Genomic DNA, 230,686 nt, shown 5'->3' on the forward strand with positions numbered 1-230,686 from the left:
AGCGGTATTGGCCTATTGTTCCTAGGGACGCACTGAACTATTGCGCGTGCTCAAGCGGCGGCTCACCACCCGGCAAAGCCGGGTGCCGGCGGACCGTGATAAATCAACGATTCCCTCGCTGTTTTATCCCACTCCCCCCGCCCTCGCCGCCGCGAGGGAGCCTCGCTTTCGCTCGTTAGCGCATTAAATCAGTGTTTCCCTAGATCCTGAATGGGACGCTGCCGGAGGAATATAAGTGGGCTACCGCATTTTGCTGCTGCTTGCTGTCTTGGCGTCGCTTTTCTGTTCGGCGGCGCCGCCCGCGCCGCTCACCGTGGCGGTGGGGCTGCGATTGGCGCCCTATGTGCTGGATGACAGCAGCGGCGGCCTCGAATACGAGTATGTGGATGCCATCATGCGCAAGCTGGGTTATCGCATGCGGCCCAAGTTTATGTTCCTGGGGGATGTGGCGACGGCGATCCGCACCGGCCAGGCCGATATGGCGCTGACGCTGCAGGCCGATATGGTACCGGGCCTGGCGGTTTCGCGCCCCTACGTGGCTTATCAGAATGTCGCGATCAGCCTGCAGGCACGCCATCTGGAGATACGCGGCATTGCCGATCTGAAGCCGTTTTCCGTCGCTGCTTTTGCCGAGGCGCGCCAATATCTGGGCCCGGCGTTTGCCGCCCAGATGGCCGGCAAGACCGACTACCACGAGCATCCCAACCAGATACGCCAGAATATCAGCCTCTACCAGGGGCAGTCCGATGTGGTGGTGGTCGATGTCAATATTTTCGCCTTCCTGGATCAGCGCCTGGGCAGTGAAGTAAAGCGGCAGCCGGTGACGGTGCACGAGATCTTCCCCCGCAACGAATATGTGGCGGCTTTTCGCGACCCGGTGCTGCGCGATCGTTTCAACGAAGTATTGTCCCAAGCCCGTAGCCTGCCCGAATTCGAGGCCATCAAGCTGCGCTGGCAAGGGCGTTTGCGGCAGCCGATCGAGAATGTGCTGCTGGATGGCAGCGTGCAATGAGCGGGAGGAAGCGATGGAAGCACGGCGCTATTCCCCCGATATGTAGTTGCCTTAAACTTTCAAGGGGGGATTGCCTGTAATAATGCTACGTCTTTGCAAGAATTTCAGCGCATTATCAAAGACTTGGCTTGCCCGGCCGAGGGCGAAAAGCGATAATGCGCCCGCTTTTACTACGGCCTGCCGTGTCCGGGCCGTATTTGTTTTCCGCCTACCCCAAGCGAAAAGAGAATTCTGATGGCCAACCGTCCCGCCCTGTCCAACGCGATCCGCGTACTTTCCATGGATGCCGTGCAACAAGCCAACTCCGGCCACCCCGGTGCGCCCATGGGCATGGCCGAAATCGCGCTGGCCTTGTGGGGCAGCCATCTGAAGCACAATCCCGGCAATCCCAAGTGGGCCGACCGCGACCGTTTCGTGCTGAGCAATGGCCACGGTTCGATGCTGATCTATTCCTTGCTGCATCTCACCGGCTACGACCTGACCATCGCCGATCTGCAGCAGTTCCGCCAACTGCACAGCCGCACGCCCGGCCATCCGGAATACGGCTACGCGCCTGGCATCGAGACCACGACCGGCCCGCTGGGCCAGGGCATCACCAATGCGGTGGGCATGGCGATGGCCGAGAAGATGCTGGCGGCCCAGTTCAACCAGCCCGGCCACGCCATCGTCGATCACCACACCTATGTTTTCCTGGGTGACGGCTGCCTGATGGAAGGCATCAGCCATGAAGCCTGTTCGCTGGCCGGCACCTGGGGCCTGGGCAAGCTGGTGGCGTTCTGGGACGACAACGGCATCTCCATCGACGGCCATGTGGAAGGCTGGTTCACCGACGATACGCCCAAGCGCTTCGAAGCCTACGGCTGGCATGTCATCGCCGATGTGGACGGCCACGATGTGGATGCCGTCAATGCGGCCATCACGGCGGCCAAGGCCGAGACCGGCAAACCCACGCTGATCTGCTGCCGTACCGTGATTGGCAAGGGTTCGCCCAATAAGCAAGGTACCCATGATGTGCATGGCGCCGCACTGGGCCAGGCCGAAATCGAAGCCGCCCGGGTACATATGGAATGGCCGCACAAGCCATTCGAGCTGCCGCCGGAAATCTACGCCGGCTGGGATGCCAAGGCCCGTGGTGCGCAGCAGGAAGCCGACTGGTCCGAACGCTTCGCCGCCTATCGCGCCGCCCACCCGGCATTGGCCGCCGAGTTCGAGCGGCGCATGGCCGGCGAATTGCCGGCGAACTGGGCCGACTTCAAGGCTGCCGCCATCGCCAAGATCGATGCCGCCGCGCAAACCGTCGCGACCCGCAAGGCCAGCCAGATCGCCCTGGAAGCCTATTCGCCGGCCCTGCCGGAATTCCTGGCCGGCTCGGCCGACCTGACCGGCTCCAACCTGACCAACTGGTCCGGCTCGAAGTGGATAGACGGCAGCGGCCAAGGCAACTACATCAGCTATGGCGTGCGTGAATTCGGCATGGCCGCCATCATGAACGGCATGAGCCTGCATGGTGGCCTGCGGCCTTACGGCGGTACCTTCCTGATGTTCAGCGAGTACGCCCGCAATGCCTTGCGGATGGCCGCCCTGATGAAGATCAACCCGATCTTCGTGTTTACCCACGATTCCATCGGTCTGGGCGAGGATGGCCCGACCCACCAGCCGGTCGAGCAGACGGCTACCTTGCGCTATATCCCCAATATGGACGTATGGCGCCCCTGCGATACCACCGAAACGGCCGTGGCCTGGTCCTTCGCCGTCGAACAGCAGACCCGTCCGAGCAGCCTGGTGCTGAGCCGCCAGAATCTGCCCTTCGTTTCACGTGAAGCGGAACAGATCGCCGCCATCGCCAAGGGCGGCTACGTGCTGCGCGAAGCCGAAGGCGGCGCCGCCCAGCTGATCCTGATCGGCACCGGTTCGGAAGTCGAACTGGCCCTGAAGGCGCAGGCCCAGTTGGCCACCGAAGGCATCCGTGCCCGCGTGGTGTCGATGCCTTCCACCAATGTGTTCGACCGGCAGGATCGCGACTACCAGGCCAGCGTGCTGAGCAAGGGCGTGCCGCGGGTGGCGATCGAAGCGGGCGTGTCCGACTTCTGGCGCAAGTACGTCGGTCTGGAAGGCGCGGTTGTCGGGATGGATACCTTCGGCGAATCGGCGCCGGCTCCGGCCTTGTTCAAAGCCTTCGGTTTCACGGTGGAAAATGTAGTCGCCGTGGCGAAATCCGTACTGTAAATCAGCTCTACCAAAAACGGCTCCGCTCAAGGCGGGGCCGTTTTGCTTTGGTATCGGCGCTGCCGAAAGGGACTAAATCGATGTCGCGACGCAACATTTTGTCGCGCTTGTAGTCCCCTTTCAGGCGGCGAGCCGGTTACAATCGCGGCCTTGTAGTCATAATGGCGGCGACTACATTTTTCGCCGGCCCTGTCATGGAGAATTCAAGCATGTCCATCCGCATTGCCATCAACGGCTACGGACGCATCGGTCGCAACGTGTTGCGCGCGCTGTATGAACTGAACCGCAACGAGGATTTCAAGATCGTCGCCATCAATGCTTCGGGCGATATCGAAACCAACGCGCACCTGACCCGCTTCGATACCGTTCACGGCCGCTTCAATGCGGAAGTGAAAGCCGATGGCGACTGGCTGCGCATCAATGGCGAGAACATCCGCTTCTTTTCGACCCGCAATCCGGCCGAACTGCCCTGGGGCGAGCTGGGTATCGATATCGTGCTGGAATGCACCGGTGCCTTTACCAGCAAGGCCAAGTGCCAGGCCCACCTGGATGCCGGCGCCAAGAAGGTGCTGATTTCCGCGCCAGGCGACAAGGACGTGGATGCCACCATCGTCTACGGCGTCAACCACGGCATCCTGACCCGCGATATGACGGTGGTGTCGAACGCTTCCTGCACCACCAACTGCCTGGCACCGGTCGCCAAGGTGCTGAACGACCATGTCGGCATCGTCAAAGGCTTGATGACCACCATCCATGCCTATACCAATGACCAGGTGCTGACCGATGTACGGCACAAGGATCTGCGCCGCGCCCGTTCCGCCACGCAAAGCCTGATCCCCACCAAGACCGGCGCCGCCGCCGCCGTGGGCCTGGTGCTGCCGGAGCTGAACGGCAAGCTGGACGGTTTCTCGGTGCGCGTGCCCACCATCAATGTGTCGCTGGTGGACCTGACTTTCCAGTCGGCCCGTCCCACCAGCAAGGAAGAGATCAACGCGTTGATGCGCGACGCCGCCGGTGGCGGCCCGCTCAAGGGCGTGCTGGGCTATAACGACCTGCCGCTGGTTTCGATCGATTTCAACCACACCAACGAAGCCTCGATCTTCGATTCCACCCTGACCAAGGTCAGCAACGGCGATATGGTCAAGATTTGCGCCTGGTACGACAACGAGTGGGGCTTCTCGGTGCAGATGCTCAATACCGCGCGCGCCATGATGGCGGCGGTTTGATGGCACGCCTGTAGTGGCGACAAGGGTGGCTACGCGGTGGAATGGCGGTAAATTCGCCCTTTCGCCGCGCTGAAAGGTTAGGACCATGAACTTCAAGAAACTTACCGATATCGATCTGGCCGGCCGCCGGGTCTTGATCCGGGTCGATATGAATGTACCGGTCAAGGACGGCAAGCTGGGCGACGACACCCGCATCCGCGCTTCCCTGCCCACCATTCGCCATTGTCTGCAAGCCGGTGCCGGCGTGCTGCTGATGACCCATCTGGGGCGCCCCAGCGAAGGCGTCGTGGCGGAAGAGGACAAGTTGGCGCCGGTGGCGGCCCGCCTGGGTGAGCTTTTGGGCCGGCAGGTACCGGTCATCGCCGATTGGCAGGGCCATGGTGTCCAGCCGGGCGAATTGGCGATGCTGGAAAATATCCGCACCAATGTTGGCGAGAAGAAGAACAGCGACGACCTGGGCCAGCGTTATGCCGCCTTGTGCGATGTATTCGTCAACGACGCCTTCGGTACCGCCCACCGCGCCGAGGCCTCCACCCACGCGGTCGCCAAGTTCGCACCGCAAGCCTGTGCCGGCCTGTTGCTGGCAGCCGAACTGGACGCACTGGGCAAGGCCCTGGCGCAACCCGCCCGCCCGCTGGTCGCCATCGTGGCCGGCTCCAAGGTGTCGACCAAACTGACCATTCTGGAATCGCTGGCGGATAAGGTAGACCAACTGATCGTCGGCGGCGGCATCGCCAATACCTTTTTGCAGGCGGAAGGCCACGAGATCGGCAAGTCGCTGGCCGAGCCCGACCTGCTCGAGCAGGCCCGTGCCGTGATCGCCAAGATCCGCGCCCGTGGCGGCGATGTGCCGCTACCCGGCGACGTGGTGGTCGGCAAGCGTTTCGATGCCGCCGAGCCTGCCGTACATAAGACGCTGTCGCAGCTGGAAGCGGACGATATGATCTTCGATATCGGCCCGGATTCGGCCCGCCAGCTGGCCGAGCTGATCGCCGGTGCCGGCACCGTGGTATGGAATGGTCCGGTCGGCGTGTTCGAGTTCGACCAGTTCGGCGCCGGTACCGAGGCCCTGGCACGCGCCATTGCCGCCAGCCCGGCGTTCTCCATCGCCGGGGGCGGCGATACCCTGGCGGCGGTGGCCAAGTACGGCATTACCGAACAGGTCGGCTATATCTCCACCGGCGGTGGCGCCTTCCTGGAGTTCCTGGAAGGCAAGACCTTGCCGGCCGTGGACGTGCTTTGCCAACGCGCTGGAGATTGATGTGATCGCGCGCCGCTGGCTGGTTTCACTGTTCGCTCTCGCGGTCCTGGCCGGTTGCAGCCGCAAGGACGAAGCCGGCGGGATGGCGATGTCGGCGGCACCGGCCGCCGATATGGCCGAAGTGCAAGCGCCTCCGCCGGCGGGCGCCGCCGGCATGGCGGCCCCGGCTGCACTGCAGCGTCGCTATCTGGCCGTACACCATACCCTGGAAGTACAGGCCGAAGCCGAGCGGGTCGAAGCCCTCTGGCGGCAAATCCAGGCCAGGAGCGTCGAAATGGGTGGCGAGGTAGTCAGCGCTGAATTGTCGCGCGGCGACGATAGGCAGCCCACCGCCAGCCTGTCGCTGCGCTTGCCGCCGGCGCAGGTGCCGGCCCTGTTCGCCCTGTTGGCCCAGGGCGGCGAGCTGGTAAATACCCGCACCGATAGCGAGGACAAGACCGCCGAGGTCATCGATGTGGAAGCGCGCCAGAAAAACCTGGTCGATGCGCGCGACCGGCTCCGCCAACTATTGGCGGAGCGCACCGGTAAGTTGGCGGATGTATTGGAAGTGCAGAAGTCGCTGACCGAGACGCAAAGCCAACTCGATAGCATGAATGGACAGCGCAAGGCGCTGGCCGAACAAACCGACAAGATTCGGCTCGATCTCACCATCCATACCCCGCGAAGCGTGATCGAGCGCAGTGCGCTGGCCCCCCTCAAGGATGCTTGGCACCGGCTCGGCTATGTCGCATCGGAAAGCCTGGCAGGTCTGCTGACCCTGCTGGCGGCTTTGCTGCCGTGGACGCTGCTGGGTGTGCCGCTTTGGCTGCTGGTTCGCCGTGCCTGGCGCAAGCGCCGCGCGGCCCGGGCCACTTGAATTTTCAGAATCCAACAATTTTAGGAGTGTAGTGATGTCCCTCGTTTCGATGCGCCAGTTGCTCGATCACGCCGCCGATAACGGCTATGGCTTGCCGGCTTTCAACGTCAACAACCTCGAACAGGTGTTGGCCATCATGCAGGCCGCCGACGAATGCAATAGCCCGGTCATCATGCAAGGCTCGGCCGGCGCCCGCAAATATGCCGGCGAAGCCTTCCTGCGCCACCTGATCCTGGCCGCCACCGAAGCCTACCCGCATATCCCGGTGGTGATGCACCAGGACCACGGCGCCAGCCCGGCCGTGTGTATCCAGGCCATGCGCTCGGGTTTTTCCAGCGTGATGATGGATGGTTCGCTGCTGGAAGACGCCAAGACCCCCTCCAGCTACGACTACAACGTGGACGTGACCCGTCGCGTGGTCGAAATGGCCCACGCCATCGGTGTGTCGGTGGAAGGTGAACTGGGTTGCCTGGGCTCGCTGGAAACCGGCATGGGCGAGGCGGAAGACGGCCACGGCGCGGAAGGCAAGCTGAGCCACGACCAGTTGCTGACCGATCCGGACGAAGCCGCCGATTTCGTCAAGCGTACCCAGGTCGATGCCCTGGCCATCGCCATCGGTACCAGCCATGGCGCCTACAAGTTCACCCGCAAGCCCACCGGCGATATCCTGGCCATCGAGCGCATCAAGCAGATCCACGCCCGTATCCCCAACACCCACCTGGTGATGCACGGTTCCAGCTCGGTGCCGCAGGAATGGCTGGAGATCATCCGCGAACACGGCGGCGAGATGAAGGAAACCTACGGCGTGCCGGTCGAGGAAATCGTCACCGGCATCAAGTACGGCGTGCGCAAGATCAATATCGACACCGATATCCGTCTGGCGATGACCGGCTCGATCCGCCGCTTCCTGGCACAGAACAAGAGCGAATTCGACCCGCGCAAATTCCTCAAGGACGCCACCTCGGCCGCCAAGGATATCTGCAAGGCCCGCTTCGAAGCCTTCGGATGTGCCGGCCAGGCCGACAAGATCAAGCCGGTGAGCATGGAGAAGATGTCGGACCGGTACAAGAAGGGTGAGTTGGCGGCGGTGATCAAGTAATTTGTATCAGTCTTGCCGCGGCGTCGCGGCAAGACTATTTAGGCCAGTGTTTATGCCCGGGCCGAGCCATCAAGCGAACTTTCCTGCGTCGCATACTTGGGAACGCGGGGATTGGCTATTGGTATTCGTGTCATTCTGTTCGGAGGTCTCATCCACGCTAGGAATTTGCGTAGCTGATGGGGGCTCGTCGGTTTCGGATAAAATAACCTGGAAGGCATATGGGTCTTTTTTTATGCCTTCAATCTCAATGTGACGGATAGAGTGCTGACCAAACAATCGTAAAAAGAAATTGAGAACCTCGTCAAGCCGCCAGCGCGGACAGTCTGAAAGCCCCGCTTTGAAATGGGGATTTTCAGTTTTCAGCAGGACGAATTCCGGTTTGGCGTCAAATTCATCATCGTCATTAATGATCAAGCAAAGCCTGGCACATATGGAAGCAATTATATCCGGATTGCCTTCGGGTATCGGATTACTTGTACAACATATATCGTTCAAGTCCAGCCTGATTTCAATATAAATTTTCTGGCCATCCGGGATGATATTCAAGAATAGATTCTTAATGGATGGGAGTCCCTCCACTTTCTTGAGGCCTTTCCGAAGAGCCTCATCCAGCAGGAACATAAACCCTCCCTGGGACAGGATATCGTCAAAGTGGGCGGATATTTCGTTCCTTATTTCTGCATCTTTAATCCTGCAAAGTACATGTTTTTTGAATTCCAGTAGTTGCGCTCTATTCGTATTTTCAGTGAAATGCAATGTTTCTCCGGCCACATAGAAACTACCGTGACCACGTTCAAAGTCAATTTCGGTAGTGTTGAGCAGTACAGGTGATGGTTTGTATTCAAAACAGTGACTAATATCAAAAATTGCCATAGCCGTCCTCCCGGGGGAGTTTAAAAATTTATTTCGGATATGCTAGTGTCTCCGAAAGATAAAATGCCAGTCCATGCAAAAATTTGCACGTTAATAAAATTTTTGTCATAAAATAGACTTTCCATCTTTCGGAATTCTGACGTGCCTTCAGAATTTTGTCGTGTTGGGACCGAGTAGGGAACTGCACCATGTCATGGTGCTTCCATGTAGCACGCTTCTTCCGCCTGCATGAATGAGCTGGCCGCCATCTAAAGGGACAATAACCATGCACCCGGCGCTCGTTCGCGAATTCAATCAGCGTGCCCTTGGGAGAGGCGGGAGTGGCGCGGGATTGCGCTTGATGGGCGCAGGCTCGCTGACAAATTTGCGACCGAAGAAGTGTACTGGCTTAATCACTTTTCTGTCGTCAACGTCTTTGCCACCAATGTTATCCAGTCCAACATATTCGGTGTAGGCTTCGGTGGACTTGAATTTTTCTTTTTGTTCCTTAGTCAAGCCCTTGTTAAATTCCGCTTGCTTGTTCTCCAAATAGGTTACTAATTTTTCCAGCTCTTCTTCCACCAATTCTTTTTCTGAAAAAACCCTTGAAACATCCCTCCCCATTAACGTCCCTATAAAAGTCAGTGATAGACTGTTACGCGGGGTCGAAGTTTTAAATTCGAGCAAGCGCATTAACCAGGTTATTTCGGTCTTTATAAAAGGCTGTATCGCGATGGCGTCGATCCCCATGTGCTCTGATGCTTTATCGACCAAGGGATCGCGGATGGTATTTTTGTCGAACGAGGTTATTTTTTGAAAAACCAGCTCGTTATCCGGCAGTATCCTGGCAATTTCTGCAAGCTGCGTGATTATTTCCTTGAACTCTTTTTTCAGTATGTTTTTGTTACGCTTAGTAACCGGGGAGTCCACCAGTTCCGCCTTAAAGGATTGCACAGCATTTTTCAGGTTGCCTAGTTTGGTGATGCTATCCGCAGGAAGTTCGATGCCATCCATACGAAGGCTCTCGATATATTCAAGCAGTGTAAACATATAGCTTGCATCTGCTTTTCTCGTAAAGTCGGTATCCCAATCCTTGGCGCCCATCATTGCTGACTTCAAACCATACCAAGTCAGATAACCTAATTCGGTGGCAGGATCATTTAGCCGCGTAGTAAGCGAATCAAGTTTCTCTCGCAGATCTTTGGTACTGCCCGATGTGGTGATTTTGAATAGATCGGCCTCAAATGCCCTAATGGCTTCAATTTCTTTGGTTTTGGCCAGGAAAGTGACAAATTTGCCAGAGGGCTTGCGAGCCAGCTGCTCCTGGTAAGCAAGTTCTTTATCTTTAAAATTAGTAGCCACTTTCTGCTTATCAGTAAGCCAGTCGTATTGTACTTTAGCTAATTCTCCTTGTAAGAGCGCTTCGCCCTCCGTGGTGACCTTTGAGCCGGGCATAGAGACGGTCAGGATCAATTTCGCTATCTCTTTATCTTTCTGATCATCTTTCTGCTCGCGCTGAATTACGGCGCATTTTGCATCTGCAAACTCATTCGCGGCTGCTAGGGTTTTTAATCTTTGTGGATCCATCTTGTCGGCGATGAATCTGAAGAGATCTCTAACCAAATCAATCAGCGGCGTCAAGGTGTCTGTGGTATTCGGTCCCAATACGGCTAGTTTCATTAATTCCCCGATAAATTCAAATGCAAATTTTTCATTCTTTATCGACTCGTCCCAATTTTTTATACCCTTAATATAAATTAAAAATTTCTTTATTGCCTCTAGCTGAGTGCGCCATTCTACCGATTGCTGAGAGATTGATTCGGTATGGCCATGCAGGATTTTTTTATAGTTCCCTATTATTTGGGGGATCTTTACCTGTGGATCTCTCAATCTTATATTTACAAATTGCATTAATGGTGTGTCATCGCCCCTGATATCCAGCAGCGCGGATTGTAAGTGTTTGGCACCCCATTTATCTGGCGAAATCAAACTTTGCCAAAAATCATTTATTACATTATTCTTCGTGTCCATTGTCATGCAGTCATATGCATACCGTATATCGAAATACTCCTTTTCGTTTGTATAGCATGTCGGGTTGTCTTTTTTTGAATTGCCAGGGTTTCCCAGCGCTTCTTGATACTTTGCCTCCAGTATCTTGAAATCGCTTTCGGGGATGTCCTTGCCGCAGGCTTGCAAAAAGACCCTCAAAAAGAGTTCTTCGCTCGCAGGGGCATGAATAATGCCACATTTGCCATCTGGACTACTGCCCACCAAGTTCATACGTGGCAGTATTGTTTCTCGCATATCGAGAAAAAACCCATCACGAGTAACTTTATTCCCAGGGCCAGCAAGCTGTCCCGCGTCATTGAGTGCATTACACAAGGCAAAAAGGCTACGGTATAGCCCAGGCTTAGCCCTGGAGCGTATCTGTATAGCGGCTTCAGCATCTGTTGTTGGCAGATTATCGGGGTCAATATAGGGTTGGAGCGGATTGTATATCTCTTCCGTCGTTTTTATAGCGGAAATTGCCGCCTTTTCTTTATTTTCAAAAGTGGGCTTTAACGTGGTTGATCTGTCAGCCGAAATGAATCTTCCGTTTCTATCCACCAGCAGGCCTCTCGCATTGGTTTCATTGCCTTCGCTATCATAGAAACGTATTTTTCGCGCGTCATTGTCCAAGATTCCCTTAGTCGATTCAACGTCGTGGTTGCCTGCACGTAGATGGATATTGAGTTTGTGTTTTTTAATTAGGTTAGTAAAAAAACAACTCGTTTTAAATTCATTGCCGCATCGGTCGCCAATTACATCGCCCACATAAAGCAACATTCTTTTCCTTTTGGGCTCTATATCTATTTCATCCTGTAATCCGATGCTTTTGATATGCATTTCAAGAAGGTCTTTCAGCTTATCTTGGCCCTGAATGCCATTGCCTAAGGCTGCTTTAATGGTTTTCCAAACATCGGGGGGAAATTCCTCAATTACACCAAGCTGAACTAATTGATGAAGCGCCATGATCAAATTTCCATGCATATCACCAAATGCAACGCCAGCAGAATTTTTGTAGTTTAAAACCATCTCATCATTTCTTTTGGGCGGTTCATTCAGGTTTATGTCCATGAATGCCTCCTTGCCTGATATTGGATCTTTAAGGTAATCCAGGTGAGGCCTGATTGCCTGCAAGCTGGTGTTGCCCATGGTAAATGGGCTTCCATTGTGGTCCATTAGGCATAGGGATTGTTCTCCAGCGGAGAATGAAATATTGCTTAAAGCGTAATTGTCGAAAGCAATGAGACTGCCATTGCAAAAAAAAGACCTGATGATTTTTTTTGTTTGTTCGATATCCAGATATCCTGTCATTTTTATGCAGGCCGGATTGTCGCACGCTGCCAAATAAGCCAATAGCTTATTGCCGGAGGCCGATAAGCGAGCATGCTGGAAGGGGAGCAGATCCAGAAGGCAATGATAGAATTTTTTTTCATATTTAATCGAGGCTCGAATATTACTGACCAAGGCGTTAAGCGCTTGATTTTCGTTCATCGCCTTTTTCATAGGCTCGGGTAATAGGTCCGTATCCACAGGGCAAAAAATCAAATTGATTAATTCCTTGGGGGTAATGTCGTACTCCTTCAGAATGGTGCTTGCCGCCTGGAAAGCGGATTCAAAATGATTTACCTTGCTTTTGCACTCGATCTGCGTTCTGGGGCCAAGGCCATGAAATGGCAATAGATAATTAACCGTGCCCATATTATTCTGTCCTTCCAAAGCGGAAATATGTAAATACCAAATTTTTTGAATTATACCGAGCAGCACCATTGCGAACTTTCAAAAAAACAATAACTTAACGCTTTTTTACTGCTATATCGCGCCAAACCCCATAGCTGCCACCTGGTAAACGGAAAGGCCGGTTTTTTCCTTCCTGAACGGCTATAGCACCCATGGCTTCCAACTCATCGCCAATGGCTACTTGTCGCCTCGACAGCCGACAGGCAGCATGGCGAGGTCGCGCTAACCGAGCCCCCTCCATGCCCATCCAGTCCAAGTTCCCCGACCTCGGCCTCACCATCTTCAGCCGCATGAGCGCCCTGGCCGCCGAAACAGGCGCCATCAACCTCTCCCAGGGTTTCCCCGATTTCGCCTGCGATGCCAGCCTGCTGGAAGGCGTGACGGCGGCCATGCGGGAGGGACATAACCAGTACGCTCCCATGCCGGGCCTGCCGGCATTGCGGCAGGCCATCGCGGCCAAGATGGCTGCCGCCGGCGGTCTGGAAGTGGATGCGGATCATGAGATCACCGTCTGCGCCGGCGCCACCCAAGCGCTCTATACCGCGATCGCAACGGTGCTGCGGAGTGGCGACGAGGCCATCATTCTGGAGCCGGCTTACGATAGCTATGCGCCGGCCATCGTGGCGCAGGGCGCCGTGCCGGTACGCATCAGCCTGGCGGCGCCGGATTTCGCCGTCGATTGGGCGGCCGTGGCGGCTGCCGTCAGCGGGCGGACGCGGCTGATCATCGTCAACAATCCCAACAATCCGGCCACCAGTGTTTTTTCCCAAGCCGATCTGGCCGCCCTGGCGGAGATCGCCGAGCGGCACGATCTGCTGGTACTAAGCGACGAAGTCTATGAGCACCTGGTGTTCGATGGCCGCCGGCACGCCAGCGTATTGAGCCATCCACAATTGCGGACACGCAGCTTCGCGGTGTACTCGTTCGGCAAGACTTTCCATGCCACCGGCTGGAAGGTGGGTTATTGCGTGGCGGCACCGGCCTTGACGGCGGAGTTCCGCAAGCTGCACCAGTACCTGGTGTTCTCGGTTTCCACGCCCATGCAACACGCCCTGGCGGCGCATCTGCGCCAAGCCGGGCATTGGCAAGGTTTGGCGGCGTTCTATCAGGCCAAGCGCGATCGGCTGGCGATGGGTTTGCGGGCGGCAGGCTTCGAGCTTTTGCCTAGCGCGGCTACTTATTTTCAGCTGGCGGACTATTCAAGAATACGGCCCGATTTGGGCGAGCTGGCATTCGCCGAGTGGCTGACCCGCGAGCATGGCGTGGCAAGCATCCCGGTTTCGGCCTTCTATGCGGATGGCCGAAACAATAAGCTGGTACGTTTCTGCTTCGCCAAGAAGGCAGAAACGCTGGATGCTGCAATTGAACGGCTTGGACGTTTAACCTAGAGCGGGGAGGGGGAGACTCCCCCGCCGGCGGGCGAGGGAGTAGGCGCTATTCGGCAACAACACTCGGGACTGCTGCCGCCCGAGCCCGTCCTGCTAAGGCAAGGTCAGCGTCAGGATGGCATTGCCGCTGGTGACGGCGAAGCGCTGGCCGCCAAGGAAGCGGATATTGGTCGGATTGTCCAGGCTGCCCGGCAAGGCGCCCAGCACCGTACCGCGCTTTTTGTTACCGGCGACGGTGGTGACTACGCCGGCTTGGGTAACCTTGCGGATCAGGTTGTTGCCGCTATCCGCCACGTACAGGTTGCCCGCTGCGTCGATGGTCAGGCCGGTCGGCTTGTTGAACTGGGCCTGCGTGCCGGTGCCGTCGCTGCTGCCTACGATCCCGCCGCCGATACCGCGGGCCTGGCCGGCCAAGGTGCTGACGACGCCGCTGGGGCTAAGCTTGCGGATGGTGGCATTGTGGCTGTCGGCGATATAGATATTGCCGGCTGCATCGCTGACCATGCCGCGCGGCTCCATGAAGCGAGCCTGCGAACCGATACCATCGGCACTGCCTTTTTCCCATCGCGTACCGGCCACGGTGCTGACCACGGCGTCCGGCGTGATCTTGCGGATCGTCGCGCTGAAATGCGAGTCGATCTTGATGAAGTCCGTATCGGCGACGTAGAGATTGCCGGCTGGGTCGATGCCGATGCCGTAGGGCTTGTCGAAACCTGCCGCGCTACCCTTGCCATCGAGTACCTCATGCTGGCCGGCTTGGCCCGCAAATGTACTGACCATGCCGCTCGGCGTGATCTTGCGGATGGTGTAGTTATCGGTATCGGCGATATACAGATTGCCGGCTGCATCGATGGCCAGGTCGTTCGGCCGGTTGAAGCGTGCGGCCGTGCCTTGGCCGTCGGCGGTGCCGGTCTGGCCGGCTTGGCCGGCTACGGTCGTGACGGTACCGGTGGGGCTGATTTTGCGGATGACGGAATTGGCGGTATCGGCGACATAGAGATTGCCGGCGGTATCGCTGGTCAAACCGTGCTGTTCGTTGAACGAAGCGGTGGCGCCGTTGCCGTCCACGCTGCCCCGGATGCCGGCCAGGCCGGCTACCGTGCTCACCTGGCCTTGCGGGCTGATCTTGCGCAGCAAGCCATTGACGCTGTCGGCGACATAGAGATTGCCGGTTGCATCGCTGGCCAAGCCACGTGGCCGATTGAAGCGGGCCACCGCAAGCGCGCCGTCGGCGCTACCGGCCTGGTCCGCACCGGCAAAGATGCTGATCGCACCGGCCGGGCTGATCCGGCGGATGACATTCCGCTCGTAATCGGTCAGATAGAAATTACCGTCTGCGTCGATGGCCAGTTTGGGCGGAAGGAGTTGGCCGCCGCTACCGATTGCATTGGCCACCGTGCTGACCGCGCCGGCCGCGGAGATTTTGCGTATGGTATCGCGGTCTTCAACAAACAGATTGCCCTGCTTGTCCAGCGCCAGCGAGGCGGGAGATTCGAAACGCGCGGCGGGACCGGTTCCGTCGTTGCTCCCCTTGACGCCCGATTGTCCGGCTAGCGTGCTGACCACGCCCCCGCGCGTGATCTTGCGGATGGTGTATTTGTCGCTATCGCTAACGTACACATTGCCGGCAGCATCGACGGCCAAGCCTGTCGGGCTCGCGAAGCGTGCCTCGGCACCGGTACCGTCCGCATCGCCCTTCTCGCCGAGCTTGCCGGCCAGGGTGCTGACCACGCCTTGCGGCGTGATCTTGCGGATGACTTCCTTGTCGGCCAAATAGACATTGCCGTCTGCATCGGCGGCGAGCTGGCTGAAATAGGAGAAACGGGCGGCGGGACCGGTTCCATCGGTATCGCCCCATTGGCCGCTTGTGCCGGCCAGGGTACTGACCACGCCGGCGGCGCTGATCTTGCGGAGGGTATGGCTGACGTCATCGCCGATGTAGATATTGCCGGCGGCATCTACCGCAACCGCTTCCGGTTGCATGAAGCGTGCCGCTGCGGCTTGGCCGTCGAGATCGCCCAAGCCGCCGATATTGCCGGCCAGCAGTGCAATGGCGGACGGATGCAGCTTGATGACGAGCTGAGCCGGACTGCCGCCGTTGACGCTGGCGCTGATGGTGACGCTTTCATCCGCAGCGACGGTGGCCGGCGGTGTGTACTGCACGCTGCTACCGGTGGTGGCGCTGAGGCTGCCGGGGCCGGTCAGGGTCCAACTGACGGTGCCGGCTTGGCCGGTCGCGGTCAGGGTGATGGGGCTGGCGCTGGCGCCGACGACGACTTCGGAAGCGGACGCAGCCAGCGTCATATTGCCGCTTTGGTTTTCGGTGCCGCCACCGCCGCATGCACCGAGCATCAGCAGGCAGGAGAGCGACAGACCCAATGCAATTCGGTTGAGCTTGGCATGTTGTGGATAAGACAAGAGCGTTTCCTCGGGTATGACGAAAGCAGGCGCGAGCCTTAGCCGGTCGGCGCTTGGCTTTCGGATTATTTAATTTGGATTGGAAATGCGGGCTGCGATGGAGCGGCAGCGGTAATGCGCCGGCACGATACGCTAGTTTCCAGGCGGCTTGTGGCGCTAAACGGCCGTTTGTGAATTATTATCATTGGGCCCGGACCGGCTTTAAACCGGCCCGGGCGGGACGAAGCTCCTTGCGAGCAGCGCCCAAGTTTTCGCTACTAAGGCAAGGTCAGCGTGAGGATGGCGTTGCCGCTGCTGACGGCAAAGCGGTTACCGCCGAGATGGCGGATATCGACCGGGCTGTCCAGTCCACCCGGCAAGCTGCCCAGGCTGATGCCGCGCTGCAATTGCAACTGATCGCCGGCGACCGTGGTCACCGTACCGTCCAGGCCAACCTTGCGGATCAGGTGATTGCCGGTGTCGGCCACGTAGATAAAGCCATCCGCGCCGACGGTCAGGCCGGTGGGATTGTTGAACTGGGCCAGCGCACCGATGCCGTTCCTGCTGCCGCTATTTCCGGCACTGCCGGCCAGGGTGCTGACGATGCCCGCAGGGGTGATCCGCCGGATGGTGGCGTTGGCGCTGTCGGCCACATAGATATTGCCGGCTTCGTCGCTGGCCAAGCCGCGTGGCTCATTGAAACTGGCGGTGGCGCCCAAGCCGTCGGCGCCGCCCAGTACGCCGCTGCCTGCCATGGTAGTGACACGGCCTACCGGCGTGATCTTGCGGATGACCGCGCTATAGCGAGGCGTGTTCTTGTCCAGCAGGGTATCGCTGATATAGACATTGCCGGCGGGATCGGTCGTGACCCCCTGTGGTAGATAGAAGCGGGCTTCGTCCCCCACGCCATCCACATGGCCGGACTGTCCGGCTACACCTGCAAAGGTACTGACTTGGCCGTTCGGGCTGATCTTGCGCACCGTGCTGTTGGCGGTATCGGCTACGTAAAGATTGCCGCTGCCATCGATGGCAACACTCTGCGAGGCATAGAAACGCGCTTCGCCGGCCATGCCATCGGCGCTGCCATTGACGCCGGCGGTGCCGGCCAGGGTCGTGACGACGCCGGTCGAACTGATCTTGCGGATGGTCGAGTTGGCGGTATCGGCGACATAGACATTGCCGGCGGCGTCGCTGGCCAGGCCGTGCTGGCCATTGAACTGTGCCGCAGCACCGACGGCATCGATGCTGCCACGCACGCCGGCGGTGCCGGCCACGGTATCGACCAGTCCCTGTGGCGTGATACGGCGCAAGGTGTTGTTGCCGCTGTCGGCAACATAGACATTACCAGCCGCATCGTTGGCCAGGCCCAGCGGCAGGTGGAAGCGCGCGCCGTTCGTCAGGCCGTCGGCGCTGCCGGATTGCCCCGCCGCGCCGGCGAGCGTGCTGACCACGCCGGCCGGATTGATCTTGCGGATGGTGGCGTTGAAGGTGTCCGCCACATAGATGTTGCCGTTGGCATCGGCGCTCAGGCCGCGCGGATCGTAGAAGCGGGCGGCCGTGCCGGTGCCATCGGCATTGCCGGGCGCGCCGGCCGTGCCCGCCAGGGTATCGACCTGGCCGGCGGGTGTGATCTTGCGGACCAGATGGTTGGCATCGGCCACATAGAGGTTGCCGTCCTTGCCGAGGGCCAGGCCCTGCGGCGTATCGAAGCGGGCAGCCGTGCCGAAGCCGTCATTGCTGCCGCGTGCGCCGGCCTGGCCGGCCAGGGTACGGACCAGGCCGCCGCTATTGATCAGCCGCAGGGCGTGATTGGCGCTGTCGCTGACATAGAGATTGGCAGCGCCATCGACCACGAGGCCGGTCGGCCGGAAAAATCGTGCTTCGGCGCCGGAGCCGTCCACCGCGCCGGCACTGCCGGCCAGGCCGGCCACGGTGCTGACCACGCCGGTCGCGCTGACCATGCGGATGGTATGGTTGCCGCTATCGGCCACGTAGAGATTGCCGCTGCTATCCAGGGCAAGGCCTTGCGGTTCGTAGAAACGCGCCGTGGCGCCGCTGCCGTCCACGCTGCCGGGCTTGCCGGCCGCGCCGGCCAAGGTGCTGACCTCGCCGGTCGGACTGATCTTGCGGATGGTGTGATTGGCGGTATCGGCCATATAGCTGTTGCCCGCGCTATCCAGCACCACCGCCGAGGGGCCATAGAAACGTGCCGCGGTTGCCAGTTTGCTGTCCAGGTTGCCGGCGCCGCCGAGATTGCCGGCCAGCAAGGCCAGCGGTGCGGCTGGGTGGAGCTTGATAGTGACTTGGGCCGGGCTGCCGCCGTTGCGGCTGGCGCTGATCATGGCGCTGTCCTCATTGGGAATACTGGCGGGCGGCGTGTATTGCACGCTGCTGCCGGTGGTGGCGCTGAGGCTGCCCGGGCCGGCCAGGGACCAGCTGATGGTGTCGCTTGGCAGTTGCCCGCTGACGGTCAGTTTGACCGGCGTGGCGAGGCCGGCATACACCTCGGTGGCGGAGGCAGTGAGTACCATGTCGCCCGACTGGTTTTCCGGGTCCTGTCGCTTGCAGGCAGCCAGCATGGCCATACAGCAGAGCATAAGGCCCAGCAGGGTACGGACAAGCGTTGAATGGAATGCTTGGGGTTGGGGCACGACTGACCTCCTGAATTTTTAATAGGGGCGGCAGGCCGGCGAGGGTCTGCGCTCGCGCTTTAGAGCGAGCGCGGTCAGAAATGGTTCAGTACGATGCCCCAGATAATGGCCATATTGACCAGGCTGGCCAATTGCGCGGCGCTGCCCAGGTCCTTGGCCCGCTTGGCCAGGAGGTGGTGATCGAGCGAGGTATGGTCGACGGCGGCTTCGATGGCCGAATTGATCAGCTCCACCACGATGCTGAGAAAATGGGCAAAGACGATCAGTGCCCGGCCCCAGGGCGGCAAGGGCAGCCATAGCGCCAGCCCGATGCCTGCAATGGCCAGCAGGCAGATCTGGCGGAAAGCCGATTCATGCAGCCAGGCGGCCTTGAAGCCATCGATGGAATAGCCGGTGGCGTTGATCAACCGCTGCAGGCCTGTCTTGCCCTTGAAGGGGCTCTCTGCGTTATTCATTTGCTGCGCTCCTGTTCGTCTGGGCCGGAGGATACCAAACAGTCGCGCCGCGCAGGCAGCGCAAGCACAGCTTGCAGCGGGTAGATGACAGGCAGATTGGCTCGCCTCGCGGATGCGCTTCGCGAGGCGAGCCTTTAGCGGAATCGTTTCCGCGTCAGATTGCCGCCGCCAGACGCGAGCCCTGGTCGATAGCGCGCTTGGCGTCCAGCTCGGCGGCCACGTCGGCGCCGCCGATACGGTGCACCGTCTTGCCTGCCGCTTGCAGGACCGACTCCAATTCACGCAAAGGCTCCTGGCCGGCGCAAATCACCACGTGATCCACCGGCAGCACCTGCGGCTGGCCCTTGACGGTGATATGCAGGCCGGCATCGTCGATCTTGTCGTAGCTGACGCCGGAGACCATCTCGACCTGCTTCATCTTCAGGCTTTGACGGTGGATCCAGCCGGTGGTCTTGCCCAGGCCATCGCCGACCTTGCTGGTCTTGCGCTGCAGTAGCCAGACCTTGCGGGGCGAGCCGTGCGGCTTGGCGCCCTGGCTGGCCAGTCCGCCTTTTTCCGTCAAGGTCTTGTCGATGCCCCATTCGCGCAGGAAGGCATCGGCGTCCAGGCTGGTGGGGGTACCTTCGTGGGTCAGGTATTCGGCGGTGTCGAAGCCGATACCGCCCGCGCCGATGATGGCCACGTTCTTGCCCACGGTTTTCTCATGGCGCAGTACGTCCAGGTAGCTCAAGACCTTGGGATGGTCGATGCCGGGGATATCCAGCCGGCGCGGCTGGATGCCGGTCGCCAGGATGACTTCGTCGTAGCCGCTCAGCGCGGCCGCGTCGGCGCGCTGGTTCAAGAGCACGCGCACGCCGCTCTGCTCCAGGCGACGGCGGTAGTAGCGCAGGGTTTCGTGGAACTCTTCCTTGCCCGGTACCTTCTTGGCGACATTGAACTGTCCACCGATCTCACCATTGGCCTCGAACAGGGTCACCTCATGGCCGCGCTCGGCGGCAATCGAGGCGAAGGCCATGCCGGCCGGGCCGGCGCCAACCACGGCCAGCTTCTTGGCGGCGGTGGTGGGGAGATAATTCAGCTCGGTTTCGTGGCAGGCGCGCGGATTGACCAGGCAGCTGGTCATCTTGGCTTGGAAGATATGGTCCAGACAGGCCTGGTTGCAGCCGATACAGGTATTGATATCGAGGGCACGGTCTTCGGCAGCCTTGTTGACCCAGTCCGGATCGGCCAGGAAGGGGCGGGCCATCGAAACCATATCGGCATCGCCGCGAGCCAGTACTTCTTCGGCGACCTCCGGCATATTGATGCGGTTGGTGGTCACCAAGGGAATCCCCACGTGGCCCATCAGCTTCTTGGTCACCCAGGTAAAGCCGGCGCGCGGCACCATGGTGGCGATGGTGGGAATGCGCGCTTCATGCCAGCCGATGCCGGTATTGATGATGGTGGTGCCGGCCGCTTCGACCGCCTTGGCCAACTGGATGGTTTCGTCCAGTACCGAGCCGTTGTCCACCAGGTCCAGCATGGACAGGCGATAGATGATGATGAATTCGCGGCCGACCCGCTCGCGCACCGCCTTGACGGTTTCGACCGGGAAGCGGATGCGATTTTCAAAGCTGCCGCCCCAGCGGTCGGTGCGCTTATTGGTCTTGGCGGCGATGAACTGGTTGATCAGGTAGCCCTCGCTGCCCATGACTTCCACGCCGTCATAGCCGGCTTCCTTGGCCAGCTCGGCGCAACGGGCGAACTCGTCCATGGTTTGCAGGATCTGCTCGTCGGTCAGTTCCAGGGGTTCGTAGAAGGCGATCGGCGAGGTGATCGGGGAGGGCGCGACCGGCTTGGGCTGGAAGGAATAACGGCCGGTATGCAGGATCTGCAGGCAGATCTTTCCGCCGGCGGCATGCACGGCATCGGTAACGATGCGGTGGTGGGCCACTTCGTCGGCGTTATGCAACATCGCACCGCCTTCGTACACGCGGCCCGCTTCATTGGGCGCCACGCCGCCGGTCACGATCAGGCCTACGCCGCCGCGGGCGCGCTCGGCGTAGAAGGCCGCCATGCGTTCGAAACCATTGGGCGATTCTTCCAGGCCGGTGTGCATGGAACCCATCAGGACGCGGTTTTTCAAAGTCGTGAAGCCGAGGTCGAGCGGTTCCAGCAGTTTGGGGTAGCGTGCATGTGCCATTTTTGTCTCCGGGACGGTGTTGTCGCCAATCTTGGCGCTATTTACAGACAGTCTAAGGTGTATCGATAAGTACTTGAGCGAAAAGATACTTACTAATCAGTAAGTAGTCAATCGAGCGCTTGCTAAGCTTGGCAAATTGTTTGATTGACGTTAACGTCAAACAAGTCGAGCATTTGCTCAAGAAAGCGCCTAGAATGCGCGCGCACCGGCGGCCGAAAACCGCCCGAACTTCGGGCAGCCACAAGCTAAAACGAAGATAGCCACGACCGCTGCCTAATCGAGCGGCGGCCTTCAGCCAAAGAAGGAGAGACCTATGGGAAATCTCATTTCCCTGAATGACAAGTACGCCCTGGCATCCGGCCGTGCGTTCATGACCGGCACGCAGGCGCTGGTGCGTTTGCCGATGTTGCAACATCAGCGCGATCAGGCGGCCGGGCTCAATACCGCCGGCTTTATCTCGGGTTATCGTGGCTCGCCGCTGGGTGGCCTGGACCAGGAACTGGCGCGTGCCAGGAAATACCTGGATCCGCATAACGTCGTCTTCCTTCCCGGTGTCAACGAAGACCTGGGCGCGACCGCCGTCTGGGGTTCCCAGCAGGTCGGCCTGTTCCCCGGCGCAAAATACGAAGGCGTGTTCGCCATGTGGTACGGCAAGGGACCCGGCGTGGACCGCTCGGGCGACGTGATCCGCCACGGCAATGCGGCCGGCTCCTCGGCCTTGGGCGGCGTATTGCTGATCGCCGGCGATGACCATGCCGCCAAGTCCTCCACCCTGCCGCACCAGACCGACCACGCCTTCGATGCCTTTATGGTGCCGGTGTTGAACCCGGCCGGCGTGCAGGAGTTCCTCGACTTCGGTATCCATGGCTGGGCCATGAGCCGCTATTCCGGCTGCTGGGTCACGCTCAAGGCGATTTCCGATACGGTGGAATCGTCCGCCATCGTCGATATCGATCCGAACCGGGTGCAGCCGGTACTGCCCGCCGATTTCAATATGCCGGATGGCGGCCTCAATATCCGCTGGCCCGATCCACCGCTGGTGCAGGAAGAACGCCTGCTGCATCACAAGCTGTACGCCGTGCTGGCCTATGTACGGGCCAATAAGCTCAATCGCATCGTGGTCGACTCGCCCAAGCCGCGCCTGGGCATCATGACTTCGGGCAAGAGCTATCTCGATGTCATGCAAGCGCTGGACGACCTGGGCATTGACGAAAAGCTGGCGGCCGATATCGGTCTGCGCATCTTCAAGGTGGGCCTGACCTGGCCGCTGGAGTCCGAGGGCACCCACGCCTTCGCCGAAGGCCTCGACGAGATCCTGGTGGTGGAAGAAAAGCGCCAGGTGCTGGAGTACCAGCTGAAGGAACAGCTCTACAACTGGCAGGAAGCCGTGCGCCCGCGCGTGATCGGCAAGTTCGACGAGAAGGGCGAGTGGACCCTGCCGGAAGGCAACTGGCTGCTGCCGGCCGCCGGCGAATTGACGCCGGCCATGATCGCCCGGGTGATCGCCGGCCGTATCGCCCGTTTCTATACCAGTCCGGTGATCGAAGAGCGCCTGAACTTCCTGGATGAAAAGGAAAACGCGCTGAAGAAGCCGCGCGACATCATCCTGCGCCAGCCGTACTTTTGCTCGGGCTGTCCGCACAATACCTCGACCAAGCTGCCGGAAGGTTCGCTGGCGCTGGCCGGTATCGGCTGCCACTACATGGCCATGTGGGTGACGCCGGGTACCAAGATGTTCAGCCAGATGGGCGGCGAAGGGGTCACCTGGGCCGGTATCCAGCCGTTTACCGACACCAAGCATATGTTCGTCAACCTGGGCGACGGCACCTACTTCCACTCCGGCATCCTGGCCATCCGCCAGGCCGTGGCCGCCAAGCTCAATATCACCTACAAGCTGCTGTACAACGATGCCGTTGCGATGACGGGCGGCCAATCGGTGGATGGCACCTTGACGGTACCGATGCTGACGCGCCAGCTGGAAGCGGAGGGCGTCAACAAGATCGTCATCACCAGCGACGAACCGGAAAAATACAAGGGCGTCACCGGCTTGGCGGCGGGTATCACCATCCATCACCGCGATGAGTTGGACCGCATCCAGCGCGAACTGCGCGAGCTTCCCGGCGTCACCATCCTGATTCATGACCAGACTTGCGCGGCGGAGAAGCGTCGCCGTCGCAAACGCGGCAAAATGATCGATCCACCGCGCCGGGTGGTGATCAATGAGCGGGTTTGCGAAGGTTGCGGCGATTGCAGCAAGCAATCGAACTGCCTGTCGGTCATCCCGATGGAAACCGAGTACGGCCGCAAGCGCAAGATCGACCAGTCCAGCTGCAACAAGGACTTCAGCTGCCTGAAGGGTTACTGCCCCAGCTTCGTCACACTGGAAGGCGATGCCAAGCCCAAGCGCTCCAAGCGCGGCGCGGATGCCTATGCCGGCTTGCCGTCCCTGGCTGAACCGACCCTTCCCGCGCTGGATCATCCCTGGAGCGTGCTGGTCACGGGCGTGGGCGGTACCGGCGTGGTGACCATCGGCGGTGTACTGGGCATGGCGGCGCGGATCGACGAGATCGGCGCCACCGTGCTGGACCAGACCGGCCTGGCGCAAAAGGGCGGTGCGGTGACCACCCATCTGCGCTTTGCGCGCGAGCAGGACAAGCTGTACGCCGTCCGCATCGCCGCCGGCGACGCCAATGTGGTGCTGGGTTGCGATATGGTGGTGACCGCCACCAACGATTGCCTGGCCAAGATGCGTCCTGGCTTCACCCATGCGCTGCTCAACGGCTATGAAGCCAGCACCGGCGACTTCACCAAGAATCCGGACATGAAGTTCCCGGCCCATTCGATGTTGAACACGGTACGGCAGGCGGTCGGCGACAGCCATTTCGACCAGGTCGACGCCACCCAGATTGCCACCGCGCTGATGGGCGATTCGATCGCCACCAATATGTTCATGCTGGGTTTCGCCTGGCAAAAGGGGCTGATCCCGGTGACGGGCGAGTCCATCATGCAGGCCATCGAGTTGAACGGCGCCGCCGTGCAGATGAACCAGCAGGCCTTTGTCTGGGGACGCCATGCCGCGGTGGACCGCATCATGGTGGAAAAAATCGCCTTCCCGCAGGTGCAGGCGAGTATTCGCCTGGCCAACCAGACCCTGGACGAGTTTATCGCCCGCCGGGTAGCCGACCTGACGCAGTACCAGGACGCCGCCTATGCCGCCCGCTACAGCACGGTACTGGAAAAGGTGCGCCTGGCCGAACGCCGCGCCGCGCCGGAATCGGAACTGCTGACCTGGGCGGTGGCCCGCGCCTACTTCAAGGTGCTGGCCTACAAGGACGAGTACGAAGTTGCCCGTCTGTTTACCGACGGCGAATTCCAGAAGCAGCTGGCCGAGCAGTTCGACGGCAGCTATACGCTCAACTTCAGTCTGGGGCCGACCTGGCTGCAGTGGCTGGCAAAGAACGGCCAGGCCAAGAAATTCCGGCTGGGCAGTTGGGTCATGGGCGCGTTCAAGCTGCTGGCCGGCATGAAGGGCCTGCGCGGCGGCGCCTTGGACGTATTCGGTTATGCCGAGGACCGTAAGATGGAACGCCGCCTGATCGACGAGTTCGAGCAAGGCCTGGAAATCCTGCTGGCCGGCCTGAGCGGCGACAAGCTGGCACAGGCGGCGGAAATCGTCGGCTTGATCCAGCTGGTACGCGGCTACGGCCATATCAAGCTGGCCAATTACGCCTCGGTGAAGCGTGATTGGGACGGCAAGCTCAAGTCCTACCAGAGCGTCGTCATTCCCTTGGTCGCTGCAGCCAAGCCGGCACCGGTTCGGCTGTAAGCGGGCGCAAAAAAACCGGCGTCACCTTAGGGTGGCGCCGGTTTTTTCATTTCCGGCTTACTTAGCCAGCCGCCGAAAAGCGTGAATTGGCCAGGCTGTCCTGCATATCGCGCCGGTAGTAGATAAAGTCCATCTCGGGGATGGGCGCGCCCAGCTTGGTGGCGATGGCGGCGATCTGGCCACGGTGATGGGCATAGTGGGTGGCGAAGTGGGTCAGGACATCGTGCACCCAGTTCACATGTTCCATGCCCGAACCGGAATGGAAATGCAGCTCCCCTTCAAAGAACTCGGGGGGCTGTGCCTGCAGCCAGTGCTGGGTATGGCGCACCGTTTGCCTGAGCGCCTGCTTCAGTTCGCGCCATTCCTCGTGCAATTGCTGGTCCGAGCGCGATTCCTGCGCTTCGCCCTTGAGACGGCCGAACCAAAGCTGATTGTTCACCAGGAGATGGTTGGCGGTGCCATGGATGCTTTTGAAGAACAGCCCCTCATCGCGCTTGCGTGCTTCATCCGACAGCTTATCCAGGCACTCGAATAGTTTGTCGTTGGCCCAGTGCTGGTAGTCGACTAGGTACAGGAAGTGGTTTTTCCACGTGATCATGGCTGGCTCCTCAAGGCGTCCTCTGGAGCTTAGGCGGGGATGGCTGCTTCCGCCAGGGCCGGCCGGCTGCTGGAAGCCGCCATCCATCAGGCTTCCTTCAGCTTTTCCTCGATCAGGGCGTGCAATTGGGCGAAGTCCGGTTCGCCCAGGTAGCGTTGCACGATGCGGCCGCGCTTGTCGATCAGCAGCGTGGTGGGCGTCAGCTTCACGTCGCCATACTGGCGGGCCAGGTTGCCGTCCACATCCAATGCCACGAAAAAGGGCAGCTGCTTCTGCTCGGTATAGGCAGCCACGTATTGGGGCGGGTCGTAGCTCATCGCCACCGCCACCGTTTCGAAGCCGCGGCTGGCGAATTTTTGGTGGGTTTCCACCAGCTTGGGCATTTCGGCCATGCAGCCGGTGCAGCTGGTGGCCCAGAAATTGACCAGCACCACCTTGCCCTGCAGGGCGGCCTGGCTGGTCTGCTGGCCCTTGATCGAGGTGTATTGCACGTTTGGCGCTTGTGCCTGGGCGGTGTTACCCACGTACAGGATGGTGCCGATGGCAACCGCCACGGCGGCGGCAATGCCGAATTTCAATAGCGGTTTCATGTGAAACAATCCCTCCTACGCGATAATGGATAGAGCAGGGCAAGCTGCTTAAGTTGCGCAAGGCGCTTATTGTATTGATTTTCCGCGTTTTTCGCTGTGGCGGTATAATCCACGCCCCTTTCATTCCCCCGCCCCCCCAAGCTGTGCCGGGCTGGGGATGCGCCGCAGGCGCTCACAGACGATTCGAGACGAGTATACCCATGGCGATCCAATGGTTCCCCGGCCATATGAACAAGGCGAAGAAGCAGATCGCCGAGACCATGGCCAAGGTGGACATGGTCATCGAAGTGCTCGACGCGCGTCTGCCTCGCATCACTACCAATCCGCTGATCAACGAGCTGCGCCTCCATCGCCAGCGGCCCACCTTGAAGATCCTGAACAAGGCGGACCTGGCCGATCCGAACGTGACCGCCGCCTGGGTCCAGCATTTCCGGCAGGAGCCGGACAGCGCGGTGATCACCTTGGACGAGGCGGGCAAGCTGCGCGATACCGCCAAGGTGCTGGCGCTCTGCAAGCAATTGGTGCCGCACCGCATCGGTGGCGAAAAGCCGGTGCGGGCGATGATCCTGGGCGTCCCGAACGTCGGCAAATCGACCCTGATCAATGCCCTGGCCAAGCGCAAGCTGGCCCGGGTGGCCGATACGCCGGGCGTCACCCAGTCGCAGCAGCGCATCGAATTGCCGGAGGGCACCATCCTGGTCGATACGCCCGGGATGATGTGGCCGAAGATCGCCTCCAACAACGACGGCTATAAGCTGGCCCTGTCCGGCACCATCGGCCGCAATGCCTTCGATGCGGTCGATGTGGCCTGGTATGCCATGGGCTGGATGGCGTTGCATTATCCGACGGTGATCGCCAGCCGTTATCGCCTGCCGGATATCAACGAGCCGGGCGACGTCCTGTTCGAACAAGCCGCCCGCGCACTCGGCTGCATGCTGCCGGGTAACCGTATCGATGCGCAAAAGGCGGCCGAACGTATCTTGACCGACTTCCGTGCGGCTACCCTGGGCAGGATTTCGCTGGAGCGGCCGGACGACAGCATGGATATGCAGCTGCATGAGCCGGAGGATGCCGGCCAGGCCCCGCTCGATCTCGAACCGGATGACAGCGCCCCATGAAGCACTGGCTGTTTTTGATCGCTTGTCTGCCGGTCTGGGCGAATGGCATCGAAGTGCGCGACGACGCGGATAGACTAATCAAGCTGACGCAGCCGGCGCGCCGCATCGTCAGCCTGAGTCCGCATGCCACCGAACTGCTCTACGCGATCGGTGCGGCCGACAAGCTGGTGGGCCGCGACGGCGCCAGCGATTATCCGGCGGCGGCCAAGCGCTTGCCGGCGGTAGGCCAGTATGGTGCCTTCAATGTAGAAGCCATCGTGGCGCTGCGGCCGGATCTGGTGGTGGCCTGGGAAGGACCGCAAGCCGGGCCGGCCACCAAGCGTCTGCGTGAATTGGGTATCGCCGTGTTCGCCAGCCAACCGGGCAGCGTGGCCGCCATCGGCAGCAGCCTGCGTGGACTAGGGCAGTTGAGTGGCCAAGGCAGCCAGGCCGAGGCCGCGGCACAGGCTTTCGAGCAGGGTTGGCGCGCGCTGGAGCAGCGTTACCGGCAGGCCAGGCCCTTGCAGGTCGTGACCCAGGTGGGCGACGAACCGGCCATGACGGTCAATGATAAGCAGTTCGTCGCCGCCGTATTGCGTAGCTGTGGTACCCGAAACCCCTTCGGCGGCGAGCCCGCCGCAATCCCCCTGTTGTCGGCCGAAGCGCTGCTGGCGGCCAAGCCGGACGCCGTGGTGGCATTGGCCGAGGCCAGCACCGCGCAGCAATGGTTCGCCCGTTGGCGTGGACTGCCGTTCCGGCCCGCCTACCTGGCGGTCGAGCCGGACAGCCTGGGGCGCCCCGGCCTGCGTGTGCTGCCGGCCGCCGTCGCCCTGTGCAAGCGGCTCGATGCGCTGCGACGGGCCACGCCGACCAAAATCGACTAGAATTTGTCGCAACGCCCACAGTGAAGGCCGCCATGGACGCCGATCTCCAATACCTCGAAGACCGAATTACCGCGCTGGCACAGCTATGCCAGCAGTTGCGTACCGAAAACGTCGCGCTGCGCGAGACCGTCGTTGCCCTGAAGAGCGACAACCGCCGCCTGCTCGACAAGGTGGAAGGCGCCAAGGCGCGTGTCGAGACACTGCTGGGGCAGTTCCCTGCCGAAGCCCTGCCGGAGGATGTCGAATGAGCGAGATCAAACAACTCGACGTAACCATCATGGGCCGCGAGTTCCGCATCGCTTGCCCACCGGAAGAAGAGTTGGCCTTGATGGAAGCGGTTGCGTTCCTGGATCGAAAGATGCGTGAGATTCGCGATAGCGGCAATGTGATGGGTATTGATAAGATTGCCATCATGGCTGCGTTGAACATTTCGCATGAGTTCATGAACACCCGCGTTACAGGTGGTTTGGATGTTGCCGACTTTAAGCGTAGAATCGGCCGCATGCAGGAAACCATCGACGAGGCGTTCAAGGAACAGCAGCAGTTGTTTTGAACGTGGCCTCCCGTTTTTCTGCACCGAGTCATAAAGTTTCCCTGCGGCGTTCGTTCCGGCTCAGTATTCTTTGAACCAATATACTGACCTAGCTGCTGGCGTAGCGCGCTTGTTGCGCGCATCCCTCTGACGGATGTGCCTGATAGTGTGTAGCTGGTGGCGCCTTGAACCTTTGGTTCAAGATATGGGCCGGGACGGCGCCCGCGGGGATCCCCACGCTGCTAAGGGATGTTGCGGGTAATCAGCCCTCAATTCACCACCCGGCAAAGCCGGGCGCTTACGGTCCGTGGCAAATGAACCATCCCTTCGCTTTATATAGCCCTACTCCCCCCGCCCTCGCCGCCGCGAGGGAGCCTCGCTGACGCTCGTAAGCGCGTTAAATCAGTGTTTCCCTCTTCCCAGAAGAATACAAGCGACAAAGCGAACCTGCGCCGTGAACTACGCCGGCGGCGGATGGCCTTGTCCGCTGTCCAGCGCCGCGCCGCTGAAGCGGCCGTTGCCCGCCGCGCCAAGCCTTTGCTCAAACGCGGCCGGCGCATTGCCGCCTATACCGCCGTGGGTTCCGAATTGTCGCTGGCACCCTTGATTCGCCTGGCGCGGGCCAGGGGCGTCGAGATCTGGCTGCCCTTGGTACCGCGCCGGGGCCGCCGCTTGCGCTTCGCCCGGCTGGATGACCCAAGCGGCCAGTGGCGAGCCAATCGCTATGGCATCCAGGAGTTCGTCAGCCGCCGCCATATCGGCGCGCAGCGGCTGGACCTGGTGCTCTTGCCCTTGCTGGGTTTTGACGAAGAGGGCGGCCGTTTGGGCCAAGGCGGCGGTTATTACGATTGCACCCTGGCTTTTCGTGGCCGGCGGCGACAATGGAAAAAGCCCCGCCTGATCGGCGTGGCCTTCGCATGCCAAGGGCTGGCGCGCCTGCCGCGCGAACCCCACGATGTGCTATTGGATGCGATCCTGACGGAGCAAGGGCTGCGGCGCAGCGCGGCGGCGGCCAGCTGATCAATCGGGTGGGGGCGCCGAGACCGCCAACGGGCAAACTTGCAGAAACAAGCGGGCGATCTGCGGATACGCCGCTTTCAAGCCCGCTTCCAGCCGAGCCTGCTCGGCTGCCAATTGCTCCACGGTTTCCGCCACCAGCTCCGCCTTGATGGCCACCAGTACCTGCTCGCCCAATTGCAGGCTGAGCAGTTCCTGCACCCGCCCCACCGCTTGGTCCGCCTCCAGATACCGGCTGATGGCCTCGGTGAGTTCCGGTGCGGCCCGCCGGCCCAGCAGCAAACCCCTTACCGCCACACCGACCAAAAGCGACAAGGCCAGCAGCAGCAGGCCGATGGCCATGCAACCCAGCGCATCGAACAGGGGGTTCTCGCTCAGGATGGACAAACTCACGCTAAAGAGCGCCAAGCCGATCCCGGCCAGGTCGGCCACCGTTTCGCCCAGCAACAGCAGTAATTCGTGCTGGTGGTTCAGCCGCGCCCAGCGCAGCAGCGGAATACTGCCGCGCAGTCGGCCGATATGGCGAAGACAGCGCCATAGCGCCACCAAGGCGACGACCGCGCTCAACCACAAGACCCCGATCGCGAGCAATGGCGCTTCCATCTGCTCGGGCTCGCCCAGCTTATGCAGGCCTTCATGCACGACAAACAGGCCGCCCAGGCTGAAGATGATGATGGCGGCGATATACGACCAGTAATAGATGGCTTTGCCCCAGCCCGGCGGGTAGTCGAGCGAAGGCAGCGGCTTGGCCGACTTCAGGCCCCAAGCCAGCAATCCCTGGTTACAGCAGTCGGCGAATGAATGCACGGCCTGGGCCAGTACGGTACCCGAACCGGTGTAGACGGCGGCGGCAAGCTTGGCGATGGCGATCAGGAAATTGGCCGCCAAGACATGGCGTATCAATTTGTGCGAGTCGGCTTGAGCGGACATGGGCTCCTCCGCCTGTGAGTCTAGTGCTTTTCCCCGCGTGGCGTGGGGTAGCGCGGAAAAAGTCTCTCCGACACTGCCACATCAGCGGGGCCGGCTTCTGCGCTTGCCCAAAAGCACAATCCAACTGGTCATTCCCTTAGCGGCCGCCTGTTAGTGCGCTAACGACCACGCATCAACGCTCGCCGATTGCGGGCTATTTATATTGATATCCAGTACTTCCAAGGTTCGCGGCCAGGTTCCCACGCCTGCTACACTGGCGCGCGTTGAATCCATGCTGGGGGACAAGCAATTGCGCTATTGGCTGATGAAGGCAGAACCCGACGATGTCAGTATCGACGACCTGGCCGCCCGGCCCGACCAGACCATAGGCTGGTATGGCGTGCGCAATTACCAGGCGCGCAATTTCATGCGCGACAGCATGCGGCCGGGAGATGGCGTGCTGTACTACCACTCGGGCTGCGCCGTCCCGGGTGTGGCCGGCCTGGCCGAGGTGTGTTCCACGGCCTATCCCGACCCCACCCAGTTCGATCCGGACCATCACTATTTCGATCCCAAATCCACCGTCGAGCAGCCGCGCTGGCAGCAGGTGGACGTCAAGTTCATCAAGAAGACCCCCTTCCTCAGCCTGGCCGCCCTGCGCGCCGAACCGGCGCTGGAGGGTTTGCAGATATTGCAACGGGGCAACCGTCTTTCCATCACGCCGGTACAGCCCGAGCACTGGCGAGCGATATTGAAGTTGCTGGGGAGCCTGCATGAGCGTGCTGGTATTCGCCGGCTTCCTGGCCATCGGTGCGACCGCCGGGGTATTGGCCGGCCTGCTGGGCGTAGGCGGCGGATTGATCATCGTGCCGGCCCTGGTGGCCCTGTTCGAGATCAACCAGATCGGCACCAGCCATGTGCTGCAGATCGCGTTGGGTACTTCGCTGGCCAGTATCGTCTTTACCTCCATTTCCAGTTTACGCGCCCACCATGGCCGTGGCGCGGTGCAGTGGTCCACCGTCCGCGGCATGGCGGGCGGCCTGGTGCTGGGGACCTTTGCCGGCTCCTGGCTGGCGGCGCGACTGCCCTCGATCGGCCTGAAATGGTTTTTCGTGGTGTTCGCCTACCTGGTGGCGGCGCAGATGCTGTTCGGCTACAAACCCAAGCCGACCCGGCAACTTCCGGGTTCGGCCGGCCTATCCGGCGTGGGTGGGCTGATCGGTGGTATTTCGAGCTTTGTCGGTATCGGCGGCGGTTCGCTATCGGTACCCTTTATGAGCTGGTGTAATGTGCCCATGCAGATGGCGGTCGGCACCTCGGCCGCCCTGGGCCTGCCTATCGCGGTGGCCGGCCTGGCCGGCTATGCCCTCAACGGTATCGGGGTTCCCGGCCTGCCGAGCGGCAGCATGGGTTTTGTCTATCTACCGGCCTTGCTGGGCATTGCACTGGCCAGCGTGGTCACCGCTCCTTTTGGTGCCGCACTGGCTCACCGCCTGCCGGTGGCCACCCTGAAGAAATGTTTCGCCGCCTTGCTGCTGCTGATTGCCAGCCGCATGCTTTTTGGACTTCTGAGCCTATGACCATGACCGAACGAAGCACACTCTACCCCGCCATAGACGTCAATCGCAGCGGCATGCTGCCCTTGGACGCTGTCCATACGATGTATTGGGAGGAATCGGGCAACCCGAACGGGGTGCCGGTACTGTTTCTGCATGGCGGGCCGGGTTCGGGCGCCAGCCCCAAGCACCGGCAGTTCTTCGATCCGGACTTCTACCGCATCGTGATCTTCGACCAGCGCGGCGCCGGCCGTTCCACGCCGGTGGGCGAGATGGGCGCCAACACGACCCAGCATCTCATCGCCGATATCGAGCTGCTGCGCGAAATGCTGGGCATCTCGCAATGGATGGTGTTCGGCGGCTCCTGGGGCTCGACCCTGGCGCTGGCCTACGGCGAGGCCCACCCGGAGCGTTGCCTGGCCTTCGTCCTGCGCGGTATTTTCCTGTGCCGCAGCTGGGAAATCGATTGGTTCATGCGCGGCATGCGCCAGTTCTTTCCGGAAGCCTGGTCGCGTTTCGCCGACTATCTTCCGGCAGATGAGCGCGACGACCTGTTGGGTAACTACCATAAGCGCCTGAACGATGGCGACCGTGCCGTCCATATGCCGGCTGCCCGCATCTGGAGCGTCTACGAGGGCGAATGCGCCACGCTCTTCCCCGATCCCGCCGTCCAGGCCAATTACGGCAATGACAATGTGGCCTTGGGCGTCGGCCGTATCGAAGCGCATTATTTCGTCAACCGCATCTTCCTGCCGGAAAACGCCTTGCTGGCGAATGTGGGCCGGATTTCGCACCTGCCCATGATCACCATCCAGGGCCGTTACGATGTGCTCTGTCCGCCCTTGTCGGCTTGGGAGCTGCACCAGGCCTGGCCTGGCTCGCAACTGGAAATCGTCCAGGATGCCGGCCATTCGGCTTGGGAGCCGGGCATTTGCCGCGAGCTGGTGCGCGCCTGCGAAGCCATGAAGTCGCGCCTGGCTTAAAGACATCCGGCCTGCAGTCCGACAGCGTCATACCGGCGAACGCCGGTATGACGCTAAAGTTATTTTCCTTACCGGCGAAATCCGCTTTCCCGGCCAGCTTCCTTAAAAATCATCCTGCGGATTATCGTCCGCCACGGCGATCTTGCGGCTTTCCAAGGCGGCGATCCGCGCTTCCAGGCCGGTAAGCAATTCGCGCGTCTTGGCCAGCACGGCCTGCTGTACTTCGAATTCCTCGCGCGTCACCAGATCCAGCTTGGCGAAACCGGCGGTCAAAACCGCACGGACATTCTTCTCTATATCGCGGGCCGGGCCGGCGGCCAGCACCTCGGACAATTTGCCGCTCACTTCGTCGAACAGGCGTTGGGCAAGCATGGGTGACTCCTGGAAGCATCAATTTAATTCCAGCCAGTCTAACAAATCGCGTCGAGAAGTGCGTCTCGCACCATGGGCAAGCGACTGCGGTACTCGACGCACCAAAGCGGTGCGGTCCGCCAGTCACGGCGTCAGTATATCCATGCAAGCTATTGATCCGTAAAGAAATATAAAGATGGCACGACCCATGCTAATGCTAGTCCCATAGGCAGTTCTCTGGTTCTTACCATTAGGAGCGAAGATGAAGTTCGTTAGCGCCATCATCAAGCCGTTCAAGCTTGACGAGGTCCGGGAAGCGTTGTCCGCCATTGGCGTGCAAGGCGTGACCGTGACCGAGGTCAAGGGATTCGGCCGTCAAAAGGGCCACACCGAGCTGTATCGCGGCGCGGAGTATGTGGTTGATTTCCTGCCCAAGGTAAAGCTGGAGATCGCCATCAAGGACGATCTGCTGGAGCAGGTGATCGAAGCCATCGAGAAGGCAGCCAATACCGGCAAGATCGGCGACGGCAAGGTCTTTGTCTTCGATCTCGAACAAGTGATCCGTATCCGTACCGGCGAAACCGGCGCGGACGCGCTGTAAACCGGTCAGGGAGCAGAGAACATGAGAAAACTCCTTAGCGCATTGGCTTTGGCCGGCGCCATGAGCCTGGGCATCGCCTGGGCCGAAGAAGTCGCGACCCCACCGGCAGCGACCGTGGTTGCCGCGCCGGCCGTTGCCGCGCCGGCCACGGTCGCAGCTCCGGCTGCCGAAGCGCCATCTGCGGTGGTGGCGCCTGCACCGGCTGCCGCAGCGGGGGCTGCCCCAACCATCAACAAGGGCGACAACGCGTGGTTGTTCGTGGCCACCGCCTTTGTGATCCTGATGTCCATTCCCGGCCTCGCCCTCTTCTACGGTGGCCTGGTGCGCTCCAAGAACATGCTTAGCCTGCTGATGCAGGTGTTCGTGGTGTTCTCGCTGATCTCGGTGCTGTGGGTGGTCTACGGCTACAGCGTGGCGTTCACCGAGGGGAATGCCTTCTTCGGCTCGTTCTCCAAGCTGTTCCTGAAAGGCGTGACGCCCGATTCCATGGCGGCGACCTTCTCCAAGGGCGTAGCGGTCTCGGAGTTCATCTATATCGTGTTCCAGGGCGCCTTCGCCGCCATTACCTGCGGCCTGATCCTGGGCGCCTTCGCCGAGCGCGCCCGCTTCGCCGCGGTGCTGGCCTTCGTGGTGATCTGGTTCAGCTTCAGCTACCTGCCCATGGCGCATATGGTCTGGTACTGGACCGGTCCGGATGCCTATACCTCGCAAGCGGCGGCCGATGCTGCCACCGCGACCGCCGGCTGGCTGTTCCAGAAAGGCGCGCTCGATTTCGCCGGTGGCACGGTGGTGCATATCAACGCCGCGGTGGCCGGCCTGGTCGGCGCCTACTTCGTCGGCAAGCGGGTGGGCTACGGCAAGGAGGCCATGACGCCGCATAGCTTGACCATGACCATGATCGGTACCTCGCTACTGTGGTTCGGCTGGTTCGGCTTCAACGCCGGCTCGGCCCTGGAAGCCAACGGCGTCGCCGCGCTGGCCTTTATCAATACCTGGGTGGCGACCGCCGTCGCGGCCTTGGCCTGGATGACGGTGGAGTGGGCCTGGAAGGGCCGCCCCTCGATGCTGGGCGCGGCCTCCGGCGCGGTGGCCGGCCTGGTGGCCATAACCCCGGCCTGCGGCTTTGTCGGTATCGGCGGCGCCATGGCTATCGGCGGCCTGGCCGGCGTGGTCTGTCTGTGGGGCGTGCATGGCCTGAAGCGCCTGCTGGGAGCGGACGATGCGCTGGATGTGTTCGGCGTGCACGGCGTCGGCGGTATCCTGGGCGCCATCCTGACGGGCGTGTTCGCCTCGCCGGATCTGGGCGGGACCGGCATCTGGGACAATGTGGCCAACAAGGCGGCCGAGGGCTATTCCATCGCTTCGCAAGTCTGGATCCAGACGCAAGGCGTGTTGGTCACGGTGCTGCTGTCCGCCTGTGTATCCGCTATCGCCTTCAAGCTGGTCGATCTGGTTATCGGCCTGCGCGTGGCCGAGGACGAAGAGCGCGAAGGTCTGGACCTGACCAGCCACGGTGAAAAGGCATATAACCTATAGAGCGCTATGGCAACACGCTGGGAAGGTCGGAAATCCAGCATCCGCGCGGCCCGTCGAAAGACGGGCCGTTTTGCTTTGAGATAGCCAGTCGAACCGTATAACGCTAAAACACAAAAGGAAGTGTCTTTGATGTTTTGGCACAGGGCCGATTTTCTGTAAAATCCATTTTTTGAAACAGGGGATTACCCGATGGTTCAGATCGGCCTCGTAATGGGCAGCAATTCCGACTGGGAAGTCATGCAACATGCGGCCCAGCAGTTGAAGGCATTCGGCATCGCCTTTGAAGCGCGGGTGGTATCGGCGCACCGTACGCCGGACCTGCTGTTCGAGTATGGCGAGAGCGCCGAGGCGCGTGGCCTGAAGGCCATCATCGCCGGCGCGGGCGGCGCGGCCCATCTGCCGGGTATGCTGGCGGCGAAGACCACCGTACCGGTGCTGGGCGTGCCCGTTCCCTCCAAATACCTGCGCGGCGAAGACTCGCTGCTCAGTATCGTGCAGATGCCCAAGGGTATTCCGGTCGCCACCTTCGCCATCGGTGAAGCGGGCGCCGCCAATGCCGGCCTGTTCGCGGTGGCCTTGCTGGCCAACGAACTGCCCGAGTTGCGGGCGCGCCTCAATGCCTTCCGTGAAGCGCAGAAGAACACCGTGCTGGCCATGACCCTGCCGGAAGTCGAGTAAGCCATGTCCGCCAAGCAGCCTATCCTGCCGCCGGCCATGCTGGGCATCCTCGGTGGCGGCCAGCTGGGGCGCATGTTTGCCATGGCGGCCAAGACCATGGGTTACCGCGTCACCGTGCTCGATCCGGATGCCGGTGCGCCGGCGGCCGATTTCGCCGATGTGCATCTCTGTGCGGCCTACAACGACCACGCTGCCTTGCGTGAGCTGGCCGAGACCTGCGCCGCCATCACCACCGAGTTCGAGAACGTCAACGCCGAGTCGATGCGTTGGCTGGCGCAGCATGTGCCGGTCAGTCCATCCGGCGACTGCCTGGCCATCGCCCAGGACCGCATCCAGGAAAAAGCCTGGATACGCAAGGCAGGCCTGGCCACGGCCCCGTATCTGGCGCTGGATACCGTCGCGGACCTGAACCACGATCTGAGCCCCTACCTGCCCGGCATTCTGAAGACCGCGCGGCTGGGCTATGACGGCAAGGGCCAGGTTCGCGTGCAGACGGCCTCCGATGCGCGCGCCGCCTACGCCGACCTGGGCGGACAGCCTTGCGTGCTGGAGAAGATGCTGCCGCTGCGCTGCGAGGTGTCGGCCATCGTGACCCGCAGCAATGCCCATGAAGTCGCCGTATTCCCCTTGGCGGAGAACCGCCATCGCAACGGTATCCTGGATATCAGCATCGTACCGGCCCAATTGGCGCCGGCGCTGGCGGAAGAGGCGCAGCGGATGGCGGTGCGCCTGGCGGAGGCGCTCGACTATATCGGCGTGCTGGCGGTGGAATTCTTCGTGCTGGAAGACGGTGCCGAAGTGGCCTTGGTGATCAACGAGATCGCGCCGCGTCCGCACAATTCCGGCCACTACACCATCGATGCCTGCGTCACCAGCCAGTACCAGCAGCAGGTGCGTGCCATGTGCGGCCTGCATCCCGGCGCGACCGGGCTGCTTAGCCCGGTGGTCATGGTCAATCTGCTCGGCGACAGCTGGCGGGCCGACGGTGGCGAACCCAACTGGGACGTGCTGATGCAAGCCCCCAATACCCATCTCCATCTTTACGGCAAAGCCGAAGCCCGGCCAGGCCGCAAGATGGGCCATTACTGCGTGCTGGCCGCGGATAGCGAAGCTGCATTGCAGCAGGCCGAAGCCATCAAGGACACGCTGTAAGCGCCGTACCGCCCGCCGGTACGGCTGTCCGACCCACAGGAACTCCATCATGAACGGCCTTACCAGTACCAACCTGAGCAGCCTGAAGAAAATCTACAGCGGCAAGGTGCGCGACCTGTACGAGATCGACGACCGGCGCATGCTGATGATCGCCACCGATCGCCTGTCGGCCTTCGATGTCATCCTGGCCGAGCCGATTCCGGCCAAGGGCAAGATCCTGACCGCCATCTCCAATTTCTGGTTCGACAAATTGCGTGACCTGGTGCCCAGCCATTTCACCGGCGACCAGCCCGAGGATGTCGTGTCCGCCGCCGATCTGCCCCAGGTGGAAGGCCGCGCGGTCGTGGTGAAGCGGCTCAAGCCGGTACCGGTGGAAGCCATCGTGCGCGGCTATCTGGCCGGTTCGGGCTGGAAGGACTATCAGGCCACCGGCACTATCTGCGGCATGCCTTTGCCCGCCGGGTTGGTGGAGGCCGCCAAGCTGCCGGCGCCCATCTTTACGCCATCGACCAAGGCCGCCCTGGGCGACCATGACGAGAACGTCAATTTCGACCAGCTGGTCGAGCAGATCGGCGCCGACCTGGCCGGCCAGGTGCGCGATACTTCGATCAAGCTCTACCTGGCCGCCAGCGAATACGCCGCCACCCGCGGCATCATCATCGCCGATACCAAGTTCGAGTTCGGCCTGGACGAAAATGGCACGCTGACACTGATGGACGAGGCCTTGACGCCCGATTCCAGCCGTTTCTGGCCAGCCGACCAATATGTCACCGGCAGCAATCCACCCAGCTACGACAAGCAATTCGTCCGTGATTGGCTGGAAAGCACCGGCTGGAACAAGCAGCCGCCGGCACCGGCACTGCCGGCTGAAGTGGGTGAGAAGACCGCCGCCAAATACCGCGAAGCGCTGGAACGCCTGACCGGCTAAGGGCTCCCGCAACTACTCATTGAAGCCCCTTGGGTGCCGGCCGTTTCAAGGTCTATTCTTTCCTGCGACAGGTCAGAAATCGAAACGGCAGGCATATATGGTCTTCGGGCTATTCAAACGGCTGTTCGGCGGCGATAGCGAGCCGCCCCCCCCGGCACCGGCCCATAGCACGACGGTACAACCCTTGCCGAATACCCTGGCGCCCGCGCCGGGGCAGGCGGGCTTTGTGGCCGGCGCGCCGGTCGATACCATGTTGCAGCGCGAGATCGTGCTCGACCGCGACTTGAAAGTGGTGGGCTATGACTTTCGCCTACGCGATAGCGTGCTCAAACGCAAGGACAAGATGGCGCATTCGGTGTGGCGCCTCTACGACGAAGTCCTGCTGCGCAATTTCCTGGCCGAGGAATCCACCAAGGCCTTTGGCCAGAAGCGTATCTTTCTCGATGTCTCGGTCTGGGCGCTGGAAAGCATCCTGCTGGAAAAGCTGCCGCGCGGCCGCTTCGTGCTGATGCTGCGCTACGACGCCGAGTTTTTCCGCGATGCCCTGGTCCATATCGATTTGCTGCAAGGCCTGAAGGACCATGGCTTTCAGCTCGGCTTCGACAATTTCCCCCTCGAAGCGGAGCTGATCCCGCTGTTCCCGCTGGCCGATTATCACAAGCTGTCGGTGACCGATAAGGATGTCACCGAACTGTCCAAGGTAGTGTCCGCCACCGCGAATGCGGCGCCCGATGCGGAAATCCTGGTGGGCGATATCCATTTCTTCGAAGAATTGCAGGTGTGCCGCCAGCTGCAGGTGCATTACCTGCAAGGCAGCTATCTGCGCCGCAAGGAGCTGTCGGAGGCGGATGCGGTGGACGCCAGCTATCTGCGGCTGCTGGAAGTGCTCAATCTGGTGCGTACCGAAGCCGAGCCGCCAGTGATCGCCAATGCCATCAAATACGACCCCATGCTCAGCTTCAAGCTGCTGCGCTATGTGAACTCACCCGGTGCCGGGATGCTCGCCAAGGTGGAGACCCTGGACCGGGCGCTGATCGTGCTGGGCCATAAGCAGTTGTACCGCTGGCTTACGCTGCTGCTATTCAGTCATGAACGGCAGGAGGGCGACCACAACCTGATGCTGGAAACCGCCCTGATCCGCGGCCGTATCATGGAAACGCTGGGCGCGCGGCAATTCAAGCGCGAGGAACAGGACCAGCTGTTCACCACCGGGATGTTTTCCATGTTGGATGCACTGCTGCGGCAGCCCATGGAAAAGATTCTGGAAAAGCTCAACTTGCCGGATGAAATCAACCAGGCGCTGCTGACCCAGGGCGGGCGTTACGGCCCACTCTTGAATCTGGCGCTGGGCTGCGAGGACGGCGATCTTCCCGAAGATCCCGCGCTGTTCACTGCGGCCGGCGTCAATAAGAGCGATGCCAATCGCGCTCAGATCGAAGCTTTACTGTGGGTGGAAGAGGTGGTTTAACCGGAAAAGCCGTGGGACGTTGCTTGGGACTTGCGTGGGCGGCGCAAACGGACCCTGCTCGGATTTGCCACTGCCATTGGTGACGGTTTTTTGCCAGTTGGTGGGAATCTCTCTTGCAAAGACAGGTCTTTTGAAGATGTCCAAGCAAGCGGAGACAAAAGTGGGTCAAGGTCATCGCGGTCCTAGTGCGCGCTATGCGGAAGCTCGACATGCTGCTTACCATGACGCACAGCGTGAGTTTCAAGCGGCCCTCGGTGCGGATATTCGTCTGACACTCATTTCGGCCGAGGCACTTCGCCAAGCTGCCAGTTGGAGCAGTACTTGCTCTTCTACGAAGGCTGTCTATCTGCCCGGCTGGAACAGGGAGGTCGAGTTACGGAAATTCCGTCGGCGACCGCGCCGCGTAGAAGTCGCTATTTGGTATGGTGAGGCGCTACTTTGTGGAATAGCTCTTGGCCGTATTAGCGATCGTCGTGTCGTTGCGACTATTCATTTTCTTCAAGGCAACCCTCTCGCCGATAACCCCATTTCCGGCAAGGTCGGTGCGTTAGCTACCCGTTTTTTGGAAATCTATGCATTAGAGTTGGGTTGCACGTATATCTCGATCGAGCACCCGGTACCTGAATTGATCGAATATTACGAGAATCTCGGCTTTACAAATCGTGTCGTTCGGGGACGTAGAGTGATACGTCTGACCAAGCTGCTTGATCGGTAGTGTCTGATATGTTATGTTTAAAAATCATGGAGTTAAGTATGAAAAAAATCACTGGAAAATTCTGTGGTCCTTACAGCGGTGGCCATAAGCAGGGGATCGAAAAATCCTCGAGTACCCATGTACGGGTTAAGGAATATATGGAGCAGACAAATGGTCGCTTCTTGGAATCGTTGTCTATCGATGCCCCTTATGTAGCAGCAGGCGTGATGGCTGGGTCGCTCAAGAAAAAATCTGCGTAAGCGCTACGCTTTTCCTGGTCACGCGCGATTGAAGACATACACCGCCGCACCCAGCTCAGGGGGTAGGACCAGGCGGCTCAACTCGGTGGATTCGCTCAAGCTGAAACCGGTCTGCGCAAGATAATCCGCCCAGTTGCCGGTAATGAACTGCGACCTGCTCCCGATCACGATATAGGTCTGCACGCTACGTGTCCTGAACACCTGCCGCTCGAAGGGATTGTTGGCGGGGGGCCAGGAGCAGAGCACCACGGCGGGTGCGCCTAGCTTGAGCGCGTCGCGGGCATCCATGCGGCTGACGGCCTGCGAGCCGGCAGCCTCTCCCCAACTGCCGTCGTCGCTGGCCTGGATGGCCACCCCGCGTTCGCTCAGAAAGCGGCTCAAGGTGCCGTCGCCGGCCGCAATCTCGATGCAGGGCCGGCCCGCTATCAATCTGACCAGCTCGTCGATCAGCCGCGCCGAGTAGAAGCAATAGATGCCGCGCTTTTCCACCAAGGGAATCAGTCGGCGCTTCTGCCAGACCAAGGGCCACAAAAGTCGGAACCAGAACAGCGAGACGGGCTTGCGTTGCAGGTCCCGCTCGAACAGCAGTTTCTGCGCGATCAAACCATTGAACAGATTGAAACGGACCTTGCCCTTGCGCACGCCGGTGGCGGCGGAAAAGGCGAATTGGCGCACCGCCAGTTCGGTCATCGTCTGCCGGACCTGTTGCTGGACAAAGGCTTCGAAGGCCCGGCCTTGCCGCTCCCCGCTGAGAAAGGCATCGCCCGGACGCAGGCGGCGGCCCGCCCGCTCGGCCAATGCCTTCAGTTCGCTGGCCTGGCGGCGTGCGAACACGCTGGCCAGTTCATCGCGCACCGCCAGCCATTCCGCCGGGTAGGCTTGGCACAAAGCCGTCAGACCGGGCCGGGTCTGTAGCCAGGACCAGGTCTGCTCGGGCGTGCGTGCCCTCTCGGCGGTTGGCTTCAAAGCCGCGAGAAGACCCGTGCGGCGGCGGCCAGGGTGTCCGCGATATCGGCATCGCTGTGGGCGGCCGAAACAAAGCCGGCTTCATACAGGGCGGGCGCCAGATAGACCCCTTCTTCCAGCAGGCCGTGGAAGAAGGCATTGAAGCGCGGCTTGTCGCTGGCCATCACCTCGGCATAGCTTTGGGGGGCCTGGGCGGTGAAGTAGGCGCCGAACATGCCGCCGACCGCATCGGCGGAAAAGGTCTGCCCGGCGGCCCGGCCGGCGGCCTGCAAACCTTCGGCCAGTCTCAGGGTCTTGGCGCTCAGCGAGTCGAAAAAGCCCGGCGCGGAGATCAGCTTGAGGGTGGCCAGGCCGGCGGCGACCGCGACCGGATTGCCGGACAAGGTGCCGGCTTGGTAGACCGGTCCCAGCGGAGCGATCTTGGCCATCACATCGGCGCGGCCGCCGAAGGCCGCCAGCGGCATGCCGCCGCCGATCACCTTGCCCAGGGTGGTCAGGTCCGGCGTGATGCCGTGCAAGCCTTGGGCGCAGCCCAGGCCCACGCGGAAGCCGGTCATCACCTCGTCATAGATCAGCAAGGCGCCATGCTGCTCGGTCAGGCGGCGCATGGCGGCCACGAATTCGGCCGATGGCCGCACCAGGTTCATATTGCCGCAGAACGGCTCGACGATGATGGCGGCGATCTGGTCCCCTTGGGCGGCGAACACCGCTTCCAGCTGGGCGACATCGTTGTAGCTGAGTACAACCGTGTGTTCCGCCACTGCGGCCGGAACACCGGCGCTGGAAGGGTTGCCGAAGGTCAACAGGCCGGAGCCGGCCTTGACCAGCAGGCTGTCGGAATGGCCGTGGTAGCAGCCTTCGAACTTGATCAGCTTGTCACGGCCGGTAAAGCCCCGCGCCAAGCGGATCGCGCTCATGGTGGCCTCGGTGCCGCTGGAGACCAGCCGCACCTGCTGCATGGACGGCAGCATATGGCAGAGCAGGTCGGCCAGGTCGATCTCGGCTTCGGTCGGGGCGCCGAAGCTCATTCCCTTGGCGGCCGCCTCCTGTACCGCCGCGACCACCTCGGGGTGGCTGTGGCCCAGGATCAACGGGCCCCACGATCCGACATAGTCGATATAGCGTTTGTCGTCCGCATCCCAGACATAGGCGCCGGCGCCCCGGGCGAAGAAGCGTGGCGTGCCGCCTACTGCGCCGAACGCCCGCACGGGCGAGTTCACGCCACCGGGGATATGGCGCTGGGCGCGTTGGAAAAGTTGTTCGTTCTTGGTCATGGTGATTCCAGTCGATTTGGCGGAAGGCCGGCCGGCAGGCCCGCGATGGGTCCCGGCCGCCGTGCGTTCATGGGCGGGTATGCGGGCGATCAGCGGGCTATCGGACATCGTCGCGACCCCAGTTGGGCCAAGGGTGCTGGCTCAGATAGGAATTGGTATAGCGCGGGTCGTGGGTCACTTCCTCGCCCAGCCATGCGGGCGCCGTGTAGGCCTCGGCCTCGTCGCTCAACTCGACCTCGGCCAATAGCAGCCCCTCGTTCTGGCCGAAGAACTCGTCGATTTCCCAAAGATGCGGGCCCAATTGGATGCGATAGCGTTTCTTTTCCACCAGCATGGGGCACATGGCGGCCAGGATGGTCTCGGCATCGGCCAGCGGGATCGGGTATTCGAATTCGTGCCGCGATACCGCGCTGATATGCGACTTCAAGGTCAGCCAGGCCTGGTCCCCCTTGACCCGCACCCTGACCGTGCGCGCCGGCTCCACCGACAGATAGCCTTGCTTGAGCCATTCTCCCTGCACCAAGTCGCGCCACTGCTCGTTTTTCAGATGAAAACGCCGTTCAATTTCTTTTGCCATGCTTTTGCTACCTTCGAATTGTCGCGGTGGGACGGGCACCGGTCAGAATGGTTTTACCACCACCAGGATCACGATCCCCAGCATCAGCAGTGCGGGCACTTCATTGAAGAAGCGGAACCAGGTATGGCTGCGCTGATTGTTGCCGGCGGCAAAATCACGCACGAGCTTGCCGCATACGCCTTGGTAGGCCAGCAGCATCACTACCAGGCCCAGCTTGGCATGCAGCCAATGGCCATATACCCCCCAGCCCAGCCACAGCCAAAGCCCCAGGGCGATCGCCATATGGCTGAGCCCCTTGGTGAAACGGAGCAGCTTGCGCTCCATCAAGGCCAGTTGCAGCCGGGCCGCTTCGTCCGTCGCCATGGCATGGTTGACGAACAAGCGCGGCAGATAAAGCAGGCCGGCCATCCAGCTGATGACGAAAACGATATGGAACGCTTTGACCCAGAGCATATTGCTTCCCGATTGAGTACGCATGGGCCGGCGGGGCCGGCCGGTTGATCAACCCTTTTTACGGGTGCCTTCGTAGATCGGCATCACCTTGGGCATCAAGCCTTGCAGGTCGTTGATGCGAGTCTGGTTGGAGGGGTGGGTGGACAGGAACTGTGGCGGCTGCCCCTGGCTGGCGGCGTTCATTTTTTCCCACAGCCTGACGGCGGCGCGCGGGTCGTACCCGGCGCGGGCGGACAGCTCCAGGCCCATGGCATCGGCCTCGGATTCGTGGCCTCGGCTGTGCGGCAGGCTATAGGCGACTTCGGTGACCTGGTTGGCCAGACCCATGTACTGGTCGTACTTGCCCTTGGTCAGGGCCGATACCAGCTGGCTGCCCATCTGCTTGGCATAGGCTTGGCTCATGCGCTCGCGGCCGTGTTCGCGCAGGGCATGGGCCATTTCATGGCCCATGATGGCGGCGATCTCGTCGTCAGTGAGTTTGAGCTTGTCGATGATGCCGGTAAAAAACATGATCTTGCCGCCCGGTGCGCAGTAGGCGTTCAGTTCCGGACTGTCTTCCACGTTGACTTCCCATTGCCATGCCAGCGCATCCTTGCGGAACACGCCTACCTGCGGGATCAACTTGTTGGCGATGGCGCGTACCCGCTTGGTCGCTTTGGCATCGTTGTTCAGCTTGCCTTGCTTGCTGGCCTGGGACAGCGAATTGGCATAGGACTGCGCCGACATCTGGTTGACCTGCTCGTTCGACAGCAAGGTGAACATGGCTTGTTTGCGCTCGACGCCGACGGCGCCGGCTTCGGTGGTTTTAACCTGCTGGCAGGCCGGTAGCAGCGCGGTGGCCAGCAAAAGCGGGATGAAGCGGGATAAGGATTTTTTCATGACTGCGTTCTCCGATGAGGCACGGGGGAGGGAGGTAAATGGGTAAGGGAGCGGTCGAGCCGGGCAGGTCCAGCCAGGTTCGCCGGCTGGACCGCTGCGGCTAATACCCGCGTGCTTCGGCGTTTTTGACCCGTTCGAATTCATAGCTGGTCTTGGCGAGGCGACGGGCTTCGTCGAAACGCTTTTCCGCCATGAGTTTGCTGAATTGCTGCGAACGTTCGTTCTCGATGCGGTTGGCGGCTTCGTCGTGGTCGCGTTGCTGCTGGGCCTCTTCCTGGCGGTTTTCGCGTTCGCGTTCCTGCCGGCGCTGTTTTTCCTTGTACTCGGCTTCGTGGACGGCTCGCTGCTGTTCGGCGCTCATCCTGCGCGCCCAGTCGTCGTTTTCGCGGGTGCGGCGTTCCTGTTCCTGCTTGGCTTTGTATTCGGCCTCGTTCCAGGCTGGACTGGTACCGCCCGATGCCTCGCGCTCGGCGGCCATCATCCGGGCTTCCTGGTCCTGCTGTTGCTGCTGGAACTTTTCCTGCATCGAGAAGGCGCGCTGCTGCGCGGTTTCGATGGTTTGGCGGTAGGAGTCCACCGTGCTTTGCTGGCGCCAGGCAAAGTAAAGATAGCCGAGGATGAAGACGCCCAGCAGAACGAGACCTATCGTCAGCAAGGAGCGGCTGCCGCCGTCGAAGCGCTTGCCGGAACCTGCTGCGGGCCGGGGCTGATGCAGTTGTACCGTTTGTGCCTCGCCGGCCTGCAAGCTGGCATCGTAGATCTTGCGGCGTATCGGATTCGACAGCTGCTGATAGGCTTCATCCAACTGCTCCAGCCGGCGTCGGCGCTGGACCGGATCGATGATCTCGCCCAATTGCTTCTGCAGGGCCAGGTACTGCGCATCGAGCAGCGCCTGGTCGGCCGTTGGGGTGACGCCGAACAAGGCGTAAAGGGTTTTTCCTGAGCGGGACATGGCGCGGGTCCTTTTAGATCTCGACCATTTCGAAGTCTTCCTTGCGTGCACCGCAGTCCGGGCAGGTCCAGTTCATGGGGATATCCTCCCAGCGGGTACCTGGCGCAATGCCATCTTCCGGCAGCCCGGCGGCCTCATCGTAGATAAAGGCGCAAATGAGGCACATGTATTTTTTCATGGCGGGTAAAGTGGGGTTAGACGAATGGGCTAAAATTCTACCGTATCTCCCTCTTCCCCATCCTCCCCGAATTCTCTCCATGACCCAAGCCCCACCGATTATTCTTGTATTTGCCGGCAACGACCCCTCCGCCGGCGCCGGGCTGGCTGCCGATGTCCTGACCATTTCCTCGCTGGGCTGCCATCCCTTGCCGGTGGTAACGGCCGTTACCGTGCAGGACACCACCGGTATGGAAGACTTCCTGGTGATGGAGGCCGACTGGGTCTCCGACCAGGCCCGCTTTCTGTTGGAGGATATGCAGATCGCCGCCATCAAGGTCGGTGTGCTGGGCAGTATGGAAAACCTGACCGTGCTGGCCGAGATCGCCGCCGACTATCCGGATATCCCGCTTATCCTGGATCCGGTGTTCGCCACGGGCAGCGGCGATGAGTTCGCCGACGACGAAATGATCAGCGCCATGCGCGAGTTGTTGTTGCCGCACACCACCATCCTGACGCCCAATAGCCTGGAAGCGCGGCGCCTGGCCAGCGACGATCCGGACGAGCAGGATGGCATGAGCGTGGACGAAGCCGCCTTGCGTATCCGCCAGTTCGGTTCGGAGTTCGTGTTGATCACCGGCACGCACGAAAATACGCCGGCCGTCAGCAATGCGCTGTTTGGCCCGACCGGTCGGGTCAGGGTGGATAGCTGGGAACGCTTGCCGGCCAGCTACCATGGCTCCGGTTGCACCCTGGCCTCCGCCGTGGCGGCCTTTCTCGCCAATGGCATGGAAATGTCGCAGGCGGTGCGCGAAGCCCAGGACTACACCTGGCACACCCTGAAGAACGCTTATCGGCCGGGTATGGGCCAGTTTATTCCGGACCGGCTGTTCTGGGCGCGCGGCAAGGGCGAGGAAGAGAAGGGCGCATGATGCTGCCCCTGCCGCGTGGGCTATACGCCATTACCCCGGACCGCGCCGATACCGACAGCTTGCTGAACGCCGTCCGGTCTGCCCTCGCCGGAGGGATAGGCGTACTGCAATACCGCAACAAGCAGGCCGATGCCATGCTGCGGAGACAACAAGCCGAAGCCCTGCTGGCGCTCTGCCGGCCGGCCGGCGTACCGCTGGTCGTCAACGACGACCTGGCGCTGGCGCTGGCCATCGATGCCGACGGTCTGCATCTGGGCAGCGAAGACGGCGATCTGGCTGCCGCACGAGCGGCATTGGGGCCGGCACGGCTGCTGGGCGCTTCTTGTTACGATCGCATCGAATTGGCTGCATCCGCCATTGCTGCGGGTGCCAGCTATGTGGCATTTGGTGCGGCTTATCCGTCCACCACCAAACCCCATGCACCGCATGCACCCCTGGCGCTCTACCGGCAGGCAGCCGCCAGCCTGTCCCGCCCGGTCGTGGCCATAGGCGGGATTACCGTGTCCAACTGCGCGCCCCTGCTCGCTGCCGGCGTGCATGGCGTGGCGGTGTGCAATGGCTTGTTCGACGCGCCCGATATTGCCGCGCGGGCGATGGCGTTTCAAGATGTGACGGCTGGCGACGCGTCCATTTAATCCGTCGTATTGCTCGCAAGTTAGCCGGGCAAATTCCGCAAAAGATCACTTATATATGCCAGCGGCGGGGTGCCGGCCGCCGCCAGCTGGCGCGCCGGGCGAGTCGCTGTACCATTTCGATAAAACAAATTCCGTTTACAACAACGCAATGCATAGCGCTGGTGTTTAATCGTATCTGAATATTGTATTCATTTTTGTTTTGGAGAGATTGGAATGGAAAATATTAGCAATCGCAATGCCATGTCGAGCAATTATTCCGCTGGAAAAAGTGAAGATGCCGATCTTAATACGTCAGTGGCGACCCTTCGAATAAATTGTTTTCAATTGGAAGTGGACGATACGCTAGCGGAGGTTAATGAGTTCAGCCCGGTCTTGATCACGCTATTTGCAGCACCCCGCGATTCGGAGGGCGGCAGCGTGCATGGCGCTCAGACCGCAATGGTGACGAAATCCAATCAACCCCCTCCACTCCAGGTGATGTTGATTCATGTCGTGGGTGTATCTAGTTTCCAGCAAGCAGTGCTTATATTGTTTGTCGGGGCGCCAGCGGGTAGCAAGAATGCTGCTCCACAGCGAAATACGGCTTCGGCACCTTCTCCCGCCGCGCGCGAGGCTGCCGACAATGCGCCGGTTGAAGCGAAACAGCCCGCCTCGGCCAGGCCGGCCACGACGCCCTCGGTACCGCGATCGAGCGGCATGTCATCCCCTCACAACGTACCACTGGGGAGGTCCGATCCCCGGTATGAGCCACCAGGGAACCCGCTGGGCTTGTTGGGCCCGGCCACGATGGCGACGATGCAGAATCCGTTCGCGATGGCGCCGAACTATGGCAACCAATCGAGCTTCGGTCATTTCACGCCGACTTATCCTGCCGCGATTTCCCAGCCGAACAGGGCGGCGGCGATACCCGTCGATATCACCGGGGCGAGTGCAGCGGGCAATGATCAAGCCACCATGAGCGATTCGCCGCCGACATACGCAGAGGCAACTTCCGCATCGTCCGTACCGGCAGCGTCGAGTCCTGCCGGAGCGCCGCCGGCCTACGAAACCGTATTTCCCCCGGGTCCTTACGTATTGGATATTTCGGACTATGCCGCACCGCCGTTTTACGAAGACCCTCCTCTTCCAGCAGGGGGCGCGGCTTCGCCGGTCGATACAGTTGGCGTGCATGCGGACGGGCGCAATCAGTCCCCTGGCGATATTACAGTGCCTGATTACGGTCGGATGACGCCTGAACAATTGGCGTTGGAAAAGAAGAAGCAACTATTGGCATCGTTGGAAGGCATGTCGGCAACCCAGCAATCCAGCAATCCAGCATCTCAGCAACACGCCGAGCCGGACAGGGCAGCCAAGAACCCAGAGGCGATTGAAAGGAACAGGATTGACATGAAGACGGGAGCCGCTGCCGTTCGGAGCGAGATCGATCTACTGCAGGCGGGCAATCCAGTGCCGGCGGCGTAAAATATTGATCCCTCGGCTACTACGCGAAAAGTGACACGATAGACAAGGGAGGCTTGCGCCTCCCTTGTCTATTGACCTTCGGCTTGTCGCCAGGCCGCTTTGTTCTATCCAAACGCTCAGAACTTCTTCAGCTGTCTTTCCGCTTCCTTGGCGGCATCGCTGCCGGGATAAGCGGCAATCAATTCCTTCAAGGTCTTGGTGGCACCCTTCCTGTCGGATTTTTCCAGCTGTACGGTGGCAATGGCCCGCAAGGCATCGGGCGATTTGGCATGTTCCGGGTAGGCATCCACCAGCTTGCGCCAACTGATCTGGGCGGCACCGACGCTGCCGGTCTGGGCCTGGGCCATGCCTAGCCAGAACAGTGCGCTGGGAGCGGCCTGGGTGGCGGCGTAGCGGCTGGTCACGATACCCAGCGCATCGATGGCCGATTTGAGCTTGCCGTCGCGATACAGATTGTAGGCGGACTCGTAGGCCGTGGCTGCGTCCGCTTCCAGTTGGGCATTGTGCGCTTCGTCGCCGGCGCTGGCCGGCTTGGCCTTGCCTTCCTCGATATTGCGCAGTCTGCCGTCCAGATCGACATAGAGATCCTGCTGCCGCTTCTGCAGCCCCTGCAGGTTGAAGGTGAGGACTTCCAGTTGCCCGCGCAATTGCGCGATCTGTTGACCCAGTTCGCTCAGCTGGCCGGTCAGGTCGATCAGCTTCTGGCTGCTGCGGCTGTCCAGCTGGTCGAGTTTGTCGGCGACGGCGGCAATTTTGGCGTCCTGCTGGGCGCGCACTTCGGCAATCTGTTTACGTGCCTCGTCGTCATCGAACAGTCCGGCCTGGGCCGGGAAGGCCAAGGCCGTCAGCAATACGAGAGGAAGAAGCCGGTTCAGCATCGTGAAATCCTTCGATGTCCATTTATGCAACACCCCGTGACGGGCACGGGGTGGGGTGACGCGGCCAGTGCCCGCAGGGGCGGGCCACTGGATTTACTCGCCGCCGTATACCACGTCGGCGCGACGGTTCTCGGTGTAACTGTCTTCGTCGTGGCCGGTAGCGCGCGGCTTTTCCTCACCATTGCTGGTGGCTTCCAGCTGCTTTTCCTGCGCGCCCAGTACGCTCAGCGCCTTGCGTACCGCTTCGGCCCGCTTTTGGCCCAGCGCCAGATTGTATTCACGGCTACCGCGCTCGTCGGCATTGCCCTCGATACGGACCGAACGGCCGGGATTGGAAGCCAGGTAGCGGCCGTGGGCATCGACCAGGTTTTGCTGATCGCCACGCACATCGTACTTGTCGTAGTCGAAGTAGATGCTGCGCTTGGACAAGGCGTTGGCCGGATCATTGAGCGGATCGAGCTTGCCGCCATCATTAGGCCGGATGGGCTGGGTCTGGGCACCGTTGTCGCTTACCGGTTTGGACGCATTGTCGGCGGGTTTGCCGGATTCGACCGGCGCGGGCGGGGTGCTGGCACAGGCGGCAAGCAGGCCGACGAGAGTAAGGCTGACAAGGGTCTTGTTCATTGCATGGCTCCTAGCTGGGACGTTGTTGTCACGGATTATGATTATGGGTTGGAGGATAGCCGACTCATGGCGATTTGCCCCGCGTAGGGGCCCCAGGCCGGTTCACGTGCATCGCCATTGGCGGTGAGGCGTTGCTGGGTCTGGCCGTCGCTGGAAACGGTCGCCAGGACGCCGCGGTTGCCGGCCTCGCCGGCGTAAAGGATCAGCTTGCCATTCGGGGCGAAACTGGGCGATTCATCGTAGCTGCCATTGGTCAGCGACTGGCTTTGGCGGCTGGCCAGGTCCATGACGGCCACCACGAAGCGGCCATTGTCCCGCCGCACATAGGTCAGCGATTTGCCGTCCGGCGAGAACTGCGGCGACACATTGTAGCTGCCGTCGAAGGTCAGCCTTTGCGCTTCGCCGCCGCTGCTGGGCAGCAGGTAGATCTGCGGGCTACCGCCACGGTCCGAGGTAAAGGCGATGCTGCGGCCATCCGGCGAAAAAGTGGGCTCGGTATCGATGGCGCTGCTCTTGCTCAGGCGGCGGGGAGCGCCGCCATGGGTGTCCACCAGGTAGAGCTGCGAAATGCCATCCAAGGTCAGGGTCACCGCCAGGCTGCCGCCATCCGGCGAGAAGGCGGGCGCGCTATTGCTGCCTTTGAAGGCGGCGACGGCGCGGCGGCTGCCGGTGTAGAGATCCTGTACAAAGACGATGGCTTTCTTGCGCTCGAAACTGACATAGGCCAGTTGGCGGCCATCGGCCGACCAGGCCGGCGACATGATGGGCTCATTCGAGCCCATCACCGTCTGGGCGTTATGGCCGTCGGCATCGGCGACTTGCAGCTCGTAGCGCTTGCCCTGCTTCAATACGTAGGCGATGCGGGTGGAAAACACGCCGCGTTCACCGCTGAGCGCTTCGTAGATCTGGTCGGCCAGCTGATGGGCGGCCCGGCGGGTTTCGCCCGCCTTGGCGCGTAGCTCGAAGCCGGCCAGCTGCTTCTGCGTGACGGTGTCGTACAGGCGCAGATGCAGCACGGTGGAGCCGTCCGCTTCGACGCGGGCGCTACCGGTGGCCAGCGCATCGGCGCCGCGGCCTTTCCAGCCGCTCAATTCGGCTTGCGCGACTTGCTCAGGCAGTGGCGCGGCGCCCGACTCGATCAGCTTGAAGCGGCCGCTGCCGGCCAGATCGGCGCGTATCACGGCCGTGACCGATTCCTTCAGGGCGGCTTCACCCGTGAAGCCAGCGATGGTGACAGGCAGCTGGCGGGCGCCGGTACCCGTCACTTCGATCGTGACATCGGCGTGCGAGGCCAGGGTAAGCGAAGCCAGCAAGAAGGGGGCGATCCAACGAGTGAGCTTTTGATTAATCATGGAGTCGGTATTTGATCTTGTGGGTCGTGAACAGGGAAAAGTCTAGTCCCGTCGGCAGGGTTGGGTAACTACCGGTTTTTTCGATGGCCTTCTTTACCGCGCGATCAAAGGCGCGATTGCCACTGGAACTGACGACGCGAACCGACTGGATACGCATATCCGGCCGTAGTGCTACTTCGAAAAGGGCTTCGGGATTACCGGCCTGCTTGCTCGCATAGCGCATCTGGCTGCGGATGCGCCGTCTGACCTTGTCCACGTATTCGGCCAGCAGGGTCTCGCTGGAGACGACCGGGGCGATGGCAAGCGGTGCACCGACCGCTGCGGCCGGGGCCGCGCTGGCCGGCTGCGGGGCAGTCGCCGGCCCGGGGGGCTTGGCACAGGCCGCCAGTAACAGGACCAGCCCCAGGCCGGCGAAGGTTGGGAGGGGCGATCTATTGTTCATGCAGGCGGTACTTCAGGATGTGATTGCGAATGCTGCCGCTGAATTCCATGCCTGCCGGCAGGGGCGGATACTGTTCGATGCGCATCAGCGCGCGTTTGACGGCTTCGTCGAAGGCGGCGTTGCCGCTCGATTTCTTCATTTCCACGTTCAATACCGCCATATCGGGCAATAAGGTGACCCGGAACTCCACCACCGGGTTCCCCGGATCGTCGTCCGGATAATTCATCTTGCTGCGGACAAGATTGCGCACCCGTGCGTAATAGGCATCCGCCACGCCCGCCCGGTTGGCCGCTTCCGCCGCCTGCTGGCGGGCATTGATGGCCGCCAGCGAAACGCTGGGGTCCAGTGGCGGTCTCGCCAATTTGCCGGCCAGTTCGCTAAGCAGTTTTCCCTTGCCCACTTCCACCTTTTCCGGCGGTTTGCGTAGCGGCGGTTCCACTTTTTTAGGCGGCTCGGGTTTTTTCAGCGGTTCGGGCCTGGGCAGCGGCTTAAGCGGGCGGGGCTTTTCCAGCTGGATCTGCGGTTTGACCGGTGCCGGCTCGGGCTCCGGTTCCGGCTCCTCCGGCTTGGGCACGGGCCGCGTCTTGACGGGCGGCTGGATGGCCGGTCCGGCTTCCAGTGTCCCGGCCCATAGTTCCACCTGGACCGGCGCGGCCGGACTGGTCTGCCACTGCACGCCGACGTACAGCAGCACACCGATCAGCCCGTGTACCGCAATGGCCAGGCCGAGGGAAAGGGCACGATGCTCTTCGCGCGGGACCATGCTATTCATCGTTCCGGCATGACTTCCAGGCCGACGCGCTCGACGCCGCTTTTCTTGAGCGCGTTCATCACCTTGATAATGGCATCGTAGCGGACCTCCTTGTCCCCACTGATCAAGACCGGGCGGGTCTGGCTGAGGCTGCGTGCCCGGATGGCGGCGATCAGGGCCGTGGTATCCGCCATGCGGTCCTTGTCGGTCCCATCCGCCAGGGTCATGGCTTCATCGCGATTGATCAGCACCCGCAAGGGCTTCACATCCAGCGCGCGGTCGGCCTTTGCCACGGTGGGCAGGTTGACCACGCCAGGCTGCAACATGGGTGCGGCGACCATGAAAATGACCAACAGCACCAGCATCACGTCGATGTAGGGCACCACATTGATATCTGCCTTGGCGCGGCGAGCTCGGCGAGCCATATCATCTTCCTTAGTATTGCTTGACGCGGAAGCCGCGTGCTTTGAGTAGGTCCACCACGCTGTCGGGGCCGGCCAGATGACCGGCGCCTATCACCACCAGCGGCGCCGGCTGGCCGGCCATATTGGCGATCTTGTCGGCCATGGTGCGATTGCGTTGCCCCAGCAGCTTATCGTTCAGGCGCTTACTGATCGCGTTGTCCTGGGTGTAGTCGTCGATGATGCGGCGCATGGCGGGTGCATCGCCCCGCTGCCAAGCGCTGATCATGCTTTCCAGCATGGGCTTGACCAGCTGTTTGCCCAGCGGCTCCAGCGTAGCAAGCAGCACGCCCACGCTTTCTTCCTGCGGCAGGCTGTCGAACAACTCGAACTGCGCCCGGATCGATTCCAGTTCCACGACCTTCTTGCGGTCGGTACGGGCACGCTGCAGGAAATGCATATCGATACCGCTCTGCGGCTGAAAGCCCAGCTTCTGCATTTCCAGCACCGACAGGGTCAGGCCCAGCAGCCATGGCTTCATCCGATCGGCCGCCACGCGGGGCAGGTTGGCACGGGCCAGGGCGACATTGAGCTGCTTGTTCTGCGCCGGCGTGAGCATATTGGCCAGCGATTGGTCGGGTGGCAGCATGGCCATGGCGAACAGCGGCGCAACGGCGGTCGGATCGCTGACATCGGCTTCCACCGCCAAGGTGTCGGCTTCGCGATAGGCCGCTTCGATGGGCGCGGCCAGCGGATAGAAATCGCTGCGGCCCAGGTGGATGGAACCCAGCAGCCAGACGCGCTGGCCTTCCCGTTCAGCCTCCCAGAGAAACAGCTTGGCTTGCGCCGCCAGGGCGCCACAGGCCAAGCACAGCAGCAGAAGGATGCGCAGCCGGGCCGCGGGTCGGTTCATGGTCATTTGCCTGCCTGCCGTTGCAGAATATTGCTGAATTCCTCGATAAAGCTGTCGAAGCGATTGGCCAGCCTATCGACGTCGTGCGAAAAGCGGTTGTAGGCCACCACCGCGGGAATGGCGGCGAACAGGCCGATGGCGGTGGCGACCAGCGCCTCCGCGATGCCGGGCGCGACCTGCGACAAGGTGGCCTGGCCCACGTTGCTGAGGCCGCGAAAGGCATTCATGATGCCCCACACCGTACCCAGCAGACCGATATAGGGCGAGATGGAGCCGACCGTGGCCAGAAAATTGGTATGCGCGTCCAGCCGATCGACTTCGCGTTGGCAGGCGGCTTTCATGGCGCGGCGGGTCCCCTCCATCAGGGCACCCAGATCATGGCCGGCCTGCCTTCGCAATTTGAGGAATTCCGCGAAACCCGCTTCGAAGATCTTTTCCATGCCCACGCTGGCGCCGTCGCGGCTGACCTGCTGGTAGAGGCTGTTCAGATCGGAGCCGCCCCAGAAAGCGGTTTCGAAGCTGTCGGTCTTGCCGCCGGCATGGCGCAGGCCGAACCATTTCACAAAAATATGCCACCAGGACAGCAGGGACAGCATCATCAGGATGGCCAGAACGATCTGTACCACGATGCTGGCGTTGCTGATAAGGCTGAAGATGGACAGGTCGTTGGTGGTCAGTGAGGCTTCCAAGAGCGGGGTTCCTTCTCGATATTTTGCATGCGGCGCCGACCGCGAAATCCAGTCGAACGCGCATTATGCGTAAAAATTAGCTGATCAGTCGCTGAACGAAGCATTCGGACCGCCCGCAGGCAGGCCGAAATGGCTGTAGGCCAGCAGTGTTGCCACCCGTCCGCGCGGTGTTCTTTGCAGCAGACCCTGCTGGATAAGATACGGTTCCAGCACATCCTCGATGGTATCGGCGGATTCGCCGATGGCGGCGGCGACATTGTCCAGCCCAACCGGGCCGCCGCCAAATTTCTCTATCACCGCACTCAGCAATTTGCGATCCATCACGTCCAGGCCGGCATGGTCGACATCCAGCATCAACAAGGCCGCATCGGCGATGTCGCGACTGACCCGCCCGTCGTGGCGCACCTCGGCAAAGTCGCGCACGCGCCGCAGCAAGCGGTTGGCGATGCGGGGCGTGCCGCGCGAACGGCGGGCGATCTCGAAGGCGCCTTCCTGGTCGACTTCGACGTTGAGCAGTTCGGCCGAACGGCTGACGATGCGGCTCAGCTCCGCCGGGGTATAGAACTCCAGCCTGGCGACGATGCCGAAGCGGTCGCGCAAGGGATTGGTCAACATGCCGGCACGGGTGGTGGCGCCGATCAGGGTGAAAGGCGGCAGGTCCAGCTTGACCGACCGGGCCGCCGGCCCCTCGCCTATCATCAGGTCCAGCTGAAAATCTTCCAGGGCCGGGTAGAGGATTTCCTCGACAACCGGGCTGAGCCGGTGGATTTCGTCGATAAACAGCACATCGTGCGGTTCCAGATTGGTCAGCATGGCGGCCAGGTCGCCGGCCCGTTCCAGCACCGGGCCGGAAGTCTGGCGCATATTCACGCCCAGTTCGCGCGCAATGATATTGGCCAGGGTGGTCTTGCCCAGACCCGGCGGGCCGAACAACAAGACATGATCGAGCGCTTCGCCGCGCTTCTTGGCCGCCTCGATAAAGATCTCCAACTGGCCGCGGGCTTTCTCCTGGCCCACATACTCGTCGAGCAGCTTCGGCCGCAGCGCCCGTTCCAGCGCCTCTTCCTGGCTCGATTGGCGGCTGGGCGTGACCATGCGGGCGGGCGCACTGCTAAGGTTGTCGGATTGGATCATTTAAGTGGGACCAGGATAATTGGGACGTCGCCGGATGTGCGGGCGAGATAGGGATACGCATCGGAGTACGATCGTACACCACCTTGTCCATCCTCACACTTTCGCCAGCGATTTCAAGGCCATGCGGATACCGTCGTTGACGCTGACATCGTCCGGCATACCCTTGATCGCCGCATTCGCTTCGCGCTCGTTATAACCCAGGCCCAGCAAGGCATTGACTACATCGTCGCGCGCGCTGGCCGGCGCGACGAACAGGCCGGCGGCATGGGCATGCAAGGCGGTGGTGCCGGCCAATTTGCCGCGCAGCTCCAGGATCAGCCGTTCGGCGGTTTTCTTGCCGATGCCGGGTACCTTGGCGAGGCGGGGCGCATCGTCCCGTTCCACCGCCATGGCCAACTCGTCGGCGGTCAGGCCGGACAGTACCGCCAGCGCGATCTTGGGGCCGATGCCGCTTACTTTCACCAGCTGGCGAAAGGTTTCCCGTTCGCCGCGGGTGGCGAAGCCGTACAGTAGCTGCGCATCCTCGCGCACCACGAAGTGGGTGTAGAGCGATGCCGTCTCGCCCGCGTGCGGCAGCACGTACAGGGTGGACATGGGCACATCGAGTTCGTATCCCACCCCGTGCACATCGAGCAGGATATGCGGTGGGTGTTTTTCCAGCAGCTTGCCGGTGAGTTTGCCTATCATGTGTTTTTTCCGAAAAGTTAAAGGCTGACCCAGCGGCCGCGCCGCGATTTCATGCCCAGATTGGCCAATCCGCCGCTGGCATGGTTGGCATGGGTGAGGGCGCAGGCGAGCGCGTCGGCGGCATCGGCTTGCGGCTCGCCGGCCAGATGCAGCAGCCGCTGCACCATATGGCTGACCTGCTCCTTGGCGGCATGGCCATTGCCGACCACCGCCTGCTTGACCTGCAAGGCGGTGTATTCGGCCACCGGCAAGCCGGCGAGGACCAGGGCCGAGATGGCGGCGCCACGCGCCTGGCCTAGCAGCAGGGTCGATTGCGGGTTGACGTTGACGAAAACCTGTTCCACCGCGGACTGCTCCGGTTGGTAAAGGCGACACACTTCGCCGATGCCTTCCAGCAAGACTTTGAGCCGGGTCGGCAGGCTGCCCTCGCCGCTGCGGATGCAGCCGCTGGCCACGTAGATGCGGCTTTGTCCGGCGATATCGATCACGCCGAAGCCGGTGGTGCGCAGGCCGGGATCTATGCCAAGAATACGGATGGGATATTCCTTCAGGTTGCGGTGCTATGCTGCCGATTATATCGTCCCGCCACCTCGTACCGGTCCAGCCATCGTGATTGTCAGGAAATACTTTCCCAGCAACCCCAACCTTAGCAACGAAGCCATGCTGGACGGTTTCAAGCAAGGTAGCGCCGTCATGTCCGGCCTGCGGGCAGTCGCCTTCGCCATGCCGCTTAGCCGCGACCGCTTGCTCTATCTATCGCTTTCGGCCTCGGAATTGTACGGGGAGCCGGTCAGTGTGCTGTATGACCACCCGAATTTCTGGCTGGAAGCCATCGATCCCGCCGACAAGCCGGCCGTTTGGCTGGGCATGGACAAGTTGCGCCAGAACGGCGCCGGCGAGGCGGAGTTCGTCTACCGCCTGATGAGCGGGGCCGGCGACAGCACCTGGGTCCTGCATCGTTGCAAGGTGATCACCAATGAAACAGGGGTGCCGCTGCGCATCGATTGCCTGATCACCCCCTGCCAAGCGCCGGCCCCGGCGGCGGCGCGGCACGAAATCGGCAATGCCGTCTTTGCCGCGGCGGGCGATGCCATGCTGGTTCGCGATGCGGCCAGCCTGGATATTCTCGATGCCAATACCGCCACCTTGGCCTTGCTGGCGTGCAGCCGCGGCGAGTTGTTGCGGCAGCGCTTGACGGATTTTTCCGCCACGACGGAAGGTTTCGATACGCGGGCCGAGGCAAGCCATATCGATGCCGCCCGGCATGGCCGGCCACAGCGCTACGACTGGCTGGTGGCGCCGCGCGAGGGTGACGCGCGCTGGGTCGAGGCCGTTACCAGCAGCTTGCGGCACGCCGGCCGCGACTGCCTGCTGACGATCCTGCGCGATACCGATAGACGCCATCGCGAATTGGAACAGCAGGCCCTGGCGGTCGAACTGGTGGATAGAGGCCGCGATCCCATTGCCTGGGCCAACCCGGCCGGCCAGTTGCTGCGGCTGAATGCGGCCGGTTGCGAACTGCTGGGTGTGCACCAGGATGCGGTATGCGATCTGTTTATCACCGATCTCCTGCCGGTCTGGGCGCAGCCGCATTTCCTCCATACCTGCCTGCCGCTGGCCACCAAGGATGGGATCTGGCGGGGTGAAATGGGCCTGGTCCGGCGCGACGGCGGCAATCAGCCGGTCATGCTGACCTTGCTGGCGCACAAACGCAGCGGCGCGATCAAGGGCTATAGCCTGGTCGCCCAGGACATCGCCGTCTGGAAGCTGAAGGAACAGCGCTATAAGCGCGACAAGGAAGAGCTGGAAAACGACAAGCTGCTCAAGGATAAGCTGCTGGAGAACGTCAGTGCCGGCTTGTTGCCGCCCTTGGACCAGCTACGCCAGATCGCCCAGATCCTGGAACGCAATCCGGCCGATGTGGAACGGGCGCTACCCCACCTGAAGCGCGCCATCGAGCAGGCCAGGCGCCTGGTGGATGCCACCACCGAATACCTTAAGGCCGGCGCACAGCGCGATCTCCCGCTGAAGAAGTAGCTGGGTGGAGTGAAGACTGAGCGTTCTGTTCAGCACCCGGGGGACCCGGGTGTTCACCGGTCGTGATATATCGACGGCCCTTCGCTGTTTTATTCCGACTCCCCCCGCCCTCGTACCCGCAAGGAGTAGGCCGTGGTTGTACGGTGCCTTCGGCGCCTACAACCACGCACCCGCCGCGAGGGGGCCTCGCTAACGCTCGAATGTGTCTTCCCCACGGTCGTCCGTATCAATTCAGTTCGTTATCGCTACGGGTAAAGCTCCAGGCGCGGGTAATCGACAGGATGTCGGCCGGTTTGCCGGTGCCGTCCAGAATGCCCTTCGGCAGGGTCGAGAAGGGCGCCGACATGCGCAGGATCCGGCGGGCGGCTTCATCGAGCTCCTTGTCGCCGGACGAACGGTCGATGGTCACGTTGTGCAAGGAGCCATCGGACCGGATCTCCACCGTGATCAGCAACTTGCCATACAGGCGCTTGCCTTGCCCGTTGGTCGGATAGTTGAGGTTGCCGATCCGCTCGATCTTGATCCGCCAGGCGTCCACGTAGCGGGCTTCCACCACGCCCTTGGCGCGCGCGCCGACAAAGGCCTTGCGTGGGCGCGATTGGTAGGCCTGCAATTCGCGGGCGATCTCGCCTTCCTTGCGATCGATCTCGCTGGCCTGGTGGCGCAGGGTATCGAGGTCCAGTACCGCGTCGGACGGCGAGGGCGACTGCTTGACCGCATCGGCCGACAGCTTCGGCGCCTGCTGCAGATTGCCGAGCAGCTTGCGGAGCTGGGTTTCCTGTTCGACCTGGCGTTTGCTGGCCTGCTCCAATTCGGGGCTGGGGTTTTCAACCTGCTCGGCCGGCAGCGGCGTCTTGATGCGCCGGTCGGCCTCGTCGGTATTGCCGCCGCCGTCCAGGTTCGCCTGTGCCAGCACATCCGCCTTGGCGGGTGCGGTTTTCGACTGGGCATTTACCAGGACGATTTCCAGCGACGCGCGATTGAATAGCGTACGCGGATCGGGCGGCGAGAAACGCACGGCGCCGATCAGCAGAAAGTGGGCGAGCACCGACAAACCGACGGTGGTCATGAAGATCTTGTTGTCCGGCTGGGCCGGTTCGAGAGTATCGACGGACATGGAATAGGGAACAGGCGAAAGGGAAACGGGCCAAGCCAGCCGCGCGGCAGTGTAGCACAGCGTTCAAAGCGGCCGGGCGCACTCATTTGAACACAGCCGCCGTTCCGATGTCGGAGCATGCAATTCTGCCCTTCCATCGCTTAGCCGGCAGGGCTAAGATCATTGACCAGTTGCACACGAACCGGCGGCATGCAATTTGCACGGCATGGGAGAGTGGTTCGTGGCGGCGCTTCCCCCAGACCTGGAGAGATTTGATGAAATTGCTGTTCGCTGCCCTGTCGGCAGCTACCGTGCTGACGGCCCAGGCCGCCCCCGACGGCCGTGCCATGGCGGCCAAGTACAACTGCCTGGCCTGCCATCAGGTCGACAAGAAGGTTGTCGGGCCGGCTTTCCGGGATGTGGCGGTCAAATATCGTGGCGACAAGAAGGCGGAAAGCCGTTTGATCGAGAAGGTCAAGAAGGGAGGGGTAGGCGTATGGGGCCAGATTCCCATGCCGGCCCAACAGATAAGCGATGCCGATCTGAAGGTGATCATGCAATGGGTTCTGAGCCAGAAATAAACCCTTCGCGCGCGGCATGGCGGTTTGTGCGATAAATCCATCTATCGCCCATCCGACAATGACGGTTGCAAGTAGAGGGGTAGCCCGTTAAGCTCGCGCCCCGCAACTTTCAGGAATCGCTCGCCCAGCCAGGCGGTCATTCCGTCAATTCAGTGTGGAGAAGCCCACCATGGTCAAGAAACTCACCGAGGAAGATGTCCTCAAATGGAACGGCGACGACTACATGAACGAGGATCATCTCGCGTTCTTCCGCCAACGTCTCCTGGACATGAAGGCTGAACTGCTGGCCAACGCCACGGCTACCAGCCAGCACTTGCAGGAACAGGAAGCCACGCCGGATCCTGCCGACCGCGCCACGCTTGAAGAAGAGTACGCCTTGGAACTGCGTACTCGGGATCGCGAGCGCAAGCTGTTGTTGAAGATCGATTCCACCATCAAGAAGATCGATGATGGCGAGTATGGCTATTGCGACGATACAGGCGAGCCGATCGGCTTGCCGCGCCTTCTGGCGCGGCCGACCGCTTCGCTGACCGTGGAGGCGCAGGAGAGGCGCGAGCGTCTCAAGAAGCAATACGCCGATTGAGTCGCTTTGCCTTACCCAGAACCGCCGGCCTTCGTGTCGGCGGTTTTGCTTTTTGCGCGGCACAACAAGTTATTTGCACGGGTTCGGGGCTGCCGCTAATCTAGGCGGCTCCCGATCCTCTGCCAAGTTGCCCGCCATGCTGTTCAAGACCGACGACGTCCGTATCAAGGAAATCAAAGAACTGCTGCCCCCCATCGCGGCGCTGGAAAAATATCCGGTGACCGAGGTGGCCACCACGACGACCTTCCAGACACGCCAGTCCATCCACCGGATACTGACCGGCGAGGACGACCGGCTACTGGTGGTGATCGGCCCCTGCTCGATCCACGACCCGGATGCCGCCCTCGACTACGGCCGCCGCCTGCTGGCGGTCGGCGAGGAATTGGCGCGCGATCTGCTGATCGTGATGCGGGTCTATTTCGAGAAGCCGCGCACCACGGTGGGCTGGAAGGGCCTGATCAACGATCCGCACCTGGACGGCAGTTTCGATATCAACAATGGGCTGCGCCTGGCGCGCAAGCTCCTGCTCGACCTGAACGATATGGGTGTCCCGGCCTCGACCGAGTTCCTGGACATGATCACGCCGCAATATTTTGCCGACCTGATCAGCTGGGGCGCCATCGGCGCCCGTACCACCGAATCGCAGGTGCACCGCGAGCTGGCCTCCGGGCTGAGCTGCCCGGTCGGTTTCAAGAACGGCACCGACGGCAACCTCAAGATCGCCATCGACGCAATCCGCTCCGCCAGCGTACCGCACCACTTTCTGTCGGTGACCAAGTTCGGTCACTCGGCCATCGTTTCGACCGGCGGCAATCCCGACTGCCATGTGATTCTGCGCGGCGGCAAGACCCCCAACTATTCGGCTGAACATGTGGGCGCAGCGGTGTCCAGCCTGACGGCCGCCGGTTTGCCGGAAAAGGTCATGGTCGATTTCAGCCATGCCAACAGCAGCAAGGATTTCCGCCGGCAGATCACCGTGGGCGACGATGTGGCCGGCCAGATCGCCGGCGGCAATCACGCCATCTTCGGCGTGATGATCGAAAGCCATATCCACGAAGGCCGCCAGGACCTGATCGAAGGCCAGCCCTTGAAATACGGTTGCAGCGTGACCGACGCCTGCCTGGGCTGGGACGACAGCGTGCAGCTGCTGAAGACCCTGGCCGGCGCGGTTTCCGCGCGCCGGAAGGGCAGCAGCGTTTAAAACACCCTCAGCGTGGACGGCGGTTGTTGAAGCGGCCGTCGCCGCGCTTGGGCGCTTGTGGCCGGCGGCTGTGCCGTTGCAGGCTGTTCTGTACCTGCAACAGGCGATCGATGGTGGCCGAAGTCGATTGCATCAAGGTCTGCGCCTTGTCGCCGTCGGGGAAGGTGTCGGGCATGCGGTAGCTCAGCCAGGCATAGGCGGCGTACAGCTTGCAGCTATCTTCAAAGAATTGCAGGTCGTGACGCCCCATGTTTTCCGCCTGCAGCAAGGGGGCCACGCCCTTGTCGGCGCGGGTCCGGGCCCAATCCTGCAGGGCGCGTTCCAGCAGGGGGATCTTGGTGGATACCGGGCACAGGCTGAGGGCAAAGCGATCGGCCAGCGGCAGGTCCAGGCCATCCAGCCATTTTGCCTTTTCCATCTGCTCGGTCAGGTTGGCCGGCAAAAAGAATTCATCGTGTACGTTGATATGCTTGGCGAACAGCTCCAATAGCGGATGCAGGCCGGATTGGCCCGTCGCTGCCGCGATCTGCTGTAGATAGTCCAGATTGGGCGCGACAAAGAAGCCGGTGCTGGGCAGCGGGTCGGGCTTTTGCTTCAGCAGTACGCTGATGATCTTGTGGGTATGCGCATCCAGCCCGGCCACGAAGCCGGCTTCGTGCTCGCCGAAGCGACCGGCCCGGCCGGCGATCTGCTTGGCCAGGGCGGCGGCAATCACCCCTTCGGCGTAGCCATCGTATTTGTAGGGCGTGGTGAAGATGATGCGCCGTGCCGGTGTGTTCAAACCCATGCCGATGGCGTCGGTCGCCACCACCACCTTGGTCTCGCCGTTTACAAAACGCTCAGCCTGCGCCTGCCTTACCTCGGGTGATAGATTGCCGTAGATGGCCGACACCGGAAATCCGCGCTCCACCACCTGGTCGCGCCAATTGAGCACTTCCCGGCGCGAGAAGGCGATCAGCACGTCGCCATTGCGCAGATTCGCCAGCGAGCCCAGTGCCTGTTTTTCCATCTCCAGTGGCGATTTGCGCGCCAATATCCGCACTTCCAGTGTCCCACCCACCCGCTTTACCAGCGATTCGATCGCCTCGCGGGCTTCCATTGCGCCCAACAGGTAGACGGTGCCCGCCGGCACCCCGCATACCGCCGCGGTCCAGGCAGCGCCGCGATCCGGGTCGTCCAGCAACTGGATCTCGTCGATGACGGCTACTTCCACGACGCGGTGCGGATTGAGCATTTCCACCGTACTGGCGACGTGGGTAGCGTCCGGATGCAATTTGCGTTGCTCGCCGGTCACCAGGCTGACGGGCACTCCCGCCGCCTGCAGTCGGTTGTAGTTCTCCAACGCCAATAGCCGCAGGGGAGCCAGATACACGCCCGACTTGGCCTTGACCAGATGTTCCATGGCGGCATGGGTCTTGCCCGAATTGGTCGGTCCCAGCACGGCGATAAAATGCCGCTTCATCGATTGGGCGGTGGTGAACGACTCGGGATACAGCGATAGGTTGACCGCATCGCGGGTACGTTCCGCCTGGCGCGCGGCGCCATGCCGGTCGCGGAGCGCTTCGATGCGGTCCATGGCCACCTGGCAGCGATCGCGCGCCAACTCGTACTTGGCCTGCAGCGCATGCAAGGGGCCGGCAGGATCCAGCTCGTATTGGTCGGCCATCTTCATCACCGACAGGGCGCACTGGCGCAATTGCGCTTCCAGCTTCTCGCGCGCCGCGTCGTTCAGGCGCTCGGTCAGTAATGACAAGCGGCCGCTATCGCTCAGTCGGCGCCATTTGCCGCTTTTACCCAGAAAACCTTCGTCCGGCACCAGGTGGTAGCCGACGGCCTGGCCGGCCACGATCACCTCGCCTTGCACCGACACGGCGTAGTGGCCGTCCACGGTGACGAGCGTGGCGTGGTGGGCTTGCAGATGTGCGCCAATGGCCGCGACTTCTGCTGTGACGGTATCGAGGGCGGCGGGTGTGGAAACGGTCATGTAGGCCTTGGACGACGCGGTTGACGATAAATGGGTGTGGCAGAAGCACTGCGGCGACGGCGGATTATCCCTGCTTTATCTGCAAGTTGGCACTACGTGGTGGGGTAGGGAACGCGGCATGCTGGTGTATTTTTCCGTATCATCGGTTTCATTTCCACCGTCAGCCGGTCCAGGCCGGGACTCGAAAGCGCTTGCATGCCGGTTACCACTCATCTCGTCTGTGCCCCCGACGACCTGCTCCCGCCTGCCATGGTCATGGAATGGCTAGTGCCGCCCGGAAGGGAGGTCGCTGCCGATACGCCCCTGGTACGCCTGGCCGTTGCCGGCGAGCCGCACCTCGTGTTGACACCGATCGCCGGCATCTTGACCGAACATTGCGTGGCGCTGGGCGAGCCGCTCGGCGCCAGCGATTTGCTGGCAATGATCGAAGCGGAAGAACCGGAATTCGGCATGGCGCTGATTGCCGCCGAGGATGCCGATGACAATCTGCGCATCCCCGCCTGCCGCTTGGGCGGCGGCCAGGCCCCGCAGGAGTGGGACGGGGATGCTTTGGCACTTTGCGCCGCCCTCGGCTTGTCGCCCGATGAAGTACCGTGCGCCGGGAGGCGCTTGGCCCGCCAGGACGTTGAACGGCACGTCAGGCAGGAACTGCGCGCGCTCGACGCGGCACGCGAACTGTTGCGGCGCTGAGGGCGGACTTACCAGCTGCCGACATTGGGCATGGATACCCACGGTTCGGCCGGCGGCAAGGGCCCGCCGGCCTGCAGCAGTTCGATGGAGATATTGTCCGGCGAACGGACAAACGCCATATAGCCATCGCGCGGTGGACGGCTGATGGTCACCCCGTGGTCCGCCAGGCGCTGGCAGGTAGCGTAGATATCATCGACCCGATAGGCGACATGGCCGAAGTTGCGGCCGCCGGTATAGGTTTCCGGGTCCCAATTGAAGGTGAGTTCCAGCTGGGCGTCTTCATCGCCCGGCGCGGCCAGGTAGACCAGGGTGAAACGCCCCGCTTCCACATCCTTGCGGGAAACGATCTGCAGCCCCAAGGCATCGCGGTAGAAGCGCAGCGATACGTCGAGGTCGGTGACGCGCACCATGGTGTGGAGATATTTCATGGTTCTGTCCAAAGGTTGAGTGGGATGGGCCGCCGTAGCGGTAGGCCGCACAAGGATATCGCCAAGGCCCCTACTCGGCGAGCAACTACCACCCAGGTAACGATAGGACTTGCCTAGCGAGGTCATCATGGGCAGAATGCGCATCTCGAATCGCCGACAGACTTGAAAACGGCTTTGCGCAGTGGATCGCACAAAGTTATTTTCACCGGGAAGCAAAGAATTTCTTGACACCCGGATCCAAGTCTCTATAATGCGCGGCTCCCTAGGGTCGTTAGCTCAGTTGGTAGAGCAGCGGACTTTTAATCCGTTGGTCGCAGGTTCGAGTCCCGCACGACCCACCAGGGAAACCGAAGTAATATTCGGGGCGTTAGCTCAGTTGGTAGAGCAGCGGACTCTTAATCCGTAGGTCCACAGTTCGAATCTGTGACGCCCCACCAGAATTTGCAGTGATACAAAAGGCCTTCTTCGGAAGGCCTTTTGCTATTTCCGCGCTCGATCGGCATTGCTGGCGGGTGAGGCCTGCTCTTGGTGGGCGGCGTCGAGGTAGTCCACGTACGTTGACGAGTCACATCGGCGCTGCCGATAATCCGCCGATGTCCAAGGCCCATCTTACCGTCCGCTTTCAAGCGGCGAAGCGCACTACAACATCACGCGAAGGCGTGGTGCATACAGCGCTGTCTACGGAGAAGAGCCGCTCCCAAGCCGCTTCTCGCATGAAGATGGGCTTGGGTTTGCAAACGCAGGAAAGCCAATACCTCTTCTCGACCGAAGATGCCGTGAATGCGGTCATCCACCACAAGAAGGTCAGCTTTGGCTGAGGTGCCTGTCACGCAGGAACTGCAGGCTAAGGCATTTGGCGTCCTCGAGCGTGGAGAGATCCAAGGGATGAATGGCGCCATTTTTCGCCCCGTGAAGTTATGTCCGATACTTTCGGCATTTTCGCTGGAAATGTCATTTTTATCGGACGAATTCTGCCTCAGCAACAGAATAGGCGACTGGACATGTAGAAATATGTCCGATATTTTAGGCGTGATATGCATAAGTGTCGGAAGTATCGGTCATGCCTAGAGTCCATCAAGTCATTTTTCCTGCGATAGCCAGGCAACTTACCGAACTCGGTGAGCGCCTGAGGCTGGCTCGTCTGCGCCGAAACCTGACGGCGGTGTCATTCGCGGAGCGGTTGGACGTTTCGCGGGATACCCTCAGTCGCCTGGAAAATGGTGATCCCAGTATTGCCATCGGTACTTATGCAAAGGCATTGCGAATTCTCGGGCTTGACCGGGATATTGACCAGATTGCCAGCGACGACGTCTTAGGTCGCAAGCTGCAAGATTTGGCGCTCCCTCCGCGCAAGAAAGCGGCGAGTGGAACAAGGCGCAATGCAGCGACTGGGGAGTTCAGCACAGCCCCCATTCGACATTCGCAAAAGGCATCCAAGCATGGCGAACCCACAAGGAGTGGGTTTGCTGCTACCCACCCGGAGAGCGTGCGGGATGACGGGAACAAGCCTGTGACTAGCTCGCAGAAGAACAGGGCTTTCCTTGCCAATCTTCTGCAAAAGAAGGCGGGAACCGGCAATGGCGAAAGCTAAACCGAACCGGGATGAGATCGAGGTCTACATCGATGACGACAGCCTTGGGCGTATACGCAGGGTAGGCACGATTTACCGTGATCTGCATCGCACCGACTCGCCAATCTCCTTCCAATACGACAGTGATTGGATCGAGGCCCAAGATTTCACCCTTGATCCTCGACTTGCCTTGTGGAAAAGCGAGCAGCATCCGCCAGCCAACAATACTTCATTCGGTATCTTCCTGGACTCAGCGCCTGACCGTTGGGGCCGCGTACTGATGGAGCGGCTCGAGGCCAGTCGGGCAAGGAAAGAAGGACGTGCAATTTCCAACCTGCAAGAAATGGACTTCCTGCTGCGTGTCAACGATGAGACTCGGCAAGGTGCCTTGCGCTTCAGGCGAGTGAATGGGCAATACTTGGATACTGGCGAGTGTTCGATACCATTGGTCACACAACTGGCCGAACTCCAGGCGACTTGTGCAAAGATCGAAAGCGAAGGCGTTGAACAACTTCCCGAATTTGAGAAATTGTTGGCGCAACTGGTGGCGCCGGGTTCGTCCCTAGGCGGCGCCCGGCCTAAGGCAAACTTCAGGGAGCGGGATTTGTCGCTCTGGATTGCCAAGTTCCCAGCCAAGAATGATCGCTACGACGTTGGTGCTTGGGAGTTCGTAACGCATCGCTTGGCCCATAAGGCTGGCATCTGGGTGCCACCATCGTATATCGCGCAGTTCGCATCGAATTACCGAACTTTTTGCGTCAAAAGATTCGACCGCGAAGGCGATTCACGCCGTATGTACGCATCTGCAATGACATTGCTGGAAAAACAGGATGGCGAGGCTGCCAGTTACCTTGAAATGGCACAGTTCATCCATGAGCAAGGCGCTACCGGCACCATTGCTGCAGACTTGGCGCAGTTGTTTAGGCGGGTGGTGTTCAATGTGATGGTTCGCAATACGGATGACCATCTACGCAATCATGGGTTTGTACGTGCGGCGAATGGCTGGCGATTATCCAAGGCATTTGACATGAATCCAAACCGGGCGAAGGACTCGCATGCGATTGCTCTGGATGATGTTAGTACCGACTCCGAACTTGACCTCGTCATGTCAACCGCCGAGTTCTACCGGCTAGATGCTCGGAAGGCAGCGGCAATCGTTATAGAAGTGGCTCACGTTGTCGGCAAATGGCGAGAGGAGGCGAAGCAAGTTGGTCTGTCCGCAGGCGAGCTCGATACGATGGGGAGCATTTTCCAAGCTTGATCAGTTGCGTGGCAAACCTCTTCCTTCGGGGCGGGGAAGGAAAGCGCGGACGGCGTAGCCCCCCTTGCTTAAGCGAAGAGTTAGTGTCCAAAAGCACTTTCGAACCTGCGGCTCGACGTGCGAGCCGGTAGAATCCGAGCGCTTTTGTCTCTCCAGCCGAGTTTGTCATGACCGATACCCCCTCCGACCAAGCAAGCGATGCCAAGGACAGCCAGGAAGCCATCCGGTCGGACCGGCTTTGGCGCGACGACACCTGGACGGCACGTGTCGTCAAGAACGAGGACGACGAAGGCTGGGCGGTGGAAATGTACAAGTCCGGCGAGGCCGAGCCCGCCTTGGTCGGACCCTGGACCATGGGACGGGACAAGAAAAATCCCAAGCCCCTGGATACGGCAGCCTTTACCGTCTTGATCAAGACGGCCTCGGAGGTGCTGCGGCGGCATGAGCAGCAACGCCATGCCGCCTTGCACAAGCGGTTCACGGTATCGACCGCGACGGCCGAGATCAGCGTTGCGCTCGAGATCGTACCGGATGAAGACGATCCCTATGCATTGCTCAGTGCGCACGACGCATTCGGCGAAGAACTGGCGCAACTGCGGGTAGCGCCCAACTTTGTCCTGAACCGGGCCAGCGCGGCCGCCTGGGTAGCGGACGACTTCCGCAAGCCGGCCGAGCGCGCTTAAGAAGCGGCTTTATTGCAGGCTGCAGTCGGCTTCCTGGGCAGGAAAGGGCGGGCCGCGCCAGCGATTGGCGGGGACCATGCCTAACTCCAGCCCATGCCGAATGGCATCCCGGTGTTCGGGCAGCGCCGCCATTACATTGACCAACAGGGCTTGTCGCGTAAGTGCGGCATCGATACGGTCGGGTAAAAAGGGCGCGATGCTGGCGATAAAGGCATCGAGCACATCGGCGTTGATCGCGGGAGGGGGCTGGTCTCCCAGGTCGGCGGTGTAGCCGTTGCATACAAGCTGAATAAATCTACTGATGAGTGCATCTCGAGAGGGCTGGCCAAAGTGCGTCTGCTCGTGCTGTTCCAGTTCGCGGGCGAGTGCACGAAACGCGCCGTCCAATTGCGTGTCGGTGATGGGGCCGGCAAAGATGCCGCATAATTGCGGTGGCAAATCCAGCGCGGTCGCTCGCGGCCCTGGCCATGCCATGCCGAATTGCATATCGAGCGCATTGCGCAGCCCAAGCTGTATGCTGTTTTTCGCGAAAACACATTTACAGAGGGTGTTCAGCGTCCAGATGTTGATAAAGCTATGCGCGATATCAAGAATGCATTGCCGGAAAACCTCGGATGAAGCCACCGTTTTGACCAGATCGTCGCGTTCCTGCGGCTTCATGCAAATCGTGGCGGCCAGCCCGCTGCGCTGGATTGCCGCCTTTGCCGCACGCTCGGTCAAGCAGGTGACATGGGCGTTGAACCGTTCTCCCGGCTCCCGCTCCGGCGATAGCGGCAACCAGCCCCATATCAGGCGCAAACCACCCATAAGCGGCCCATCGGCAGCGTTCAGTGCCGATTCCCGCGCATTGATCGCGCGAGGGGTGAGCTGGGGCAAGGCATCTTCCAATATGCTTACCAAGGGGCGGACAGTGTCGTTCAAGTTACCCACTGCGCGCACTTCGAGGAAATCCATCAAGGTAAACACTTGCACCGCTGCGTCGGCGTCAGTCATTTCCCTGAAATAGTTGCGCAAATTGGCCAGGAAGCCGGAGCCTGATGCTGCCGTATCGCGCGCGATCTCAAGCGGATAATCCGCCAGACCGGTCGGCTGAATAGCCGGCGCGATGGGGAGTGCTTGCGGCATGGTAGTGATGGGTGTGGCGGAATTCACGTTGTGCATGGAAAACTCCTGAAATCGACATGTGCGAATTGATGGAACGACCCAGCCTGCTCCGACCGTCGGTATGCTTCTTCCCAAAAGAAGATCGTCGCTATCTGGTTTCCGTCCCGCCCGCACTGTCCATGGCGCAAGCCGATCGGGCGCGATTCGCTGTATGCAAAAGGATGGCCTATGAGTTTCGAACTATTCGATGGGCTGGACCCGCCGACCGAGGAAGTACTGGCCGATGGGGCTGTGTTGTTGCGGGGCCACACCCTGGCGTCGGCGCCGCAATTGTTGGCCGAGATGCGGGCGGTGACCGAACAGGCGCCCTGGCGCCATCTGGTCACGCCCGGCGGCTTTACCATGTCGGTGGCGATGAGCAATTGCGGTCGGCAAGGCTGGGTGTCCGACCGCCATGGTTACCGCTACAGCGCCTGTGATCCGCTGTCCGGCCTGCCTTGGCCGGCCATGCCGGCTTTGTTCGCCCAGCTCGCCCGGGAAGCGGCGGCGCGGGCAGGCTATGCCGATTTCGATCCGGATGCGTGCCTGATCAATCGCTATGCCGTCGGTGCCAAGCTGTCGCTGCATCAAGACAAGGATGAACGGGCACTGGGCCAGCCCATCGTTTCCGTCTCGCTGGGCCTGCCGGCGGTCTTCCTGTTCGGCACCGACCGGCGCACCGACCGGCCGCGCAAGCATCGTTTACAACATGGCGATGTGGTGGTCTGGGGCGGTCCGTCGCGGCTGGCTTTTCATGGTATTGAGCCGCTGCCACTGGGTGATCACCTTTTGACGGGGCGGTTTCGCTACAACCTGACGTTCCGAAAAGTCTAGGGAGAAGGCGAGCATTAACTAGTACCAATTCAATATATTTGCCACATCTATTGACAAGCGGTCGACATTAATTTCGGTAGTTGTTAGCGGGAAAATCTGTGTCTAAGCTGGTTTACCAGGCACGAGCCGGCAGCGGGTATCAGGCCCGCTGCATCGCAGTGTCGCGACGACCGAGGTAAGTCAACATGGCGGGTTATCCATACCGGATCCTACTGGTAGTGGCGCTGGCGGCGGCGATGTCTAGCGCATGGGCGGACGAGTTGAGCGAGGCGGAAGCCTTGTTGGCGAGCGGCCAGGCGGCTTCGGCCTACCGCATGTTGGCCCCCCTGGAATTCCAGCGAGCGGGAGAGGCGCGCTACGATTACCTGTTGGGCAGCGCGGCGCTGGATAGCGGCAGGGCGGCCGAAGCCACGCTGGCCCTGGAGCGCATTCTGCAGCGCGATCCCGATCACGCCGGCGCCCGCCTGGAACTGGGCCGGGCGTATTACGCACTGGGCGACGATAGCCGTGCCAAGACCGAGTTCGAGACCTTGTTGCTGCTCGATCCGCCCGCGCCGGCCAAGCAGGCGATCCGCACGCATCTGCAAGCCATCGCCCAGCGCAGCCAGGCCAAGTCCACCCAATTGGGCGGTTACCTGATGGCCGGCGTGGGGCGCGACAACAATCTTAATTTTGCTACCGACCAGGCCAGGATATTCGTGCCGGTGTTCAACGGTGACCTGACCTTGACCAGCGATAGCCTTGGCAAGCGCGACAATCTGCTGCTGGCGGGCGCCGGCGCGGACCTCACCCATGCGGTGAACGAACGCTTGGGCCTCTTTGCCGGCGCCGACTGGCAAACCCGCCGCTACACCCATGAGAAAGCATTCCGCTACGACACCTTGGCCTTGCGCTTCGGGATGGCCTTCGGGACGGCCGCCAACCAGCTGCGGCTGGGGGGCAGACCGACTATCTGCGGCAGGGCGGCGACGCCAATCGGCATACCGGCAGCGCAACGGTGGAATGGCGCTATCAGCCCGGTCCCGGTCGGCAATGGAGCACTTGGGGCCAACACAGCCGGCTGCGCTACCAACGCGAGGATTATCGGATCAACGACGGCGACCAGACCCTGCTTGGCGCCAGCTATGTGCATTCACTCGGCGGCCCACGGCAAGGTGTCCTGTTCGCGTCGCTGTTCGGCGGGCAGGAGAATGCCTTGCAGGATAGGGCGGACGGCGACAAGAACATGTTGGGCATGCGGATTTCCGGCCAGTTCAGCCCTTGGGCGAACACCGAGGCCTGGGCCACGCTGGGGGTCCAGCAGGCGCGCTACCAACAGGATAATTTCCTGTTTGCCACCCGCCGCGACGACAAGCAATTCGACGTCGGCATCGGCCTGATCAAACGATTCGGCGCGGGATGGTCGCTACGGCCTTCGATCAGCCATATCCGCAACCGGGCCAATATCGCCATCAATGACTACAGCCGTACCGACTATTCCTTAACGGTGCAAAGGGATTTCCGTTAAGTAAGGCGGCTTACGGCGGCGCCACAGGCGGCATCAAAAACTAGCTTTTGAGGATATCGCTATGCACAGCAAGCAATCGAAAGCCTGGTATGGCCTTGTCGTGGCGGCCGGGTTGCTGGCGACCCTGTCCCTGCCGGTGGAAGCCGGACCGGCGGGGCGGGTCCAGTTCGTCAATGGCGCTGTCAGTGTCGTCGGCGTGGGGGCCGGCGGGGTCACGCGCACGCCGAAGAAAGGCGACGTGATCAGCGAAGGCGAGTTCATCAATACCGGTCCCGACGGCAATATGCAGATCCGCATGAACGACGACGGGATCGTGGCGGTCCGGCCCAATACCCGCTTGCGCATCGATATCTTCCAATACCAGGGCAAGCAGGACGGTTCCGAAAACAGCGTCTTCTCGCTGCTGAAAGGCGGTTTTCGCGCCATCACCGGCGCGGTCGGGCGGCTGAACAAGGACAAGTACAGCGTGCAGACGCCGACCGCCACCATCGGTATTCGCGGCACCGACCACGAGCCCTTCTTTATCCCCGAAGGCAGCACCGAATTCGGCAGCGCGCCGGCCGGCACCTACGACAAGGTCAATGTCGGCCAAGCCAGGATCCAGACCGCGGCCGGCATGGTGGATATCAATCCCAACCAGGTAGGCTTCGCCGCCGGGGTGGGTAGCCGCCCTGCCTTGCTGCCCTCGGTGCCGGCATTTTTCCGGGCTACCAGCCAAACGAGCCAATCCAAATCGAAAGCATCCGGCCAGCAGCAGGGCGAGGTCGCCGCCGTCGAGGCGCCGGCAGAGCAACAGGCCGCCAGCCAAACCGCTACGCAGCGGCCCACGGTGGCAACTGTGGAAGGTCTGGACGGGGTGCGCATCGACCTCACCAGCCAAAGGGCCACCGATAACGCGGGCAACCCGATCGATCTGAATGGCCAGCCGCTGGCCGGTGGGGTGCTAGCCGGCGCCTTGATCGACAAGCAATCGGATAATCGCCAGGGCGCAGGGGCGGGTAGCGCCGACGGCGCGCGCGTGCGGCTGGGGGCTGACGGCGGACTGGTCGCCATTTCCGACGGCATCGACCGGCAATTGACCAGGGGCTCCGCGCTGCTGGCGGACCGTGGCGGCAATCTATTGAATGTGGGTGGCGTCGCCATCCCGGTCGAATGGGGTCGTTGGGACCAAACACCGCCGGACCACGTCTTCGACAGTACCCGTAGCGGCCTGGACAACGACCACCTGGGATCCCTCCACTATATCTACGGGCCGTCGCTGACACCGGCCGGCAAGCTCGATGCCACCAGTTTTGGCGCGGCGGCGGGACGTTACAGCCTGGTCGGCGGTACCCACCCCACCTCGCAGCGGGCGGGCGAAGCCGGTCGGCTGGAAGATATGCAGATGGTGGTGAATTTCTCGGCGCAGCGTATCGATGGGTATGCGCTGAAGCTCAGTTTCGGCGAGCGGGTCTTTCGGGCGATCAATGCCGAGAAGGTCCGCCTGACCCCCCGTTTCGAGTTCGGACTTATCGGTAAATGCACCGGCTGCGGCACTAACGAGGATCTCATCGGCAAGGCTGCCGGTGGTTTTGTCGGCCCGACCGCCAATGGGGTGCTGACCAGCTATGGACTCAACAGCCTGGGCAGCGTCGAACGGGCCGTCGGCACCGCCCTGCTGGGAATGGCGGAAACCTATACCACGCCGCCGGAGCTGCCGCCCCTGCCTACCACGCCGATTCCCCCCGAACCGGAACCACCGGAACCGCCGGAACCACCGGTTCCCCCGTGCCGCCTTCCACCAAGGTCGTGGTGACGGCCGATCTCGCCGAACCGTCCACGGGGGCATTCGCACCGGGTAGTGGCGTGCATGTTGGCGGTATCACCCTGGATTCGGCGGACAATGTGAAGGCCATCGATGGCGCAGGAGGCTACACCTTCCGCAGCAATACGGCTTTCGTGGAAGATACCGGCAGCATCGTGCTGCCCGATGGCGGGGGCGGGATCAAGGTCAACTGGGGACGCTGGGAGTCCGCGCCGCCTAGCCATGTTTTCCAGGTGACCAGCGGCGGCCAAGCCAAGCCGGACGTCAATGCCTTCTACTTTATGTATAGCGACAGACTGACGCCTGCCGACAAGCTTAGCTCCGCGGTCCATAGTGGCGTGCGGGCCACCTACCAGCTGGTCGGGGGACCGGCGCCGACCTCGCAGTCCAATGGCGAGATGGGAACATTGCACAATCTATCCGTGTTGGTGAACTTCGGTAGCCAGCAGATCGAGCAATATCAGCTGGCGGTGCATTTTGCCCACCAAAGCTATAACGCCAGCAACACCGCACCGGTACCGATTACGCCTACCTTCTCCGTCGGTTTGGCCGGCACTTGCACTGGCTGCACCCAGAGCGGTACGGTACCGGTCGGCGGTACCGCGCATGGCGCATTTGTCGGCAATCTCGCCGAGGGCATCATGACGTCGTTCGGCTTCGGCACCAGCGGTGGGAACCGTGCCGTGTATGGCAACGGCGTGTTGAAGCGATAAGCGTCCAAAACGGTCGTTCAAAAGGGCCGCTGCCTGATTGGCAGCGGCCCTTTCTACTTCGGTATCACGCTAAAGCGTGGCTACTTACCACTCCAGCTTGAGCGTGTACTTGCCGGTGCTCGCGAAACGCAGGATCTTGACGTAGCGGACCACGGTGGTGGTGCCATTGTTTTTCCACGAAGCCTTGTCCACCTTGCCTGCCGACAGCTCGCTGGCTGCCAGTTGGTTGCTGCGCTCGTCGTAAATAAACAGATCGAAGTCCGACGTCGCATTGGCCGGTGTCATGGTCGCTGTCAGCGTCTTGCCGGCCGGCAAGCTGACCTTGAACCAGTCCTCATCCGCCGTGGTGCTGATGGTGGCGTTCAGCGTGGCCGGTGCGGCAACGGCGTTGGCGGTAGCCAAGCTATTGTTCGGTTCGGTTTCGCTATTGCCGGGAAGGGTATCGCCGATGGCGGCCCGCACAGCGGCGTAGGCATCCAGCATGCCGGTACCGCAGGCGACCCGGCTGCCGTCAGCGGACTGGCAGGTCGTGACGAAGGGGCGGGACGAGGACTTCAACAGCGCTTCCACCTGGTCGGGCGTCAGCGAAGGCTTGGCCGCGATCATCAATGCCGCCACGGCAGCCACATGCGGCGTGGCCATGGAGGTGCCGGCGTAAGGTTTGTAGGTATCCGCGCCGCGAACCGTGGTACCGGCGTTCATGGTCGACGTAATGCCTTCGGCGCGGGTTTCGTCCTCGCCGCCCGGGGCGGAAATATCGACCACGGTACCGAAGTTCGAATACGAAGCCAGTCCACCATTTTTCCGCAGGGCCGCGACGGTGACCACGCCGGCGCAATTGGCCGGATTGGAGTCGCCCGCATCCACGCCATCATTGCCGGCCGCTACCACCACCACGGAGTTGTTGGCCCGCGCCAAGTTGATGGCATCCTGCTGGGTCCGGTCGCATGCCCCCGGTCCACCCAACGACAAGTTGATGACACGTGCCGGAGTGGTGTTGCGCGGTACATCGGCGACCGTGCCGCCCGATGCCCAGATCATCCCGTCGGCGATATCCGAGGTATAGCCGCCGCAGTGGCCCAGCACGCGCACCGGCAAGATCCTGGCGTTGTAGGCGATACCGGCCACACCGCTGCCGTTGTTGGTCAGCGCCGCGATCGTGCCGGCCACATGCGTACCGTGCCAGCTCGAACCCATGGCGGGCTGTCTGTCGCCGCATTCATTGAATCGCACCGTCCAGTCACCGGCATCCAGCGCGTTGGCTTTGCGGCCGGCGGTCTTGCGGCTGACCTCGGGGTCGCTGATCATGTCGTAGCCGCCCCCGCTGACGATATTGGCCATCAGATCGGCATGCGCGGTGTAGCCGGTATCGAGCACGGCGACCGTAACGCCGGCGCCGGTCGAGAGATCCCAGGCGGCCGGTGCGTTGATGCCGACGAGGCTGTTCTTCAGATCCCACTGATCGGCCCAGCGGGTGTCGTTGGGTTCGGCAGCCATCGGACGCAGGATACGGTCGGGTTCGGCATAATCGATATTGGCATCGGCCTTGGCCATCTGCGCCGCCATGGCCCGGACTTCCTCCAGGGTGCGGGTGCGTTCCAGCTTATATACCTGATAACCGGAAGCGCCGTGGCGCAGCAATTGCACGGTGCCGCCGAAGCGGGCAGCGACCGATTGGAGCCTGGATTGGCGCTGCATCTGCACATTGGCCATGGCTTTGGCGCCACTCGCGCCGGCAGCCTGGACGGCGCTGATCCCGCTATTGCGGTACTTGAGAATAATGCGATCGGTGCTTTGCAGGGCTTGGCCCTTGGCCACCGCGGCCCAGCCTGGTGCGGCCGCCAGTGCCAGCGAGACGGCAAGCGCGCTTTGCGACAATGTTGCAACCCACTTATTACTGCTTTTCATCTCGAACTGCTCCTTTTAATTGCCTACTTTTGCACCAGGGCTACACCGGCGCTGGAAATAACCCTCCGGCTGCCTTCCAGAGCCGGAATGGCAGAACGTGAAGCCAGGGATTGCGGGCCTGCTTGGGGGGCGCAATCGACCGCGCCGAAAAAATAGGATGAAGTAAATGCGATAGCGCGTTTGAAACTCGGCTGAGTGCGCCGATCAGATCGGATATCTGTCTATTCGCTGCGGCATTGGTTTGCCGTTTATTTTCTGTTGGCGGGGCGGGGGCTGATCACTACGGCCGGCCTTGCCATTGAAAACCCATGGCCGACGGGTAATCGGCGCAACGTCCATACGGGACGTGGGAAAAGAGGGGTAATTGCCGGCATGTTCATGCCATTGTTGCGCTGGCCAAACTGTACTGCCGTGCATTGAGATTCAGCTTATGCGCTTTGGCATAAGTCGAAAACTATACAAAGGTATAATATGACGAATGTATAAAATGCGAAGGGCATGTCCGCCGGTACGCTTGGCGGCACCAGCGTTTACGGATATATTCGCGCCCCTTTTTGCCGCGGCGGGCCGGCTGGGCCTATGCTGGCGGCCGGGTCCGGACGTGTCCATACGCTGATTTAACGCGCAATGATTCAGTACGTCCCTGGACGAAGATCAGCTTCAAATGAAGGGGAGCGGCGTGCAACTGTTGTTTCTACACCAGAATTTCCCTGGCCAGTTTCGCCATATGGCGCGCTTGCTGGCTGCCGATCCATCCAATCGGCTGATAGCGCTGGGTCAGAAACAGGCGCCCGGGCTGGCCGGCGTCGAGATGATCCGCTACCAGCCCAAGCGCCAACCGGCCAAGACCACCCACCGCTATCTGCAAGGCATGGAAAGCGCCGTGCTGGCCGGCCAGGCGGTGGTCGAGGCACTGCTCAAGCTCAAACGGCAGGGCTTTAGCCCCGATGTGATCATCGCGCACCCGGGCTGGGGCGAGTCGCTCTATGTCAAGGATGTCTTCCCCGCGGCACGGCTGATCCACTTTTGCGAGTATTACTACCATGCCGAGGGCGCCGATGCCGGCTTCGACCCGGCTTTTCCGCTCAGCCTGGACGACCGCGCCCGTATCCGCACCCGCAATGCCTTGCATCTATTGAATCTGGAACAGTGCGATGTCGCCGTGGCGCCGACCGGCTGGCAGAAATCGCTGCACCCCGCCATCTACCAGGACAAGATCCACCTTATCCATGAAGGGGTGGATACCGGACTGGCCCGCCCCGATGCCGCCGCCAGTTTCACCCTGCCTGACGGCCGTGTGCTGACCGGGCGGGACAAGCTGGTGACCTTTGTCGCGCGCAACCTGGAGCCTTACCGGGGGTTTCCGCAATTCATGCGTGCCATCGCCCAGCTGCAGGCAATGCGTCCGGACGTGGAAGTACTGCTGGTGGGTGGCGATGGGGTCAGTTACGGCAGCAAACCCAAGGATGCCGCCAATTGGCGCGAAAAATTGCTGGCCGAGGTCACGATCGACCCGGCGCGTACCCACTTTCTCGGCAAGCTGCCTTATCTCGACTATCTGAAAGTGCTGCAGATCAGTGGGGCGCATGTCTACCTCACCTACCCCTTTGTACTGAGCTGGTCGCTATTGGAAGCCATGGCGGTGGGCTGCTGCGTGATCGGTTCGGATACGGCGCCGGTGCGGGAAGTGATACAGCCGGGCCAGAATGGCTACCTGGTCGATTTTTTCGATACGGCCGCGTTGGCCGGCCTGCTGGGGCAGGTGCTCGACCATCCCGAAGCGCAAGCCGCGTTGCGGCAGTCGGCCACCGATACGGTCAGGCAGGGTTACACCATTGGGCAGGGCAGTGAGGCATGGTTGAAGCTAATCCTTGGCCCGGAGCGGCTTGATCGATAAATCCACGACTGTTCGGCCTGCCAGTTTTGGTGGGATCGCAACAGTCTTTCGATATCGATCAGCGCGTTCGCGTATTAGGTGGTAAATACATCAACCACTTACCGCTGCCTTGCCAGGAATCAAGCAGGGGCGCGGCTTCCAGGCTGGATGGGCAAATTTTCCCCTATGGTTTTCTGCTATGATCGCGCCGCAAAAGTGAGTTGCGGTTATAAAAACACGCTTCTTTATGCCAATGTGTTATTTGTTCAATGCTAGCCAGCGAGTCGACATGATGCCGGACAGATCTATTTCTTATCCTCCGCGCGCGCGCGGGCCTATTTGCGGATTGTTGTGCGCTTTAATATTGACCGGGGCGCATGCCAATGCCGCTGCTCAGGCGGATATATGCGGGAATATCAAGAAAATCTTTCAATCCGGCAAGTACCCGCAATACGCTATTCCCTTTGAACAAATAGGTCTCGATCATGTCAGGTATGAGTTCGACCTGGACAAGAATGGCATAAAAGAATATCTCGAAGCCACTTGCGGACATTCGTCGGATGCGCAATGCGATATGAACCTGACCATGAATGGCAAGCAAGGCATTCAATTTTCATTGCCGGTAGGCATCCGGCTATTGGAAATAAATAACCGGGTATATATCGTGAATGGCATATCGATTTATGGCAATGGTAAGGTGGAGTGGGGAAACTATACCGTGCACGGCGTATCGCCAAAAAGGCTGCGCGTAGTCTGTAAATAAAACCAACAGGGAAAACTGACTTGCTGACTTATCGAAATCTTGCCCAGGCCGACTATACGAGTCTGGTGTCCCGCTTTATCAAGCTTACCGAAAGCTTGCATCAAACGGCCGTCAATATCGGCGACAGCAAGGCCACCATCGGATACGGGTACACGTTCAATCGAAATAATAACGTAGCGATTTGGACCACTTCCGGCATCCAGCTGACGGCTGCGCAATGGCAGGTCCTCAGAAATATCGATGCTGCCTCGAACGGGCAGAAGACCACGGTTGCGCTGACGTTCAACAGGACTTTGACCGCGGCGGAAGGTGACCTTTTGCTCGCCGCTGCCCTGCCAATTTTCGAAGCACCCGCCGACGCGCTGGGCATGCCCATGTCGTACGAGAAGGCTGCATTTGTCTCGGTGATGTACAACCGCGGGCAAAATCGCGCCATGCCCGACTTTGCCAGCGCGATTACCGCGGCAAACCGGGCCGAAGCCTGGTTTCAACTTCGCTATAACGCGCTCGGCGCCACGGCGGCAACATTCAGAAATGGCGTTGCCAAACGGCGTTTTGTCGAAGCCGAGGTGTTTGGCTTGTCCGACGCTGGAGCAGGTGCGCCGTCTACCGCCGAAGCCCAGCAGATCTACTCGATGCTGACCAAGCATCGCGCGGCGATCGTGGCCTATGAAGCGCTTTACGGGGCACCCGCCGATGGTACCCGTGCCGCGCGAAACATGATTGCGGAAGCGGGCACGGATGGCACGCTGACGGCAATCGCCACGCCTCGGACCCTGGTGGATTCGCTTAGCCCTGCGTACTCGGCTTTTATGGGGTGGGCCGACGGCCTCAGGGGCTCGGTGGCACCCGGGATTGATCGCGGCATTATCAGCAACGCCGCCGCCATCTTTTTCCAGGGTAGCGATACCGAGGGCAAAACGCTCGATGCGCGTGTCGACGATGCGCGCAGCGGACAAAGCCTCAATAACAACCTGCTGGTGGGTGGTGCCGGTGCCGATAATCTCTTTGGCGGCAAGGGTAAGGATTATCTGATCGGCGGAGCCGGCACCAATCAGCTTGATGGCGGCGATGACAACGATACCTTGGTCGGAGGCGCCGATACGGACAACATGCAGGGCGGCAAGGGCGAAGACAAGCTATACGGCGGCGACGGCGCCGACGAGATGCATGGCGGCGCCGAGAAGGACACGCTCTATGGCGGCCTGAAAAAGGACATGCTGTATGGCGACGCCGGCGAAGACGAACTTCACGGCGACCAAGAGGGCGACGAGCTGTTCGGCGGCAAAGAGAAGGACAAGCTGTATGGCGACGACGGTGAGGATACCCTTCACGGCGACGAAGGCAATGACGAACTATATGGCGGCAAGGACAAGGACACCCTCCATGGCGATGCCGGTGATGATTCCCTGTTCGGCGAAGCCGGCGACGACGAAATCCATGGCGGCAAGGACAAGGACAAGCTGACCGGCGATATCGGCAACGATACCTTGTTTGGCGACGACGGCGTGGACACCTTGTTCGGCGGAAATGACAAGGATGAGCTACGTGGCGGTAAGGACAAGGATGAGCTTTACGGCGAGCAAGGCAACGACACGCTATATGGCGACGAAGGCAACGACACGCTCGATGGGGGTGCCGGCATGGATACCTTGGAGGGCGGCGCCGACGACGATGAACTGAAAGGTGGCCTGGAGCGCGATATCCTCAAGGGCGACAAAGGTGCCGACACGTTGTACGGCGGCGATGGCAGGGATGCGCTCGAAGGGGGGGAGAACGACGACAAGCTGTACGGGGAGGTTGGCAACGACTGGCTCGAAGGCGGTGCCGGCAAGGACCGGATGGAAGGTGGCGCCGGCAACGACGTTTATGTAGCCGACAAGGACGACACCATCAGCGACGAGGATGGCAGCGGATCGGTACGCCTGGATCAAAGTGTCTTGACGGGCGGTAGCCGCAAGAAATCCGATCCCGAGAACATCTACAAGAGTAGCGATGGGCGCTTCACCTACACCCTGGCGGGCTCGACGCTGAAGGTCAATGGCTTGACCATCGAGAACTTCGCCAACGGCCGCTTGGGCATCAATCTGCGCACCGAGGAAGATAAGCCGCCCAAGCCCCCCAAGCCGGATATCCGCCCGCCGGAAAAGATCACATCCCCGATCGTGCTCGACCTCGACGGCGATGGCGTGGAAACGACCGCGCTGGGCGGGGCCTATTTCGACTTCGATGGTGATGGCTTCAGCGAAAAAACCAGTTGGGCCAGCCCGGACGATGGCTTGCTGGTCAACGATATCAATGGCGACGGCCTGATCAGCACCGGCAGGGAGCTGTTCGGCAACAACACCTTGCTGAAAAACGGCCAGCTTGCCGCCAACGGCTTCCAGGCCCTGGCCGAGCAGGACGACAACGGTGATGGCGTCATCGATGCCACGGATGCGGCCTACGGCACCCTGCGCGTCTGGCAGGACCTCAACGGCAATGGCCTGAGCGAAGCCGACGAACTGAAGACCCTGGCCGAAGCCGGCGTCAAATCCATCAGTACGGCCTATGCCAACTCCGACAAGATCGATGCGAACGGCAATGCCCACAAGCAGACTGCCGGTATCGAACTCAGCAATGGCCAGGCCTCGACAGCGGCCGACGTGTGGTTCCAGGTCGACGGCAGCGAACGCATAGACAACGGCCTGGTCGAGTTGTCCGACGAGGTGCTGGAGATGGCGAATGCCCGTGGCTTCGGCGACGTGCATGATCTGCGGCAAGCCATGGTGCTAGACAGCGGTCTGAAGGGCCTGCTGGAGCAATACCTGGCCGAGTCCGACAGTACCAAGCGCAGCGGTTTGCTTGACCTGCTGATCTATCGCTGGACCGGTTCGGCCAATGTCGATCCGAGGAGCCGCGACCCGCGGGCCTACTATGGTCACGTCATGGACGCCCGTCAGTTGGTCGCGCTGGAGCATCTGACCGCTTCTTCCTACCTGGGCACCTGGTGCTGGGGCGAGCGCGATCCCAATCCGCATGGTGCAGCCGCACCGTTGCTGATCGCCGAATACCTCAAGTTCAAGCGCTACACCAATGCGCAATTGCTGGTGCAGACCGAGTTCGCCCCGGAGTTCAAGGAGCTGCTCCCTTACTTCGGTTCCTACTCCGACGGCATCATCTGCAATTGGGACAAGCTGGAGGCGACCTGCGAGTCGCTGTACCAGGCCGGTCGCTCGGAACGGATATTGTCCCTCATCACCATATTGAATGACCTGGGCACATATTCCGGTACCTATGAACTGGAAAAACTGGCGCAGTTCAAGCAGATCGCCTTGACCAACGCCGATCTGGCACCCTACTTCGACGTCACGAACATCGTGGGCTCGACCGCCGACGATACTTTGTTCGGTGTAAACGAAGGTAGCCGCTTCTATGCCCAGGAAGGCAACGATCGCCTGTATGGTCAGCGGAGCAGCGATACCTACCATCTCGGCAAGGGCCACGGTGCGGATACCGTGCTCGACGCGGGCGGCATCGACCAAATCGTATTCGGCAGCGGCATCGCCCAAACGGACCTGGTCCTGTCCCGCAATATCTCCACGGTCTGGATCAAGATCAAGAACGCAGATGGCGTTATTGCGGCCTCGGTACAGTTGGACAATTTCTTTGACTTCGACGGTGTGGTAAGCAGCGGCGCTATCGAAAAATTCGTGTTTGCCGACCATAGCAGCCTGGAACTGCCACAAATCCTGGCCATTCTGAATGCATCCGCCGCATCGGCCGGCGATGACATGATATTCGGCAGTCCCACCAACGATAGCCTGGCGGGCCTGGCCGGCAACGACTCGCTGCAGGGTTTGCGCGGCGACGACCAGTTGTCCGGCAATGAAGGCAACGATCTGCTCGGTGGCGATGATGGCGATGATCTGCTCGATGGCGGTGCCGGCAACGACACCTTGATCGGCGGGCGTGGCAACGACACCTACCTGTTCTCGGCAGGCCACGGCAACGACGAAATCAAGAATTCAGCGATCGGCGGCAGCTCGCTGGACATTGTCCGCTTCGATGCAAGCGTTTCCAAGGACACGCTGCAAGTCAGCCGCACCGGCGCTGATCTAATAATCAAGACCAGTGCCAGCGACAGCATCAAGGTTGCAGACTTCTTCAGCGCCAGCGATCTTGGCTCGGCTGCTCTTGAACAGATCGTGTTCGCCGATGGCACCGTGTGGGAGATTGCCGATATCAAGCGTCTGGTGACGCAGGGCGGTGCCGGCAACGACTCGATCGTCGGCTATGACAGCAATGATCAACTGAATGGCTTTGGTGGCGCCGACACGCTCCTCGGTAATGACGGCGACGATATCCTGTCGGGCGCCGAGGGCGCCGATAGTGTCCGTGGCGGTGAAGGCAACGATGTGCTGTTTGGCGGCGCGGATGGCGATAAGCTGGTCGGCGACGATGGTAATGACACGCTGGATGGCGGAGATGGCGGCGACCTGATGACCGCCGGGCTCGGCGACGACAGCCTGATCGGCGGCATCGGCGATGACATGCTGCATGGCGAGTCGGGCCGTGACACGCTGGTAGCCGGCGATGGCGATGACCTGCTGTTTGGCGACGTCGGCGACGATTTCCTTGCCGGCGGCAAAGGCACCGACAAGCTCGACGGTGGACGCGGCGCCAACAGCTATCTGTTTGCCAAGGGCGATGGCGTGGATACCATCGTCGATGGCTATGAAGGCCAGATCACCATTTACTTGGCCGATCTGCCGCTAGACGAATTGATTTTCCGCCGTGACGGCAACAATCTGACCGTGGGCTTCAACGGCAGCCCCACCGATCTGCTGGCGCTAAGCGGTTTCTTCTCGGGTGAAACACCGCGGTCCGGTATCCGCATCAGCCATCAAAACGGAGACGAGCAGCTGTTGGACCCCGCACAGTTGCTGCTGCGGACGCTGGATGGAACGGAAGGCAACGACACCATCCATGCCTTCTCGTCCGACGACAAGATCCTGGTACGGGGCGGCGATGACCTCGTCAATGCGGGTGCCGGCAACGACACCGTCGAGGGTGGAGCCGGCAATGACCGTATCCACGCCGGCGAGGGTAACGATCTGCTCGACGGTGGCGATGGCGACGATGCGCTGTATGCAGAGGCCGGTGACGACAGCCTGCATGGCGGCCTAGGCAATGACAGCCTCTACGGCTACGACGGCGCCGATCTGCTGAACGGCGGTGTAGGCGACGACCTGCTGGATGGGGGCGCCGGCGATGACCAGCTCGATGGCGGCGAGGGGCGCGATACGCTGAACGGCGGCTACGGTGCAAACCGGCTCGATAGCGGCGCCGGCGACGACCTTGTCTCGGCCGGCGACGGCGACGATACGATCAACAGCGGTGAAGGCAATGACACCGTGACCGCCGGTGCCGGCGTAAACCGACTCGATGGTGGTGCAGGCGACGACCGGATCTCGGCCTACGATGGCGCCGACACGATTATCGGCGGCACGGGCAACGACACCATCGATGCGGGCAATGGCAACAACCAGCTCGATGGTGGCGCGGGCGACAACAAGGTCACCAGTGGCGGCGGCAACGACACCCTGCTGGCCGGCGAGGGGCATGACCTGCTGCAGGCAGGCGCGGGCGACGATCTGATCGATGCCGGCCAGGGCAACGACACAGTGGAAGGCGGCGATGGCGACGACCAGTACACGTTCGCCGCCGGCGCCGGAACCGATCTGCTGCGCGACACCGGCGGCGCCGATAAGATCGTGCTCAGCGGCGTCAATCCGCAAGATCTGCTGTTGCGCCGCGATGGCCAGGATCTGCTGATCACGAATCTGCTGACCGGCGACCAGCTCCGTATCGAGGCACAGTTCTCGACCATCGCCAATATGCCGAGCACCAACGGAGTGGAAAGCCTGCAGTTCGGCGAGGGTACCGTCTGGGACTATGACGCGATCAAGCTGCAAGCGATCAAGACTGGCGATGGCGCGGACGTCGTCTTTGCCCATGCCGAAGATGAACAGATAGACGGACAGGCCGGCGACGACCAGCTCTACGGTCAAGACGGTAACGACGAGTTGAGCGGCGGCCTGGGCGGCGATCTGCTCGATGGCGGCAGGGGTAATGACCACCTGCATGGCGGCGCCGGTGCGGATACATTGTATGGCCGGGACGACAACGATCTGATGTATGGCGGGGAGGATACCGACCTGCTCGACGGCGGCAGTGGCAACGACACCCTTCAGGGCGGGACAGGCGCCGATACGTTGCTCGGCGATGGTGACGACGACCAGCTCAGCGGCGACGAAGGCAATGACAGCTTGGCTGGCGACTGGGGCAATGACCAGCTGGCGGGGGGGGGCGATGAGGACACGCTATCCGGTGGCGACGGTAGCGACACCTTGTCCGGCGATACCGGCAACGACCTGCTGCAAGGCGACAGCGAAGACGACCGGCTCGACGGTGGTGAAGGCAACGACACCCTGTTTGGCAACAGCGGCGCCGACACCCTGCTGGGTGGCGCCGGCGACGACGAGCTGACCGCCTCCGACGACGTCTGGCAGCGCGATGGCAACACCTTGGAAGGTGGTGCCGGCAACGACACCCTGTACGGCTCCTACGGCGACGACACCTATGTGTTCAACCTGGGCGACGGCAAGGATCTGTTGATCGAAACGCGCCATGACCAGGCTTTCAACAATATCGATGCCTCGCAGGACACCCTGGTATTCGGCGCCGGCATCGTCCTGGCCGATATGGGCTTCTTCCGCATCGGCAGCGATCTGATCATCCGCCATAGCAATGGCGCGGACGAAATCACCGTGCAGAACTGGTTCGGCAATATCGCCACCGACCATTTCAAGCTCGACAGCGTGGTCTTCGATGGCGGCACCACGCTGGATATCGACGCGCTCGAAGCCCGCGTGATCACCTTGGGTAGCGCCGAAGCCGAAACCCTGATGGGCTACCGTGGCAATGCCGACGATATCCGCGCCGGCGCCGGCAACGACAAGGTGTTCGGCTTCAGCGGCGACGACAAGCTGTATGGCGAAGACGGCGACGACACCGTGATGGGCGGCAATGGCATCGCCGGCCAGACCGGCGACGATAGCCTGTACGGCGGTGCCGGCCGCGATAACCTGTTCGGCGAAGACGGCAACGACGTCCTGATGGGCGAGGCCGGCAACGACTACCTCGACGGCGGGCTGGGCGACGACCTGCTACGCGGCGGTGCCGACCAAGACCAACTGACGGGCGCAGCCGGCAACGACAGCCTGTTCGGCGAAGCGGGCGACGACAAGTACACCTACCAGCCGGGCCAGGGCCAGGACGTGATCGACAACAGCGGTGGCGGCAATGACGGCCTGTTCTTCGGCGTCAGCCCCGAGCGGATCGGTTTCAGCCGCGACGGCGACGACCTGCTGGTGTCGGTGGACAAGGATCCTAGCCAGTCGGTGCGGGTGATCAAGCACTTCCTCGGTGGCGACTACGCCATCGATTACGTGCAACCATCCAGCGGCTTTATGCTGGACACCGTCCGCATCAACCAGATCGTCGCCGCCGCCGAGTTCGGCGGCCGCTACGACACGGTGATCGACGGCGCCGCCACGGCCGACCAGCTGAACGGCACCAGCGGCAAGGACCTGATCCGCGGCTTCGCCGGCAAGGACAAGCTGTTCGGCATGGAAGGCAACGATATGCTGCAAGCCGGCGACGGCGATGACTACCTCGACGGCGGGGCCGGCAACGACAGCCTGGAAGGCGGCGCCAACGACGACCAGCTGAGCGGCGGCGAAGGCGACGACCAACTGCAGGCCGGTGCCGGCAACGACAAGTACGTCTTCACCGGCAACTGGGGCAAGGACGTGATCGACAATGCCGGCGGCGGCAGCGACTGGCTGTTCTTCTCCGAACTGGAAAAGGCCCAGCTGAGCTTCAAGCAGGAAGGCCAGGACCTGCTCATCGGCGTGGTGGGCGATGCCAACCGCACGGTACGGGTACTGAACCACTTCAGCGGTGGCGCAGCGGCCATTGCCTATGTGCAACCGAAGAGCGGCAACGCCCTGTCGGCAGCCGATATCGCCACCTTGCTAGGCGGCGGTAGCGGCGGTGGCACCATCACCGGTACGGCCGGCAACGACAATCTGTCGGGCACCGCCCAAGCCGACCTGATGGCCGGCGGCAACGGCAACGACACCCTGTTCGGCCAGGCCGGCAACGACACGGTGCGCGGTGAAGTCGGCGACGACTACCTCGACGGCGGCGCCGGTAACGACAGCCTGGAAGGCGGTACCGGCAAGGACCAATTGACCGGCGGCGAAGGCGACGACCGACTGCTGGGCGGCAGCGAAGACGACAAGTACGTCTTCACCGGCAACTGGGGCAAGGACGTCATCGACAATACCGGCGGCGGCAGCGACTGGCTGTTCTTCTCCGAACTGGAAAAAGCCCAGCTGAGCTTCAAGCAGGAAGGCCAGGACCTCGTCATCGGCGTGGTGGGCGATGCCAACCGCACGGTACGGGTGCTGAACCACTTCAGTGGTGGCGCAGCGGCCATCGCCTATCTGCAACCGAAGAGCGGCAACGCCCTGTCGGCGGCCGATATCGCCCGACTCCTGCCGGTCGATCCGAATCCGCCTACGCCCGGTACCGGCGGCAGCGGCCCGGCCAACCCGGCCGACTTCAACCAGGTCAAGGACGGCACCGCCAATGCCGACCAACTGAGCGGCGCGAGCGGCAAGGACCTGCTGCGCGGCCTGGGTGGTGACGACCAGCTGTTCGGCGGTGCCGGCAATGACCGTCTGGAAGGCGGCGATGGCAACGACTACCTGTCCGGCGGCTACGGCAGCGGCAATAGCGGCGACGACCTGCTGATCGGTGGGGCCGGCGACGACCAGTTGAACGGCGAAGACGGCAACGACCGGCTGGAAGGGGGCGCGGGCAACGACAGCTATGTGTTCGACGGCGCCTCGCAAGACGTCATCGACAACAGCGGCGGCGGCAGCGACGGCCTCTTCCTGGCCGACGGCATCGGCGCCGCCCGCCTCAGCTTCCAGCGCGACGGCGACGACCTGCTGGTGGTGGTGGACAAGCAGCTCACGACGTCCCTCCGCGTGCTCAAGCACTTCAAGGGCGGCGAGATGGCCATTGCCTATGTGCAGCCCAGCGGCGGCAATATGTTCACCGCCGCGACCATCGCGCAGATGGTGGCCGCGCAAACCATCCCGGGCGGCTACGAGACCCTGCAGGACGGCGACGCCAACGGCAACAAGCTGACCGGCGCGGCAAGCCGCGACCTGCTGCGCGGCCTGGGCGGCGACGACACCCTGTTCGGCGGGCTGGGCAACGACCGGCTGGAAGGCGGCGACGGCAATGACTACCTATCGGGTGGTTACGGCAATGTCGCCAACACCGGCGACGATATCCTGGTCGGCGGCGCCGGCAGCGACACCCTCAACGGCGAAGATGGCAAAGACCGGCTGGAAGGCGAAGCCGGCAATGACTTCTATATGCTGGCCAAGGGTGCCGGCGCCGACGTCATCAAGGACTTCGACGCCACCGCCAACAACAGCGACACGGTGCAGTTCAAGGACGTGAAGTCGACCGAAGTGACGGCGGTGCAAAAGGCCGGCGTCAACCTGGTGCTGAAGTACGGCGCGACCGACCAGCTGACGGTGGAGAACTACTTCGACGCCACCAATGCGGTCGCCTACCGGGTGGAACGGTTCACCTTCAGCGACAGCGTGGTCTGGACCAACACCCAGATCCAGGCCAAGGCGGTCACGGTGGCGGGCTTGCAAGCCGCCGCGCTGCCACGGCCGCCGATGGTGGAGACGGTGTCGGTGGACCAGCAGCTGGCCAGCCTGGTCAGCGCCATGGCGGGTTTCTCGCCGATGGATGCGGCCCAATGGCAGCAGACCGTGCCGGGGCATGAAATGCATGTGCCGCTGATGACAGCGAATCGCTTGATGTAAGACAGCAACGAAGCAAATGAGCCCGGACCAAAAGTTGGTCCGGGTTTTTTAATCTGCGCTAGGAATTAAATGATTTCGGCCACCCCTCGAATATAGCCAAAAGGTTGTCGGACAAAGGCGTGTCGAAATCTTCGGCAATTCGGATTTTTCCTTTCAGGGCACCAGGCTTCCTGACAGGTTTTCCAGCCTGCACCGAGACAGGTTTAGCAGTAGGTTTACCTGCTTTTGCAGTCATGCTTTCCAATTGTATAGTTGCTTCGGTGGGTTCTTGGCCCGACGTCTCGACTTCAGGCGAAGTATCTGCACAAGCTAACCGGGCGTGTCCCGCCCTTAGAATATTGATCGCGTCGACTAGTGTGGTGTACCTGAAATAGCATTAATTAATAACTTTGCCTGCACGAGCAATGGCCTCAAGGATTGAATCTGCGCTTTTGCGCCATACAAAGGGCTTCGGGTTGGTGTTGTGGATGTCCAAGTAGTGGCGGATTGACTGCTCTAGATCGGCGACGCTGCTGTGGGCACTACGCTTGATCCACTTCTCACTGATTTGTGAGAAAAAACGCTCCACAAGGTTGAGCCAGGAGGCCGAAGTTGGCGTGAAGTGCAGATGGTAGCGTGGCCTGCTGGCGAACCAGGCACGCACCTTCTCCGTCTTGTGCGTCCCGTAATTGTCCATGATCAGGTGGATATCCAGGTCTGCCGGTACGCTTGCGTCGATGGTATTGAGGAACTGCAGAAATTCGACGCTCCGGTGGCGACGTTTGAGTTGGCCAATGACCTTGCCAGTGGCCACATCCAGAGCTGCGAACAGCGAAGTCGTCCCGTGCCGCTTGTAATCGTGTGTCCGGGTTTCTGCTTTGCCGAACGTAAGCGGAAGTGAAGGCTGCGTTCTATCCAGTGCCTGAATCTGGCTCTTCTCATCCACGCAGAGCACCAAGGCACGATCCGGCGGGGCGAGGTACAAGCCCACCACATCGCGGACCTTATCGACAAAATTCGGATCGGTGGAAAACTTGAACGTCTCCAGCCGATGGGGCTTGAGCCCGAACGCGTGCCAAATGCGCTGCACTGTGGACGCCGACACGCCTGTTGCCTTGCTCATCGTGCGCACGCTCCAGTGCGTCGCGTCAGTAGGCTTACTGTTCCGGACACGATCAATCACCGCCTGAACGTGTTCGTCTAGCACCGTGCGAGGCCGCCCCGACCTCGGTGCATCGGTCAGCCCTGCCAGACCATACGACTCGTACCGACGACGCCACCTTGAGACGGTCTGCGCAGTGGTATCCAGCCGCTTCGCGATCTCTTTGCCTCCTTCGCCGTCAGCACAACTGAGCACAATCTGAATTCGTAGCTTCTCATCGGCCGGCGCCTTGCGCAGCGCCAAACGTGCATTCAGCTCTCTGCGCTGCTCTTCGGATAGTTCCAGCTTCTTGATCGGGCGGCCCGTTCTGGTCATCGTCATAGTCTCCATGAGCTATTGAACTACGACAATTATACCAAATATTTAATTAATTCTACTTTTGAGACGCCACACTAGATCAGCGACATCACAGGATATGGGAATGAATCTGCTGGACGCCGGCTTTCGCTTTTTTACAGTTGCTGTTGAATTTCACCTTGCGGCTCATCGCCCGCTGCGCGACGCAAGGTGGTTTCATACCATTTGAAGCTGTTGAGCGACGCGTTGCATGGCGGGAGTTATACGCTTGGTCCAGAGGTGGAGCGGACGGCGTTTTCATATTGCCGCAAAGGCTAGCCACCGCTCCACTTCCTCCCGCTGCTGCGCCAAACTCCCCAAGATGGCTTCGACCGCATCCGCCCCAGCCACGAAGCGCAGCGGCGGTTCGGCTTCCTCCGCCAATTTCAGCAGGGCTGCCGCCAATTTGGCAGGATCGCCGGGTTGGTGGTGGTTGTAGCGGTCGAAGGTAGTGCGAATATTGGCGGATGCCTGGGCATAGTCCGCGATCGCGTGGCTGCCGTAACGCACCGAACTGGCATCCAGAAAATCGGTACGGACAAAGCCCGGTTCGACCAAGGTGAGGTGGATACCGAAGGGCGCCAATTCGGCTGCCAGCGATTCGCTATAGCCCTCCACGGCGAACTTGCTGGCGCAGTAGATCGAGGCGCCCGCAAAGCCCAGCACGCCGCCCATCGAGGAGAAGTTGAACACCCGGCCGCTACGTTGCCGCCGCATGACCGGCAATACCGCGCGGCAGACATGCATCGTGCCGAAAACATTGGTGGCGAACTGCCGCTCGATCGCGTCGGCATCGACTTCCTCGAACAAGCCCAGTTGGCCGTAGCCGGCATTGTTCACCAGCACATCGATGCGCCCGAAGCGATCAAGGGCAGCCGCCACGGCGGCGTGTGCCTGGTCCGCCTGGGTAACGTCCAGTTCCAATGCCAGGGTCTGCCCGCCGAATTCGGCGAAAACCTTGTCGAGTTGGGCGCGATTGCGACCGGTAGCGACCAGTTGGTCGCCATTGGCCAGGACGGCCCGGGCGATTTCGGCGCCGATGCCGCGTCCGGCACCGGTAATGAACCAGGTCTTGCTCATGATGATTTCCTCTCGTGGGAATGAAGCCGGTTACAGGATGCGGCCATGGTAGAGAGCAGGGGCATCGCTGCGAATGCCTGGAACTAGGCCAGGTATTGCCTATTCCTATTGGAGACATTGCCAGTTCGGTCGGCCCGTGCCTAAATGGCTGCCTGATCGTCCAAGCCCGAAAAGTACATGGCCTCCCCACCCACCACGCCGGTCGATATCCAGCAATGTATGAGGGGCTTGATCGCGCGGCTGGCTCCCACCGAGGGGTATACCTTGACCGCCTTGGACGGCGTGCGCCTGCTGCGGATGAACCGGTCACTGGCGCGTATGCCGGTGCTGTATGAGCCGGGTATCTGTTTTATCTGCCAGGGGAGCAAGCGCGGCTTTCTCGCGGGTGAGGTCTACCGCTACGATGCGCACCACTACCTGGTGCTGTCGGTGCCCATGCCCTTCGCCAGCGAGGCGGATGCCAGCCCGGAAGCGCCACTGCTGGGCATCGCCCTTTCCATCGATCCGGCCCAGGTGGCCGAACTGGCCCTGGTATTGGATGAGCAGGCCTATGTGGGCGACGCGCTACCGAAGCCGATGCTGTCGACACCGCTGGACGAGCGGATGGGCCAGACCTTGCTGAGGCTATTGGAAGCCCTTGCTTCGCCCCTGGAGGCGAAGATCCTCGGGCCGGCCATCCTGCGCGAGATCTACTTCCATGTCCTGACCGGCCAACAGGGCGGCGTCTTGCGCGCCGCCCTGGCGCAGGGCGGCCATTTCGGGCGGATCGCCAAGGCCCTGCGGCGCATCCATGCCGACTACCACGGTCGCCTGGATGTCGGCAGCCTGGCCCGTGATGCCGGCATGAGCGTGTCGGCTTTCCATGCCCATTTCCGCCAGGTGACCAGCAGCACGCCTATCCAGTACCTGAAGGCGACCCGCCTGCACCAGGCCAGGCTATTGATGATACGGAGCGGGATGACCGCAGCGGCGGCCTCGGCAAAAGTGGGCTACGAAAGCACCTCGCAGTTCAGCCGCGAGTTCAAGCGCCTGTTCGGTCGCAGTCCCGGGGCCGAAGCGGTGCAGATGAAGCAGGCCCTGGCATTAAGCGCAGCGCCTCGGGCGGTTTAATTATTGTCGTCCGAAGATTTGAATTGATAGCTACTTTTAAGCTCGTCGATCTTGCCTTTATTGTTCAGCAGGAATTGTTTGAATTTCTCGATGATGGCCGGATGCTTGCTCGACGAGAAGCACCAAAACCCCGAGGCATGCGGCAGGTCCGGGTCATAGACGACCGGCGCTTGCTCGTATTTCTTGATCTGCGACCAATAGTAGCGGGCGATCCGCGTATTCATGTAGGCGCCATCCACGCGGTCCGCCACCAGCTTTTGATAGAGCGAATCGTATTGCAGCGTTTCTTCCAGGCGCATCGAGCCGGTGCTCATCAATTGCTGGTACGGATAGGGCGTGAATCCCAAGGGCACGCCCAGGATCTTCAAGCGCGCGAGGCCTTTGCCCTTGTTCTCCGGCCGGACCAGTACCCCATCGGTGAACTCCAGCATGGGCGCATAGCTGATCTTCAGGTTCTTCTTCAGGTCCGCCACCCAATTGGGATTGTCCGGAAAGGCGAAATCCAGCTTGCCCTGGGTAAAAAGCCGGTCGCGCCGCTTCAGCGGATAGACCTCGTACTTGAAGGTATAGCCATGCTGTTTCGCAAAGGCATCCAGGATATCCTTGCCCAAGCCGCTGTAGATATTGTCCTGGTAGGCGGAATAGGGAAGGAAATTGGGGTAGTCCTCCACGCCTACCGTGAACGTCTTGTCATCCGCCAAGGCCGCGACATGGAAGCAGGCCAGCAGGGTGGCGGTCAAAAGTCGTGGCGTGCGCATGGCGGACCTTTCTGCGGCGGCGTTCCCGGGCTGCCGCCCGCTGTAGGTATAGCCGATATTCCAGCCGGCTACCCCGCCATGGCCCGCTGCAGGCCAAGCACGAAACGCACCCCGTCCTCATCGTTGTGGGCGGTGATGGTGCCACCCATCTTGGCCATATAGGTCTTGGCCACGAACAAGCCCTGGCCACGGCTGCCGTTGGCGCCGGCCTCGGCCTGGTCGGATACGCCGTACTCGAAGATCTTGTCGATCAGGTCGTCTGGAATGGCCTGGCCGACATTGTGGATGGCCACGCTGACCGTGGTTTCGCTGGCGGTCAGCGTAATGGTGATCAGCGTATCGGGCGGACGGTAGCGGTCGGCATTGCGCAGCACATGGGTGACCACGTCCTCCAATGGGTACTCGTCCGCCCTGACCAGCACAGGGCTGGGCGCCCGCTCATACGATACGCCCGCGATGCCCACGCAGGCTGCGTTGCCGGCAATATTGCGGAGGAATTCATCCAGATCCAGTGCCTGTACCGCCAGGGTGGTCGATTGGAAGGCTTCGCTGGGGCTGGCGCTGCCGTACAGGATGCGGATGGCCTGCTGCATGCGGTCGATATAGCGGCGGCTGGGGTCGTCCTCGCTGCCGTGCAGCACCAGCAAGGACTGCAGCGGCGACATGATCTCGTGGCCGACGGCGTGCCACATGTCTTTCTCCTGCTCGGCCCGGATACCTTCGCGCTCGGCATCCTCCTTGACCCGCCGCAACAGGTCGTTGAGGCAGTTCGCCAGGATGCCCAGCTCGTCGCTGCCGCGCAGGTCGGCCAGGTCGAATTCGGCCAGGCCGTGGGTGGTCTTGACCGTTTTCGACAGCTGCTTGGCGCGTTTCGTCAGCCTGGCGATAGGGCGGATGATGCCGATCTCGATGATCAGCCAGGCCAGGCCGATGGCCAGCAACATGGCGCCGACGAACCAGGAAAGCCGCGTTGCGACCGCGCTCAGCCGCTTGTTGACGCTACGGGCATCGCCTTGCAACCGGACAGTGTAATTGCCCATCGGCGTGGCGATCTCGTCACTCAGTGCAATGGGAGCCTCATAGCGCTCCACCGGTAAATAGCGGATCAGCCGGGTGAGCAGCGGCGAGCTGATCTCACCCGCCGCGCTATCGCTGCCGGATAGCCGCAATATCTCGGCGCTGCCTGTTCCGGCCGCCTTGCCGATCAGCAAGGTTTCACCGGGCAGCAGCAGAGGGCGTAGATCGGCCAGTGAAAACGGCGCGATCGCGCCAGCGGCATTGCTATCGAACAGGGCCGCGCCGTCGCCGGCGGGCAAGACTTCGACGCGTACCTTGATCTGGTCGAGGTCGGCCGGCGGCCATACCGGCTTTGCCTTTTGGAACAGGGCATCACGCAGCACCTCGACCGGCAAACGCAGCGAGAAGAACGATCGTCGCTCGCAGTCCGCGTTTTCCGGCTCGTCCTTGTCCAGGCATTGGCCACTCTGCCAGACCCAGCCGCGAAACTCCTTCACCGGCCGCTCACCGGTGTAGTCGCGGCCGCCGATATCCACATAGCCGGTCAGCCGGCCCCGGATGCCTTCCCGCCTGGGGTTGCCCTGCACGGTCAATGGCTCGAAAGGGGCGATCCAGCGATAGGTCTGACCGCGCAACGCCACTTCGACCCGCAGCCGGTGGGCGCTGTCCAGCCATTCATCGCCGATGCGGTGCGCCAGCAAGGTGGTGCTGGCGAAGGTGCCGGCGGCATAGATAAAGCCACCGGCCCAGGGATTGTTGCCGATGGCGACGCAGAGGCTGCCGTAATGCTTGTATTGGACCAGGCAGCCGGCCATTTCCACCGCGTTGCGGACCTTGGTCTGATCGTCGAAATCGATGGCGGAGTAGGGTAGCAGCACCGGGTGCAGCGGCGTGACCGGACCGCCCGGGCCGGGCGGATTGAGCAGGGCCAGTTGTCCGGTGGGATGGCGCAGTTTGGCGGCGATCTGCTCCTTGGTCTTGCCGAAACCGGACTGGTAGTTGTCGTAGCTACGCTGTTTTTCTTCCTGCAGCACATAGACGGCCATGGCGAGGGTGGCCAAGGCCAACAGCAAAAAGGCACTACGGAACAATAGCCTGAGGCGGAAGGAGGCCAGCCAGGCCATGGCAGCCTTCACTTGCGCCCGCCCGCCAGCGGGTCGGACCAGCGAAAGCCACGCATGGGAATGTTCTCGATGCGGTCGAAATCCTCGTCCAGTTCGCGAAAGGCTTCGCGGATGGTGCTGATGTGCTTGCGGATATTGTCGCGATTGCGGCCGCTCTTCACCACCAGGAAGAGGTCCTCATAGGACACCACCTGGCCGCGCTGCTGGTAGAGGGTGGCCAGGATACGCTGGGCGGTAAGCGGCAAATTCACCCGCTGACCCTGCCATAGCGGGGTGCTCTGGCGCAGCGGGTCGATGGACAGTTCATCGCCGCGCGGCGGGGCGGTCTCGGCCTCGTCCTGGCTGCGGGTCGCGCGCAGGATTTCCAGGAAGGTATCGATGAAGTCCGACTCTTCGAAGGTGGTCTTCTGCAGGTAATCCCAGGCATCCAATGCCTTCATGATGCTGCGGTAGATGGTGGCCGGCATGGCCGACACCACCAGCACCGGCGTACCCCGGCGCCCCTTGTTGATGGCATTGATGATGGCCACGCCGGCATGGCGCTCCCGCCCCAGTTCGATATCCAGCACCACCAGATCGTAGGCTTCGCGGGCGATGGCCGCTTCCGCGTCATCGCGGGTAAACCATTGTTCCACCTGGATGCCGGGCCGGGCCGACAGTATCCAGTCCTTGAGCTGTTGGCTGGTGGGAAGATCATCTTCAACGATGGCGACTTTAAACATGGAGGCGTGCCCGGCGGGTGATGGCGCAAGTATCCGGCTTTTTCCGCCCCGGATGCCAGAAAAGGCCGTGAGTGTTTGCTCACGCCGGTTACCAGGCGGGAACGGCAGGGAGCGTACGCAGCCGGCGACAGATCAATGAGCCCCGGCGACGCCATGGCATGCTCGTCCTCCCCTCCGGCACGATGTCCTCCATGCAAGACAGGGGGGGCGGATGGATCTTCACGCAACCCCTTTTCACAGCCGAAGATCACTATCCAGCGGAGAAAAACATCATGTCGGACCGGGCCAAACGTATCGTCGAAGCCTTGCAAATTTCCCTCGGCAAACTGGCGCTGGGCACCGCGATCGCCTCGCGTCGCATGGCGGGTGGCCTGCAGGGAAATCGACGTACCCTGATTGCGCTTGGCCTGGCCGCCATCGGCGGCTACGCGCTCTATACCCATCCTCCGATGCAGACCGTGGGGCGCGGCGAGATCGGTATTCGGCTGAATCAGCTGACGGGCACCTCCACCGAACTACGGAATGGTGCGGCCCTGGTGATTCCTGGTTTGCATGAACTGCGGCGTTTCTCGCTGCGCGATCAGATCTTTCGCACGCTGGATAGCAGCGCCGATGGCGAGGCAGCATTCCAGTCGGTCGAGGGCCTGTCGCTGGGTGTGGACATTTGGGTGCGTTATGCCCTGGACGCCGGCAAGATTGCCGCCGTGGCCCGCGACCTGCCGGATGACGTCGGCGGCGAGGTCGTCGAGCCGATGATACAGGGTGTGGTCTACAAGACCTTGTCCCGCTACACCGTGCGAGAGATCTTCTCCACCAAGCGGCAGGAAATCCAGCAACTGATCGAAGCCGAATTGAAACCGCGCCTGGCCGCCGACGGCATCAAGCTGCAATCGGTCACCATGGGCAAGGTCGATCTGCCGGCCGACTACAAGGTCGGTATGGAAAAGCTCCTGGCGGAAGAGCTGGCCAGCGAACAGATGCGCTTTACCCTGGAGTTGAAGGACAAGCTGGTCAAGCAGACCGAGCTGGAAGCCAAGGCCGACAAGGTCAAGCGCGAAACCGCCGCCGAAGCGGCCGGCGAGGAACAGATCATCGCCGCCAAGGCCCAGGCCGAAGCAATGAAGCATGTGCTGCCCTTCAAGGAGAAGCAGATCCAGCAACGCGGCCTGGAGGCCGAGGCGGAAAAGATCTTCCGTATCAAAAATGCCGAAGCGACCGCGCAATCCCGCCGGATCGAAGCCGCCGGCGAGGCCGATTCGCGCCAGAAGCTGGCCGATGCCGAAGCCTATCGGCAGGAACGTATCGGCAAGGTCGCCAGCGAGCAAATGGCCCGTGACGGCGCCCTGATCTCCAAGCATCCGCTGCTGATCCAGAAGACCCTCGCCGACAAATTGTCCGACAAGATCTCGGTGATCATCGCCCCGCCGCCCGCAGATGGCGGCTTTATCGGCGCGACCCTGCTGGGCGGCGGTAAACAAGCGGTTCCTGCCGCAGGCCAGGAAGAACAAGGCGCCGAAGCCGACGCGCAAGAGGCGGAATAATCATGTACGTCGCTGCCCTTGCCGCCCTCGCCATCGTCGCCCAGGACCAATCCGCCCTCCGCGCCGCACCGCGCGAATCCGCCACGCGCCAGGCCGTGCTCTGGCAGGGTGACAGCCTGGAGATCCGGGGTGAGAAAGGCGACTATCTGCAGGTCTACGATCATCGTCGCGAGCGGGCCGGCTATATCCGCGCCAACCAGGTACGGCCGCTGGACCTGGCACCGGAATCCGCCCCGGCCACGCTGACGGTGGTACGTTTTCTGCGCGACACGCCCGGCTCGGAAGCCCTCGGCATAGGCTATGTCGCCGGCTACCTGCGCGCCGCGCCGGCCCAAGCCATGGATGGCGAGGCATTCGAAGCCCTCGGCAGCATGGCGGAACGCCTGGCGCGGCGCGCCTCGGTCGGCAAGGCCACCACCATGGGCGATACGGTCGCCGCGCATCTGGAGGTAGCCGCTGCCTACGGTGTCAAGATGGTGAGTATCGAGCGGGAGGGGCAAATGCAGCTGTGCTACGACGGTGAAGCCTATCGGCGCGTCCTGGCCTTGCCCGGCAACGACAAGGGCAAAGCCCTGGCGGCGCTTGCGCTGACCCGGCATGACTGCGTCCCGCCCTTGCTGGGGCCGGTCGATCGCTTCAATCTCGACAACTGGCGGGCCGAGCTGTTGGACCGGGTCGAGCTGCGTAATCTGCCGCCGGTATTAAAAAATCGCCTGCATATGCGCAAGGCGGGCCTATGGGCGAGCCTGGCGCACCAGCGGGCGCGTCCCGTTGGGCGGCCGTGCCGGTAGCGGCCAAGCCGAACGGCTTGTCCATTGCGCTGAGCGCCGGCCAGCCGGGCGAAACCTGTGTGCAATTGGTCGACGCCAAGCAAGACTCGCGCAAGCCGCTGTTCAGCCGTTGCACCTATGGCGTGGTCTGGCCCGCTTCGGCGACGGTGAATCGCCAGGGAGACGCGTTGGCGCTGGCGGTCCAACCGCTCGATGGCTGGCGGGAGCTGTGGCTGTTCCGGCGGGGCCCGGCCGGTTGGGACGTCCAGGTCCTGCCGCCTGGCTTGGATCATCCCGGCGCCGGCTATGTCGAATTCGCCGGCTGGGTACCGGGCGGTAATCAGTTGCTGACGGCACGCGAAATTCGCGTCGACGGGCGTCACCAGCGCAGCTTCGAACTGCGGAATATCAATACGCTGGCGGTGGAGAAGCAAGCCGATCAGCCGGGCAGCCTCAGCACCTTCTACCGTTGGCAAGATCCCGCCTGGAAGGGGCAGTCGGTCAGCCTAAGGTAGAGGCTTAGTCTTCCACTACGTACAGCAGCCACAGCGCCGCCAGCATGGGCAGGTTCTTCAGCAAGGGACCGTAGGGGTGCCACCAGAAATGGGGCAGGCATACGGTGATTACGATGGTATAGAACGCGATCAGGGCCAGTTGGGCCAGGTAAAGCGACTTGCGTCGGCGCAGCAGCAGGGTGCCCAGGCCAAAGCTCAAGTCCAGCAAGGCCGAGCCATACAGGCTGATGGTGCCCAGTGTGCCGGTCAGGCCGACCGCGGCCAGTAGCGCCAGGCTGTCGGCAATCGGGTAGGCAAAGATCGATACCCAGGCGGTGTAGAGCCAGACGAAGGCAATACTCAGCCGCAAGAGTGGGATAGCGAGCGCCAGGCGGGCCTGCCGGCCTTGCGACTGCGCCTCTCCGCTTGGAATAAAGGCCGCCGGCGCTTGCAATGGCCGTTGCAACAGATCCTGCATGGCTTGGCCGTCGGCATGGTTGCCCCGTTCAAGCATGGCCAAGGTGTCGCGGTCCAGCAGCGCGGCGGGAAGTTGTTCGCTCAACCACGCAACAGGGCGCATCAGGGCCATCGGCACCGGCAGGAAGCAGCCGGCTCCCAAGCCCATGGCCTGGCGCAGGGTTTGCAGATATGCGCGCAAGGTCAGGGTGAGCGGGCCCACCACCGCCAGGCGAGGTGGCATGGTGGGCTGAGCCAGTAGGGCCACCACCGCCGCGCACAGGTCGTCTATATGCACCGGCTGCAGCAATTGCTCCCCCTGGCCGGGCAAGGGGATGAGCGGCAGGGCGGCCCAGGCCTTGAACATCTGTGTACTGGTTCCGCCCGGCCCGTAGACCAGGGAAGGTTGCAACACGCAAGCCGATATCGGTAGGGACAGCAGATAGTCATCGGCTTGCCGCTTGCTCAGATGGTAAGGGCTGGCGGCTTGCGCATCGGCGCCCAAGGCCGAGATCTGGATCACCCGGCCCACGCCCGCCTCGGCACAGGCAGCGAACAAGGCGCAAGGGCCCCGTACGTGGATGGCCTCGAAGCTGGCGTCGCCCTGTTCGCGCAATATCCCTACACCATTGATGACCGCATCGAAGCCGGCCACGCGTGGCAACCAGCTCTGCGGGCGCTGGTCCTGGGCGAAATCGGCCGCAATATCGGTGGCGGACGCGCGCAATGGATCGCGACAGCTGCCGACGACGAGATGGCCGGCGGCTTGCAGGGCCTGGCGCAAGGCCGTACCGATAAAGCCACTGCTGCCGATCAGAAGAATGCGCATGCTGAAAACCGCCTTGTACAGGGATTGAAGGAGGGAGAGACAGTGCCAGGCAAAGCGCGCAATCCATCCCGATCAATTGTCGTTGTCTTGCCTAAAGCGAATGCTAACCCGCATAGTGAGGGCGGCATAACTTTGGAAAGCCACGGGGAAACGGATTTGAAAGCGGGTATCGCAATGACATCGACGCAGGGCGATCACGCCGGCGTGGCTTTTTATTCACTCGACTGACGTGTCGACGCCCCCTCGTTCCCGCCGGAAATTCGCCGAACCCCTCGATTGGGCGGTGTTGGCCAGCCTGCTGATCCATGGCTTGATCCTGGCGATCCAATTCGGCGTTCCCGGTGACGCGGGCGAGTCGATGGCGACCGAGCCGCTGGATATCGTGCCGAGCGAACCCGATCGCCCGGCTGAACCCAGCCTGGTCCCGGATGCCGCGCCCCCGGCCGCACCGTCGTTCGCGGAGAGCGGGGAAATGACCGTTACCCTGCGCTATCTGCCCGCTGCCCCGCCCGTGGTCCAAACACCACCGCCCGGCCCGCCCCGGCTGGCCTCCCGCAAACGTACCGGTATCCCCTTGATGACCGTGCAACAAGGCGCCTGGCAGACGGCGGTGGATGCGGCCTCGCGGGCAAAGCCGCCGGAGCAGCTGGCGGATGCGGCGATCGGCTCCGATAACGTCGACGCGCCTGCCGATATTCCGCCCATGCCCGATGCGCCGGCCACCGATAGCGAGGCCGTGCCGGACGATGCGCCCGTACCGGTCAAGGCAGGCGTGCGGGAAAGCAAGGCAGAGGACGAGGCGGCGGCCTTGCAAGCGAAGCAGGCCGCCGAAATGGAAGTATTGGCGGCGCAGGCAGCCGAGCAAGCCAAGGCCGAGCAAGCCCGCCAGGCCGAAGCCGTGGCGCAACAGAAGGCGGAAGCGCAAGCCAGGGCCGAACAAGCGCGTCAGGTGCAAGCAGAGCTGGCGGAACGAGCAGAGCGGGCAGAGCGGGCAGAGCGGGCAGAGCGGGCAGAACGAGCAGAACGAGCAGAACGAGCGCAAGCGCAGGTGGCTCGGGCCGAGCAACAAGCAGCCCGGGAAAAGCAGCAGGCCGAAACCCAGGCCAAGGTAGAGCAGGCACGCCAGCTGGCGGAAACGGCGGCAAGGGAACAAGTACAGCTGAAGGCAGAGCAGGCCAAGGCGGAACAGCAACGTAGGGTGGCCGAGCAACAGGCGGCGATGGAAAGGCAGCAAGCCGAAAAGCAAGCCCAGGCCCAAGCCGAGCAAGCGCGTCAGGCGGCCGAGCAGCAGGCGGCGAAGGAAGAGCGGCAGGCCAAGGCACAAGCCAGCGCAGAGCGTGCCCGCCTGGCTGCCGAGGCCCGCGCCAGACAGTTGGCGGAAGGCAGCGGTAAAGGCACGGGGACGACAGCAGGCGGTGGTGCGGATGGACGTTCCTCGGCTAGCACGGGAGAGGGTGGCGGCCTGCCTGCGGGCGCCGGCATCGCGCTACCGATTTCGCCGCCTCCTGGTCTTTCGCTGGCCGAACGGGCCCGGCAGCAGGCGCGCGATGGCGCTAGCGTGTTCGATAAACCCAACCGTGGCCGGACCACCACCTTCTCCCAATCGGCCGCCGCCGCCGAACCGGAATTCCGCTTCTATGCCGAGAGCTGGCATATCAAACTCGAACGTATCGGCGCCTTCAACAAGCCCCGCCTGTCCAAGGACCGCTTTTACCGGCCGGTACAGCTATCGATCCTGATCAATGCCGATGGTTCGCTTGCCTCTATCGCGATCAAACACAGTAGCGGCGACCCCAGCATAGACGAGGCGGCGAAACGCATCGTCGAGGCGAGCGCGCCATTCTCCGCTTTCCCCGCCGGCATGCGCGGTCGCTACGACCAGGTTGAAATCGTCCGCACCTGGGACTTTTCGGCGGAAACCACCCGGTTGGGCTACTGAGGGCCGGGCTACCGATTAATTTGTCGGCAAGGCCCACATCAGGCCACGGGTCGCCAGCACGGGGAAGATGGTCAGATGGTCCTCGTCGGCCAGGATTTCCGAACGCAGCGTCAAACCCGGATAGCGGTGCGACTTCAACTGCTTGGCGAAGTCCTGGGCGTCCTTGACCATATCGTTGCGGTTGTTGAAGCGCGGGTCCTTGGCGCCGGGCCGCAGCGCTTCGAAGGCTCCGGTCACCATCATTACCTTGGCCGGCATGTCCTTCCCACTGGCGGCATACGCCTTTTCCGCATCGAACATATAGCGCTTGTCGAACCATAGCGATGGGCTGCCCAGCACGTAGTAGTCAAACATGGTGGGTGCCGTCAGCAAGGTGTGCAGGCCGAACAGGGAACCGTAGGAATGGCCGATATAGACCTTCTTGCCCATATCGGCGCGGTAATTGCGGGCAACGAAGGGCATCACCTCGGTCGCGACGAAGTTGCGATACACCTCGGCCTGGCCATAAGGACCATCGTTCCGCTCTTCATGGGCGGTTTTCTTGGCGATGATATCGCTGGGCGTGTAGTCGCGATTACGGCTGCGGACGGGATCGTCACCCTTGGCATAGGCGAGTCCCACCAGGATGAACTCCGACATATTGCCGCCATGGCCATTGACGCGCCGGCCGATGCTGCGCAGGAGCGGAAAGGCATAGGGCGCATCGGTGACGAAAACCACCGGGTATTTCCGCTGGCTCTTGAGATAAGAGGGCGGCAGGCTGACGTAGATTTCGTAGTCGCGCTTCAGCGCGGCAGACGAAATGTTTCGGACCTCGGTACCTTCCAGCGCATAAGGCTGGGCCGGGGTATTGGCTCGCGCCGGAACAGCGAGCAACAGCGAAGCGAAGGCGGACAGCGCTAGCCGGGTGAGGATTTGGACCGGTGGGTTGATCATATAGTGTGGTTCAAATCGCGTTGTTGGATGGGGCGGCGACAGGTGCATTGAAAACCGCCTCGACGCGATAGCCGTCCGGGTCGAGCAAGAAGGCGGCATAGTAGTGCGGTCCATAGTCGTCGCGCAGGCCGGGCGCGCCGTTGTCGCGTCCGCCCGTGCGGAGGGCAGCGGCATGAAAGGCGTCCACCGCCGCACGGGACGGCGCGGCAAAGGCCAGGTGAAAGCCATCGCCCGGCGGATGGGCGTCGTCCCGCAACTTCAGGCAAAGCAAGTCTTGCTCGTCCATGAGGCCGTAGCCTATGGCCGTGTCGTCTTCGAATACGCGCCGAAAGCCCAATGCGCCAAGCGCTGCGTCATAGAATGCGCCGGCGCGGGTCAGGTCGCGGACGCCAAAGGAAAGATGGTGAAGCATGGTCGGACGCTCGCAGGAGTAGTTGGCGGCGGCAGATGCTGCCGTCGCCTTTAAACAGGTGGGGCCGTTATTGGGAGCTGGAGCGTACCCGTTGCCAGTCCAGTTCAAACCGTGCCAGGTATTTGCGCAATCGATCCGCGTCGTTGACCTTGGCTTTGTCTTGCCGCGAAATGCCGAACAGCCGCCTGCCCGCATCCGATAGCGAGTTCGATTGCCGGCAGACGGCGATGACGTTTTCCAATTGCAGCCTATCGAACAGATCGAGCGCGTCGGCCGCTTCGCCCAGCAGCTCGTCCAGCGGGCCCGGTGTCTCATGGCGCCAGGCTTGGCGCAAGCGATCGACCTCTTCCGCCACGCAGGCTTCGTCGATGCGGCCGGCTTCGGCCAGGGTAGCCATGCGGGTAACCGAAGCGGACAGTTCACGGAAATTGCCCGGCCAGCGTGCTTCGCCGGAACCAGCGAACTTCAGATAAGCGCGGCGTGCTTCCGCGTTGAAGCGGACCTGTTCGCCTTGTTCGCGGGCAAAGCGATCCAGTTCGAAATCCAGGTTGGGCTCGATATCCTCGGCCCGGTCGGCCAGGCCCGGGAGCTCATAGATCCAAAGATTGATCCGGGCATATAGATCCTCGCGGAAGCGGCCGTCCGCCACCCATTGCTTGAGATCGCGCACGGTGCCCGCGATCAGTTGGAAATCGCTCTCTACCTCGCGGTCGCTACCGAATGGAAAGAAGCGTTTCTCTTCGATGGCCTTGAGCAACATGGCTTGTTCGTCCAAGCCCAGCTCGCCGATTTCATCGAGGAACAGCAAGCCGCCATCCGCGCTGCGCAGCAGGCCGGCTCTTTCGGTCTGGGCGCCGGTAAAAGCGCCCTTCACATGGCCGAACAGGGCGGACATGGCGCTTTCGCCCCGTAGCGTCGCGCAATTCACCTCGACAAAGCGGCCAGCCAGTTGGTGCCGCGCCTTCTTCATCTGGTAGATCCTGCGCGCCAGGAAGGACTTGCCGGCGCCGGTAGGGCCGCAGAGCAGCATGGGTGCCTTGGAGCGTGCCGCGACCTTTTCGATCTGCTCTATCATCCGGTTGAAACGGGCATTGCGGGTGGCGATGCCGGACTTTAAGAACGATACCGTATCGGCATGTTCGCGCGCGAAGCGGGTAGCGATCTTGTCGTAGCGCGATAGGTCGAGGTCGATCAGGGCATAACTGCCTTTCGTTTCCCCCAGTTCCTTCTTGCGTGGCGGCGAAGTTTGTATCAACTGGGCCGGCAGATAGCGTGCCTCGGCCAACAGAAACCAGCAGATCTGCGCCACATGGGTGCCGGTGGTGATATGGATCAGGTAATCCTCGGCCTCGGTATCGAAAGCATATCCGTGGGCAAAGTCATGCAGCGCCCCATAGACCTCCTCGAAATCCCAAGGGTCGCGCAGATTGATCTCGACGCCGACCACTTCGGTCTCCGGCGAAATCGCGCCGATGTCCTGTTTCAAGCGCTCGAACAAACCTCGGCTACGCTGGTCGTGCAATAGCTCCAGGCGATCGACAAGCAAGTCGTCTTGTTGGCATAGGCTGACCGTGGGGCGCCACTTCTCCCAACGCTCCTTGCCCTTGCCGACGTAGTCGAGCACGGTGCCGACAAAACCCAGCACGACCTTTTTGCGCATGGCTCGTATCCAATCGAATAAACATTTAGCGGATTTTATCAAACAGCGCGTTCGTGCAATTAGAATCCCGTGTCGGTCCCTGGTCATCTTCATAGAGCTTCAACGCCATGCATCCCACCACGCTACAACTGGTCGGCGCGACGCTGTTCGCCATTGCGCTTATCCATACGTTTTCCACCAAGTACTTTGAACGCCTGGCCCATCGCTGGCCGCGACATGCCGGCATCTGGCATCTATTGGGCGAAGTGGAGGTGGTGTTCGGCTTCTATGCCATGTTGCTGGTGCTGGCCATCTTCCTGCTGGACGGTCAGGCCGCCGCCGTCGCCTACCTCGATTCGCGCAATTTCACGGAGCCCCTGTTCGTCTTCGCCATCATGGTGATCGCCGGTACGCGGCCCGTGCTCGAATTCGCCAGCTTATGCGTCAAGGTCGTGGCCAGGCTGCTTCCGCTGCCCGCCAATATCGCCTACTACCTGGTCGTGCTGGCGCTTGTCCCGCTGCTGGGATCGCTGATCACCGAACCGGCCGCCATGACCTTGGCGGCGCTGGTGCTGCGCGACCGCTATATGGGGCAGCAGGTGTCGAACCGATTCAAATACGCCACCTTGGGCGTGCTGTTCGTCAATATCTCCATCGGCGGCACCTTGACGCCGTTTGCCGCGCCGCCGGTCCTGATGGTGGCCGCCAAGTGGAATTGGGATGTCGCCTATATGCTGACCGTCTTCGGTTGGAAGGTCGCATCGGCCGTGCTCGTCAACGCGGTGGGAGCCACGCTGCTGCTGCGCAGGGAACTGGCCGGGCTGCCGGTGCCGACCTCGGCCACCGCCGCCATCACGGTGCCGGCGGGTTTGCTGGCCGCCCATTTGCTGTTCATGGTCGGGGTGGTGATCTTCGCCCACCACCCCACCATGTTCATGGGTCTTTTCCTGTTCTTTCTCGGCGTGGCCCATGCCTATGAGCAATACCAGGACAGGTTGATCCTGCGCGAAGGTTTATTGGTGGCTTTTTTCCTGGCCGGCCTGGTGGTGCTGGGCGGTCAGCAGCAATGGTGGTTGCAGCCCGCCTTGCTGGCCATGAGCGCCGATGCGGTTTATTACGGCGCGACGGCACTGACGGCCGTTACCGACAATGCCGCGCTGACCTATCTTGGTTCGCTGGTGGAGGGTTTGAGCGAAGAGTTCAAATATGCCCTCGTTGCCGGGGCCGTCACGGGGGGCGGTTTGACCATCATCGCCAATGCTCCCAATCCGGCCGGCATCGCCATCCTGCGCGATAAATTCACCGACGGCGAAGTGCATCCATTGGGCCTGCTGGCAGCGGCCCTGCCGCCCACCTTGGTCGCGATGCTGGCCTTCCGGTTACTGTAAAGATACGGGCCGGCTAGCTGATCCCTACCGGCCAAATCCCTTCCCGCTGCGCAATGTTTTACGATGCCGGGCTAATACGCGCTGTTTCGGGAAGCAGATGCGCTATTTTTTGTTCCTGCAAGAACGCCCTGGTGAATTTACCCAAAAACTCAAGCGTTATCTTCTTCTTCACCTCAATACCTATCGCGCGAGATATGTCATTATTGTCGAGAGATACATTATTTAGATTCGCGGCTGCTGCCATACCTAGATTATAATCATCGCCAGAAAGGGAATCTATAAGGCGTTCTTTCATGCGTGCATATTCGTTCGGAAAGCGGCGCTCCAGCATCTTTTCCCAAGGGGACCATTGCACCAGTAAAAAATATTCGAAGTCTTCCGCCTCCGCTTTTTCCACGCGCTGCACTGCGTCATCCAGATCTTCTTTCGTTACCCCGGAAATTTTTAAAAACTTCATATTCGTAACAGAAACGGGGAGCTCTAAACGATCCCGCAATGCCACCTGGTAGGCAAGATAAACTTCGATGTAATCGACCTTGACGCCCCTTCTCGCTTTTTCGCGCGCAATCTTCTCCAGCTGATCCAGACGAAACATGCCACGTGCCTTGGTTAGCAACGTCGGCAACTGCGCGTCCGCGTCATATTCTTTATTCGCTACGTCATGGCAAATGCGCGCTGTCTGCATGCCATTGAAAGTTAGTAATAGGCGGTCACCGCAGGTTTCTGTAGCGTCATTGCTGATTGCAAAGGAGTGCTCCCTTAATTCGGGGTACTTTGCCAGCAGGGACAACCATTCCTGCATATCAGTCTGGACAGTGGTTCTGAATGACTTGATTTTGTCTTTGTTTTTCAGGTCATCCAGATACAGGGAGAAAGCATTCGCACCGGCCTCGTTCCCCCAAGCTTGCCAGGTTGCTTGAATTTTGTCCCGCTCACTGAATGGATACCAGTCGGACACGGCGTCGCACAAGGGACGGGCAGCCGGGGAGCCGGAATTGTCATCCGACCCCTCATCTGCTCCTTGCCCGCTTACGGCCGGATTGCCATTGAGTGCCACGACTCCGTAGGGTTGCAGCGCTCTGATACTTTCCGGTAAGACGGTTAGCCGGTTATCGCAAAGCGAGAGATTTGCAAGGTCGTCCGGTAGTTTTTCCGGCGCTGTGGCCAGCCGGTTCCGGTCTGCCTTGATTGTTCTTAATGTGTTCGGCAAGTTTTCCGGCAGACCAGTCAATAGATTATCGTTAACATTCAGCGTCTCTAGCGATATGGGCAGCTGGCTTGGAAGCGCGGTCAGTTTGTTGCCGCTGGCGTCGAGTTTTTTAAGTCCAGCTGGCAAATTATCCGGCAGACAAGTCAGCGCATTACCCTCGATACTCAGTTTTTTTAGCAAATGCGGCAGATGATACGGCAGGCTGGTCAGCCCAAGGCCCAGCAGCCACAAGGGTTGTTCCGGGTCATTGGATTTTAGCCAATCTTCCAAAACATGAAGCGCAAACCTACGATCTTCATGGGTCGGTGTTGGTTGTCTAGCCCAGTCCCGCCACTCTGCGAGGTATTCCGCATTGTTTGTCGGTTGCGTTCTCGGCTGGCTTACTTCAAGAAGATGTCGCTGAAATCGTTCGGCGTCGGCCGGTGTACCACATGGTGCGCGCCCGAAAATGGCTTCGCGGAATATGCGTAGGTAATGGCACAGGAGATTCGTTGAATGCTGCTCGCACACGGTGAAGTCATTCTGGCCATCGCTATGGCTTACCGTGATGTCGAATCTACGCGTGCCCACGATAAGCAGGCCCTCTCCCTGCTCAACGATCTGCCCCGCGTGGCCACGCAGCAAGTCCATCGCATGCTGCGCATTGCGCGCTTCAATTGCCTGCATCATGTTCTCTTTATCAAGTTGTCCGACAAAAAGGGTTCCTCAAGAAGGTTGCTGCTGCTTTGTTGTTATTGCGGCATATATCGGGAAACCTTGTCTGCCTCAAACGTGATCCCCCGATGCAGCAAGTCCTCCGCCTGGCTAGCCAATCTCTACCAGCCAAGCGTCCTCCAGTTGCTGGATGGCGACTTCGACCGGCAGGAATTTTTCGATCACCTCGGCCTGGGTATGCAAGTGCGATGACGCCGCCACGGTGGTAAACGCACCGCTTCCGGCCAGCGCCAGCGGCAGCAACAGCTGGTCGGCCAGGTACTCGCCCACCGCCGCCTCGCTGTCGAGATACAAGCGTGCCTGGCCGACTGCCTGGTCCGCCACCGCTTCGGCGGAGACGCCGCGTTCGCCAAAGCCGGTGAACAACTCGGTTACCTCGCTGTGAGCCGCCTCGATCAGCAAGATATTGCCCGGCCCTTCCTTGGCGGGTAGTTGGCGCACCCTGCCCGCCACGTCGGCCAGCTGGGCGCCGACACGGTCCAGTTCACGCTGCGCGATACCGCCAGGCACCGCTGCGACCACGGCCTCGGCACGCAAGTCCAGGCGGGTGCCGCGTGTCAGCAGCTGCAAAGGCAGCAAAGCAGGGCACGGTTCGGTGGTGGCGACGATCTCACCGCCGCCGGCCGGGTAAAATCCATGTCGCTGCAAAACAATGGACTGTCTTGCGCCCATGCGCCGCATCAGCGGTAGCCAGGCGCGTATCAGATGATCGGCCGGTGGCGCCGCCTTATTGTGGGTGCCGCCGGTTACCATCACCGTACTGGGTGCGTCGGCAAACCATAGCGCCGGCAGCACCGTCTGCAGTACCAGGGTGCAGCTACCCGCCGTGCCGATGGCGAAGCGATAGTCACCGCCACGAATAGGACCGGGCGTGAAGCGCAGCGTCTGCGATCCCATTTCGGCGCCTTCGACGCTGGCGCCCGAAATGGCCGCCGCGGCTTGTACGGCGGTCAGATGCTGGCGCAGCAGTCCCGGCTTGTTGCGTTTGGCGCGGATGTGCTCGATTTCGAATGGCGTGCCGGTAATCATCGACAGGGTCAGGGCGGTGCGCAGCACCTGACCACCGCCTTCACCTTGCGAGCCATCCAGTGCGATACGGTCTTGTTGGAGTTTTTTCATATTTCTACTTGGTCAGGGCAATATCTCGGTAGACACGGATGTTGCGAGAAACGTGCCAGCGCGAAGTGTGCAGGGGAGTAAATTGCAGGTCTTTGTTTTAATTGAGTGAATGGTATTTTGTTACCAGGCCGGCTTCAGTGGGGGTGACAGTATTCAGATACAGAAAGCTAGGCATTTATCCGTAAAGATAAAGCCGCTGTCGCGTGGCCTATCCCCCAAAACGCTTTACCTTATAGTAGCTTTATGGTTTGTAATCTATTCTTCTTATCGCGGTACAGGTAGCAAGGAGACACTGATGCAACTCAGCCCCTTGGCCGAATCGGCCTACCAACAAGCCATGGCGGATGCGCAAGCGTTTTGCCTGGCAGGCCAATATGAAGCCGCCTTTGCGCAGCTTGAGCGCGCCCACATCCTGGGCCAGCAAGCCTTGCTGCTGCATTGGCGCGTGCATCTCGCCATGCTGCGGGTCGCCCTTGCCCAATCGAACAGGACGGAAGGGCTTGGGCAGCTCTGGCGCCTCTTTCTCACGCCCTTTGGTCATCTGGTGAACCGTCTGCCGGTGGGCAATACCGGCAGGGCAAATATCAGTGCTTTCAAGCCCATGCCCATACCCGAGGAACTACGCAGAATCATGGCGCCGTGAAAGCGCATGACCGGTTACGGCGATGGCAAGCGCCACGACAATCAGTATCGTGGCGACGGCGAAGCTGGCTCTCATGCCGGCGGCGACGGCCAGGGGCGGTGCCATGGTGATATCGCTGGTCCTCGATGCGAACGCGAACACGGCGCCCATGGCCGACGCCCCGGTTATCAGGCCAAGATTGCGCGATAGGCTGAGCATGCCGGAAACCAGCCCGCGCCGTTCAGGGCGTACATCCTTCATGACCACCGTATTGTTGGCGGCCTGGAACATGGCGTAGCTGGCGGTCATCGTGGCGATGGGGACGAGATAGCCGGCGATGCCGAAAGTCGTGGGCAGCATGGCCAGTACCAAGGCGCCGCCTGCGATGCCAAACAGTCCCAGCACTGTCATCCGGCGCGCACCGAGGCGGTCCACGATGCGGCCGGCCGGGATGCCGGTCAAGGCGGCGACCAACGGACCACCGGATAGCACCAGTCCGACGATCAACGCTTCAAGCCCCAGCGTCCGGGAAAGATAGAAAGGCCCCACTACCAGGGTCGCCATCATCACGGTCGAAACCAGTGCGCTCATGGCGAGGCCTGCGCTCAATACCGGATCGCGGAACAACTTGAGTTGGACCAAGGGCGCTGCGACTCGCGTCTCGACGAATGCGAAAGCGCCGATCCCACCAGCCGCCATCAGCAGCAGTGCAATATTGTGCGTACCGAAGTGGCCATGACCCGTCGTCATGGCCAGCGCATAGGCGGCCAGCGCCAGCACCAGCAGCAGCGTGCCGATAAAGTCGAAACCCGGGCGTTCCGCCTGTCTGTCCAGCGAGTCGGCAGGCAAGCAACGATAGGCGAGCAGCCAGTTCACGATGCCCAGCGGAATATTGATCAGAAAGATTTCACGCCAGCCAATGCCCGCGATCAGGACCCCGCCCAGCGATGGACCAAGCGCGGTACCAAACGCGGACATCGTTCCCAGCAAACCCATTGCGCTACCGGTCTTGGACTTCGGCACGATCTCGCCGACCAGCGCGACCGTGAGCGCCAGCATGATGGCTGCGCCCAAACCCTGCGCGGCACGGGCAGCGATCAGCCACCAGAGAGACGGTGCGATTCCGCATAGCAGCGAGGCCACGGTAAAAATGGCGATGCCGGCCAGCAGCAAGCGCTTGCGGCCCACCATATCGCCTAGCCGTCCGGCGCTGACGATCAAGGTGGTGATGGCCAGCAGATAGGCCAGCACTACCCACTGGACCGCTTGGAAGGAGGCGTTGAACGCATGGGCCAAGGTAGCCAGGCCGGCATTGGCGATGCTGGTATCCAGCGAGGGCATCAGCATGGATAGCGAAAGGCTGGCGAGTGCCCAGCGTGCCGAAGGCGCGTTGTTCGTATTCGCTTGGCCTGGATCGGCTACCTGTGGCGTGGCTGAATGTGCGCTTGCTTGAGAGGTGGTCATGAGAATGTCCCTACGATGATGGGCTTATGGATGTCCGAAGCGTAATCCTTGATCTGGCAGGGCGGAACGCGCACCATTTGCACATTATTCGTGCGTTTGACGCCATGTCATGCGTAGGCCATGCTAGCTTTCGGCTATGTCCACACCCGATTTCAATCTGTTGCTGACCCTGGATGTACTGCTTGCCGAAGGCAGCGTGGCACGTGCCGCGCAACGCCTGGGCTTGAGCCCTTCGGCAATGAGCCGCGCCTTGGCGCGATTGCGGGAGGCGACGGGCGATCCGCTATTGGTCAGGGCCGGACGCGGACTTGTCGCCACTCCCCGGGCAATCGAGATGCGCGAGCGGGTTGCCCGGCTGGTACAAGATGCGGAGGCCGTACTGCGGCCGGCGGAGAAGGTAAACCTCAGGCAACTCGCCCGAACCTTCACCTTGAGGACCCGCGATGGCTTTGTCGGCAACTTCGGACCTGCGCTGATCGCTCGCACCAACGAGGAGGCGCCAGGTGTCCGGCTGCGCTTCGTGCCCAAGCTGAGCAAGGACAACGCACCGCTGCGCGAGGGAGTCGTCGATCTGGAAGTCGGCGTGGTCGGCGATACCGCCAGCCCGGAGCTACGCACGCGGGCGCTGTTCCAGGACCGCTTTATCGGCGTCGTACGCGCGGGGCACGCGCTGGAACGGGAGGAGATCACGCCATCCCGCTATGCGGCTGGCAGGCATATCCTGGTGTCGCGGCGAGGGCGCGACCGGGGGGTGATTGATGAAGCCCTGAAGCCGTTGATGCTGGAGCGCGAGATAGCCACCATGGTCGGTGGCTTTTCGACCGCGCTGGCCCTGGCGCGTGCATCCGATCTGATTGCGACGGTGCCCGAGCGGCATACCGGCAATCTGCGCACCGGCATGTTCGGTTTTCCGCTCCCTTTTTCCACGCCGGCGATTACCGTCTCCATGCTTTGGCATCCGCGTATGGATGCGGATGCCGCGCATCGCTGGTTGCGCGCCTGCATTCTTGATGTCTGCGCGGAGCAAGCCGTTACGCTCATCGGATGAGTGCTTTTAAGACTGCGATGCGGCTGGGGCCGGGAGCGCATCTACACGCCCTGTGTATAGGCACTCAGCCCCGCTGCGATGGCCTTGAAGCAGGCCGCGCAACGCGGGCTCGCTCGCAAGTCTTCATGCATGGCGACCCAGGTATCCATCATCAAGGAAAACCCGGCCGGGAGAACCCTGACCAGTTGCTTGTCCCTCGCCGCCAATGCCGACTGGCATATGCCGATACCGAAGCCGGCGCGGATAGCGCCCAATTGGGCCAGGTCGCTGTCGGCCCGAAAGGCAAAATTGGCCCGCGAGAGGGCTGGGTACCGGTGCTGCAGGCCGCGTATATAGGCGGTCTCGTGGTCGAAGCCGATCAAGGTGTGGCGAGACAAGTCCTCCATGGTCTCCGGAATGCCATGGCTCGCCAGATACCGCTCGTGGGCATGCAATCCCAATTCGATGTTGCCGACGCGCCTGGCCACCAATGCGTCCTGCGCCGGCCGGAACATCCGTACCGCGATATCCGCTTCCCGGTGCAGCAGGTCCTCTGCCTGGTTCGATAGCACCAGCTCGATGATCAGTTCCGGATGTTCCTGGCGCAAGGCTGCGAGTATCGGGGGGAGTACTTCCACTCCCGTTACCTCGCTCGCCGTCACCCGCACCGCACCGCGCACCCCCGCCCCATGGCTGCTGGCTACCCGCCGCAGTGCCGCTGCGCTAGCCGCGACATCGACCGCATAGGGCTTTAACTCAAGCGCGGCATCGCTGGGTGCGAAGCCGTCGAACGAGCGGGTAAAGAGCTTCAAGCCCAAGGCTTGCTCCAGGCTATCGATATGGCGGCCCACGGTCGGCTGGGTCAGGCCCATCGCGCGGGCGGCGGCCGATAGCGAGCCGGTCTCCAGTACCTGCAGGAAAGTCCGGTACCACTCCCAATTTGGCTCGCTCACTGTCATGGTATGCATATTTGTATAGTTGGTAGGCGATTCTAGGCAATTTTCATATGTCCGTCGATCTTGCACACTGGGGCCTCTCTGAAACGCAATGCCAAAGGGGTATCGCCATGTCCAAAGTAGCCTTGTTCGGCGCCGCAGGTGTCATCGGTCAAAGTATTGCTGCTGCGCTCAGCAGCAAGGGGCAGTCCTACCGCGTGGTCGGCCGCAGCGAGGCTAGCCTGCGCAAGGCCTTCGGTGCCGATCCGCTGGCCGAGATCACCAGCTGGGACCCGGATTCGCCCAGTTCGGTACGGGCAGCAGCAGAGGGCATCGACACCCTTATCTATATGGTCGGTGTGAACTACTGGCAATTCGAGCTGCACCCTGAGCTGATGCGCAAGACGATGGAGGGCGCGGTCGCCGCCGGGGTCCGCAATATCGTTCTGATCGGTACCGTGTACCCCTACGGCAAGGCTCGGACCTCGCTAGTCCGCGAGGACCACCCGCGTGAGCCGCATACCTTCAAGGGCCGCATGCGCAAGGCGCAAGAGGATTTGCTTATGCAAGCCCATGCCGATGGCCGCATCAATGCAACCGTGTTGCGTCTGCCGGACTTCTACGGTCCCGGAGTGGAAGCCAGCCTGCTGCATCGTGCGGCGGTGGCGGCCGTGCAGGGCGGTGTGGCCGACATGGTGGGGCCGGTCGACCGTCCGCACGAATTCGTCTTTGTGCCGGACGTGGGCCCGGTGGTCGCCAGGCTGGTCGACGCATCCGCCGCATACGGCAAGATCTGGAACCTCGCCGGTGCCGGCGCCCCGACCCAGCGCGAACTGGTGGCGGAGATGGCGCGCCAGACCGGTGCGAAGCTGAAGCTGCGGGTGGCGGGCAAGACCATGCTGCGCTTGCTGGGCTTGTTCAAGCCATTCATGCGCGAGATGGTGGAGATGAACTACCTGCTGACCGACCCTGTGATCATGGATGACTCGGCGTTGCAAAAGCTGATCGGACCGATTCGGAAGACGCCGTACGTGGAGGGTATTCGCCAGGTACTGGGCGCGATCGCCAAACAGCAGGGCATTGCGCTCAAAGGCTGAAGGGAAGCCGGCCGGTCGAGTCGAAGGCTCGCCGGTCTTGCTGAGCGTGGAAATCGAACGCTCGACGAGCATAAACTCGCTTGCTAGATAAATAACTATCTGAAAAGATCAAAAATGTACGATCTTATTTGCTTTCTGCTTGCCTCGCGATCCTATATTTCTGCACTAAAAACAAAAGCTTACTCATTTGATTGCGCGGCTATTGCTAGGCTGGCACGCATTTCGCAATAGCTATCCCGACCTCAGCGTCGATACATGCCAACGGGTAACGGTTAAGCAATGGCCTGGCGAAATCAAGACTTGAACAGCGGATGGGGCTACCCCCTCCGCGACAAGGAGCAAGCGATGGAAAGTGGAAAGCAAAAGCGCGCAGCCATCATGGCGCGCCGCAGGGAAAAACGCAGCAAGGCGAAAATCGATGCACTGCTGCCGGCCAGCGCGGTACCTCGGCCGGTCGGAAGCGTGAGCATCAATAAATCGGCGCTCGTACCGAACAATGGCTATGACGTGCCGACCTTCGTTCAGTACGGCTATTACATGGATCTGGCATTCACTTGCCGCGATTGCGGTGCCCGCCACGTCTGGAAAGCGGAGCAGCAACAATGGTGGTATGAGATGGCCAAGGGGGCAGTGTATTCCACCGCTGTCCGCTGCTTTACCTGCCGACGCGAGCGTAGTCTGGCGCACGGTGGCACACCAAAGCGTATCCGGGTAGCGGCCTGATTGTGTGCCGGGAGGACCGGGAGAGCCCGGTCGGCGCTTCTGCCTCGATGAATTCCATCGGGGCTATTCGCTTTTCCGGCTCGCTTCGGCAAGCATGGCCGCACGCTGGGCGCATTCGCGTGCCGCCGAAAGTTGTCCCAACTGCTGCAGCACCTCGGCTTTGGTGTCCCACGCTTCCGCGCTGGTATCGTCCACGCCCAAGGCCTCCTCAACCAGGGTAAGCGCCTGCTCAAGTCGGCCGAGCTGGAAAAGTGCCCAAGCCATACTGTTCAAGGTTTCCGCTGATCGTTCATGCGCCAGCAGTTTTTCCTGGCAGGAAATCGCTTCTTCATAGCGTGCCAGCTCCATCAGGCAATAGCTCAGGCCATCCAGATAGGCTGCGTTGTCGGGTTCAAGCACGAGCGCGGCTTGAAAATCGGCGATGCCGGCCTCGGCTTGGTCGTTGAAGTAAAACGCCCAGCCACGTGCCGCCACCGCCACCGGCCAGTCTTCATCCAGCGAGATGGCTTCGGTAAGATCCGCCAAGCCGGCTTCGTGGTTCCCTGCGTCGAGATACAGATCGCCACGCCAGTTCAGGATTTCCTCACGCGTGTAGGTCCATTTGTCCTCGTCCTGGCCTCTCTCGGCCATCAGTGCCAATGCCAGGCTGAATGCGGCAATACCTGCTTCAGGCGATTCCGTTCGCCGATAGAGCAAGCCCAGCGCCACCCGGTAATCGACCTTGTCCGGCTGCGCCTCGACCAGGCGAGCCAGCGCTTCGCCTGTCAGCGAGCCGAACTCGCAATCGAACGGGTAAGCCGACAAGGCCTGGTAAACGATGGCCGGATCGACCTTGTCTTCCTCATTCAGCTTCACCTGCAGGCGCGCCAGGGTGATCAGCAAATCCGCCGGATGAACGCCGGGCTCATCGGGATCCAGCGGATAGCCGAGCGCGTCGGCTATTCGTTCCTGCGCGGCGCGGAGCGCATCGGCGTCGTCACCGTTGTGGCGCAAGGTATCGAGGGCGAGGAAATTTTGTGCATAGCGTATCGCTTCCATTTCCATTTTGCCCAAGGGCGTGAACTGCATGATGGCGTAGCGCGCGATGCCGTCCAGACAGGTATTCGCCATGGCGATGCCTTTCTCGCGCAGCTGCGCTTTGCGCTCCTCTTCGATGTCGTCCTGGTGATAAACCAGTTCCTTACACAGATGCATGACCATGTAACGGCTGAACAATTGCCGGTATGCCTGATCGGCATGCCCTTCCAGTTCGAGCAGTGCTTCTTCGAAGCAAGCGAGCGCCGCTTCGAAATCGCCTTGCACTTGCTGTTCGTTGCCTTGTGCGATCAAGGATTCGACATCGTCGGTTTCAACGATATCGAGTGCGGGTACCGCCATGGTCAGCCAGTCGATGCCATCGAAAGCACCGGCCGCGGCAGGGGCCAGCTCGTCATCGGCAATCCCGTGCCAGCGCCAGGCAGCGGCGGCGGCTTTGTTTCGGTCATGCTCGTCCTGCAGCCCCAGGGCCAGCGCGGCAAAGACCGCAGCGGGAACGGCGGCGTTTCGACATAGCCCCTTCAACAGCTCGTAATCGGCGTGTTGCTGCAGATAGGCGCCGATCTTGCGGATCGTGACCTCCCACAGGCTGGGGTTGGCTGCCACCTCGCACATTTCGTAGCGGTAGTCCTTGTTCCGCTTGCGCAGGTAGCGGACCAGATAGGCGTCCAGCAAGTCTGGCGGGTAATGGCGGCTAGGCAAAAGCGCGCGCTGGAGTTGAAAGCTCGGCTTGGCCAGGAGTTCGCGCACGCAATGTTCGATCTCGGCCGCTGACGGCTCTGCCGCCCAGCGCTGTCGGTATGCCGCCAAGGTCGGCCGTTGCTCATCCTCATCGAGTAACTTGCAGGGCAGTTTGTTCAGTAGCAGAACGAAGCGGGTATTCGGATGCGTTTCCCCGCAGTAGCCCGGAAACCGGCGGTACAGTACGTCAAGCGCGTCGGCAGGCAGTGCCGGGTTGTCCAGAAGTGTCGATACCAAGTCGGAATCGGCATCCTTGGCCATGCGCAGCAAGGTGGCGCCGGGTGTCAGGGGGTGTTCGGCAACCGTGGTACGCACGCTGTCATCGGAATCGTCGGCCAGTTTTGCCAGCAAATCGCTGCGGCGGCTACGGCAGGCAAACATCGTGCGCACCAGGCTCTCGCTATCGACCGCGAAGGCATCCGCATGGGTATCGTAGAAACCCGGCGCCAGCCAACCTACCGCTGCATTGCGCCGCACCGAGGGTTCGGGATCGCGGATCAATTGCATAAGCGCTTGTTGGCGCACGAGGATTGCATCGCCGAATGGCGCCTCGCCACTGGCCGCCGCATTGGCCAGGTAGTTGCGTATTGCGGTATCGGGGCTATCGAGCAACGGCCTCCAAACCGCCTCGCCGACGTGCTGACGCTTCAGGATACGGCGACGAACCAGGGTATCCGGGTCCTGTAAAAGTGCAGCAACCAGTTCGGGCGATAACGCCGGCACCGTCGCGACCGCCTGGCGGACCGAGACGTCGCCATCGCTTGCGAGGGCCGGCAGCCATTCCGCACCCGCATCGCGATGCGCATAGACGACGGCAGCCCGGACCTTGGCCGACCCATCGCCCGCCAGGGAGGCCAACAGTTGATCCGGCAGTTCACCGCGCCCGGCCAGTGCGGTACGTACCCACTCGTCCTGGTCGTTTGCCAGCGTCTGGATGCCGTGTTCACTCAGCCAGGGCGCTGCCGCCACCGCCTGGCGCACCCGGGAGTCGGGGTGGGCAAGCAGCTTGCTTTCAAGCCCGGACGGTAGCGTCCCGCGAGCCGCGACGTCGAGCGGGAAATCGGCCGCCCATCGTGCCAGTTCCTCGGCGGTGACATCCGGATGCATCACCCGGCGACGTTGCTGCGCACCATCCCTGGCAGGTAACACTTCCGGCTGGCAGAACGGCGAGCGGCCCGCGTTTTCCGCCGCATAAACATGGTCAATGATCGTTTCGGCGTCGCCGTCGTCGATGCCGAGCGCATCTTCCGGGCTCTCTCCCCATGAGTCGCCGCAATAGTCGAGGTCGCAGGATTCGATCATGGCTTTGGACGAATCAAGCCGGCATGACTTATCCATATTCATGAACAGGCGGGTGCTGACGATGCCTTCGCAATCGAAGCACCAGTCGTTGTAGTACTGCAGGATCACGCCTTGCACCCACAGGTCGCCGCCTATGCACATGGCTGACCAGGAAAGTACATGCTTGGCCCACATCGAACCGGCAACGATCAAGATTCCGCCACCCGATCCATCCTGGTAGACGCCATCGACAATCAGATTGCCGGTGACCAGCAGATTCACTTCGTCGTTGAACACGTCCGATGCGATCCGCAAATCGCCCTCGTGAACGAAAAACCGGTACTCCTCCAGATACTCGCTGGCTTGACCGCCAAGGCGTTGGCGGAATTCCGTCTCGCGTTCAGGACCCAGGCTCTTCAGTTGGACGACGAGTTCGCTTAGACGCATAGCCTGCTCCATGGGACTGACATGACCGGATAATCCGAAGCGGCCCAGTATAGTTGAACGATTCCGCCGGATCGTGTGGCTAAATACCTGGCAATTTATGCAATGATGCGGTGAACGCCCCGTGGCCGCCGGTCGCACCCACGAACCGATGCCGCGAGATTGGCTAGACTGGAGTCAGGCGCTATTCCGACCGGTGTTGCGCCCAGATTGGAGCGATCATGAGGACGCTGTTGGCACTTGCCCTTGCGATACTTGCCGGGCTCCCGCTCAGCCTGCGGGCAGACAAACTTTCCTTTGTCACCACCGAGTTTCCCCCTTACATCATCAAGCAGGGCAATGAGCTGAGCGGACTGCAGGTGGATATCGTGCGCGAGCTGTGCCGCCGCCTGGGGCATGAGCCCGACATCAGGGTGGTGCCCTGGAACCGGGCACTGGGCTTGGTCAAAGGCGGCCAGGTGGACGGCATCTTCATGCCGGTCTACACCAAGGAACGTGCCGAATTTCTATACTTCACGGCCGAAACCTCGGGCAGGGAACGTATCTCGGTCATGCAGCGCCAGGGCGGCGATATTCGCGCCACGACCCTTGAAGATCTATACGGCGAGCTGATCGGCACGGTGTTGAGCTATAGCTACGGCAGGACATTCGACGGCCAGCCACACCTGCGCAAGGACGTGAGCACGACCAATGAGTTGATGTTGAAAAAGCTGGCGATCGGCCGCTATCGGCTTGTCGTGTCGGATGAAGGCGTGGCGCGCTACCTGGCCAGGCAAACGGGTGAATTGCGACTGGAAACCGTCTTGGTATTGCAGGACAACCCACAATACATCGGCTTCGCCAAGACACTGGGCAAAAGGGGCGAAGCGTTGGCGGAGCAATTTTCCGAAGCACTGCGCCAGCTGAAGCGGGACGGCGTGCTCAAGGATACCGAGGACAGGTATTTGGCAGGGCTTTAATGAGGCCACCAAGCCCTGCCGGAGGACTAGCGGCGAGCCGTGGTCTTGTTCAAGGCGACGGCAGCGCGGATGAGCGCCTTCAACGCTTCCTCGTCCAGATTTTCACCCTCACGGATGTCGATGGCGCGCCGGGTGTTGCCGTCGAGGCTGGAATTGAAGAGCTTGGACGGGTCCGGCAGGGAAGCGCCCTTGGCGAACGTCATCTTCACGACCTGCTTGTAGGTCTCGCCGGTGCAGATTATCCCGTTCCGCGACCAGACCGGCGTCCCCCGCCACTTCCATTCCTCGATGGCTTCGGGTTCGGCTTCCTTGATCAGGGCGCGCAGCCTGGCGAGCATATCGCCCCGCCAATCGCCCAGCGCTTCGATTCTTGCGTCTATCAGCTCGGATGCGGATTCCGCGCTTTCGGTCAGCGTGTTCATTTTATCGGCCTTTCGATGGAATTCCCCCGTAGCCAACATAGTGCCGATGCGTAAGTAGGTCAACGTATTGCGCGCAGGTATGCCGTCGCGGACTGCCTTGCATTCTCAAAGAGCATGCATGCGTCTCACGCATGCCTTGCCGTCGAATTAGTCGTTTGAAGAAACATCCCGCCTTGGCCAGAATCACTCCGTCGACAAAGCAACACGAAAACAAACTAAACAAATCCACTCTCCCGCTTGGAAGTGGCCGTCTCTGGATGACGCAACAGAAAGGTTAACAAAATGAAAAAAGCACTCGTCGTTATCGATATCCAACGTGAATACGTCACCCCAGGCCGCAGCTTCCATATCCATGGCATTGGCCCCTCGCTGGAAAACGCCTTCAGCATGTTGCAATTCGCCCGTAGCAGCGGTTGGCCTATCGTCCACGTTCAGCACATCCAGGATGGCGACCTGTTTGGTCGTGACTCGGCCGGCGCGGACTTTATCGATGGCTTCGTCCCGAAAAACTCGGAGACCCTGGCGGTAAAAGGCAATTACTCCTCGTTTTCCTCTCCGGAGTTCGAGCGCTTTGCAAATGAGCACAAAGACTGTGAACTGGTCGTGATCGGCTACGGCACCACCATGTGCTGCCTGAGCACGATTGTTGACGGCTACCACCGTGGCTATCGCTTCGCCCTTGTGGAAGATGCCTGTGCAGCCAAGGCGACGCCCAGCCATACCGAAGCCTCCATGCATTCCCACGCCGTTGCGATTCTCCAGCCATTTGCCAGGCTTACCCAAACCGAGGCGGAGATGGCCACAGCGCCGGCGCTAGCCTGAGCTATCGGGAACCAAACCGCGGCGCTACCGCGAGGTAATGGCGAGGTGCTGCGTCAGTCCGCTTGTCGCGTGGCGTCGTTCGCAATAATGGCGTCACTGATCCAGCTGACAAAAGCATCGACAGCTGGATCGCGACGATTGCCCAGGCACAGAAAAAAGGCACGCGGGCTACTCAGCTGTTCTCGCAAGGGCGCGACCAGGACCCCTTCTTCCAGCAAGGGGTCCACCAGGGGCGAACTGCCCAGCGCCACGCCGTGGCCAAATATGGCTCCCTGTATCATTTGGTCGTAATGGCTGAAGCGCAGATCCACTTGTCCCGCCACGTGCGCTGCGCCGGCACCTTCCAGCCAGGTGGACCATTGCAACCAGGGCCACAGGTTTTGCGGGTCGCTCAGATGCAGTAAAGTATGGTTGGCCAGATCGGCGACGCTGTTCATCTCGCGGCCATTGCGGCGTAATAAGGCGGGACTGCATACCGGGAATAAACGCTCATCGCACAGATGGATAGTCGATTCGGTTGGGGCAAGTTCCTTGGATGTATAACGAATCGCCAGATCGATCACGCCTTGCGACAGGTCGACCAAGCGATTGTCCGCCTCGATATGCAAGTTGATTTCAGGATATCTGGCACGAAACCGTTCCAGACGCGGCACCAGCCAGAGTGAAGCGAACGAGGTGGTCGAGGATACTTTGAGACCCCGGCGGCTCTCGTCGCGGCGGAGGGCGTCCACCGTGGTGGAGAGGCGATCCAGCGTTTCGCAAACAGCTTCGTACAATACCCGGCCCTGGTCTGTCAGCTCCAGCGCACGATGTCGCCGCTCGAACAGTACAATATTCAAATGCTCTTCCAGTTTTTTGACCTGCCGGCTGACAGCGGATTGCGTAAGAAAAACCTCTTCCCCCGCCTTCGAGAAACTCAGCTGCCGTGCAGCCGCTTCAAACCCAATCAATAAATCCAACGGTGGTAGGCGTCGCGCCATATTTATTTGTACTTTCATCCAATAATTATTTGTAAAGCGATGGCACTGCCAGACTGGGACCCACCAAAATCGCCAGCTTGACAACCCTTGGCTCAGCTATTGCGAACAATACCGAATTGAATCGTTGCTGAAAACCCTAGGACTAGGCCCTGTATGACATCCGAAGCGATTCACCATCCGGCAAGCACGCCCGCCGTCGATCTCACACGATCCCTGAGCTACGCCAGCGACCTGATGTTTCATCGCCATGCCGGCGAAGTCGGCGAGCATGACGGTTTTCTCAGTATCCGTACGCCGGATAATCCCGGTTTTTGGTGGGGAAATTTCCTGCTGTTCGGCCAGCCTCCCGGCGCCGGCGAGCGGATATCCTGGGAGCGTCTGTTCGAGACGCATATCGATGCCGACCCGGGTGGTCATCGCGTTTTCGGCTGGATAGGCGAGGAGGGCGAGACGGCGGATTTTATCGCGCAGGGATACACGCTCTGCGTCTGCACCGCGCTGGCCTCCCAACGGCCGCTCCCCCCGGCAAGGGGCAATGGCCTAATCGAAGTGCGCAGTTACCAATCGGAGGCGGACTGGCAGGCAGCGGTCGAGTTGCAGGTGCAATGCCGTGATGCCGGCATGGCGGAAGACGCCTATCGACCATTCAAGCAGGCGCAATTCGCCTTTTATCGACGGCTGGAAGAAAAGGCGCTGGGCCGCCGCTACGGTGCCTTTGTCGAGGGTAAGCTGGTCGCCGATCTGGGCATCTACCCATTTGGCACGGCCGGACGATATAACAATGTGTGCACCCATCCGGACCATCGCCGGCAGGGGATTGCCGCGCAGCTGATTTTCGAAGCAGGTTGGCGCGCCATGTCGGCAATGACCTTGCAAACATTGGTCATCGTGACGGACGAGGACAGCACGCAAAGGCTCTATAAAAGCGTCGGTTTTATCCCGCATGATGTTTCGTATGGTTTGCAACGGCAGCCACGGTAAGGGCTGGGTGCGCGGGGCGCAGCGTAACCGCAAAGTCAGGGAGGTGCTGAATGCGTTCAGGCGAAAAAGCATATATCCTGCCTCACTTTTTTGGCTGATCCGGCGCTCGGCGATCGTTCGCGCCATCAGATGATTTTGGGGACTTCCATGAATATCAGGATTGGCACACGTCGCAGCGATCTCGCAAGGTTCCAGGCTAAACAAGTCGGCGAAGCGCTGCAGAAGCTTGCGCCAGACGCGAAGATCACCTTCACGTTCGTCAGTTCCGCAGGTGATCGCGATCGCCGTAGCACCTTGGGCGGCCTCAATAGCGTGGGTGTGTTCACCAAGGAGAGTGAACTGACGCTATGCAATAACGAGGCTGATCTGATCGTTCACTCGCTCAAGGATCTGCCCACCGTATTGATGGAAGGACTGACTTTGGCCGCGGTTCCCCTGCGGCACGATCCCAGGGACGTGCTGTGTGGATTGCCCCTCGAAGCGGTTGGCCCCGGCACGCGCATTGGTACGGGTTCCATCCGGCGCCGGGCGCAGCTGCTCCATCTCTATCCCGGCATCGATATACAGCCGATTCGCGGTAATGTCCCGCCGCGCCTGCGCAAAGCCGTCAACCAGGAAGGCATCGACGGCACCATCCTGGCCTTGGCGGGTCTGGAGCGCTTGGGTTTGATGGAACCGCAGTTTGCTATCCTGCCTACCGATATCTTTCCCTATGCGGTCGGGCAGGGCGCCTTGGGTATCGAAGCCCGCCAGGGTGATACCGGCTTGCTTGAATTGCTGGCACGGCTCGAAGATGCCGATACGCGGCAGTGTACCGATGCGGAACGGGCGCTGATGCACCAACTGGAGGCCGGCTGCAGTTTGCCGGTTGGCGTTTGCAGCAGCGTTGTGGATGGCAAGCTATTACTGTCGGCGGTGGTCACGCGCGTTGACGGAACCGAGCAGGTCGCCAGCAGCTTGACGGGGCCGGCCGATCAGGCCGAGGAACTGGGAAAGCAACTGGCCGATGAATTGCTCAGGCTAGGCGCCAAGCCCCTGCTGGAGGAAGCCACGCGCTGGCGTGTCGAAGGCTGAGAGCCGAGTACGGCTTGAGCCTGGTTTCCGCGCTTCCCTTGGACGCATTCATACCGAATTTTTTCAATTGGTCTTTTGATCGAGGTTCGCAATGTCCAATTTCAAACCCGAAGTTTTCCAACCGGCGCTGGCGGATATGCTGATCCGTCCCAGGCGGAGTCGCGTTTCCGCCTGGATGCGCGATATGGTGGCGGAAACCAGCCTGTCCGCCAAAGATTTGATTCTGCCGGTTTTTATCCGAGAAGATGATTCGGTGAGCGAGCAGACTTCGATGCCGGGCGTACGCCGCCATAAAGTGGCGGAATTGCCGGCATTGGCGCGCGAAGCCGCTGGGTTGGGCATTCCCGCCTTGGCGATCTTCCCTGTGCTGGATGGCGCCAAGCGTACCCCCAATGGCGACTATGGCCGCACGGATGTGCTGGCTTGCGAGGCGATTCGCGCCATCAAGTCCGCCGGCGTGAATATCGGCGTCATTACCGATGTGGCCATGGATAGATACACTTCCCACGGCCAGGACGGTCTTGTCCGGGATGGGCGAATCCTCAATGACGAGTCGGTCGAACTTCTGGCGGAAATGGCCTTGGCGCATGCCGAAGCCGGCGCGGATATCGTCGCGCCTTCCGATATGATGGACGGCCGCATCGAAGCCATCCGCCGGACGCTGGACGCCGCCGGCCACGAACACGTCGGCATCCTGTCCTACTCGGCGAAATACGCCTCGGCGCTTTACGGCCCCTTCCGGGACGCCGTCAATAGCAGCAGCGGACTGGCGACCGGACCCGGCGCCAATGGCAAGAAAACCTACTTCCTCGATATTCGCAATCGGGCCGAAGCCGTGCGCGAGGCACATCTCGACGAGACCGAAGGCGCCGATATCCTGATGGTCAAGCCGGGCAGCTATTTCCTGGACGTGATTCTGACCTTGGCCCAGAACAGCAAGCTGCCGGTCTTTGCCTATCAGGTCAGCGGCGAATACGCCATGATGCGCGCCGCCGAGGCCGCCGGCTGGGCCTCCTACGACGCCCTGCTGATCGAATCCTTGCTTGGCTTCAAGCGGGCCGGCGCGAAGGGTATCTTTACCTACGGCGCTCTGGATGCGGCTAGATTGCTCCAGGGTAAATAAGGCGAACGCAGGCATAGCGCCCGCCCCACCGTGTTCTGCGTGGGGCGGGGCTTACATTCCGGGTCAACCAAGCTTACGCCATGCATACAATTCGCCGTTTTCAGCCCGAAGACTGGGCCAGCGTCTGGCCCATGCTTCAACAGACCTTCGCATCCGGAGACACCTATGCGTTTTCTCCGGCGAGCACGGAGGCGGAGATCCATGGCGCCTGGGTGGAGCTACCCTTGGCGACCTACGTCGCGTGTTCCGCCGACGGCGAGATAATCGGCACGTACATACTCAAGCCAAACCAGCCGGGGCTTGGCTCGCACGTTTGTAACTGCGGCTATGTGGTATCAGACCAGGCGCGGGGTCAGGGCATCGCTTCGGCTATGTGCGAGCATTCGCAAACCGAAGCCATCAGGCTCGGCTTCCGCGCCATGCAGTTCAACTTTGTCGTGTCCACCAATGAAGGTGCCGTGCGCTTGTGGCAGAAGCTGGGTTTTCATATTGCCGGGACCTTGCCGGGTGCTTTTCGTCACACAGGGCATGGCTATGTGGACGCTTTTGTCATGTTCAAGCAGCTGGTTGGCTAAGCTAGGCCCCATTGGCGTGTAGGCCAGAGCGGCATCAAGAAATCCGAACCGGTTCTTACTCGGTCATTGAAATCACCTGCTGCTTAAATCTTTCTGCCAGATCAGCCTGCGAACCCTCAGGAAATGAACACAAACAAGCGCTCAGGGCAAATATGAATTTCTCGCAGAATTCATGAAATTCCCGTTTGTTGTGCTCTCTATCTTCGAAGCCGAAGATGACTGGGTTGGCTAGCAGATTTGCCATATTGATGGCACTCGAACCCGTGGTGATCTGCATGCTCAGGTTGGTTGGCAGATACCCCTGCTCAGGAACGATATCGAAGGCCGGGGATAGCCGCCAACGTTTTTCTTCAGGACGGTAAATCGCCGCGTGGTTACGCGGGTGATCATCGTTATTCCCTACCAGCGCGTTGAATACCATGCGCCGCCACAATTCCCGCAAGTCCTTGGCGGGCGCACCCAATGTTCTTAGGGCTATCGCCAACAGGCTATAGCTCCAATCCGTTTCCACCCCGGGGCGTCCACTCGACGGGTATTCGGTTTCAAGAAGATTCAAGAGCGTGGCGAAACAGGGTGTAGCGACCGACCGTAACCCATTGGGCGGTGTCCGGTCGCTGCAGATATACATAGACCTGCTCTCCAGTTCCCTGCGAAGGCTTAGAAATAATCATTGTCTTCCTGCTTGGCGCGCCTGATCCGCTGCGCTTCGGAGCTGAGGTCCAGTAAATTTTCTGCCGGCATGGGAACAAGGTCACCCAGTAAATCCACTACCAATAACGCGGCAAAATAGCTCGCTGCCCGTACCGTCGGGTCACCGGCTTCGATTCGCCCGATGGTCTGATTCGTTACGCCCACCCGATAGCCCAGCTGAGCCTGGGAAAGCTTCATTTGCCGGCGGCGTTTGGAGATGGCCTTCCCCCATGCTTGTAACCGAAGCACCACCTTGGGATGCAGTTCGGATTCAGTGAGGCTGCGTTTTGACATGATGATATGGACGTAATTAACCCATGTAATCTATTCCATATCATTCAAGATAGCAATTCGGTGATTCGTCAGGCTGGTGATATGGGATGTTCAATGAAGGGTAGCTACGCCTGTATCATCAGCGTCTACTGGCATCCCTCCGACGATATCGGGAACCGCATGGCGCTAGAGCAGCAATTCCACCATTTCCACATAATCGCGCCGCACGGCAAAACTCAGGGGTGTTTCGCCGATCATGTCTTTCTTATGGGCATTCACCTCGGCGCCATGATCCAGCAGCCATTGCGCCGCCTTGTACTGCTCACCCTCCACGGCGTAGTGCAAGGGTGCGCGGCTGATATCGTCGAATAGGTTTACATCGAACCCATCGGCGACCAATTTGGCCATTTCGCCGATGTCGCCATCTAGCGCGGCACGATGCAACTGCTCTGCTTCAAACCAGTCTTCAGGGTAAGGCATGGGCACCCACCTATGCTTGTGGTCCATCGACCTTATTTAGCGCTAAATGCATCCCGTCTGATGACCTCCGAAAACGCCTGAGCAGCGTTTGCCAGCATGCCCTCATGGTCGCCCGGAACCAGCTGAATTCGAAAGGGTTGCTTGGCTGATTTGGCTCTGGATTTGATCCAAGGCTCAATCTGTGGCGTACTTTCTTCGCCCGTACCAAGGTATAGGAAAAAAGGCACGCTCAGGGCGCTTAGTTGTCCGGGATATAAGCGCCTCTGCTTTTCCAAGGGCTTTTTCGCATCAAATGGCACAATGCGCTGCCACGCCTCGAAAATCTGTTCCGGGTAGGCCCCTGAAGCAGCGCCGGCCAACCTCAGTTTGGCCGAGTCTTGTAAGGCCACAAGACCGCTAAGGTTTCCGCCCACGCTATGGCCGAACACGTAGACACGCTCGGAATCGACACCAGCTTGCTGTCGTCCCCATTCGATAGCGGCGAGCAGATCATCGACTTCACCGCCCATCAGCTCGAAATACCCAGGATTGCCATTTTCCCCACGGAAAGTTGGCGTCAAGACGGCGAATCCTGCAGACCGGAACGGTTCCGTTGCGGCAAAGTCATCCGCTCCAAAGGCGAATCCACCGTGCGCGTAGACAAGCAGCGGCACGGGACGTCGTTCCGGCTTGATTGGCATCGCAAACCAGGCCATCAGTTGTCCTGGAGCAGCGGGGTAATGCACCTCCTGAACGCCAGTTGGCGGCTTTTCTTGCCGATAAGATTGTGGCGACGGACCTTTGTGTAGAAGCTCTCCCGCGCTGCCGCCAATTGCGATGCAAGAAAACGAAAATGCCACGAACCATGACTTCAATTTGGTCACAAAATATTCCCTGTATTCCCTGTATTCCCTGTATTCCCTGTGTACATGCGTTGGTTAGTCCGTAAATGAGTCAGCAACACGTTGGCCTCAGGTTTCACCGTGGGCAAACGGGTCGCCATCTTAGTTCACGAAGGTCACCTTGGCGACCTCTCGCAGCAAGGCTTGTACTTGCCCGGAGAGCGGAACCATATTTGGTTCGGAATGCTGACTTGCTTTGCCCGAGGCCGAGCGCCGCACCGACGACAATTTGACTGCATGGTCGCCAATATCCGGGAAACGTTCCGCGAACGCTCCGGCGCCCGCGTCCTTTCCATTGTCGGTGCCTCGCACAAACCGTGGTTCGACAATTGGCTTGGCCAACTGCAGGGCGTGGAAATCGTCGATGTGGCGGAGGTGCTGAAATAAGCCCATGACCGGCAGGCGGAGCGGCACAGCTCGAACGGCACTGATCTGGTGGTATTTCTCAGATTGCTTGCGCCGCAATTGCTTCGATCTGCGCCCGCAGCCAGCACAAAGCCGGATCACGGTCGCGGGTGGCGTGCCAGATCAGCCCGACGGTAAAACTAGGCAGGGTCAAGGGGATGGGTGAGGTCGCGAGGCCGAAATACTGCCGCCAATGCGCTGCCAGTACTTCCGGCACGCAGGCCAAGGCGGGCAATTGGCGCAGCAGGTTGGGCAAAACGCCGAAATGCGGCGTGGTGTAGGCGACACGGCGCGCCAGGCCCTGTTCCGCCAGGGCACCGTCAACCACGCCTTCGTTGGCGGCACGGTAGCTCACGAGCAGATGTGGAAAGGCCAGGAATTGGTCGAGTGTCAGCGGTGGCGCCAGGGCGATCCGTTGCGGGTCGTAGGTGCACGCGAAGCCCATTTTCCGCAGGGGCTGGGCATAGCGTAGCGGCGTGCCGCTATCGAAGGTGGACCGCGAAGGCTGGATTGCCAGCGCTATCTCGTCGCGATCCAGCATGGCTTGAAACTGGAATGGATCGGCGGTCTTCACGGCGATGCGCAGTCCCGGCGCAAGTTGCTGCAAGCGCGTGAAAAGCAGCGGCATCAACCAGATTTCCACCCAGTCGGGCATACCGAGCACGAATGTCCGTTCGGCTTCGGACGGTTCAAAGACAGTTGGTTCGAACAGCACCGACTGGAGGCTGGCGAGGACCGGCTCCAGCGCGGCTTCGAGTTCCCGTGCCTTGACCGTCGGCACCATGCCCTGGGCGCTGCGTACCAGCAGCGGATCGTCGAACAAGGTGCGCAAACGCGCCAAGGCGGCGCTCACGGCGGGTTGGCCCAGATACAGCTTGTCGGCGGCCCGCGATACGCTACGTTCGCGCAACAGCACCAGCAAGGTCACCAGCAGATTGAGATCGACCCGCCTGAAATCGATTTCCTTGATAGTGGTCATCTTTTCAATCGATTTGAATAATGTAGGCGTGGATTGGATCATTGCCGCACTCGCCGACGCAAGTGCCCCATGCGGCCGGCCCGCACAACGATCGAATCAAGAGAATGAGTCCATGCCCGCGCTGAACGCCACTTTGCTCCGCTCCGCCCTGATCGCCGCCTTGTCGGCCTTGCCTGTGGCCGGGCTGCTGCTCGCGCCGCAAATCAGCCATGCCGCCGCACCGCAAGTCAAAACCCAGGCGCCCGGCTACTACCGCATGATGCTGGGCGACTTTGAGATCACCGCCCTATCCGACGGCACCGTCACGCTGCCATTGGAAAAGCTGTTGACCGATACCACACCGGCCCGGATACGCAGCCTCCAGGCGCGCGCCAGCCTGAGCAGCGAGGTGGAGACGTCGATCAATGCCTTTCTGATCAACACGGGGTCGCAATTACTGTTGGTGGACAGTGGTGCCGGGCGGCTGTTCGGTGACAAAGGCGGCCGGCTATTGGCCAACCTGCAAGCGGCGGGCTATCGCGCCGAAGACATCGATGCCGTGCTGTTGACCCATATTCATGGCGACCATTCGGGTGGCCTGACGGTGGACGGCAAGATGGTCTTCCCGAATGCGACCATCTACGCCGACAAGCGTGAAGCCGAATTTTGGCTCGACTCCGGCAACGAAGCCAAAGCGGCGCAGCGCCATCAACATAGCTTCCAGGAAGCAGCCGCATCGCTCTTACCCTATGCATCTGCCGGCCGCTTGAAGACATTCAGCCAGGATGCCGAGTTGTTCTCTGGCGTGCGCAGCATTGCCGTGCCGGGCCATACGCCGGGTCATACCTTTTACGCGGTGGAAAGCAAAGGGCAGCAAATGCAATTCTGGGGCGATACCGTCCACGCCCAATACGTGCAGTTCCCCGATCCGGCGGTGACCATCCAGTTCGATATCGACAGCTCGGCCGCGGCGAAACAGCGCAAGCGCGTCTTTGCCGACGCGGCGGCGAAGCAATACTGGGTCGCGGCCCCGCATATCGCCTTCCCCGGCATCGGCCATCTGCGCAAGGAAGCTGCGGGCTTTGCCTGGGTTCCGGCGAATTACGCCATTCCGCGTTGAGGTAGCGCCCAGGGGTGGCTCATCGGCGATCAGGTGCGTGGCAAACCTCGCCCTTCAGTGCGGCATCTGTTGCTGCTCGAAGTATTGGCGGATGACCTCACCGGGCCTTGACCGCCTCCACCGTGGTCTGCCACAAAGCCGGCCAATCCAGCAGCGACTGCCCGCCGCAACGGCCTTGGTGGCTGTAACTGCTCAGGACGAAATTGCGCCCATCGAAAATCCAGCCGCTGGCTTCGCCGCAGTCGCCCACGCCTCTGCCCTTGGTGTACTGGCTCAGCGTCTGGCTGGCGGGGTCGTATCCGGCATTGGTCATCTCATAGCTGGCGGTAAACACTTTGGATAGGCCCGGCAGGACAAGACGGGCGGGCTTGGGCTTGCCATGGCGCTGGGCGCGATAGGTCACATAGGACGTGTTGTATGCGCCCTGGCCGCAGGGTAGTAGCACAATCGCCTCGCGGAAACTCAGCGCCGCCACATCGCCTTGCTGCCCGTCGTCGTCGTCGTTCGTGGCGCAATCGGGTTCCAGCTTGCGGACGGCTTGTAGCAGACGGGTCGCTTCCGCCGCGCTGACCTCGGGTTTGCCGATTGCGGCGGGATGCAACACCGGCAGTGGGTGGGCAGGCGGGATGGTAGCCGCGGACTTGCTGCCGGTTCGCAGCAACGCCCGCGTGGTGCCAAGCCGGCCTTGGGTTTCGTCGATCAGCAGCAGCGAGGCGGTCAGGCCTGCCACCTTGAAGTCGGCCAGTACATGGCCTTGCTTATCGGTTAACGTCAGCGCCTGCTTGCGGCTAGCGGTGGCCAGGAGTTTACGGGTGGCTTCGTCATCGAGGCAGTGAATCCAGCTGCTACCGTAGGCATTGCCTTCCTGGCTGATTTCCCACTCATCCGTCGATAGGGCTTGGCCATTCAGCCGCAGTTGCGGGATGGCCATCTTGTCTTTGACCTGGAAGCTGAGGGTCAGGCTCGTTTCGCCATCCGGGCCGGGTGCCTGCTCCAGCAGCATCTCGGTACTGTCTGTGTATTCCTCGAAACCTTTGGCCACGCAATGGCCGCTGTTGCTGCACGCCACCATCCAATCCTTGAATTCGCGATAGACGGGTAAGGGGGCGGCTTGGCCTGCGAGGTGGGCGGCGGCGAGGAGGGCGCAGGGGAGGGTACGGTGCATGATGGCGGGCGGGGTAGGTGAGGAGCGAGCCGGCGGCAAGCTCTTCATACTATCTAGAGAAACGCCCTATTGCGAGACTAGTTCGTCAGAGTGGCTTCCTGCTCTTTCATGATTTTCTCGCCCTCGGCATCGAGAACGGCATCGGTCGTCCCTTGCATTACCCCGGGACGGCAGTGTTGGGACAACGTCGGATCAACGCGCCGAAATAGCATTCACCGCACTATTCGCCGTGTCGATATCGAGCAGCCGGCCTTGCTTGTCGAACAGCAGCCAGTGGCCGTTGGCACAGCGGGCCGATATTTCGGACGATTGGCGCCAATCAATCTGGGCGCAGATCTTGCCGCTAGCGATGTCGATCAGGCGAATCGGCAAGGTCTCGGCGCTTTCGATGCAGGCGAGCAGCCATTGTGGGCCGAGGCGGACAAACCATCGGAAATTGCCGCTCGGGGGAGGTAACTTCACGTCTTTGGCGATCCGCGCGCTGTCGGAAAAATGAAGCAAAGCATAGTCAGGCGATGCGTCAGCAAATAGCTGGCATTGGATCATCCCTCCATTGGGGTTCAGGAATGGTTGTGCCTCTTGCAAGCATCCCGCTTCAAAAGCCGGTCCCCGGCCATTCAGACGCCGCTGCGGCAAATGGTAACGCCATAGCGCCAGACCGTCCGGCTCGCCGACGAGAAACTGTTCCAGGTGGGGTGTGGCGCTCATATGCGCCACCTTGCCGGGCAGGTCGCTTACCTGCCATAGCACGGTCTGCAGAGAGCGATTGATATCGAGTACGCGAATGGTATTGCCGGTGGCGATGGTCCAGCCGGTACCATCGAAGGTATCGGCGCAATGGTCGAAGGCCAGCACGCCCAGATCATCGGCCCGCCGGGTGACCAGGTCGAGCCGGCTTACCCGCCAGACGTCGTCGCGCTTGGCCAGCGCCAGAACAAGCTGGCCGCTCTGTGCAAGGACCAGTTGGTAGGCGGGAACGGCAAAGTGGATTCGGCGCTTGCCATAACGATCGACGACGGCAGCGCCTGCTTCACCGTGGGCGAGCAGGTAATCGCCGTCCGCCAGCGGGACGGCGTCGAAAATAGCCGCGCTGCCTGCATCCGGTGTCGGGCAAACCAGGGGAGAAGTGCGGGCGGCCAATTTGACGGCGGCGGCGCCAGGCAAGCCGACGCCTGCCGGTAGGTCCGCCTGTAGCGCCTTATCGGCCGACAAGGCGATAAGTTGCTGAAGTTGGGCGCGTTCCAGTGTGCCGACACCGCTTGCCTGGTCGCCCAGCCAGGCGTTGCCCATAAGGCGGACCAGCCTTGGAATCGATAGCGGATAGTTGCCATGCAGCCTCAGAATGGCCATTGCCGTGGCGGTGCGTTCCTGATGGCGCTTAGGGTCGTCGCGCAGCGCCTTCAGCTGTTCGGCACAGTCGTCGAAGCTGTCAGGCATCAGGGCGATACGTTTGACCAGTGCGCCGGCGGCCAATCCGCCACCGGCGGTTTCCGCCGCCAGCAGCCATTCGCGGGCCTGCTCGCGGGCTGCCTCGATGGGCCAGATGGCATCGACCGCTTGCAGCCATTCCCCTTTGGCGGCCAGGTCGGCCGCCCATTCGCGGCGCAATTGGGCGCCGGCTTCGGGCCATTTCTTTTCCAGCAGCGGTAGCGCGGCGGCATAGGCATTGTCGCGGCGGGCCACCAGCAGGGCTTGCTTCCAGTTACCGGCGGCGCTGTAGAACCGAACGATGGTGGCGGGAGGCATGTCCCAGGCCAGGGCAAGGTCGGCTGCCTGGCTTGGACGGCCGTGCTTTTCCAGGTAGTCGAGCGCTTCCTGGTGCGAGGCCAGCAATTCGGCCAGTACGAACACGGCTTCGTCGATGCGTCCTTCCCGGTCGAGCTTTTCGAAGCTCTTGCGATAAAGCGTGCGCAAATGCTGTTGCAGGTCGTCGCCAAGATGGATGCTGGCCGCAGCACCCCTGCCGGACGAGAGTGAAAGATCACGGCGCGCATTCGGCGTGCCCAGGGCTTGGCCTAGCGATTCCCCGTCCTTGCCGAGCGGGATGGCATGGCGCAACGCCTCGTCGAGCTTGCCGGATTCGAACAATTCGAGCATGCGCCGCATATAGGCGGCCTGCTGGCGCCCCAGCAGCCTGGAAATTTGGGATGTGACGGCCAGGCGTGCCAGCCAGTCCCGCCAGCGCTGCGGGCCGATCGGCTTACGGCGAGCGGGCAGCTGGGCCTGACCCTTGCTTGCCGGTCGGGCCGTCCGGGCAGGTGAACGTCCTTGTGGTTTGACGCCAACCTGCCAATGGTTACCTCTCCCGCCAAACATCATCAGCAGCCAGATAATCACGCTGACGATCAGGAAGATGGCAGATACGCCGTTGGGCCCGGACGCTGTGGCTTTCGGTTCGACCGGCCCACCCGCCATATTGAATAGCAGCCAGCTCAGCCAGCATAGGCCGACGAAGACCGCCACAGGGATCAAACGCGTGGCAAGGCTTGCCGGAGCAAAGCCGGATCCGTTGCCGTGGGGTTTCCCTGCGACCGGCTGGCGCGGTGCCTGCGGGTCCTTGCGCTGCTTGGCAAGCAGTGCTTTCAGGAACTCCGTTTGTTCCTTGCTCGGTGGCGGAATGGCCTTGCCCAGCACCTCGCGCACGTCACGCAGCTCGGGCGGTAGTTCCAGTACCAGCGTTTCCAGCACGGCGCTGCAGTCGTAGGTGTCGAGCAGGGCCATGCCGTCGAGGGCGATCCAATGCGATGGGTCGAGCGGTTCGGCATCGCGCAAGTTCAGTGCAAGCACTTCGCCGCCCTGGACCAGCCAAAGATCGGCGCGGGGAAGGGCGGATGCCTCGTTCTTGCCGAGTTGCGCCGAGCAGAGGGTGCCGCCCAGACGCAACAGCGGCCAGCCGTCGAGTTCATCACAATGCTGTTGCCGACCCTGGGCGTGGCACAACAAATCACCTTGCTCGAAGCGATAGGCGCTGGCACCTGCTTGCCAATTGCGCAGGATACGGAGCTCGCGCTCGCCTGCATCGAACCAGTCGGCAGGCAGCCAGATACCGGCAACGGCCTGGTGGCCCCGGAGATTGGGCCTGCGCACCTGGGCGCCTTGCTGGACCTCATGCTTCATCGGTGTTTCTCTTGCAGTAAATATGCAGGCGCACCTGGCGCGATGCAATGGCGTAGACGATCAGTTCGCGGTCTTCGGTAAGCAGTGCGATATGGCCGGTGATGGGGCAGACGCTGTGGCGAACGATGGGCGAGGCGGTCATATGGAGCGCCTCGGCCTTACCGTTTTCGTAAAGGGCCACGGCGTTACGGGCAGGGCCGAGCAAGACCAGGCCGGCCTTGGCATGGGCCGCTTCACGGTAGAGACCGATGCCTTGCCAGCCGGGCGGAATCTGAATCTCGTCGCGCTCGGCACGGGTGCTACCGGGGCCGTTGAATTGGTAGATGCGCCAGACGCCGCCCTGTTTGGCATTGCCTAATGCAACCGCACCTTGATGGGCGCGCCATAGCTTGCCGCCGGCAAACAACACCGTGTGGTCGGTTTCCACATGGGGAATGGGATGATGCCCCGCGGCTTCTCCTTTCAGGTTGGCGTAGCGGATGGCTAGGCCACTGGCTTCGCGCTTGGCATAGACGAGCAGGTCGTGTTGGACCTGGGCCAGGGCGATGACGTTCTGGTCGTGCTGCGGGGCGTCCTTCGTCGGCTGGGTGGGGAGCGTGTCCTGCCAGAAAAGCAGCCGTCCCCCATTGTCGAGGACATACAGCCGTTGGACACCGCTATCGCGCAGGTAAGCCGCCGGCAGATAGAACCCTCGGCCGGGTGCCGCCTGGAATTCGTCGCTGGGCGGCCGTTCGATGTCGGCGAAGCCCGGCATATGAAGAAAGCGTAGCTGTGCCTGTTGGGATGTCAGCACGCCCAAGCGTTTGCCCAGGCCCGCCAGGGCCAACGCCGTTGCACTTGCCGCCCAGCTGATCTCGCGGGGTTTGCCGGCCTTCTTCGCGTCCTGCGGCGGGATGGGAAAGAGCACCGCTCCGCTGCCCTCCAGCATGGGGACCACGACACTTTGGCCCAGGCCGACGAAAGTCGGCGCATGCGTCGATGCGAGGCGGGTGGCATGGTGCTTGGCGGCGGGTGGCGGCACGGCGACATCGATGAATTTACCCGCGACCAGCCGTCCGGCCACACTGGGGGCGGGAAGCGGCAGAACCAGCCGTCTGCGTCCTGCCGGCTGGGTCAATTCAAGGTCAAGCGAGTGATCGTCGAGGCCGCGGCTGATCTTCAGTCTGTGCGTACTACCGCGCAAGGGTGCGTCGCCGGGCATGGAGCCGATCAGCCAGCATTCCCCGGGCATTTCGTCCCAGCCGGCGAGCGCGTCCTGCCATGCCTGCCAATGCTCGGGCTGGACCACGTTGTAGGTACGTGCCTTGAGCAGGGCATGCAGTTCGCCGACCGTTTGGACATTTGCCGGTAGTGCGGCCTGGGCGCCAGGTGGACGTTGCAGTATCCCCCAGCGCATCTCGGTGCCGGCTTCGCGAGCGCGGCGCGCCAGCAAGATCCACATGGCGATATGGGCGAGTCGCGGCGCCCCCAGTTGCAAGGGCCCTGCATCGAACAGGGCGAGGATAAATGGGTTACCGGCTTGGGCGCGCGGCCTGGGGGCAAGAAACAGGTGTTCGCCGACCACCGCGCGGCGCAGGAATTCTTCGGGTATCTCCTCGGCCAGCAGCCATTCGCTGGGTAGCAAACGGTCGTAAGGTCCGCGGCGATGCAGGTCGCCCAGACCGTCGTGTTCCGGTTCGCCGCCACGTGCATTGGCTTTGTAAGGCCCCATCAGCGGGCTGAGCTTTTGCAGCAAGCCGCCCAGTTGCGGCGCGAGTTTGGGTGAGAACCAGGCTAGCCATTCATGCCAGGCTTGGAGTGGTGCAGGCAATTGCATCGGAGGTCAGCGTCCATTCCAAAGGCGTGCTACCCGCGCCAGCAAGGCCGGGTTGAGCGGCAACTGGCGGTCGAGCGGAACGAGTGCGGCAGGCGTGCGCCAGAGCAGCAAGGGCTGGCGGCCATGGGCCGCCTGTAGGGCGCGCAGTACCAGATCGGTGGGGATATCGGGCCGCCAGTGCGTGGGCAACCACAGGCCCGGCGCCTCGGGAGCGGCGTGCGCATAGGCGATCCCGTCCACCCAAGGCAAATCGTCCGCCGGACCGATGGCGATCAGCACATCCCGGTTGGCGGTCAGTTGTAGGCGCGCCTGCCGCTCGGCCGGCAGATCGGCCAGCCGCTCGTGCAAGCGCTGCGCCACTTTACCCCAGGCTACCGCGGCGCCTGGCTCGGCGGGCTCGCTTACCGCCTGCCATTGCCATGCATGCCGGGTGCTCATGCCGGGACGACGACGAGCGCGGCGAGCCGGGTACGTAGCGCGTTCAGCGCGGGCGGCAAACTGTCGACGCCGAAGTTGGCGTCGATCTCGCGCAGCAGGGCTTCGATCTCTCCCATCGAGGCGCCGCCCGTCTCTTTCCCTTCCGTGCGGGCAAGGTAGGTCTCGGCGGTCTCGCTGAGCCGCGCCAGGCGTGACATGGGCTGCAGCGTGGCTTCTTCCACCGCGCTGAAAAGATTGCTGTTGCTGCTGGTGGCGAACAGGTCGCGCAATACCTCGCGCGCGTTTTGCTGTGCTTCCTGCGTGGGCAGAGCATAGAGCAGCGGCCAAAGGTCGGCTTCGGTGGCGGTGCCACGGCCGCCGAGCAGGGCTGCGGCGGCAATCAGGCGCTGCGATTTGACGATGCGGCGGTCCGACAGAACGATGCCCGCCTGGCGCAGCTTGCGGATGGCGTTCGCCAGCGCGGGGCGCGCGTCATCGAGATTGACGCGACCGAGCAGTTTGCTCAATTGGTCTAGGTAGGCCATGCCCGACTGGGGCGCCAAGGGGCTGTGGTCGGCCTGCCAGCCGCCGGCCAGCATGGCCTCCAGCATATTGTCGGGTACCGGTTCGACGAAAAGATGCAGCAGGAAGCGGTCGCCGAAGGCAGCCAAGGCTTCATCGTCGGGCAGGCCGTTGGCCGCCCCGATGCAGACGCGCAAAGGACATTGCAACTGGGTATGGCCACGACGGAATCGCCGCTCGTTGAGCACGCCCAGCAGGGTGTTGAGAATGGCGGTGGAACCCAGGAAGACTTCATCGAGAAAGGCGATATCGGCTTCGGGCAGCATGCCGCTCACATCGGTTTCCACCGTGCCTTCCCGCAGTTTCTTGAGATCCACGGCGCCGAACAGTTCGGAAGGCTCGGTAAAACGGCCCAGCAGATATTCGAAGTAACGGCCCCCCAGGATCTGGGCTACGCGGCGCACCACGGCGCTCTTGGCGGTGCCGGGCGGACCGACCACCAGCAGGTGTTCCTGGGCGACGGCCGCCAGTACGATCAGCTCGGCTAGTTGGTCACGGCCTACGAGCCCGGCGGTGGCGGCGCGAATGCTGTCGCGAATGTGTCGGGCGGCGGTTTGCAGGGAGGACATCTTGGGATTTCTACACGATCAGGAAACGCGAATATTAACGTAAAAACAAGGTGTTTTGAATGATCTGCGCTGGGTTTTTAGTTGGCGGAGTGCCAATATTCCTGCAAAATCAGTGGGATAGCAGCAGGCGTGTATCTGGACTGAATGCGTGTATCGGTCTCAAGACAATTGGTCTTGTTGAATCGTGCTTTATTTCATTCATGCGGCCTCTATTCATTTATTCCTGCAATCGGTGGCGGGGTAGGTTTGTCATACCATGACCAACTATCCCACTTTCCTTTATGCAAGAAGCTGAAGGACTGTGCAATAAAGTAGAACCACTGCTTGCTATCGAAGCATTCGGCTTTGAAACCAAAAATTAATCCGGATGCATTGTCAAAGTATCGTTTTCTCGCTTCTTCGCCAAAGTCTTCCTTGGAGAATATGCTTACGACTATATCGTCTGTCGTATCAGTTTTCCATTGCAAAGGTGCATCGATATAGCTAACCTGCTCCAGGCGAATCTCCAGGTTGTGTCCATATGAAGCGTCCAAGGTGCCTTTTAGAACGATAGATTCATTTTTATATGAATCTATATAAAAATCATACCAAAGCTCCTCTTTGATGATGGAGTTCAATTCGTTTATTTTTTCAAGCATTTCCGTCTCGCCATTTGCCAAAGCTTGTTCTTGAGCCGTCCTTGGTTGAGCGCACTGATCTGCTTACAGTGCTAATAGGCGTGTATAAGTTTATCTATCTCTTTTGCTGCGTCAGGGTTGATCTCGTCCAGCCTTGCATGTGCTTCTGAAATGATCCAGTTTCGGATGGGGGCATAGTGCTCTTCGCCCAAGTATTCCTTCCACTTGCCAAGATAACTGAGCTTTGAAGAGAAACTCATTGCTTCATTAAAGGTATAGCAAGGGGCATCTGGTACCTCGTCAAGTATACGTTGTACAAAGCGGTCCCATTCGGTAGGGTTGTCAAACCAAATTTCGTCATGCTCAAATGCAGTGATTGTCGGAGTGTCGATTTCCAAGCCGATATGCTCGATTTGCGCCACCAAATCGACTAGTTCATCTGTGATGGGGGTTGCGCAATCATCTGTATGTAGCCAATACAGCAGTGCGCTTGCGCTTCCCAGCGTATAACTCGCGGTACTTAGGCTATCGGTGATGCCTTCCAAGGTTTCGCTATAAATGCGAATTTTTTCCTGAATTTTTGCACTTGCGCCTAATTTTACCAACCCGGAAAAAAAATCCTTGTAGGTATTCTGTCTGCGCTGATCGGTAAAATCTGAGGATAGGTAATAGTTCTCGCCCCCGTCCAGTAATTTCATTATTTCTGCACGGGCTGCTTTTTTGACTTTTTCAATATCCTCTTCCGGACAGTCCGGAAAGGTTAGCTTTGCCAGGCTGTCTGTGCTTATCAGGATTAATAATCTATCGAATTGTTTTTGCATCATCAACGTCCTGCTGGTTTTTGAGGGATTGCCATGTCGGCAACACGCCTAACAGATAAGGGGATCTTGTAATGTTTATTACATCCGCTGGTTTCAAATAACTGAATATCGTCTCTCAAGCCTTTTTGCAATTGTGTCGCTTGCTCGATGTGGCCTTGATAGGTGCCCATGCCTGCCAATGGTCCGACAGTGCGTTTATCCGCCAGGTTCTTGGCGTAGTCATAAATCGAAGCCTTGTCGTGCAATAAGTGTTCAACACGTTCCAATACGCCTCGACTTCCGCTTATCGATTTGCGACCTAAAGATTTTTGATAGATGCTTGCAAGCAATTTCTTGCATTCAGCCTCTCCGCCATCACATTTCTTGCATTTTTCCAAACCTAATGGATCGACCCATCCCAACGGATTCGGCGCGTACTGATAAATATTCTCCCCGCCCGCCAACCCAATCGGATCATTGGAAATAAACCTTCCGACGTCGGGGTCGTAATACCGAAACCGATTGTAATGCAGTCCCGTCTCAGCATCAAAATACTGCCCCTGGAACCGTAAGGGCTGCACCGCTGCATGTTCGGTAGTCGACTGCCGGGCCCGTTCTCGCGGATGACCGCTCGGATCCACCCATTCCAGTGTCGCGGTATTCCCCCAAGTCTTATAGCTTGCTTGCCATACGATCTCGCCATTTGCTGCGGTCAGTTCCTGCGGGGTACCCAGATGGTCGCACTGGTACCAGGCGATCTGCATGGGCGTGCGAGCTGCAATGCCGTCATCCGCTGTCGGCTGGTTTGACTTGGGCACGAAATCGTCATCATCCGGCGCGATCTCGCGCTGCGCCATGTACGTCGCCTGCGCCCGATCGAAATAGGCGATATTTTCCCGCATCCAATCTGGTTGCGGTGGTGGAGGCGTGGCGGTATCGGCAGGGGCAGTCGGCCAGCTCAGGCGGGCTAGCGGGATAAAACTGTTGGGCTCGTAAACGGTGGTGTGAGTCTGGCTGCGATTAGCGGGATCGGCTTCCGCGGGATTGACGAGAATTTCCTGAAGCAGCCGATTGCCGTCCCAGACGAACCAGGCGGACTGGCCAGGCGTGGTTGAGGCAGGCGGTTCCGTCTGTCCGGCCGGGGCTAGCCATTCGCGGCTTTGCCGGCTCATTCGGCGGCCCATGGCGTCGTAGCCGTAGTGGGTTTCGCTGATATGGCTGGCGCGGTCGGGGCCTTTGCTACGTATGGTGGTGGCTTGCACCAATTGGTGATCGGCGTTCCAGTGCAGCTGCAGGATGGTGCTGTTGTGGCTGCTGCCCGAGCGCTTCTCCACTAGCCGGCCGTGGCTGTCGTAGCGGTAGCGCTTGTCCTCGAAGACGGTGACGCGATTGTCCTTCAGGCTGGCGGTTTGATTGGCGGGCAGCAGGTTGTGGGCCGGGTCGAAAGCAAACTGTTCGGCATGCTGCGGTGTGGCTGTATGCAGGATGCGTGACAGCGCGTCGTAGTGGTACTGGGTGCTGCCGCGCCGCGCGTCGAGGATCTCCAGCAACTGGCCGGCCCGGTCATAGCGCCATTGACGGGCGATGCGGCTACCGGTCAGACCCGCACCGACCAAGGGTTGCGCTGAAGCGGTTGCGCCATGGACCGAGCTGACGCGATGGTCGAGCAGCCGTCCCATGGCATCGAGCTGGTAGTCGCTTTGCAATGCACCTTGGCTGCGGCGGATTTCTCGGTGGGCGGCATCGCGCTCCATGTCGCTGATCAGTTCGCCGTCCAGATTGATCTGGTGCAGATGGCCGGAACCATAATGCAACCAGTTCAGCGTGCGGCCGTCGGGCAGTGTTGTTGCGAAGCGGTTGCCGAGCGGGTCGTAACGGTGGCGCAGGTGCTGGCTGCGCGGTTGGCGCTTACCTTCGGCATCGCGCCAGTGGGTGGTATGGATTTCTTGGCTCAGCTGACCCAAGGCATCGTATTCGAGCTGACTATTGGCCTCGGCATTGCTGGTACCGATCAAGTTTCCGGCCGGATCGTATTGGTAGCGGGTGCGCAGGCTTGCTTGACCGGCTGCTTGGGTATGTCGCGTCAATAGCCGTCCCAGCGCATCGCGCTCGAAGCGGGTCAGGATGCTGTCGGGGTGGTTGGCCGGCAATTCGCGTTGCGATTGCAAATGGCCGGCGGCGCTATAGGCGTAAGCGCTGAACTTGCCTTCGAAATTTGTCTCGGCGACTAGCCGGTCGAGCCTGTCGTATTGGAATTGCCACGGCGTACCGTTCTGGTTTACCAGGCGCACCAAACGACGATGGCGATCATATTCATAGCCAAGTCGGCCACCCAGTGCGTCGATGCGAGCCGTGGGTAGGCCATCTGCGCCCAGATCGTAGCGGGTGCGCCGGCCTAATGGGTCGATATGGGCGATCAGGCGCCCGGCCCGGTCGTATTCGTAATGCTCGCTGCCTTGGTCTGGGTAGTCGACGCGGCTGAGCTGGCCGGCGGCGTAATGATAGTGCGTGCTGGCGCCAAGTGGATCGGTCTGGCGGCTAAGCCAGCCACGCTCGGTATAGCTGAAGCGCGTGGTTTGTTGCGAGCAGTCGGTGTAGGCGATCAGCAGAGCGTGGGCATTCCAATGCAACTGCTTAATGCCGCCCTTGGCATCGGTAATGCGAACCGGCAGGCCGCGGGCATCCAGCTCGAAGCGGGTGGCGTGGCCGGCCGGGTCGATTTGGGTGATCAAATTGCCGCGCGCATCGTATTCGAGCGTGATGGCCTGGCCCAAGGCGTCGATCAATTGGGTCGGCAATTCCAATTCGCTATGCCAGATCACCTGGCTGGTCTGGCCCAGCGCGTCGGTGATGGCGATGGGGCGGCCTTTGGTGTCGAGGCTGTAGCGGGTAGTGATACCGTCGGGGTTGGTCAGCGCCACGCGGTTGCCATATTGGTCCAGCGTGTAGGTGGTGCGGCCACCTAGCGCGTCGGTGGTACCTGTCCAGCGTTGTTGTTCGTCGAAATGATAAAGCGTGATCCGTTCGTCCGGGCTGCCCTGCGCTTCGATCACGCGGGTGTGGCTGACGCCGTATTCGAATGACCATTGCTGGCCGGCATTGCTCCAATGGCGGATAACCTTGCCACCGGCGTCGTAGCGATCGTATTCGTAGTGCGCTTCCAGGCCGCCCGGTACGGCATGGCCGACCAGGATATGGTCGCGCCACTGGTAGCGGCGTCGTTCTTGGCCATCCCGCTCCACGCTGACGAGGTTGCCCTCGTTGCTATAACGATACTCGACCAGGGTGTGCGCAAGCAGCGGTATCGTATAGCGAGCCGCGAGCACCAGCCGTTCCGCCACGCTCGGACAGCTCGCCAACAATTGGCGCAACTTCGGGTCGGGCAGGGGCTTGGTGCCATGAGGACTGAGCCCGCTCAGTAAACTGACTCTCAGCAGACGTCCGCCAGGGTGGTAGTCGAGTTGTAATGCTTCGCCGCTGCTGTCGAGCAGATAGCAGGGCTGCGCTTGCGGGGCAGGGGCGGCAGCATCCTGGCGCGGCGGCGCAGGTTGGTATTCCAAGCTGATGCGGTTGTCGTTGGCATCTGCCTGGCCGGTACATAGTAGACGGTTGGACTGCTGCGGGTGGCGCTGGCCGAAGAACAGCCGCGAGCCATCGCTCGCAACGAGGCTGTATTCGCCGGCCTGGCTGCGGGCCAGGGTGGTATGTTCATAACGCGAGAAGAATTCGCGGCCAGGCGCCAGGCGGGGGAAGTGGATGCGGCGGCCGGTGCTGTCGATAAAATCGATAACTTCTTCATTATCTTGTTCCTCCAACACCATACCGAAGCTGCTGGCCCAGCCTTGGCCGTACCAGCCGATTTCGCGGCTATTACTGGCATAGTTGCGTTGCCACCGCAGCGGCAGCGGGCCTGGCAGACTGAAATCGAGTTCGCTGTCGCCGGCCAAGATCTTGCAGCCCTGCACCGGGTTGACCGGACTGGCCACAAGTGGACAAAGTGGGCAGGCCGTGCCGGAACCGTCGGCTTGCCCGTTGTTGTGCGGTTCCGGTTTCTGAGGTGTGGTTGCGGCGGGCGGCTGAGTTTTGGGCGTCGGCGGCGATTTGTCCGGTACCTGGGACTGGCCGGCTTGGCGGCGCTCCTTCAGGCGCTTCATCACGTCTTTGAGCGAATCACCTTTCTTGATGCCCAGCGCCTCCAGCTTCTTGGCCAAGCCGGCTCCCAGATCCAGGGCCTTGGCGCCGGCCTTGCTTGCCTTGGCGGCTTTGGCACCGGCGGCCGCGGCATTGGCGGCGCCGCCCGAGACCAGCGCGGCAGCCACCTGGATGGCCACTTCGGTCATCAGCCCGCCCATCGCATTGCCCAGTGCTTCGGGCTTGTCGCACATGGCTTTCATCGCATCCGCCAGCGCGCACAAGGCCTCCGAGCCCAGCTCGCCGACCAGATCCTCCATGCCATCGATAATGTCGTCGATGCTCAGTTCTTCATTGATGATGGCGCTGGTGACATCGACCACTTCACTGGCCGTGCCGGCGATGGCATCGGCCACCGACTTGACGGTATCGACTATCGCACCGCCGATGGCGCCGGCGGTATCGATCGGGTGGCTGATGGCATTCCACAAGCCCTTGCCCGCGTCGGAGGCGGTTTCGCCATAACCTTTGACCGTATCCCAGGCACCCACGCCGACATCCTTGGCGAAGCCGGCCGGACGCTCGGAGAGTTGCGCGGCGGCGCTCTCCTTCATGCGCGCCATCTGCAAGCGCAGCATGGCCAGGCATTCCTGCGCTGCGGTTTCGCTCTTGATGCCGGCCACCACCTTGGCATTGGCATTGCCGTTATTGATGGTGCCCTTGTGGTCGTGCTGGATCTGCCAGCCCGGGCCGACCTTGACGGTGGTGCTGTGCTCGGTGGTCTGGAAGCGGCCGTTCCAGGTGAGGGATTTCTTGCCTACGCCGTTGGGCGGACCACCTAGACAGTGCGGCACGTGCGAGGTGCTGATATAGAGTGGGTACTGATTGCCGTTGCCGCTTTCGGCGGTATCGACGGCGTCGTCGAGAATGACATAGGTGATGTAGGGCATCACCACCATCGGCTTGCTGGGGTCCGGTGCGATCAAGTCCGGTTCGGTGGCGATGGCACTGTGCGATTTACGCTTTTCGGCGATGTATTCGTTACCCATGCTTTGGCTACTCGGCTTCTATTTATTGTCGATACGCGCGGCGGCGTCGCTGAGGGACGCGCTGGGCTATGACTACCGCGAGGGTGGCGGTCAGCCGAGCGGCTGGCTGATCACTTCGATGCGGACATCCGGCCCTAACTCATCGAGCTGCACGATGCGGCGCCATACCACCTCCAGCACGCGCGCATCGAGATCGACCAACAGCGTGTCGATCTGCATATCCAGCGACATGCTGATATCGGTGGGGCTGCGTAGATGGAGGAAGCTGCTGCTGCGCGGCAGCACGTATTCCTGCCGTCCTTCCGGTAGCAGGTTGGCCAGCACCAGGGTTTCGCCGCCTTTCACCTCGAAAGGCAGCCACTGATCGGCCGGCGCTTGCTGCCAATAGGCCATATCGAAATCGCTGGGATAGCCGCGCTGGTCCGGGGCGGGCGGTGCCATATCGGCCAGGTATTTGCTGCGTGCCTGCCACCATGCGGGGAAGGCGCCAAAGCCGACCGGCTCGTAGTCCTCGCCCGGCTCATCGATGGCTTGCTGGATGGCTTCGATACGGGGAGCGGGTAGGCTGGTCAGATTGTCGATGCGCTCGTCCAACGCCTTGCGTTGCGTGCGGCTCAAATCGACATGCGGCGCCTTGCCCAGCCAGCCCGAACCGGCCGGATTGGGACCATATGCAGCCAACAAGGGGCCGGCTTCGGGGCTATCGCCGGCCAGCTCGAAATTGCCGCCATAGGCGTGTTCATATAAGAGCGGAGTGCTGTCGGTCGCTTGCGCCTCGCCCAGCTTCCAGCCGCCCAGCAGACCTTTGCGCCATTCGCGCGGACCATACAGGCGGACGCCCTTGCTCCATTCGCCCAGGCCTACGCCGGCCAACCAACTCGCGGCCGGCTGCGGAACCCGCGCCGATCCGGTCAGGATGATTTCGCAGCGCGGCTTATAGGGAATCAGGTCGCCGGGTAGAAGCACGCTGCTGCGATCCAGTTCGCCCAGGTGGGTGTCGCCCAGCCGGATCGGACGCTGCTTGTGCATCTGCACGACGCTGCCATTTTCGCGCAGCGCGTAGGACTGCTTCAGGATGACGATCTGGTAGCGGCGGCCATGGAAGAGCATGTGCTCGAAGCTGAACACGCTGAACGGTGTGGTGTTGATGGTTTCGATACTCATGGCATCAATTCACATCGATCAGTTTGCCGTCCAGATCCACGATATCGCTGCCCACGATATTGACCTTCTTGCCGTTCAAGCTGATGCTGCCATCCTTGTGCATGGTCAGCGTCGAGGCGCCGGTCTTGAGCGTAATGCTTTCGCCCGCTTCCAGCGTGATGCCCTTGCCGGCCTGCAGATGGAAGGTCTGGCCGACATTGGCTTTCCAGGAAATGCCCACTACGTCGGTACGGCCGAGCCCGACATTGTTCATCATGGCCGCGCCGACGTTGACGTTGTAGGCCGCGCCGATATTGACCATCTTGGCGAGCCCGACATTCTGCATATAGGCCAGCGCGATCGTCTCGCGCTTGAACGCGCCCACTTCGATGGTGTGGTTCTTGCCTATGGTCTGGCTGCGGCTCTTGCCGATATTGATGGTCTCGTTCTTGCCCACCGTCACGCTGCGGTTGCTGCCGATGTCGATCGTCTCGTTCTTGCCCACCGTTTCCTGGCGGTTATCGCCGATACTGATGGTCTCGTCCTTGCCCACGTCCTCGCTGCGGTTGTCGCCGATCGAGATGGTCTCGTTGTGGTCCACCCGCTCCTTGCGGTTGTTGTGCACCGTGATGGTTTCGTCGTTGTCCACCGTCTCGGTCCGGTCGTGCTTCACCAGTACCGTTTCGTCGTGGTCCACCGTCTTCTTGCGGTCGTGCCCTACCCAGTGGCTCTCGTCGTTCTCGACTTCGATGCGCTGGTCCTTCTCGGCATGCAGCCACAGTTCTTCCGCGCCCTTCTTGTCTTCGAAGCGGATCGCATTGGCGTGGTCGTACGCGCCGCCCTGGGTCGAGCGGGTCAGGATGCCGGACTGGGTCTTGTTGGCCGGCAAGTCCCACGGCGGCATCTGGCCGGCGTTGTAGACCCGGCCGGTGATCAGCGGCTGGTCGGGATCCCCTTCCAGAAAGGACACCACCACCTCCTGGCCGATACGCGGCAGCGACATCGCCCCGAAATTCTGCCCGGCCCACGGTTGCGAGGAACGGACCCAGCAGGAGCTGTGCTGGTTGCGGCCGCCACGGCGGTCCCAGTGGAACTGCACTTTGACGCGGCCGTATTCGTCGCAGAAGATTTCTTCGCCCGCCGGACCCACCACCACCGCCGTCTGCGGACCCTGCACAAAGGGGCGCGGCGTGCTGCGGGCCGGCCGGAACGGCAGCGCGCTGGGCAGCGCATCGATCTGGCAGCTGGCGACCCATTCGCCTGCACCGGACTGGTAGGAAGCTTCCGCCCAGCTCAGATGCGCGCTGGTCACCAGGTATTCACGGTTCTGGTCGGCGCGCGGGTGGTCGAACAGGGTGAACAACGAACCGACCGGCAGGCCGCGCACGGTACCTTGGCCGGTGGCGGTTTCCTGGCGGGCCTGCGCTTCGTCCAGGCGAATGCGGGCGTAGTGCTCGCCCAGGCCCGGGTCGACGTATTCGCCCGGGTAGTCGAACACTTCGTGGTGCGCTTCGCCGTGGTTGCGGTCGATCTTGGACCGTACCGTCAGATCGGCGCGGGGCTTTTCGAAGTCGTAATCGGTCAGTACGAAGTTCACCGGCTGGACCGACTTGCTGTAATGCCAATGCTCCAGATGCTCGCGGTCGGTGGTCATGCCGCCATCGCCGCCGCCCTGCTCGAACGGTACCTTGGCATAGCCGGGCGCCGGCTTGTGGGCGGACAGGGCATCGGCCAGGATCAGCGTGTGCGCGCCTTCGGCGTGTTCGAACCAGAAGTAGATGCCTTCCTGCTCGCATAGCCGTGCCACGAAGTTGTAGTCCGATTCGCGGTATTGCACGCAGTAATCGACCGGGGCGTAACTATGGGTGGTACGCACGTCGAACTTGGCAATGGCGTGGTCGGCGAAGACCGTGCGGATGATATCGATGGGGTTCTGGTGCTGGAACACCCGGCAATCGACGGTGCGCGACAGGAACCACAGCCAGGGCCGCAAGGTGGCCTCGTAGCGGTAGTACTCGCCCTCGCGGCCGGTCAGGCTGATCTGGCTGACAAAGAGATTGAGGTGGCGGACCGCGCCCAGGGCGACATCGGTGCTGACGGTAATGGCCTGCCCGACCACCTTGTCCAGGGCCAGGTCGGCGCGGCGCGACAGCGCCACCAGCCGGTATTGGCCCAGCTGGCCCAGCGCTTCGAAGCCGTCCAGGCTACGGAAGATCAGGGCTTCGGGACCGAGCGGCGTGGTCAGTCGGATATTACGGTCGTCGAACATGGCGATTTTTCCCCCAAGCTGGCTTGGCGCCGCTTTATGCGGCTTTATATGAAGTCAATGGCAGCGTGAATGTAACTGATAGACCGAAGGCCTGCGCTGTCTGATTGATGGGAAAAATCACTTGCTACATTGGCGAGGGGGAGGGTCACTTATGACAGTGGAGTGCGCACACCCGGATAGGTGCGCCGTGGACGCCGGGCTTCCATGCGGGCCAGGACTGAGCTTTGATCAAGTTAGCCTGCGAAGGTTTGTGCAATGTATTCTGGGACGGTGAGTGAAATAACCGCAGGCTCCACAAAAGCCGAGGCGGCCAATTGCATCCGGATACCCTAGGAGAATCATGGATCGTCGCCCTCCCTTCATCGTATCGACCAGCGAGTTGCCCGAGTACAGCCACGTCTACCCGCAGAGCGACGAGGCAATGGGTCCTGTCCGTAGCGCGGGCAGGGCCGCCGGTCTGGTCCGCATAGGTATCAACCTTCAGCGCCTGCCGCCGGGCACCCGTTCCTCATGGCCTCACGCTGAATCGGATGAGGAGGAGTTTGTCTATGTCATCGAAGGCTCGGTTGATGCTTGGATCGACGGAGAGCTTCATCGCATGGTGGCGGGCGACCTGGCAGCGTTCCCGGCCGGCACGGGAATCTGCCATTGCTTCATCAACAACTCGGCGCGAGAGGCATTGCTCCTGGTAGGCGGTGAAGCCGCGAAGCCTGGCAATCGCATTGTTTATCCAGTAAATCCTTCACGCCGTGCTGACCTAAAAGCGGCCGACTGGTGGGACGATGCGCCGACAAGAACACTTGGCGAGCATGATGGCCTACCGGACAGACTCTCGGAGTCTTAGCCCTCTTTCATTTGAACCAAAGCAACCGAAGGCTCACCCATGTCCTTGCAATCTCGTCTGCGCTGGCTGTTTCTAGCAAATGCCACTGTTCTGGTTACTCATCAAATTGACGCAGCCTATTGGCACGAATGGGAATTGTTCTTTATTCCCGGTGGCAATCAGGTCAACTTGCTTCTAAACATACCAATCATTGCGCTCGTCATGTACTCGCACAATCGAGTCATTGCCGACATTCGCACTGGTATTGCCTACTACAAACTCTTGGCTGCGCTAGGGTTTCTAACCGTTGGCATTCACTCCTTCTTTTTTCTCCGAGGCAGCGAGTCATTCATCCAGCCTATGTCGGTTGCGCTTCTGGTTGCCACGTTTGTTCTTTCGACGTGGCAACTGTTCGCCTTGCGTGGCTTGGAAAAATCAACCGTGCTGGCTGCTCAATGACATGCGGTTTTTAGGCCCAAGCAGAAGAATGGACCACATGATACGTATTGCATCCACCATTGCCGTCACGCTATTGGTCGTATATGCAGGTTTGTGCCTTGTGCTGTATATATTTCAGCGCTCACTGATGTATTTTCCGCAGCCAAGAGCAGATGTTCCCGGTACGGAGGTAATCAAGTTAAACAGTGGTGATGCCGACCTGAACATTACCACCTCACAGCGTGTAAATTCTGATGCGGTCCTATATTTCGGTGGCAATGCCGAAGATGTAAGTCTCAGCGTTGCGGACCTTGTGGCGGCATTCCCCCACAAGGCAATCTATGCCTTGCATTATCGAAGCTACGGTGGCAGCAGTGGTAAACCATCCGAGAAATCTCTGGTTAAAGATGGCCTTTTTCTGTTCGACGAAATAAAGAATAAACACGCAAATATCACTGTCATTGGCCGTAGCCTGGGTAGTGGGGTAGCGATTCAAGTTGCAAGCCAAAGAAAGTTGGCGAGACTGGTTCTTGTCACGCCCTATGATAGTGTTCAAAATATTGCAGCGAACCAATTTCCAATCTTCCCTGTTCGCATGCTACTTCAAGACAAATTCGAATCATTGGAATTTGCCAAAAAGCTATCCGTGCCAACTTTAATCATTGCTGCAGAAAATGATGAGGTGATTCCCTTGAAGAACACGAAGGTGTTACTCAGTAGTTTTCCGCGAGAAATTGTTCAATTTGCAGTATTGCCCCGCACCGGGCACAACTCAATTTCCGGAAGCCCTGAGTATATTAAACTATTGAGCGGCATTTGATTCTTAAGGCCCCCAGTAATCCTTGAGCCAGTGTGGCCCAGTTGGTTCGGCTCATGTCCGTTCGGGTCTCAGCGCAACGCTTCAATGGCGACCTGCGTCTGAAGGGTCTGCGCCAATGCATCCATCACCACCCTGAGTTTACGAGGCATCTGACGCGAACTGGGCCAGACGGCGGACAGTGGGTAGGCTGCTTGGCTGACGGTGGGCAGGACGGTTACCAGGGTTCCGCCATCCAATTGACCACGCACCAGCCATACAGGCAGCCGGGCAATGCCGAGTCCGGCTTCGCAAGCCGCGAGCAGGCCAGCCAAATCGTCCATGGCCAGGCGAGTGGGCAGGGTAGCGGTAAGGCTGCGCGCATCCGCTGTGCTCATGTGCCATTCCACCTGGTCGCCAACCTGGCCGTAGGCCAGCGCCTGATGGGTGGATAGGTCGGCCGGTGTTGTCGGGGCGCCCTTGGCGGCGAGATAGCTCGGCGCGGCGGTAAGGACCATGGCCTGTTGACCGAACGGACGAGCACGCAGCCCGGGATAAGCAGCCAGTGAGCCGCTACGGATGGCCAGGTCGAACCCTTCTTCCACCAGGTCGACACGTCGGTCGCTCAAGGAGAGCGTCAGGCAGAGCCGCGGATGTGCATCCAGCAAGTCAATCAGGACGGGCGCGATAAAGCGTCGACCCAGTTCTACCGGCGCGCTGATGCGCAGCCTGCCGACGATGTCGTCGATGCCGGCATGGAGCGCTTCCTCTGCTTGTTCGATTTCGGCGAGCGCGGCAACACAACGCTGATAAAAGGCGCTGCCGGCTTCCGTCAGGCTTAGGTGCCTCGTGGTGCGATGGAACAGGCGGGCCCCGGTTCGTTCTTCCAGGCGCGCAACGCGCTTTGCGACCGCCGAGCGCGTGAGATGCAAGCGCTGTGCCGCTGCGGTGAAGCTGCCCGTTTCGGCAGCATGGATAAAGGCGGTGATGCCGCTCAGGCGATCCACTATGGCAGGAGATTGGTGCCAATCATTCGCCAATCATACGACGAATCATCGCTTTTGGAGAACTGTGGCTACGCATACGATGCGCAGCAAGTGAAACGAATGAGCGGTGAGGAAGACGATGCGTGGTCGTGGTTGGGAAATGTGCGGTTCTTCGGGTGACATCGGTAGCAGGGTGGTCCGATTGCGATATGGCACGGCCGAGGCGCAATGCGGCGAGCTATATCTACCGGATGGCAGGTACGCTCCGGTGGTCTGCCTGCTGCATGGAGGCTATTGGCGCATGCCTCATGGCCGCGATCAGATGGAGCCCATGGCGCGTGACCTGGTACGGCGAGGCTATGCCGTGTGGAACCTTGGGTATCGGCGCGTCGGCGAGGTACAGCCGGCATGGCCCGCATGCCTGGAGGACGTGAATTGCGGTGTCGATCGGCTGGCCGACACCGACTTCGGCCTGGACCTCGATCGGGTCGTGTTGGTGGGGCATTCGGCCGGCGGCCATCTGGCCCTGTCCTGCGCCGCAAGCTGGCCTGCGCGCCGCGTCCGCCTACTGGCCGCCATCGGCCTCGCGCCGGTGACCGATCTGCTGTCTTCCAGCGCCGACACTGCATTGAAGGCCGCTATTGATGCCTTGCTGGCCGACTCGGCTGAAGCAGCGTCGCCGTTACAGCGACTGCCTATCGGTCTTCACCAGACCCTGATCCACTCCCTTATAGACGATGGCGTACCGGTTGCCATGTCCCAAAGCTATGCCCAGCGTGCGTACCGAGCAGGCGATGAGTTGGAGCTGGTGGAGTTGCCGGGCGCAGGCCATATGGATTTTCTGGACCCCGACAGTGCCGCCTATGCAGCGCTATGCCAAGCATTGCGCCTTTACTTGCACGGATAGGAGAGGGTGTGCCAGTTGGGCGCTGCAGCTGATTCCTTGGCCGCAAGCTGCAATCCACGCGGCACCTTGGGATAAGCTGCGGCGGAGAACTTTGAAAAGGGAGCAAATTTTGGGAGTAGTTATCATTCACGGAGAAAGTCCGTGCTGTCTTTCTGTCCGCGGGGCATGATGCGGCCTAACCCTTCCATCGGGAGGACTTGTTCCGGCAAGCCCGTCCAAGCCCCCCATGGCAAACGTTGGAAATCGAAAGGCGCCTTTGTCTCCGAACACCAAATCACGACTGCTTGGCCTTCTGATCTTCGCAATTGGCGTCGGAGGGGCAGCGTACACCTGGTATTCCGTTCTTGCCGAGGGCCGCTACGCCCAGAAGGCCAGCTTTCTCCTTCCGTTCTTTGCTTGCCTCGGCTTGTCGCTGATGATCTATCCGATGAGCAAGGCCGAGAGCCTTGCAAAATATGGCTCCGAGCAGATCCCTTGGGAGCATATTCCAATGGGGCAGAAGGTTCTGATCTTTCTCGGTGTTGTGCTTGGCGCGTTGCAATGGTCCTTTTTTAGTGGGCACCTTTCGCTCTAACGTTGGACTGCCCTGACACGGGCTACGCCGAGGCGGCAACGATTGCAATATCGATCTCACGAGTATCCCGCTCTGCCAGGAGCGTCCGCGCATATTCGAGAACACGCCGGCGACCGGTAAACCATTCGTTGCCTGTCTGTGCCTTTTCACACAGGGCTTGACCCATCCTTTCGTAAAACAGCGTGCTATATATTACCCTTTTCGGGTAAAACGCAGCTGCGTATCCAGAGGATGCATCATGGCTCGGCAGCCGCTTATAGCAAGTCAGTTTGATATCAGGCCCGATGAACAGGGATGGCAGGCCGCGCATCTGCACGGTGCGGCGCAAACCGCCATGCTGTTCGACGGTGTGCCGGGCTTTGCCTACATCGTCAAGGACGCCGCCGGCCGTTATGTCTCCTTCAACCAGTCGGTAATGCAACGGGTCAAGGCGCGCCGGCCAGAGGAGATCCGTGGGCGCACGGCAGCGGAAATCTGGCCGGGCCCAATGGCCGCCCGCTACGACCAGCAGGATCAATGGCTGATCAAGCGGCAGCTACCCATCTTCGACCAGCTCGATCCGACGCTCTATGCCGATGGCGAAACCGGCTGGTGCGTGACCCACAAATACCCGCTCTACGTCACCACCGGCGAGTTGGCCGGCATACTGTGCCTGTCGCGCGATCTGCCGGAGATTTCACGCAACGGTTTGATCAACGAGCAACTGGCCAGTGCCGTGGACCGCATGGTCATCCACTTCGAGGACAAGCTGCAGATTGCCGATCTGGCCGAGCAGGCGGGTCTTGCCAGCAGCCAGTTTTCCGCCCGCATCCGCAAGATCTACGGCATCAGCCCAGCCGACCTGATCCTGCGCAGCCGCATCCGCGCCGCCTGTGCCTTGCTCCGCCGTGACGACGCTTCGCTCAGCCAGATTGCCCTGCAGTGCGGCTTCTATGATCACAGCCTGCTGAGCCGACAGTTCCAGCGCATGATCGGCACCAATCCTTCCAGCTACCGCAAATGGCTGCAGACACAGCCGCAATCGACCCTGGTACCGTGGGAGCCGCACTGGCCCCGTTAAGCCCTGGGTAGCAGCGCTGGGCGTGGCGACGGCCCCCGGCCGAAACCGGGGATGGCCATGCCCAGCCCAGGATAGGCTGCGACTTACTTGGGGAAGGTATAGGTTACCGAGAAGTTACCTGCGCCCGAGTAGGACTTCACCTCGAAGTAGTAGTGCCCTGCCGTACCGGCGTAGTTGATGGTCTCGCTGGAGGTGGGCCCGGTGGCCGACGTCACTACCGCCCAGGCGGAACCACTCCATTTGTACAGCACCAGCTCGAAGTCGGTATTGGCCGGCCCGGTCAACTGCAGCTTGAAGTTGCCGCCCAGATTGCTGGTGTGGGCGCCAGCGGAAGGCAGGTTGACCCATTGCTTGTTGGCCACCGAACCCGTTACCGTCACGGGCGTGGTGCCACCGTTATCGGGCTTGTAGTAAGTGGCAAACACCACGCCGGCGCGGCGCTCGTTCACTGCGTGCCAGGGTTGGCCCAGGGTACGCATGCGCGAATTCTCGGTTGGCCGGTACATGCCGCTGGTGCAATAGCGGCCGCCGCGGAACAAGCCCAGCGTGCCGTTGGCGTAGGTGCCCGTCGGGGTGGGCACCTGGATATTCGCTGGAATCAGGCTGCCCCACTTGCCGCCATTGCGGCTGCTTTGCAGCGTGACATTGGCCTCGCTGGGTTCGCGGCTGGTATCGCAGCTGCCGTAGTCATACTCGTCAGCCAGCTTGAACGCGGTGTGGCCTATCTCGTGCAGCGCCAGCTCGATCGCCGAGGTGTGCATGGTCATGGTGGCGATGCTGCCGCCAGCTCCGCCATAGCGGGTGGAGTTGGCGATCACCACGATCACGTCGCGGCCGTCGGCGGCGGTGACCGAACCCACGTTGGAATACACCAGGTTGTCATCGGCACAGACCAGCCGGTCCAGGCCCCAGCAGCCTATCTGCACACCCAGGGCGGTGTTCTTGTAGATGCCCTTGTCCGGTTCATCCACGCCGGACTGGGCGCTGACCACATCGACGCGACGGATGTTCATGCCGGCCTTGTTGGCGCCAAACAGGGGATCGGCCAGCATGCCGTTGGCCACCTTCTGCGCATCGCTGGCCCATTTGCCCATTTCGGCGCTGGTGTAGCCGTCGCCGATCAGCACGATATCCATGCGGTTGTTCGATGGGCCGGTATTGTGCAGCAGCACCGAGCTGGCCTGTAATCCCATGGACATCATGCGCTCATTGCCATTGAGCAGCCTGTCCAGCAGCTTGCGGTCGAAGCGCTTGGCGGGCTTGGCAGCGGCGGCGGCAAAGGCGCGCTCATTGCCCAGTTCGGTATTCTGCCCACCCACCAGTTCGACGTGGTCCAGCGTCTTGTTGTCCGGCACCCGCACTTCGAACACCGTCTGCGGCAGGGTGACCTTCTGGGTGCGTTCGATCTCCCCGGTCTCGGGGTTGAACGATTCGGCGTGCAAGGTGGCCGGGTTGGCTACCCGGCTACGGAACAGTTCCCTACCCTGTCGGTCGCGTCCGACTACATAGAGATCGGAAGCACTGGGGTGTACGGGCTGGGGCGTGCTGGTGAACTGGCCGGTCTGGGCATGGACCAGCTCGTAGTCGCTGCCGCCCCTGCCGTTGTCCTGCTTCACCCGGAGCAGCAAGCCGTCCGCCGCGTAAACCGCCTGACCTGCCAGGGCCAGCCCCAGCACGAAGGGTAGGGAATGCTTCATGATGCGCCTCTATTCTAATTATGCCGATGGGATATCGGCTGCAGCATCATGAACTTAGAAAGGCTTGAACGATTGTACGAATTTATGCAGGCAAGGACCAAAAGCATGCAAATCTGCTGGATGGTATATGCGGAATGGGTAAAAAAGCGGGATTCCGACGGATGGTAGCAGCCTGATCAGTATCGGTACCGTGTTTGCCGTGACCATGCCCCACAGGGGGTGTCACTCGACGACCAATCGCTTGAGCCGGGCATGCTCATTCTTAGGCTGCTTGAGTCGCTTGGCATCGGCGCTCCAACGTCAGATTTACAGCGCTTTGCCGAAAAAGCTTAATGCCTTCGCTACTACACGGCGATGCACCGCTTCGCGATCCACGCCTGGGGCGTCGCGGCAGACCTGCGCCAACCGAGCCATTGCAGCCGGCAGGCCACGTTGATGAAGGCGTAGTGCCCTGCACCACCTTGCACCAGTTCGTACTGCGCTTGAGGAATATGTTTTGCGTACCAGCTAGCGTTGGACGCAATGGGCACGGTTGTGTCCGCATCGCCAGCCACGATTGCCAGCGGAATGGAGATGTCTGCCAGGTCATGTGGCTGAAACGCTTGCCCGAGCGCAGGGGCCATGACGAACGCCGCACGGATGCGCGGATCACGGAAAGAGTTGCCGCTGCGCGCCAGCGAGGCTTGGGTGGCGGGGGCCGACTCGTTCAATCCCATACTCTTTGCGCCTGGGATGTCTATTTCCGGAGGATGGCAGGTTGCGTCGGCAGCAGGTGATTGGCAAAACCGGAAAAACGCCTGCCGATCGGTACGCGCGCTAGCCAACTCCAGAACCGTGTAGCCGCCAAGGGAAAAGCCCAACGCACCGATGCGTTCCATGTCCACGTGCGAAACGAACTACGGGTCTGCCAGCACGGCATCCAGGGCCTCGCTCAAGTCTGTCGCACGCTCCCACCACAACAGAAAACCCTCTGCCGTCAACGGCTCCAGTGCGTTGTTGCCGGGGTGGTTGACGCCGACCACAATGTAGCCCTGCTCTCGCGTCCTGGCATGTCTGGTACAAACGGCGATACGTATGGGGGATCGTGGCTAGCGGACCATCGTGCCGCACACAACAATACACGGTGGTCGCTGCACGCTCGACCAACCGCACCGACAGGTCGGTACCGATCGCCTGCTGCCGCGCCTGGAAAGTACTGGGACTGAGCCCGGTCATCTCGCGAAACGCACGCGCAAAGCTCTGGGCATTATCGTATCCAGCCTCGGCGGCCGCATCGATGACACTGGCAGTGCCTTCGACCAAGTGGTACGCGGCCCGTGCCAGGCGCGCGCGCCGCACCGTGACAGCCACGCTCTCGCCGGTCATGGCACGGTACAGCCGATGGAAGTGGTAGGGAGAAAAATGGGCAATGGCGGCAAGCAATTCGGTGCTGTGTGGCGCAAAATCCGGCAGGCACAATGGGGAAAAGCCCAGTCGATGACGGGGCTTCGTTGTCGCCCGTAATGGCAATCCGACGACTTTATTGCCTGCCGTCGTGTCTTCTACGACGAGCATGCCGTGCAGTTCTTCGACGAGAAAAAAACGGATGTCGAGGAGCGCCCAGCAGTGGGGGCGCTTCTTACTTCAATGAATAGCGTCGCCTTAGGTTCACAGGCGGCGCTATTTCAAATCAGAAGTCGTGACCTAAGCCCACGGTGACGATTGATGGATCAGGGCCATTGTTCACCCGCTTCGCGTAGTACTCGGCCAGGGCATAGGTCCGCTTGGACAGGTTGTACTGCCCCCGACGTTGAATACGTTGGCCTTGGTATCGCCAGATGTCTGCCGAACATAACCCACACGCAGTGCGGTACCGATGTCGTCGAAGGCGTAGGCGCCGAACAGCGAGGATGCCTTGACCTTCCGTTCAGCGCCGCCAGTCCTCAGCTTGTTCTGGCTGTGCTGGGCGCCAAAGTTCAAGCGGCCGAGGTAATACGAGCCCCCCGCCACGAACTGGTCGAGTTCCGCCCCCTTGATGCCCTCATAGTCCTTGGCCTGCTGGTAGGCAATATGCGTGTCAAACGAATCCCATGTTCCCACCATACGGAACGCCCAGCCGCGTGAGTCCAGCCCATTGGCGGACTTGTTTTCACCCGTGAAGTAGGCGGCATCGCCTTGGATGCTGCCGAACTTGGGTGTCGAATACCACAGCATATTGTTGCTGCGATAGTTGGAACCCAGCGCGTAATAACCGGTACCGAAGTTAGCGGACCCGAAGGTATGGGTGCCAATGAAATTGTCGTAGAACTCGGCTGCCTGCGTGTAGGGCGTCTTGCCGCGGCCAAGCTTGATGGCACCAAAATCGCCCTGCAAGCCGACCCAGCCCTCGCGGGAGGCAAAGCTGTTCTTGCCCACATAGAAAGACGCGTCAGCGGCATCGATGCCGATGCCGGACTCGATCTGGAAAAAGGCTTTCAGGCCCTCGGGTAGTGCTTCCTCACCCTTGATTCCCCAGCGGCTGTAGAGGTCGTTCACCTCGGTACTGCCATTCACCGCACCGGCATCCGCCGGAAAGAAAGCCCGTTCGGCGCGCGCTGCGGCGTTGACGTTCTGAACGCCTCCCAGCACCCGGCCGTAGAGCACGACCTCGTTGGCAGCAAAAGATGAGGCGCTTGCCATCAGTAGTGTTATCCAATGAATACGTTTCATCGCGACCCCTTGTTTTAGGTTGTGAAATAGGAATTAGAAATCCGGCGTGCAAGATTCAATTGAGGCAACTTAATCTACGGCGCGATTCCCACCCTACCCGCACAAAACCCACAAATCGCCGACTTTCTGATTACAGATTTGTTATTTAATGCGACCCGCAATGCTTACGGATTTGTAATTATTCTGACGAGGGTTTGTTGGCTTGCGCCCCCGACAATGGCGACCAGCATAAAGACATTATGCAAACAACCCCAACGCCGTAAGGAGCAAGCCATGCAATTCAAAAACCTCTTTCCTATCCTGCTGACTGTCGCTGCAACTATCGGCATTAGCCAGGCCAATGATGGTTATATCCACTCCCATTCTGGTACGCCCCGGCAGTTGACCAATGCCGATGTCAATTTCGGTTCGCCGGCCTCGGTCAAATTCGCCGATCGTGGCTATGAATTCAAACTCGGCGCGGATGGCAAAGCGAGCCGCTCCTGGTTTTCGGTAGAGAGCAGTGAACGGGTACGTTTTGATCTGGAAAACCAGAGCGATCACGTTGTCGCATTTGTTGTCGGGGATGAGCCTGCCATTGCCGAATACGCGCAACTGTTCCGCAAGGACCCCGCCAGCGTCAGCAACGATTTCCATGGCGTGATTCTGTCGCCGGGCGAGAAGAAGAACTTTGCCTGGAAATTCGACACCTCCGGCAGCCCCAAGGTACTTGCCACCTACGTCACGCTGGATGGCGAATACAAGAAGAACAAGGCGCCCGTCTCGGTGACCCGCTCCCGCGACCATTAAGCAAGGGCTTGTGTCACTGCAACCAAACGTGGTCGGTAGCACTAGCCAAGGTGCCACAGTCCACGTTCCCTACAGCTGCATAGGCAGCTCAACCCAACAAACGATTCATTCCCAGTTACAGCGCCTGAATTGATTGGCGCGAGCCAAAGACTTCGCGTTGCTGCTGGCAGAGGTAACTGCTTCATGCCCATCAAGACAAGCTCGCTAGGTATCGTATTGCTGACCGTGGCTGGTAGCCATTGGGCGCAAGCCGCATCCCCGCCCAAGCTGGACGAATTGCTCACCCAGGCGGAGCTGCATGCTCCGCGGGTAGTCGCGGCCAAGGCAGCTGTGGACGCTGCGGCGGCCAGCTACCGCGCTGCCGGTGGCTGGGCGAATCCGGAGATCAGCTATTCGCGTGAAGACATCGGCACCGCCGAGCCATCACGAACCGTTGAGCTGAGGCAGCGCATCGAATTGGGCGGCAAAATTGGCTTGCGTCAGCAGATTGCTTCGGCCGAGGAACGGAAGGTCCAACTGGCTCTGCGCCAGGTTCGGCACGATGTGCGCTCGGAGGTGTATCGCGCCTACTACGACCTCAGTCTGTCAGAGCTGCGTATCCGGGAGGCACGGGTCGGCGCACAGGTAGCGCAAAACTTCAGCACCGTAGTGGAAAAGAAACTCAGCGCGGGTCGAGTGCCACCGGTGGAGGCAGCCAAGGCCAAGCTGCCGGCCATCCTGGCCAATGAGGACCTCCACAATGCAGAGCGACTGCACGGTGTGGCCATACTCAAACTGGAGAAGCTGATAGGCCAGGCGTTGCCGGAATCCGACCATCCGCTCCCGGACCTGCCTCGCCCGCCCTTGCCCTGGGAAAAAGTTGCAGAGCATTTCCGGCAATCGCCCCAGACACTCATGAATGCCGCGCAAGTCGATATTCAGATGGCCGAATTAGCCTCCCAGAAAGCGCAATATTGGCCGGATCTGATTTTATCCGGCGGAGTTAAAAATATACCGGCCGCCTCAACTAGCAGCCGGCAATTTGGCATTGCCCTGGAAATTCCTTTATTCGGCCGCAATTCGGCCAAGGTAGCCGGAGCATCGGCGCGATTACAGCAAATTCGTGCCGATACGGAAGCGGCTGCAATCAATTCGGAATTGCAATTGCAATCGCTGCATGCGGAATTGCAATCGCTTGTCGAGCGGATACGGCTTTATCAAGAGACCGTGATCCCCACCGCTGAATCTGTCTATCAGATTGCCCAGCAAGGCTATGAATTGGGCCGATATAGCTTCATCGACATATTGGACGCGCAAAGAAGCCTGCTGACCACTCGTTCAGAGCGTACCTCCCTGTGGCAGCAATACATCAACCAGCAGGCTGAGTTCGATCGCCTGCTCGGCCGTGCCGGCTCGACCTCCAACCAATAGAACAGCGCTGCCGCGCAGTCTCTGGTTTATTGCCAACGAAAGTGAAAGTTCATGAAAAACAATCGAATACTGATTGCGGCGCTGGTCGCAGCCTCGGTGGGAGCGGGGCTGGGTGCCGCCGGCTATGGCCTCCTCGGTCACGAGGAACATACCGCAGGCACCAAGGGGAAAGCCGAAACCGGCGACGCACACAGGGAAGGTGAGGCGCACAAGGAAGTCGAAGAAGCGCATGGCGAGGAAGGCGGGGTCACGCTGAACGACGCGCGTGTAAAGGCTGCCGGCATCACGGTCGAGAGGGCCGGTACTGCCCTTGTCGCCAATACCATGCCGCTGCCTGGCGAGATACGCTTCAACCAGGACAGCTTGGCGGAGATTACGCCGCGCGTGACCGCCGTCATCATCGGCATCCACAAGAATGTGGGTGACAAGGTGCGCAAGGGTGACGTCCTGGCGACGCTAGAGAGCCAGGCCCTGGCCGAATGGCGCAGTGAGTACCTGGCAAACGAGAAGCGCCTGGAGCTTGCTCGCGGCAACTTCGAACGCGAAAAGCGGCTATGGCGCGACAAGATCTCTGCCGAGCAGGAGTACCTGAATGCCAAGAAAGAGCTGGCCGAGATCGAAATCGCGATGCAAGGCAGTCGCGATCGCCTGCTTTCCATTGGTGCCAGCCTGCCCAAGCAGAACCTCGGACTGGCTCGCTATGAGTTGAGAGCACCGTTTGCGGGGACCATTGTCGAGAAGCACGCCACCACCGGCGAGGCGGTCAAGGAAGACGTGACCCTGTTCCAGATCGCCGATCTGAACAATGTCTGGGCCGAGATCGCGGTCTACCCCAAGAACATCAACCAGATTCAGCTGGATCAGAGCGTCACGGTCCGTTCCAAGGACCAGGGTATGGCGACCACCGGCAAGATTGCCCATATCGGCGCCCTGATCGGCGAGAAAACGCGCACCGCAACGGCACGTATCACCATTGATAACGCCAGGGGGCTGTGGCGCCCTGGGATGTTCGTCAACATCGACGTCGCCGATGGCTCGGTAAAGACGCCGGTCGCTGTCAAAGCCAATGCCGTGCAGACACTGGAAGGCAAAACTGTTGTCTTCATCCGCGAAGGAGAGAAATTCGAGCCAAGGGAGATTGAGCCTGGACGTCAGAATGCTGAGTGGGTCGAGGTCATCAAGGGTCTCAAGGCCGGCGAAGCCTACGCCTCCAACAATAGCTATGTCGTCAAGGCCGAAATGGGCAAGGCGACGGCGTCGCACGCGCACTGATGGGGATGAGACATGTTTGATCGCATCCTCCGTTATGCCATAGAACATTGCTGGCTGGTCATGATCGCTGTTCTCGGCGTTAGCGCACTCGGCATCTATAGCTATCAAAAGCTACCCATCGACGCGGTGCCGGACGTGACCAACGTCCAGGTCCAGATCAATACCATGGCGCCCGGCTACTCGCCGCTGGAGTCGGAACAGCGCATCACCTTTCCCATCGAAAGCATCATGGCCGGCCTGCCGAGCCTGGAGCAAACCCGCTCGCTGTCACGCTATGGCCTGTCCCAGGTGACCATGATCTTCAAGGAAGGCACGGACATCTACTTTGCCCGACAGATGATCAATGAACGCCTGCAGGAGGCCAAGGAAAAGCTGCCGCCTGGTATCGCGCCGACCATGGGGCCGATCTCCACTGGCTTGGGCGAAATCTATATGTGGACCGTCGAGCCCAAACCAGGCGCAAAGAAACCGGACGGTAGCCCCTATACGCCGACTGACCTGCGCACGATCCAGGACTGGATCATCAAGCCGCAATTGCGCAACGTCACGGGGGTCACCGAGGTCAATACCATCGGCGGCTACACCAAGCAGATTCATGTTACGCCAGACCCTGCCAAGCTGATCGCCTACAAGCTGACGTTCCAGGACATCACCGAAGCCTTATCCGCCAACAACGACAATGTGGGCGCCGGCTACATCGAGCGTAATGGCGAGCAGTACCTGGTGCGTGTGCCTGGCCAAGTCGCGACACTGGGCGATGTCGAGAAGATCGTCATCGGCTCGCGTGACGGTACGCCGGTCTATATCCGCGATATCGCGACCGTCAGCCTGGGTAAGGAGCTGAGAACAGGTGCAGCCACGGAGAATGGCGAGGAAGTCGTACTGGGCACGGTCTTCATGCTGATGGGCGAGAACAGCCGGACTGTCGCGGCATCGGTTGGCAAGAAAATGGCCGATATCAACCGTACCTTGCCGGAAGGCGTAGTGGCGAAGACGGTCTATGATCGCACCCAACTGGTCGACAAGGCCATCGGCACGGTCAAGAAAAACCTGCTTGAAGGTGCTGTCCTGGTCATCGCGATCCTGTTTCTGTTCCTGGGTAATATCCGCGCGGCCCTGATCACCGCCATGGTGATCCCGCTCTCGATGTTGTTTACCTTGACCGGCATGTACGTGAACAAGGTAAGCGCCAACCTGATGAGTCTGGGGGCATTGGACTTCGGCATCATCGTTGACGGTGCTGTCGTGATCGTCGAGAACTGCATTCGGCGCATCGCCGAGGAGCAGCACCGCCTGGGGCGGGTATTGAATCGGCGCGAGCGCTTCCATCTGGTCTTCGAGGCATCCAAGGAAGCCCGCCGCGCGCTGCTGTTTGGCCAGTTGATCATCATGGTGGTCTACCTGCCGATCTTCGCGCTCAATGGTGTGGAAGGCCGCATGTTCCAGCCCATGGCATTTACCGTGGTGATCGCCTTGTTCGGCGCCATGATCCTGTCGGTGACCTTCGTGCCTGCCGCCGTCGCGCTGTTCTTGAACGGCAAGGTATCGGAGAAGGAAAATGCCTTGATGCGGGCCGCCAGCCGCAGCTACAAGTCTGTGCTGGACTGGAGCCTGGGCAACGTCCGCAAGCTCTTTGCCGGCGCCGCGGTGATGATTGTGCTGGTCGCCATCCTGGCCGTCAGGATGGGCACGGAATTCATTCCCAGCCTCTCCGAGGGCGACCTTGCGGTACAGGCGCTGCGCATACCGGGTACCAGCCTGGAGCAATCGATTGCGCTGCAGTCGAAGCTGGAAAAACGCATCAAGTCCTTCCCTGAGGTCAAGACGGTGTTTGCCCGGATTGGCACGGCCGAAGTGGCTACCGATCCGATGCCACCATCAATCGCCGATACCTACGTGATCTTCAAGCCGCAGTCTGAATGGCCTGATCCTGGTCGTAGCCTGGCGGATATCCGTGAAGAGCTGGAAATGGCGCTGGCGGAGATACCCGGCAGCAACTACGAGTTCAGCCAGCCTATCCAGATGCGTTTCAACGAGCTGCTGTCCGGCGTTCGCGGTGACATTGCCGTCAAGGTATTCGGCGACGACATGGACGTCCTGCTCAAGAATGGCAACGACATCGCCAAGGTATTGGATGGCATCAAGGGTGCCGCGGACGTGAAGGTCGAACAGGTTGCCGGTTTGCCCTTGCTGACCATCGCCATCGACCGCGAACGCCTGTCGCGCTACGGCCTGTCCATGCGCTCGGTGCAGGACGTGGTGGAAGTGGCTGTGGGGGGCAAGACCGCCGGCGTGATGTTCGAGGGAGATCGGCGCTTTGACGTGATGGTGCGCCTGCCGGAAGTGCTGCGTGACGATATCGATGCGGTGAAGCGTCTGCCGATACCGCTGCCTGATGCCAATGGTGGTTCCATTCCACTGTCGGAGGTGGCCAACGTCGAGCTCTCGCAAGGACCGAACCAGATCAGTCGTGAGAACGGCAAGCGTCGCATCGTCGTCTCCGCCAACGTGCGTGACCGGGACATCGGTAGCTTCGTGGCCGAGGCAACCCAGCTCATCGATAGCAACATCAAGCTGCCGTCCGCTTACTGGATCACCTGGGGCGGTCAGTTCGAGCAGCTGCAATCGGCAGCAAAGCGGCTGCAGATAGTGGTTCCGCTCTCGCTCCTGCTGGTCTTTGGGCTGCTGTTTGCGACCTTTGGCAATGCAAAGGATGGGCTGCTGGTGTTCACCGGCGTGCCGTTCGCGCTAACTGGTGGCGTCCTGGCACTGTGGCTGCGGGATATCCCGTTGTCGATATCGGCCGGGGTCGGGTTTATTGCCCTGTCCGGGGTGGCGGTGCTCAATGGTCTGGTGATGATCAGCTTCATCAACAAGCTGAGAGAGGAAGGCGTGGACAAGGCCGATGCGGTTTTCAACGGCGCGATGACACGGTTGCGGCCGGTTCTGATGACTGCACTGGTGGCCTCGCTGGGCTTCATCCCCATGGCACTGGCCACGGGTACAGGTGCCGAAGTTCAGCGTCCGTTGGCTACCGTGGTGATCGGCGGCATCATCTCTTCCACGGTGTTGACCTTGCTTGTTTTGCCTGCGCTGTATGCTTGGGCGTACCGAAAGGACAATTAGCTTTCAAATTTGTCATCTGAATGTCGGGAAGTTGTGGGGGGGTACAAGCGAGAATGCAGTCACGTGAACCACCCTTCACTGACGAGGGCGTGTCCGTGCCGTTTGGTGGATACATAAGGGCCTTCGTCGAAGTTCATTGCGTCTTGACTTGCCCGGCCCCTGTGCCGGGCTTTTTTCTTCGAGGCCGGAGATGGATACCCGCCAAACTGGCTTGACCCTAAAGTAACTTTAGGGTGCTTAATCCATCGCCATTCAGGGGTGCCGATCCGGTACCCGCGAGATTTAGAAGGTAAGGACCAGATGCATCAGGTACGACAGCACGCAAGGCCAGGCCCGCTTTTCTACGCCAAGGACCGACAACATTCCGACGACCAACACCCATGTCTTGGGAAGGCCGGCCTGTCCATGGCAGGGGAGTGCCACTGAATGCGCATACTGCTGGCCGAAGACGAAGCCCATATCGGCGAATATCTGGTCAAGGGACTGCGTGAGAATGGACTGGTGGTTGACTGGGTGCGCAATGGGCCCGACGCCTTGCATCAGGGCACCACGGTCGATTATGACCTGGTGATTCTGGACATCGGCCTGCCGGGTATGGATGGTTGGGAAGTGATGCGGCGCCTGCGAGAAACGCAAATGATGCCGGTGTTGTTTCTCACTGCCCGTGACATGGTCGAGGATCGCGTGCGCGGCCTCGAGCTCGGCGCCGATGACTACCTGATCAAGCCGTTCTCGTTCTCCGAACTGCTGGCCCGCGTGCGGGTCATCCTGCGCCGGGGCAAGCAGAAGGATATGAATGTACTGACCATACGCGACCTGAAGCTGGATGTGATGCGGCGGCGGGTAGAGCGAAATGGACAGCGTATTGACCTGACCATCAAGGAGTTCGCCCTGCTGACGCTGTTCCTGCGCCGGCAAACCGAAGTGCTATCGCGTACCCTGATCGCCGAGCTTGTATGGGAGATGCACTTCGACCGGGATACCAACGTGGTCGAGGTGGCCGTCAGGCGTTTGCGGGCCAAGGTCGACGATCCTTTTGAGCACCCTTATATCCATACGGTTCGCGGCTTTGGCTACGTCTTGGAGCGACGCGAGTGAAGTGGTTACGCGGTAGCAACAGTCTCGCCGTTCGACTGATCGTCATGCTGACGATCACCTCGGTCTTCGTAATTGCTGGCGCGGGCTTGATGTTCTATGTGGCGTTGGAAGCCCAGTTGAATGCGGCGGACCACGAAGAGATCCAGGGCAAGATGAACGCGCTGGAGCAGCTGATCCAGGACATGCCTGATGAAATCCAGCCTTATGACCTGATCGAGAAGTTACAGGACATCACGACCGGGCATCCCAGGCTGTTGATTGCCGTGAAAGGCCGATCCGGTTGGCTGGTGGTGCCCGAACTGAAGTTTCAGCACGCACTGGAAAAACACGGCGACATTCCTGACAGGAAGATACTTTCGCTCTACCACGAGAATGATGCCTGGCTGGTTCGGAAGAGCGCCATTACGGAGGGTGGGCCAAAGCCGCTGGATGCGGTCTATCTCGCGATAAATGTCAGTGACTCCCGGCTCACCATCAAACGCTATCGCAGTACGGCGGTTGCCATCAGTGTGCTCGCTGCGCTGTTATGTGGCGGCATCGGATACCTGGTCATTCGACGTGGCCTGGCCCCCCTGGAGAAGTTGGCGACCGAAGCCGAACAACTGACGGCTGACCAACTGCATACCCCGCTTGCCATAGGCAAGGCGCCGGACGAGGTGCGCAGCCTGGTGGCCAGCATCAATCTGATGCTGGCGCGGCTCAACCAGAGCTTCAGCAATCTGGAGCAGTTCTCTGCGGACATCGCGCATGAACTGCGGACGCCGATCAACAGTCTGCTGCAGAAGACCGAGGTGATCCTGAGCCGGCCAAGGTCGATTCAGGAGTACGAAGAGCTGCACCATTTGAACCTGGAAGAGTTCGGCAAGCTCAAGAATATGGTTGGCGACATGCTGTTCCTTGCCCGAGCGGACCATGGCATGTTGGTACTGGAGCGGGCTCAGGTCGACCTGTTACACGAAGTCCGGCAGGTGGCTGAATTCTTCGAATACATAGCCTCCGACAAGCAGCAGGATATCCAGATCCGCGGCGCCGGTAATCTCTTCGCAGATCGGCTTATGGTGCACCGTGCGTTGACCAACCTGTTCTCCAACGCCGTGAAATACGGGTTGCCGGAAACAACGATCCAGGTGGATATCCGCCACGAAGCCAAGCAATTGGTGATCACGGTCAGCAATGCCTGTGCGGCGTTAAGCGAAGCCGAGCTACAAGGCCTGTTCGCCCGCTTCATCCGTGGCAACGCCCCCTTGAACCGCGACGTGGATGGCACCGGCATTGGACTGGCAATCGTGCGTTCCATCATGCGGGTACATCAGGGTTCAGTGGACGCCCAGCATGATCGCAACAGGATCAGCATTAACCTTCGTTTTCCTCATCATGAACGGCCGGACGTGGCGGGGTAAGCCGGGCGGTTCAATTGGTTCTGTTAGCGCGCCAGCTCCTGTGCCGATCACTGCGGAACCCACGGGACGACTTGTTCCATCTCGGCCAAAAACTGCTGGCGATTGGTCGTCTTGAGTTGCTTGGTGAGTACGTTGTCAGCAAAGCTCCGTTGTTTCATGGCTTTCGAGTGGCGCGAAGAAGGTGGCAGGATTCAATCACATTGCGGCCGACTTTTGCAGAGCTTCCTTAAATACGGGCATTTGTCAGAGTAATCACTTCCGACTTGCTGAGAGGACAGTCTTTACAAGCGTATCAATGTTCATACTCGTTCAGCGTTCTGTACCCATTTATTCCCGCCGATCAGCCCCATAGATTGTATTCATTCCGACAAATATTTTATTTGCCGTTTTCTGAATTCAACTTAATGAGAAGCTCCGCAGCTTCAATCATTTGAGCGGAATCATTCAGCCTAGTGAGTAGTCCTGGTTCTAGCTTTCGGAGAGGATCAAGCTTCACAGTTGACGGCGGTGCTTTCTCGAACTCAATTCCGGCGAGACGCCCGTTCATCACGAACAAATCAGCGCAGAAATCTCTTTTCTTGCCATCCAGAAAGGCGGCGCTGGCAAAATTTATGCGCATAGCGGAAACGGGAGGGGACTTGTAATGAAACAAGTCAGACGCCGGCCACGTCGAGCATTTATCGTCAGAATCAGCGTCAAAAAAAGCAAGATGCTTACCATTAGGTGAGCGTTGTATAAAGTCGTACCTCGCCAGTTGAGCATCCAAAGCGGCGCCCGATATTTCATCAAGCGCATTTCTGAATGCGACAATACAAGCAATTTCATATGAGCGTAATTCATGCTCTTGGCTGTATAAAAGCCTATTCACAAGTCGTCGCAACATGTTCGCCACCTTGTTAACACCCGCAATCTGGACTGCCGCTCGCCATGCTTGCCGCGCCCGCACCTGCCCCGCCCGCCATGCCCCAATAAATATTTGGGACTCGATCTAGCTGCTGTAGCCACGGGCTCCATTTTGCACCCCAGGCCAGATGTTCCCCTTTAATCTTCCCAAACGCATAGGGATCATGTTTGAAATGGCGGATTCTACTGACGTAGTTTCCGTTCAATATGGTTCCCTCCGCCCAGCCAGCCAATTTGTCGAGCGTTGGCTTGTAGCTAGGACTCTTTGGGTTAAAGAATCGAGCAGGGGCCCAATGAGAAAACACTCGTCCAGCGCCCCTGGTGCCTGCGGCCCTAGCGCCAGCGGCACCGCCAATAACGGTTGCAGCTGCAACGCCGGCAACCTGCCCGCCTGTATACGCGGACCCACACTTTTCAACGTACTGATTTGTTTCATTAAAGTCTCGGAGTTTACTGGTAAGTCCGAAGCTGACAGTGTCACCAAAACCGACCACGGCGGTTGCGGTGTCATAAGCCGCATCGCTAAGATCGTATAGTCCGTATGGATCAAGGCCCAGAAGTGGATTGTTATCAACATAGGCGTAGGGGTTGAGTCCGCCTTGAAGGCCAATCGGATCAAACTGCGCGTAACGGCCTTGTGCAGGATCGTAATCGCGATGGAAATTGTAGTACAACCCCGTTTCCTTGTCGTAATACTGCCCCGGGAAACGCGGATTGTAGGCATAAGCCCCGCCCGTTCCCTCCGGATCCTCATTCGGCGGTGTGTTGCCAAACGGCTCGCCCTGCCACGCCCAGATCGGCCGCTTGGTGGCGTCGGTGATCAGACGTGCCGTGCCCAAGTGGTCGGTATGGATATAGCGGACCGCACCGAAGTCGATGACGGCGATGGGTGTGTCATCAAGGTACACGTACTCCCGCTTGGTATTGCCCAGCTGGTCGCTTTCGGCGATCAGATGGCCCTGCATATCGTAGTGGTAGACCGTGGTCTGGCCTTGGTAGGTCTTGATGATACGTTGACCGAGGGCGTTCACGACGTATTGCGCGCCAGCGGCGGCGATCAGCCGACCACGGGCGTTGTAGGTGTAGTTTTGCTTGGTGTCGCTGGTACGGCTGCCATTGGCGTCATATCCATAGACGCTGCTTTGCGGGCCGTCGCTGGCGGTCAAGCGGTTGCTGGTCGTCTCGACGCGTTGGACGAAGGTTTTGCCCTTGACGATCAGTTCGGTACGGTTGCTGCTGTTGTCGTACTTGTAGGTCTGGTTGTTGGTGCCGTCCTGCCAGCTGCTCAGGCGGTCGTAGCCGTCGTAACCGTACTGAGCTTGCTGGCCGGCTGGCAGGCCGAGCTTCTGTAGCATGCGCTCCCACCAACCACCGCTGATCTTTTGGGTCTTGATGCGGCCAGCGGTGTCATAGCCCAGGATAACGGTGCTGTCGCCCAGGCTGAATTGATCGAGTCGGCCATCGAGGTCGTAGTGACTTGTGCGGAGTTCGCCATTGCCGTAAGTCCAGTTCTGCGCTGCGCCGAAGGGGCGATAGCTGATGTCCTTGGCCAATACGGCGGTAGGCGCGGAGGCATTGGCTTGGGTCAGGATCTGGTTGACCTGGCCGGCGGCATTGAAGTTGTAGGTGATGGTGCGGCCACTGGGGTAGACCCGCTGCTTGAGTCGGCCGGCGCTGTCGTAGTTTTCGCGGGTGATGTATTGCTTGCCGGCAATCGTGCGCCACTCGCCCATGGGACGGCCGAGGTCGTCGTAGGGAATGCTGATCTGATCGCCTTGCGAGTCGGTGATCAGCTGTAACTTGCCAGCCCGTGTGCCTGTGGTGCCGTAGCCGAAGGTGATGTTGCTCTGGTCGGCGTAGGTGAGCTTGTCCAGCCGGCCGGCTAGGTCGTAGTGGTACTTGGTGGTTTGACGCTTGGCATCAGTTACGGTGTCGGTACCGCCCTTGCCATCGGGGACCGTCGTGGTGATGCCGCTGTCTGGGCTGGTCTGGACCAGGACCTCGTCGAAGCCGTTATAGGTATAGGTGGTGACCAAGCCGCGCGGGTCGGTGTACTTGGTCAGGCGGTTGCGGCCGTCGTAGTCGAAGCGCTGGATACGGGTCACGCCGTTGGCCGTGTCGGTCCGCGTGGTCATACGCTTGAGCGCATCGTAATCGAAGACGCTGAGGCGGCCCAGGTCGTCGGTGCGGGTCTTGACCTTGCCACCGGGGGTATAGGTGTATTCGGTCCAGCCGCCGTCGTTGCGGATTTCCTTGGCGAGATTGCCGTGCAAGTCGAATTCGCGCTTGATCGTCTGGACGGTAGCGGCGGACAGCGGCTGGCTGATGGCCAGGGCGGCGAGAGTGCAAAGAATGTATTTCATCAGGCTTAGCTTGCGAGACAGGCGGTGGGACGGGACAACTAGGCCACCTAGGTGAGGCCAACACACACGGCTCCGGGTGAGACGGGGGCGGCGCGAGGCTGAATAGCGAGCAAAGAATGTAAATGATCAAGGATGAGGTGGGCAAGCGATTTATTGCGCCGCAACATGGCAGCAATACCGTCTGCCAACACGACGTTGGCACCGAACTTTGGCGGTTCGAAGAACCAGGCTTTTATGGTGGTATCGCGCAGCGATCTACGCCGATGCAAGATGCTGCTTCCAGTGATCCGGGAAGCAGCAATCTGGGTCACTCTGTCTCAGACTTTAATGTCATGCCTCCGACACTAATGCCGAAGAACATCCTCACAATCGCGTATCGCCCCTCACTCCACCGTCACCGACTTCGCCAAATTCCTAGGCTTATCCACATCCGTCCCCCGCGCCAGCGCCGTGTGATAAGCCAGCAGCTGCACCGGAATAGCATGCACGATCGGACTGAGCACGCCGACGTTGCGCGGTGTGCGAATCACATGCACCCCATCCGACTCCCCAAAATGGCTATCCAGGTCAGCGAAGACAAACAGCTCCCCGCCACGCGCACGCACTTCCTGCATATTAGACTTCACTTTTTCCAATAGCGCATCGTTGGGGGCGATCACCACCACCGGCATGGCTTCGTCCACCAGGGCCAGCGGGCCGTGCTTCAGTTCGCCGGCGGCGTAGGCTTCGGCATGGATATAGGTGATCTCCTTGAGCTTGAGCGCACCTTCCATGGCGATGGGGTAGTGCACGCCACGGCCCAGGTAGAGGGCGTGTTGCTTGGATGTGAAGCGGTCGGCCCAGGGCTTGATCTGCGGTTCCAGGTTGAGGGCGTGCTGCACGCTGCCCGGGAGTTGGCGCAGGGCATCCAGGTAGTGCTGTTCGCTGTTGCCGTCCAGCCGGCCTTGCACCTTGGCCAAGGTGGTGGCGAGGGTGAACAGGGCGACCAGTTGGGTGGTGAAGGCCTTGGTCGATGCCACGCCGATTTCGGCGCCGGCGCGGGTGTAGAACACCAGCTTGCTGGCGCGCGGGATGGCGGATTCGCGCACATTGCAGATCGACAGGCTCAAGCCGTGCCCCAGCGACTGGGCATACTTGAGCGCTTCCATGGTGTCCAGGGTCTCGCCCGACTGGGAAATGGTGACCACCAGGTAGCGTGGATTGGCGACCGCGCTGCGGTAGCGGTACTCGCTGGCGATTTCTACCGTGCAGGGGAGCTTGGCAATGCTTTCTATCCAGTACTTGGCGACCGAGCCGGCATAGAAGCTGGTGCCGCATGCCAGGATCTGTACACCTTCCACCTGGCGCAGCAGCTCGCCGTCCTCATCGCCGAACAGGCTGGCGGCAAAGCCGGTATCCAGGACCTGTTCGATGGTATCGGCCAGCGCTTTGGGCTGCTCGTGGATTTCCTTCTGCATGAAGTGCTGGTACGGGCCCAGTTCCAGCGAGGCCAGCGAGACCTCGGAGACGCGTACCGGCCGTTCCACGGCGGTGCCGGACTTGTCGAAGATGCGGACTTCGTCCACGCCCAGCGTGGCGACATCGCCTTCTTCCAGGAAGATGACGCGGCGGGTGGCGGCCAAGACGGCCGAGACATCCGAAGCGATGAAGTTCTCGCCTTCGCCCAGGCCGATCAGCAGCGGGCAACCCATGCGGGCGCAGACCAGTTGACCGGGCAGGTTGCGGGCAATCACGCCGATGGCGTAGGCGCCATGCAGCTCCTGTACGGCGAGTTGCACCGCCTTGAGTAGATCGCCACTGCCCTTGAGATGATGTTCGATCAGGTGGGCGATGACTTCGGTATCGGTCTGCGATTCGAATACATAGCCCAGGGCTTTGAGCTTTTGGCGCTGCTCATCGTGGTTTTCGATGATGCCATTGTGTACCACCGCCACGCTGGTCGAGATATGGGGGTGGGCATTCGGTTCGGTGACACCGCCATGGGTGGCCCAACGGGTGTGGCCTATGCCCAGGGTGCCGTGCAGTTGTTCCGCCTGGGCGGCGCTTTCCATCTCCGCGACGCGGCCGACCCGGCGTACCCGGCTGATGGCGCCGTCGGCCAGCATGGCCACGCCGGACGAATCGTAGCCACGGTATTCCAGCCGCTTCAGACCATCGATCAGATGGGCTACAACATCACGCTGCGCAATTGCGCCGACAATGCCGCACATGGGTAAGCTCCGTTGGTTCAGTTTCGGCAAGTCTAGGCAAAAGTTCGCATGCCGGGAGTATGTTTACGTCATCAGTGAAATTTTTATTTATATGACATAAGCATAAAACGGTTCACCGAACAGGGAAGGCCGGGATATTCCGGCTTCCCTGTTCGGCGTTTACGACTTTTGCTTGGTGGGTCGGCGCCAGCCGTCGAGCGACTTTTGCCCGCGTGCCCGGCAGATGGTGAGGGCGTCGGCAGGTGCATCGAGGGTGATGGTCGAGCCTGCGGCGATATAGGCACGGTCGCCGATCCGCAACGGGGCGACCAGTTGGGTGTCGGTACCGATAAAGGCGTCGTCACCGATGGTGGTGACGAACTTGTTGGCGCCGTCGTAGTTGCAGGTGATGACACCGGCCGAGATATTCACCCGCTCGCCGATCACGGCGTCGCCCAGGTAGGCGAGATGACCGGCTTTGCTGCCATTGCCCAGGCGGGCTTTCTTCAGTTCGACAAAGTTGCCGATATGCACGTTTTCGCCCAGGACCGAGTCCGGGCGGATGCGGGCAAAGGGGCCGACGTCCGAGCCGGCGCCCACGGTGCTGTCTTCGATAACGGTGTTGGCTTTGATGATGACGTTGTCGCCCAGTACGGCGTTTTTCAGGAATACGTTCGGACCCAGCTTGACACCGCTGCCCAGCGTGTTGTGACCTTCCAGGACCACATTGACGTCGATTTCAACATCCTGGCCATGTTCCAGCGTACCGCGGAGGTCGAAGCGGGCGGGGTCGAGCAGGGTGACGCCGGCTGCCATCAGCCTATCGGCTTGGCGACGCTGGTAAGCGCGTTCCAAGTCGGCCAATTGGCGCTTGTCGTTCACGCCGGCTGCTTCCTGGGCGTCCTCCACCGTCACGGTGCCGACCGGTACACCGTCGGCGACAGCCATGCCGATCACATCGGTCAGGTAGTACTCGCCTTGAGCATTGGCGTTCTTCAGGCGCGGCAGCCAATCGCGTAGGCGGGCCAGCGGCGCGGCGATAAAGCCGGTGTTGATCTCGGTGATGGCGAGTTGCGCCTTGTCGGCATCTTTTTGCTCGACGATGCTCAGCACCTGGCCCGCCGCATCGCGCACGATGCGGCCATAGCCGCTGGGGTTGGCCAGCACGGCGGTCAGCACGGCCAGTTTGTCTTGGCCGGCTTCGTCGAGCAGCGCTTGCAGGGTGGCGGGCGTGATCAGCGGACAATCGCCGTACAGGATCAGCGCGGTGCCATCGACACAATGCGGCAGCGCCTGCGCGACCGCATGGCCGGTTCCCAACTGTTCGGCCTGGTGTGCCCATTGCACGTCGGCCTGCCCGGCGAAAGCGGCTTGCACCTGCTCGCCACCATGACCGTAGACCACGACCAGCCGTTCGGCATGCAGGGCGCGACCGGCAGTCAGCACATGGGCCAGCATGGGTTGCCTGGCCAATGGCTGCAGGACCTTGGGCAGCCGGGAGTTCATACGCTTGCCTTGTCCGGCGGCGAGGATGATGACGTTGAGTGGCATGGTTTCGGGCGAGTAGGAATGGGCAGATGGCGATTATAGCCGCCGCCGTGACTCAGGCTTTGGTATCGACCGTGCAGTTCAAGACCTGTCCGTCAGCCCCGCTACTGGCGGACAGGACGCCCAACTTGGTATTGCGGCCGTAGGTCTGCTTGTCCTTGCCCATTTGCAGGGATGCCGCCTTCTTCAGCTTGGCGAGGGTCACATTGCTGAAATAGCCGCGGTAGCGATGTTCAAAGCCATCACGGAACAGGGCGACCCGGCGCGTCTCGTAACCAAACAGTTTAATGGGGGCGGGCAGGGTGAACGGGCTGCCGTCGCGGGGCCAGCCGTAACTATCGAGCACGGTCTCGATCTGGTCGAAGCGCTTGCTGATCGATTTGCAGGACAAGGCTTGCTCCAGCGCGGCTTTTACATTTGCCGGCAGGGCTGGGTTTGCGCCGGTTGGCGTCGAAGCCAGCGAGCGCGATGGCTGTTTACCGGCGTCCTGTTTGGCGGGCTGTACGACGGTTGCAGGCTTGGCTGTAGCGGGTGCTTCGCCCGATGTGCCGCTTAGCCGGGCCGTGCCGTCGGTGGGGCCGGTCGCGCAAGCGGTAAGGATCAAGGTCGCGGCAAGAAAGCCGCCGCTTAGGGTGAAAGGCAATGCCACGTGACAACGGGTGCTTTGGGTCATATTTCCTCCTCTGGACGGCCTACTCCCTGGACTAGATTGCCGGGTGGAGCCGTGTATGACTTATATGCCATGCGGAGGAGTCGGGGCAATGTCCTTAGTTGCCATCGGTGCGGATCGTCGTTTGCTGGAACGCTTTTGCTAATGCGCAAGCATCGGTAAATGCGCCCCACCCTTTATATCCTCTGCGGCCTACATACAGCTCAGCGCAAAAAAGCTAGGGTGCCGGCTCCCTGCCGGCTTTGATCGGTGGGCGCCATCCGATGCCGTCCAATCGGTCATGGCGCTGAGGCTGGTTTGAAGTCGTACGGTTTGTCCATTTACAGCAACACTGCTCAGGTTTGCCGCAGCGGTTGGCTATTCGTCCCACAGGAGCTTCCCTTGTCTTACCCTCGTACTCCCAAGCTGGTAATCAGCGCTCTCGCGCTGATCTTGCCCTGTCTCTTACTTAGCGCCTGTGGAGGGGGAGGTGGGGATGGAGGCGGCTCCGACGGCAATACCCCACAGCCCCAGCCCCAGCCTCCAACCGCCGGGATAACGCTGCTGGCGGGTAATATCGGCGGTTCGGGCAACCTCGATGGCGAGGGGACGGACGCACGCTTCAATGGGCCGCGTGGCATTGCCGTCGATAAGCAGGGCAATGTCTATATTGCGGACCGCGCAAATTTCGTGATTCGCAAAATCACTGCCGCCGGCACGGTCAGTACGCTTGCGGGCACGAAGGGCGCATTGGGTAGCCCCGGTGACTTCGGCATCAACGACCTCAACGGCATGGCGGTAGATAGCGCAGGCAATATTTATGTCGCCATCAACCAGGTTATCCGCAAGATCACGCCACAGGGCGCGGTCAGCACGCTAGCTGGCGAAGCCGGCGTCGCCGGCCATAACGATGGCGTTGGTACCAGGGCTCACTTCGATCGGCCTTCCAGCATCGCCATTGATGCCAGCGACAATATCTACGTAGCGGACAACAGCAACCATACGGTTCGCAAGATCAGCCCGGATGGCACGGTCAGCACGCTGGCCGGTTTGCCCGACACGGCAGGCTATACCGATGGCATTGGCATGGCCGCACGCTTTTTCGAGCCGAATGCATTGGCATTTGACCGAAACGGTGTGCTGTTCGTGGTTTGCGGCGATGGCAGCATCCGCAAGATCACCGCAGGTGGGGTAGTCAGCACCGTGGTCGGCCGGAATCCGGCATACGACGCCGTTCCCGCTGTGCATCGTAGCTTGGTGGTCGATGCAGACGGTAATTTCCTGCTGACAAGGGATACGGAGAACCGTATCCAAAAGATCACGCCAGCCGGAGCAACCAGCATCTTTGCGGGTGGGCAAAGCGACAATGCGGGTGGGCGTGCCGATGGCCATGCCGACCAAGCGCGCTTTAGCACCCCACAAGGACTTGCGATCGATGGGGCCGGTAACTTGCTGGTCGTCGATTTTGGAAACCATACCGTGCGCAAGATCACCCCGCAGTTGGTGGTCAGTACCTGGGCCGGCATGGCCAGGCAGAGTGGCGGTGCCGACGGGAACGGCGCTGCCGCGCGGTTCAATCGTCCAGCTGCATTGATGAGCGATGCCGACCGCAATATCTATGTCGCTGAGATCCGCGATTCGACCATCCGCAAGATCAGCCGCAGCGGCGATGTCACCACCTTCGCCGGTGTAGCCGGCAGCGAAGGCGCTACCGACGGTCAAGGCTCGGCTGCCCGCTTCAAGCGTCCCTACGATATCGACATCGATGCGACAGGCAATCTCTATGTGGCGGACAGCGGGAACGCCGCCATACGCAAGATCTCTCCCGGTGGCTTGGTCAGCACCGTGTTCGTCTCGACGCTCGCACCTAAGGGGAATGGCCCTACACCCGAGAATACCTATCATGGTCCTGGTGGGTTAGAGGTGGACAGTGTCGGCAATATCTATTTCGCCGATTACTACCATGCCGAGGTGAATACGTCCTCCGCGCTGATCCGCAAGATTGCCCCATCGGGCAACGTCACCACCGTGGCGGGCCGGCAAGGTGGCTATGGCAACGTTGATGGCATCGGTTCCGCCGCTACCTTTCGCGTGCCGGGTGAAATGGTTTCCGACCAGGCTGGTAACCTGTACGTCCTTGATGAATACAACGGCAATATTCGTAAGATCAGCTCGACTGGTGTGGTCAGCACGCTGGCCGGCAATACGGGTGAGCAGGGTATCCCCCTCGACACGCTGCCGCCTGGCAGTGAGGATGGTATCGGCAGCCAAGCCGGTTTCAATTTTCCTTCATCCATAACCATGGACGAGACCGGCAATCTGTATGTGGCCGACGCCGGCAACCACGTGATCCGCAAAATCACGCCTTCCGGTGTGGTCAGTACCGTTGCCGGAACACCCGGCCAACGCGGGAATCGGATTGGTCCCTTGCCGGGCAAACTGGATAGCCCGATCGGTATCCACTATCTGGGCGAACGACGTTTCGCCGTCAGTAGCGGTGCAGCGATCCTGATCCTGACTTTGCCGTAATCCTTCCCACCTGCGTAGCGCGGCGGCCGAGGCTCAGCCATGGCCGTCGGCGCCGCGCGGGTCCAGCGGACTGAGGACAAAAAAACAGGGCAACCTCGCGGCTGCCCTGTTTTTTTCCGTACATCGAGGCCTAGATCAGCCGCGCTTCTTCAGCTTCTGGATTGCCGCCAGTTGGGCAATGGCTTCGGCCAATTCGGCTTGCGCCTTGGCGTAGTCCATGGCGCCGGAGCGGTTGGCCAGGGCTTCTTAGCCCGAGCCATGCGGTGTTTGCCATAGTCGCGGATCATTTGCCGGAATAAAAGCCATCGCATAATGAATAAGGTAGCCTTCCGGCTGGCTTTATTGGTTCTCGGTACCTAATACGTACATATGTGGTCGGATTGTAATTCGAAAAATAAGACTATTTTTAGCGCAGTGCTAATCCTGGGTGCAGAGATCTGATCGCCATCGTAGAAATAAAATCCAAAAACAGTGATGCTTTTGCAGAAGAATGAGTGGGAGATATAGCTGTATGTAAGACGTCTAACAAAAAAGAAGAAGGATAATATCGTGGCTAAAGTCGCGCAATTACAAAAAACAGGATCGACACCCAATGTTGTAGCGTCAGAAGAAATATCAGCGGATTTCGCAGTCAATGCAACTCGGGAGGCCATGGATAGCCTGACCCCGGAGTTGGTCGTTGTACTGTGCGGTCCGATTGGATCACCTTTGCACGAGGCCGCTAAACAAGTAGGTAGTGTCTTGCACGAATTTAATTACAAGTGTGAACATCTCAGGCTAAGCAATTTGATCCGAATTAATGCCAGCCAAGTGGGGGTGTCTATATCGGCGGCAACTAAGTTTGATGAAATTGCCTCCCTAATAAATGCAGGGGACGAGCTGCGCGGAAAATTTGGGAGCGATATTCTAGCAAAGCTCGCGATAGCGAAAATAAGCGGCGATCGCAGTAAGCAATATGGAGCATTTGAAGATGTCGCCAGTGAAGTCGGCGTGGCGATAGAAAATAAAATCAAGAATCAAAGGGTATGCCACATTATTGACTCAGTAAAGAACGATTCCGAGTTGGCTTTGCTTCGATTGATATATGGAAATCTATTGTTTGCAATTGGAGTGTTTTCTCCTTTGGAGATACGCACTCAAAATCTTGAACGTCCGGGTGCGTTGACGGCTGACGAGATTGGTAAGCTGATAGATATTGATTCTGGTGAGGAGTTCGATCACGGGCAGTCAGTTCGCAATACCTTTCCAAAGTGCGATTTTTTTCTTCGAGTCGATCATTCAATAGTAGGTGCTGCTGAACGACAAGCGTTGGGTCAGCTGGGAATGAAGCTTCGAAGATTTTTCGATCTAATTTTCCACGCGGATATTGTTACGCCTACCGCGGAAGAAACGGCAATGTATGCGGCAACCTCGGCGGCACGAAATTCCGCGTGTATGTCACGCCAAGTTGGAGCCGCTGTAACCAGCGTTTCAGGAGAACTTTTAGCTGTGGGATGGAACGATGTGCCTAGAAGTGGGGGTGGGTTATATGGAAAACCCGCCCTATCTGCATCGCTTCATCGGGCTTTCGGTTCAGCAGATGCTGATAGCAATGACCATAGATGCTTCGCTGAGACCGGGCGAAAATGTCACAACGATGAAGAGAAGAAAGTTATTGCAAAGATGGTTGTTGATATATTAGCCAAGGAATCGTTATTGGCTTCCGGGCAACAGGATATCGCCGTGCAAAAAATTCTTGAGGACTCCCGCGTCAAGGACTTGATAGAATTTTCCCGAGCAGTACATGCTGAAATGCACGCGATTCTCGGAGCGAGTCGCGTAGCCGGAGACCGTGTCGTTGGTGGGAAGTTGTATGTCACCACCTATCCCTGTCACTCGTGTGCTCGACACATCGTTGCTGCGGGTATCGCAGAGGTTCATTACATTGAACCCTACAGAAAGAGCTTGGCGACGCGTCTACATCCAGATGCGCTGACCGAATCCGTGAGCGACAAAGCCAAAGTGCAGTTGCTGCAGTTTGATGGTATCGCGCCACGACGATTCATTGATTTATTTGAAGCAAACTCACGGAAGGAGCGTGGAGTGCTACGATTACAGAGAAGGGATGACGCTACACCGTCTACATCCGTTAGTCTCCGAGCAATCCCTCGTCTTGAGGAGGTTGTGGTTGCAGAGATTGCAAGTAAGCAACTCACTTTCCCAGGATTGGTTCTTAAGGAGAACTCCAATGTCTAGGAAGCCCCAGAACCCAGGTTCGCAACTCGAATTACCCGTGTTGGTAGCTGTAAACAGGCAGCAAGCAGCCCGTACGGAACGCACTCATGCGCAAGTGTCAGCTGCGGCAAATGTTATCGAAGTACATAATTTGGCTGCATCGCCCTCGGACAAATCAATCTACCGAAGCATCAGCGAAAACTATTTCCGCAGCGTCAAGGCATAGTGGGAAGTGTCTTGAACCTCAGCGGGTGCGAACCGGGTAGTTGCCTAGATGACCACTTGAGCTGAGTGAGGCAAGTCGAATGATGAAAAAACAGGGCAACCTCGCGGCTGCCCTGTTTTTTTCCGTACATCGAGGCCTAGATCAGCCGCGCTTCTTCAGCTTCTGGATTGCCGCCAGTTGGGCAATGGCTTCGGCCAATTCGGCTTGCGCCTTGGCGTAGTCCATGGCGCCGGAGCGGTTGGCCAGGGCTTCTTCGGCCAATTTCTTGGCTTCCGAGGCTTTCGCTTCGTCGAGATCGCCACCGCGGATCGCGGTATCGGCCAAGACCGTTACCACGTGCGGTTGTACTTCGAGGATGCCGCCGGATACATAGATCAGGATTTCATCTTCGTTGCTGTTGGCGACCTTGATGCGCAGCGCGCCCGGCTTGATGCGGGTAAGCAGCGGGGCGTGGCGCGGCAGGATGCCGATTTCGCCCATCTCGCCGGGAGCCGCCAGGAATTCGGCGGTACCCGAGTAGATTTGCTCTTCAGCGCTCACTACGTCCACATGCATCGTCATGGCCATTTTTTTCCTACCTTATGCCAGGGTCTTGGCTTTTTCGACAGCTTCGTCGATGCCGCCGACCATGTAGAAGGCCTGCTCCGGCAGGTGGTCGTATTCGCCGTTCAGGATGCCCTTGAAGCCGCGCAGGGTTTCCTTCAGCGATACGTACTTGCCCGGCGAGCCGGTGAACACTTCGGCCACGTGGAACGGCTGCGACAGGAAGCGCTGGATCTTACGGGCGCGAGCCACGGCCAGTTTGTCTTCCGCCGACAATTCGTCCATGCCCAGAATCGCGATAATGTCGCGCAATTCCTTGTAGCGCTGCAGGGTTTGCTGCACGCCACGGGCCACCGAGTAGTGCTCTTCGCCCACGACTTGCGGATCCAGCTGGCGCGAAGTGGAGTCGAGCGGGTCAACGGCGGGGTAGATACCCAGCGAGGCGATATCACGCGACAGCACGACGGTTGCGTCCAAGTGGGCGAAGGTCGTGGCTGGCGACGGGTCGGTCAAGTCATCGGCTGGCACGTAAACGGCCTGGATGGAGGTGATCGAACCAGTCTTGGTCGAGGTGATACGTTCCTGCAGACGGCCCATTTCGTCGGCCAGGGTAGGTTGGTAACCCACGGCGGACGGCATACGGCCCAGCAGGGCGGACACTTCGGTACCGGCCAGGGTGTAGCGATAGATATTGTCCACGAAGAACAGCACGTCACGGCCCTTGCCGGATTCGTCCTTCTCGTCGCGGAAGTACTCGGCCATGGTCAGACCGGTCAGCGCGGCGCGCAGACGGTTGCCCGGTGGCTCGTTCATCTGGCCGTAAACCATGGCGACCTTGGATTCGGCCAGGTTGTCCAGCTTGATAACGCCCGAGTCGGCCATTTCGTGATAGAAGTCGTTACCCTCACGAGTACGCTCACCCACGCCGGCGAACACCGACAGACCCGAGTGGGCCTTGGCGATGTTGTTGATCAGCTCCAGCATGTTCACGGTCTTGCCCACACCGGCGCCACCGAACAGACCCACCTTGCCGCCCTTGGCGAACGGGCAGATCAGGTCGATCACCTTGATACCGGTTTCCAGCAGGTCAACCGATTGGTTCAGTTCGTCGAACTTCGGTGCCTTGCGGTGGATAGGCCAGCGTTCTTCCGAAACAACCGGACCCACTTCGTCAACCGGGTTGCCCAGCACGTCCATGATACGGCCCAGCGTGGCCTTGCCAACCGGTACCGAGATCGGGTTGCCGCTATTGCTCACGGCTTGACCGCGCTTGACGCCATCGGTCGAACCCATGGCGATGGTGCGGACAATGCCGTCACCCAGCTGTTGCTGAACTTCCAGCGTCAGTTCGGGGCTGGCCAGCGTCAGTGCATCGAAAATCTTCGGCATGGCATCGCGCGGAAATTCCACGTCGACGACCGGGCCGATGATTTGCACGATTTTCCCTTGGCTCATCGTTGCATTCCTTAAAGTTTGTATTCGTTCCGCAGCGCGATCAGACCGCCGCCGCGCCGGCGACGATTTCCGACAGTTCCTTGGTGATGGCTGCCTGGCGGGTCTTGTTGTAGACCAGCTTCAGCTCATCGATCACCGTCCCGGCATTGTCAGAAGCGGCCTTCATCGCAACCATCCGGGCGCTTTGCTCGGAGGCGATGTTCTCGGCCACGGACTGATAAACCAGTGCCTCGATATAACGAATCAGCAGATCGTCGATCACCACTTCCGGCGCCGGCTCATAGATGTACTCGAACGGGTGCTGGCTGACCGGCTTCATGCGGTCGGCAGGCACAGGCAGGAGCTGTTCCATGGTCGGTTCCTGCTTCATCGTATTGATGAAGCGGGTGTAGACGATATGCAGTTCGTCGATCTGACCGGCGGTGTAGGCATCCAGCATGACCTTGACCGGGCCGATCAGACGATTGAGGTGCGGCGTATCACCAAGTTGCACCACATGCGAGACCACGCGAGCGCCCATGCGCTGCATAAAGCCCAAGCCCTTGTTGCCGATGGCGCTGACATCGACTTCGACGCCGGCCTGTTGCCAGGCCTTCATCTGGTTCAGCGAGGTGCGCAACACGTTGGTGTTGAGGCCGCCGCACAGACCCTTGTCGGTTGTCACCACAATCAGGCCAACACGCTTAACTTGCGAGCGCTTGGTCAGGAAGGGGTGGGCGTAGTCCAGCAGGGCCTGAGCCAGATGGGCCGTCACGTTACGGATCTTTTCACCGTAGGGACGTGCTGCCTTCATCCGGGTCTGGGCCTTGCGCATCTTGGACGCGGCCACCATTTCCATGGCGCGGGTGATCTTGCGCGTGTTTTGCACGCTCTTGATCTTGTTACGTATTTCTTTACCGCCTGCCATGATTTGACCTCTCTGTTAATCGATCAAATCAAAAAGCGCCAGTTGCCTTGAACGACTTGATGGCTTCCGCCAGCTTCTTGTCGTTATCGCCGGACAACTCACCCTTGCCGTCCATCTCATCGATGATGGCAGCGTGGTTGGCCTTGACGTAGGCATACAGAGCCGCTTCGAAAGCCAGCGCCTTTTCAACCGGAACGTCGTCCGCCATGCCTTTTTCAACGGCGTAGAGGGTCACGGACATCTGCGACACCTTCTTCGGCTCGTATTGGCCTTGCTTCAACAGTTCGGTAACCAGGCGACCACGATCGAGCTGCTTGCGGGTGGCTTCGTCCAGGTCGGAAGCGAACTGGGCAAAGGCGGCAAGTTCACGGTACTGGGCCAGGGCGGTACGGATACCACCGGCGAGCTTCTTGATGACCTTGGTCTGAGCTGCACCACCGACGCGCGACACCGAGATACCGGCGTTGATCGCGGGACGGATACCGGCATTGAACAGGTCGGTTTCCAGGAAGATCTGACCGTCGGTGATCGAAATCACATTGGTCGGCACGAAGGCGGATACGTCGCCAGCCTGCGTTTCGATGATAGGCAGCGCGGTCAACGAACCGGTCTTGCCCTTCACGGCGCCATTGGTGATCTTCTCGATGTACTCTTCGTTCACGCGCGATGCACGCTCCAGCAGACGCGAGTGGATGTAGAACACATCACCCGGGTAAGCTTCGCGGCCCGGCGGACGGCGCAGCAGCAGCGAGATCTGACGATAGGCCACGGCTTGCTTGGACAGGTCGTCGTATACGATCAGGGCATCTTCGCCGATATCGCGGAAGTACTCGCCCATCGCGCAACCGGCGTAAGGGGAGATGTACTGCATGGCGGCGGATTCGGAAGCGGCGGCGGCCACGACGATGGTGTGATCCATCGCGCCGTGCTCTTCCAGCTTGCGCACCACGTTGGCGATCGAGGAAGCCTTCTGACCGATGGCAACGTAGATACAGGTAACGCCGTTGCCCTTCTGGTTGATGATGGCATCCAGGGCGACAGCGGTCTTGCCGGTCTGGCGGTCACCGATGATCAGTTCGCGCTGGCCACGGCCGACCGGCACCATGGCGTCGATCGCCTTGATACCGGTTTGCAGCGGTTGCGACACCGACTTACGGGCGATAACGCCGGGGGCGATCTTTTCGATCGGGCTCGAAGCCTTGGCGTTGATCGGACCCTTGCCATCGATAGGCTGGCCGAGGGCGTTGACGACACGGCCCTTCAGCTCGGGGCCCACGGGCACTTCCAGGATACGGCCGGTACACTTGACTTCAGTACCTTCGGAAATGTGCTCGTAGTCGCCCAGTACCACGGCGCCGACGGAGTCGCGCTCCAGGTTCAGGGCCAGGCCGAAGGTATTGCCGACGAATTCCAGCATTTCGCCTTGCATCACGTCGGACAGACCGTGGACGCGGACGATGCCGTCAGTCACCGAAATAACGGTACCGGTGGTGCGCGTTTCGGCACCAGCGGACAGATTCTGAATCTTGCTCTTGATCAGCTCGCTGATCTCGGACGGATTCAATTGCATGGTTTGCACTCCATATTTTTGCTCGCCCTGTTTTATTGGGAGAGGCTAGCCGATAAGGCCGCCAACTTGCCACGCACTGAAGCGTCGATGACATCGTCACCGATGGTCATGCGCACGCCGCCGATCAGCTCCGGGTCAACACTTACCGTGGTCTCGATCTTGCTCGACACGCGGCTGGCCAGCAGGGACTTCAACTGTTCCAGCTGGGCGGCGTCCAGGGCAAAGGCGGACTCGATATGTGCCTTGACCACGCCGTCTTCGGCTGCCTTCAGGTGCTCGAACTGTTCGGCAACCAGGGGCAGCAGGATGAAGCGGCGGTTTTCCAGCACGGCGGCGACAAAGTTGCTGATCAACTGATTGGCGCGTGCGCCAAGCAAGTCGATCAGCAGGGCGTGTACCTGGCTCGCGGAGAACTTGGGATTGGTGGCGAACTCGACTGCCAGCGGGTCCTTGGCTGCGACGGCCAATACGGCCAACGCCTCCGACCATGCCGGCAGACTGTTCGTCTCTTTCGCGAGCCGGAAAGCGGCTTCGGCGTAAGGTCTTGCGACGGTAGTGAGTTCGGCCATGAGCTCTACAGCTCCGCTTTGAGGGAAGTCAGCAGGTCGGCGTGACGAGCAGCATCCACTTCGCGGCGCAGGATCTGTGTTGCACCGGCGACAGCCAGCTCGGAAACGCGTTGACGCAGTTCCTCGCGGGCGTGATGGGCTTGCTGCTCGATATCGGCGCGTGCTGCGCTGACTTCACGCTCGCCGGCTACACGACCGGTTTCGCGCGCTTCGTCGACGATCAGCGCGGCGCGCTTCTCGGCTTGGGCAATGATCTCGGACGCTTGCGACTTGGCCTTGCGCACTTCATCGGCTGCCCGCTTTTCAGCGAGTTCCAGATCGTGCTTGGCGCGGTCGGCAGCAGACAGGCCATCTGCGATGCGCTTGGCGCGCTCTTCCAGGGTGGCAACGAGTGGAGGCCAGATGAACTTCCACGTTACCAGTACCAGGATCGCAAAGACCAACGCCTGCCCGAATAGGGACGCGTTAGGATACATGGGTTAACCCTTTCATTAATGCGGGTTAATTACTTGATCATTGCAACCAGTGGGTTAGCGAAGGCGAACATCAGGCCAACGGCAACGGCGATAATGAAGATGGCGTCAACCAGACCGGCGATAACGAACAGCTTGGGTTGCAGGGCAGCGGCCGACTCAGGCTGGCGGGCAGCGCCTTCCAGGAACTTGGCGCCAACCAGTGCCACACCGATAGCAGCGCCAACACCGGCCAGGCCGATCATCAGGCCGATGGCGATAGCGGTGAATTGCTGGACGTTAGCGATCAGGACTGCGTGTTCCATTTGTTACTCCTAGTGAGGATGGTGATTTAAAGAAAAAGGGTGAAACGAAATCAATGGTCTTCGACGGCCAGGCCGCAGTAGACGATGGTCAACATCATGAAGATGTAGGCTTGCAGCAGCACGATCAGGATATGGAAGATGGCCCAGACGGAACCGGCGACTACCTGGCCGAACATGGCCAGCAGCGAGCCCGGATTGAAACCGGTCCAGGTCATGCCCAAGAGGGCGATCAGCATGAACACCAGTTCGCCGGCGAACATATTGCCGACCAGCCGCAGTGCCAGCGACAGGATGCGCGAACCGTATTCGACGCACTGCATGAAGGCATTGACGGGCAGCAGGATGATCTTCATCACCACGCCGTCGGCATGGAAGGGGGTGGTAAAGAATTCGGTGAAGAAGCCCACGAAACCCTTGGCCTGGATGCCCAGACCGATGGACAGCAGCACCACGGACAGCGACATGGCCAGGCCCTGGTTGATGTCGGCGGTGGGAACTACCTTGAGCTGGTGGATGCCAAACATCGCGACGATACGCGGCAGCAGGTCGACGGGCAGGAAGTCCATGGCGTTCATCAGGAAGACCCAGACGAACACGGTCAGGCCCAGCGGAGCGACCAGCTTGCTCTTGCCGTGGAAGATTTCCTTCACGTTGGTATCGACCAGCTCGACGATCAGTTCGACGAACAACTGGAACTTGGACGGCTTGTCGACCGAGGCGCGGCGGGCGACCAGGCCGAAGGCAGCGATAAAAATGAAGCCCAGGATCAGCGAGATCCAGAAGGTATCGAGGTGGAAGTTGCCTGGGTCGTCGACCGGCAGGTCATGGGACGCGCGAAGACTCAGCAAGTGATGCTGAATGTACTCGGTAGCGTTGGCAGGTGCGTGTTGTTCAGCCGACATAGTGATTGAGCAGTGATTTATGTAGAAACCAGTACCAGCAGATAGGCTGCCAAGGCAGCCACGAACGCACCGGCGAACCACAGTGCGTTCGCCCCGAACAAGATGAAGCCGGCGACCAGCAGGGTCAGCGCAACAACAAGCTTGACGATTTCGGCCAGTAAAAACTGGGCGAGCATCGCGTTCGGGGCCGGAATTCCGTTGAATCGACTCACTCGGCCATAGGCCAATACCGCTGCGATCTGGCTCAAGCCACCCAGCAGGGCGGCGAGCATCGCTTTGGCATCGGCGATAAAAAATGCTGTCGTGGCAACAACCCCGGTGAGGGCCGACATCACGAACAGCACGGCACGAATCTGTTTCCGTAGTTTTTCTGCCGGTGACAAGGCAGTCGAAAACCCGCGGATATTAGCTTTCTCTTGGTGCATTGGTCAAGTCGGCTGCCCCGATGCAGAGCCTAATGGCCTGTTTTTTCGGGTAAATTTCAAAATGTAATCGATCTCGATCGACTACCTGGCGGCGCTGTGGCTGCCCCATGATGGGGCTGGGGCTACTGGCGTAGCAGACTCAGCAGCGAATCGAGCTGGTCCAGCGAGCCATATTCGATGGTGACCTTGCCGCGCCCCTTGCTGCCGGTGGCGATCTGTACCCGGGCGCCCAGCTTGTCTGACAGGTCTTCCTGCAGGCGGGCCAGGTCGGGGTCGGGCTTCTTGCTGGCAGTGGCCGGCGTGGGCTGGCCGGCCAGCAGGGCTTGCGCCAACTTCTCGGTTTCGCGCACGGACAGGCCTTTTTCGGCTACCAGCTTGGCCATCTCGATCTGCTTGAGCAGCGGCAAGGTGAGCAGCGCACGGGCGTGGCCCATGTCCAGCGCGCCCTGCAGCAGCAGTTCGCGCACCGGATCGGCCAGGTTCAGCAGGCGCAGCAGATTGGTAACCGCCGAGCGCGATTTGCCCACCGCATGGGCGCACGCTTCGTGGGTCATGCCGAACTCGTCGATCAGCCTTTGCATCCCGATGGCTTCTTCCAGCGGGTTGAGGTCTTCGCGCTGGATATTCTCGATCAGCGCCATCACCAGGACGACTTCGTCGGACACCTTGCGGATGACGGCCGGGATATCGGTCAGGCCGGCTTTCTGGGCAGCGCGCCAGCGCCGTTCGCCGGCGATGATCTCATAGCGATCCACGCCCACTTCGCGGACCAGCACCGGCTGGATGACACCCTGGCTACGGATGGATTCGGCCAGGTCGGCCAGCGCATGCTCGTCCATCTGGGTGCGGGGCTGGTATTTGCCCGGCTGCAGATAGTGGACGGGCAGGGTTTGCAGCTTTTCCTCGACCGGTGCGGTGGCGCCCAACAAGGCATCCAGCCCGCGACCCAGACCTTTCAGCTTGGCCATATCGTTTTTACTTTCCGAATCTCTGCAGCAGCTCGGTAGCCAGCTCTTGATAAGCCAGCGCACCGCGCGAGGATTTGTCGTAGGCGAAGATCGGGCGGCCAAAGCTCGGGGCTTCGGCCAGCCGGATATTGCGCGGGATGACGGTACGGAACACCTTGTCGCCGAAATGCTGCGCCAGTTGCGCCACCACTTGTTGCGCCAGGGTGCTGCGCGGGTCGTACATGGTCCGCAACAGACCGTCGATCTCGATCTTGGGATTGATGGCCAGGCGCACCTTGCGCAGCGTGTTGACCAGGTCGGTCAATCCTTCCAGTGCGTAGTATTCGCACTGCATGGGGATGATCACGCCGTCGGCGGCCGCCAGACCGTTCAGGGTCAGCATATTCAGGGCGGGTGGGCAGTCGATCAGGATCATGTCGTAATCCTGGCGGACCGGCTCCAGCGCCAGGCGCAAGCGCACTTCGCGATGCTCCAGCTCGATCAGCTCCACTTCGGCGCCACCCAATTCCCGATTGGCCGGCAGCATATCGAAGCCGTGTTCGGTGGCGACCCGCACATCGTTCAGCTCGGAATGGCCCAGCAGCAGATGGTAGACGCTCCGGCCCAGGCCGTGCTTGTCCACGCCGCAGCCCATGGTGGCATTGCCCTGCGGATCGAGGTCGATCAGCAGGATGCGTTGGCCGGCCAAGCTCAGTGCGGCGGCCAGGTTGACCGCGCTGGTGGTCTTGCCGACGCCGCCCTTCTGGTTGGTCAAGGCGATGACCCGGCTCATCGGGGCGTCATCCACACGATGCAGCGTTCGGCGCCCAAGCCGGGCACCGCCAGCGGGGTAATCTCGCTGTGGATATTTTCCGGCAGGGCGCTGATCTCCTCGAAGGGCTGCACGCCTTTGAGCGCCGCCCAGCGGCCGCCGTCCGCCAGCAAATGGCGGGTCAGGCGGCTGAAATCGGCCAGGTCGGCGAAGGCGCGCGAGGTGATCAGGTCGAATGCCTGCGCCGGCTGGACGTTCTCCACGCGGTCGCAGACCACCTCGACCTGCTTGTTGAGGCCCAGCTCGATCACGGCTTGGCGCAGAAAAGCGGTTTTCTTGTGATTGCTGTCCAGCAGGGTGATATGCCAGTCCGGCTGGGCGATGGCCAGCGGGATGCCGGGTTGTCCGCCACCGCTGCCCACGTCGAGCAGGCGCGTGGGTGCGTGCGCCGCGATGGGCGCGTATGCAGCCAGGCTATCGAGCAGATGGTGCGAAACCATCCGCTCCGGTTCGGTGATGGCGGTCAGGCTGTAGGTCTTGTTCCATTTCAGCAGTAGACCGAGATAGGCCAGCAACCGCTCAACAGCGGTGTCGGCCAGCGGCAAGCCCAGTTCGGCCAAGCCTTCCCTGAGCTGTTGTTCTTGTCGATGCCCGATCATGCGCTCTTTTGTGTCGTGTCGTTGTCGTCAACGGCTTTGAAGCCGCGTTTCAGTTGCACCAGCAGAATGCCGATGGCGGCTGGTGTCATGCCTTGCAGGCGCGAGGCTTGGCCGAGTGTTTCCGGCCGGTATTGGTTGAGGCGTTGCTGCACTTCCTTGGACAGCCCCGGCACCTTGCCGTAGTCCAGCTCGGCCGGCAAGGGTACATTCTCGATATCGCTGCGCCGGGCGACCTCGTCCTTCTGCCGCTCGACATAGCCGGCATACTTGACCTGGATCTCCACCTGTTCGGCCACCAGAGGATCGGCGACCGCTTCGCCGGCCGCCGGCAGGCTCAGCAGGCTGGCGTAGTCGACGTCGGGGCGGCGCAGCAGTTGTTCCAGGGTGTATTCGCGCTCGATGGCTTGGCCGAAAACGCGCTGGGCATCTTCGGGGCTGATCAGGCGCGGATTGACCCAGGTGGATTTCATCCTTTCCAGTTCGGCTGCCACGGCGTCGCGCTTGCGGCTGAACAGCGACCATTGCTCGTCACCCACCACGCCCAGGCGGCGGCCGTCCTCGGTGAGGCGCAGGTCGGCATTGTCTTCGCGCAGCTGCAGCCGGAATTCGGCGCGGCTGGTGAACATCCGGTAGGGCTCGGACACCCCGCGGGTGACCAGGTCGTCCACCAGCACGCCCAGGTAAGCCTGGTCGCGGGCCGGTGTCCAACTGGCCTGGCCTTGCACCTGCAAGGCTGCGTTCAGGCCGGCGAACAGGCCCTGGGCGGCGGCTTCTTCATAACCGGTGGTGCCGTTGATCTGGCCGGCGAAGAACAGTCCCTTGATGGCCTTGCTCTCGAAGCTGGCCTTCAGCGCCCGTGGGTCGAAGTAGTCATATTCGATGGCATAGCCGGGCCGCAGGATATGGGCGTTCTCCAGGCCGGCGATGGTACGTACGGCGGCCAGCTGGACATCGAAGGGCAAGCTGGTGGAGATGCCGTTCGGATAGTACTCGTGCGTGTTGAGGCCTTCCGGTTCCAGGAAGATCTGGTGCGAGTCCTTGTCGGAGAAGCGGTTGATCTTGTCCTCGATGGAAGGGCAATAACGCGGGCCCACCCCTTCGATCACGCCGGTGAACATGGGCGAGCGGTCGAAACCGCCGCGGATGATGTCGTGGGTGGCCTGGTTGGTATGGGTGATCCAGCACGGCAATTGACGCGGGTGCATCGCACGGCTGCCGCGCGCCGAGAAGACCGGCCGAGGCTCGTCGCCGGCCTGCATGGTCATTACCCGGAAATCGATGCTGCGGCCGTCGATGCGCGGCGGCGTGCCGGTCTTGAGCCGGCCCACCGGTAGCTGCAATTCACGTAGCCGTTCCGACAGCGTGACCGAGGCGGGGTCGCCCGCCCGGCCGCCGGTATGGTTCTGCAGGCCGACATGGATCTTGCCGGCCAGGAAGGTACCGGCCGTCAATACCACGGTGGGTGCATCGAAGCGGATGCCGATCTGGCTGATCACGCCCTTTACCTGGTCGCCTTCGACCACGATGTCGTCCACGGCCTGTTGGAACAGGGTCAGATTGGGCTGGTTCTCCAGCATGCCGCGTATGGCGGCTTTGTACAGAATGCGGTCGGCCTGGGCGCGGGTCGCCCGCACCGCCGGGCCTTTCGAGCCGTTCAGGATGCGGAACTGGATGCCGCTGTGGTCGGTTGCCAGCGCCATGGCGCCACCCAGCGCGTCCACTTCCTTGACCAGGTGGCCCTTGCCGATACCGCCGATGGAAGGGTTGCAGCTCATCTGCCCCAGCGTCTCGATATTATGGGTCAGCAGCAAGGTGCGCACGCCCATGCGGGCCGCGGCCAGGGCGGCTTCGGTGCCGGCATGTCCGCCACCGATCACGATCACATCGAAACTCTCTGGGTACCGCATCGCTTAAGTGCCTGAAAAAGAAGGGCAAAGGGGGCTGCATTGTACGACAAGTCCGGCACCCGCGGCCAGCCGCGCAGCGTAACGCTGGCCGAGCGGGGCCGCTCGCGCTATAACGGAATCGTTTTCACACCTGACTGCATGCTTGATAACAAATGGAAAATTACCTGATTTGGTTCGTATTGGCCCTGCTGCTTGCTGGTGCGGAAATGTTGTCCGGCACCTTCTATCTGCTGGTTTATAGCCTTTGTTGCGCCCTTGGCGGCGTGGCGGCGGTGGCAGGATTGCCCGTACCGGCGCAGTTGAGCGTGGCCGCCGCCTGCGCGGTGGTCGGTACGCTTTGGCTGCGCCGCCATCCCATCAGCCGGCCGTCACGCGTCAGTGGCAACCTCGATCTGGGCCATCGGGTCGAAGTGGAAAGCTGGAAAAGCGAACTGACCGCGCGCGTACGCTACCGGGGCACAGGCTGGGACGCCGAGCTGGCCGCCCCGCTTGCCGAACGTCCCGGCACACTTTATATCGTCGGCCAGCGCGGCAATACCCTTATCGTGTCGCCGGTACCGCCCGCCACCGGCGCTTGAACCGTTCGGCCAGACCTATCGACCCTGGAGCTTACATGTCCGTCACCATCGTATTATTTGTCGTCGCATTGATCTTCGCCGCCAAGACCTTGAAGGTCGTGCCGCAGCAAACCGCCATGATCATCGAGCGGGTGGGGCGCTATCACCGCACCCTCAATCCCGGCTTGAATTTCCTGATGCCCTTTATCGACCGGATCGCCTACCGCCATGATCTGCGCGAGATCCCGCTCGATGTGCCCAGCCAGATCTGTATCACCCGCGACAATACCCAGTTGCAGGTAGACGGCATCATCTATTTCCAGATCACCGATCCGCAACTCGCCTCCTACGGTTCCTCCAATTACGTCATCGCCATCACCCAGCTGGCCCAGACCACCTTGCGTTCCATCATCGGACGCATGGAGCTGGACAAGACCTTCGAGGAACGCGACCACATCAATGGCGGCGTGGTGGCCGCACTGGATGAAGCGGCGGCGAATTGGGGCGTGAAGGTGCTGCGTTATGAAATCAAGGATTTGACCCCGCCCAAGGAGATCCTCCATTCCATGCAGGCGCAGATTACCGCCGAGCGGGAAAAGCGCGCCTTGATCGCGGCATCCGAAGGCCGCAAGCAGGAGCAGATCAATATCGCCACCGGCCAGCGCGAGTCGTCGATCCAGCGTTCGGAAGGCGAGAAGCAAGCCATGATCAACGCCTCGGAAGGCGACAAGCAGGCTGCCATCAACCGCGCCGAGGGCGAGTCGGAATCGATCAAGCTGGTGGCGCGCGCCACCGCCGAGGCCATTCATATGGTGGCGCAGACCATACGCCAGCCTGGCGGCATGGAGGCGGTCAACCTGAAGGTGGCGGAGCAATACATCGGCGCCTTCGCCAATATCGCCAAGGAAGGCAACACCATGTTGCTACCCACCAATGCGGCCGACGTGGCCGGCATCGTGGCGACCGCGATGAATGTGGTGAAGCAGCAAAACAGTTAATTGGATTGTCGGCTCCCCTCGGGGAGCCTGCGGAACGTGTTGCGACGAACTATCTTTCAGTGCCTTCTTTAATGCCGGGAGATGCACCCATGTCCAGCCAGAAATACCGCCTGATCACCCGCAGCGATTTTGACGGCCTGGTCTGTGCCGTGCTGCTCAAGGAGCTCGACCTGATCGACGACATCCTGTTTGTCCATCCCAAGGATATGCAGGACGGCAAGGTGGAGGTCAGCACCGGCGACATCAGCACCAATTTGCCTTATGTGCCGGGCATCCATCTGGCGTTCGACCACCATCTGTCCGAGACGGTGCGCAACGAGAAGCATGACAACCACATCATCATTCCCAGCGCGCCCTCGGCAGCCCGGGTGGTGTATGAGTACTACGGCGGACGCAAGGCTTTCCCTCGGGTGCGGGAAGACATGATGGAGGCGGTGGACAAGGCCGATTCGGCCGATTTCAGCGCCGACGAGATCCTCAGTCCGGAAGGGTGGGTGCTGCTCAACTATCTGATGGATGCCCGGACCGGCTTGGGCCGCTTCCGCGAGTTCCGGGTCAGCAACTACCAGCTGATGATGGACCTGATCGACTATTGCCGTACCCATGGCATCGAAGACATCCTCACCTTGCCGGATGTGCGCGAACGGGTGGAGCTGTATTTCGAGCACGAACCCAAGGCCAAGGACCAGCTGCTGCGCTGCACCCGCGTCTCCGGCAATCTGGCGATCTTCGACCTGCGCAACGAGGACATGATCTACGCCACCAACCGCTTTATGATCTACGCCCTTTTTCCCGAGACCAATATTTCCGTCCACGTACTGTGGGGGCGCGAAAAGCTCAATACCGTGTTCGCCATCGGCAAATCCATCCTGGACCGCAGTTCATTGACCAATGTCGGCGAGCTCTGCCTGCAATACGGCGGCGGCGGCCATGGCGCGGCCGGGACCTGCCAGGTGGAGAATGATCGGGCGGCAACGGTCTTGGCGGAATTGACTGCCAGGATCAATTCGGATGGCTAGGGTTGCGTAGAGCGGTTTCCTGGCCCGTGCGATATCTTTGTCCGCGCGGGTTGAGTTGTGCCCTGCAAGGTTGGTGCTTTTGCTGAAGCCACTGCTGGTCGAATTTCGATAGCAAGTCGGTTGTTATCGGTTGCTGTAGTATCGATGAAGCGCTATAAAAACTCAATTTATAAAAATTGAGTTTGCATGAAGAACATTGCCAAAGCGCCTGTGTGGGATGGCCCGATCGACGAGGCCGGGGTAGAGAGCTTGCTCGTCTTGGCCAGGAAGTATCGAGCTTATGACGATAAAGGCCGCTATCTGCATTGGCACGAATTTCGTTTCCGGCCAACCGAGGATGACCGGAAGGTCGCGTGGTGGGCAGTCAAGTTTGCGCGCCTGCAGCTACTGCGTCCCATCGGACTCGCCGCCGAGCACGGTAAATCGTTTCTTCTATGTATGCCGGACCCCATGCAAAGGATTTTGCATAGGATAGACCGGATGTGTCCATTACAGGACGAGGAATTATTTAGCGATGAAGCGCCGCTTACGGTCAATCGCTATGACAAGCTGTATTATTTGGCGACCTCGTTGCTGGAGGAGGCGATAACGAGTTCGCAGCTTGAGGGGGCTTCGACGACAAGGCGTATTGCAAAGGAAATGCTTCGCGAAGGGCGGCAGCCTCGCAATAAAAGCGAGCAGATGATCTTTAATAACTTCGAATTGATGCAGGCGGTAAAGGAAAATGGTCAGAATCCACTTTCACTGGAGTTGATAAAAGAATTTCATCGCATTGCGATCGATAAGTGCGGTGAAAACAATGCGGTGCCCGGCGAGCTGAGATTGACGGATGATGTCTATATCGAAGACCTGGAGGGCGAAGTATTTCATACGCCGCCAAAAGCAACGCTATTGGAGAGGCGGCTGGAAAGGCTATGCCGTTTTGCCAATATGAACCATGATGGAGAAGGAGGAGAGGCGAACTTCTTTTTACATCCGATTGTAAAGGCGACCATTCTGCACTTCATGATTGGCTATGAGCACCCGTTTGCCGATGGCAATGGGCGGACGGCGCGCGCTATTTTTTATTGGCATATGCTTAAGTGTGGCTATTCGGTTTTTGAGTTCATCTCAATCAGCCGGTTGTTGAATCTGGCCCCGTTGAAATATTTTCGGGCTTTCTTGTACGTGGAGGACGATGATTTTGATTTGACGTATTTCGTCGCACACCAGCTCGATGTTGTTGACCGTGCCGTGCAGGGGTTTCTGGATTATGTGAAGGAGAAAAAAAGGGAGCGCTTGGAATTTACCAGTCAGCTTAAGTCGCTTGGAGCGAAAGGTGATTTTAATTACCGGCAGCTGGAGTTGCTTAGGAGCATGAGAAAGCACCCCGGGAAGCCCTACACCGCCAAGGAAGTGGCATTCGATTACAACGTCTCTGCCAATACTGCCCGCGAAGACCTGAAACGAATCGCACAGTTTGGCTATGCGGTGGAAGCCCAGGTGGCGGGTACCAAGGAAAGGGCCTATATCGCGTTGGCGGGCTTGCCCAGCGGCCAATCCGACCTACGAAGGGCTGTGTAGAGCGGGGCGTTCGACCCGCCAACCCTATCGTTGTCGCCCTAAGCATTAATCTTGTTCGGGTTCGGTCGTAATTTCCATTGCACCCATCCAATAGCAGAGCAAGGGCGCGGGAATGCGCATGATCTGGGTAGGTGGCTTGTTGTCCTCGGCGGTGGGTTGGGGCAAGCCGCTCATGACGCCGAAGTCATAGAGCGACTTCGTGACCACATAGCCACGCGCGATATGTTTCTGCTCGCATAACTCGATCAGCCCCTTAAGCTCCCTCAGGCCGGTGTGCTGCGCGCGATATTTCACTTCGAAGGGAATGGTCGAGCCGTTGACTTCGGCGACCAGATCAACTTCATGCTCCTTCTTGCCGCGCCAGTAGCTAAAGCGGACGTTTTGCGAGTAGTAGCGGGCAAACAGATGCTTGAAAACCGCCGTTTCCGTGGCAACACCCAATGCCGCGGCATCTTCGATGACGGCTTTGCCTCTGAGCATGACGGCCGGCGCGATAGCCGCATCCGCAAGGTAGATCTTGAATCGGCCGCGTAGCACATCCTTGCCGTAGCCGTAGGGCGGTAGGCGGTAAATCAGGTGGGTGGCTTCAAGCAGTTCGATAAAGTTCTGGGCCGTGGGGCGTTTGATCTGCAAGTTGGCGCAGAGGTCGGCCATATCTAGCAAGCCGCCGTCGTGCATGCAGAGGTAGAGGAATGTGTGCTCAAGATCCAGTATGCGACGCACGCCGAAAATCGCGGTCATATCGCGCTTGAGGACCTTATCGATGATGTCCTCGCGTAAGAGTCTTTGTGCCTGATTTATGCTGTCCACCTGGGCTGTCTGCGGAAAGCCTCCCCGCACCAAATATTCGTGGAAATGTCCGACATAGGCAGCGGCGGCTTCGCTCGTGCGATAGAAGTCGGATTGCGTCCAATCGAACAGATCGCGGAGGCTACGCAGCCCGGGTAACTCGGGAAGCGACAGCTTTTTTATTTGTAGATATTCGTAGAACGATAGGGTCGTCAGCCGGATGGTATGCCATCGCCCAACGCCGGATTCCTGGCTGGCGTCCACCAGGGGCATCGCCGAGCCCGTGAAGGCAATGCGTCTATCCTTGCGAAAATCCACCTGATGCTTGATCCAGGTGCCGCTGTCACGGATGAACTGGGCTTCGTCCAGAAATAGGTATTCCGGTCCTTCGACCTTGGGCTCACGTTCACGCCAGGCTTCGAGCACGGCCTCTATTCCGGCCAACTTGAGTAGCGGATGGTCGAAAGTCGCATACAGGATGTTTGCGGCTGGTACCCCTGCACGTAGCAACGACTCCACCGTCTGTAGTATCAGCGTGGTTTTGCCGATTTGCCGGGCGCCGGAGAGGAGCACTGCCCGGGGCGCGGGCGGACTGGTCATCCATGTGTGCAACTCGCGAAAGGCTGCCCGCCGCCATCCAGGAAGATCAGCAATGCTCTCATTTCTCCACCAAGGGTTGAATTGAGCAAGACCAGCGACGAGTTCTTCCTTTGGCACCTTCATGCGATGAATACTCACTAAATGATGCATTTAGTGTAAGTATACTTTAACTAAATTCGATTAATAGTGTGTTTTCTGGTGATTTCCGAGTAAATCGACCCGGGGAACAAACGCTATAGGGCGGGTCGGCCGATCCCGCCAGGATCGGCTACCACCGCCCTGCAAGGCTCCTGGAAATTAATCGTCGTGCCCGCAACAAGCGCCGCCGTGCCCTGTTGCCGCGGTCGCAGCAGCAGTCGTCGCGCCTTGAGCCTGGAAGGTTTCACCGGACCGCAGGCGTTGCCGCAGCTGCTGGGTAGCCGCCATCATATTCGCCAGGGCAGCTTCGGTTTCCGGCCAGCCACGGGTCTTGAGGCCGCAGTCAGGGTTCACCCACAGCCGGTCGGCCGGGATCACCCGTAGTGCCTTCTCCAGCAGCACGGTCATTTCCGCCACCGCCGGCACGCGCGGCGAGTGGATGTCGTAGACGCCGGGGCCGATTTCGTTCGGATACTGGAACTCGCCAAAGGCATCCAGCAGGGTCATGGCCGAACGCGAGGTTTCGATGGTGATCACGTCGGCATCCATGGCGGCGATGGCCGGCAGAATATCCTCGAATTCCGAATAGCACATATGGGTGTGGATCTGCGTTTCCGGGCGGCTACCGGCGGCGCTGAGCTTGAAGGCGCAGACGGCCCAGTCCAGATAGGCCGGCCAATCGGCACGGCGCAGCGGCAGGCCTTCGCGGAATGCCGGTTCGTCGATCTGGATGGCGGCGATGCCGGCGGCGTCCAGTTCGGCCACTTCGTCGCGCAGGGCCAGCGCCATTTGCAGGGCCACTTCGGCGCGCGCCTTGTCGTCCCGGACAAAAGCCCATTGCACCAAGGTGACCGGGCCGGTCAGCATGCCCTTCATCGGCAGTTTGCTCAGTGTCTGCGCATAGCGGGTCCACTCGACGGTCATGGCCTTGGGACGGCTGACGTCGCCCCAGATCACCGGCGGTTTGACGCAGCGCGAGCCGTAGCTCTGCACCCAGCCATGGCGGCAGACCGCTACGCCAGCAAGTTGTTCGGCGAAGTAATCGACCATATCGCTGCGCTCGGCTTCACCGTGGACCAATACATCCAGACCCAGTGCTTCCTGCTTGGCCACCGCCTGCGCGATCTCGGCCTGCATGGCCTCGCGGTAGTCGCGCTCGCTCAGCTCGCCACGCTTGAAGGCGGCGCGTTGGGCGCGGATGGCAGTGGTTTGCGGGAAGGAGCCGATGGTGGTGGTGGGCAGCAGCGGCAGCTGCAGGCGTTCGCGTTGCAGGACCGCGCGCTCGCCATAAGCCAGCCCGCGCTCCAGTTCCGGCAGCGAGGCCAGCCGGGCGGCTACCGCCGCGTCGTTGCGGGCCGGCAGGGCGCGGAACCGTGCCAAGGCGGTACGATTGGTTTCGAGGGACTGGAAGCAGACGCTGCGGCCGAGGCACAGGGCACGGGCCAGGGTGGCCAGCTCGGCCAATTTCTGACGGGCAAAGCTGAGGCCGTCGCGTATTGTCTCGCTCAGTTCGGTTTCTTGCTCCAGGTCGGCCGGGACATGCAGCAGCGAGCAGCTGGGGGCGATCCATAAGGCGTCGCCCAACCGGGCATGCAAGGGTGCAAGGGTGTCCAGCGCGGCGTCCAGATCGGTTTTCCAGATATTGCGGCCATCGACGATACCGACCGACAGCACCTTGTTGGTAGGCCAGGCCGAGAAGGCTTCCAACTGCTGCGGCGCGCGTACGGCGTCGATATGCAGGCCGGCGACCGGCAGGCTGGTCAGCAGGGTGCTATGTTCGCCCACGCCGTTGAAATAGGTGGCCAGCAGGATATGCGAGTGGGCGGCGGCCAGCTCGCGATACACCGGAGCGAAGGCGGCCAGCCATTGCTGGTCCAGGTCCAGGCCGAGGATGGGTTCATCCAGCTGTACCCACTCGCAGCCTTCAGCGACAAGTTGCTTCAATAGGCGCACATAGGCGGGCAGCAAGCGCGGCAGCAGCGCCAGGGGGGCGATGCCTTGCACGCGGGCCAGCTTCAGCAGGCTGAGCGGTCCCAGCAATTGCACCTTGGGCTGGAAACCGGCCAGCTTGGCTTCGCGCACTTCTTCCAGCAGCCATTGCGGACCACCGTCGAAGCGGGTGTCGCCGTCGAATTCGGGCTTGAGGAAATGGTAATTGGTATCGAACCACTTGGTCATCTCGCAGGCCGGTTGGGCGGGATTGCCGCGTGCCAGTTCGAAGTACTGGGACCGGCTCAGCTTGGCGGGATCGAAGCCGAAGCGGGCCGGTGGGGCGCCAAGCAGTACGGTGGTATCGAGCACCTGGTCATACAATGAAAAGTCGCCCACCGAGACAAAGCGCAAACCGGCCGCGTGCTGCCACTGCCAGTGGCGCAGCCGCAGCTCCCGCCCGCATGCGCGCAGGCCGCTTTCGTTCAGTTCGCCGCGCCAGAACTTTTCGACGGCGAATTTCAGTTCGCGTTGGCTACCGATGCGGGGCAGGCCTAGGGTATGCGTGGTAAACATGAGAAATCCTTATCAATATAAGCGGAGTGAGTGAATGCTTTGCATCATGCGACCAGGGCCGTTATGATCAAAGCGCATCTTTTTCCGACTTTCCATCGATATCGCTCATGAACAATCAACTTGAAGTTCGCCACCTCCGCACCATTGCCGCTTTGTACGAAGCGGGCGGCGTGGCCAAGGCAGCCGAACGGCTGAACCTTACCCAGTCGGCCCTTTCTCATCAGTTGAAGCAGTTGGAGGATCATTTCGGCTTGAGCCTGTTCGAGCGCAAGTCGCAGCCTATCAAGCTCAGCCCGGCGGGCCAGCGCCTGCACACCCTGGCCTTGGCGGTATTGCCGCAGGTGGCGGATGCCTGCCGGGATATCGCCCGCATACGCGACGGTGCGGCGGGTAGTCTGCGGGTGGCGGTGGAATGCCATACCTGCTTCGATTGGCTGATGCCTGCGATGGATGAATTCAGACCGCGTTGGCCTGAAGTGGAGCTGGATATCGTGTCGGGTTTTCACGCCGATCCGGTCGGCCTGATTCACCACGACGAGGCCGATGTGGCCATCGTGTCGGAGCCCGATAACGGCGAGCCCATGCATTACTTTCCGCTGTTCCGCTATGAGATTGTCGGACTGGTGGCCAATGACCACGCCCTGGCCGCCAAGGCGCAACTGGATGCACAAGACTTTGCCGACGAAACGCTGATCAGTTATCCCATTCCTGACGATATGCTGGATGTGATACGGCAGGTGCTGAAGCCGGCCGGTATCCAGCCCAAGCGGCGCAGCAGCGAGCTCACCATCGCGATTTTGCAGCTGGTGGCCAGTCGCCGGGGCGTGGCGGCACTGCCGGCCTGGGCGGTGGCGCCCTATCTGGAGCGCCGATACGTGACTGCCCTGCCCATCACCGCCAAGCGCCTGTACGGCGAGCTGTACGCGGCGGTGCCCAAGGCGCGGGCGGGACTGGCCTATGTGGAGGATTTCGTCGATACGGTACGGGCAACCTGCGCGGCCAGTCTGCCAGGCATTACCTTGTTGTAGGTGGGGAAGCTCTAAGCAAGTATGAAGACTGAAGGCTTGGCTCTGCACCCGGGGAACCCGGGTGTTCACGGTCCGTGATAAATCAACGATCCCCTCGCTGATTTATCCCTCTCCCCCCGCCCTCGCCGCCGCGAGGGAGCCTCGCTAGCGCTCGTTTGATGACTTGTTCCAAGTGCTTTAGTAAATCCATATTGCCTTTCAAGCACTTGCTTGGTTAAAGTGAGGGTCGCATGAACGATACCGCCAAACGCATTCTGGATCTGGCCGAGGCACTGTGGCTGGAGCGTGGTTTCAATGGCTTCAGCTACCAGCATCTGGCCGAGCCGCTGGGGATGAAGAATGCCGCTATCCACTATCACTACCCCGGCAAGGCCGACCTGGGCGTGGCGCTGGTGGCCCGCTTTCGCCGCCGCTTCCAGCGCACGGTGGAGCAGTACGCCGCGACGACCACCGACCCCTGGGTCAAGCTGGAGTGGTATGTGGATGTGCTGACGCTCAACTACGCCGATAGCGAGCGGCTTTGTCCCACCGGTATGCTGGCCGCCGAATGGGCGACCCTGCCGGCGGCGGTGCAGGAAGAAGCGCGCGGCTTTATGCGCGAACTGTATCAATGGTGTGCAGCGGTATTGCACGAGGGGGTGGCCGGCGGCCATTTCCGTTTTGCCGGTAGTTGCGAGGACAAGGCCGCCACCTTGTTGGCCACCCTGCAAGGGGGGCTGCAACTGGCGCGCTTCGAGCCGAGTTGGCTGGATGCCATCAAGAAGCAACTGCGCCTGGACCTGGGTGCGCGCGGAGCCATGTAGGCCCGGGCGGCCTTAAAATTTTTGCACGGTCGCCACCGACCTACGGGATGTCAAATGGAACAAACTTTCAGCAACGCCTTCAGCCGTATCGTCGCCAAATTCAACAAGGTGCCGGCACCGCTGCGGCGCTGGGCCCGCTCGAAGGCCTTCGGCAACTACGTGAAGTTCGCCGGTACCGCCGGTATCGACTTCGAGGAAGTCAGCACCGCCCAGGTGGTCTGCCATATCCGCAATGTCAGCAAGAACCAGAACCATATCAAGGGCGTGCACGCCGCCGCCATGGCGCTGCTGGCCGAAACCGCCACCGGTTTCGCGGTGGGCATGAACCTGCCGGACGACAAATTGCCGCTGCTGAAAAGCATGAAGGTCGAGTACAAGAAGCGCGCCCAGGGCGATATGAAGGCCGTTGCCGCCCTGACCGCCGAGCAGATCGATGCGGTGCGCAGCCTGGAAAAGGGCGATGTCACGGTGCCGGTGACGGTGACCGACTCGGCCGGCAACGAACCCATCATCTGCGAGATGGTGTGGGCCTGGATTCCGAAGAAGCGCGGCTGAGGAGCGAATCAGTATGAGTTTGCCTAGCTACAGTACCTTATCGCTGACCCTGGAAGACCATATCGCGGTCATCGCCCTGAATCGCCCGGAGCGGGCCAATGCCATGAACGAGCCGATGTGGCGCGAGCTGCGCGAGGTCATGGCCTGGCTGGACAGTACGCCCGAGGCACGGGTCGCCGTGCTGGTGGGGCAGGGCAGCCATTTCTGTTCCGGCATCGACCTGTCCATGCTGATGGCCATCCAGTCGCGTATCCAGGATGAATGTACCGGCCGGCAGGCGGAAAAACTGCGCCGGTTGATCATCGAGCTGCAGGATAGCCTGAGCGCCATCGAGCGTTGCAGCAAGCCGGTGATCGCCGCGGTGCATGGCCGCTGTATCGGCGGCGGCCTGGATCTGATCGCGGCCTGCGACTTGCGCTATTGCAGCGAGGATGCCGTGTTTTGCCTGAAGGAAGTGGATTTGGGCATTGTCGCCGACGTCGGTGTGCTGCAACGCCTGCCCAAGATCATCGGCGACGGCTATACCCGCGAATTGGCCTTTACCGCTCGCGAGGTCAGCGGCAGCGAGGCGTTGCGCCTGGGACTGGTCAGCCAATGCCTGCCGGACCGCGACAGCCTGCTGCAAACCGCCCAGGGCGTCGCGGCCGGCATCGCCGCCAAGCCGCCGCTGACGGTGCGCGGCTTGAAGGAAAACCTCAACTACTCCCGCGACCATTCGGTCGAAGAAGGCCTGCGCTACGTCGCCACCTGGAATGCCGCCATGCTGCTATCCAAGGACCTGGAAGGCGCCGCCATGGCCATCATGACCAAGCAGCCGGCGAACTTCAGGGACTGATGGGAAAGTCGGGTCCGAGCCATGCAGGCTCGGACCCTTGCCGGTCTAGTGCTGCAGGATCTTCGACAGGAACAACTGCGCCCGTTCGCCGCGCTGGGTGCCGAAGAAGTCTTCCTTGCTGCAATCTTCTTCGATCTTGCCCTTGTCCATGAAGATCACCCGGTTCGCCACCTTGCGGGCGAAGCCCATTTCATGGGTGACGCACATCATGGTCATGCCTTCGTGGGCCAGTTGCACCATCACGTCCAGTACTTCGTTGACCATTTCCGGGTCGAGCGCGGAGGTGGGTTCGTCGAACAGCATCACGATGGGATCCATGGCCAGGGCACGGGCGATGGCGACGCGTTGCTGCTGGCCGCCGGAAAGCTGGCCGGGGAACTTCTTGGCGTGAGCCGACAGACCTACCCGTTCCAGCAGCTTGGTGGCCTTGGCCAGGGCTTCGTCGTCACTGCGGCCCAATACGATCTTCTGGGCGATGGCCAGATTCTCGATAATGCTCAGGTGGGGAAACAGCTCGAAATGCTGGAATACCATGCCCACGCGCGAGCGCAGCTTGGGCAGATTGGTCTTGGGGTCGCCCACCGAGACGCCTTCCACGCTGATCTCACCCTTCTGGAACGGTTCGAGTGCGTTGACGGTCTTGATCAAGGTGGACTTGCCCGAGCCCGAGGGGCCGCAGACCACGACCACTTCGCCTTTTTTTACATTGGTCGTGCAATCGGTCAAGACCTGGAAATTGCCATACCACTTGGAAACATTCTTGATGGAAATCATGGGAACGACGGTAGTCATGGAAATTCCTTATCCGATTAACGTATCACTGCAATTTTGCCATGCAGTTTCTTTACGCATTGCGACAGGCCAAAGCTGACCACGAAATAGACGAAGGCGACCGACAGATACATTTCGACCGGAACATTATTGGTGGCGACGATCTTGGTGGCCGCACCCAGCAGGTCGGTGGCGCCCACCACATAGACCAGCGAGGTATCCTGGAACAGGATGATGGTCTGCGTGAGCAGTAGCGGCACCACATTGCGGAAGGCCTGGGGCAGGATGATGTAGCGCATGTTCTGCGCATAGCTGAAGCCCATGGCCTGGCCCGCGGCGACCTGTCCACGCGAGATGGACTGGATCCCGGCGCGGATGATTTCGCAATAGTAGGCGGCTTCGAAGATGGCGAAGGTGATATAGGCCGACTTGTCCGCCCCCATCTGCACACCGCTGACCATGGGCACCAGGATGTAGCAGAACAGGATGACGAACAGCAGGGGCACCGAACGGAACAGATTGACGTAGATCGCCGCCGGCATGGACAGCCAGCGCTTGCTGGACAGCTTGGCCATGGCCAATAGCGTGCCGAATACGATGCCGAACACCATGCTGACGCCGGTCAGCGAGATCGAGTACTGGAAGCCCTGCCACAGGTAGTCGCGGGCATTCCAGACGATATCCAGATTGGCTTGATCCATTACTTGCCTCCTTCCGCGATATAGCCGGGCACGCGGCTACGACGCTCTATCCAGGCCATCAGGCGGTTCACGCCGAATGCCATCGTCAGATACAGGCCACCCACCATGGTCATGACCTCGATAGGGTTGGCGGGTGCGTACTCGCCGGTGATCTGCTTCATCTGGAAGGTCAGCTCGGTCAGGCCGATGGCCAGGCAGACGGCGGAGTTCTTGAAGACATTCATGAATTCGGAAGTAAGCGGCGGAATAATGACGCGGAAGGCCATGGGCAGCAGCACGAAACGGTAGGTCTGCGGCAGGGTGAAGCCCATCGCCAGGCCGGCGTAGCGCTGTCCGCGCGGCAGGGTCATGATGCCGGTGCGCACTTGCTCGGCCACCCGGGCGGCGGTGAACAGGCCCAGGCCCAGCACGCCGAACAGGAACTCCGGCAGATAGTCGGTAAAGCTCACCACGCCGCGCAGATCCTGCTTGATCCAGGTGCCGATATGTTCAGGCAGCAGATCGGGGACCACGAAGTACCAGATAAACAGCTGCACGATCAGCGGGATATTGCGGAACAGCTCGACATAGGCGCGGGCCAGGCCCGATAGCCATGCCATGGGCGCGGTCCGGGCCACGCCGATCAAGACGCCCAGCGTCAGGGCGATCAGCCAGGCGCTCAGCGCGGTCACTACTGTCCAGCCCAGGCCGGAAAGTATCCATTGATAATAATATTCCTCGGTGCCAGCCACCTTCTCGAAGATGACCGCCCAGTTCCATTGGTATTGACCCATAGTATTCTCCAAGGGAGGCGCTGAAAAATGTTCTGCCGCAAACGCTTCAGCTCGCCACCCGGCAAGGCTGGTTCCGGATATCGGCCGGGTAACGCGAGGGGCCAAGCCGCTCCTCGCGTCCCAAGCAAAGAGGGGCCTTACGGCCCCCCTACAGACCCGCTTGAATGCTGATTAGACGCCCGTATCGTTCGGATTCTTGAACGCTTCCTTGAGCTTTTCGCTCATCGGCAGGTTGATGTTGATGTTCTTCGGCGGGATCGGGTTCATAAACCACTTGTTGTAAAGCCGATCACCCTCGCCCGATTTGTAGATACCGGCCAGCGTATCGTCCACCAGCTTTTTGAATTGCGCATCGTCCTTGCGCAGCATGATGCCGTAGGGCTCGACGCTGAGGGCCGGACCGACGATGGCGAAATTCTTGGGGTTCTTGTCGTTGGCGATCAGGCCGGCCAACAGGATGTCGTCCATCACGAAGGCGCTGGCGCGACCGGTTTCCACCATCAGGAAGCTCTCGGCGTGATCCTTGCCGTAGACGTTCTTCACGTCGATGGCCTTGCCTTGCTCGTTTTGCTTGATATAGCGGTCCGAGGTGGTGCCGGTGGTGGTGACGACGGGCTTGCCGTTCAGGTCATCCAGCGACTTGATGCCGGAATTGGCCTTGACCAGCATGCGTACCGCGGTCACGTAGTAGTGGTTGCTGAACCCTACCTGCTTCTGCCGTTCCTTGGAGTTGGTGGTCGAACCGCATTCCATGTCCACCGTGCCGTTCACCATCAAGGGAATACGGGTCTGCGAGGTGACCGGTACCAGCTTGGTGATCAGGGAAGGCTTGTTCAGCTTCTTCTTCACCGCGTCGACGACCTTGGTGCACAGATCCATGGCGTAGCCGACCGGCTTTTGCTTGTCGTCCAGGTAGGAGAACGGAATGGAGGACTCGCGATGGCCAACCGTGATGATGCCGGTGTCGGCGATCTTCTTCAGGGTGCCGGTCAGCTCTTCGGCCTGGGCGGCGCCGGCGAACAGGGCTGCCAGGACAGCCGACAGGATCAGGGGTTTCTGCATTGCGGGTATCTCCTTATAGGGTTATTCGACTGCCGTGCAAAGAATATAGCTGCTCTAGCGCCAGCTTGTCCGAGGCTTTGGCCGGCAGGGACGGCTCAATATGTCACGCCGTCCGTACGGATGCCAGCACCCTCGGCAAGCAATGCATCACCGTTGAATACTTTACTGATTTGTCATACGGTCCAGGGCATTCGCCGCCGGCCCATCTCGGCCGGTGCTGCGGCTCCCCGCGCCATCCGGCTAGCGGTAGGCGGCGGCGGAGCAGGCGGCGTTCCGTGGCAGGCAAAGTGTAGCGGCGCGCGTACCCGCTACAAGCGGGGAATCCCTAATTCGTCACTAAAGGCAGGGAAAACGGCTATGTTTCGGTCGTTTTGGAACAATTTTTGTTGTTTGACCGACAACAGTTCACCGGTTTCAAGCTGACAAGGCGTTGGCCAATTTGACGTAGTCGTGGGTGGAGAGATTTTCCGGCCGGGCAGTGGAATCGATGGCCAGCGACTCGAACAGCGCATCGCTCACGACGCCCTTGAGATTGTTGCGCAAAGTCTTGCGCCGCTGGCCGAAGGCGCGTGCCACCAAGGCTTCCAGCGCGGGCAAGTCGCGGGCTTGGACGGGGAAGGGGCGCGGGATCATGCGCACGATGGCCGAATCGACCTTGGGTGGCGGATGGAAGGCTTCGGGCGGCACATCGAGCAGCTTTTCCATATGGAAATGGTACTGCAGCATGACGCTGAGGCGACCGTAGTCGGCGCAGCCCGGCTCGGCCACCATGCGCAGGACGACTTCGTTCTGCAGCATGAAATGGCAGTCGAGGATGCGTGGCGCGAAGCTGGCAAGGTGGAACAGCAGCGGGGTGGAGATATTGTAGGGCAGATTGCCCACCAGCCTGATCTGCCCTTCAGGAGCGATCTGGTCGGCCAGCGCGCCGAAGTCGTAGCTGAGCGCGTCGGCACTGTGTATGACCAGCTTGTCGGCGGCGAAGCGCTTGCCGAGATGGCTGACGATATCGCGGTCGATTTCCACGGCGTGCAGCACCTGCAGCTTATCCAGCAAAGGCTGGGTCAGGGCGGCCAGGCCGGGTCCGATCTCGACCATGGCGTCGGCCGGCATGGGGCCGATGCAGCTGATGATGTCATTGATGACGCCTTGGTCTTGCAGGAAATTCTGGCCGAAGCGCTTGCGGGGGGTATGGGATGTCATGCGGGCAAACCGTCTGGTGAATGCCCCGATTGTAATGGCAAGCCGGATTGCTTGTTGGCTTAAGAGCCTGCCCGGCTCGCCAGGGCAGCCGCCAGGGCCACCGCCGCCGCGAGGCTGCCGCCGTCCGCGCGGCCGCTGCCGGCCAGATCCAGGGCGGTGCCGTGGTCGACCGAGCTGCGTATCAGCGGTAGGCCCAGGGTGATATTGATGCCTTCGCCGAAGCTGGCGTGCTTGAGCACCGGTAGGCCCTGGTCGTGGTACATGGCCAACACGGCATCGCCCTGTGCCAGTACGGGCGGATTGAACAGGGTGTCGGCCGGCAAGGGGCCGACCAGATCGAAGCCTTCGGCGCGCAAGGCGTTCAATACCGGGATGATGACGTCGAGTTCTTCCCGGCCCAGGTGGCCGCTCTCGCCCGCGTGCGGATTCAGGCCCGCCACCAGGATGCGCGGCCGCGCGATGCCGAACTTGTCGCGCAGGTCCGCGTGCAGAATCCGTAGCGTTTCGGTCAGCGCGGCGGGGGTAATGGCATCCGCCACCTCGCGCAAGGGCAGGTGGGTAGTGGCCAGTGCCACGCGCAGTACATAGTCGGGGCTCACGGCCGGGCAGCTGCCGGCCAGCAGCATCACCACCCTCGGTGTGCCGGTCAGTTCGGCCAGGTATTCGGTGTGGCCGGTGAAGCGTTCATGGCCGGCATCGCGAATCACGCCCTTATGCAGCGGCGCGGTCACCATGGCGGCGAACTCGCCGCTTTGGCAGCCGGCCACGGCCCGGTCCAGCAGGGCCAGCACATAGTCGGCATTACGGCTGTCGAGCTGGCCCGCCACGCTGGGGACGGTGGTGGGGATATGCAGCACTTCCAGACAATCGGCCGGGGCCGGTTCGCCGGGACGGTAGTCCACCAGGGTGGGCATGCCGCCGATGGCGTCCGCCCTGGCCTGCAAGAGGGAACGATCGCCGAGCAGGACCAAGCGGGCCGGCACGCCGGTCGGATCGAGCGCGGCGCATAGTTCGGGACCGATGCCGGCCGGCTCGCCGGTGGTGATGGCGAGCAGGGGTAGGGTCGATGGGTGCTGCGGCGTATTCATCTGCGTACCAAATGCCGCCATGCCGGTTAAGGTGCCCGGCACGGCGAGGGTGGGGCGTTTACTTCTCGTCCAGGCGGATTTCCACGAAGGCCTGGTCGCGCTGCTGGCGGGCCCAGTCTTCGTACTGCTCGTCGGCCTTGCGGTCGCGCAGTTCCAGCCTGACGCGGGTGCGTTCGCGGTCTTTGGTCACGTCCTGCTCGCGCCGCTCCAGCACCTCGATAAGGTGCCAGCCGTAAGGCGAACGGATGGCCTGCGACAGTTCGCCGGGTTTGAGCGCATTCATGGCTTGCTCGAAGTCGGGGACCGTGTCGCCCGGCGACAACCAGTCCAGATCGCCGCCCTTGCTGGCCGAGCCGTCCTCGGAGTGCAGCTTGGCCTGTTCTTCGAACTTGGCGCCGTTCTGGATACGCTCGCGCAGCTCCAGGATGCGGGTCTTGGCGTCGTTGTCCGAGTTGAGCTCGTTGACCTTGACCAGGATATGGCGGGCGTGGGTCTGCTTGACGATTTCCTTGCCGTCGCGCTGACGCTTTTCCACCAACTTGACCAAGTGGAAGCCCGCCGGGCTGCGCATGACCTTGGTGACCTGGCCGGCCGACAGTTTATCGAGCGCGTCGAGGAAGGCCGGGGGCAGGCGGCCGGCGGAGCGCCAGCCAAGATCGCCGCCGGAGAGGGCATCGCTGGCGTCCGAGAAACCGGCCGCCACTTCGGCGAAAGCCTTGCCGCCGGCCAATTGCCGGGCGGCCTCGCCTGCCCGCAGCTGCTTGGCATTGACCACATCCTGGCCGGAGCCTTCAGGGATGGCGATCAGGATATGGGCCAGTTTGTATTCCTGCTCGGTACGGGCTTGATCCTTGTTGGCGGCCAGGTACTGGTCGATTTCCGCATCGGTCACGAAAACCCGGCCATCGACTTCGCGTTCACGGAGGCGCTGGATCAGCATGTCCTGGCGAATCTGGTCGCGGAAGCCGGCATAGCTGGTGCCTTCCCGCTCCAGGGCCTGGCGGAACTGCGGCACGCTCATCTTGTTCTGTTCGGCGATGCGTTCGATGGTCTGGTCCAGCTGCCGCTCGTCGATACGCAGGCCGGTATCGCTGGCGTAGTCGGACAGCACCCGTTCGCTGATCAGCCGGTCCAATACCTGGTGGCGCAACACATCGGGCGGCGGGGCCTCGACTTTTTGGCGGGCGAGGTTGGCGCTCACGCTCTTGATGCGGGCGTTCAGCTCGTTTTCGGAAACCACCGATTTGTTCACAACGGCAACAATACGGTCCAGCATGACCGGTTCGGCCAGGGCCGGATGGGCAAGGCTGAGCGCGAGCAGGGAAGCAAGGATACGTGCAGGTATGGCTGTCATGGTCAGTTCAACTTGGTGTAACCGGGAATGCTCTCTTTGAGCGTTTGCAGCGGGTTGGAGCCGAGGCGGCCGAGATCGTTCAGCTCCAACTGCAGGAAGAAGGGACTGCTGGTCTGGTTGCCGGAGGTGACGAAGCGTTGCGTCACCATGCGGAATACCCAGCAGCCGCCATTGTATTCGAGCCCGGCCAGGCGCTCCAGGGAACGGCGGTCCTTGATCGACCAGTTCTGCCGCGCGACCACATGCCAATTCCGGCCGATGGGCCATTGCGCCGAAAGGTCGATCTGCTTGATATCGGTGAGCTTATCCATCCGGTAGCGCAGATTGAGCAGCTTGCCCGGCTGGGGCTGGTAGCGCAGATTCAGCGAAGCCTTGCGGGTTCGATGGGCATTGCTGTCGGTTTGCACGGCGGCATCTACCCACCAATTGTCCAGCGGCTGGCCGCCCACGGTGGCGATCAGGTCCGAGGCCGTTACGTCCTGGCGCCGGGCGGTCTCGGTAAGGGTGACGCGCTGATCGTCGAAATAAAAACGTTGGCCGATCGCCACGCGCGCCCGTTCCACGCCGTTATCCGCTTCGAACAGGCGCGAGGTGACCGCCAGTGTCAACTGATTGGCATCGTTGATCCGATCGCTGCCCGTGTACTGGTTCTCGCTGAACATCTGCGCGAAATTGAAATCGGCCAAGCCCGAGTCGAAGTTCGGGAAGGCACGCTGGTCGCGGTAGGGAATGCGGACGTAGTAGGCGCGCGGTTCCAGTGATTGCACCATGTCGCGGCCCAGCAGCCGGCTTTCGCGATCGAAGAACAGACCGGTATCGAGGCTGAATATCGGAAGGTCGCGACTGAAGCGTGTGCCGTTTTGCAGTTTATAGGTGGTGCTGTGGAAGCCCAGCTTGGGGGTGATAAAGCCGGCTGCGTGTTCGAGCGGCAGGCTGATGCTGGGATAGGCGAAGTAGCGGCTGCCCTCGGGGCGGGGCAGCTTGTCGCGGCTCCAGGCCCGGGCGAAGCGGGTGGCATCGGTGCTGACATCCAGCCGCAGGCCGTTGGGCAAGCTCCGGTTGTAGTTCATGACCACCTGCGGCAGACGGGCATAAGGCTCGTCGACCTGGTTGGTGGGGTCCTGCAGGGTCTGGTAGCGCTGCACGCGCACGAAAGCGCCCAGGCTGTCTTGCTGATAGCTGAGGATGCCTTCACGTGGCAGGAAGGTCTGCGAGGCCACGGCGATACGGTCGCCGAAGTCGGCGAAATAGCGGTCATCGGTGGTCTTCTGCAGATTCAGCGCGCCGTGCCAGGCGGGGCTGAACGCGTGCCGATGCTGATAGTTCACGGCGGAGCGCCGCTGGCCATACATGCGGTCCTTGAGAATGGTTTCGACCGACAGCTGGCCATCGTAATTCGGTCCCAGATAACGGACTTCATTGCTCAGCAATACGCCGCGCTTGGCGATGATGCGCGGGGAGAGGGTGGCGTCGGCGTTAGGGGCGATATTCCAGTAGAACGGAACCGTCACCTCCAGCCCGCCGGTGCCGCTGCCGATTGAGGGCGACAGCAAGCCCGATTTGCGCGAGCCGTCCAGCGTGAAATCGAGGTAGGGCGAATACAGCAGCGGCACGCCCAGGAACTCGATGCTGCCGTGCCGGGCCACGCCCAGGTTGCGGCTGTAATCGAGTTCCAGGTCGCGGGCGCGGATAAACCAGTCGTCGCGGCCCGGTTGGCAAGTGGTGAACCGCGCGGTGTCGAGCCGATATTTTTCCGGCCCCTCGAACAACAGCTTGACGGCATCGCCACGGCCATTGCGTTGGCCCATGCGAAAGGTCGGGTTGGCCAGTTCACCGGTACGGGTGTCGTCCTTCAGGTAGAGCTGGCCCCCTTCGAGAACGTCCTGCCGTTGGGTCAGGCGGGTGTGGTCGCCGGCACGTATCTCGTTGCTGGCGCTGAACAGCTTCATCCATTCGGCTTCGATGCGGCGGCCATCCTGTTCCACCAGCACATTGCCGCGCGCGGTGGTTTCGGCTTGGCCCAGGCCCTCGACGCGATCGGCGTGCAGCACGGTCGGGCCGGCCAGATCGTCGGCATTCGCCGCGAAAGCGCAGGACAGCAAGAATGAAAGTAGGGTAAGACGCGGCATTGGCGCGAAGGGATAAAACGGAAGTGCGCTAAAATCGCATACTTTCACGCTTCGCACAAACCCGTACTGGGCCGTGCCGGGATAATTCCGTCGGCGCGCCACACCCGGATCGGGTATGGGACGGCGTGGGCCAGTGCAGTGAACCCGAATATCCTTATGCAGAGTTTTCCAATGGAACGAATCGACGCACTACATGGCTGGCTGCAAGCGCAACTGGGCCAAGCGGCGGCATTGTCGGCGCCGATAGGCGATGGCAGCGCGCGGCGGTATTTCCGCCTTACGCTGGCCGATGGCAGCAGGCGCATCGTCATGGACGCGCCCCCCGACCGCAACGATTGCCGTCCTTTCCTGGCCGCGGCCGCCTTGTTGCGGCCCCATATCCACGTACCGGCGGTACTGGCGGAGGATACGGCGCAGGGTTTTCTGCTGTTGGAGGACCTGGGCGATATCGATCTGCAGACCGCCTTGGCCGCCACCGACGAAGCCGGCGCCGAGACGCTCTACCGCTGGGCCATCGCCAGTCTGGTAGCGCTGCAGTCGGCTACCCGGCCCAATGTCCTGCCGGACTACACGGCGCAGCAGATGGTGGAGGACCTCGACCGTTTCGCCGAGTGGTATGCCGACCGCCATCTAGGACGGCCGCTGCTAGGCGACGACCTGGCGCTGTGGGAACGCTGCCGTGCCCTGCTGGTGGTGCGGGCCCAGGCGCAGGCCAAGACCTTTATCCATTTCGACTTCCATTGCCGCAATCTGATCGTGGCCGACTCGCGCCCCGGCCCGGCCGCCGGCGATAGCCGCATCGGCGTGATCGATTTCCAGGACGCGCGGGTCGGCCCGATCAGCTATGACCTGGTTTCGCTGCTGAAGGATTTGTATGTGCAGTGGCCGGAAGCCTTCCGTCTCGATCTGTGCATACGCTATTGGGAAGCGGCACGGGTGGCTGGCCTGGCGGTACCGGCCAGCTTCGACGATTTCTATGCCGATTTCGAGATCATGGGGGCGTTCCGCCATATCCGCACCCTGGGCACCTTCGCTCGCCTGGCGCACCGGGACGGCAAGCGGCAGTACCTGGACGACATGCCCTTGGCGCTGAACTATCTGCGCGAGACCTGTGTCCGCTATGCGGAACTGCATCCGCTCTACAAGCTGATCAATCGCCTGACCGATTTCCAGCCGGGCGTCGGCTACACCTTTTAGTCGAATCCAGTGCCGCTCACCGCCTTGGCGATGGTCATCATCGCCGCCTTCACCCATGCCACCTGGAACCTGCTCGCCAAGCAGGCGGCCGCCAGCAGGCATTTTGTCTGGCTGTATTCGGCCGGCACGATCCTGTTCTGGCTACCGGCCATCCTGGCGGTATTCTGGTGGGCCAGGCCCAGTCTGGGCACGCCCGAAATCATCGCCCTGGCCGGTAGCGCGGTCTTGCATACGGCCTATTCCTTGTGCCTGCAGCGAGGCTATAAGGTTGGCGACCTGTCGGTGGTCTATCCGATGGCGCGTGGAACCGGCCCGCTGATCTCTTTTTTCGGCGCCATGCTGGTGCTGGGCGAGCGCCCCGGCCCGCTCGCCGCGGTGGGCGCCTTGCTGGTGGTGGTCGGCGTATTCCTGTTGGCTGGCGGTCCTCGGCTGTTGCGTCCCGGGGCGGATCGCAAGGGCCTGTTGTGGGGTGTGCTGACGGGCACGTTCATCGCGGCTTATACGGTATGGGACGGCCACGCCGTCAAGGTGCTACTGCTATCGCCCCTGCTGGTCGACTACGCCGGCAATTCGTTGCGCTGCTTGATGCTGACGCCGCGCGCCCTGGCGGATCGCCATGCCTTGCTGCCGGAATTGCGTCGTTATTGGAAGCCGGCGCTGGGTGTCAGCGTGCTGGGGCCGCTGGGCTATACCCTGGTGCTGTTCGCCATGCAGCAGGCCCCGGTCAGCCATGTCGCGCCAGCCCGGGAGCTGTCGATGATGGTGGGCGCCTGGTATGGCGCCAAGCTATTGGACGAGGGCGACCTGTCCCGCCGCCTGTTGGCGGCGGGGGTGATCGTACTGGGCGTGGTGGGTTTGGCGCTGGGTTAGGTTGCTAACCAGGTAGTAGCCGCCGAAGTCGGGATAACAAGCGATCGACCGAGCCGGGTTGGGCGGCGGGTGCGGCTTGAAAAGCCGATTCAAGCAAACCTCCGCACCGGCAAAGCGGGAACTTGGCCTACGGCAGCGAGCCCCAGGCGGTAGTGCCAATACGTCCACGAGCGCTCGTTGAACTGGCCGGCTTCCGCATGCGTCAATACTTCACGCAGCACCTCGTCGCCAACCTGAGCAGCGAGCGACTGGACATCGGTGTAATCGCCGATGTTTATCACTTGCGCGATGACCCGTTCGGGCATGGCCACCGCTTCGTCTGGCGTTTTCCACCAGACATACTTGCCGGCGAAGGGCTTCAAATCTTCAGGATTGGTGTGGACCATACGATCCTCGAATTAGCGTGTTTTTTTGCTTCAGACTGCCCTTGCATTACAGCGCTCCCGGGAACCCATCCGCTATCCCATGCATTTCATCGTGCTTGGCAGTATTTGGAACCGGCAGGAACGCAGTTGGTCTCAAGCTACTCGCGACATGGGCAAGACGGGGGCCAAGATGCGATCCATACCAGACGGGCAAACCGCCCGCCGGTCACAATCGCAAAGGAGCTTCACCATGCAACGCGCACAAATCGGCACCCTGTTCGAAACCACCTTGTTTCTGGGCGTGGCCGTATTGTTCGCCGGTGGCTTGTTCGGCGCCCTGCAAACACCGACCCAAACCGAGCAGCAGCTGCTTGCCAAGCACTCGGCCACCCAAATGGCGCAGAGCGAAACCGGTAAGCAGGGTTAAGAACCGAAACGGTAGGCCATCCCGGATGCCGGTCGGCCGCGCATGGTAAGCTTTTCCATCGTGTCCGACTCTGCCTAGGCATTTCCATGAGCTACCCACAAGCCGCTACCGGCCCCGTTCTCTACGATTTCCGTTCCGATACCGTTACCCGCCCTGGCGCCGCGATGCGCGCGGCGATGGCGGCGGCCGAGGTGGGGGACGATGTATGGGGGGACGATCCCACGGTCTTGCGCCTCCAGGCGGTGGCTGCCGAGATGCTGGGATATGAGGCGGGCCTGTTCGTGCCTTCCGGTACGCAAAGCAATCTGATCGGCTTGCTGGCCCATTGCCAGCGCGGCGACGAATACCTGGTCGGTCAGGATGCCCATACCTACAAGTACGAGGGTGGCGGCGCGGCCGTGCTGGGCAGCATCCAGCCACAGCCCATCGAAAACGCCGCCGACGGCACCATTCCGCTGGAAAAATTAAAGAAGGCCCTCAAGCCGGACGATGCCCACTTCGCCCGCACCCGCTTGCTGGCGCTGGAAAACACCACCGGCGGCAAGGTATTGCCGACGGATTATGTGCGGGCAGCGACCGATTGGGCCCATGGCGCCGGTCTGGCTACCCATCTGGATGGCGCCCGCTTATTCAACGCGGCGGTCGCACGGCAGGTCGCGCCGGCCGAGATCGCGCGCGGCTTCGATTCGGTGTCCATCTGTCTGTCCAAGGGCTTGGGTGCCCCGGTCGGTTCGGTGCTGCTGGGCAGCCACGTCTTGATCGCGCAGGGCAAGCGCTGGCGCAAGATGCTGGGTGGCGGCATGCGCCAGGCCGGTATCCTTGCTGCCGCCGGCCTCTACGCCCTGGACCGGCATATCGACCGCCTGGCCGACGACCACGCCAATGCCAGCCGGCTGGCCGACGGCCTGTCCCGTTTGCCGGGGCTGACCGTGGAAAGCCAGACCAATATGGTGTTCGTCCAGGTAGCGGCCGAACATGCCGCCGATTTCGCCGCCTATCTTGCCACGCAAGGGCTGCTGGTCAGCAGCGTGGGCAGCGCCCAGCGCTGGGTGACCCACCTGGACGTCGATACCGTGGCGGTGGACGCCGCGCTGGCCATTGCGGCACGCTTCTTCGATGGCCGTTGAGATGCGGGCCATGATCCTGGCCGCCGGGCGCGGCGAGCGGATGCGTCCCTTGACGGATACCACCCCCAAGCCCTTGCTGGATGTGGGCGGGACGCCGCTGATCGGCTGGCATCTGAAGCGCTTGGCCGCCGCCGGGGTGCGCGAGGTGGTGATCAATCACGCCTGGTTGGGCGAGCAAATCGAAGCGGCGCTCGGCAATGGCGCGGATTACGGGGTGAGCATCGCCTATTCGGCCGAGGGCACCGCACTGGAGACTGCCGGCGGCATCGCCAAGGCTTTACCCCTGCTGGGTACCGCGCCTTTCCTGCTACTGTCGGGCGATATCTTCAGTGACTACCCCTATGAAAAACTGCTGGCCCAGGCAAAGGCACTGGCCGATGACGATAGCCGCAGCGGCCATCTGGTGCTGGCGCCGACCGAGCGTTACCAACTTGATTTCGATCTGTCGCCCCAGGGTCTGGTCACTGCCGCAGGGCAACCCCGTTATACCTATGCCAATCTGGCCGTGCTGAAGCCCGCCATGCTGGCTTCGGTGCAGCAGGGACAGGCGGCCAGGCTCGGGCCGATATTGCATGAGTTTGCCCGGCAGGGACGGATCAGCGGAGAAGTCCATCAGGGCTTGTGGCTCAATGTCGGGACGCCGGCCGACCTGGAAGACGCGCGCGCCGTCTGTCGCCCAAACTGACCACGCGGGGCTATTGCGCCTAGCGTAAGCCTATGCACCCCTTATAGGTGCAGAGGAGACAGTCATGCGATTCCTACTTCCGGCCATCCTGATCGTGCTGATGGCAGGCTGCGCCACGACACCGCAGGATCAAGAGTGGGTAGTGGACAGCCAGTATGTTGCCAAGGTGAACCAAGGCGCCAAGATGGGCGGCGGACAAGTCATCTGGTTGCAGTACCCGACCAAGCTGGTGCCCGTGGAGCGGGCGTCCGGGTCTTAGCTGCCGTACAAGGCAGACCTTTGAGCCGCTCTACGGGGCGGAGTTTACTTCCTACCTAAGGGGAGGAGGCGCATGCGTGTACGGTTGGTATCGATGGTAAGCAAGGCGCCTTCGAGTAATTCAGCTTCCATTTGCTTCAGCGCCGTAATGACGAAATGACCGATAGCGTCCGGATTGAGATCCACCGAGCGAATTTGCACGACACTGGGCTTGTCGCCTTGAGTGGCGGAGAGAATCGTACCGAAGTCCAAATCATTTGTAACAACGATGAAATCATATGATTTGGCATAGGCCATGATTTCCGGGTCTGGCGCATTGGCGGGGCCAAGCGCTGTCCAGTGCATCGCTTCTAAACCGGCCTCGGCAAGAACGCCAACCCATTTGGGTGAGAGATTCATGTCGATGAGCAGTTTCATGCTGCGATCCACTCCACCTCACGTTCTTCGGCTCGCCAAGCAGCGTAGCGCACGGCTTGTATGATGTCTTCGTGTTCCAGGTAGGGGTAGTCGGCGAGAATCTGCTCGACGGTATGACCTGCGGCAATTTGTCCTAACACCATGCTGACCGTTACGCGCATGCCTCGGATGCATGCTTTGCCGCCCATCATTTCAGCTTGCTGGGTAATACGATCAAATAGATGCATGTTCAGCTCCGTAACGAAACTTATCCTTATGTTATCTGATCGGATTTGATAATGCGTAGGTTTCCACGACTGCGCGGTGATGCGAGCGGTCCCATTAGCGTTGTGCAACCATCGAACCCCCGGCCCTCAGCGCCGGGTGGTCGGGGCTAGGTTTGTCCAGGTAGTAGCCCTGCACCATATCCACGCCAAACTCCACCAGCATCAGCAAGGTCTCTTCGTTCTCGACGAATTCCGCCACGGTCTTCTTGCCCATGTCGCGGGCGATGGCCGCCATGCCCTTCACGAACACCTGGCTATCGTGGTCGCGCGGCAGGTCGCGGATAAACAGGCCGTCTATCTTCAGCACATGCGCCTTGAGATGTTTGAGATAGGCGAAGGAGGAAAAGCCGGCGCCGAAGTCGTCCAGGCAGACGGTGCAGCCGGTGGCCCGCAGCGCTTCGATAAATCGCTGCGCATCGCGCATATCGCTGACCGCCGCGGTTTCGGTCAACTCCACCATCAGCCGTTCCGGCGGGACATCGTAGTCGCACAACATATCGCTGATGAAGTTGGGCAGGCTGGTTTCGTCGAAGCTGCGGCCGGAGATATTGACCGCCACCGACGGCATGGCCGGATTGGCCGCCAGCAAGCGGATGGTTTCGCCGAGGACCCAGCGGTCGATATCGAGGATCTTGCCGCTTTTCTCGGCATGCGGGATGAAATGGCCGGGCGGGATGATCTGGCCGGGGTTGTTGGGGTCCTTCATCCGCACCAGCGCCTCCAGATGCGCGACCTCCAGCGTCCTGGCTTCGTAGATGCCCTGGAAGTACAGCACGAAGCCGTCGTTTTCCAGTGCTTGCTGGATGCGTTCGTTCCAGGTCAGCCGGTTGACGATTTCGCGCGAGGCGTCGCGCTCGGCCTGGTACATGCGCCAAGTGGCCTTGCCGGCGCTCTTGGCGTGGTACATGGCGGTATCGGCATGGGCCACCAGCTCCTCCGCCTGCTCGGCATGCAGCGGGTACAAGGCCACCCCCAGGCTGGACGAAAGCCGTAGCGGCTGGTTGTCGACATTGAGCTGGATGCTGGAGACCGAGGCCACGATACGGGCCGCCAGATGGCTGGCCTCGGCTTCGTCGCAGCTGGGGACCAGGATGGCGAACTCGTCGCCCCCCAGGCGGGCGAAGAATTCGTTGCGGCGTACCTGGGCGGAAATATCCTGCGCCACCCGTTTCAGCAGTTCGTCGCCGGCACCGTGGCCAAAGGTGTCGTTGACGTACTTGAACTCGTCCAGGTCGAAATACAGTACCGCCAAGCCTTCCTGGTTGCGCTCCGCCTCCGTCAGCATGGCCGCCAGCTGCTCCTGGAAGGCATGCCGGTTATACAAGCCGGTCAGGGCATCGCGCTCCGCCAGGAAGACCATGCGCTCGTTGAGGATATGCTCCTGGGTGACATCCTCGTAGACCCACAGCCTGCCGGTGTAGATGCCGGTCTCGTCGCGTACCGAATAGCAATGCTGGGTCACGATGCGGCCGTCGTTCATGGATAGGTCGCCCGGGTAGACATCCATGGTGGCCATTGCCTCGCTCGCTTCCAGATGCGTGGCGAAATCGTAGTGGGCGGGCCGGTTCAGCGCCGTCTGCAGCACCTGGCCTATCGGTTTGTCGATAATGGGCGTGCTGTCGTCGATCAGCCAGAGCGTCTTGAAGGCGGGATTGTGGAAGATGACGATATTGTCGTTATCCACGAACAGCACGCCGAAGCGCATGGCCGACAGCAAGGCGGTCAGCCGGGCGCGTTCGCCTTCCGCGCGCGATAGATAGATCTGGTTGAGTGCCTGCGATTGCTGTAGCTCGTAGACCGCCCGTTTCAGTGCCAGCCGGTCTTCCTTGAACTGGCTGTTGTCGTTGATCGAGGCGCGTATGCCGAGGTAGTTGGCCTGGGCGTCGTAGATGGGCTGCCAACTCATGGAAGCCCAAAAGGTCTTGCCGTCGCGCTGCATGGCGCGGAACTCGAAATCCTGCCCGGCTGTTCCGGTCAGCGCGGTATCCACCGCCGCACTCAGCTTGCTGCGCTCTTCCAAGGCGGCCAATGGGACCGGGAAGCGTTGCATCTCCATGCATTCGCGCACCGTGTAGCCGGTCAGCCGGGTCACCGAGGCATTCACCCAGACCAGCTTGCCCTCGGGGTCCAGCCACAGTTCCACGCCATAGGTGTAGTCGGCGATGGCGAGAAACTTCTCTTCGCTTTGCTTGAGCGCGTCGAGCCGCTCCTGGATACCGCTGGACATCTGGTTGAAGCGCTGCGCCAGCAGGCCGATTTCATCCTCGCCTTCGACCTGGATGCGCTCGGTGGTACCAGCGCTGGTTTGCTGTTCGGCGGCGTCGATCAGGTAATACAGCCGCCGGGTCAGCCAGAAACCGATCAGGGCCAAAAACAGCGCCGACAACACCGCGCCCACCACCACCACGCTGACGATCTGCCAGACGATGCGGTCGGCTGTTTCGCGCAGTAATTCGGTGGAAATGCCGAAACGCAGCAAGCCATAACGCTGGCCGGCCAGTTCGATCGGGGTGCTGACATTGACGATGGGGGGGATGGTGTCGCTGCCGCTGAGTTGGCGCAGATCGTCGATAGGCGGCAAGGCGCCATTGTCCGCGGCACCCACATCCCAGCCGCGCGCCGCCACCACCCTTCCCTGGCGATCATACAAGACCAGGTAGTCGATGCCCTCGGGGGTGCGCACGCCGTCCAGCAGTTCGGCCGCGGGGGCATAGTCGAGCGAGGCCATGGGCGGCGCCAGTGCGGCATTGAGCAGGCGCGACAGCTCCTGTATCCGCACATCGGTGGCCTTGAGCACCATTTCCGACCAGACCCTGCTGACGCTGGTCAGCAGCACGCCCAGGACGACAAATTGCACCAGCAAGATGGCCAAGACCAGCTTGGCGCGTAGCGTGCGGAAAAATGGAAGCTGCATGGACACCGCTATTCCGATCGCAGTCGGCGTTTCAGTTCGGCGACAAAGGGTTCCACCGCCGTGAGGTCTCCTTCCTTGAGCGGATCCGCCCCGGAGAAGCCTATCCTGCCGGCGAAGCTTTCACCATGCTCCTTTGAATTGACGAACTTGGCCACTTCGTCGATATAAAGCTTGCGTCTGCCTGGTTCGAGTTGGCCACTGGCCAGCAGCACCATATGGGGAAGCGAGCGTGTTTCCGCCAGGACCCGCAGGCCATCGCGGATATCGGGCGGCATGTTGGCGAAGGCGGTCTTGTTGACGATGGCGGCCTGGGCATCGCCGTGCATCACGGCCATGGCGGCGGCATTGTGGAAATCGTAATAGCGCAGCGCGGGCTTGAGCCCCTGCTTTTTCAGCCACTCTTCGCCCAGCATGGCGGTGGCGGTCAAGGGATCGGGCATGGCAACGGTGCGCTCACCCAGCTCACTGGCCAGCCTGGGTCCGCCATCCCGTTTGACCACGATCAGGCCGGCCAAGCGGCTGCGTCCGATCAGGGAAGGGATGTAGGCGGCCTGCTGCTCGGCATAGCGGGCGGTGTGGGGGCCGATCACGACAATGTCGAACTCCTGCGCTTCGATACGCCGTACGAATTGGCGGTAATCCGGTGCGGTCAGCAAGACGACAGGCTGTCCCAGGGCTTTTTCGAGTGCCAAGCGCATGGGTTGGAAGCTGGAGATCAGCAGGCGCGGCGTGAAATACGGTTCCAGGCCGATGCGCACTTCCCGCCCGGCGGCCTCGGCAACGATGCCGGCTACCAGCAGCACCAGTAGGCACAGCCCTCTGTACATTCGTGCTACTCCCTGGCTAGCGTTTTTGTTTATAGCTTGTTAACTACATAGTAGCGTTATCTGAATAAGGATAGCCTAGCAGATGCGTTCACCGCGCTGCTGTGCAAAAAGGGAAGGGAGCCCATTGGCCGGGAACCACCCTCGCGCCCTCGAACTACACGGATTTGATGAATACCTTCGACCGGCGCTGCCAGTTGTACAGCGTCTTTTTCTTCATCGGCAGTACATCGATCTCGGCCGGCTTGAAGCCGCGTTCCACGAACCAATGCGCGGTACGGGTGGTCAGCACGAACAGTTGCTTGATTTTCAGGCGGCGCGCTTCGCGCTCGACATATTTCATCAAGGCTTCGCCGCGGCCGCCGTCGCGGTAGTCCGGGTGGACGGCCAGGCCGGCCAGTTCGGCGATTTCGCCTTCTTCAAAAGTATGCAGGCCCACGCAGCCAATGATCTTGCGGTCGTGCTCCAGCACGGCGAAACGTTCGATCTCGCGCTCCAGCAGTTCGCGGCTGCGCTTGACCAGTACGCCTTGTTCCTCCAGCGGCTCGATCAGCGCCAGAATGCCGCCGATATCGTCGATCTGCGCGCGCCGCATGGTTTCCAGCGGTTCGCGCGAGATCATCGTGCCGATGCCCTCGTGGGTGAACAGTTCGGTGAGCAGGCCACCGTCAAGATGCCGCGAAATCAGATGGGCGCGCGCGACGCCATGGCGTACCGCCTTGATGCAGCAAGGCAGGAAGAAATCGATGTCGTCGCTGACGCGGACTTCCTCGCGGACGAATTTCTCCGCTTCCGCCGCGGTCAGTTCGTTGTGCAGTTGGCCGTCCTCGTCCACCACGCCGGGCTGGTCGAGCAGAAAGATCAGCTTGTCCGCCTGCAAGGCCACGGCCGCGGTGGTGGCGACGTCCTCCAGGGTGAGGTTGAATACCTCGCCGGTAGGCGAATAACCCACCGGCGACAGCAGGATGGTTTCGCCGAATTCCAGGCGGTCGCGCATGGCCGCCACATCGAGCTTGCGTACCTCGCCGCTGTATTGCATATCTTCGCCTTCGCGCACGCCCATGGGCTGGGCGGTGACGAAATTGCCGCCCGCCACGCGGATATCGGCATTGGCCATGGGCGAGTTCGCCAGGCCCATGGACAGGCCGGCCTCGATCTCGAAACGGACCTGGCCGATGGATTGCAGGACCTGGCTGATCGATTCCCGTTCGGTGATGCGCACGCCGCGCTCGAAGCGGCAGGGCAGGCCGGCCTCCTGCAGGCGGGCATTGATCTGCGGCCGCGCACCATGCACCAGCACCAGGTTGACGCCCAGGCTGACCAGGGTATTGAGGTCATGCGCCAGCGAGCCGAAGTCGCCATCGCGCACCAGGTCGCCGCCGAAGGCCACCACGAAGGTGCGATTGCGGAAGGCGTGGATATAGGGCGCGGCTTGGCGGAACCAGAAAATGAATTCGGGGGAGCCGATATCGGGCATGGCTTATTTCTCGAAGTAGACCGGCAAAGAGTAACAAAAATCGATCGGGCTACGGAGATGGCGATAAGGCATCGGCCGATAAATTGCGGGCATCGAGCGCTTCGCGCCAACGGATAAAGTCCTCGGCCGGCATGGGTTTGGCAAATACATAGCCTTGCACCTGGTCACAACCCATTGCGCGCAGCAGCGCCACGGTGGCGTGATCCTCCACGCCTTCGGCCACGACCTTGAGGCCCAGGCGGTGACCCAGTTCCACGGTGGAACGGACGATCTGCCTATCGCTGTCGTTATGCACCAGCTCGATCATAAAGGCCCGGTCTATCTTCAGTTCGGTCACCGGCAGGCGGCGGATATAGGCGAGCGAGGAGTAGCCGGTGCCATAGTCGTCGATGGCGATGGACAAACCCATTGCCCGCAATTGCTGCAGCACCGCCAGGGCTTTGGCGGGATCGGCCATCAAGCCGCTTTCGGTGATTTCCAGGCACAGGTAATCGGGCGACAGCGACGCCTGTTCCAACAGCTCCGCCACCAGGGAGGGCAAGTCCCGGTCCAGCAGGTCACGGGTGGCCAGGTTGACCGACAGCTTGACCGGCCGGCCGGCCAGCGCCCAGGCGCCGGCCGTGGCGATGGCGTGCGCCAGCACCCAGCGGGTGACTTCGCGGATATAGCCGGTCTGCTCGGCGAAGGGCACGAACTCGCCGGGCGGGATAAAGCCCTTGTCGGGGTGGATCCAGCGCACCAGTGCCTCGGCTTCGTCGGCGCGGCCGGTGGCCAGGTTGACCTTGGGTTGGTAGTACAGGGTCAGCTGATTGTGCTCGACCGCCTGCTGCAGATCGCCCAGCAGCGAAAGATGCTCCTCGCGGAAGGTCTGCATGCCCGGGTCGTAGATGATATGCCGCTCGCCGGTCCGCTTGGCCCGGTACATGGCCAGGTCGGCGCTACGGATCAGGTCGATGGCATTGTCGGCATGGTCGGGAAAACCGGCCGCGCCCATGCCGGCACGGAGATCCAGCGGGCGGTTCTCCAGCACGAAGCGGCGGTCGAACATACGATGGATACGTTCCAGGGTCGCTGGAGCATCGGCCACCCGAACGCCCGGCAACAAGAGCGCGAAGTCGTCGCCGGACAAGCGCGCCACGCTGTCCTCCTGCCGCACGGACGAGCGCAGGCGCGATCCCACCTCGGCCAGGACCCTGTCGCCCATGGGATGGCCCAGCGTGTCGTTGATCTGCTGGAAGCGGTCCAGGTTGACCAGTAGCACGGTCAGGGCGCTGCCTTGCCGGGCGGCCGCCTCTATCGCTTCGGCCAGCAGCTGGTTGAAGCGTACCCGGTTGGGCAGGCCGGTCAACGGGTCTTCATAGGCCAGCTTGCTGATGCGGTTTTCGCGTTCGCCGATCGCGGCCTGCATATGGGCCAGGCTGCCGGCCAGCCGGCCGATCTCGCTGCTGTTCTTGCGGTCGATTTGCTGCTGGTAGTCGCCTTGCTGGATACGCTCGGCCACCCGGGACAAGGCACGGAGCGGATCGGTGATGCGGCGGGCGATACGTGTACCGGCCAGCAGACAGACCGCCAAGGCGATCAGGGCCAGCACGATCAGGGTGCCCTGCAGTTGATAAAAGGGCGCCAGCGCTTCCATCAGGGAGCGGGCAAGCAAGGCATAGATAGGGCCTTCCGGGCTATCGCCCAGTTGGAATAGGCGGGTCTGATAATCCTCGCCGGCCAGCACCAGCCGGCTGGCGCTTTGCTCCGGGCTGAGCTGTTCGGTCAGGCCGGCGCGCTGTTCCGGCAGCAGGGTGGACGCCAGCATGACCCAGCCGCTGCGGCCGTGGCCCAGGAAGGAGACTTGCAAGCCGGCAAGCGAGCGCAGGTCGGCTGCCGTCCCGTCGTTGATTTCGAAGCCCATGGTGATCCAGCCTATGGTGGCGGGTGCGCGCACCGGCACCGCCACCAGCTGGTAGAGCCGGCCGTCGATCCGCTCGATACCGCTGGCGCCGCCCTGCGCGCCGGCCTTCGCCAGCAGGCGGCGGAACGGGTAGGGCTGGCCGGTCCGTTCCGGCCTGACGGTATCCGCCTGGATGCGGTCATTCAGATCGGACAACATCACCAGGTCGGCGCCGATACGGCCGCCATGGTTTCTCAGGGCATCGACGATGGTGTCGGTTTCGCCCGTGGCAATGGCGTCGCGAAAGCCGAAATCCCTGGCCAGGACCTGCGCGCCCAGGGTCAGTTGGCTGCCGTTCTGTTCCAGCAGCCGCCGGAAAACCCGTTCGCCGGTCAGCAGTTCGTGCGCCGCCGTCTCGCGCGAGATGCGCAGGTTGGCGACGCTGACCAGTACAAAGGTCGCAAGCAGCACCACCGCCAGCAAGCTGAAGAAGAAGACAACGATGCGAAAGGACAGGCTGTCGGTACGCAAGCGCGGCACCCGTTTGTCAATAATGGCCGCGCTGGCGTTCCGGCGCGGGTGCCAGCTTCAGGCGAAAGCTGAACTGGGCAGGCGCTCCTGGCGCCAGCTTGATCTTCTGGGCGGGGCTGGCTGGCGATTGATAGGGATGCCAGATCTCCAGTTCATACTCGCCGTTGGGCAGTTCCGCCAAGTTGAGCTGGCCCTTGCTGTCGGTCTTGCCGAACCAGGGGCTGTCCACCACCAGCACATAGCCGATCATCCAGTCGTGGATATTGCAGCCCAGCACGACCTGGCCGGGCTTGTCGAACAGCACCGGCTCCGCCGGGGTACCGGAGTACAGCGGTAGCCTGAGCGGCTTGGCCGGCGAGAAGGAATAGATGTTGTGGCGAATGCTGTCCTTGTTGGGGAAACTGATCAGCGTGCCGACCTGGACCACGCTCACCAGCGGCGTGAATTCCTTATTGACCTGGTCGATGATGGCGCTGCCGGGCTTGAGCCTGGGCGGCGGCGCGGACAACGGCTTGGCGTGGACCGCTACGTCCGGCAAAGGCTGTCCGGCCGGATCGGTCACGCTGATGCCGATATCGTTGGCGTGGGCCAGGACGGGGTAGAGGGCGAGTAACGCGCACAGGGCGCGCCACGCGGCGCTCATCGCTTGTACTCCACGATGTCGCGCTTCATCGGCGCCAGTATGGCCAGCAGGGCGTTCTTGTCGGCCTGCGCCACCTGGTGCGCATCCAGCACATTGCGGAGGTTTTCCACCATGGCGTAGAACGCCGCCTCGCTGATGCCCAGCCCGCCATGGACCTGTTTCATTGTGTCGCCGGTGTATTGGCAGGGACCGCCGCTGAGATGGCACAGATGCTCGGCCAGCATGCGCTGCAGCCGCCGCAGATCGACCTTGACGAAGCTGCCGCGGGTGGCCGGATCGCGCGTGCTGGCAGCCAGCAAGTCGGCGGTAATGGCGGCAACGCCCGCGTCGCCGCCCAGCCGTTGGTACAGACTGTCCGCCGGCACGGGGGGTATCAGCAGGGCAAACGACAGGAGCGGGGCGAGGCGTAGGCGCATAAAGACTCCGGCTGGCGATTCGTTCGCTGAAGTATAGACTGCACAAATGCCTCGTCACCCGTTCAACGGAGTTGCACTCATGTTGCGAAACGTTGCCTTGTTGCTGGTTCTGTCCGTATCGCTGGGGACGCAAGCCGCCGGTTCGCGGCTACCCGGCACGGGTGGCATGAGCCAGCTGGAAGGGGCGGCCGGCGGCGGTCTGGTGCCCTGGGCCTTGATTGCCGGCTACGGCAGCCGCGACCAGGTGGGCGGCAATGCCTTTGTCACGCGGGTCGATAGCCAGGGCTTCCGGTTGGACGTGGCGGGCGCCTCGGTGGGCTTGTTCGACCGGGTCGAACTCTCGTTTGCCCGCCAGCGCTTCGGCCTGGGTTCCACCGTGCCGGGACGGCACCTGGAACAGGATATCGTCGGCCTGAAATGGAAGGTATATGGCGATGCAGTGTACGATCAGGACCAAGCCTGGCCGCAACTGGCGCTGGGCTTGATGGCCAAGCGCAACCGCGATTTCTCGCTGCCCGCCTTGCTGGGCGCCAAGCACGCCAGCGATGTCGAGCCCTATCTGGCCGCGACCAAGGTATGGCTGGACGGTCCGGCTGGCAGAAGTGCGCTGCTTAATGGCACGCTGCGCTACACCCGTGCCAACCAACTGGGCCTGCTCGGCTTTGGCGGCGACCGTTCGGACCGCCGCAAGTTGCGGCTGGAGGCCAGCGCCGCCGTGTTCTTGACCGATGCGCTGGTGCTGGGCCTGGAATATCGACAGAAGAACAACAATCTATCGGTGTTCCGCGAGCAGCGTTTCGCGGATGTGTTCCTGGCCTGGATTCCCAACCGGCGCTGCTCGCTGGCGCTGGCGCATGCCGAGATGGGCAATATCGCCGACCAGCCTGGGCAGCGTGGCCCGTACTTCTCGGTCAAGCTCGACTTTTAGCCGATGGGTGAGCCGCGCGGGGCTGCGTCGGGCATATCTGAGCGCCACGCGTCCCCGTACAATCCTCGCCCATGAACAAACGCATTCTGCTGATCGAAGACGAAGTGGCCATTGCCGATACCGTTGTCTATGCCCTGCAAAGGGAAGGCTTCGTGGTGAGTTGGCACACCTTGGGACGGGACGGGCTGGCGGTGCTCGATAGCGAAGGCGCCGATCTCCTGGTGCTGGACGTCGGCCTGCCCGATATTAGCGGTTTCGAGCTGTTTCGGCAGGTGCGCCAGCATCACGACACCCCGGTGCTGTTTCTGACCGCACGCGGCGACGAAATCGACCGGGTGGTGGGGCTGGAGCTGGGTGCGGACGACTACGTGGTCAAACCCTTCAGCCCCCGCGAGCTGGTGGCACGCATCAAGGCTATCCTGCGGCGCGGCAGCGCCCCAATCCCCGTCGTACTCCCTAACGCCGGCTTGCAACACGATGCCGCCCGTGCCCGCATCTGCCTGGCCGGCCAGGTGCTGAACCTGACCCGCTACGAATACCGGCTACTGGTCTTGCTGTTGGAGCAGCCGGAGCGGGTATTCAGCCGCAGCCAGCTGATGGATGCCGTCTGGCAGGATCCGGCGGCCAGCTTCGAGCGCACGGTGGATGCGCATATCCGCTCGCTGCGCGCCAAGCTGCGCGAAGCCGATCCGGCGTGCGATCCCATCCGTACCCATCGGGGCCTGGGCTATAGCCTGAGTTGGACTGCCGGGCCGGCGGCATGAGGATAGGGATACGCATCTTCCTGGGTTACTTCGTGATGGTCGGACTGGTCGCCTGGTTTCTGCTCGACACCTCGCGGGAGCGTTTGCGGCCGGCGCTCAAGCAGTCTATGGAAGATACCCTGGTCGATACCGCCAATCTGCTGGCCGAATTTTCTCGGCGCGACCTGGTGGCGGGTACGGTGGCCAAGGGCGAGTTTGCCCGCAATCTGGAAGCCTTTGCCGACCGGCGCCTCAATGCCGAGATCTGGGGCATACGGAAGGACAAGCCCAATCACCGCATCTATGTCACCGATGCCCAGGGCATGGTGCTGTACGACTCCAACCATCTGGCCGATGGCCAGGACTATTCGCGCTGGAACGATGTCTATCTCACCCTGCAGGGCCGCTATGGCGCCCGTACCACCCGGGGCGATCCCGCCGACCCGACCAGTTCGGTCATGCATGTCGCCGCGCCGGTACAGCATGACGGAAAATTGATTGGCGTGGTGACGGTCGCCAAGCCGATAGACAGCGTGCGGCCCTTTTTCCAGCAAGCGCTGGATGGCTTGACCCGGGCCGGCGGTCTGGTGCTGGTGGCGGGCGGCCTGCTGGGGCTGCTGTTGTCATGGTGGATCACCCGGTCGCTGACCCGGCTGGAGCAGTATGCCCAGGCGGTTGCGCGGGGCGAGCGGGTCAGCCTGCCGGCGCTGTCCGGGCGCGAAGTCCGGGTGCTGGGGCAGGCGCTGGACACCATGCGCAACCGCCTGGAGGGCAAGCAATATGTCGAACAGTATGTCCATGGCTTGACCCACGAGCTGAAAAGTCCGCTCGCGGGCATACGCGGCGCGGCCGAATTGATCGAGCCCAGCATGCCAGCCGCCGACCAGGCGCGCTTTCTCCGCAATATCCGCACCCAAGCCGAGCGCATGACGGAGATCATCGACCGGATGCTGACCTTGGCCCAACTGGAAAGCCGGCAGGCTTTGGCCGATGTGGAAGAAATCACCGTGGCCAGCCTGCTGCGGCAGGCCTGTGATGACAAGGCCGAGCAGTTGCGGGCCAGGGGACTGGTCTGCCAGCTGGAGGTGGCCGAGACGCTGCGGGTGCGGGGCGAGCGTTTTCTGCTGGGCCAGGCGTTGTCCAACCTGCTGGACAACGCCATCGCCTTCGCTCCGGGCGACAGTGCTTTACAGCTTCGTGCCGAGGCGGTCGATGGCGTGGTGCGGGTGAGCCTGCGCGATCAAGGGCCGGGCGTGCCGGACTATGCCTTGAATAGGGTGTTCGAACGCTTCTACTCGCTGCCGCGCCCGGATGGCGGCACTCGTTCCACCGGCCTTGGTTTGCCCTTTGTACGAGAAGTGGCCGCCTTGCATGGCGGCAGTATCAGCCTGCGCAACCATGAGGCGGGCGGCGCCGTGGCGGTGCTCGACTTGCCGGCGGGAAAGGGCCGGACCGGTCAGCCGGAAAAATAATTTCACTTTAACCGGGCGCCCACCGCTAATGCGGGGGAGTGGATCCGTTCAGTTATCCACAGACAATCAGATTTCTCTTATTTTCCTGTGGCGAACTCTGCAGTTTGATAATTTCTTTTTTATTCAAGGGATTATCCAGGCTTGGCCGACACCCTGCCGCAGAGCGGGGGAAAGTCGGGATTTTCCCCGTTGACGCTGTCATATATGCAAATAATTCAATAAGTTACGAAGCGTACTTTGGGCGAAAATGGTCCTTTCGTCGCAGCGCAAGGCTGGTTATGATTCGTTCGCATCAAAGCCTTAC

199 protein-coding genes, 2 tRNA genes, 1 other RNA gene and 2 pseudogenes are annotated in these 230,686 nt (G+C 60.9%); 95 read left to right on the forward strand and 109 right to left on the reverse strand.

Annotation, left to right across the window (positions count from 1 at the left end):
* Positions 1–235: 235 nt before the first annotated feature.
* The 6 genes from FNU76_RS11405 to fba all read left to right on the forward strand — a co-directional run bounded on the left by FNU76_RS11405 (position 236) and on the right by fba (position 7,680).
* Positions 236–1,012 (forward strand): substrate-binding periplasmic protein, encoded by a 777-nt coding sequence (locus FNU76_RS11405; protein ID WP_144278311.1) that lies wholly within the window; start codon positions 236–238, stop codon positions 1,010–1,012.
* Positions 1,013–1,246: 234 nt separating this feature from the next.
* Positions 1,247–3,238 (forward strand): transketolase, encoded by a 1,992-nt coding sequence (gene tkt / locus FNU76_RS11410; protein WP_144278312.1) that lies wholly within the window; start codon positions 1,247–1,249, stop codon positions 3,236–3,238.
* A gap of 209 nt (positions 3,239–3,447) precedes the next feature.
* Positions 3,448–4,464, forward strand: coding sequence for a type I glyceraldehyde-3-phosphate dehydrogenase (gene gap / locus FNU76_RS11415; RefSeq protein ID WP_144278313.1), 1,017 nt, complete (start codon positions 3,448–3,450; stop codon positions 4,462–4,464).
* A gap of 85 nt (positions 4,465–4,549) precedes the next feature.
* Entirely contained in the window at positions 4,550–5,725 is a 1,176-nt protein-coding gene (locus FNU76_RS11420) for a phosphoglycerate kinase (RefSeq protein WP_144278314.1), read from the forward strand.
* Between the two features lies 1 nt (position 5,726).
* Complete coding sequence (locus FNU76_RS11425) at positions 5,727–6,581, forward strand: DUF4349 domain-containing protein (RefSeq protein ID WP_144278315.1); 855 nt, start codon at positions 5,727–5,729, stop codon at positions 6,579–6,581.
* Between the two features lie 34 nt (positions 6,582–6,615).
* Positions 6,616–7,680, forward strand: a complete 1,065-nt coding sequence (fba, locus tag FNU76_RS11430) for a class II fructose-bisphosphate aldolase (protein ID WP_144278316.1) — start codon at positions 6,616–6,618, stop codon at positions 7,678–7,680.
* Positions 7,681–7,749: 69 nt separating this feature from the next.
* On the opposite strand, the gene FNU76_RS11435 is transcribed toward fba, so the two are convergent.
* Positions 7,750–8,553: an inorganic diphosphatase gene (locus FNU76_RS11435; protein WP_144278317.1), complete on the reverse strand. Its 804-nt coding sequence runs from the start codon at positions 8,551–8,553 to the stop codon at positions 7,750–7,752.
* 294 nt (positions 8,554–8,847) lie between these two features.
* Positions 8,848–12,345, reverse strand: a complete 3,498-nt coding sequence (locus FNU76_RS11440) for a hypothetical protein (RefSeq protein WP_144278318.1) — start codon at positions 12,343–12,345, stop codon at positions 8,848–8,850.
* 209 nt (positions 12,346–12,554) lie between these two features.
* On the opposite strand from FNU76_RS11440, the gene FNU76_RS11445 reads away from it, so the two are divergent.
* Positions 12,555–13,703 carry a methionine aminotransferase gene (locus FNU76_RS11445; protein ID WP_144278319.1) on the forward strand — a complete coding sequence of 383 codons (1,149 nt, stop codon included), beginning with the start codon at positions 12,555–12,557 and terminating at the stop codon, positions 13,701–13,703.
* Between the two features lie 93 nt (positions 13,704–13,796).
* Here the strand turns inward: FNU76_RS11445 and FNU76_RS11450 are convergent, their stop codons facing one another.
* The 4 genes from FNU76_RS11450 to FNU76_RS11465 form a co-directional block, all read right to left on the reverse strand.
* Entirely contained in the window at positions 13,797–16,121 is a 2,325-nt protein-coding gene (locus FNU76_RS11450) for an NHL repeat-containing protein (protein WP_144278320.1), read from the reverse strand.
* A 257-nt stretch (positions 16,122–16,378) separates the two neighbouring features.
* Positions 16,379–18,751, reverse strand: a complete 2,373-nt coding sequence (locus tag FNU76_RS11455) for an NHL repeat-containing protein (protein ID WP_144278321.1) — start codon at positions 18,749–18,751, stop codon at positions 16,379–16,381.
* Between the two features lie 74 nt (positions 18,752–18,825).
* Positions 18,826–19,206 (reverse strand): diacylglycerol kinase, encoded by a 381-nt coding sequence (locus tag FNU76_RS11460; RefSeq protein ID WP_144278322.1) that lies wholly within the window; start codon positions 19,204–19,206, stop codon positions 18,826–18,828.
* A 154-nt stretch (positions 19,207–19,360) separates the two neighbouring features.
* The gene (locus FNU76_RS11465) at positions 19,361–21,388 is read right to left on the reverse strand and encodes an NADPH-dependent 2,4-dienoyl-CoA reductase (RefSeq protein WP_144278323.1); all 2,028 of its coding nucleotides are present in this window, start codon (positions 21,386–21,388) and stop codon (positions 19,361–19,363) included.
* A gap of 313 nt (positions 21,389–21,701) precedes the next feature.
* Between FNU76_RS11465 and FNU76_RS11470 the strand changes: the two genes are divergently transcribed.
* On the forward strand, positions 21,702–25,214 hold the full coding sequence (locus tag FNU76_RS11470) for an indolepyruvate ferredoxin oxidoreductase family protein (RefSeq protein WP_144278324.1): 3,513 nt from the start codon (positions 21,702–21,704) through the stop codon (positions 25,212–25,214).
* 61 nt (positions 25,215–25,275) lie between these two features.
* On the opposite strand, the gene FNU76_RS11475 is transcribed toward FNU76_RS11470, so the two are convergent.
* Both FNU76_RS11475 and FNU76_RS11480 read right to left on the reverse strand, forming a co-directional pair.
* Entirely contained in the window at positions 25,276–25,812 is a 537-nt protein-coding gene (locus tag FNU76_RS11475) for a DinB family protein (protein ID WP_179958439.1), read from the reverse strand.
* Positions 25,813–25,898: 86 nt separating this feature from the next.
* Complete coding sequence (locus tag FNU76_RS11480) at positions 25,899–26,402, reverse strand: TlpA family protein disulfide reductase (RefSeq protein ID WP_144278326.1); 504 nt, start codon at positions 26,400–26,402, stop codon at positions 25,899–25,901.
* A 200-nt stretch (positions 26,403–26,602) separates the two neighbouring features.
* Here FNU76_RS11480 and ylqF point away from each other — a divergent pair, with 200 nt between their 5' ends.
* The 6 genes from ylqF to FNU76_RS11510 all read left to right on the forward strand — a co-directional run bounded on the left by ylqF (position 26,603) and on the right by FNU76_RS11510 (position 29,935).
* Positions 26,603–27,520 carry a ribosome biogenesis GTPase YlqF gene (ylqF, locus tag FNU76_RS11485; protein WP_144278327.1) on the forward strand — a complete coding sequence of 306 codons (918 nt, stop codon included), beginning with the start codon at positions 26,603–26,605 and terminating at the stop codon, positions 27,518–27,520.
* The gene (locus FNU76_RS11490; protein WP_144278328.1) at positions 27,517–28,383 is read left to right on the forward strand and encodes a helical backbone metal receptor; all 867 of its coding nucleotides are present in this window, start codon (positions 27,517–27,519) and stop codon (positions 28,381–28,383) included. Before ylqF ends, FNU76_RS11490 begins: the two co-directional genes overlap by 4 nt.
* A 32-nt stretch (positions 28,384–28,415) precedes the next feature.
* Positions 28,416–28,631 carry a hypothetical protein gene (locus tag FNU76_RS11495; RefSeq protein ID WP_144278329.1) on the forward strand — a complete coding sequence of 72 codons (216 nt, stop codon included), beginning with the start codon at positions 28,416–28,418 and terminating at the stop codon, positions 28,629–28,631.
* Complete coding sequence (locus tag FNU76_RS11500; protein ID WP_144278330.1) at positions 28,628–28,936, forward strand: cell division protein ZapA; 309 nt, start codon at positions 28,628–28,630, stop codon at positions 28,934–28,936. The genes FNU76_RS11495 and FNU76_RS11500 overlap by 4 nt, the downstream gene beginning before the upstream one ends.
* A gap of 35 nt (positions 28,937–28,971) precedes the next feature.
* Positions 28,972–29,150: non-coding RNA, 6S RNA (gene ssrS / locus FNU76_RS11505), on the forward strand.
* A gap of 170 nt (positions 29,151–29,320) precedes the next feature.
* The gene (locus tag FNU76_RS11510; RefSeq protein WP_223879314.1) at positions 29,321–29,935 is read left to right on the forward strand and encodes a 5-formyltetrahydrofolate cyclo-ligase; all 615 of its coding nucleotides are present in this window, start codon (positions 29,321–29,323) and stop codon (positions 29,933–29,935) included.
* Here the strand turns inward: FNU76_RS11510 and FNU76_RS11515 are convergent, their stop codons facing one another.
* Positions 29,936–30,862 (reverse strand): cation diffusion facilitator family transporter, encoded by a 927-nt coding sequence (locus FNU76_RS11515; protein ID WP_144278332.1) that lies wholly within the window; start codon positions 30,860–30,862, stop codon positions 29,936–29,938.
* 304 nt (positions 30,863–31,166) lie between these two features.
* On the opposite strand from FNU76_RS11515, the pseudogene FNU76_RS11520 reads away from it, so the two are divergent.
* The 3 genes and pseudogenes from FNU76_RS11520 to pip form a co-directional block, all read left to right on the forward strand.
* Positions 31,167–31,541: pseudogene (locus FNU76_RS11520) on the forward strand (EVE domain-containing protein); the annotation flags it as partial.
* Positions 31,542–31,614: 73 nt separating this feature from the next.
* The gene (locus FNU76_RS11525; RefSeq protein WP_144278333.1) at positions 31,615–32,421 is read left to right on the forward strand and encodes a sulfite exporter TauE/SafE family protein; all 807 of its coding nucleotides are present in this window, start codon (positions 31,615–31,617) and stop codon (positions 32,419–32,421) included.
* Positions 32,422–32,423: 2 nt separating this feature from the next.
* The gene (gene pip, locus FNU76_RS11530) at positions 32,424–33,380 is read left to right on the forward strand and encodes a prolyl aminopeptidase (RefSeq protein WP_144278334.1); all 957 of its coding nucleotides are present in this window, start codon (positions 32,424–32,426) and stop codon (positions 33,378–33,380) included.
* A gap of 102 nt (positions 33,381–33,482) precedes the next feature.
* On the opposite strand, the gene FNU76_RS11535 is transcribed toward pip, so the two are convergent.
* Positions 33,483–33,752 (reverse strand): accessory factor UbiK family protein, encoded by a 270-nt coding sequence (locus FNU76_RS11535; protein WP_144278335.1) that lies wholly within the window; start codon positions 33,750–33,752, stop codon positions 33,483–33,485.
* A 241-nt stretch (positions 33,753–33,993) separates the two neighbouring features.
* On the opposite strand from FNU76_RS11535, the gene glnK reads away from it, so the two are divergent.
* The 8 genes from glnK (at position 33,994) to FNU76_RS11575 (ending at position 41,048) form a co-directional block, all read left to right on the forward strand.
* Positions 33,994–34,332, forward strand: coding sequence for a P-II family nitrogen regulator (gene glnK / locus FNU76_RS11540; protein ID WP_144278336.1), 339 nt, complete (start codon positions 33,994–33,996; stop codon positions 34,330–34,332).
* Between the two features lie 21 nt (positions 34,333–34,353).
* Complete coding sequence (gene amt, locus FNU76_RS11545) at positions 34,354–35,868, forward strand: ammonium transporter (RefSeq protein WP_144278337.1); 1,515 nt, start codon at positions 34,354–34,356, stop codon at positions 35,866–35,868.
* A 189-nt stretch (positions 35,869–36,057) separates the two neighbouring features.
* Positions 36,058–36,546, forward strand: a complete 489-nt coding sequence (gene purE / locus FNU76_RS11550) for a 5-(carboxyamino)imidazole ribonucleotide mutase (RefSeq protein ID WP_144278338.1) — start codon at positions 36,058–36,060, stop codon at positions 36,544–36,546.
* Positions 36,547–36,549: 3 nt separating this feature from the next.
* The gene (locus FNU76_RS11555) at positions 36,550–37,698 is read left to right on the forward strand and encodes a 5-(carboxyamino)imidazole ribonucleotide synthase (protein WP_144278339.1); all 1,149 of its coding nucleotides are present in this window, start codon (positions 36,550–36,552) and stop codon (positions 37,696–37,698) included.
* A gap of 49 nt (positions 37,699–37,747) precedes the next feature.
* Positions 37,748–38,626: a phosphoribosylaminoimidazolesuccinocarboxamide synthase gene (locus FNU76_RS11560; RefSeq protein WP_144278340.1), complete on the forward strand. Its 879-nt coding sequence runs from the start codon at positions 37,748–37,750 to the stop codon at positions 38,624–38,626.
* Between the two features lie 97 nt (positions 38,627–38,723).
* Entirely contained in the window at positions 38,724–40,094 is a 1,371-nt protein-coding gene (locus FNU76_RS11565) for an EAL and HDOD domain-containing protein (protein WP_144278341.1), read from the forward strand.
* 64 nt (positions 40,095–40,158) lie between these two features.
* Positions 40,159–40,809, forward strand: a complete 651-nt coding sequence (locus FNU76_RS11570; protein WP_223879316.1) for a hypothetical protein — start codon at positions 40,159–40,161, stop codon at positions 40,807–40,809.
* Between the two features lie 38 nt (positions 40,810–40,847).
* Positions 40,848–41,048, forward strand: coding sequence for a hypothetical protein (locus FNU76_RS11575; RefSeq protein ID WP_144278343.1), 201 nt, complete (start codon positions 40,848–40,850; stop codon positions 41,046–41,048).
* An 18-nt stretch (positions 41,049–41,066) separates the two neighbouring features.
* On the opposite strand, the gene FNU76_RS11580 is transcribed toward FNU76_RS11575, so the two are convergent.
* The 7 genes from FNU76_RS11580 to FNU76_RS11610 all read right to left on the reverse strand — a co-directional run bounded on the left by FNU76_RS11580 (position 41,067) and on the right by FNU76_RS11610 (position 46,315).
* Complete coding sequence (locus tag FNU76_RS11580; RefSeq protein WP_144278344.1) at positions 41,067–42,014, reverse strand: SAM-dependent methyltransferase; 948 nt, start codon at positions 42,012–42,014, stop codon at positions 41,067–41,069.
* Positions 42,011–43,288 carry a glutamate-1-semialdehyde 2,1-aminomutase gene (gene hemL / locus FNU76_RS11585; protein ID WP_144280652.1) on the reverse strand — a complete coding sequence of 426 codons (1,278 nt, stop codon included), beginning with the start codon at positions 43,286–43,288 and terminating at the stop codon, positions 42,011–42,013. The genes FNU76_RS11580 and hemL overlap by 4 nt, the downstream gene beginning before the upstream one ends.
* Before the next feature lie 97 nt (positions 43,289–43,385).
* Entirely contained in the window at positions 43,386–43,865 is a 480-nt protein-coding gene (locus tag FNU76_RS11590; RefSeq protein WP_144278345.1) for a CYTH domain-containing protein, read from the reverse strand.
* Positions 43,866–43,907: 42 nt separating this feature from the next.
* Complete coding sequence (locus FNU76_RS11595; protein WP_144278346.1) at positions 43,908–44,318, reverse strand: CopD family protein; 411 nt, start codon at positions 44,316–44,318, stop codon at positions 43,908–43,910.
* Positions 44,319–44,366: 48 nt separating this feature from the next.
* Positions 44,367–45,197, reverse strand: coding sequence for a M48 family metallopeptidase (locus tag FNU76_RS11600; RefSeq protein WP_144278347.1), 831 nt, complete (start codon positions 45,195–45,197; stop codon positions 44,367–44,369).
* Positions 45,198–45,297: 100 nt separating this feature from the next.
* Entirely contained in the window at positions 45,298–46,149 is an 852-nt protein-coding gene (locus tag FNU76_RS11605) for a J domain-containing protein (protein ID WP_144278348.1), read from the reverse strand.
* 13 nt (positions 46,150–46,162) lie between these two features.
* Complete coding sequence (locus FNU76_RS11610; RefSeq protein ID WP_444542083.1) at positions 46,163–46,315, reverse strand: rubredoxin; 153 nt, start codon at positions 46,313–46,315, stop codon at positions 46,163–46,165.
* 91 nt (positions 46,316–46,406) lie between these two features.
* Here FNU76_RS11610 and thiD point away from each other — a divergent pair, with 91 nt between their 5' ends.
* The 3 genes from thiD to FNU76_RS11625 all read left to right on the forward strand — a co-directional run bounded on the left by thiD (position 46,407) and on the right by FNU76_RS11625 (position 49,333).
* Positions 46,407–47,237: a bifunctional hydroxymethylpyrimidine kinase/phosphomethylpyrimidine kinase gene (gene thiD, locus FNU76_RS11615; protein WP_144278350.1), complete on the forward strand. Its 831-nt coding sequence runs from the start codon at positions 46,407–46,409 to the stop codon at positions 47,235–47,237.
* Positions 47,234–47,872, forward strand: a complete 639-nt coding sequence (thiE, locus tag FNU76_RS11620) for a thiamine phosphate synthase (RefSeq protein WP_308418632.1) — start codon at positions 47,234–47,236, stop codon at positions 47,870–47,872. Before thiD ends, thiE begins: the two co-directional genes overlap by 4 nt.
* 213 nt (positions 47,873–48,085) lie before the next feature.
* On the forward strand, positions 48,086–49,333 hold the full coding sequence (locus tag FNU76_RS11625) for a hypothetical protein (protein ID WP_144278351.1): 1,248 nt from the start codon (positions 48,086–48,088) through the stop codon (positions 49,331–49,333).
* A 116-nt stretch (positions 49,334–49,449) separates the two neighbouring features.
* Here FNU76_RS11625 and FNU76_RS11630 read toward each other — a convergent pair whose 3' ends face one another.
* The 11 genes from FNU76_RS11630 to ruvC all read right to left on the reverse strand — a co-directional run bounded on the left by FNU76_RS11630 (position 49,450) and on the right by ruvC (position 57,740).
* On the reverse strand, positions 49,450–50,211 hold the full coding sequence (locus FNU76_RS11630; RefSeq protein WP_144278352.1) for a YbgF trimerization domain-containing protein: 762 nt from the start codon (positions 50,209–50,211) through the stop codon (positions 49,450–49,452).
* 93 nt (positions 50,212–50,304) lie between these two features.
* Entirely contained in the window at positions 50,305–50,835 is a 531-nt protein-coding gene (gene pal, locus FNU76_RS11635; protein WP_144278353.1) for a peptidoglycan-associated lipoprotein Pal, read from the reverse strand.
* Between the two features lie 41 nt (positions 50,836–50,876).
* Positions 50,877–52,187 carry a Tol-Pal system beta propeller repeat protein TolB gene (gene tolB / locus FNU76_RS11640; RefSeq protein ID WP_144278354.1) on the reverse strand — a complete coding sequence of 437 codons (1,311 nt, stop codon included), beginning with the start codon at positions 52,185–52,187 and terminating at the stop codon, positions 50,877–50,879.
* Entirely contained in the window at positions 52,180–52,629 is a 450-nt protein-coding gene (locus FNU76_RS11645) for an energy transducer TonB (RefSeq protein WP_144278355.1), read from the reverse strand. Before FNU76_RS11645 ends, tolB begins: the two co-directional genes overlap by 8 nt.
* On the reverse strand, positions 52,619–53,392 hold the full coding sequence (locus FNU76_RS24090) for an energy transducer TonB (RefSeq protein ID WP_179958440.1): 774 nt from the start codon (positions 53,390–53,392) through the stop codon (positions 52,619–52,621). Before FNU76_RS24090 ends, FNU76_RS11645 begins: the two co-directional genes overlap by 11 nt.
* Positions 53,393–53,397: 5 nt before the next feature.
* The gene (gene tolR / locus FNU76_RS11660) at positions 53,398–53,805 is read right to left on the reverse strand and encodes a protein TolR (RefSeq protein ID WP_144278358.1); all 408 of its coding nucleotides are present in this window, start codon (positions 53,803–53,805) and stop codon (positions 53,398–53,400) included.
* A gap of 10 nt (positions 53,806–53,815) precedes the next feature.
* Positions 53,816–54,694: a TraB/GumN family protein gene (locus tag FNU76_RS11665; RefSeq protein ID WP_179958441.1), complete on the reverse strand. Its 879-nt coding sequence runs from the start codon at positions 54,692–54,694 to the stop codon at positions 53,816–53,818.
* A gap of 2 nt (positions 54,695–54,696) precedes the next feature.
* The gene (gene tolQ / locus FNU76_RS11670) at positions 54,697–55,383 is read right to left on the reverse strand and encodes a protein TolQ (RefSeq protein WP_144278360.1); all 687 of its coding nucleotides are present in this window, start codon (positions 55,381–55,383) and stop codon (positions 54,697–54,699) included.
* A gap of 84 nt (positions 55,384–55,467) precedes the next feature.
* Positions 55,468–56,517: a Holliday junction branch migration DNA helicase RuvB gene (ruvB, locus tag FNU76_RS11675; protein ID WP_144278361.1), complete on the reverse strand. Its 1,050-nt coding sequence runs from the start codon at positions 56,515–56,517 to the stop codon at positions 55,468–55,470.
* Positions 56,518–56,610: 93 nt separating this feature from the next.
* Positions 56,611–57,204 carry a Holliday junction branch migration protein RuvA gene (ruvA, locus tag FNU76_RS11680; RefSeq protein ID WP_144278362.1) on the reverse strand — a complete coding sequence of 198 codons (594 nt, stop codon included), beginning with the start codon at positions 57,202–57,204 and terminating at the stop codon, positions 56,611–56,613.
* Between the two features lie 17 nt (positions 57,205–57,221).
* Positions 57,222–57,740, reverse strand: a complete 519-nt coding sequence (gene ruvC, locus FNU76_RS11685; RefSeq protein WP_144278363.1) for a crossover junction endodeoxyribonuclease RuvC — start codon at positions 57,738–57,740, stop codon at positions 57,222–57,224.
* 124 nt (positions 57,741–57,864) lie between these two features.
* Here ruvC and FNU76_RS11690 point away from each other — a divergent pair, with 124 nt between their 5' ends.
* On the forward strand, positions 57,865–59,241 hold the full coding sequence (locus FNU76_RS11690) for a PAS domain-containing protein (protein ID WP_179958442.1): 1,377 nt from the start codon (positions 57,865–57,867) through the stop codon (positions 59,239–59,241).
* 226 nt (positions 59,242–59,467) lie between these two features.
* On the opposite strand, the gene FNU76_RS11695 is transcribed toward FNU76_RS11690, so the two are convergent.
* Positions 59,468–60,358 carry an energy transducer TonB gene (locus FNU76_RS11695; protein ID WP_144278365.1) on the reverse strand — a complete coding sequence of 297 codons (891 nt, stop codon included), beginning with the start codon at positions 60,356–60,358 and terminating at the stop codon, positions 59,468–59,470.
* Positions 60,359–60,612: 254 nt separating this feature from the next.
* Here FNU76_RS11695 and FNU76_RS11700 point away from each other — a divergent pair, with 254 nt between their 5' ends.
* The 3 genes from FNU76_RS11700 (at position 60,613) to aroG (ending at position 62,702) form a co-directional block, all read left to right on the forward strand.
* On the forward strand, positions 60,613–60,918 hold the full coding sequence (locus FNU76_RS11700; RefSeq protein ID WP_144278366.1) for a c-type cytochrome: 306 nt from the start codon (positions 60,613–60,615) through the stop codon (positions 60,916–60,918).
* A 169-nt stretch (positions 60,919–61,087) separates the two neighbouring features.
* Positions 61,088–61,501 (forward strand): RNA polymerase-binding protein DksA, encoded by a 414-nt coding sequence (dksA, locus tag FNU76_RS11705; RefSeq protein ID WP_144278367.1) that lies wholly within the window; start codon positions 61,088–61,090, stop codon positions 61,499–61,501.
* A gap of 136 nt (positions 61,502–61,637) precedes the next feature.
* Positions 61,638–62,702, forward strand: coding sequence for a 3-deoxy-7-phosphoheptulonate synthase AroG (gene aroG, locus FNU76_RS11710; RefSeq protein ID WP_144278368.1), 1,065 nt, complete (start codon positions 61,638–61,640; stop codon positions 62,700–62,702).
* Between the two features lie 7 nt (positions 62,703–62,709).
* On the opposite strand, the gene FNU76_RS11715 is transcribed toward aroG, so the two are convergent.
* Complete coding sequence (locus tag FNU76_RS11715) at positions 62,710–64,686, reverse strand: helicase-related protein (RefSeq protein ID WP_144278369.1); 1,977 nt, start codon at positions 64,684–64,686, stop codon at positions 62,710–62,712.
* A 195-nt stretch (positions 64,687–64,881) separates the two neighbouring features.
* On the opposite strand from FNU76_RS11715, the gene FNU76_RS11720 reads away from it, so the two are divergent.
* On the forward strand, positions 64,882–65,376 hold the full coding sequence (locus FNU76_RS11720; protein WP_144278370.1) for a biotin/lipoyl attachment domain-containing protein: 495 nt from the start codon (positions 64,882–64,884) through the stop codon (positions 65,374–65,376).
* 8 nt (positions 65,377–65,384) lie between these two features.
* Here the strand turns inward: FNU76_RS11720 and FNU76_RS11725 are convergent, their stop codons facing one another.
* Positions 65,385–65,804, reverse strand: coding sequence for a VOC family protein (locus tag FNU76_RS11725; protein ID WP_144278371.1), 420 nt, complete (start codon positions 65,802–65,804; stop codon positions 65,385–65,387).
* 265 nt (positions 65,805–66,069) lie between these two features.
* Here FNU76_RS11725 and FNU76_RS11730 point away from each other — a divergent pair.
* The 6 genes from FNU76_RS11730 (at position 66,070) to FNU76_RS11755 (ending at position 69,318) form a co-directional block, all read left to right on the forward strand.
* Positions 66,070–66,145 (forward strand) — tRNA-Lys (locus FNU76_RS11730).
* A gap of 20 nt (positions 66,146–66,165) precedes the next feature.
* Positions 66,166–66,241, forward strand: a tRNA-Lys gene (locus tag FNU76_RS11735).
* A gap of 156 nt (positions 66,242–66,397) precedes the next feature.
* The gene (locus tag FNU76_RS11740; protein WP_144278372.1) at positions 66,398–66,622 is read left to right on the forward strand and encodes a hypothetical protein; all 225 of its coding nucleotides are present in this window, start codon (positions 66,398–66,400) and stop codon (positions 66,620–66,622) included.
* A gap of 242 nt (positions 66,623–66,864) precedes the next feature.
* Positions 66,865–67,395, forward strand: a complete 531-nt coding sequence (locus FNU76_RS11745; RefSeq protein WP_144278373.1) for a helix-turn-helix domain-containing protein — start codon at positions 66,865–66,867, stop codon at positions 67,393–67,395.
* Entirely contained in the window at positions 67,382–68,635 is a 1,254-nt protein-coding gene (locus FNU76_RS11750; protein WP_144278374.1) for a type II toxin-antitoxin system HipA family toxin, read from the forward strand. The genes FNU76_RS11745 and FNU76_RS11750 overlap by 14 nt, the downstream gene beginning before the upstream one ends.
* 167 nt (positions 68,636–68,802) lie before the next feature.
* Positions 68,803–69,318 carry a hypothetical protein gene (locus tag FNU76_RS11755; RefSeq protein WP_144278375.1) on the forward strand — a complete coding sequence of 172 codons (516 nt, stop codon included), beginning with the start codon at positions 68,803–68,805 and terminating at the stop codon, positions 69,316–69,318.
* A gap of 9 nt (positions 69,319–69,327) precedes the next feature.
* On the opposite strand, the gene FNU76_RS11760 is transcribed toward FNU76_RS11755, so the two are convergent.
* On the reverse strand, positions 69,328–70,479 hold the full coding sequence (locus FNU76_RS11760) for a hypothetical protein (RefSeq protein ID WP_144278376.1): 1,152 nt from the start codon (positions 70,477–70,479) through the stop codon (positions 69,328–69,330).
* A 171-nt stretch (positions 70,480–70,650) separates the two neighbouring features.
* Here FNU76_RS11760 and alkB point away from each other — a divergent pair, with 171 nt between their 5' ends.
* The 5 genes and pseudogenes from alkB (at position 70,651) to FNU76_RS11780 (ending at position 75,319) form a co-directional block, all read left to right on the forward strand.
* Positions 70,651–71,295 (forward strand): DNA oxidative demethylase AlkB, encoded by a 645-nt coding sequence (gene alkB, locus FNU76_RS11765; protein ID WP_144278377.1) that lies wholly within the window; start codon positions 70,651–70,653, stop codon positions 71,293–71,295.
* Between the two features lie 314 nt (positions 71,296–71,609).
* A pseudogene (locus FNU76_RS25215) lies at positions 71,610–71,804 on the forward strand (tetratricopeptide repeat protein); the annotation flags it as partial.
* Between the two features lie 488 nt (positions 71,805–72,292).
* Positions 72,293–72,802: a hypothetical protein gene (locus FNU76_RS24550; RefSeq protein WP_223879392.1), complete on the forward strand. Its 510-nt coding sequence runs from the start codon at positions 72,293–72,295 to the stop codon at positions 72,800–72,802.
* A gap of 61 nt (positions 72,803–72,863) precedes the next feature.
* Positions 72,864–74,597, forward strand: coding sequence for a FecR family protein (locus FNU76_RS11775; protein ID WP_144278379.1), 1,734 nt, complete (start codon positions 72,864–72,866; stop codon positions 74,595–74,597).
* The gene (locus tag FNU76_RS11780) at positions 74,570–75,319 is read left to right on the forward strand and encodes a hypothetical protein (RefSeq protein ID WP_179958444.1); all 750 of its coding nucleotides are present in this window, start codon (positions 74,570–74,572) and stop codon (positions 75,317–75,319) included. The genes FNU76_RS11775 and FNU76_RS11780 overlap by 28 nt, the downstream gene beginning before the upstream one ends.
* 84 nt (positions 75,320–75,403) lie before the next feature.
* Here the strand turns inward: FNU76_RS11780 and FNU76_RS11785 are convergent, their stop codons facing one another.
* Positions 75,404–77,227, reverse strand: coding sequence for a S8 family peptidase (locus tag FNU76_RS11785; protein WP_144278381.1), 1,824 nt, complete (start codon positions 77,225–77,227; stop codon positions 75,404–75,406).
* 679 nt (positions 77,228–77,906) lie between these two features.
* Here FNU76_RS11785 and FNU76_RS11790 point away from each other — a divergent pair.
* The 3 genes from FNU76_RS11790 to FNU76_RS25020 all read left to right on the forward strand — a co-directional run bounded on the left by FNU76_RS11790 (position 77,907) and on the right by FNU76_RS25020 (position 89,831).
* Entirely contained in the window at positions 77,907–79,124 is a 1,218-nt protein-coding gene (locus tag FNU76_RS11790; RefSeq protein ID WP_144278382.1) for a glycosyltransferase family 4 protein, read from the forward strand.
* Positions 79,125–79,392: 268 nt separating this feature from the next.
* Complete coding sequence (locus FNU76_RS11795; protein ID WP_144278383.1) at positions 79,393–79,866, forward strand: hypothetical protein; 474 nt, start codon at positions 79,393–79,395, stop codon at positions 79,864–79,866.
* 20 nt (positions 79,867–79,886) lie between these two features.
* Positions 79,887–89,831: an SPM autocatalytic domain-containing protein gene (locus tag FNU76_RS25020; RefSeq protein ID WP_144278384.1), complete on the forward strand. Its 9,945-nt coding sequence runs from the start codon at positions 79,887–79,889 to the stop codon at positions 89,829–89,831.
* Positions 89,832–89,889: 58 nt separating this feature from the next.
* Here FNU76_RS25020 and FNU76_RS11805 read toward each other — a convergent pair whose 3' ends face one another.
* The 3 genes from FNU76_RS11805 to FNU76_RS11820 all read right to left on the reverse strand — a co-directional run bounded on the left by FNU76_RS11805 (position 89,890) and on the right by FNU76_RS11820 (position 92,388).
* Entirely contained in the window at positions 89,890–90,066 is a 177-nt protein-coding gene (locus FNU76_RS11805; RefSeq protein ID WP_144278385.1) for a type II toxin-antitoxin system Phd/YefM family antitoxin, read from the reverse strand.
* Between the two features lie 141 nt (positions 90,067–90,207).
* Positions 90,208–91,287, reverse strand: a complete 1,080-nt coding sequence (locus FNU76_RS11810; protein ID WP_144280546.1) for an IS630 family transposase — start codon at positions 91,285–91,287, stop codon at positions 90,208–90,210.
* A 279-nt stretch (positions 91,288–91,566) separates the two neighbouring features.
* The gene (locus FNU76_RS11820) at positions 91,567–92,388 is read right to left on the reverse strand and encodes an oxidoreductase (RefSeq protein ID WP_144278386.1); all 822 of its coding nucleotides are present in this window, start codon (positions 92,386–92,388) and stop codon (positions 91,567–91,569) included.
* Positions 92,389–92,565: 177 nt separating this feature from the next.
* Between FNU76_RS11820 and FNU76_RS11825 the strand changes: the two genes are divergently transcribed.
* Entirely contained in the window at positions 92,566–93,498 is a 933-nt protein-coding gene (locus FNU76_RS11825) for an AraC family transcriptional regulator (protein ID WP_223879318.1), read from the forward strand.
* On the opposite strand, the gene FNU76_RS11830 is transcribed toward FNU76_RS11825, so the two are convergent.
* The 3 genes from FNU76_RS11830 to FNU76_RS11840 all read right to left on the reverse strand — a co-directional run bounded on the left by FNU76_RS11830 (position 93,495) and on the right by FNU76_RS11840 (position 97,119).
* Entirely contained in the window at positions 93,495–94,256 is a 762-nt protein-coding gene (locus FNU76_RS11830; protein WP_144278387.1) for a substrate-binding periplasmic protein, read from the reverse strand. The two genes, FNU76_RS11825 and FNU76_RS11830, sit on opposite strands and share 4 nt — an antisense overlap.
* Before the next feature lie 68 nt (positions 94,257–94,324).
* Positions 94,325–96,397: a sensor histidine kinase gene (locus FNU76_RS11835; protein ID WP_144278388.1), complete on the reverse strand. Its 2,073-nt coding sequence runs from the start codon at positions 96,395–96,397 to the stop codon at positions 94,325–94,327.
* Positions 96,398–96,405: 8 nt separating this feature from the next.
* On the reverse strand, positions 96,406–97,119 hold the full coding sequence (locus FNU76_RS11840; protein WP_144278389.1) for a response regulator transcription factor: 714 nt from the start codon (positions 97,117–97,119) through the stop codon (positions 96,406–96,408).
* Between the two features lie 272 nt (positions 97,120–97,391).
* On the opposite strand from FNU76_RS11840, the gene FNU76_RS11845 reads away from it, so the two are divergent.
* Genes FNU76_RS11845 through FNU76_RS25030 form a run of 3 tightly spaced genes read left to right on the forward strand, consistent with a single transcriptional unit; the run spans position 97,392 to position 99,945 of the window.
* Complete coding sequence (locus FNU76_RS11845) at positions 97,392–98,660, forward strand: SPFH domain-containing protein (RefSeq protein WP_144278390.1); 1,269 nt, start codon at positions 97,392–97,394, stop codon at positions 98,658–98,660.
* A gap of 2 nt (positions 98,661–98,662) precedes the next feature.
* A complete protein-coding gene (locus FNU76_RS25025) occupies positions 98,663–99,451 on the forward strand; it encodes an SH3 domain-containing protein (RefSeq protein WP_308418633.1) in 789 nt (262 codons plus the stop codon).
* Positions 99,397–99,945 carry a hypothetical protein gene (locus FNU76_RS25030; protein ID WP_308418634.1) on the forward strand — a complete coding sequence of 183 codons (549 nt, stop codon included), beginning with the start codon at positions 99,397–99,399 and terminating at the stop codon, positions 99,943–99,945. The genes FNU76_RS25025 and FNU76_RS25030 overlap by 55 nt, the downstream gene beginning before the upstream one ends.
* 4 nt (positions 99,946–99,949) lie before the next feature.
* On the opposite strand, the gene FNU76_RS11855 is transcribed toward FNU76_RS25030, so the two are convergent.
* Positions 99,950–101,209 (reverse strand): SDR family oxidoreductase, encoded by a 1,260-nt coding sequence (locus FNU76_RS11855; RefSeq protein ID WP_144278391.1) that lies wholly within the window; start codon positions 101,207–101,209, stop codon positions 99,950–99,952.
* 229 nt (positions 101,210–101,438) lie between these two features.
* Here FNU76_RS11855 and FNU76_RS11860 point away from each other — a divergent pair, with 229 nt between their 5' ends.
* Positions 101,439–103,148: a TonB family protein gene (locus FNU76_RS11860; RefSeq protein WP_144278392.1), complete on the forward strand. Its 1,710-nt coding sequence runs from the start codon at positions 101,439–101,441 to the stop codon at positions 103,146–103,148.
* Positions 103,149–103,163: 15 nt separating this feature from the next.
* On the opposite strand, the gene FNU76_RS11865 is transcribed toward FNU76_RS11860, so the two are convergent.
* The 3 genes from FNU76_RS11865 to rtcR form a co-directional block, all read right to left on the reverse strand.
* A complete protein-coding gene (locus FNU76_RS11865; protein ID WP_223879319.1) occupies positions 103,164–104,084 on the reverse strand; it encodes an alpha/beta hydrolase in 921 nt (306 codons plus the stop codon).
* A 10-nt stretch (positions 104,085–104,094) separates the two neighbouring features.
* Entirely contained in the window at positions 104,095–104,496 is a 402-nt protein-coding gene (locus FNU76_RS11870; protein ID WP_144278394.1) for a VOC family protein, read from the reverse strand.
* A gap of 67 nt (positions 104,497–104,563) precedes the next feature.
* A complete protein-coding gene (rtcR, locus tag FNU76_RS11875; protein ID WP_144278395.1) occupies positions 104,564–106,156 on the reverse strand; it encodes an RNA repair transcriptional activator RtcR in 1,593 nt (530 codons plus the stop codon).
* Between the two features lie 107 nt (positions 106,157–106,263).
* Here rtcR and FNU76_RS11880 point away from each other — a divergent pair, with 107 nt between their 5' ends.
* Positions 106,264–107,523 carry a putative Na+/H+ antiporter gene (locus FNU76_RS11880; protein ID WP_144278396.1) on the forward strand — a complete coding sequence of 420 codons (1,260 nt, stop codon included), beginning with the start codon at positions 106,264–106,266 and terminating at the stop codon, positions 107,521–107,523.
* A 58-nt stretch (positions 107,524–107,581) separates the two neighbouring features.
* Here the strand turns inward: FNU76_RS11880 and FNU76_RS11885 are convergent, their stop codons facing one another.
* Positions 107,582–109,402: an NEL-type E3 ubiquitin ligase domain-containing protein gene (locus tag FNU76_RS11885; RefSeq protein WP_144278397.1), complete on the reverse strand. Its 1,821-nt coding sequence runs from the start codon at positions 109,400–109,402 to the stop codon at positions 107,582–107,584.
* A 135-nt stretch (positions 109,403–109,537) separates the two neighbouring features.
* Positions 109,538–110,566, reverse strand: coding sequence for an RNA 3'-terminal phosphate cyclase (gene rtcA, locus FNU76_RS11890; protein ID WP_144278398.1), 1,029 nt, complete (start codon positions 110,564–110,566; stop codon positions 109,538–109,540).
* Between the two features lie 295 nt (positions 110,567–110,861).
* On the opposite strand from rtcA, the gene FNU76_RS11895 reads away from it, so the two are divergent.
* Positions 110,862–111,209, forward strand: coding sequence for a DUF3703 domain-containing protein (locus FNU76_RS11895; protein ID WP_144278399.1), 348 nt, complete (start codon positions 110,862–110,864; stop codon positions 111,207–111,209).
* Here FNU76_RS11895 and FNU76_RS11900 read toward each other — a convergent pair.
* Positions 111,186–112,652 carry an MFS transporter gene (locus FNU76_RS11900; RefSeq protein ID WP_144278400.1) on the reverse strand — a complete coding sequence of 489 codons (1,467 nt, stop codon included), beginning with the start codon at positions 112,650–112,652 and terminating at the stop codon, positions 111,186–111,188. The genes FNU76_RS11895 and FNU76_RS11900 overlap by 24 nt on opposite strands.
* Positions 112,653–112,788: 136 nt before the next feature.
* Between FNU76_RS11900 and FNU76_RS11905 the strand changes: the two genes are divergently transcribed.
* Positions 112,789–113,700 (forward strand): LysR family transcriptional regulator, encoded by a 912-nt coding sequence (locus tag FNU76_RS11905; protein ID WP_144278401.1) that lies wholly within the window; start codon positions 112,789–112,791, stop codon positions 113,698–113,700.
* A gap of 41 nt (positions 113,701–113,741) precedes the next feature.
* Here the strand turns inward: FNU76_RS11905 and FNU76_RS11910 are convergent, their stop codons facing one another.
* Positions 113,742–114,647 (reverse strand): LysR family transcriptional regulator, encoded by a 906-nt coding sequence (locus tag FNU76_RS11910; RefSeq protein ID WP_308418635.1) that lies wholly within the window; start codon positions 114,645–114,647, stop codon positions 113,742–113,744.
* Positions 114,648–114,745: 98 nt separating this feature from the next.
* Here FNU76_RS11910 and FNU76_RS11915 point away from each other — a divergent pair, with 98 nt between their 5' ends.
* Complete coding sequence (locus FNU76_RS11915) at positions 114,746–115,711, forward strand: NAD-dependent epimerase/dehydratase family protein (protein ID WP_144278402.1); 966 nt, start codon at positions 114,746–114,748, stop codon at positions 115,709–115,711.
* Positions 115,712–116,056: 345 nt separating this feature from the next.
* A complete protein-coding gene (locus FNU76_RS11920) occupies positions 116,057–116,434 on the forward strand; it encodes a zinc-ribbon domain containing protein (RefSeq protein ID WP_144278403.1) in 378 nt (125 codons plus the stop codon).
* A gap of 63 nt (positions 116,435–116,497) precedes the next feature.
* Here the strand turns inward: FNU76_RS11920 and FNU76_RS11925 are convergent, their stop codons facing one another.
* Positions 116,498–119,938 (reverse strand): hypothetical protein, encoded by a 3,441-nt coding sequence (locus FNU76_RS11925; RefSeq protein WP_179958446.1) that lies wholly within the window; start codon positions 119,936–119,938, stop codon positions 116,498–116,500.
* A 218-nt stretch (positions 119,939–120,156) separates the two neighbouring features.
* Here FNU76_RS11925 and FNU76_RS11930 point away from each other — a divergent pair, with 218 nt between their 5' ends.
* Positions 120,157–120,894: a substrate-binding periplasmic protein gene (locus FNU76_RS11930; protein WP_144278405.1), complete on the forward strand. Its 738-nt coding sequence runs from the start codon at positions 120,157–120,159 to the stop codon at positions 120,892–120,894.
* A 26-nt stretch (positions 120,895–120,920) separates the two neighbouring features.
* On the opposite strand, the gene FNU76_RS11935 is transcribed toward FNU76_RS11930, so the two are convergent.
* Positions 120,921–121,316 carry a DUF1801 domain-containing protein gene (locus FNU76_RS11935; protein ID WP_144278406.1) on the reverse strand — a complete coding sequence of 132 codons (396 nt, stop codon included), beginning with the start codon at positions 121,314–121,316 and terminating at the stop codon, positions 120,921–120,923.
* Positions 121,317–121,598: 282 nt separating this feature from the next.
* Between FNU76_RS11935 and FNU76_RS11940 the strand changes: the two genes are divergently transcribed.
* Positions 121,599–122,138 carry a cysteine hydrolase family protein gene (locus tag FNU76_RS11940; RefSeq protein ID WP_144278407.1) on the forward strand — a complete coding sequence of 180 codons (540 nt, stop codon included), beginning with the start codon at positions 121,599–121,601 and terminating at the stop codon, positions 122,136–122,138.
* A gap of 53 nt (positions 122,139–122,191) precedes the next feature.
* Here the strand turns inward: FNU76_RS11940 and FNU76_RS11945 are convergent, their stop codons facing one another.
* A complete protein-coding gene (locus FNU76_RS11945; protein ID WP_308418644.1) occupies positions 122,192–123,136 on the reverse strand; it encodes a LysR substrate-binding domain-containing protein in 945 nt (314 codons plus the stop codon).
* Between the two features lie 135 nt (positions 123,137–123,271).
* On the opposite strand from FNU76_RS11945, the gene FNU76_RS11950 reads away from it, so the two are divergent.
* From FNU76_RS11950 to FNU76_RS11965, 4 genes are all read left to right on the forward strand, one after another.
* Positions 123,272–124,099, forward strand: coding sequence for a GNAT family N-acetyltransferase (locus tag FNU76_RS11950; RefSeq protein ID WP_144278408.1), 828 nt, complete (start codon positions 123,272–123,274; stop codon positions 124,097–124,099).
* Between the two features lie 147 nt (positions 124,100–124,246).
* The gene (gene hemC / locus FNU76_RS11955) at positions 124,247–125,173 is read left to right on the forward strand and encodes a hydroxymethylbilane synthase (protein ID WP_144278409.1); all 927 of its coding nucleotides are present in this window, start codon (positions 124,247–124,249) and stop codon (positions 125,171–125,173) included.
* Positions 125,174–125,264: 91 nt separating this feature from the next.
* Positions 125,265–126,296 (forward strand): porphobilinogen synthase, encoded by a 1,032-nt coding sequence (gene hemB / locus FNU76_RS11960; protein WP_223879320.1) that lies wholly within the window; start codon positions 125,265–125,267, stop codon positions 126,294–126,296.
* Between the two features lie 80 nt (positions 126,297–126,376).
* A complete protein-coding gene (locus FNU76_RS11965; RefSeq protein ID WP_144278410.1) occupies positions 126,377–126,871 on the forward strand; it encodes a GNAT family N-acetyltransferase in 495 nt (164 codons plus the stop codon).
* Between the two features lie 55 nt (positions 126,872–126,926).
* Here FNU76_RS11965 and FNU76_RS11970 read toward each other — a convergent pair whose 3' ends face one another.
* From FNU76_RS11970 to FNU76_RS11990, 6 genes are all read right to left on the reverse strand, one after another.
* Positions 126,927–127,499 (reverse strand): HipA domain-containing protein, encoded by a 573-nt coding sequence (locus tag FNU76_RS11970; protein ID WP_144278411.1) that lies wholly within the window; start codon positions 127,497–127,499, stop codon positions 126,927–126,929.
* Between the two features lie 29 nt (positions 127,500–127,528).
* Positions 127,529–127,855, reverse strand: a complete 327-nt coding sequence (locus tag FNU76_RS11975) for a helix-turn-helix transcriptional regulator (RefSeq protein WP_144278412.1) — start codon at positions 127,853–127,855, stop codon at positions 127,529–127,531.
* Between the two features lie 165 nt (positions 127,856–128,020).
* A complete protein-coding gene (locus FNU76_RS11980; RefSeq protein WP_179958447.1) occupies positions 128,021–128,314 on the reverse strand; it encodes an ankyrin repeat domain-containing protein in 294 nt (97 codons plus the stop codon).
* A gap of 32 nt (positions 128,315–128,346) precedes the next feature.
* Positions 128,347–129,177, reverse strand: a complete 831-nt coding sequence (locus FNU76_RS11985; protein ID WP_144278414.1) for an alpha/beta hydrolase family protein — start codon at positions 129,175–129,177, stop codon at positions 128,347–128,349.
* Positions 129,178–129,297: 120 nt separating this feature from the next.
* Positions 129,298–129,660 (reverse strand): hypothetical protein, encoded by a 363-nt coding sequence (locus FNU76_RS24095; protein WP_179958448.1) that lies wholly within the window; start codon positions 129,658–129,660, stop codon positions 129,298–129,300.
* Positions 129,641–130,579, reverse strand: coding sequence for a LysR family transcriptional regulator (locus FNU76_RS11990; protein ID WP_179958449.1), 939 nt, complete (start codon positions 130,577–130,579; stop codon positions 129,641–129,643). Before FNU76_RS11990 ends, FNU76_RS24095 begins: the two co-directional genes overlap by 20 nt.
* 112 nt (positions 130,580–130,691) lie before the next feature.
* On the opposite strand from FNU76_RS11990, the gene FNU76_RS11995 reads away from it, so the two are divergent.
* A complete protein-coding gene (locus FNU76_RS11995) occupies positions 130,692–131,678 on the forward strand; it encodes an MBL fold metallo-hydrolase (RefSeq protein ID WP_144278416.1) in 987 nt (328 codons plus the stop codon).
* Positions 131,679–131,775: 97 nt separating this feature from the next.
* Here FNU76_RS11995 and FNU76_RS12000 read toward each other — a convergent pair whose 3' ends face one another.
* From FNU76_RS12000 to FNU76_RS12045, 10 genes are all read right to left on the reverse strand, one after another.
* Positions 131,776–132,891: a DUF1176 domain-containing protein gene (locus tag FNU76_RS12000; protein WP_144278417.1), complete on the reverse strand. Its 1,116-nt coding sequence runs from the start codon at positions 132,889–132,891 to the stop codon at positions 131,776–131,778.
* 144 nt (positions 132,892–133,035) lie between these two features.
* Positions 133,036–135,960 (reverse strand): bpX6 domain-containing protein, encoded by a 2,925-nt coding sequence (locus FNU76_RS12005; RefSeq protein ID WP_144278418.1) that lies wholly within the window; start codon positions 135,958–135,960, stop codon positions 133,036–133,038.
* Positions 135,950–137,770: a hypothetical protein gene (locus tag FNU76_RS12010; protein ID WP_144278419.1), complete on the reverse strand. Its 1,821-nt coding sequence runs from the start codon at positions 137,768–137,770 to the stop codon at positions 135,950–135,952. The genes FNU76_RS12005 and FNU76_RS12010 overlap by 11 nt, the downstream gene beginning before the upstream one ends.
* A gap of 12 nt (positions 137,771–137,782) precedes the next feature.
* Positions 137,783–138,214, reverse strand: coding sequence for a bpX5 domain-containing protein (locus FNU76_RS12015; RefSeq protein WP_144278420.1), 432 nt, complete (start codon positions 138,212–138,214; stop codon positions 137,783–137,785).
* Positions 138,211–139,344 carry an AAA family ATPase gene (locus FNU76_RS12020; protein ID WP_144278421.1) on the reverse strand — a complete coding sequence of 378 codons (1,134 nt, stop codon included), beginning with the start codon at positions 139,342–139,344 and terminating at the stop codon, positions 138,211–138,213. Before FNU76_RS12020 ends, FNU76_RS12015 begins: the two co-directional genes overlap by 4 nt.
* 209 nt (positions 139,345–139,553) lie before the next feature.
* Complete coding sequence (locus FNU76_RS12025; protein ID WP_144278422.1) at positions 139,554–139,982, reverse strand: hypothetical protein; 429 nt, start codon at positions 139,980–139,982, stop codon at positions 139,554–139,556.
* 71 nt (positions 139,983–140,053) lie between these two features.
* The gene (locus FNU76_RS12030; protein WP_144278423.1) at positions 140,054–140,785 is read right to left on the reverse strand and encodes a hypothetical protein; all 732 of its coding nucleotides are present in this window, start codon (positions 140,783–140,785) and stop codon (positions 140,054–140,056) included.
* Positions 140,785–145,941 (reverse strand): RHS repeat-associated core domain-containing protein, encoded by a 5,157-nt coding sequence (locus FNU76_RS12035; protein ID WP_144278424.1) that lies wholly within the window; start codon positions 145,939–145,941, stop codon positions 140,785–140,787. The genes FNU76_RS12030 and FNU76_RS12035 overlap by 1 nt, the downstream gene beginning before the upstream one ends.
* Before the next feature lie 90 nt (positions 145,942–146,031).
* Positions 146,032–147,105, reverse strand: a complete 1,074-nt coding sequence (locus FNU76_RS12040; protein WP_144278425.1) for a DUF2169 family type VI secretion system accessory protein — start codon at positions 147,103–147,105, stop codon at positions 146,032–146,034.
* A gap of 4 nt (positions 147,106–147,109) precedes the next feature.
* The gene (locus FNU76_RS12045) at positions 147,110–149,353 is read right to left on the reverse strand and encodes a type VI secretion system Vgr family protein (protein ID WP_144278426.1); all 2,244 of its coding nucleotides are present in this window, start codon (positions 149,351–149,353) and stop codon (positions 147,110–147,112) included.
* A gap of 340 nt (positions 149,354–149,693) precedes the next feature.
* Here FNU76_RS12045 and FNU76_RS12050 point away from each other — a divergent pair, with 340 nt between their 5' ends.
* The 3 genes from FNU76_RS12050 to FNU76_RS12060 are packed head-to-tail and all read left to right on the forward strand — an operon-like array spanning position 149,694 to position 151,434.
* Positions 149,694–150,197: a cupin domain-containing protein gene (locus FNU76_RS12050; protein ID WP_144278427.1), complete on the forward strand. Its 504-nt coding sequence runs from the start codon at positions 149,694–149,696 to the stop codon at positions 150,195–150,197.
* A 39-nt stretch (positions 150,198–150,236) separates the two neighbouring features.
* Positions 150,237–150,635 (forward strand): DUF6713 family protein, encoded by a 399-nt coding sequence (locus FNU76_RS12055; protein ID WP_144278428.1) that lies wholly within the window; start codon positions 150,237–150,239, stop codon positions 150,633–150,635.
* Between the two features lie 37 nt (positions 150,636–150,672).
* The gene (locus FNU76_RS12060; protein WP_144278429.1) at positions 150,673–151,434 is read left to right on the forward strand and encodes an alpha/beta hydrolase; all 762 of its coding nucleotides are present in this window, start codon (positions 150,673–150,675) and stop codon (positions 151,432–151,434) included.
* Positions 151,435–151,502: 68 nt separating this feature from the next.
* Here the strand turns inward: FNU76_RS12060 and FNU76_RS12065 are convergent, their stop codons facing one another.
* The gene (locus FNU76_RS12065) at positions 151,503–152,417 is read right to left on the reverse strand and encodes a LysR substrate-binding domain-containing protein (RefSeq protein WP_223878995.1); all 915 of its coding nucleotides are present in this window, start codon (positions 152,415–152,417) and stop codon (positions 151,503–151,505) included.
* A gap of 181 nt (positions 152,418–152,598) precedes the next feature.
* Between FNU76_RS12065 and FNU76_RS12070 the strand changes: the two genes are divergently transcribed.
* The 3 genes from FNU76_RS12070 to FNU76_RS12080 all read left to right on the forward strand — a co-directional run bounded on the left by FNU76_RS12070 (position 152,599) and on the right by FNU76_RS12080 (position 154,937).
* The gene (locus FNU76_RS12070) at positions 152,599–153,303 is read left to right on the forward strand and encodes an alpha/beta hydrolase (RefSeq protein WP_179958092.1); all 705 of its coding nucleotides are present in this window, start codon (positions 152,599–152,601) and stop codon (positions 153,301–153,303) included.
* Between the two features lie 256 nt (positions 153,304–153,559).
* A complete protein-coding gene (locus FNU76_RS12075; RefSeq protein WP_144278431.1) occupies positions 153,560–153,877 on the forward strand; it encodes a hypothetical protein in 318 nt (105 codons plus the stop codon).
* A gap of 238 nt (positions 153,878–154,115) precedes the next feature.
* Positions 154,116–154,937, forward strand: a complete 822-nt coding sequence (locus FNU76_RS12080) for a helix-turn-helix domain-containing protein (protein ID WP_144278432.1) — start codon at positions 154,116–154,118, stop codon at positions 154,935–154,937.
* A gap of 83 nt (positions 154,938–155,020) precedes the next feature.
* Here the strand turns inward: FNU76_RS12080 and FNU76_RS12085 are convergent, their stop codons facing one another.
* The 4 genes from FNU76_RS12085 to FNU76_RS12100 all read right to left on the reverse strand — a co-directional run bounded on the left by FNU76_RS12085 (position 155,021) and on the right by FNU76_RS12100 (position 159,322).
* Positions 155,021–156,634, reverse strand: a complete 1,614-nt coding sequence (locus FNU76_RS12085) for a M64 family metallopeptidase (protein ID WP_144278433.1) — start codon at positions 156,632–156,634, stop codon at positions 155,021–155,023.
* Positions 156,635–156,978: 344 nt separating this feature from the next.
* Complete coding sequence (locus FNU76_RS12090; RefSeq protein ID WP_144278434.1) at positions 156,979–157,512, reverse strand: alpha/beta hydrolase family protein; 534 nt, start codon at positions 157,510–157,512, stop codon at positions 156,979–156,981.
* Positions 157,451–158,188 (reverse strand): helix-turn-helix domain-containing protein, encoded by a 738-nt coding sequence (locus FNU76_RS25220; protein ID WP_223878996.1) that lies wholly within the window; start codon positions 158,186–158,188, stop codon positions 157,451–157,453. Before FNU76_RS25220 ends, FNU76_RS12090 begins: the two co-directional genes overlap by 62 nt.
* 168 nt (positions 158,189–158,356) lie before the next feature.
* On the reverse strand, positions 158,357–159,322 hold the full coding sequence (locus FNU76_RS12100) for a porin (RefSeq protein WP_144278435.1): 966 nt from the start codon (positions 159,320–159,322) through the stop codon (positions 158,357–158,359).
* A gap of 273 nt (positions 159,323–159,595) precedes the next feature.
* Here FNU76_RS12100 and FNU76_RS12105 point away from each other — a divergent pair, with 273 nt between their 5' ends.
* The 6 genes from FNU76_RS12105 to FNU76_RS12130 all read left to right on the forward strand — a co-directional run bounded on the left by FNU76_RS12105 (position 159,596) and on the right by FNU76_RS12130 (position 168,417).
* The gene (locus FNU76_RS12105) at positions 159,596–160,111 is read left to right on the forward strand and encodes a cupredoxin domain-containing protein (RefSeq protein ID WP_144278436.1); all 516 of its coding nucleotides are present in this window, start codon (positions 159,596–159,598) and stop codon (positions 160,109–160,111) included.
* A gap of 129 nt (positions 160,112–160,240) precedes the next feature.
* Entirely contained in the window at positions 160,241–161,521 is a 1,281-nt protein-coding gene (locus FNU76_RS12110) for a TolC family protein (protein WP_144278437.1), read from the forward strand.
* Positions 161,522–161,572: 51 nt separating this feature from the next.
* Entirely contained in the window at positions 161,573–162,793 is a 1,221-nt protein-coding gene (locus tag FNU76_RS12115; protein ID WP_144278438.1) for an efflux RND transporter periplasmic adaptor subunit, read from the forward strand.
* 12 nt (positions 162,794–162,805) lie between these two features.
* Entirely contained in the window at positions 162,806–165,919 is a 3,114-nt protein-coding gene (locus tag FNU76_RS12120) for an efflux RND transporter permease subunit (RefSeq protein WP_144278439.1), read from the forward strand.
* Positions 165,920–166,345: 426 nt separating this feature from the next.
* Complete coding sequence (locus tag FNU76_RS12125; RefSeq protein WP_144278440.1) at positions 166,346–167,017, forward strand: heavy metal response regulator transcription factor; 672 nt, start codon at positions 166,346–166,348, stop codon at positions 167,015–167,017.
* Positions 167,014–168,417 (forward strand): heavy metal sensor histidine kinase, encoded by a 1,404-nt coding sequence (locus FNU76_RS12130; protein ID WP_144278441.1) that lies wholly within the window; start codon positions 167,014–167,016, stop codon positions 168,415–168,417. The genes FNU76_RS12125 and FNU76_RS12130 overlap by 4 nt, the downstream gene beginning before the upstream one ends.
* Before the next feature lie 376 nt (positions 168,418–168,793).
* Here FNU76_RS12130 and FNU76_RS12135 read toward each other — a convergent pair whose 3' ends face one another.
* From FNU76_RS12135 to FNU76_RS12155, 5 genes are all read right to left on the reverse strand, one after another.
* Positions 168,794–169,300, reverse strand: a complete 507-nt coding sequence (locus tag FNU76_RS12135; RefSeq protein WP_144278442.1) for a hypothetical protein — start codon at positions 169,298–169,300, stop codon at positions 168,794–168,796.
* Between the two features lie 13 nt (positions 169,301–169,313).
* The gene (locus tag FNU76_RS12140; protein ID WP_144278443.1) at positions 169,314–171,683 is read right to left on the reverse strand and encodes an RHS repeat domain-containing protein; all 2,370 of its coding nucleotides are present in this window, start codon (positions 171,681–171,683) and stop codon (positions 169,314–169,316) included.
* Positions 171,684–172,066: 383 nt separating this feature from the next.
* Positions 172,067–173,893 carry a glutamine--fructose-6-phosphate transaminase (isomerizing) gene (gene glmS, locus FNU76_RS12145; RefSeq protein WP_144278444.1) on the reverse strand — a complete coding sequence of 609 codons (1,827 nt, stop codon included), beginning with the start codon at positions 173,891–173,893 and terminating at the stop codon, positions 172,067–172,069.
* A 159-nt stretch (positions 173,894–174,052) separates the two neighbouring features.
* Positions 174,053–175,423, reverse strand: coding sequence for a bifunctional UDP-N-acetylglucosamine diphosphorylase/glucosamine-1-phosphate N-acetyltransferase GlmU (gene glmU, locus FNU76_RS12150; protein WP_144278445.1), 1,371 nt, complete (start codon positions 175,421–175,423; stop codon positions 174,053–174,055).
* Between the two features lie 52 nt (positions 175,424–175,475).
* Complete coding sequence (locus tag FNU76_RS12155; protein WP_144278446.1) at positions 175,476–176,093, reverse strand: hypothetical protein; 618 nt, start codon at positions 176,091–176,093, stop codon at positions 175,476–175,478.
* A gap of 378 nt (positions 176,094–176,471) precedes the next feature.
* On the opposite strand from FNU76_RS12155, the gene FNU76_RS12160 reads away from it, so the two are divergent.
* Positions 176,472–178,598, forward strand: coding sequence for an NHL domain-containing protein (locus FNU76_RS12160; protein ID WP_179958093.1), 2,127 nt, complete (start codon positions 176,472–176,474; stop codon positions 178,596–178,598).
* Between the two features lie 135 nt (positions 178,599–178,733).
* Here FNU76_RS12160 and FNU76_RS12165 read toward each other — a convergent pair whose 3' ends face one another.
* Positions 178,734–178,838, reverse strand: coding sequence for an ATP synthase delta/epsilon chain alpha-helix domain-containing protein (locus FNU76_RS12165; RefSeq protein WP_308418645.1), 105 nt, complete (start codon positions 178,836–178,838; stop codon positions 178,734–178,736).
* 309 nt (positions 178,839–179,147) lie between these two features.
* Here FNU76_RS12165 and FNU76_RS12170 point away from each other — a divergent pair, with 309 nt between their 5' ends.
* Positions 179,148–180,833: an anti-phage dCTP deaminase gene (locus tag FNU76_RS12170; protein WP_223878997.1), complete on the forward strand. Its 1,686-nt coding sequence runs from the start codon at positions 179,148–179,150 to the stop codon at positions 180,831–180,833.
* Positions 180,834–181,179: 346 nt separating this feature from the next.
* Here FNU76_RS12170 and FNU76_RS12175 read toward each other — a convergent pair whose 3' ends face one another.
* The 13 genes from FNU76_RS12175 to mnmG all read right to left on the reverse strand — a co-directional run bounded on the left by FNU76_RS12175 (position 181,180) and on the right by mnmG (position 192,472).
* Positions 181,180–181,605 (reverse strand): F0F1 ATP synthase subunit epsilon, encoded by a 426-nt coding sequence (locus FNU76_RS12175; RefSeq protein ID WP_144278448.1) that lies wholly within the window; start codon positions 181,603–181,605, stop codon positions 181,180–181,182.
* Between the two features lie 12 nt (positions 181,606–181,617).
* Complete coding sequence (atpD, locus tag FNU76_RS12180) at positions 181,618–183,036, reverse strand: F0F1 ATP synthase subunit beta (RefSeq protein ID WP_144278449.1); 1,419 nt, start codon at positions 183,034–183,036, stop codon at positions 181,618–181,620.
* Between the two features lie 40 nt (positions 183,037–183,076).
* Positions 183,077–183,943: a F0F1 ATP synthase subunit gamma gene (atpG, locus tag FNU76_RS12185; RefSeq protein WP_144278450.1), complete on the reverse strand. Its 867-nt coding sequence runs from the start codon at positions 183,941–183,943 to the stop codon at positions 183,077–183,079.
* A 28-nt stretch (positions 183,944–183,971) separates the two neighbouring features.
* On the reverse strand, positions 183,972–185,513 hold the full coding sequence (gene atpA, locus FNU76_RS12190) for a F0F1 ATP synthase subunit alpha (RefSeq protein WP_144278451.1): 1,542 nt from the start codon (positions 185,511–185,513) through the stop codon (positions 183,972–183,974).
* Positions 185,514–185,545: 32 nt separating this feature from the next.
* Positions 185,546–186,082, reverse strand: coding sequence for a F0F1 ATP synthase subunit delta (locus tag FNU76_RS12195; protein ID WP_144278452.1), 537 nt, complete (start codon positions 186,080–186,082; stop codon positions 185,546–185,548).
* Positions 186,083–186,087: 5 nt separating this feature from the next.
* Complete coding sequence (locus tag FNU76_RS12200) at positions 186,088–186,558, reverse strand: F0F1 ATP synthase subunit B (RefSeq protein ID WP_144278453.1); 471 nt, start codon at positions 186,556–186,558, stop codon at positions 186,088–186,090.
* 29 nt (positions 186,559–186,587) lie between these two features.
* Positions 186,588–186,860: a F0F1 ATP synthase subunit C gene (atpE, locus tag FNU76_RS12205; protein WP_144278454.1), complete on the reverse strand. Its 273-nt coding sequence runs from the start codon at positions 186,858–186,860 to the stop codon at positions 186,588–186,590.
* Between the two features lie 50 nt (positions 186,861–186,910).
* Positions 186,911–187,762: a F0F1 ATP synthase subunit A gene (atpB, locus tag FNU76_RS12210; protein ID WP_144278455.1), complete on the reverse strand. Its 852-nt coding sequence runs from the start codon at positions 187,760–187,762 to the stop codon at positions 186,911–186,913.
* A gap of 17 nt (positions 187,763–187,779) precedes the next feature.
* Entirely contained in the window at positions 187,780–188,187 is a 408-nt protein-coding gene (locus tag FNU76_RS12215; protein WP_144278456.1) for a hypothetical protein, read from the reverse strand.
* A gap of 122 nt (positions 188,188–188,309) precedes the next feature.
* A complete protein-coding gene (locus FNU76_RS12220; RefSeq protein ID WP_144278457.1) occupies positions 188,310–189,155 on the reverse strand; it encodes a ParB/RepB/Spo0J family partition protein in 846 nt (281 codons plus the stop codon).
* A 7-nt stretch (positions 189,156–189,162) separates the two neighbouring features.
* Complete coding sequence (locus FNU76_RS12225; RefSeq protein WP_144278458.1) at positions 189,163–189,927, reverse strand: ParA family protein; 765 nt, start codon at positions 189,925–189,927, stop codon at positions 189,163–189,165.
* Positions 189,924–190,565, reverse strand: coding sequence for a 16S rRNA (guanine(527)-N(7))-methyltransferase RsmG (rsmG, locus tag FNU76_RS12230; protein ID WP_144278459.1), 642 nt, complete (start codon positions 190,563–190,565; stop codon positions 189,924–189,926). Before rsmG ends, FNU76_RS12225 begins: the two co-directional genes overlap by 4 nt.
* Complete coding sequence (gene mnmG, locus FNU76_RS12235) at positions 190,562–192,472, reverse strand: tRNA uridine-5-carboxymethylaminomethyl(34) synthesis enzyme MnmG (RefSeq protein WP_144278460.1); 1,911 nt, start codon at positions 192,470–192,472, stop codon at positions 190,562–190,564. The genes rsmG and mnmG overlap by 4 nt, the downstream gene beginning before the upstream one ends.
* Before the next feature lie 152 nt (positions 192,473–192,624).
* Between mnmG and FNU76_RS12240 the strand changes: the two genes are divergently transcribed.
* From FNU76_RS12240 to FNU76_RS12255, 4 genes are all read left to right on the forward strand, one after another.
* The gene (locus tag FNU76_RS12240) at positions 192,625–193,050 is read left to right on the forward strand and encodes an NfeD family protein (protein ID WP_144278461.1); all 426 of its coding nucleotides are present in this window, start codon (positions 192,625–192,627) and stop codon (positions 193,048–193,050) included.
* 35 nt (positions 193,051–193,085) lie between these two features.
* Positions 193,086–194,027, forward strand: a complete 942-nt coding sequence (locus FNU76_RS12245) for an SPFH domain-containing protein (RefSeq protein WP_144278462.1) — start codon at positions 193,086–193,088, stop codon at positions 194,025–194,027.
* A gap of 89 nt (positions 194,028–194,116) precedes the next feature.
* On the forward strand, positions 194,117–195,046 hold the full coding sequence (locus FNU76_RS12250) for an exopolyphosphatase (RefSeq protein ID WP_144278463.1): 930 nt from the start codon (positions 194,117–194,119) through the stop codon (positions 195,044–195,046).
* Positions 195,047–195,232: 186 nt separating this feature from the next.
* Positions 195,233–196,609 carry a Fic family protein gene (locus tag FNU76_RS12255; RefSeq protein ID WP_144278464.1) on the forward strand — a complete coding sequence of 459 codons (1,377 nt, stop codon included), beginning with the start codon at positions 195,233–195,235 and terminating at the stop codon, positions 196,607–196,609.
* 45 nt (positions 196,610–196,654) lie between these two features.
* Here FNU76_RS12255 and FNU76_RS12260 read toward each other — a convergent pair whose 3' ends face one another.
* Positions 196,655–198,136: an ATP-binding protein gene (locus FNU76_RS12260; protein WP_223878998.1), complete on the reverse strand. Its 1,482-nt coding sequence runs from the start codon at positions 198,134–198,136 to the stop codon at positions 196,655–196,657.
* Between the two features lie 159 nt (positions 198,137–198,295).
* Positions 198,296–200,641: a 5-methyltetrahydropteroyltriglutamate--homocysteine S-methyltransferase gene (gene metE / locus FNU76_RS12265; protein WP_144278466.1), complete on the reverse strand. Its 2,346-nt coding sequence runs from the start codon at positions 200,639–200,641 to the stop codon at positions 198,296–198,298.
* A gap of 107 nt (positions 200,642–200,748) precedes the next feature.
* On the opposite strand from metE, the gene FNU76_RS12270 reads away from it, so the two are divergent.
* The 4 genes from FNU76_RS12270 to FNU76_RS12285 all read left to right on the forward strand — a co-directional run bounded on the left by FNU76_RS12270 (position 200,749) and on the right by FNU76_RS12285 (position 203,862).
* Positions 200,749–201,669, forward strand: coding sequence for a LysR family transcriptional regulator (locus tag FNU76_RS12270; protein ID WP_144278467.1), 921 nt, complete (start codon positions 200,749–200,751; stop codon positions 201,667–201,669).
* Between the two features lie 230 nt (positions 201,670–201,899).
* The gene (locus FNU76_RS12275; protein ID WP_144278468.1) at positions 201,900–202,472 is read left to right on the forward strand and encodes a TetR/AcrR family transcriptional regulator; all 573 of its coding nucleotides are present in this window, start codon (positions 201,900–201,902) and stop codon (positions 202,470–202,472) included.
* A 54-nt stretch (positions 202,473–202,526) separates the two neighbouring features.
* Entirely contained in the window at positions 202,527–203,027 is a 501-nt protein-coding gene (locus FNU76_RS12280) for a DUF4442 domain-containing protein (RefSeq protein ID WP_144278469.1), read from the forward strand.
* A 13-nt stretch (positions 203,028–203,040) separates the two neighbouring features.
* Complete coding sequence (locus tag FNU76_RS12285) at positions 203,041–203,862, forward strand: crotonase/enoyl-CoA hydratase family protein (protein WP_144278470.1); 822 nt, start codon at positions 203,041–203,043, stop codon at positions 203,860–203,862.
* Positions 203,863–203,907: 45 nt separating this feature from the next.
* Here the strand turns inward: FNU76_RS12285 and FNU76_RS12290 are convergent, their stop codons facing one another.
* The 8 genes from FNU76_RS12290 to FNU76_RS12325 form a co-directional block, all read right to left on the reverse strand.
* A complete protein-coding gene (locus tag FNU76_RS12290) occupies positions 203,908–204,636 on the reverse strand; it encodes an amino acid ABC transporter ATP-binding protein (RefSeq protein WP_144280660.1) in 729 nt (242 codons plus the stop codon).
* Positions 204,637–204,671: 35 nt separating this feature from the next.
* Entirely contained in the window at positions 204,672–205,334 is a 663-nt protein-coding gene (locus FNU76_RS12295; protein WP_144278471.1) for an amino acid ABC transporter permease, read from the reverse strand.
* A complete protein-coding gene (locus FNU76_RS12300; protein WP_144278472.1) occupies positions 205,334–206,107 on the reverse strand; it encodes an amino acid ABC transporter permease in 774 nt (257 codons plus the stop codon). The genes FNU76_RS12295 and FNU76_RS12300 overlap by 1 nt, the downstream gene beginning before the upstream one ends.
* 171 nt (positions 206,108–206,278) lie before the next feature.
* Complete coding sequence (locus tag FNU76_RS12305) at positions 206,279–207,169, reverse strand: transporter substrate-binding domain-containing protein (RefSeq protein ID WP_144278473.1); 891 nt, start codon at positions 207,167–207,169, stop codon at positions 206,279–206,281.
* Positions 207,170–207,583: 414 nt separating this feature from the next.
* The gene (gene rsmA / locus FNU76_RS12310; protein WP_144278474.1) at positions 207,584–208,369 is read right to left on the reverse strand and encodes a 16S rRNA (adenine(1518)-N(6)/adenine(1519)-N(6))-dimethyltransferase RsmA; all 786 of its coding nucleotides are present in this window, start codon (positions 208,367–208,369) and stop codon (positions 207,584–207,586) included.
* A 59-nt stretch (positions 208,370–208,428) separates the two neighbouring features.
* On the reverse strand, positions 208,429–209,457 hold the full coding sequence (gene pdxA / locus FNU76_RS12315; RefSeq protein ID WP_144278475.1) for a 4-hydroxythreonine-4-phosphate dehydrogenase PdxA: 1,029 nt from the start codon (positions 209,455–209,457) through the stop codon (positions 208,429–208,431).
* A gap of 58 nt (positions 209,458–209,515) precedes the next feature.
* A complete protein-coding gene (locus FNU76_RS12320) occupies positions 209,516–210,811 on the reverse strand; it encodes a peptidylprolyl isomerase (RefSeq protein WP_144278476.1) in 1,296 nt (431 codons plus the stop codon).
* A gap of 2 nt (positions 210,812–210,813) precedes the next feature.
* The gene (locus FNU76_RS12325; RefSeq protein WP_144278477.1) at positions 210,814–212,940 is read right to left on the reverse strand and encodes an LPS-assembly protein LptD; all 2,127 of its coding nucleotides are present in this window, start codon (positions 212,938–212,940) and stop codon (positions 210,814–210,816) included.
* Between the two features lie 171 nt (positions 212,941–213,111).
* Here FNU76_RS12325 and FNU76_RS12330 point away from each other — a divergent pair, with 171 nt between their 5' ends.
* Together FNU76_RS12330 and FNU76_RS12335 are read left to right on the forward strand one after the other, a co-directional pair.
* Positions 213,112–214,137 carry an aminoglycoside phosphotransferase family protein gene (locus FNU76_RS12330; RefSeq protein WP_144278478.1) on the forward strand — a complete coding sequence of 342 codons (1,026 nt, stop codon included), beginning with the start codon at positions 213,112–213,114 and terminating at the stop codon, positions 214,135–214,137.
* 9 nt (positions 214,138–214,146) lie between these two features.
* Entirely contained in the window at positions 214,147–215,007 is an 861-nt protein-coding gene (locus FNU76_RS12335; RefSeq protein ID WP_144278479.1) for an EamA family transporter, read from the forward strand.
* A gap of 89 nt (positions 215,008–215,096) precedes the next feature.
* On the opposite strand, the gene FNU76_RS12340 is transcribed toward FNU76_RS12335, so the two are convergent.
* Positions 215,097–215,393, reverse strand: a complete 297-nt coding sequence (locus FNU76_RS12340) for a hypothetical protein (protein ID WP_144278480.1) — start codon at positions 215,391–215,393, stop codon at positions 215,097–215,099.
* Positions 215,394–215,622: 229 nt separating this feature from the next.
* Here FNU76_RS12340 and FNU76_RS24100 point away from each other — a divergent pair, with 229 nt between their 5' ends.
* The 4 genes from FNU76_RS24100 (at position 215,623) to FNU76_RS12355 (ending at position 217,870) form a co-directional block, all read left to right on the forward strand.
* Positions 215,623–215,799, forward strand: coding sequence for a hypothetical protein (locus FNU76_RS24100; RefSeq protein WP_179958094.1), 177 nt, complete (start codon positions 215,623–215,625; stop codon positions 215,797–215,799).
* An 86-nt stretch (positions 215,800–215,885) separates the two neighbouring features.
* Complete coding sequence (gene ltaE, locus FNU76_RS12345) at positions 215,886–216,926, forward strand: low-specificity L-threonine aldolase (RefSeq protein WP_144278481.1); 1,041 nt, start codon at positions 215,886–215,888, stop codon at positions 216,924–216,926.
* A gap of 1 nt (position 216,927) precedes the next feature.
* Positions 216,928–217,611, forward strand: a complete 684-nt coding sequence (gene murU / locus FNU76_RS12350) for an N-acetylmuramate alpha-1-phosphate uridylyltransferase MurU (protein ID WP_144280661.1) — start codon at positions 216,928–216,930, stop codon at positions 217,609–217,611.
* Between the two features lie 64 nt (positions 217,612–217,675).
* Positions 217,676–217,870, forward strand: coding sequence for a hypothetical protein (locus tag FNU76_RS12355; protein WP_144278482.1), 195 nt, complete (start codon positions 217,676–217,678; stop codon positions 217,868–217,870).
* A 44-nt stretch (positions 217,871–217,914) separates the two neighbouring features.
* Here the strand turns inward: FNU76_RS12355 and FNU76_RS12360 are convergent, their stop codons facing one another.
* The 8 genes from FNU76_RS12360 to FNU76_RS12395 form a co-directional block, all read right to left on the reverse strand.
* Positions 217,915–218,286 (reverse strand): DUF5615 family PIN-like protein, encoded by a 372-nt coding sequence (locus tag FNU76_RS12360; RefSeq protein ID WP_144278483.1) that lies wholly within the window; start codon positions 218,284–218,286, stop codon positions 217,915–217,917.
* Positions 218,283–218,513, reverse strand: a complete 231-nt coding sequence (locus FNU76_RS12365) for a DUF433 domain-containing protein (protein WP_144278484.1) — start codon at positions 218,511–218,513, stop codon at positions 218,283–218,285. Before FNU76_RS12365 ends, FNU76_RS12360 begins: the two co-directional genes overlap by 4 nt.
* A gap of 94 nt (positions 218,514–218,607) precedes the next feature.
* Positions 218,608–221,466: a bifunctional diguanylate cyclase/phosphodiesterase gene (locus FNU76_RS12370; RefSeq protein WP_144278485.1), complete on the reverse strand. Its 2,859-nt coding sequence runs from the start codon at positions 221,464–221,466 to the stop codon at positions 218,608–218,610.
* Between the two features lie 8 nt (positions 221,467–221,474).
* On the reverse strand, positions 221,475–222,293 hold the full coding sequence (locus FNU76_RS12375) for a phosphate/phosphite/phosphonate ABC transporter substrate-binding protein (protein WP_144278486.1): 819 nt from the start codon (positions 222,291–222,293) through the stop codon (positions 221,475–221,477).
* A gap of 154 nt (positions 222,294–222,447) precedes the next feature.
* On the reverse strand, positions 222,448–223,767 hold the full coding sequence (gene argA / locus FNU76_RS12380; protein WP_144278487.1) for an amino-acid N-acetyltransferase: 1,320 nt from the start codon (positions 223,765–223,767) through the stop codon (positions 222,448–222,450).
* A 49-nt stretch (positions 223,768–223,816) separates the two neighbouring features.
* Positions 223,817–226,180 (reverse strand): putative bifunctional diguanylate cyclase/phosphodiesterase, encoded by a 2,364-nt coding sequence (locus FNU76_RS12385; RefSeq protein ID WP_144278488.1) that lies wholly within the window; start codon positions 226,178–226,180, stop codon positions 223,817–223,819.
* A 16-nt stretch (positions 226,181–226,196) separates the two neighbouring features.
* Positions 226,197–226,823, reverse strand: coding sequence for a methylamine utilization protein (locus FNU76_RS12390; protein WP_179958095.1), 627 nt, complete (start codon positions 226,821–226,823; stop codon positions 226,197–226,199).
* Positions 226,820–227,239, reverse strand: coding sequence for a group I truncated hemoglobin (locus FNU76_RS12395; RefSeq protein ID WP_144278489.1), 420 nt, complete (start codon positions 227,237–227,239; stop codon positions 226,820–226,822). The genes FNU76_RS12390 and FNU76_RS12395 overlap by 4 nt, the downstream gene beginning before the upstream one ends.
* Positions 227,240–227,318: 79 nt before the next feature.
* Here FNU76_RS12395 and FNU76_RS12400 point away from each other — a divergent pair, with 79 nt between their 5' ends.
* The 3 genes from FNU76_RS12400 (at position 227,319) to creC (ending at position 230,382) form a co-directional block, all read left to right on the forward strand.
* A complete protein-coding gene (locus tag FNU76_RS12400) occupies positions 227,319–228,167 on the forward strand; it encodes a DUF3034 family protein (RefSeq protein WP_144278490.1) in 849 nt (282 codons plus the stop codon).
* 71 nt (positions 228,168–228,238) lie between these two features.
* Positions 228,239–228,931: a two-component system response regulator CreB gene (creB, locus tag FNU76_RS12405; RefSeq protein ID WP_144278491.1), complete on the forward strand. Its 693-nt coding sequence runs from the start codon at positions 228,239–228,241 to the stop codon at positions 228,929–228,931.
* The gene (gene creC, locus FNU76_RS12410) at positions 228,928–230,382 is read left to right on the forward strand and encodes a two-component system sensor histidine kinase CreC (protein WP_144278492.1); all 1,455 of its coding nucleotides are present in this window, start codon (positions 228,928–228,930) and stop codon (positions 230,380–230,382) included. The genes creB and creC overlap by 4 nt, the downstream gene beginning before the upstream one ends.
* Positions 230,383–230,686: the final 304 nt, after the last annotated feature.

It is taken from the genome of Chitinimonas arctica, assembly GCF_007431345.1.
GTDB lineage: Bacteria > Pseudomonadota > Gammaproteobacteria > Burkholderiales > Chitinimonadaceae > Chitinimonas > Chitinimonas arctica.

Coding starts and splice junctions, on each gene's coding strand:
- FNU76_RS11490 (WP_144278328.1), top strand. CDS start 27,517: ATGAAGCACTGGCTGTTTTTGATCGCTTGTCTGCCGGTCTGGGCGAAT.
- FNU76_RS11665 (WP_179958441.1), bottom strand. CDS start 54,694: ATGAACCGACCCGCGGCCCGGCTGCGCATCCTTCTGCTGCTGTGCTTG.
- FNU76_RS12300 (WP_144278472.1), bottom strand. CDS start 206,107: ATGGGTCAATACCAATGGAACTGGGCGGTCATCTTCGAGAAGGTGGCT.
- rtcR (WP_144278395.1), bottom strand. CDS start 106,156: ATGCGCAAAAAGGTCGTGCTGGGTTTTGTCGGCACCGTGCTCGACTAC.
- FNU76_RS11945 (WP_308418644.1), bottom strand. CDS start 123,136: ATGAAAGTACAAATAAATATGGCGCGACGCCTACCACCGTTGGATTTA.
- FNU76_RS11590 (WP_144278345.1), bottom strand. CDS start 43,865: ATGGCAAAAGAAATTGAACGGCGTTTTCATCTGAAAAACGAGCAGTGG.
- FNU76_RS11840 (WP_144278389.1), bottom strand. CDS start 97,119: ATGTTTAAAGTCGCCATCGTTGAAGATGATCTTCCCACCAGCCAACAG.
- FNU76_RS11690 (WP_179958442.1), top strand. CDS start 57,865: ATGCTGGACGGTTTCAAGCAAGGTAGCGCCGTCATGTCCGGCCTGCGG.
- FNU76_RS11480 (WP_144278326.1), bottom strand. CDS start 26,402: ATGAAACCGCTATTGAAATTCGGCATTGCCGCCGCCGTGGCGGTTGCC.
- FNU76_RS12365 (WP_144278484.1), bottom strand. CDS start 218,513: ATGCATCTATTTGATCGTATTACCCAGCAAGCTGAAATGATGGGCGGC.
- gap (WP_144278313.1), top strand. CDS start 3,448: ATGTCCATCCGCATTGCCATCAACGGCTACGGACGCATCGGTCGCAAC.
- FNU76_RS12330 (WP_144278478.1), top strand. CDS start 213,112: ATGGAACGAATCGACGCACTACATGGCTGGCTGCAAGCGCAACTGGGC.
- FNU76_RS11940 (WP_144278407.1), top strand. CDS start 121,599: ATGAAAAAAGCACTCGTCGTTATCGATATCCAACGTGAATACGTCACC.
- murU (WP_144280661.1), top strand. CDS start 216,928: ATGCGGGCCATGATCCTGGCCGCCGGGCGCGGCGAGCGGATGCGTCCC.
- FNU76_RS11965 (WP_144278410.1), top strand. CDS start 126,377: ATGCATACAATTCGCCGTTTTCAGCCCGAAGACTGGGCCAGCGTCTGG.
- FNU76_RS11845 (WP_144278390.1), top strand. CDS start 97,392: ATGTCGGACCGGGCCAAACGTATCGTCGAAGCCTTGCAAATTTCCCTC.
- FNU76_RS12280 (WP_144278469.1), top strand. CDS start 202,527: ATGGAACAAACTTTCAGCAACGCCTTCAGCCGTATCGTCGCCAAATTC.
- FNU76_RS11930 (WP_144278405.1), top strand. CDS start 120,157: ATGAGGACGCTGTTGGCACTTGCCCTTGCGATACTTGCCGGGCTCCCG.
- FNU76_RS11775 (WP_144278379.1), top strand. CDS start 72,864: ATGCACAGCAAGCAATCGAAAGCCTGGTATGGCCTTGTCGTGGCGGCC.
- FNU76_RS12305 (WP_144278473.1), bottom strand. CDS start 207,169: ATGCAGAAACCCCTGATCCTGTCGGCTGTCCTGGCAGCCCTGTTCGCC.
- FNU76_RS11595 (WP_144278346.1), bottom strand. CDS start 44,318: ATGCTCTGGGTCAAAGCGTTCCATATCGTTTTCGTCATCAGCTGGATG.
- FNU76_RS11470 (WP_144278324.1), top strand. CDS start 21,702: ATGGGAAATCTCATTTCCCTGAATGACAAGTACGCCCTGGCATCCGGC.
- atpG (WP_144278450.1), bottom strand. CDS start 183,943: ATGGCAGGCGGTAAAGAAATACGTAACAAGATCAAGAGCGTGCAAAAC.
- FNU76_RS11880 (WP_144278396.1), top strand. CDS start 106,264: ATGCATCCCACCACGCTACAACTGGTCGGCGCGACGCTGTTCGCCATT.
- thiE (WP_308418632.1), top strand. CDS start 47,234: ATGATGCTGCCCCTGCCGCGTGGGCTATACGCCATTACCCCGGACCGC.
- hemB (WP_223879320.1), top strand. CDS start 125,265: ATGTCCAATTTCAAACCCGAAGTTTTCCAACCGGCGCTGGCGGATATG.
- FNU76_RS11600 (WP_144278347.1), bottom strand. CDS start 45,197: ATGAAAAAATCCTTATCCCGCTTCATCCCGCTTTTGCTGGCCACCGCG.
- FNU76_RS11810 (WP_144280546.1), bottom strand. CDS start 91,287: ATGACCAGAACGGGCCGCCCGATCAAGAAGCTGGAACTATCCGAAGAG.
- tolB (WP_144278354.1), bottom strand. CDS start 52,187: ATGATTAATCAAAAGCTCACTCGTTGGATCGCCCCCTTCTTGCTGGCT.
- FNU76_RS11625 (WP_144278351.1), top strand. CDS start 48,086: ATGGAAAATATTAGCAATCGCAATGCCATGTCGAGCAATTATTCCGCT.
- atpE (WP_144278454.1), bottom strand. CDS start 186,860: ATGGAACACGCAGTCCTGATCGCTAACGTCCAGCAATTCACCGCTATC.
- FNU76_RS12245 (WP_144278462.1), top strand. CDS start 193,086: ATGTCCGTCACCATCGTATTATTTGTCGTCGCATTGATCTTCGCCGCC.
- pdxA (WP_144278475.1), bottom strand. CDS start 209,457: ATGAATACGCCGCAGCACCCATCGACCCTACCCCTGCTCGCCATCACC.
- FNU76_RS12240 (WP_144278461.1), top strand. CDS start 192,625: ATGGAAAATTACCTGATTTGGTTCGTATTGGCCCTGCTGCTTGCTGGT.
- FNU76_RS11695 (WP_144278365.1), bottom strand. CDS start 60,358: ATGTCCGTCGATACTCTCGAACCGGCCCAGCCGGACAACAAGATCTTC.
- FNU76_RS12325 (WP_144278477.1), bottom strand. CDS start 212,940: ATGCCGCGTCTTACCCTACTTTCATTCTTGCTGTCCTGCGCTTTCGCG.
- FNU76_RS12215 (WP_144278456.1), bottom strand. CDS start 188,187: ATGCACCAAGAGAAAGCTAATATCCGCGGGTTTTCGACTGCCTTGTCA.
- FNU76_RS12005 (WP_144278418.1), bottom strand. CDS start 135,960: ATGAAGCATGAGGTCCAGCAAGGCGCCCAGGTGCGCAGGCCCAATCTC.
- FNU76_RS12060 (WP_144278429.1), top strand. CDS start 150,673: ATGATACGTATTGCATCCACCATTGCCGTCACGCTATTGGTCGTATAT.
- FNU76_RS11745 (WP_144278373.1), top strand. CDS start 66,865: ATGCCTAGAGTCCATCAAGTCATTTTTCCTGCGATAGCCAGGCAACTT.
- atpB (WP_144278455.1), bottom strand. CDS start 187,762: ATGTCGGCTGAACAACACGCACCTGCCAACGCTACCGAGTACATTCAG.
- ruvA (WP_144278362.1), bottom strand. CDS start 57,204: ATGATAGGCAAACTCACCGGCAAGCTGCTGGAAAAACACCCACCGCAT.
- rtcA (WP_144278398.1), bottom strand. CDS start 110,566: ATGAAAAAACTCCAACAAGACCGTATCGCACTGGATGGCTCGCAAGGT.
- glmS (WP_144278444.1), bottom strand. CDS start 173,893: ATGTGCGGCATTGTCGGCGCAATTGCGCAGCGTGATGTTGTAGCCCAT.
- FNU76_RS11785 (WP_144278381.1), bottom strand. CDS start 77,227: ATGAAAAGCAGTAATAAGTGGGTTGCAACATTGTCGCAAAGCGCGCTT.
- FNU76_RS24090 (WP_179958440.1), bottom strand. CDS start 53,392: ATGGTCCCGCGCGAAGAGCATCGTGCCCTTTCCCTCGGCCTGGCCATT.
- FNU76_RS11500 (WP_144278330.1), top strand. CDS start 28,628: ATGAGCGAGATCAAACAACTCGACGTAACCATCATGGGCCGCGAGTTC.
- pal (WP_144278353.1), bottom strand. CDS start 50,835: ATGAACAAGACCCTTGTCAGCCTTACTCTCGTCGGCCTGCTTGCCGCC.
- tolR (WP_144278358.1), bottom strand. CDS start 53,805: ATGGCTCGCCGAGCTCGCCGCGCCAAGGCAGATATCAATGTGGTGCCC.
- alkB (WP_144278377.1), top strand. CDS start 70,651: ATGAGTTTCGAACTATTCGATGGGCTGGACCCGCCGACCGAGGAAGTA.
- ltaE (WP_144278481.1), top strand. CDS start 215,886: ATGAGCTACCCACAAGCCGCTACCGGCCCCGTTCTCTACGATTTCCGT.
- FNU76_RS11475 (WP_179958439.1), bottom strand. CDS start 25,812: ATGATCACGTGGAAAAACCACTTCCTGTACCTAGTCGACTACCAGCAC.
- FNU76_RS11990 (WP_179958449.1), bottom strand. CDS start 130,579: ATGACCACTATCAAGGAAATCGATTTCAGGCGGGTCGATCTCAATCTG.
- FNU76_RS12200 (WP_144278453.1), bottom strand. CDS start 186,558: ATGTATCCTAACGCGTCCCTATTCGGGCAGGCGTTGGTCTTTGCGATC.
- thiD (WP_144278350.1), top strand. CDS start 46,407: ATGACCCAAGCCCCACCGATTATTCTTGTATTTGCCGGCAACGACCCC.
- rsmA (WP_144278474.1), bottom strand. CDS start 208,369: ATGACATCCCATACCCCCCGCAAGCGCTTCGGCCAGAATTTCCTGCAA.
- FNU76_RS12000 (WP_144278417.1), bottom strand. CDS start 132,891: ATGAAGAGCTTGCCGCCGGCTCGCTCCTCACCTACCCCGCCCGCCATC.
- FNU76_RS11420 (WP_144278314.1), top strand. CDS start 4,550: ATGAACTTCAAGAAACTTACCGATATCGATCTGGCCGGCCGCCGGGTC.
- metE (WP_144278466.1), bottom strand. CDS start 200,641: ATGTTTACCACGCATACCCTAGGCCTGCCCCGCATCGGTAGCCAACGC.
- FNU76_RS12155 (WP_144278446.1), bottom strand. CDS start 176,093: ATGACCCAAAGCACCCGTTGTCACGTGGCATTGCCTTTCACCCTAAGC.
- FNU76_RS12085 (WP_144278433.1), bottom strand. CDS start 156,634: ATGAAGCATTCCCTACCCTTCGTGCTGGGGCTGGCCCTGGCAGGTCAG.
- FNU76_RS11980 (WP_179958447.1), bottom strand. CDS start 128,314: ATGCCTTACCCTGAAGACTGGTTTGAAGCAGAGCAGTTGCATCGTGCC.
- FNU76_RS11610 (WP_444542083.1), bottom strand. CDS start 46,315: ATGTGCCTCATTTGCGCCTTTATCTACGATGAGGCCGCCGGGCTGCCG.
- FNU76_RS11795 (WP_144278383.1), top strand. CDS start 79,393: ATGATGCCGGACAGATCTATTTCTTATCCTCCGCGCGCGCGCGGGCCT.
- FNU76_RS12340 (WP_144278480.1), bottom strand. CDS start 215,393: ATGGTCCACACCAATCCTGAAGATTTGAAGCCCTTCGCCGGCAAGTAT.
- FNU76_RS11895 (WP_144278399.1), top strand. CDS start 110,862: ATGCAACTCAGCCCCTTGGCCGAATCGGCCTACCAACAAGCCATGGCG.
- FNU76_RS12250 (WP_144278463.1), top strand. CDS start 194,117: ATGTCCAGCCAGAAATACCGCCTGATCACCCGCAGCGATTTTGACGGC.
- FNU76_RS11460 (WP_144278322.1), bottom strand. CDS start 19,206: ATGAATAACGCAGAGAGCCCCTTCAAGGGCAAGACAGGCCTGCAGCGG.
- FNU76_RS11495 (WP_144278329.1), top strand. CDS start 28,416: ATGGACGCCGATCTCCAATACCTCGAAGACCGAATTACCGCGCTGGCA.
- FNU76_RS11865 (WP_223879319.1), bottom strand. CDS start 104,084: ATGATCAACCCACCGGTCCAAATCCTCACCCGGCTAGCGCTGTCCGCC.
- FNU76_RS12035 (WP_144278424.1), bottom strand. CDS start 145,941: ATGGGTAACGAATACATCGCCGAAAAGCGTAAATCGCACAGTGCCATC.
- FNU76_RS11575 (WP_144278343.1), top strand. CDS start 40,848: ATGAAAAAAATCACTGGAAAATTCTGTGGTCCTTACAGCGGTGGCCAT.
- FNU76_RS12370 (WP_144278485.1), bottom strand. CDS start 221,466: ATGCAGCTTCCATTTTTCCGCACGCTACGCGCCAAGCTGGTCTTGGCC.
- FNU76_RS11915 (WP_144278402.1), top strand. CDS start 114,746: ATGTCCAAAGTAGCCTTGTTCGGCGCCGCAGGTGTCATCGGTCAAAGT.
- FNU76_RS11825 (WP_223879318.1), top strand. CDS start 92,566: ATGGCCTCCCCACCCACCACGCCGGTCGATATCCAGCAATGTATGAGG.
- FNU76_RS11910 (WP_308418635.1), bottom strand. CDS start 114,647: ATGCATACCATGACAGTGAGCGAGCCAAATTGGGAGTGGTACCGGACT.
- FNU76_RS11820 (WP_144278386.1), bottom strand. CDS start 92,388: ATGAGCAAGACCTGGTTCATTACCGGTGCCGGACGCGGCATCGGCGCC.
- FNU76_RS11835 (WP_144278388.1), bottom strand. CDS start 96,397: ATGGCCTGGCTGGCCTCCTTCCGCCTCAGGCTATTGTTCCGTAGTGCC.
- creB (WP_144278491.1), top strand. CDS start 228,239: ATGAACAAACGCATTCTGCTGATCGAAGACGAAGTGGCCATTGCCGAT.
- FNU76_RS11605 (WP_144278348.1), bottom strand. CDS start 46,149: ATGTCCCGCTCAGGAAAAACCCTTTACGCCTTGTTCGGCGTCACCCCA.
- aroG (WP_144278368.1), top strand. CDS start 61,638: ATGCTGTTCAAGACCGACGACGTCCGTATCAAGGAAATCAAAGAACTG.
- mnmG (WP_144278460.1), bottom strand. CDS start 192,472: ATGCGGTACCCAGAGAGTTTCGATGTGATCGTGATCGGTGGCGGACAT.
- FNU76_RS12355 (WP_144278482.1), top strand. CDS start 217,676: ATGCGATTCCTACTTCCGGCCATCCTGATCGTGCTGATGGCAGGCTGC.
- fba (WP_144278316.1), top strand. CDS start 6,616: ATGTCCCTCGTTTCGATGCGCCAGTTGCTCGATCACGCCGCCGATAAC.
- FNU76_RS11950 (WP_144278408.1), top strand. CDS start 123,272: ATGACATCCGAAGCGATTCACCATCCGGCAAGCACGCCCGCCGTCGAT.
- hemC (WP_144278409.1), top strand. CDS start 124,247: ATGAATATCAGGATTGGCACACGTCGCAGCGATCTCGCAAGGTTCCAG.
- FNU76_RS24100 (WP_179958094.1), top strand. CDS start 215,623: ATGCAACGCGCACAAATCGGCACCCTGTTCGAAACCACCTTGTTTCTG.
- rsmG (WP_144278459.1), bottom strand. CDS start 190,565: ATGATCGGGCATCGACAAGAACAACAGCTCAGGGAAGGCTTGGCCGAA.
- FNU76_RS12175 (WP_144278448.1), bottom strand. CDS start 181,605: ATGGCCATGACGATGCATGTGGACGTAGTGAGCGCTGAAGAGCAAATC.
- FNU76_RS11515 (WP_144278332.1), bottom strand. CDS start 30,862: ATGTCCGCTCAAGCCGACTCGCACAAATTGATACGCCATGTCTTGGCG.
- FNU76_RS12375 (WP_144278486.1), bottom strand. CDS start 222,293: ATGTACAGAGGGCTGTGCCTACTGGTGCTGCTGGTAGCCGGCATCGTT.
- FNU76_RS12045 (WP_144278426.1), bottom strand. CDS start 149,353: ATGTTCGACGACCGTAATATCCGACTGACCACGCCGCTCGGTCCCGAA.
- FNU76_RS11555 (WP_144278339.1), top strand. CDS start 36,550: ATGTCCGCCAAGCAGCCTATCCTGCCGCCGGCCATGCTGGGCATCCTC.
- FNU76_RS12270 (WP_144278467.1), top strand. CDS start 200,749: ATGAACAATCAACTTGAAGTTCGCCACCTCCGCACCATTGCCGCTTTG.
- FNU76_RS11885 (WP_144278397.1), bottom strand. CDS start 109,402: ATGATGCAGGCAATTGAAGCGCGCAATGCGCAGCATGCGATGGACTTG.
- purE (WP_144278338.1), top strand. CDS start 36,058: ATGGTTCAGATCGGCCTCGTAATGGGCAGCAATTCCGACTGGGAAGTC.
- FNU76_RS12020 (WP_144278421.1), bottom strand. CDS start 139,344: ATGTCCTCCCTGCAAACCGCCGCCCGACACATTCGCGACAGCATTCGC.
- FNU76_RS12015 (WP_144278420.1), bottom strand. CDS start 138,214: ATGAGCACCCGGCATGCATGGCAATGGCAGGCGGTAAGCGAGCCCGCC.
- FNU76_RS12390 (WP_179958095.1), bottom strand. CDS start 226,823: ATGAGCGCCGCGTGGCGCGCCCTGTGCGCGTTACTCGCCCTCTACCCC.
- FNU76_RS12030 (WP_144278423.1), bottom strand. CDS start 140,785: ATGATGCAAAAACAATTCGATAGATTATTAATCCTGATAAGCACAGAC.
- ylqF (WP_144278327.1), top strand. CDS start 26,603: ATGGCGATCCAATGGTTCCCCGGCCATATGAACAAGGCGAAGAAGCAG.
- FNU76_RS12090 (WP_144278434.1), bottom strand. CDS start 157,512: ATGGAACGCATCGGTGCGTTGGGCTTTTCCCTTGGCGGCTACACGGTT.
- FNU76_RS12295 (WP_144278471.1), bottom strand. CDS start 205,334: ATGGATCAAGCCAATCTGGATATCGTCTGGAATGCCCGCGACTACCTG.
- FNU76_RS12105 (WP_144278436.1), top strand. CDS start 159,596: ATGCAATTCAAAAACCTCTTTCCTATCCTGCTGACTGTCGCTGCAACT.
- FNU76_RS12100 (WP_144278435.1), bottom strand. CDS start 159,322: ATGAAACGTATTCATTGGATAACACTACTGATGGCAAGCGCCTCATCT.
- FNU76_RS12120 (WP_144278439.1), top strand. CDS start 162,806: ATGTTTGATCGCATCCTCCGTTATGCCATAGAACATTGCTGGCTGGTC.
- dksA (WP_144278367.1), top strand. CDS start 61,088: ATGGTCAAGAAACTCACCGAGGAAGATGTCCTCAAATGGAACGGCGAC.
- FNU76_RS11465 (WP_144278323.1), bottom strand. CDS start 21,388: ATGGCACATGCACGCTACCCCAAACTGCTGGAACCGCTCGACCTCGGC.
- FNU76_RS12140 (WP_144278443.1), bottom strand. CDS start 171,683: ATGAAATACATTCTTTGCACTCTCGCCGCCCTGGCCATCAGCCAGCCG.
- FNU76_RS11535 (WP_144278335.1), bottom strand. CDS start 33,752: ATGCTTGCCCAACGCCTGTTCGACGAAGTGAGCGGCAAATTGTCCGAG.
- argA (WP_144278487.1), bottom strand. CDS start 223,767: ATGCCCGATATCGGCTCCCCCGAATTCATTTTCTGGTTCCGCCAAGCC.
- FNU76_RS12290 (WP_144280660.1), bottom strand. CDS start 204,636: ATGATTTCCATCAAGAATGTTTCCAAGTGGTATGGCAATTTCCAGGTC.
- ruvB (WP_144278361.1), bottom strand. CDS start 56,517: ATGATCCAATCCGACAACCTTAGCAGTGCGCCCGCCCGCATGGTCACG.
- FNU76_RS12025 (WP_144278422.1), bottom strand. CDS start 139,982: ATGCTTGAAAAAATAAACGAATTGAACTCCATCATCAAAGAGGAGCTT.
- FNU76_RS11920 (WP_144278403.1), top strand. CDS start 116,057: ATGGAAAGTGGAAAGCAAAAGCGCGCAGCCATCATGGCGCGCCGCAGG.
- FNU76_RS11700 (WP_144278366.1), top strand. CDS start 60,613: ATGAAATTGCTGTTCGCTGCCCTGTCGGCAGCTACCGTGCTGACGGCC.
- tkt (WP_144278312.1), top strand. CDS start 1,247: ATGGCCAACCGTCCCGCCCTGTCCAACGCGATCCGCGTACTTTCCATG.
- hemL (WP_144280652.1), bottom strand. CDS start 43,288: ATGACCAAGAACGAACAACTTTTCCAACGCGCCCAGCGCCATATCCCC.
- FNU76_RS12255 (WP_144278464.1), top strand. CDS start 195,233: ATGAAGAACATTGCCAAAGCGCCTGTGTGGGATGGCCCGATCGACGAG.
- FNU76_RS11905 (WP_144278401.1), top strand. CDS start 112,789: ATGTCCACACCCGATTTCAATCTGTTGCTGACCCTGGATGTACTGCTT.
- atpD (WP_144278449.1), bottom strand. CDS start 183,036: ATGAGCCAAGGGAAAATCGTGCAAATCATCGGCCCGGTCGTCGACGTG.
- FNU76_RS12395 (WP_144278489.1), bottom strand. CDS start 227,239: ATGCGCCTACGCCTCGCCCCGCTCCTGTCGTTTGCCCTGCTGATACCC.
- FNU76_RS11830 (WP_144278387.1), bottom strand. CDS start 94,256: ATGCGCACGCCACGACTTTTGACCGCCACCCTGCTGGCCTGCTTCCAT.
- glnK (WP_144278336.1), top strand. CDS start 33,994: ATGAAGTTCGTTAGCGCCATCATCAAGCCGTTCAAGCTTGACGAGGTC.
- FNU76_RS12050 (WP_144278427.1), top strand. CDS start 149,694: ATGGATCGTCGCCCTCCCTTCATCGTATCGACCAGCGAGTTGCCCGAG.
- FNU76_RS11805 (WP_144278385.1), bottom strand. CDS start 90,066: ATGACTGCAAAAGCAGGTAAACCTACTGCTAAACCTGTCTCGGTGCAG.
- FNU76_RS11970 (WP_144278411.1), bottom strand. CDS start 127,499: ATGTATATCTGCAGCGACCGGACACCGCCCAATGGGTTACGGTCGGTC.
- FNU76_RS11925 (WP_179958446.1), bottom strand. CDS start 119,938: ATGCGTCTAAGCGAACTCGTCGTCCAACTGAAGAGCCTGGGTCCTGAA.
- creC (WP_144278492.1), top strand. CDS start 228,928: ATGAGGATAGGGATACGCATCTTCCTGGGTTACTTCGTGATGGTCGGA.
- FNU76_RS11725 (WP_144278371.1), bottom strand. CDS start 65,804: ATGAAATATCTCCACACCATGGTGCGCGTCACCGACCTCGACGTATCG.
- FNU76_RS11755 (WP_144278375.1), top strand. CDS start 68,803: ATGACCGATACCCCCTCCGACCAAGCAAGCGATGCCAAGGACAGCCAG.
- FNU76_RS12080 (WP_144278432.1), top strand. CDS start 154,116: ATGGCTCGGCAGCCGCTTATAGCAAGTCAGTTTGATATCAGGCCCGAT.
- FNU76_RS11565 (WP_144278341.1), top strand. CDS start 38,724: ATGGTCTTCGGGCTATTCAAACGGCTGTTCGGCGGCGATAGCGAGCCG.
- FNU76_RS11630 (WP_144278352.1), bottom strand. CDS start 50,211: ATGCTGAACCGGCTTCTTCCTCTCGTATTGCTGACGGCCTTGGCCTTC.
- FNU76_RS11440 (WP_144278318.1), bottom strand. CDS start 12,345: ATGGTGCTGCTCGGTATAATTCAAAAAATTTGGTATTTACATATTTCC.
- FNU76_RS12275 (WP_144278468.1), top strand. CDS start 201,900: ATGAACGATACCGCCAAACGCATTCTGGATCTGGCCGAGGCACTGTGG.
- FNU76_RS12320 (WP_144278476.1), bottom strand. CDS start 210,811: ATGACAGCCATACCTGCACGTATCCTTGCTTCCCTGCTCGCGCTCAGC.
- atpA (WP_144278451.1), bottom strand. CDS start 185,513: ATGCAATTGAATCCGTCCGAGATCAGCGAGCTGATCAAGAGCAAGATT.
- FNU76_RS11445 (WP_144278319.1), top strand. CDS start 12,555: ATGCCCATCCAGTCCAAGTTCCCCGACCTCGGCCTCACCATCTTCAGC.
- FNU76_RS11525 (WP_144278333.1), top strand. CDS start 31,615: ATGAGCGTGCTGGTATTCGCCGGCTTCCTGGCCATCGGTGCGACCGCC.
- FNU76_RS12135 (WP_144278442.1), bottom strand. CDS start 169,300: ATGTTGCGACGACTTGTGAATAGGCTTTTATACAGCCAAGAGCATGAA.
- FNU76_RS25025 (WP_308418633.1), top strand. CDS start 98,663: ATGTACGTCGCTGCCCTTGCCGCCCTCGCCATCGTCGCCCAGGACCAA.
- FNU76_RS11870 (WP_144278394.1), bottom strand. CDS start 104,496: ATGCTTCACCATCTTTCCTTTGGCGTCCGCGACCTGACCCGCGCCGGC.
- FNU76_RS12055 (WP_144278428.1), top strand. CDS start 150,237: ATGTCCTTGCAATCTCGTCTGCGCTGGCTGTTTCTAGCAAATGCCACT.
- FNU76_RS11995 (WP_144278416.1), top strand. CDS start 130,692: ATGCCCGCGCTGAACGCCACTTTGCTCCGCTCCGCCCTGATCGCCGCC.
- FNU76_RS12220 (WP_144278457.1), bottom strand. CDS start 189,155: ATGGCCAAGCTGAAAGGTCTGGGTCGCGGGCTGGATGCCTTGTTGGGC.
- FNU76_RS11435 (WP_144278317.1), bottom strand. CDS start 8,553: ATGGCAATTTTTGATATTAGTCACTGTTTTGAATACAAACCATCACCT.
- FNU76_RS11750 (WP_144278374.1), top strand. CDS start 67,382: ATGGCGAAAGCTAAACCGAACCGGGATGAGATCGAGGTCTACATCGAT.
- FNU76_RS11645 (WP_144278355.1), bottom strand. CDS start 52,629: ATGAACAATAGATCGCCCCTCCCAACCTTCGCCGGCCTGGGGCTGGTC.
- FNU76_RS12400 (WP_144278490.1), top strand. CDS start 227,319: ATGTTGCGAAACGTTGCCTTGTTGCTGGTTCTGTCCGTATCGCTGGGG.
- FNU76_RS11975 (WP_144278412.1), bottom strand. CDS start 127,855: ATGTCAAAACGCAGCCTCACTGAATCCGAACTGCATCCCAAGGTGGTG.
- FNU76_RS11715 (WP_144278369.1), bottom strand. CDS start 64,686: ATGACCGTTTCCACACCCGCCGCCCTCGATACCGTCACAGCAGAAGTC.
- FNU76_RS11720 (WP_144278370.1), top strand. CDS start 64,882: ATGCCGGTTACCACTCATCTCGTCTGTGCCCCCGACGACCTGCTCCCG.
- FNU76_RS11740 (WP_144278372.1), top strand. CDS start 66,398: ATGTCCAAGGCCCATCTTACCGTCCGCTTTCAAGCGGCGAAGCGCACT.
- glmU (WP_144278445.1), bottom strand. CDS start 175,423: ATGCCACTCAACGTCATCATCCTCGCCGCCGGACAAGGCAAGCGTATG.
- FNU76_RS12225 (WP_144278458.1), bottom strand. CDS start 189,927: ATGAGCCGGGTCATCGCCTTGACCAACCAGAAGGGCGGCGTCGGCAAG.
- FNU76_RS12040 (WP_144278425.1), bottom strand. CDS start 147,105: ATGAGTATCGAAACCATCAACACCACACCGTTCAGCGTGTTCAGCTTC.
- FNU76_RS25220 (WP_223878996.1), bottom strand. CDS start 158,188: ATGCTCGTCGTAGAAGACACGACGGCAGGCAATAAAGTCGTCGGATTG.
- pip (WP_144278334.1), top strand. CDS start 32,424: ATGACCGAACGAAGCACACTCTACCCCGCCATAGACGTCAATCGCAGC.
- FNU76_RS12285 (WP_144278470.1), top strand. CDS start 203,041: ATGAGTTTGCCTAGCTACAGTACCTTATCGCTGACCCTGGAAGACCAT.
- FNU76_RS11900 (WP_144278400.1), bottom strand. CDS start 112,652: ATGACCACCTCTCAAGCAAGCGCACATTCAGCCACGCCACAGGTAGCC.
- FNU76_RS11855 (WP_144278391.1), bottom strand. CDS start 101,209: ATGCGCATTCTTCTGATCGGCAGCAGTGGCTTTATCGGTACGGCCTTG.
- FNU76_RS11560 (WP_144278340.1), top strand. CDS start 37,748: ATGAACGGCCTTACCAGTACCAACCTGAGCAGCCTGAAGAAAATCTAC.
- FNU76_RS12115 (WP_144278438.1), top strand. CDS start 161,573: ATGAAAAACAATCGAATACTGATTGCGGCGCTGGTCGCAGCCTCGGTG.
- amt (WP_144278337.1), top strand. CDS start 34,354: ATGAGAAAACTCCTTAGCGCATTGGCTTTGGCCGGCGCCATGAGCCTG.
- FNU76_RS12360 (WP_144278483.1), bottom strand. CDS start 218,286: ATGAAACTGCTCATCGACATGAATCTCTCACCCAAATGGGTTGGCGTT.
- FNU76_RS12125 (WP_144278440.1), top strand. CDS start 166,346: ATGCGCATACTGCTGGCCGAAGACGAAGCCCATATCGGCGAATATCTG.
- FNU76_RS25030 (WP_308418634.1), top strand. CDS start 99,397: ATGGGCGAGCCTGGCGCACCAGCGGGCGCGTCCCGTTGGGCGGCCGTG.
- FNU76_RS11935 (WP_144278406.1), bottom strand. CDS start 121,316: ATGAACACGCTGACCGAAAGCGCGGAATCCGCATCCGAGCTGATAGAC.
- FNU76_RS11760 (WP_144278376.1), bottom strand. CDS start 70,479: ATGCACAACGTGAATTCCGCCACACCCATCACTACCATGCCGCAAGCA.
- FNU76_RS12195 (WP_144278452.1), bottom strand. CDS start 186,082: ATGGCCGAACTCACTACCGTCGCAAGACCTTACGCCGAAGCCGCTTTC.